This window comes from Pseudomonas sp. LS-2, assembly GCF_003605735.1.
GTDB lineage: Bacteria > Pseudomonadota > Gammaproteobacteria > Pseudomonadales > Pseudomonadaceae > Aquipseudomonas.
In genome coordinates, this window is sequence record NZ_QXTJ01000008.1 from 109,973 (window position 1) to 338,963 (window position 228,991).

The window sequence follows — 228,991 nt, forward strand, 5'->3', positions numbered from 1 at the left end:
GACCCCCGCAGCAGACCCGACAGCCCAGGTCAGACGAATGCCGTCCAGAATGGTGGCTTCGCTGTGATGCTCGAACACCTGGTTCTTGCGATGGAAGGTCCCGCCGCACAGCACGATGGTGCAGTTGGGTTTCTGTTGCAGCTTGAGCAGTACGTTGAGCGAGTTGCACACGGCGGTGAACTCCAGCTCTTCAGGGATGAAATCGATGACGAACGGGATGGTGGTGCCGCAATCGAAGAACACCGTGTCGCCGGGCTTGATGAACGCTGCCGCGAGTTTGCCGATGCGCCGCTTCTCTTCGACGTGCCGGGTGCCCTGTTCGCTGACCTTGTAATCGCTGGCTTCGGAGGGGTCGAAGGCCAGGGTGATGTGCCCGCCCAGCAGGTGAAACTTGTCGGGATGGCGACCCAGATCGCGGCGCAAGGTCATTTCCGAAACGTCCAGCAACGCCGCCATCTCACGCAGGTGAATGGCCTTCTGATCTTGAAGGGCTTGCTGAATCAACTTGATGCGGTCGGATTTCTTACTGTCCACGGGCGTTCCGGCTGTCGATTGATTATGGTAAAAAAATAACATTTGCTGTTATATATACAACACAAAATGATGTGCGCAGATTTGCAGCTTAATGCCTGTCGCGTGTAACCGCTTCACTACCAGGAAAAAGGGACCTTGATGAAGATCGAACCCGCAGCACTAGCGCAGTATATCGACCATACGTTATTGGCCGCCGATGCCTCCCGCGAGCAGATCGCAACCTTGTGTCGCGAGGCACAGGAGCATGGCTTCTATTCGGTGTGCGTCAACTCGGGCCAGGTGCCCTACGCGGCCTCGCTGCTCAAGGGTGAGGCGGTCAAGGTCTGTGCGGTGGTCGGATTCCCGCTGGGCGCCGGTTTGAGCGACACCAAGGCGTTCGAAGCGAAACAGGCGATTGCCGCAGGCGCCGGCGAGGTCGACATGGTGCTCAATGTCGGCGCGTTGAAAGACGGCCTGCTGGATGTGGTGCGCGATGATATTGCTGCGGTCAGGCAGGCCTGTGGCGACGTGCCGTTGAAGGTCATTCTGGAAACCTGCCTGCTGGATAACGCGCAGAAAACCCGTGCCTGCGAAATCTGCCGCGAACTGGACGTGGCGTTCGTCAAGACCTCGACCGGATTCAGCCGCAGCGGCGCCACCCTCGAGGACGTTACCCTGATGCGCAACGTGGTCGGCGCAGGCGTTGGCGTCAAGGCGTCCGGTGGTGTGCGCGACTACGCCACAGCAGTGGCGATGATCGAAGCTGGCGCCACGCGTCTGGGCACCAGCTCCGGCATCGCCATCGTCAGCGGCGCGGCCGCGTCGGGCTCGGGTTACTGAGCCCCTGGCGCGTAATGCGTCAGGCTTTCTGCGAGCAGCAAGGGGCTGAGCCTGCCGCACCGTCTTACTGGTCGTGCAGGCGCACCCACTCCATGATTTGTTCTTCGTTGCGGCCCTTGGGTGTCAGGTCCAGGCAGTTGTAGGCGCCGACTGGGATGTCCAGGCCGCGCGCATACGCCCAATAGCTGTGGAAATCTCTCCGGCATCGTTCTCGTAGAAGATGCTGATCCCCGGCATCTCCTCCTCGGCGATGTCCATCGGTTCATAGTACAAAGGGCATACATCCCCCCAACCACCTTTCGGCAGACAGCAATGACCTGCCTTGGCATTGAGTGGCACACTGCCCGCGTACGTACTCCAACGCCGGAATCCGCTCTATGTCGCAACTCTCCCTCACGCACCTCAAAGCTCGCTGGTTCTTCTGGCTGTGCATGCTGCTGATCGTCGTCGGCCTGCCGGTCGGCTGCGCGGCGTTGCAGCACAAGGAGCGTGAGCTGGTGTTCATGATCGAGCCCGGCACTGCCAGTTGGTATCACGGCATTCCTGCGGATGTGCAGGTACTGGAACTCAAGGCGCCGTCGTTCGGGGTCTCGCAGAACATCCATGCGTGGTGGTGGTTGGCGGACAAGAAGGACGCCCCGGCCGTGCTCTATCTTCACGGCTCGCGCTGGAACCTCACCGGACAGTTCTTTCGCATCGAACAACTGCACGCGTTGGGCTTCTCGGTGCTGGCCATCGACTATCGCGGTTTTGGCGAGAGCAAGGGGCAATTGCCGTCTGAAGCCTCGGTGTATGAAGACGCGCGTATCGCCTGGGAACGTCTTGAGCAACTGCAACCCGACCCGCAAAAACGCCTGATCTACGGTCATTCACTGGGTGGGGCTGTCGCTGTCGACCTGGCGGCCGAACTGGGCCGTGATGCGCAGAAAGGCAACGAACCGATTCAGGCACGGGGTCTGATCATTGAGTCGACGTTCACCAACCTCGCCGACGTGGCGTCATCGGTTGCCAGTAAACGCACGTCGCTGCCAGTGCGCTGGCTGGTGTCGCAGAAATTCGATTCCATCGACAAGATCGCCGACATACACATGCCCGTGCTGATCGTGCATGGCACCGCCGACCCGTTCGTCTCGCCAAGTTTCAGCGAAGCGCTGTTTCAGGCCGCGCAAGAACCGAAAAACCTGTTGCTGGTGCCGGGCGGCAATCACAACAACAGCATGAACCTGGGGCGCCAGGCCTACAGCCAGGCGATCCAGGCGTTGCTCAACGAAAAAGCCCCTGCAGCACACGCCGCCAACAGTCCGGTCGCCGCTGTGAAACAGGCAGGTTAGTCCTCGTCATCGAATTTACTTCGAGACATCAGTGCCACCGCATACACAGGTTTTGCTGCCGCTGCGCGCCAGATCGCCGACAAGGTGGAGCGCCACCCCGGCGACCTCCCACGCCCTCCGGGCAGAAGCGGGACTGCGGCGTGATTCGAGCTTTTGCCCGGCCGTCCTGCTACAGGTTCAGCGTTTGCCCTGAGAACCTGTGAATCACTGCGCCGGTTGATGCTCCACCGAGAACGGCGAGTTGCTGACCTTCACCCGGCCCGGATGACTGTCCGGCACCACGAACCCCTTCAATGCCTCCAGCAGCTTTTCAGGGTCCTCGATGGGCAGCTCCGCCAGTTGATGCGGGGTCAGGTTCCACCACTGGCTCGCCAGCAGGCCCTCGATGATGTGCGGCTCGAAACGGTAGCGTTGAACCTTGGCTGGTGAGCCGACCACGATCGCGTAGGGCGGCACGTCTCGGGTGATCAAGGACTGGGCGCCGATCACCGCGCCCGTGCCGATGGTGATGCCTTCGAGAATCAATACATCCATGCCGATCCACACGTCGTGGCCGACGACGGTCTGCTTGATCGCTTCATGCGCCAGGGGCAATCCGCTGGCGTGCTGTCTCAGGCCTGCCAGCGCGCTGTGGGTGCTGAGCCAGTCCAGCGGATGGGATTTGCGGTTCTGGCCGATGGTCACGTTGCGCGCAATGGAGCAGTAGCGGCCGATGCTGGAAACGTTCTGCAGTTCGCTGCCGCTGACGATATCGGTGTAAGCGCCGATGCTCAGCTTGCTGGAATTGATCTTGATCTGGTGCAGTTTGACGCCATGTTCCAGCGTCAGCTCCATGTCCCGGCGCAGGCCACGAATGCCACTGTCCAGACGGCATTTGTTGCGCGCCAGAGAGCGTTTGAGTTGTTGGTCGAGGAAGATACGGCGCAGGAAATTCATGATCGGCAGTCCGCAGGTGCGACGGGATACGTCGGAAGATCGCGGTACCCAGCGAATGACTGAGTCGTGCGAATGTTGTTATTGATAAGGGTTCTCAATGATGGCATTTCCAGAAGCACGGCGGTTATTCAGAACTGCCCGGTCACAGGCGAACCGTCGGAAAGTTACGGTCTGACAGCGGACGCATCCGAACATTCACAAGTGCGTCTGCAAATGGTATCTGTGTTGCCCTGTTGCCTTGCGATCATGAGCCGTCACGATGGACAAATATTCAAACGGGGAAGCCCATCTCGCCCATTCCAAGCGGGACTGGGTGGTACGTGCCAAACCCTTGCCACAGATGGAACGGATCGAAGCGTACTTTCATGGCCACGGCTTCGAGATGCATCGCCATGACACCTATGCCATCGGCCATACCCTGTCTGGCGTGCAGAGTTTTCGTTATGGCAGGGAAATGGTCAACAACCTGCCGGGCCAGACCATGGTCCTGCACCCCGACGAACCCCATGACGGTCACGCGGGCACCGAGGATGGCTTTCGCTATCGCATGTTCTATCTGGAACCGGCGATGATTCAGCAGGTACTGGGTGGCAAGCCGCTGCCGTTCATCAAGGGCGGGGTGTCCAGCGATCCACGTTTGTTCAAGGCGACGCAGACGCTGTTGCGGGACCTGCAGACTTCCCTCGACCCGCTGGAACTGGATGATGCGGTGTTCGACATCGCCGTGGCGTTGCAGCAGGCCGCTGGCGTGCGCAAGGGGCGACAGAGCGTCGACTACGCCTCTGCCGAACGCGCCCGCGAATTGCTGATGGCGAGTCTGGAGCAGGGCGTCAGTCTGGACGCGCTCGAGCAGGCCAGTGACACCGACCGCTGGCGCCTGTCGCGGGATTTTCGGGTGTTGTTCGGCACCAGCCCCCATCGCTACCTGACCTTGCGTCGTCTAGACCTGGTGCGGCATTCGATCTCCCTGGGCGTGTCGTTGAGTGACGCGTCGGTGATGGCCGGGTTCTCCGATCAGAGCCACATGACGCGGCATTTCGTGAAGACCTTCGGCTATCCGCCAGGTCGGTGGTTGAAGATGCTGGGGCGCGTGTAAATCAGAATTCCTGAATTCACGCGTTCCCTGTCGGAGCCGGTTTGCTGGCGAATGCGTAAGGTCTGTCACATTGACGTCGCCTGACCCACCGCAATCGCGGGCAAGCGCGCTCCTACGATGTTTTGGCTCAATTCAGAAGAATTGCAGGACACGCCGAACGGCTTCTGCCCGGAGGGCGTGGGAGCCAGACTTGTCGGCGATCTGGCGCGCAGCGGCAGCAAAACCTGTGCATGCGGTGTGCCTGATGCACCGAGGTGGCTTATCTTACTGCCGGTGCCCGGCAGATCGCCGACAAGGTGGAGCGCCACCCCGGCGACCTCCCACGCCGTCGGCAGAAGCGGGATTGCAGTGTGGTTCGAGCTTTTGATTCTGGAGGAAGGAGCGGAAAGCTCATGCAATAACGTACAAGACCGGCCCCATCCCTGCGCCGTAGATTGATGGCTTCCCGAACCCCTGCGGAGCCATTCGAATGTCCACGTCCCCAATCATTGACCAACCCGTCAACGTCCACCAACCCATCAACTTCGCTCAGAAATACAGCCTGTTCACCGAACAATGGCAACCCAAGGTCGTGGCGCAGATGAACGACTACCAGTTCAAACTGGCCCGGCTGGAAGGTGATTTTCTCTGGCATAGCCACGCCGACACCGACGAAACCTTCATCGTGATCGACGGCTGCCTGCGCATCGATTTTCGCGACGGTTTCGTCGAGTTGAATGCGGGTGAACTGTACGTCGTCCCCAGAGGCGTAGAGCACAAGCCCTACGCAGAGAAGGAGGTGAAGTTGATGCTGATCGAGCCGACCGGGGTGATCAATACCGGTGACGATACCAATGAGCGCACCGCTCAAAATGATGTCTGGATTTGAGTTTCTGAGGGTGACGAAACACCATTGCGCGACGCGACGTCTGTAGCAGGACGGCCGGGCGGCGGTCCGTTTGCCGGCGGCAGCGATTTCAAAGACGCCTCCGCCGGCAAGCCATGCTGCTACAGAGGCGGCGTCGCGGAAGTGGGCGGGGCGGCCGATTTCGCGGCATCCGGCATCAGTACCGCAATCAACGCCCTGACCACCCCCGGCAAGGCGTCGAGCTCCCTCACCAGAATGCTGCGCTCGCGCACCGCCCACGGCTCGTCCAGTTCGATGGTCACCAGCTTCATTGTTCGGCTGTGCCGCACCGCCGCGGATTCCGGGATGATGCCGATTCCCACGCCTGCCTCGACCATCCGGCAGATCGCTTCGAAGCTCGAGACCTGAATGCGCAGCGACAGGTTCTGCCCCAGTCGCTCGACGTGATCGCGCAGAAAACTCAGCAACGTGCTGCCTTCGTGCAGGCCGATGTGCTGAAACGCCAAGGTCTGTTTCAGTGTGACTTTCTTCTGCTTTGCCAGCTCATGACCTTCGGGGACAGTCAGCACCAGGCGGTCGGTGCTGAAGTGGATAACCTGCAACCCGGCGGCCTCGACCGGGCCTGCGATGATCCCCATGTCGGTGCTGCCATCGAGCACGCCGCGCACGATGTCCCGCGACAACCGCTCTTGCAGATCCACCGTCACACCGGGACGTCTGGCGAGAAAGCCGGCGAGGACTTCGGGCAAAAATTCGGTCACCGCCGTGGTGTTGGCGAAGATGCGGATGTGCCCGGCCGAGTCAGTGCCATAGCTGGTGAACTCGCTTTTCAGGTAATCCACCTGACTCATGATCAGCCGAGCGTGTTTGAGCAGACGATGCCCGGCCGGGGTCAGTTCGACGCCACGGCTGTCGCGATACAGCAGACGCGTATCGAGCTGGCCTTCCAGGGCCTTGATCCGCGCGCTGGCGGCAGCGGGAGAGAGAAAGGCGCGGCGAGCGCCCTGGGTCAGGCTCGGGGATTCGCCGATGTGAATGAAGAGGCGCAAGTCAGCCAGGTCGAAGTGCATGGTTGTATCCGAACGTTGCAGGTGCGTTCAGCATACATGAACGCGGTCTTATGCAAATGCTGATTCACAGAATGCCAGCCCGATCCCATGATCCGGTCATAACAACAAACGCAGAGGGTTCTTTCCCATGAGTGCTTCAGATTCGCCTGTGGACTTCAGTGCCTGGATCGGACGGACCGAGGAAGCTCAGGATCACTTGAGCCACAACCTGATCAAGCGCATTGCCGCCACGTTTGGCGAGCCAACACCTGCCCATGGCGACCCGTTGCCGCCGCTGTGGCAATGGTGTTTTTTCCAGGAGCCGGTGTTCGAAGCTCAACTGGGTGGCGATGGTCATCCGGCGCGCGGCGGCTTTCTGCCTCCTGCCGATAACCGCAATCGCATGTGGGCCGGTGGTCGCGTCGAGTTTCTCCAGCCACTGAAAGTCGGCGCCGACGCCCATCGCCTGTCGACCATCCTGCACATCGAAGAAAAGCACGGCCGCACGGGCTCGTTGCTGTTCGTCACGGTGCGTCACGATTACTCGCAAAACGGCGAGCTGTGCGTGCGTGAAGAGCAGGACATCGTCTACCGCGAGCCCAACCCGCCCAAGCTCAGCAGCGGTGAAGCCCCGGACCAGGGTGACTGGAGCGAGACCATCGAGCCGACGCCCACCCTGTTGTTCCGCTATTCGGCGGTGACCTTCAACGGCCATCGCATCCACTACGACTACCCCTACGTCACCGAAACCGAAGGTTATCCAGGCCTGGTCGTCCACGGCCCGATGATCGCCACCTTCAACCTGCGGGCGTTCATCCGTGGCAATCCGGGCAAGCGCGTGCGCCATTTCGCCTATCGCGGCGTGCGTCCGTTGAACGTCCCGGCAGCATTCCACGTCGGCGGTCGTATCACCGCGTCGGGCAAGGCGCAGCTGTGGGCGGGTAACGAGGCGGGTGTCGCACAGAGCGCCGAAGTCAGCTTCGACTGAACCCTTCTTCTATACAGATAGCCTGGCCGGCGCGAACTCAGTGCTGGCTGGCGGATGCGAGCACACACCATGAACCCATACGAAAACGAAGACCTCAATGCCATTCGCGAAGGCGTGCGCGCGCTGTGCGCCGAATTCCCGGCCGAATACTGGCGCAAGATCGACGAAGAGAAAGGCTTTCCGGAAGCCTTCGTCAAGGCGCTGACCGACGCCGGCTGGTTGTCGGCGATGATCCCGGAAGAGTACGGCGGTTCAGGCTTGGGGCTGGCCGAAGCGTCGGTCATCCTTGAAGAAGTGAACGCCTGCGGTGGCAACTCCGGCACCGTGCACGGCCAGATGTACAACATGTTCACCTTGCTGCGTCACGGTAGCGAAGAGCAGAAGCGCTACTACCTGCCCAAACTCGCCAGTGGCGAGTTGCGCCTGCAATCGATGGGCGTGACCGAGCCGACCACCGGCACCGACACCACCAAGATCAAGACCACGGCCGTCAAACAGGGCGACAAGTACGTGATCAACGGCCAGAAGGTCTGGATCTCGCGGATTCAGCATTCGGACCTGATGATCCTGCTGGCGCGCACCACGCCGTTGGCCGAGGTGAAAAAGAAATCCGAAGGCATGTCGATTTTCCTGGTCGATCTGCGCGAAGCCATCGGCAAGGGCCTGACTGTTCAGCCGATCGCCAACATGGTCAATCACGAGACCAACGAGCTGTTTTTCGACAACCTCGAATTGCCGGCCGACAGCCTGATCGGCGAAGAAGGCAGGGGCTTCAAATACATTCTCGACGGCCTTAACGCCGAGCGCACGCTGATCGCTGCCGAGTGCATCGGCGATGGTCGCTGGTTCATCGAGAAATCGGCCGCCTATGCCCGTGACCGCGTGGTGTTCGGTCGCCCGATTGGCCAGAACCAGGGCGTGCAGTTCCCGATTGCCGAAGCGCACATAGAGATTGAAGCCGCCGATCTGATGCGCTGGCGTGCCTGTGAGGAATACGACAGCGGCAAGAATGCCGGCGCCAGCGCCAACATGGCCAAGTACCTGGCGGCCAAGGCGTCGTGGGAAGCGGCGAACGCTTGCCTGCAGACCCACGGCGGTTTCGGTTTTGCCTGCGAATACGACGTCGAGCGTAAATTCCGCGAGACCCGTCTGTACCAGGTCGCGCCGATCTCCACCAACCTGATTCTTTCCTACGTCGCCGAGCACCTGCTCGAACTGCCACGCAGCTTCTGAGGACATCGAGATGAGTCACACCCAGGCACTGGCGGGCTTTCTCGCCGAGCTGAAATACGAACAGATTCCAGGCCACGTGCTGGACCGGACCGAAGACCTGTTTCTGGACTGGATCGGCTCGGGTCTGGCCAGTCAGGGCGCGCGGCCGATCCCGATTTTCGAGCGTTACGCCGAACGTATGGGGCCTGCGGACGGCAAGGCGAAGGTTCTGGTCAACGGTCGCAAGACCTCGGCGTATTTCGCAGCACTGGTTAACGGCGCTTCCTCGCATCTGGTCGAACAGGACGACCTGCACAACAGCTCGGTCTTGCATCCGGCGACTGTGGTGTTCTCGGCTGTGCTGGCCGCTGCGCAGGACCTGGGCAAATCCGGTCAGGACCTGTTGCTGGCCTCGGTTGCCGGTTATGAGGCCGGGATTCGCATTGGCGAATTCATGGGCCGCTCGCACTACCGCATCTTCCACACCACCGCCACGGTCGGCACCCTCGCCGCCGCCGTTGCAGTGGGCAAGCTGCTGAATTTCGACCAGGAGAAATTCATCAACCTGTTGGGCACCGCTGGCACTCAAGCGGCGGGCTTGTGGGAATTCCTGCGTGATGCCGCCGATTCGAAACAGCTGCACACCGCCAAAGCCGCTGCCGATGGCCTGCTCGCGGCCTACATGACCGAAGATGGCCTGACCGGCGCGCGCAATATTCTCGAAGGCGATCAGGGCATGGCCGCGGGGATGTCCACCGACAGCGACCCTGGCAAGTTGTCCGACCGCCTGGGCTCACGCTGGGCGCTGGTGGAAACCTCGTTCAAGTTCCACGCCTCCTGCCGTCACACCCATCCGGCCGCCGACGCGCTGTTGCACCTGATGCAACGCGAAGGCTTGCGCCACGACCAGATCGCCAAGGTCGTGACCCGCGTTCATCAGGGGGCGATAGATGTGCTCGGTCGTGTCGACGTGCCGCAGACCGTGCATCAGGCGAAGTTCTCGATGGGCGCCGTGTTGGGCCTGATCGCCGTGCACGGCAGCGCGCAGTTGATCGAATTCCGTGATCTGGCGCTGACCGATGCCGACGTCGCCGCGTTCCGCGACAAGGTCACGATGGAGCTGGACCCCGAAGTCGATGGCGCCTATCCGGCCCGCTGGCTGGGTCGGGTGATCGTGACCACCACCGACGGCCGCACGTTGACCGCTGCCATCGACGATCCGAAGGGCGATCCGGGCAACACCCTGTCGCGGCCCGAGCTGGAAGACAAGGTCCAGCGCCTGTTGGCGTTCTCCGGCGCACGCACAGTAGAGCAGGGCAAGGCCCTGATCGAACGCGTCTGGCACCTGCGTGATGCGCGGGATCTGACGGATCTCATTTAACGAACGCAAGACTTCTCTGATCGTTCCCACGCTCCGCGTGGTAACGCCTCCCTCGGACGCTCCGCGTCCCGGGCAGTGACGCAGAGCGTCACGTGATGCATGCCCACGCAGAGCGTGGGAACGATCAGACAAGCTCACTCCTACATGGAATGTGAAGAGGCTACCAACATGACCCAACAAAACCCCCGTCCTCTGGACGGCATCACCGTCGTCAGTCTGGAGCACGCCATTGCGGCGCCGTTCTGCACCCGGCAACTGGCCGATCTTGGTGCCCGCGTGATCAAGGTCGAACGCCCTGGCGTCGGCGATTTCGCGCGCGGCTACGATCAGCGCGTCGATGGCCTGGCGTCGCACTTCGTCTGGACCAATCGCTCCAAGGAAAGCCTGACCCTGGACCTGAAACAGGGCGAGGCGGGCGACATCCTTGAATCGTTGCTGGCCACTGCCGATGTGTTGGTGCAGAACCTGGCGCCGGGTGCGGCTGCGCGTATGGGCTTGTCGTTCGAAGCACTGCATGAGCGGTTTCCACGCCTGATCGTCTGTGACATTTCCGGCTATGGCGAAGGCGGCCCCTATGAAAAGAAGAAGGCCTATGACCTGCTGATTCAGAGCGAAGGCGGCTTTCTGTCGGTGACCGGTGGTCCGGGCGAAAACGAAATGGCCAAAGCCGGTTGCTCCATCGCCGACATCGCCGCAGGCATGTATGCCTACACCGGCATTCTTTCGGCGCTGCTGCTGCGCGACAAGACCGGCGAAGGCAGCCGCATCGACGTCAGCATGCTGGAAAGCCTGGTGGAGTGGATGGGTTACCCGATGTATTACGCCTACAACGGCGCGCCGCAGCCACCGCGCGCCGGCGCCTCGCACTCGACGATTTACCCGTATGGCCCGTTCCCGACCGGCGGTGGCGGCACCATCATGCTCGGGTTGCAGAACGAGCGTGAATGGGCGCTGTTCTGCGAGAAAGTCCTGCTGGACAAGGCGCTGGCCACCGACGAGCGTTTCTCGGCCAACTTCAAGCGTTCGGAAAACCGCGACGTGCTGCGGCAGATCATCGTCGATGGTTTTGCGGCATTGAGCGTCGATGAAGTGGTCGCACGGCTCGAAGATGCGCAGATCGCCAACGCTCGGGTCAACGACATGCAGGGCGTCTGGAACCATCCGCAGCTCAAGGCCCGCGACAGCTGGCGCGAAGTGGACAGCCCGTCCGGACCGCTGCCATCGTTGCTGCCACCGGGGCGCAACGCCGCGTTCACGCCGCGCATGGATGGCGTACCGGGCCTCGGTCAGCACACTGGCAGCATTCTCGGCGAGCTGGGTTTTTCGGCAGAAGATCAGGCTCGGATGGCGGCGGCCGGGGTGGTGTAAACCTGGTTCCCGCCACGAGGTGTGGCGGATCACGCTCGTTCGCTTCTGCCCAGAGGGCGTGGGAGTGCGGCTTGCCGACGATCTGCCGGGTACCGGAAGCAAATTAGGTGCATACGGTTTGTATGATTCAGCTAGGTAGCCGGGTTTACTGCCGGTGCCCGGCAGATCGTCGGCAAGCCTGACTCCCACGGCCTCCGGCCAGAATCAACAGAAGATCGTGTTCATCGCCCATATGCGTTTGCCGCAGAATTTATTCCAGGAGTTGTGCTAAATGCCCCAATCCATCGTCCGCTCCGCGCTGTTCGTGCCAGGCAGTCGCCCCGAGCGTTTCGCCAAGGCGCTGGCCGCTGGCGCTGATGCGGTGATCGTCGATTTCGAGGATGCCGTCGAGGAGCCGCTCAAGCGCCAGGCGCGGGACCATCTGTCGGCGTTTTTACAGAACAACCCGCAGGCGTCGGTCTGGGTGCGGGTCAATGCCCCGGATCACGCCGAGCACGCCGCTGATCTGGCTTTCTGCAAACAGCACGCAGGCGTTGCGGGGGTGCTGTTGCCGAAGGTCGAGAGCGCGGCTCAGGTGGCGGCGGTCTGGCAGACCGGAAAGCCGATCTGGCCGATCATCGAGAGCGCCAAGGGCCTGTTGGCGCTGGAGCCGATTGCCCATGCCCCCGGGGTCGAGCGGCTGTCGTTCGGCGGTCTGGACCTGGCGCTGGACCTGAACCTCAACAGCGGCACGCTCGCGGCACAGATGTTTCTCGATCAGGCGCGAATGTCGGTGCAATTGCACTCGCGTGGCGCCGATCTGTTGCCGCCACTGGACGGCGTGCATCCTGCCATTGGCGACCCCGAGGGGCTCCATCGCGCAATCCGTCACGCCTACGACATGGGCTACGGCGGGGCGTTGTGCATTCACCCCAAACAGGTGCCGGTGATCCACGCCGCCCTGGCACCCAGCGCCGAGGACCTTGGCTGGGCAAGAAAGGTGGTGGACGCCAGCGCGGCGGCGAACGGTGCCGGGGCGTTTCAGCTCGACGGACAAATGGTCGATGCGCCGGTGTTGCTACGTGCGCAGCGGCTGTTGGCGCTGGCGGCAGGTTGAATCCCCGGGGCAGGGGATGGTGCGCTCGGCATTGTCTGGGCGTGCTTCTGGGCGAAAGGAATAGTGGCACTTTTTCGCCAGCGTGCTAGTTTCCGAGAGACGCGCTGTCTAGCTCGCGGGTGACGGAAAAATCGGGGGAGGAGCCGGCGTTCAGCAATACCGAATGCCGGCTTACATAAAAGCTGATTCTCTAAACACCCGGTCTTGGGCATCGTTGGCGTGCACTACGCTCAAACAGTAATGCTGCTCCTACAAAAATACGCTCCTACAACAATAAAAAGGTGATATCGATGTTGAAGCTGACCAAGGCGCTTTTCTGCGCCGCCGCAGTGACCATGGCCGGCATGGCACACGCTGATCCAATCGTCATCAAGTTCGCTCACGTGGTGGCGGAAAACACGCCAAAGGGCCAGGGCGCCTTGATGTTCCAGAAAATGGTTGCTGCCGATCCGGCCTTGAAAGACAAGGTCAAGGTCGAGGTATACCCCAACTCTTCGCTGTTCGGCGATGGCAAGGAAATGGAAGCCCTGTTGCTGGGCGACGTACAGATGCTTGCGCCATCCCTGGCCAAGTTCGAGCAATACACCAAGAAAGTGCAGATATTCGACCTGCCGTTCCTGTTCAACGACCTGGCCGCCGTCGACCGCTTCCAGCAGGGTCCTCAGGGTAAGGCGCTGCTGACCTCCATGGACGACAAGGGTATTCATGGTCTGGCTTACTGGCACAACGGTCTGAAGCAACTGTCCGCGAACAAGAAGCTGATCGAGCCTAAAGACGCGCGTGGCCTCAAGTTCCGCGTACAGGCCTCCAGTGTGCTTGAAGCACAGTTCGTCGCCTTGCACGCCAACCCGCGCAAAATGAGTTTCGCCGAGGTGTATCAGGGTCTGCAGACCGGCACCGTCAATGGCACCGAGAACACCTGGTCGAACTACGAAAGCCAGAAGGTCAACGAAGTCCAGCCGTTCTTCACCGAAACCAACCATGGTCTGATCGATTACATGGTGATCACCAACTCCAAGTTCTGGAACGGTCTGCCGGAAGACGTGCGCGCCGAACTGCAGAAGATCATGGACCAGGTGACGGTCGAGGTGAACAAACAGGCTGAAGCGCTGAACCAGACTGCCAAACAGAAAATCGCTGATTCCAAGACCAGCGAAATCGATGCCCTCACCCCTGAACAGCGTGCCAAATGGCGCGAAGTCATGAAGCCGGTCTGGGACAAGTTCTCCGAAGAAATCGGCGCGGACCTGATCAAGGCGGCGGACGACTCGAACAAGGCGCCTTGATCCTCAAGCGGGCTTGATCGACACAGGCCGTGATGTCTGAGTGACCACCCGGACATGGGTGGTCACCCTCTGGTTCGAATACGTTCGGAGAATTCTTATGCAATCGCTGACGCGACTCTGGGAGCATCTGGAGGAGGGCATCATCGCCTTCCTGCTGGCTGCCATGACGCTGGTGACATTCGTCTACGTGGCGCTGAACAACATCTACACGCTGTTTTATTCGCTCAGCGATCAGTGGGCCGTCAGTAGCGACTTTTTCGCAGGGATTGGCGATCACCTGATGGGCTACGCACAAGGCATGACCTGGAGCGTGGCGTTGACCAAGGCCCTCTTCGGCTGGCTGATCTTTTTCGGCATTTCCTATGGTGTGCGCACCGCCGGGCACCTGGGTGTCGACGTGCTCGTCAAGAAAACCAGCAAACCGGTACAGCGCATCCTGGCAATGCTGGCCTGCGCCTGCTGCCTGGCTTACGCGGGGCTGTTTCTGGTGGCGAGCTACAAATGGGTGTCGGCGCTGTTCGTGGCCGGAATCGGGGCTGAGGATCTGGATCGCTTCGGGATCAAGATCGCTTACATCACAGTCATCGTGCCTATCGGCTTCGCGCTGGTGGTCGCGCGTTATCTGGAAATCCTCTATCGCATCTGGACCCACCGGCAGATCGGTCTGGGCCTGGCTGACGAAGCAGCGGAAGCGAGCAAACTGGCAAACCCTGCTGAGGAGCAACACTGATGACGGTTATCTGTTTGTTCCTGTTGCTGTTCGTTTTCATGTTTCTGGGTGTGCCCATCGCTATTTCCCTGGGCCTGGCCGGTGCGGTTTCGATCCTGCTGTTCAGTCCCGACTCGTTGAGCTCGCTGGCGATCAAGCTGTTCGAGACGTCCGACAGCTACACATTTCTGGCGATTCCGTTCTTTCTGCTCTCCGGCGCGTTCATGACCACCGGCGGCGTAGCGCAGCGACTGATCGACTTCGCCAACGCCTGTGTCGGCCATATTCGCGGCGGTCTGGCGATTGCGGCAGTGCTGGCGTGCATGTTGTTCGCGGCGCTGTCCGGGTCGTCTCCGGCGACCGTTGCTGCCGTGGGCTCGATTGCCGTGGCGGGGATGGTGCGTTCCGGTTATCCGAAGGAGTTCGGTGCCGGGATCATCTGTAACGCCGGTACGCTGGGGATTCTGATTCCGCCCTCTATCGTGATGGTGGTTTACGCCGCGGCCACGGAAACCTCGGTGGGCAAACTGTTCATCGCAGGCGTCATTCCGGGGATTCTGCTCGGCGTGGCACTGATGGTGGTGATTTACATCGTCGCCCGGGTCAAGAAGCTTCCTGCACAGCCGCGCGCGTCGTTCCGTGAGTGGCTGCACACCGCGCAACGTGCCTTCTGGGGCTTGCTGTTGCTGGTGATCATCCTTGGCGGGATTTACAGCGGCATGTTCACGCCAACGGAAGCGGCGGCAGTGGCGGCGGTGTATTCGGCGTTCATCGCGCTGTTCGTCTACAAGGACATGAGCTTCAAGGATTGCCCGAAGGTGCTGCTGGAGTCGGGGCGTCTGTCGATCATGCTGATGTTCATCATCGCCAACGCCATGCTGTTCGCCCATGTACTGACCACCGAACAGATCCCGCAACAGATCACAGCCTGGGTCATCTCCGAAGGCCTGACGCCGATCGGCTTCCTGATCATGGTCAATATCGTGTTGCTGGTGGCAGGCAGTTTCATGGAGCCTTCGGCGATCATTCTGATTCTGGCGCCGATCTTCTTCCCGATTGCCATGAAGCTGGGTATCGATCCGATTCACCTGGGCATCGTGATGGTGGTGAACATGGAGATCGGGCTGGTGCACCCGCCGGTGGGTCTGAACCTGTTCGTGACGTCGGCGGTGACCGGGTTGACGTTGGGGCAGACGATCCGTGCGGCGTTGCCGTGGTTGTCGATCCTGTTGCTGTTCCTGATTCTGGTCACATACGTGCCGTTCATTTCGCTGGCCTTGCCGAACTGGCTGGGGATGCCCTGAGGGCCTTCTGAGCCTTTAACCGAACTGTGAGCGCAGTGCCTTGGCCCTCGTTGACCTTGAGTCTTCGGGGGCTTTTTTATGGGTTTTGTAGTGGGCGCTGAGTTGGAGTGTGTATTTGAGATTTACGGTGGCGCTGATTTTTTGTTCTGCCTAACGGCAGAAGCGTTCCGCCTTCGGCGGGTTACTTGAAAAGACCCCAAGTAACCAAGGGTCCTGGCTCCTGGTTGGGCCCTCGTTCCTCGGGTTCCCTCACTTCGGCGACGCTCCGTGGGCCCGCCGCCATCCGCCATCCATGGCGGGGGGCGGCTCTCGCGGCATCCATGCCGCTCGGCCCACGGAGCGTCGCCTGCGTTCAGCCTGCACCCAAGTCGCGATTTGTGGTGTCTGAACTTTGCTCGCACTTAAAAACAAGAGCAACAGCAGGATCAGGATCAGGATCAGGATCAGGATCAGGATCAGGATCAGGATCAGGAGCTGCGGTGCTCACCCTTGTAGCAGTCCGGCTTGCCGGCGGTAGCGATTTTTCATACGCCACCGCCGGCAAGCCGGACTGCTACAGGATTTGCGGCGCATCCGGTTTCGGCGTTGAACACCTGATCCCCATCGCTGCCGTGACCTTCTGGCGTCTCCTACAAGAGTCGCGTCAGGATTGCGAACTTGCGTCAGTCAGGGTCCAAACCGGCGGTAGCGGCAGCGGCAGCGGTTCAGTCAGTAAAATCCGCCTCATGCCGGGCCAGAACCCGTTTCACGCTTTCCAGATGCAACCGTGCGCTTTCGGGATCTTCTTCGCTCATCTGCCGAGCCGTGCGCAAAAGAACCTCTTGCTCGATGACGTTGAGCGCTCGCCCGGTACTCATCGCCTTGAGCTGCACTTCAGCCGCCCGCTCCAGGTAATACAGATCATCCCAGGCCTGAGCGATGCTCGGCGCGGTGACCATCACGCCGTGGTTCTTGAGAAACACAATGTCGGCTTGCCCCATGCAAGCGGCGATGCGATCGCCTTCCTGATTGTCCAGAGCCAGGCCGTTGTAGTGCTCGTCCACCGCCACCCGGCCATAGAATTTCAACGCCGTCTGCCCCGCCCACGCCAGCGGTTCGCCCTCGATCATTGCCAGCGCCGTGGCGTTGGGCATGTGGGTATGGAACGCAGCGGCCGCGCCTGGCTTGTGCAAGTGCAAGCGTGCATGGATATAGAAAGCAGTGGCTTCGGGCTTGCCGTCGCCCATGATCACATTGCCGTCGAAGTCACAGATCAACAGGCTCGACGCGGTGATTTCCTCGAACGACAGCCCGTATGGATTGACCAGAAACAACTGCGGATGCCCCGGAACAAGGGCCGAAAAATGGTTGCAGATACCCTCGCTAAGACCCAGCCGCGCCGCCATTCGCAGGCTCGCCGCCAAATCGATGCGCGCGTTGCGAATATCGAGTGTGTTGAGTCCGTGGTACTGCTTGTCGCTTCGCACCACACCTCGCAGGTCATGCGCCATCAACTTCTCCTTATTCGTTCGCCCAGCCTTTGCTGCGTAGGTAATCCGGCACTTTGGACAAGTCCGAAAGGGTTGCATCAGGCGTGTAGTCCGGCAGCGGCCTGCGTTTTGTCCCGCGGTCGATCCATACGCAACGAAATCCCATGTCCCTGGCCGCTTCGAGGTCAAGGTGCGGACTGGCGCAGATGTGCAGCACCTCGTCGATGGCAATACCGAGTTGCTTGTGGGCATGCAGGAACAGGCGGTGGTCCGGCTTGTAGGCCCGGGCCTGCTGCGCAGTGATCACCCGGTCGATGTATCCACCTAGTTGGGCGACGTTGCCCGCAATGATTTCATCGTCGGTGTTGGAGACGATGCACAGTTTGAAGCCTTGATCCTTCAGCCATTTCAACGTCGGCAGCACTTCCGGAAATGGCGGCATCTGGCCAATTCGCCCGATCAGTTGTTCGCCATCGTGAGCTTCAAAGGGCATGCCAAGCTCTTCCAGCGCCAGTGACATCGACAGCCGTGAGATATCGGCGAAGGAGCGGTAGGGCGGCGTCTGTTCCAGTCGATGCTCGTGACGATCATAGATGCCGATGAAGCGGTCTGCGTCTGGCGCGGTGTCGCCCTTGCGTTCGAGCAACTGGCGTACGCACTCCAGAAGCCCTTCATCCCATTGAATGAGCGTGCCGTAGCAGTCGAAGGTCAGCCAGCGTGGGCGAGGAGGAGTCGAGGTCATGGTCAGCGCCTTTTCTTGTGAACGTGCGGTCACTCTAGGAGCCTTGGCGTTGATCGTAAAATTAAATTAATATTCAAAAGTAATTTGATTAACGAATGTCTGGTGACCGGTATGTTCGATCTGGAGTTGCTGCGCACGTTCGTCTCGGTGGNAGTCCACAGTCAGCCAACAGATCCGCAAGCTGGAGGAGCAATTGGGGCGGCCGCTTTTGCTGCGCCAGCGCGCCAGCAAGCACATCGAGCTGACCGAGGACGGCGAGCGATTGATCGGCTACGCGCGGCGCCTGGTGACACTGGCACTGGAAGCCCGGAGCGTATTGTGTGGCGGCGACGAAACCTTCGTGGTCAAACTCGGCGTTCCCGAAGATTTCGACGTGCAGCGCCTGATGGGCCTGCTGTCGGGATTCGCGCAACGATTCCCACGGATACGTCTGGATACGGTCAATGGTCTGAGCGTCGATCTGCACGCGCGCCTCGAGAGCAAGGAGATCGATCTTGCACTGGTGAAACGTGACCGGGGCGCGAAGCAGGAGGCGGCGCTGGCCAGTTGGCCGGAGCAGGTGAACTGGGTCGCCGGGCTGGCCCTCGAGCGCATTGAGGACCCGGTGCCGCTGGTGGTCTACCCCCAGGGCTGCATCTATCGCAATCGCATCGTTCATGCGCTGGAGTCGTCAGGTCGAAGCTGGCGAGTGGCGTTCGCCAGTCAAAGTCTGGTGGGGATTCAGGCCGCGGTGTCGGCGGGGTTGGGGATCAGTCTTTTACCGGCATCTGCCATGCTGGCGGATCACAGATTGTTGAGTGTGGAAGAGGGTTTTGCGCCGGTCCCCGCCAGCGAGCTGGCATTGATTTCGGGAAGCCGTTTATTGACCGATGTACAGCGCACGTTGGTGGAGTACATGAAGGAACAGCTAATTGCCCATTGAGCGTCTGCAGCAGTCCGGCTCGCCGCGGTGAGCCCCTTCACGTTGCTACCGCCGGCTCGCCGTGCCGCTAGAGAGCAACCGCGTCAGGTCTGAGTTACAGGCATGAAAAATCCGCGCGGGCCCGAAACAAACACAGGGCACCGCGCGGATCGTCTACGACTCGGTCAATGCATGAACAGTGCAATCAGGATAATCACCGGGATCGGCACACCGAGGAACCACAGCAGTAATGAGCGCATGATGTTTCTCCTTGATACTCAGCGGATATTGGAAGTGGTGGTGTAGGTACGGGCTTCGACGTAGGTCACCGCGTCACGACGACGGCCACCCCAGATCGCCGCAAGGCTGGCAACGAATGCGCCGCAGAGCAGGGCGACGAAGGTCCAGAGGGCGCTCATGGCGGCGACTTTCGCAGCGGTATCGGCAGCTTGTTGTGCTTTGAGCTTGGCGTCAGCCACTGCTTGTTTGGCTTGACCATAGACCTGATCGACACGTGCTTGCGCATCGGCCTGGCTCAGGTTGGTACGTTGAGCGACCAGTTGCGCCAGGTAATTGCGGTCTTCAGTTGCCAGGTTGCCGTCGTTGGCGAGGGTCTTGGTGAAGATGCGCACTACAACACCGCGGGCGGCATCGTCGCTGACAGAGGCCGGACGGTCGTCGCGGAAGAGGGTATCGACGAAGTAACCGTATTGATCGCTGCTGGTGTTACCTGCGGCACTTCCTGCAGCGACCGCCGCAGTACCGGCAACGCCTGCTACAGCGCTGGCCCCAGCCTTGACGCCGCTGCCCACGATGCCACTGACCGAGCCGACGATCAGCACCGCTGCCACCAGAGTGGCAACCGCCCAGGACAGGAAGCCGTGAGCCGTGTCGCGGAAGTACACCTCATCGCCATGCATATTGGACCATTTCACGCGCAGGCGACCGGCGATGTAACCGCCCAGGCCCGAAGCGAGGATTTGCGTGAGTGCCAGCCAGACCACGGTCGAGATGCCGATCGTCTTGGCGCTCGCCCCTTCGTTGGCCCACGGCGACATCGCCGAGAAGCCAAGACCCGAACCGAGCAATACGAGTATCAGGGATAGCGCAGCGGCGCCGGCGGCACCGGCAAAGATGGCGCCCCAGGACACACCTGAGGCATTGACGGACTCTTCTACAGCGGCAGGATAAGAATCAGGGGTGACGTTCATTATTGTGTGGCTCCATGCGAAAAATGATGACTCACAGGAGCCTTTGCACCGGCCATGCCAGTGTGGCGTCTTAAAAAAACGTTGATATTTCAATAGGTTATGAATGTTTAAATTTCCGACGTTCATGCAAATTGCATGAATGGCTGCAGATGCGCGGGCGGAATGCCCGGTCTGCTTAAGTTCAATCTGTTCAGTCGGTTGCGAGCTGTTTTTAGCGTGGTCAGGCAAAAACACGAAACACGTGGCGACTATTTTTCAGAATAGGCGGTCCTATGGGTTCGCCTGTGCGTGCGCCCTGACCTCATCACTGAAACATAAATATGAATGGCGGCCCTCTAATCAGGCCCTGACGTCCTGGTTTAGCCTATAGTTTGCGCTCGGCTCCCGTTTCTTCGAGAGGTAATCTGCCATGTTTCTACATCGTCCCCTGGAAGAAAAAGACATCCCGGCCGTGTGCGATATGCCACAGAGTGTCGACGAGCTTTTTTACATGTTCCCCAAGGCGGTCTTTCCGCTGACCCCGCAGCAACTGACGGACGCCATCGATCAGCGATCGGACAATACGGTGATCGAACTGGAAGGAGAGGTGGTGGGGTTCGCCAACTTCTCTCGCTACGACTTCCGGGGCCGGTGTTCCCTGGGCAACGTAATCATTGCACCGCATGCCCGCTCCAAAGGGGTGGGTCGGTACATGATCGGCTGCATGATGGAACTGGCATTTGGCAAGCATGAGGCCAGGGAATTGACTGCATCGTGCTTCAACCACAACGTGCCTGGCCTTTTGTTCTACCCCAAGTTGGGATTCAAACCCTACGCCATAGAAGAACGTCTGGACAAAAAAGGTAATCGTGTCGCACTGGTCCATTTGCGTTTGCCACACGGTTGATAATCCCATGTCATTCGTCGGCGTACGTTACAGTTGCCGACGAATGGACGCCCCAGAAAGATGCTCAACGTTCTCATCGTGGTTTCTCAGGGCATCGCCCAACCGGTGGAACGCCCTGTTTTCATCCACATTTATCGCTGATGAAACGTTTCTTCGGTGAGATGCAGTCTATGTTCCCCGCTAGAGCGCACAGAAAGTTACAAAGTTGCCTCACATTGGGGCGCGGCGTATAACTTTGGTTATTCGTCTTTCGCCTTCAGGCCAGGGCGGACAAATCGGGATGTACTGTTGAACCAGGGAAGCTGCCATATAAACGTCAGGCGAGCAACTGTACATGTGGTGACAGGGACCGCCTCAGGAGGATTGATCCAATGATTGCATGCACACTTTCCAATCTTGAACTGCGCAGTATTATCGAAAGTGCGTTTTTGCCCATGCGCTGCAACTGCACGGTGATGGACGACACAATGACAGTCGAGGTCATAGACCCCGTCACAGAGCGTGTAGAGCTGCTGACAACCGGCATTTCGCTGGACCGACTCGACACCAGCCGCGCGCTGTGTGAGTTGATTTGCGAACTGCGCGCCGACCTTCATAACACACAACATCTTCACCGACATGCATTGGCCAGTTAGTCGACGCTGTCTTCGATTCCAAATGAATACCCATGATGCACGGTGCATCATGGGTATTTTTCATTGTGGTAACAGGCCGTTTATCTGAGCTATGAAACTTCCAGCGTTCAGGGAGATGTATTTAATTAATCCGAGTTAATAGTCTTGGTTGTAAGGAGGCTGTCAGCACCTGCATCGACGGTACGAACAATCCATTACGGGTATAGCGCCAATATAGAAAGCCTCACTGATTCGAACGGTGCAAGGTGATCTTTCAGAGGAACCTGGCGCGGAAACTCAACTGGCTATGGTAAAGGGCGCATGAACCTTTTATCTTTATGCCGCACAGGCGACTCATCGTCGATTTGGACCAAAAGGGGAATGCATGGCTGATCAGCAGCCCGATGCCCAAAAACTGCAACAGGGTATGGATGTCGAGCAAATTGTTCGTCGACGCAAGGTGATGCTGGGCGTTGGCGTGTTACTCGCCATCGTCGTTGTCTGCGTGACCGCCATCGGTATCATGCTGCATCGGCTCGAAGCGAGGAACGCCGCGTTCCAGCCCCCGATGACTGCACTCGAACGTCAGCGAATGCTACCCCCGGATCCCGTGCTCGATGCTGCCCCCAGCACTGATGGTTTGCGCTATGGCAGACCGGCAGACGTCAGCCTCGACAACTACACGACGGTTGATCCACAGCCCAGCCCGGTTCCGCTCAAGGGGTACTTGATGCTTAAAGGCAACAATCTCCAAGGGGACGATCTACGCGCCCATGTTCATCAAGGCGTCGTCCATCAGGGCGTTGTGCCTGCCAGCCAGACTCGGTGAGTCGACCTCAATGCACGCTACGGCGGTGCTCATTCTCGAACAGCAGCCTGAACTGATCCTCGCCTTCATCCTTGATCGCATAGTGTTCACGTACGGGGCCGGCCTCGATCCTTCCATCCATTGCAATGCGGATGATCGCTGACTTGGACAGATAGTCCGGTACGGCGCCAACGATTGTCAGTTCTCTCAGCGTATGGCCGTCCTGTTCGACCGTCGCCAGTCTTACGCGGCACGTGGCCTGCATCGGAATGGGACCAAAGAGCGTGTCTCGCGAATAATCGATCTCGGCGATGCTGCATCGACGGTTTTTCTCGGCGTTCATGTCGGCGACCTCCCTATCCATTAAAAATTGAGCCGGAGCCTGATAATGGAGGTGGATCCGCTTGAAATAGTTCTGTTTTTTTTACCCGGCGTCATACCGTTCATCGGAGGCAGGGGATACGGTGCTGCAGATGTGTCCCATTGGACAGGACACCCATCATTGAAAGTTGACGTCATAATTTCGAGTGGCGCGACATTAATCGCCACAGGCGCGCGCAATTCCAAATCTCTCCAAGCAGTAACTAATAGCGGCGACAAAATTCCGGCAAGTTATGAATAACAGCCCATTAAGAAACATTAGGTCTTAGTTTTGAAGGCTTGGAAATGTATGTTTTCCATTTTAAAAACGAATGACCCATAAGGGTGATTACGTAAAACAGGCGTCAAAAAATAAATAGCAACGAAAACAATAGGTTACTGATGCCATCTATCGATTATCTAGATTTCTCGGAAATTTGACACTCGTCCTTTTTTTTGAAATTATCACTCTAGGTTTTCTCCTTGTAATAGTTTGTAATACGTTTTTGCATGACTGAGAACCTATCTCAAAGACTTGATCCAGGGCGCTTGGCGAGATGGCGGTAGCGTCCCCAGGGTTTCTGGACATCGCGTTCAAGCGGCTCATGCGCTTTCGTTTTTTCTTCTAAAGCTTGTTCATATCCGGGTGCAGAACCGAGTTGTCAATAACGCGGCTCGGTTTCGCCGGAAGTAACAAAGCACCCGTCTGCCTGGATCACGATCGGCTGCGATAGCCGACTTGCCGTTCTTCAATTGCCGTTCGCGATATGTATCAAGTTCGACATCAATAAATAGCCGTCACGAGGGTGGGCGTTTGCGCCTGTTATCAGGGTCCGGAGCATGTTTCGGGCCGTGCTTAATGCATCGACTTAGTTTGGAGTCAAGATTATGTATGGAGATCATCTGGAAACCGTTTGCGGTTGCGTAGTAGGGGGAGCCGGACCAGCAGGGATGGGGTTGCTTTTCAACGCGTTGAAGAGCGGCGCCATGCCTGACCTGGCCAAGGAAGGCCTGATTATTGTCGATGCGAGCCCTAAACCCGGCACCGGCCGATTGGGTGACTACCGGATCACCGCCAACTCGGTCGGCGATGTCTTTCTCGATTGCCTGCGCGACCCGGCCTTGCGCGATGTATTCGAGCCCCTTGAGCATTCGCCTGCGTACTGGCGTATCCGCCGTCAGGCGCAAAGTGCCCCGCAATTGGCCGATGTCGCCGAACTCCTGGCCGAGGCATCGACGCTGGTGCTGGATTTCATCGTCGAACACTACGGGGTGAAGCTGTGGACCAGCACCACCATCACCGAGGTCGTACAGGAGGACGATGATTATCAGGTCTGGGTCGAGTCGGAAGGCCGTAGCCGGCGCATTCGTTGCCGCGCCGTGGTCCTGAACCTTGGCGGTCGTCAGGATCCACGTCATTTGCTCAACAGCCTGGCCGACCAGGGGCTGGCGGTTTCGCCCGCGGCGAAGGTACAGAGCGCCGATGAACTGCTGCGCATGAATGGCGTTCAACTGCGCAATTTCTTCGCGCCAACTCTGGCCCGCCAGGGAAGGATCAGCGTAGTGGGCGGTTCTCACAGCGCCTTCTCGGTATTGGAGAACCTGGCCGACGCGCTGGAGTTCGCCGGCCTCAATGAAGTGACGCTGGTACACCGTTCACCTATCCGGCTGTTCTTCGAGACCGCTGAATCGGCGACTTTGGCCGGCTACGTGTTCGATCCTCTGAAGGATGTCTGCCCGGTGTCCGGGCGGGTCAATCGTTCCGGAGGGTTGCGTTACCGTGCGCTGGATGTGGGGCGCGAAGCGTTGGCCAACGGGCATATCGGCAAGACTGGCGTGCGGGTCAAACTGCTGCAGACCCAAGGAGGTCCGGAAGGTCAGTTCGAAAGCGCCCGGCAGGCCTTGGCGGAGTCCGAGGTGGTGGTGCAATGCACCGGCTATCAACCGTTGCTGCCTGCGCTGAATTACGCCGGCGGCGGCGCGATCCGCCTGATGGAGGTCAAGGGCGGACTGGATTCGGATGCGTCCGGTTGCCCGCTCGACAGTAACGGTCAGCGACTCTATGGTCTGCACCTGTTCGGGCTCGGCGCCGGCCTCGGGGTCGATCCGCGTCTGGGCAGCGAGGCGTCATTCGATGGTCGCATCTATGGCGTCTGGCAGTTCCATCACGATGCCAGCGGTGCAGTGATCGACTCTGTTGTGGCGCGGCTGCAGCAACCGGTTCTCCAGCCCGTCAGCCTCGCCCGCAGACTGGTGGCCCATCGGGATGAACAGCGCCTGCCGTTCCTCTGGCCCACACTGGCCAACGCGCAGTCCTGACGCTCCTTGAACGACGTGTCCCGAACCGCCATGGGCGGTTCGGGATTTTTTTTGCCGGTCGTTCGTGGGCCCGCTTCAGGTTGCCAGCAAAAAACAATATGTTGGTCGTCATTCAACTTTTGGATAGAGTCTGTGCATTCATCTATTCTGGGTTGTTCGGACCCCTCCGATTGACTCGACAAGGAACCGACTGAACATGCGAATTTTGATCGTGGGTGCGGGAGCGATAGGCGGCTACTTCGGTGGTNCTGGCCGCGCTGAAGAGCTTGATCGCAGTGGTCTGGTTGTCCGCAGTCCGCTGGGCAATATTCTCTACCCGTCGCCACCGTTGGTCATGACACCGATGCTGGACCATACGTTCGACCTCATCCTGCTCAGCTGCAAGGCTTACGATCTGGATGGCGCGATGGACGCCTTCGCCGCCGCAGTGGGACCCGAGACGCTGATTCTTCCCCTGCTCAACGGCATGGCTCATCTGGACCGGTTGGCCGCGCGCTTCCGTCCGGAAAACGTTTTGGGCGGGCAGTGCCTGATTTCTCTGGATCGGGATGCGTCCGGCGCGATTCTGCATTTGAATGACACCAACCAGTTGTCGTTCGGCGAACTGAGCGGGGCCCTGACGCCGCGTATTCTGAAAGTCGCCGAAGCGCTTGCCGATGCCGGGTTCGATGCCAATCTCAGTCAACAGATCGTTCAGGAGATGTGGGAGAAGTGGTGTTTCATTGCAACCGGGGCAGGCATCACGGGCTCGATGAGGGCCAGCATCGGTGACGTGATCGCCAGCGCTGGAGAGGCGTTGGTGCTGAAGTTGCTGGCGGAATGCGCCAGTGTCGCCGAGCATGCCGGTTACGCGATTCGCAACGATGTCCGCCAGCGCTTTCAGACGATGCTCACGACCAGAGCATCGAAAATGACGGCGTCGATGCTGCGGGATATCGAGCGGGGTGCGCCCATTGAAGTCGAGCACGTGATTGGCGATATGATTGCCCGTCGCGCCAGCACCGACAAGCATGCCAAGGGGGCGTTGACTGCACTGGATTTCGTCTATCTGCACCTCAAAGCCTACGAAGCGCGGCGAGTGCGGGAGCAGGGTTGATCGTCGAGCGTGTTCAATGAGCGACGGCCAGCCCGCATAAATGTCGAACCTTTGCGGTGAGCTACCCTCAATAATTCAACATCAGTCGTCAGAGGAGACGCGCACCATGCCGGTCAAGCACGATTTGTACGCGGATTTGAGTATTACCAAGGATGAGTTGGTCAAGCTTCGCAGCAAAGATGCCAGGCTCAACCATTTGGTCGATCAGTACGACACGATTGACGCCGACATCGTCAAGGCGGAAGCCGGATCGGCAGGCGATGTGACGGATGATCAGTTGAAGAAACTCAAGGAGAAACGGCTTGTTGCCAAAGACAACATAGTCAAGCAAATGACCCAGCTTGGCTGATTGCCTCTGCCAGTGACTGTCCCCACGGCTGGTTTCCATTGGAAATCAGCCTTTTTTTTGCACTAACGTTAGCGGAGCAGGGTGTACTGCGCCGTTTTTGATAGTTCCCTGGAGTGCGGGATAGAGCGGTTGCGTTTTTTTTTACTGGAGGATGTAAAGGGCAACTCGCAAGTGTTGTTCCGCCTACATAAGCGGCGATGATATGGATCCAAAAAAGTTAAGACGAAAAAAAACGGCGTCGGGGCGTACGCCGTTTTTTTTGCCCGCAGCAAGGCCGCAGACTAATGACTATGAAGATGAACCGATTGCGTCATTGGGGCTCTTGGTTCGGTGCGATCTCGGCTTGAATACGTTTGTAAATTTCTTCACGGTGTACTGAAACATTCTTCGGGGCGTTGATGCCTAGCCTTACTTGAAGGCCCTGTACGCCCAGAATGGTGACGGTGATTTCGTCACCGATGTTTATGCTTTCGCCGACTTTGCGGGTGAGTATCAACATAATCTTTTCCTTGATGGCCTCTTGAAGCGCCTCTACCAGGAGGCTGGCGTTAGCCTTTTGGGTGGTGGTATTGCCGAGTGCATCCAAATGCGTCCGTCAGTATGACGCCCTTGGCACGCTTTTAATTCCCCAGGGTTCATCTTCTTGTCATTGGTATGGGTTCTCCTGAGGCCAGACGGCATGCGAATTTTGCCTGCTTTCGGCAGTAAATCCCCGTTGCGATTGGCTATAACCCTGATAGCCAGATCCGGGGCGGCGCCTATTGCACACTCCTTTCGCATTTAATGCAAAGAACTCGTGCCAGGCGGCGATGAAATTTTCATTAGATTGCCTGTACGTGATCTCCTAGAGGAGTGTAGGAGAGTTCCGAATTCTGCGAGGGCAAAGTGGCATAAGTTTAAGCGAATCAGCGAAAAACTGTCCGATTGCGTGTATCGACGGCGGGCAACGTGGGGAATCTTGCGGCAGAAACGACATGCCCACCGCGAGGGTGGGCATGGGGTGCAGCGGTCAGGGAATCAGACCACCAGCGACAACAGCATGATCAGGATGATGCCGACCACGGAAAGGATGGTTTCCATCACGGTCCAGGTCTTCAGGGTTTCGGTCACGGTCATGTTGAAGTACTGCTTGACCAGCCAGAAACCGGCGTCGTTCACATGGGACAGAATCAACGAGCCCGCGCCGGTCGCCAGCACCAGCAATTCGCGATTCACGCCCGGCACCATCCCCACGACAGGCGCAACGATGCCGGCACCGGTAATGGTCGCGACCGTGGCCGAACCTGTTGCGATGCGAATCACGGCGGCCACCAGCCAGGCCAGCAGGATCGGGGAGATCTGCGCCTGCACGGCCATGTGGCCGATCAGGTTGCCCACACCGCTGTCCACCAGCATTTGCTTGAAACCACCGCCTGCACCGACGATCAGCACGATAGCGGCCACAGGCGCCAGGCTCTGGTCCAGCAGCTTGATGATCTGGTCACGACTGAAGCCACGGGCCGACCCGAAGGTGTAGAAAGCCAGCAGCAGCGCAAAGAGCAGGGCAGCGATCGGGTGACCGATGAAGTCCATCCAGATGCGGAAGATGTGGCCGTTCGGCAGCGCGACGTCAGCGAAGGTCTTCAACAGCATCAGGAAAACCGGCAGCAGAATCGTGATCAGGGTGATCGCGAAGCTTGGCAGGTTCTCGTTGGTCGACTCCTTGGCAATCTGGTCCATCAGCTCTTTGGAAGGATTGCCCGGAATGTACTTGGCGATCCATTTGCCGTAGATCGGGCCGGCGATGATGGCAGTCGGAAATGCGACGATCAGACCGTAGAAAATGGTCTTGCCGATGTCAGCATTGAAGATGCCGATTGCCAGCAACGGGCCCGGGTGCGGTGGCACCAGACCGTGCACGGCTGACAGACCTGCCAGCAGCGGGATACCGATCTTGACGATGGACACACCGCTGCGACGAGCAACGATGAACACCAGCGGGATCAACAGCACGAAGCCGATTTCGAAGAATAGCGGGATCCCGACCAGGAAGGCCGAGAACATCATTGCCCAGTGCACCTTATCCTTGCCGAAGCGGCGGATCAGGGTCTGTGCAATCTGGTCCGCGCCGCCGGAATCGGCCATCAGTTTGCCGAGCATGGTGCCCAGACCGAGGATGATACCGACGAAACCCAGAACGCCGCCAAAGCCGTCCTGGAACGATTTCATGACTTTTTCAACCGGCATCCCGGAGGTCAGCCCGAGAAAACCTGCCGCGATGGTCAGCGCGATAAAAGGGTGGACCTTGAACTTGGTGATCAACAGCACAAGGCCGATGATGGTCACCAACGCATCGACGAGTAGATACGTGTCTTGAGTCATACCAAACATGGGGTGTCTCTCCGTTGTATTTTGTTTTTTTGGAGCTACTGCTCAACGCTGTTGTTCACTACCCTGTGCACACAAGAAGACAGCGCTATCTTTGTCGCTCACGCCTGATGGCCGATCAAGAGCCGGTGAGAGCGGTGGCAGATGAGGTTTGCGAGGCTTTCCACCAGGTCGCGGCTTCGGCACCAATGGTTTCGATGGTCTTGGTTGCATCCACCACCAGCGTGCGGTCTTCGCCATACGGTGGTTCAAGGGTGGCGAACTGGCTGTCTACCAGACTGGCCGGCATGAAATGCCCCGGACGGTGCGAGCAGCGGTCGGCGGCCAGTTCTTTGGACAGCTCCAGAAAGACGAAACCCAGGCCGGGCACGGCGGCGCGCAGGCGTTCGCGGTAGATGAGCTTGAGAGAGGAGCAGGTCAGGATCGGCTTTTCGCCATTGCGCAGCGCATTGGCGACTTCTTCGCCCAGGCGCGTCAGCCAGCCGGCGCGGTCGTCATCGTCAAGCGGATGACCCGCGCTCATCTTGTCGATGTTCGCTTGAGGATGGAAAGCATCGCCTTCGATCAGGCGCCCCCCACTGTTCTTGGCGATTTCAGCGCCCACGGCGCTTTTGCCGCAGCCGGAAACACCCATTACCACAACGGCGGATATTGCATTTGGAGCAGTAGTCATAAGAACCTCGTCCCGCAGACAGCGCTGTCTTTACCGGATGGTGTGCAAGACCGGCAAGGCTGTTTACGGGTGTAGTCATTGTTATGGGTATCTCGCTGATCCATGAGATGCACCGTCGTCGGTCGTCGATACGGTCGAAGAAAGTTGCGGGCCTCCGTGAGATAGCGCTACCTTAGAGCCCATCTGACACAATCGCAACCCCTTCGGCTTTTCCTTCCCATCAGTTGGCAACGCATGACACGCATTGGTTCCCGCTCCACTGGTCGTCCTACTCTCAACGAAGTCGCGAAACTGGCTGCTGTCTCCCCGATTACAGCCTCCAGAGCCCTGCGAGGCGTGTCGACAGTGGCCCCCGATCTGGTGGAGAAAGTCCGCGCTGCTGCGCAAAGTCTAGGCTATGTCGCCAACCCTGCCGCGCGCGCGCTGGCGTCTTCGCAGAGTCAGTCGGTGGTGGTGCTGGTGCCGTCGCTGTCCAACCAGTTGTTCATTGAAACCCTGGAAGCCATTCAGACCGTGCTGCGCCCGCGGGGACTGGAAGTGGTGATCGGCAACTATCACTATTCGCCTATAGAAGAAGAGAACCTGCTGCGCAGCCATCTGGCGAATCGTCCAAGGGGCATTCTGCTGACCGGTTTCGACCGAAGCCAGGCCGCGCAACAGTTGCTCGCCGCCAGCGGTGTGCCGTGCGTCCACATGATGGAGCTCGATCCGTCCAGGGCCGAGCCCTGCGTGGGATTTTCTCAGCAACAGGCCGGTGCTGAAGCGGCGCGGCATCTGCTGAGCCGCGGACGTCGACGTCTGGCGTATGTATCGGCGCAGTTGGACCCACGGGTGATTCAGCGCGGCACGGGGTTTCGCACGGCACTGGAAGCCGAAGGGCTTTACGACCAAACCCTGCAAATGGCCTCGCCTCTGCCTTCGTCAATCGGCCTGGGAGGGGAGTTGTTCGCACGTCTGCTGGCTGAGCATCCGGACGTCGACGGGGTGTTTTTCTGCAATGACGACCTGGCGCAAGGTGCCGCGCTTGAGGCGTTGCGCCGTGGGATCAAAATTCCTGAACAGGTGTCGCTGATCGGTTTCAACGACCTGCCAGGTTCTGCGCACATGGTCCCGCGCCTGACCTCGATCCGCACCCCGCGTGAAGAGGTGGGCCAGCGTGCCGCGCAGCTGCTGCTGGGGCTGCTGGATGGCAATGTCCAGCAGGCACAGGTGGATCTGGGGTTTGAGCTGGTGGTGCGGGAAAGCACCTGACCGCGATTCCCTGATTGAAGGGGAGTTTCTGATCGTTCCCACGCTCCGCGTGGTAACGCCGCCCAGGACGCTCCGCGTCCAGTCGTGGTGATGCAGAGCGTCACAAGATGCATGCCCACGCAGAGCGTGGGCACGATCATCTATCCGATATTTTTTACCCGATCAAGCCTCTTTCTTGAACGCCAACCGGAACTGATGCAGCAAGGGCTCGGTGTAGCCGCTCGGCTGTTCACGTCCCTTGAACACCAGCGCACAGGCCGCCTGGAAAGCCACTGACTTGTCGAAGTTTTCCGCCATCGGTTTGTAGGCCGAATCCCCGGCATTCTGCTTGTCGACCACTTTGGCCATGCGCTTGAGGGTTTCCATCGCGTAGTGATCGTCGATCACTTTATGACGCAGCCAGTTGGCGATGTGCTGACTGGAAATACGCAGCGTCGCGCGGTCCTCCATCAGGCCGACGTTGTGGATGTCCGGCACCTTGGAACAGCCCACGCCTTGCTCGACCCAGCGCACCACATAACCCAACAGCCCTTGCGCGTTGTTTTCGACTTCCTCGCGGATCTGGTCGTCGGTCCACTTCGCTTCGGCGACGACCGGAATGGTCAGCAGGTCGAGCAGGATGTCTTCGCTGATGCTGTCCAGATCGACCTTTGCCAGATCTTGCTGCACAGCCTTCACGTCGACCTTGTGATAGTGGAGCGCATGCAGCGTAGCGGCAGTCGGCGAGGGGACCCAGGCGGTGGTCGCCCCGGACTTCGGATGACCGATTTTCTGTTCGAGCATGTCGGCCATCTGGTCCGGCATCGCCCACATGCCTTTGCCGATCTGCGCGCGACCACCCAGACCGCAGGCCAGACCGACCAGCACGTTGCTGCGCTCGTAAGCCTTGATCCACGGTGTGGCTTTCATGTCGCCCTTGCGCAGCATCGGGCCTGCTTCCATCGACGTGTGCATTTCATCGCCGGTGCGGTCGAGGAAGCCGGTATTGATAAACGCCACCCGCGCCGACGCCGCGTTGATGCAAGCCTTGAGGTTGACGCTGGTGCGCCGCTCCTCGTCCATGATCCCCATCTTCAGGGTGTTGCGCGGGATCTTTAGCACGTCTTCAATACGGCCGAACAGTTTATCGGCAAACGCCACCTCGTCCGGGCCGTGCATCTTCGGCTTGACGATGTACACGCTGCCCGAGCGCGAGTTGCCGCGATTGTGCAAGTCGTGCAGGGCGATCAGGCTGGTGATCACGCCGTCGAGAATGCCCTCCGGAATCTCCTTGTTGCCGTCGTACACAATTGCAGGGTTAGTCATAAGGTGACCAACGTTGCGAATGAACAGCAACGAGCGACCGTGCAGGGTGATGCGGCTGCCGTCGGCGGCGGTGTACTCGCGGTCGGGGTTGAGGCGGCGGGTGATGGTCTTGCCGCCCTTGACCAGTTCTTCGGTCAGGTCGCCCTTCATCAGGCCCAGCCAGTTGCGGTAGATCACCAGCTTGTCGTCGGCGTCGACGGCGGCCACCGAGTCTTCGCAGTCTATGATGGTCGACAGCGCCGCTTCCAGCAGCAGGTCTTTGATGCCAGCCGGGTCGGTGCTGCCGATTGGGCTGGTGGGATCGATCTGGATTTCGATGTGCAGGCCATGGTTCTTCAGCAAAATGGCCTTGGGTTGCAGTGTGTCGCCCTGATAACCGACATATTTTTCAGGCTGGGCCAGACGCGACTGGCTGCCATCGGCGAGGGTCACCAGCAGCTCGCCGCTGTCCACGGCGTAGGCTTTGGCGTCAACGTGGGAGCCTGCGGCCAATGGCGCGGCTTCGTCCAGCAGGGCGCGGGCGAAAGCGATGACCTTGGCCCCACGCAACGGGTTGTAACCGGCCTTGATTTCGGCGCCGTTGGCACTGGAAATTGCATCGGTGCCGTAGAGTGCGTCGTACAGCGAACCCCAGCGGGCGTTGGCGGCGTTGAGCGCGTAACGTGCGTTGGCGGCGGGCACGACCAACTGCGGGCCGGCTTGCTCGCTGACTTCGATATCGACTTTGCTGGTGGTGGCCTGAACCTCGGCCGGCACCGGTTGCAGGTAGCCGATGGAATCCAGGAAGGCGATGTACGCCGGCATGTCTGTGACGGGGCCGGGGTTGGACTTGTGCCACTTGTCCATCTGCGCCTGAATCCGGTCGCGCTCGGCCAGAAGTTCACGGTTGATGGGTGCCAGGTCGTGTACCAGCGAGTCGAAATCAGCCCAGAAGACCTCCGGGTTCAGCCCGGTACCGGGAAGCACGTCCTCGTCGACGAAGCGTTTCAGATTGGCCGCCACCTTGAGGTTGTGGCAGTTGACGAATTCGGTCATCTCGGGCTCTCCATCGTAGAAAATGTCATTGCACGTTCCGATGCCGGTGGCATGGGATAGTTCTGCACCACGTTTATTTGTAGGAGCGGCGTATTCGATTAACCCGCATTCACCGCCGCTACACCGGCTTTGGCGACCTGCGCATCCTGATCGGCCTTGACCCCCGACACGCCGACAGCGCCGATGACTTCGCCACCAACGATGACCGGCACGCCGCCTTCAAGCGACGTCAGCAATGGCGCAGTGACGAATGCGGTACGGCCGCCATTGACCATCTCTTCATACCCTTTCGATTCGCGACGACCCAACGCCGAGGTACGGGCCTTCTCGATGGCGATGTAGCCGCCGATCGGGGCGCAACCGTCCAGGCGTTCAAAGCCCAGCAGATGACCGCCATCGTCGGTCACGGCAATCGACACCGCCCAGCCATTGGCCTGAGCCTCGGTACGCGCAGCAGCGAGGATTTGGGTCACTTCGGTCTGGGTCAGCACGGATTTGGTTTTCATGAAGCTCTCCTGAGACAGATTGAGGTAAAGGGTGGAGGCGGCCTGCGATCAGCTTGAATGCAGGGCGTCCTCGATGAGTTCGATCCAGTGCTTGACTGGCGTGCGGCCGGCACTGGCGAGGTGGGTCTGACAACCGATGTTGGCGGTCGCGATGACTTCCGGTCTGCCGCTTTCCAGCGCATTCATCTTGTTGTCACGCAGCCGTCTGGACAGCTCCGGTTGCGTGATCGAGTAGGTGCCGGCCGAGCCACAGCATAGGTGACTGTCGGGCACGGCGGTCAAGTTGAAACCCAGGCGAGTCAACACCGCTTCCACAGCGCCGCCCAGTTTCTGCGCATGTTGAAGCGTGCAAGGGCAATGAAACGCCAGTTTCGCGCTGGTACAGGCACCGAGTTTTTCCAGCGGCTCTACGCGCAGCACTTCCACCAGATCCCTGGTCAGCGCACTGACCTTCGCTGCCTTCTCGGCGTATTGGGGATCGTCGCGCAGCATGTGGCCGTAATCCTTGACGAATGCCCCGCAGCCGCTGGCGGTCTGCACGATGGCTTCCGCCCCGGCTTGAACGCTGGGCCACCACGCATCGATGTTGCGGCGAGCGCGTTCCAGGCCTTGTTCCTGCGCATTGAGGTGGTAATCCACTGCGCCGCAGCAACCGGCCTGAGCGATGGATTTCACGCTGATGCCCAGCCGGTCCAGGACCCGCGCCGTTGCGGCGTTGGTATTGGGTGACAGGCCCGGCTGCACGCAGCCTTCGAGAATCAGCACCTGACGGGCATGTTGTTGCGTTGGGCGGGGCTTGGCCGGGCGAATGTTGCCGGGCAACTTGTCCTTGAGACTGCCTGGCAGCAACGGTCGGAATGCGTTGCCCATCTGCGTCAGGGTCTTGAACAACCCGGCATTGGGCACCACGGCGCGCAGGCTTTCGCGCAGCATGCGCTGGCTCATTGGCCGTGGCACTGCGGCGTCGACCACGGCCCGGCCGATGTCCAGCAGATTGTGATAATTGACCCCGGAAGGGCAGGTGGTTTCGCAGTTGCGACAGGATAGACAGCGGTCCAGGTGCAGCTGGGTCTTCTCGGTGACTTCCTTGCCTTCGAGCACCTGCTTGATCAGATAAATGCGCCCGCGCGGGCCGTCCAGTTCATCGCCGAGCAACTGGTACGTCGGGCAGGTGGCGTTGCAGAAACCGCAGTGCACGCAGCTGCGCAGAATGCTTTCGGCTTCTTCACCGCGGGGCAGGCTTTTGGCGTGTTCGCTCAGGGTGGTCTGCATGGTTCAAATCTCTGCGTACATTCGGCCCGGATTGAAAATTCCGTGGGGATCGAGTTGCGCCTTGAGCTGGCGGTGATAGCGCAACACCGGTGCAGCCAGCGGCTGGAACGGGCTTTCGTCCAGACCGTGGCTGTAACAGATCGCATGTCCACCGGCGGCGCTGACGATGGCACGAATGTCGCTGCCCGCCGCATCGGATTTCAACCAGCGTTGTGCACCGCCCCAGTCGATCAACTGATCGCCGGGCAGATCCAGCATCGCGCTGTTGGTCGGTAATGACAGACGCCACAACGGCCGGCCATCGGTGAAGAAATCCAGTCTGTGTTCGTTGAGTGCCTGCCAGTAAGACGGGTCGATGGATTCACCGCCCAGGCGATCATGGGCCGCAGCGACCGAACCTTCGCCGCCTTCCAGACGCAAGCGCAACACGCGCCCGTCATGGCTCGCGGCGCTGATCGGCAGCGGTTGCTGACCCCATTCAGCGAGGCGGGCGAGGGCGTGGGTGCTGTCCATTTCCAGGGCGATGCTGGTGCACAGTCGCGGCTTGGGCAGGACCTTCAGCGATACTTCGGTGATCAGCCCCAGGCAACCGAAACTGCCCGCCATCAAGCGCGACAGGTCGTAACCGGCAACGTTCTTCATCACTTCGCCGCCGAACTTCAGGTGTTTGCCCAGACCGGTAATGACGCGTGTGCCGAGCACATAATCGCGTACCGATCCCGACCAGGGCCGACGCGGCCCTGACAATCCGGCCGCGATCATGCCGCCGACCGTGGCATCACCGACGCCACCGTCACTGAAGGTCGGTGGTTCACACGGCAGCATCTGCCCCGCAGCGTCCAGCGCTGCATTCAGTTCGCTGAGCGGGGTGCCGGCGCGAGCGGTGATGACCAGTTCGGTCGGGTCGTACGTCACGATGCCGCGGTGGATGCGCGTGTCGAGCACTTCGCCGGCTACCTCGCGACCGAGAAACGCCTTGCTGTTGGCGCCCTGAATCCGCAATGGCAGACCACTCTGAATGGCCTCATTGACCTGCTCCTGCAAAGTATCGCCGGCATCGCGATCCTGCTGGTTGAACTGTGGTTGACGTTCGGCGCCCATCAGAAACGCTCCAGTTCAGGGAAGGGCAGTTTGCCCATGTGCACGTGCATCGCACCGAACTCGGCACAGCGATGCAGGGTAGGAATGTTCTTGCCGGGGTTGAGCATGCCGCTGGGGTCGAATGCCGCTTTTACGGCATGGAACAGCGTCAGTTCGTCACTGTTGAACTGCGCGCACATCTGATTGATCTTCTCGCGGCCCACGCCGTGCTCGCCGGTGATGCTGCCGCCGACCTTCACGCACAGTTCCAGGATCTTGCCGCCCAGCGCTTCGGCGCGGTCCAGTTCGCCCGGCTGGTTGGCATCGAACAGAATCAGTGGATGCATGTTGCCGTCACCGGCGTGGAAAACGTTGGCCACGCGTAAGCCATACTCTTCGGACAGCGCGGTAATGCCTTTCAGTACGCCCGGCAACTCCCGACGCGGAATGGTGCCGTCCATGCAGTAGTAGTCCGGCGACAGCCGTCCCACCGCCGGAAAAGCATTCTTGCGACCGGCCCAGAAGCGCACTCGCTCGGCTTCGTCTCTGGCTTGACGAACTTCGGTCGCGCCGGCTTTTTCCAGCACGGCACGGACCCGGTCGCAATCGTCGTGAACGTCGGCTTCGACGCCGTCGAGTTCACACAGCAGGATGGCCTCGGCGTCCACCGGATAACCGGCGTGGATGAAGTCTTCGGCTGCGCGAATCGCCAGGTTGTCCATCATCTCCAGCCCGCCGGGAATGATGCCCTCGGCGATGATGTCGCCCACGGCGCGACCGGCTTTCTCCACCGAATCGAACGCTGCCAGCAGCACCCGCGCCACTTGTGGCTGGGGCAGTAGCTTGACCGTGACTTCGGTGATGATGCCGAGCATGCCTTCGGAGCCGGTGAACAGCGCCAGAAGGTCGAAGCCCGGTGTATCCAGCGCGTCCGAGCCCAATACCATGCGTTCGCCTTCGACGGTAAGGATGTCGACCTTGAGCAGGTTGTGCACGGTCAGGCCGTATTTGAGGCAGTGCACGCCGCCCGCGTTTTCCGCGACATTGCCGCCGATGGAACAGGCGATCTGCGAAGAAGGGTCAGGCGCGTAATAAAGGTCGTAAGGTGCAGCAGCCTGAGAGATCGCCAGATTGCGCACGCCCGGTTGCACGCGAGCGAAACGCCCGGCCGGGTCGATGTGCAGGATTTTGTTGAAGCGGGCCATTACCAGCAGCACGCCTTTTTCCAGTGGCAGAGCGCCGCCAGACAGGCCAGTGCCTGCGCCGCGAGCGACGACAGGAACACCGCGTTCGTGACAGACCTTGAGCAGCGTCTGCACCTGTTCGACACGTTCGGGCAACACCACCAGCATCGGCGTGGTGCGGTAGGCGGAGAGGCCGTCGCATTCGTAGGGGCGCAGTTCTTCCTCGCGGTGGAGGATGTCCAGATCAGGCAGTCGCGCCTGCAAGGCCTGGAGCAGCTGGGCCTTGTCGATGGCAGGCAGCGCGCCATCGACGCGCTCGTCGTACAAGATATTCATGATGGGTGCGTAACCCCTGTTGTTTTTATATAGGGCCCGTTCAGACGCTGAACGTTCTACGGCTGACTTGCATCATTGGCCCGATGGCCTTTACTGTCCATGTCAGAAAGCACTGGTCGAACCAGTTTTTTTTGGCATTTGCACAACTTTTTTTATAAAAAGCGTTATTAATCAGAATGTTGCCTATGAGTGCGGCTTCGGTGGTTCGTCTATCTGCATCTGGTCATACCAGTTTGTATTGTGCTGCCGTCCTTGTCCGGCTCGCCGACAGCAGCGTTTGTGAAGACGCCACCGCCGGCAAGCCGTGCTGCTACGGGGACTGTATCAATCCCTGACAACGTTGGAGCTTTGCCTGATGGAAAATGCGACAGACAAACGCGCCCCGCAAGTCGCTGATGTGGTCAGCGAACGCATCGAGCGTCTGATCGTCGATGGCGTGCTCAAAGTCGGACAATTGCTGCCCTCGGAGCGGCGCCTGACTGAAAAGCTTGGCGTATCGCGCACCGCGCTGCGTGAGGGGCTCAAGTTGTTGCGCGCTCGGGGCATCATCGAAACCCGACAGGGCAAGGGTTCGTTCGTCGCGCAGATGGGCGGCCTGGGGGTTACCGCCGCTTCGCCCTTGATGCACCTGTTCGCCTCGCAACCGCGAACGCTCTACGACCTGTTCGAAGTGCGCAGCCTGCTCGAAGGGGAGTCCGCACGACTCGCGGCCCTGCGCGGGACCGACGCCGATTTCGTCCTGATCACCCGCGCCTACGACGCACTGGTCGCGGCTCACGATCACGCGCTCCCGGCGTCCGAGCATGCGCGACTGGACCATGCCTTTCACCTGGCGATCAGCGAGGCCTCCCACAACCCGGTGCTGGTGCAGACCTTGCGCTCACTCACCGACCTTTTGCTCAACACCGTCTTCGCCTCGGTCAACAACCTCTACCACCGCGAGGCGCAGAAACGTCAGATCGACCGTCACCATGCGCGGCTATACAACACAGTGACCGGCCGCTTGCCGGAACAGGCGCGCAAGGCGGCGGTGGCGCACATACAGAGCATTTGCGAAAGCCTGCGTGAGATCGAGAATGAGGAGCAGCGGCTTGTCAGGGCGACGTTGCGGCTGGAGGGTTGGGGCTGAACTTGACAGCCACAAGCATATGTCGCAACTTACGCACTGCGTAAATGATTTACGAAAATAACAAGAAAGCAGGGCCTGCACGTGGATCTCTATACCTACTACCGTTCCACCTCCAGCTACCGGGTGCGCTTTGCGCTGGCGCTGAAGGGCGTTGCGGTCGACGCCATTGCCGTCAACCTGATCCGCGATGGCGGTGAGCACCGCAAGCCTGGCTACCTGGCCATCAATCCTCAGGGGCGTGTTCCAGCGCTGAAGGTGGAGCAAGGCGAGGTGGTGATTCAGTCAATGGCGATCATCGAGTATCTTGAAGAACGTTTCCCCCACCCTGCGCTGCTCCCGGACGACCTGCTCGCGCGCGCCAGGCATCGCGAGATCGCGGCATTGATCGGTTGCGATATTCACCCCCTGCACAACGTCGCTGTCCTCAATCGCCTGCGCGGCCTGGGCCATGACGAGGGCGATGTCACGGCCTGGATCGGTCACTGGATCACCGAGGGTTTCGTTGCCGTCGAAGCCTTGATCGGCGATGAAGGCTTCTGTTTTGGCGAAGTCGGCCTGGCCGATGCCTATCTGTTGCCGCAGCTGTACGCTGCGCGTCGTTTCAACGTCGACCTGAGCGGTTTTCCGCGCATCTGCAGGGTCGAGGCGCTGGCCTTGCAGCATCCGGCCTTTCAGACAGCGCATCCTGATGCGCAATCAGATAAACCGGAGTAACGTTTCCTACATGAAAATCTTCGGTCTGCAATTGATCTTCGGCGACTTTCTCGCCCGCAGCGTTCGGGGCATTCCCTGTGCGCCACCCGCTGAACTGTGACCAGAGCCGCTGTGCACTTCACTTTTCAGCAGGAGCAATACCGTGACCGATCTCTATGAAAACCCGATGGGCCTGATGGGCTTCGAATTCATCGAATTCGCCTCGCCAACACCCAACGCCCTTGAGCCCGTCTTCCAGATGATGGGCTTCACCAAAGTCGCCAATCACCGATCCAAGAACGTGGTGCTGTATCGCCAGGGCGCGATCAATATCATCCTCAACAACGAGCCTCATAGCGAAGCGTCTTATTTCGCCGCCGAGCACGGCCCTTCCGTATGCGGGATGGCGTTCCGGGTCAAGGATTCGCAACAGGCATACAAGCGCGCGCTGGAGCTGGGCGCACAACCGATAGACATCGCAACCGGCCCGATGGAACTGCGTCTGCCGGCGATCAAGGGCATTGGCGGCGCGCCGCTGTACCTGATCGACCGTTTCGGCGAAGGCACCTCGATCTACGACATCGACTTCGTGTTCATCGAAGGCGTCGAGCGTCATCCCGAGGGCGCGGGCCTGAAATTCATCGATCACCTGACCCACAACGTCTATCGCGGGCGCATGGCCTACTGGGCGAACTTCTACGAGAAGCTGTTCAACTTCCGCGAGCTTCGCTACTTCGACATCAAGGGCGAATACACCGGCCTGACCTCCAAGGCCATGACCGCGCCGGACGGCATGATCCGCATCCCGCTCAACGAGGAATCCTCCAAGGGCGCCGGGCAGATCGAAGAGTTTCTGATGCAGTTCAATGGCGAAGGTATTCAGCATGTGGCGTTCTTCACCGAAGACCTGATCGACACCTGGGATCGGCTCAAGGCGTTAGGCATGCGCTTCATGACCCCGCCGCCGGACACCTACTACGAGATGCTCGAAGGCCGTTTGCCGAATCATGGCGAGCCGGAAAGTGAGCTCAAGGCCCGTGGCATTCTGCTCGATGGCAACTCGGAAGGCGGTAACCAACGCCTGCTGCTACAGATTTTCTCGGAGACCCTGATGGGGCCGGTGTTCTTCGAATTCATTCAGCGCAAGGGCGATGACGGTTTTGGCGAGGGCAACTTCAAGGCGCTGTTCGAATCCATCGAACGTGATCAAGTGCGGCGTGGGGTCTTGACGGCGGATTGATGGGGCGGCCCAGCAAAGCCGCTGGGCATGCCGTGCATCTCTGTAGCAGTCCGGCTTGCCGGCGGAGACTTGTTCAAGGTCGCCACCGCCGGCAAGACGGACTGCTACAAGAACCCTTCCGGGATCAAGAGTTGGGCATTTCCCCACCCATCCGCGCGCTGATAGCCCGAGCCGTGCGCGACAACTTCTGCGCCGCCATCGATTGGTGTTCATCGGTAAATACCGACGCCGAACCCACCACCGTGACCACGCCCACCAGTTTGTTGCCCATGGCGAATACCGGAGAAGACACCGCGTTGACCCCTGCCATCAGCAGCCCGTGGATCTGATGCACGCCGGTGCGGCGGATTTCCTTGAGGTGGCGATCGATTTCTTTCAGCTGTTTTGCGTTAAGCGACGCGGACTCCGCTTCGCGTAGCGATGCCGTTTCTGCATTCGACAAAAAGGTGTCGAACACCAGGCCCGTGGAAGAACTGAGCAGTGGCAGCACCGAACCGATCTGCGTGACCAGCGTCACCGCGCCCAGTGATTGTTCGACATAGACCACGGTCGGGCCCTTATTGCCCCAGACCGCAAGAAAACAGGTTTCGTTGAGGTCGTCGCGCAGCGCGATGAGTTCCGGCGCGGAGATTTTCAACACGTCCAGCTGGCTCAACGCCGCCAGACCAACCTGCAATGCAGAGCGGCCCAGACGGTAATGGTTGGTGACCGGATCCTGCTCGGCAAAGCCGCTGTCCACCAAGGCCTGCAAGTAGCGGTGCACTTTGCTGGCGGGCATGGCGACGTAATCGGACAGCTTCGACAGCGAGGTGGCGGGCGCGAGCTCGGCCAGCGCCTTGAGAATGCCCACGCCGACTTCGGCGGACTGCACTTTCTGTTGGCGGGGGGAGGCAGGAGAGGGGGAGTCTTCGGTCATGAGCGAGGCGTGCGCCGGTCTGGAAAGGCTGCTTTATAGCTTGACCGTCCCTTAAACTCAAATTACGTTATGCGTAATCAGTTTACGTAATTGATCTCTGTAGGCGTGAGCTTGTGTATGATCGTGGTCTATCTGCGAGGAACGCGTAACCGTCAAGCCACGATCGCGAGCAAGCTCACGCCTGCAGGGGCGGATTCACTCAGATCAATAAAAACAAGAGGTCGAGATGTTCACAGCACCCGCACCCGAGGCGTTGAGGTATCAACCCGGCTTCGGCAATCAGTTCAGCAGCGAGGCCATGCCAGGCAGTTTGCCGGTGGGGCAGAACTCGCCGCAGCGTCATCCCCTCGGGCTTTATGCCGAACAATTCTCCGGCACCGCGTTCACCGTTCCCCGAGCCGAAGCCCGGCGCACTTGGCTCTACCGCATCAAGCCATCTGCGGCGCATCCGCGATATCAACGCCTCGAGCGACAGATCACAGGCCAGCAGCAAGGTCCCGTCACCCCCAATCGCCTGCGCTGGAACACCTTCGATTTTCCGGCCGAACCCACCGATTTCATTGACGGGCTGATCACCCTGGCCAGCACCTCGGCGGCGGATCAGGCCGAAGGCGTCAGCCTGTACGTGTACGTAGCCAATCGCTCCATGCAACGGGCCTTCTTCAATGCCGACGGCGAATGGCTGATCGTCCCGCAGCAGGGGCGTCTGCGTATCGTCACTGAACTGGGCATGCTGGACATCGAACCACAGGAAATCGCCGTGCTGCCACGGGGGCTGAAATTCAGCATGCAACTGCTCGATGGCACGGCCCGCGGCTACATCTGCGAGAACCATGGCTGCGCCTTGCGCCTGCCGGATCTGGGACCGATCGGCAGCAATGGCCTGGCCAATCCTCGCGACTTTAAGGCGCCTGTCGCGCATTTTGAAAACAGCGAGCAGCCCACTGAACTGGTCCTGAAGTTCCTCGGTGAACTGTGGGCGACGCAACTGGAGCACTCACCGTTCGACGTGGTCGCCTGGCATGGCAATAACGTGCCGTACAAATACGACCTGCGCCGCTTCAATACCCTGGGCACGGTGAGTTACGACCACCCGGACCCGTCAATCTTCACTGTGCTGACCTCGCCGAGTGCGATTCACGGTCAGGCCAATGTCGATTTCGTGATCTTCCCGCCGCGCTGGATGGTGGCGGAAAACACCTTCCGCCCGCCGTGGTTCCATCGCAACCTGATGAACGAATTCATGGGCCTGATCGACGGCGTTTACGACGCCAAGGCCGAAGGCTTCATGCCCGGTGGGGTGTCGCTGCACAACTGCATGAGCGCCCATGGCCCCGACAATGCCACCGCCGAAAAAGCCGTGGCTGCCGACCTTGCACCGCACAAGATCGAACAGACCATGGCCTTCATGTTCGAGACCGGCAAGGTCCTGCGTCCCAGCCGCTACGCGCTGGAATGCCCACAATTGCAAAGCGACTACGACGCCTGCTGGAACGGCATCGCCAGAACCTTCAGACCCTTTGATACGGATAGCCAACGATGAGCACCTCCAGACACCCGCGCAGTTGGGTGACCTCTGCCAACGATCACCCTGATTTTGCGCTGCAGAACCTGCCGTTTGGCGTGTTCAGTCGGCTGGGCAAAGGCATGGGGACGGACAGGCGCGGCGGCGTTGCCATTGGGGACTGCATCTTCGATCTGCGGGCTGCGCTCGAGGCCAGCTTGTTCACTGGCGTCGCGCGTGTGGCGGCGCAGGCGGCCAGCCGTGGTCAGCTCAACGATTTCTTCGCCCTCGGCCCGGCATCGCGGCAGGCGTTGAGAAATGAGCTTATGCATCTGCTGGATGAAAACAGCCCGCAGCGCGAGCACCTGCAAGGGCTGGGTAAAACCCTGCTGCTGCCGATGAGCGAATGCCGGATGCATTTGCCGGCGACGATCGGCGACTACACCGATTTTTACGTGGGCATTCATCATGCGATGAACGTCGGCAGACTGTTCCGGCCGGACAACCCACTGCTGCCCAACTACAAATACGTGCCCATCGCCTATCACGGCCGGGCCTCGACGCTGTGCGTGTCAGGCACGCCGGTCAAGCGCCCCAATGGCCAGACGTTGGCGCCGGGCGCTGAGGTGCCGACGGTCGGGCCGAGCAAGCGTCTGGATTACGAACTGGAGGTTGGCGTGTGGATGGGACAGGGCAACGAGGTGGGTGAGCCGATTTCGATTGCCGAGGCGGGCGAACACATCGCCGGATTCTGCCTGCTCAACGACTGGTCGGCCCGCGATCTGCAAGCCTGGGAATACCAGCCGCTGGGGCCGTTTCTGTCGAAGAGCTTCGCCACCAGCCTTTCACCCTGGGTGGTGACGGCGGAAGCCCTGGCGCCGTTTCGCAGCGCGCAACCGCAGCGACCGGAGGGTGACCCGAAGCCGCTGGATTATCTGTTCGATGAGCAGGACCAGAAGCACGGCGCGCTGGACATCGAACTGGAAGTGCTGCTGCTCACCGCGCAGATGAAAGCGCAGGGCATGGCGCCGCATCGGCTGGCGCTGAGCAACACGTTGAACATGTACTGGACCGTGGCGCAGATGGTCACTCATCACAGCGTCAACGGGTGCCTGTTGCAGCCGGGAGATCTGTTCGGCACCGGTACGCTGTCCGGCCCGCAGCCCGGTCAGTTCGGCAGCTTGCTGGAGATGACCGAGGGCGGGAAACAGGCGGTGGAACTGCCGAGCGGCGAGACGCGCACGTTCCTCGAAGCCGGGGATGAAGTGATCCTCAAAGCCCGCTGCCACAGGGACGGTGAGGTGAGTATCGGGTTTGGCGAAGTACGCGGGGTGGTAGTGGACTGAACGTTAGAGGTCCTGAGCCGAGCGCCGGCTCCCCACGGAGTGCGTAAGCGCTTGTCGGTCGTCAGGCAGAAAAAAGGGCGGCACCCCGTGGGGGATGCCGCCCTTTTTCATAAGCTTGTCCCGTCCTGAATAAGGTTTACACCTTGGCGCTGAGCAACGCCTCGAGCTTCTCCTGATCGCGAGCGAACTGGCGAATGCCTTCGGCCAGTTTCTCGGTCGCCATGGCGTCTTCGTTCGAGGCCCAGCGGAACTGGCTTTCGTTCAGCGTCTGGCGCGGCTCGCCGCCGTTGCCTGGCTTGAGCTTCTGCACCAGCGTGCCGGTGTCTTCAGACAGCTTGTGCAGCAGGTCCGGACTGATGGTCAGACGATCGCAACCCGCCAGTTCTTCAATCTGGCTCAGATTGCGGAAGCTGGCGCCCATGACCACGGTTTTGTAGTCGTTGGCCTTGTAGTAGTTGTAGATGCGGGTTACGGACTTCACGCCCGGGTCTTCTGCACCGACGTAGTCCTTGCCTTCGGCCTTTTTGTACCAGTCGTAGATACGGCCCACGAATGGCGAGATCAGGAACACGCCAGCGTCGGCACAGGCTTGTGCCTGAGCGAAGGAGAAGAGCAGGGTCAGGTTGCACTGAATGCCTTTCTTCTCCAGCTGCTCGGCAGCGCGGATGCCTTCCCAGGTCGAAGCCAGTTTGATCAGGATGCGGTCACGGCCAATGCCGGCCTTGTCGTACAGTTCGACCAGACGTTCAGCGCGTTCGATGCAGGCGTTGGTGTCGAACGAAATGCGGGCGTCCACTTCAGTAGAAACGCGGCCCGGAACCACTTTGAGAATTTCCTGGCCGATGGCGACGGCGAAACGGTCGCTCGCCAGTCCGATGTCGTTGTTCGCGCCGCTGAAGGCTTCTTTCAGACGGTCTGCGTTACTGTCGCTGGAGGCGGCTTTGAGCAACAGGGATGGGTTGGTCGTGGCATCAACCGGCTTGAGCTTTTCGATGGCAGCGAAATCGCCGGTGTCGGCGACGACGGTGGTGAACTTTTTGAGTTGTTCCAGCTTGGAAGTCATGAGCGTGCTCTGTCCTGTGGGTTTGATGACATTACCCGAGCGCCGCCGGTCACTCAAGGGCGTAAACGGTAACCCACGCACTGATTTAGACGCCTGCGTTTGCGCAAACAGCTGACTTGCGCGTCGGCCATCAGCATGGGCTGCATGACGGATTTTCGCGTTCGGTCGGGGGTGCATGGTTGTCGACTCCCGAGGAGGGCGGGTACTCGATCCAGACTGGTTGGAGCCTGGATGTGGCGGGTTGTTCCCGCAACATTTGGCGATCGTCGAGTGTTCGATCAGTTGCAGGGCTTGGTTGAGGGTTGGCGGGCAACTTGGGGGATGTCAGGTGGCATGGGCGGGGAGGGAGTGAAATCTTCCGTAGCTATAGCCAATGTCTTACACCGGGTGAGGCGAACTCGCTCTATCAACTGAAACATTTGAGGGGTAGATTGGATCCATCAGCTGAAGCGAAGGATCGCTTCGGAGATCACGGAGGATCAGCCATTGCGCGGAGCGCTACCGACAGGATGTTGGAATGGTCTTGAACTGAGAAAACAACCCGCTTCGGCGGGTTTTTTTTGTGCTGGTTTTCAAGTTTCCTTACCAGATCCAGCACTTTCCCGAGTAAGCCTGCATCCCGCGGGAACAGGTGGCCGTTCGTCAATCAAACAGGCCAGTGCATTCGCTGTCGATGGAAGGGGTCTTCGTTGCGGGCAGAGCGAATTTTGCGCGTCCGCTCAGGTCTACACACTCAAACCACTGACCCAGGGATCGACCATGTCTCGCCTTGCTGAATACAGGAAGCTGGAGCAACAGATCGCTCAGCATGCCGCTCAACTCGAATCGTTCAAACATGATCCGGCCCTGCAGAGGGAGATCGAATTCGAAACCCGGCTCAAAGCATTGCTCGAGGGTTACGGTAAACGTCTGAGCGACGTCATCTCGCTGCTCGAACCGAACAAGGCGTCTGTCAAAGGTAAGGCGTCAGAACCCGTTCGAGGATCCCGGCGACCACGGCAGGTGAAAACGTACCGCAACCCGCTGACCGGCGAGATCGTCGAAAGCAAGGGTGGCAATAATAAGCTTTTGGGGGCCTGGAAGGCCCAGTTCGGGCACGAAGAAGTGGAAAGCTGGGTGACGCCGGCCTGAACCCCGCGGGTGCTCTTGAACGCAGGGCCCATCAAGGGAAACCTGCCGCCTGGAGATGAACAAAGTTACATATTCAAGCGCACAGTCATGCTATAGCGAGTCGGATGTCATCCCATAGGCTGGGGGTAGGCCATCGTTTCTACGATGTTGATACCCACTCACTAAGGCTTATCCATGACATATCCCATCAAGCGGCTCGCAATGGCTGTCGCGCTTGGCGCAGTGTTTTCCCTCTCGGCCCAGGCCGCGACCTCTTCAGTGGCTGTCGGCCCGCAATACGACACCAGTCACGTGTATGTTGCGCCAGCGGACGTCGATCCGTTCGTGAAGAGCTTTCTGGCGACCTTCGGCGGCAAGAGCACCCCTCAGGTGACCGTCAATGTGCTGCCAGTGCCGAGCAGCACGTCCTCTCAGTTGCTGCAGACCCCGGTCGGCACCGTTTCTCTTTTCGGGTTCACCACTCCTGTTCCGTATCCATTCGGCGCTGAACGTAACGGCTATCTGGTGAAGAACATGGATGAGGCGATTGCGTCCGCGAAGAAGAACGGTGCGGACGTGATCGTTCATGACTTCCCGGATCCGATCGGTCGCGACGCCGTGGTGCAGTGGCCGGGCGGCGTGAACATGCAGCTTTACTGGCACAGTACCGCCCCAAGTTACGCACCGTTTCAGATGATCCCGGAGAACCGGATCTATGTGTCAGAGCAACGCGCAGACGCCTTCATCAAGGGCTTTGTCGGGTTCTCCCACGGCAAGGTCGTGGCCGATGACAAGCACGTGGATGGCGCTGAAGTCGGCGAGCCTGGCAAATCGATCCGCCGTGTCAGGCTGGAGTCGGATTTCGGCAAGATGATCGTGTTCGTCACCGACGGGCATCTGCCTTATCCGTACGGTCGGGAGACGACCGGTTACGAAGTCGGCGACCTGGCGGCCACGCTGGAAAAAGCTGAGGGGTCTGGCGCTCATCTGCTGGTCAAACCGGCGACACAGTCGGGTCGGCAGTCTGCTGTCGTCGAGTTCCCGGGCGGTTACGTCGCGGAAATCCATCAGTCTGTCGCCGCGAAGTGATCCAGGGGGAAGACCTATGAAGAGCCAATGCCCTTCGCATCGTGTCTATGCCTGGGCTCTGGCTGTGCTGTGGCCGCTGGGAGTGACCAGCGGCCATGCCGCCGAGGCGGCCGAGCGACCGGTGCTCAAGACCAACCGCTGGCAGGAGGACTGGTCGGTGCTGCAGAACCCGGCAGCCAGAACAGAGCCTCTGGACAGTCTCAAATACATTCCTTTCTCGGATGACGATCCTCAGCGCTACCTGTCGCTGGGCGCGACCCTTAGAGAGCGCTTCGAGCTCAACAATGCCAGTGGTTTCGGCGTTGGAAGCCGGGCGAACGACAGTTGGTTGATTCAGCGCTTCCAGATTCACGCCGACCTGCATCTCAACGAGCACTGGCGTGTATTCACCGAACTGGAAGATGCCCGGGCATTCGACAAGACGACCCTGGGCGGCGCCGATCAGAACCATCTGGATCTGCGGCTGGCGTTTGCCGAGTATGTCGATCAGACCGCCAGCCACACGTTCAAGGCTCGGGTGGGGCGCCAGGACTTCGCGTTCGACTTGCAGCGCTTCATCTCCTCCCGCGATGGCCCGAACGTGCGCCAGTCCTTCGATGCGCTGTGGGCCGACTGGGAGACGCCCGAGTGGCGATTCATCGGGATCGCCAGCCACCCGGTGCAATATCAGGACGGCCGGCATTTCGATGACAAGTCCAATGCCGACATCGCGTTCCATATGCTCCGCGCCGAGCACATGCTCAACGGCAAGAACGAGCTCTCGGCCTATTACGCTCTTTATGAAGAACGCAATGCCGATTACCTCGACGCGCAAGGGGATGAAACCCGGCACATCTTCGACGCACGGACCAGCGGGACCGAAGGGGGTTACGACTGGGATCTGGAGGGCATGGTTCAGAGCGGAACCGTCGGCTCCAAGGACATTCGGGCGTGGGCGGGCGGCAGTCGTGCGGGTTACACCTGGAAGTCGATCGCCTGGACACCGCGACTGGGGTTGCAACTGGATGCCGCCTCGGGCGACCGACAGGCCAATGATGGCACGTTGGGCACCTTCAATCCGTTGTTCCCCAATGGCTACTATTTCTCGCTGGCGGGTTATACCGGTTACAGCAACCTTATCCATGTGAAGCCGTCCGTGACGGTCAAGCCGATGACCGGGCTTTCCGTCCAGACAGCGGTCGGGTTGCTGTGGCGTCAGACCNCAATACCGCCGGACAGGGTGGGCGCTGGACGGGTTACTACGATCAACTGCGCGTGGACTATGCCTTCAACCGCAACCTCTCAGGTGCCGTCGAGGCCGTTCATTACGAAGTGGGCGATGCACTGCGCGATGCCGGTGGCAGCGACAGTAACTACCTGGGTGTGGAACTCAAGTTCCTGTGGTAGGCGACGAGCGCGCAGCGAGGACCTCATCCTCGCTCGCGCCTTGTCCCAGGCTCAAAGGCGGAAGCGTGCGACCAGGGCATTGAACGAGACGGCCAGGTTGGAGAGCTCCTGGGTCGACGCGTTGGTCTGGTGTGCGCCTGCGGCTGTCTGGGTCGACAGGTCCTGGATGTTCACCAGATTGCGGTCGACTTCACGGGCAACGTTGGCCTGTTCTTCCGACGCGGTGGCGATCACCAGGTTGCGATCATTGATCTGGGAAATGCCATCGGCGATTTGCTCCAGTGCCTGGCCGGTCGCCTGCGCCAGTGCCTGCGTGTCGCTGACCAGTGACTGGCTTTTGCCCATGGCACCGACTGCGTTGTCGGCACTGGTCTGTACGCTGTTGATCATGCCTTCGATCTCGCCGGTCGATGCCTGCGTGCGGGCTGCCAGCGCCCGTACTTCGTCGGCGACCACGGCAAAACCGCGACCCTGTTCACCGGCTCGTGCGGCCTCGATTGCAGCGTTCAGTGCCAGCAGGTTGGTCTGCTCGGCGATGCCGCGAATCACGTCAAGCACCTTGCCGATGTCGCGCACCTGAACGGCCAGGTCCTTGACCATGGTCGTGGAGGTGGCGATTTCGCGGGTGGCGTCGTTGATGGCGGACACGGCGTGTCGGGCCTGGTCGCGGCCATTGCTGGCCTGTTGGCTGGTGGCCCTGGACGCCTCGGAGGTGGACACCGCATTGCGCGCCACTTCTTCCACGGCGGAGGTCATTTCGGTGACAGCGGTGGCGGCCTGTTGGATCTCGTCGTTCTGGCGCAGCAGCCCGCGGCTTCCGTTATCGGTGACAGCGGTCAACTCTTCGGCCGCGGACGCCAGTTGGTCCGACGCGCTGGCGATCTGCTGCAGGGTGCTTTTAAGGCTGCTCTGCATGTCGGAAAGGGCGGTCAGCAACTGGCCTGCTTCATCGCGGCCGGTGCTGACGATGTGCTGGGTCAGGTCGCCTTCAGCGATGCTTTTGGCGCTGGCAACGGCGTTAGCGATCGGTTTGCTGATCAAGCGACTGATGAACAACCCCAGCAGAATGGCCGCGACGAAGGCCAGAGCAATGCCGATGTACAGGGACGTTTTGGCGGAAGAGGCCAATTCAGCGGCGGCCACCGATCCTTCATTGACTTGCCGGTTATTGGAGTCGGTCATGATGGTCAGTTCGTCCATCACCACGCGATAGGCCGTTTGCAGTTCGCCCATCAGCAGGGCGCGACCGTTCTCCACATCGCCAGCCTTCATCAGCGCCAGATAGCGCTGAACGATGGCCTGATAGATCGGCCAGTCCCGCTCCATTTTGTCTCCCGCGGCACGTTCATCGTCGGCCAGTGGCGAGCGCCTGTAAGTGGCGAAGGCTTTTTCACTGGCCGCCTGGTTGGCGTTCATGGAGGCGATGAATTCATCTTTGACGCTTTGCGGAAGTCCCGCTTGGGTGGCGACGTAAAGTCGATACATGTCCCGGGTCTGTCCAACGGCCTTGATCTTGGCCTGATCGGTATTGAGTACGGAGACCAGATTGTTTTCGAACACCTCATCCAGACTCGTCGAAAGGTGCGAGATCCCGCGGCTGCCCAGGAGGCCGACCCCCAGCGTGATGAGCGCGCACAGCACGAAGGCTGAAATCAATTTGGTCGAGAGTTTTGCATCATTGATCCAGCTCATGGGTCATCCTGCTGACGTGGTTGAAAAGAGGGGGAGTCCGCATCGCGTGTCGGTGGCAATTGCGGGTTGTCATACATCTGTCGGCTGCCTTGTCTACAACTGTAGGGTTACCGCTTGTTTCGGATGAAAAGGCTTTATTCCGCACGTTCCAGACGGATGACAGTTGCGGTTCTGTCGGTTCTCCATTGCGCATGGGGCAAGGAAGCAGTGACCGAAATCACTTGGGCAGAGACGATTTCGGCGCATTCTCACTGAAAAGCGCCTTAGCGGATCAAAACCGTAAAAATAAACGCACAAACGTTCACAAATGGCGGGTGTGTTTTCACACCAACTTTTCTAACCTTGGCCGCCCTGTTTGCAAGAACCGTCATGCGGTTGTTGAGAATCAACCTCAAAAGCCCGTCCTAGAGCGTTTTCTAGCATTTGAGATAAAGATGGCATTCCGCCTGTTTCTTTGTTGCCAAATGTTACTTTGTGTGAAATATTCGCCGCAATTTATACGACATCGTACATCGTGGGCCTTAACATTCGAGGCTCGCAGGTGCAGTGCGCGCGCCGTTTCAAATCATTGAAAAACAGAGAACGCAGTTGCCAAGGGTAGAGCTCATGTCGCGTGGCATTTATAAGGGAAAAAGCATGGGTTATGCCTTTGCAGGATTGTTCACGCTGATGATGGCCACGGCCGGAACAGCGTCCGGGGAGGCGTTGGACAGCAGTGCGTCGCCAGGTAAACGTCTGGCCGTCGCAGCCGATTGCGTGGCCTGCCACACGGCGCCAGGCGGCAAGGCATTCGCGGGCGGCTACCCGCTCGGTTCACCGATGGGCACGATTTACTCGACCAACATCACGCCGTCGAAAATCGCCGGAATCGGCAACTACAGTGCCGAGCAATTCGCTCGCGCAGTGCGTGATGGCGTCACCGCCGATGGCACTCACCTGTACCCGGCGATGCCTTACACCTCCTATTCGAAGATGACCGACAGCGACATCGCCGCGCTCTACGATTACTTCATGCATGAAGTGCAGCCGGTGGATACGCCGACGGCGAAAACCGAGTTGCAATTCCCGTTCAATGTTCGCGCTTCGATGATTGGCTGGAACGCGATGTTCCATTCCAGTACGCGCTTTACGCCGGATCCGGCCAAGTCCGCCGAAGTCAATCGCGGCGACTATCTGGTCAACGGCCTGGCGCATTGCGACACCTGCCACACCCCGCGCAATGTGCTGATGGCGGCCGACAACAGCAAGGCGCTGGCAGGCGGTGCGCTGGGCAGTTGGTACGCGCCGAACATCACCTCCGATAAGGTCAGCGGGATCGGTGCGTGGTCCAGCGATGACATCGTCGCTTACTTGCGAACCGGGCACGTCGAGGGCAAGGCGCAGGCCGCGGGGCCCATGGCAGAGGCCGTGGAAAACAGCCTGCAGCACTTGAGCGATTCGGACCTCAAGGCCATTGCCGCGTACCTGCTGCAAACCCAGCCGGTCAAGACCGGTGAAGCCAAGGCTCGCCATGAATACGGCCAGGCGTCGGTCGACGAATTGACGTTGCGCGGCGGCAAACCGGAAGACAATCCGGGCTGGCACATCTTCAGCGGCACTTGCGCCAACTGCCACCAACCGGATGGTCAGGGCAACAAGGAATACCCGTCGCTGTTTCACAACACCGCCACCAGCCGCAGCGACAACCTGATCGCCGCCATCGTCTACGGCGTGCATCGCGAAGTCGACGGCGTTGCCATCGACATGCCGGCATTCGGTCCGGGTGCGTTGTTCACCGACCGTCTCACCGATCAGCAGATTGCCGACGTCAGCAACTATGTGCTCTCGCGCTATGGCAACGCCGAAAAGATCGTCACCGCCGCCGACGTGGCGCTCGCCCGTGAAGGCGGCCCGACGGCCCCGTTGGCGGTGCTGGCCAAATTCACGATTCCGGCAATCATCCTCGTCTGCGTGCTGATCGGTCTGGGCGTGATGGCCTTGATCTCTCGCCGCCGCAAGGGAGCCTGAGTAATGGACACTTCTATGACGCACAAACAAGCACCGGCTCAGACCCAGGCCTCACCGGGTTTCTCTCGCCGTAATCTGCTGCGTGGCTCGGTGGCACTGGGCCTCACGGCACTGCTGGGCAGCGCGATGCCGTGGCAGTCGGTATTCGCCGCACAGGTTTCCAGTGATGATTTCATCGCGCTTTCGCAGTTTCTGGTCAGCCGTCCGGTCAACCCGGTCCTGGCTGCCCGTTACTACGCGGCGCTGGACAAGCGCGCACCGAATTTCTCGACCAATGTCATCGCCCTGAAGCAACTGATCAGCACCCAGGGTTACAAGCATGTCGATGAATACCTGGCGCAACCGGACCCGGATGCATCGCTGAAGGCCACGGCCACCAGCATCATTTCGGCGTGGTACCTGGGCATCGTCGGCGAGCCTGCTGATGCCGAACTGATCAGTTATTCGATGGCCATGATGTACGTGCCGACGCACGGCATTCTCGCCATTCCCACCTACGGTGGTGGCCCTGCTTCATGGGGCGCCAAACCTGCAGTCATTCAGGATTCGAAAGTATGAGCAGCGATCAATTCGATGCCGACGTGGTCATCATCGGCTCCGGCGTCATGGGCGGTCTGATTGCCACGGGGCTGGCCAAGGCGAACAAGTCAGTGATCGTGCTCGAAGCCGGTCCTCGGGTGAATCGTCGCGATGTGGTGGAAACCTTTCGCAACGCCCCGGTGAAGCTGTCGCTGGCCAACGCCAAACTGCAAGGGGCCGGCTCGCCTTACCCAAGCATGCCGCACGCGCCATCGACCTAGGCGACTACCTGCAGCAGGTCGGGCCGGTCAAATACAACACCTCTTATCTGCGTGTCGTCGGCGGCACCACCTGGCACTTCGGCTCGTCGTTGTGGCGCATGCTGCCCAACGACTTTCGCCTCAAGTCGCTGTACGGTCGCGGCCGTGACTGGCCGATCAGCTACGACGAACTGGAACCGTTCTACGCTCGGGCAGAAACCGAGCTGGGCGTGTCCGGGGTCGATGGTCAGGACGAAAGCGGGCAGGGCGGCCAGGCCTATCCGCCACGCTCGATCCCTTACCCGATGGAGGGCCTGAAGCCGAGCTACATGTTCAAGCGCCTTTCGGAAATGCTCAGCAAGGGCGGGTACAACCCGATTCTGGAGCCCAACGGCCGTGCGACCCGTCCCTACGGCAAGCGTCCTCCTTGCGCGGGCAACAACAACTGCAACCCGGTGTGCCCGATTGCCGCCAAGTACGATGGCTCGATGCACATCGACGAAGCCGAGCGACATGGCGCCAAGGTGCTGGAGAACTCGGTCGTGTACAAGGTCGAAGCCGGCGATGACGGCAAGATCACGGCCATCTGGTACATGCGCCCGGATAAATCGCAACACAAACTGACCGCACGTTATTTCGTGCTCGCCGCCTATGGCATCGAGTCGCCGAAGCTGTTGCTGATGTCGACTTCCGACAAATACCCCAACGGCATCGCCAACTCCTCGGATCAGGTTGGTCGCAACCTCATGGATCACACCGGCATCAGCATGAACGTGATGACCAAGGAAGACATGTGGCCAGGCGAAGGGCCGACGCAGTTGCTGGTCTATCTCAACAGCCGCGACGGGGCGTTCCGCAAAGACTATCCGGGTTACAAGATCAAGGTGCGCAACACCGTGCCGACCTCGCAGATCACCTCCAACCTGATCGGCAAGGGCGTGCTGGGCTCCAAGCTCGACGAGCAGATTCGCCTGCAATCGGCGCGCTCGCTGAACTGGGCGGTGGACTTCGAAACCTTGCCGCTGCCGGAAAACCGGGTCACGCCGAGCAAGACCAAGTTCGATGCCATCGGCCTGCCGGTGCCGGAGATCTACTACAGCGTTCCCGACTACTGGCATGCAGGCAAAGAGAAAGCCCTGGAAGACTTCAAGCAGTTCGCCAAGCTGCTCGATGCCGACATCCTGAGCACCGACGTGGGTTTCCAGAACCGTCAGCACATCATGGGCACCACCATCATGGGCGACGATCCGAAGGATTCGGTGGTTGACCGTGATTGCCGCACCCACGATCACCCGAACCTGTTCATCGCCGGGACGAGCGTCATGCCATCGTCTTCCTGTGTGAACCCGACACTGACGGGGGCGGCCCTGAGCATTCGCATCGCCGATGTGTTGCTCAAGGAAGTCTGATCGCCGCAAGATCGGCAATGCAGACAAGAAAACCCGCTTCGGCGGGTTTTTTCATGGCTGCAAAACGCTGAAGGCCACGCAGGCCGTAGCGTTCAGTCAGGCGAACCTACGAACGGTCTATCCAGAAACGCCAGCGCTGGCCGATTCATCAAGCAAGCGTGAACACGCGCTTTATATGCTGCGACGCGCAGCATTCTGGATGATTTTGCAAGCGCTAGAGCCTCAACCCATGAAAACTGCTTTATTTGATCGCCTGAAGTCGCTGCTCACGGTACAGCGCGACAATCCCCGATTGCTCAAGGCGCAATACATCGCGCTGTCCAGGCAACTGCCGATCATGTACGCCATCCTGCTGATCAACACCTTGGCGCTGGCCGCCACGCACTATGCGATTGCCCCGCGCTGGCTCGCCGTCTACATACCGGCTGCACTGACCGTGCTGGGCAGTGCGCGGGCTCTGATGTGGTGGCGCCTGCGGCATGTTCCGGCGACACCGGAGCTGGTTTTCAAAACCCTGACGCGCACCAGCCGGCTGGCGTTTTTCATTGCCCTGAGCTTTACCGTCTGGGCGCTGGCGCTGTTTCCCTACGGCGACAGCTACACCCGTTCCCATGTCGCGTTTTACATGGCGATCACCGTCATCGCCTGCATCTTTTGTCTGATGCATTTGCGTTCCGCTGCGCTGACCACGACGGCAGTGGTCAATCTGGCGTTCGTGGCTTTCTTTCTTGCCGCGGGCAATCCCACCTACACCGCGATGGCGATTAACGTTCTGCTGGTCTCGGCGGCAATGATTCTGGTGTTGCACGATCACTACCAGGACTTCACCCGGCTGGTGAACACCCAGGCCCGTTCCGAAGAACTCAGCGATGAGAACCGGCGGCTTGCCAACGAAGACAGCCTGACCGGGCTGCCCAACCGTCGGCAGTTTTTTGCGTTGCTCGATGGCGCGCTGGCAGAGGCCCGAGATGAAGGCGCGAAGCTTGCCGTAGGGCTCATCGATCTGGACGGCTTCAAGCCGGTGAACGATGTCTATGGGCACAGCGTGGGAGACAAGCTGCTGTTTCAAGTGGGTCAGCGACTGTTGCGATTCGTGCGCAACGATCTGCAACTGGCGCGGTTGGGCGGTGACGAGTTCGGGCTGCTCATCCGGCACGTCGATTCGGACCAGGCCCTGATCGCAGTGGGGGAGGGGATCGGCGAGGCGCTGCGCGAACCCTTTGTGATCGGTGACATTCAGATCGCGATCAGCGCGTCCCTGGGGATGGTGGTATACCCCGACATGGCCGGTGATGCGGTGGAAGCCTATGAATTCGCCGACTACGCCTTGTATGACAGCAAGCGCGCGGGTGCCGGAGCCCTGTGCCTTTTTTCGGCGGCGCACTATCGGGACCTCAAGCGCGATGGTGCCACCGAGCAAGGGTTGCGCCGGGCCAACATTGTCGAGGAGTTCGATCTGGTCTTTCAGCCCATCGTCAATATCCAGACCGGGCGCACCGTGGCGTTCGAAGCACTGGCGCGCTGGGTCAGCCCGGATCTGGGCCCCGTGGCGCCCGGTCAGTTCATTCCGGTCGCCGAGCGCATCGGCTTCATCAATCGGCTGACCCTGCCGTTGCTCAGGAAAGCCCTGGCCGGCGCGCGGTCCTGGCCGTACGAGGTGCGGCTTTCGTTCAATCTTTCGGCCCGTGATTGCGGGTCGAAGGAGGCCGTGAACAAAATCATCGACGTCATCCAGTGCAGTGGTTTTCAGCCGCGCCGGCTGGACTTCGAGATCACCGAGACGGCGGTCATTCAGGATCTGGATCAGGCGAAGAACGCCATCAACGCCTTTCGCGCGCTGGGCTGTGGCATTTCGCTGGACGATTTCGGGACCGGCTATTCGAGCCTGAGCCAGCTTCACGCGTTGTCGCTGACCAAACTCAAGATCGACCGTACCTTTATCAGTCGTATCGAACACAATCCGGCGAGCTACAAAATCGTCAAATCCCTGCTGGCGCTGAGCGCCGACATGGAACTGGAGTGTGTGAGTGAAGGGGTGGAGCGAGAGGAGGAGTTGCAGGTGCTCAAAGGGTTGGGCTGCGCGCTTGTGCAGGGCTATCTCATCTCCAGGCCCATGCCGCTTGCGCAGACGATCCACTGGTTGGCGCAAACCGGTTGCGTGGCTGTTGATTGAGCAGAAGTCACAGCACGACCTCTGACGAGGAATCCGTCGATGGATTTCTCGTCAGCGCGGTGTTATCGCCTGTAGATTCAAATCACTGCCTCCAGATCGTCAGGCTGTCGGGGCGGGCGTGGGTTAACCGTTGCTGTTGGCCTTGTAACTTTCTTCAAGAAATCTCACTTGGTGAGTCTGGCCGCTGTGGTCTTGGTAAACCATGATCACCGAAGCGACATCATCTTGAGTGCTGGATTTTTTCAGCGATTCCAACTTGGCGATATCAAGTTGTTGTCCGTAGTGGTAGTCCACGACAGCCGAGGTCTGATCTTTATCGGGGGCTGCGGCGAACGCGTTTACGCTGGCGACCGACATTATTACAGCGGCGAAGATAGTCTTTTTCATGATGCTCTCTCTGTTTGAAGATGGCGTGTTAGTGGTTGATTCGTTACGGGGTTATCTGTTTCGGTGAGGCCATTACACCGGATCATTCCCACGTCGAGAAATCGCTTGGAACACTATCTGTCATGCCTTTTATTGATGATGGGCCGCCTGCCACGAGGGCTGCCCGCGCCCAGCCAGCCTTAGGCGAAATGTGTTCTAACTTGCCGCACATTTCTTCAATCCCCTGACACAGGGTCTGATGTTTACTGTGGCAACGCTTGCCGATGCGCACTGTTTGCCTTCACCTGTTGTCGATCAGGTAAGTTTAAAATCAGGCCTGTCTGTTCTTTATAAGCCGACTTTATTTTTCGGTTGTTCGCAACGTGAGGCTTTTCTCTAAAGCGGTATTCAGCGCGGGCTGGACATGCCGTGCGGGCAACCGTTCGCCGATAGAAACATCACCGTGCAACTGTCTGGAGCGGGTCAATGGACGTTCTGTTTAATGTCGTTATTCCGATATTTGCACTGGTGGGTGCGGGATGGCTGGCGCGCAGGTTCAACTTTCTGGGCGCAACGGCCGCCTCGGAAATGAATCACTTTGTGGTCTATCTCGGGATGCCGGCGTTACTGTTTCAGATCATGGCGGAAGCCGACTGGAAGCAGCTTCATCAACCCGGATTCACGGCGGCGTTCAGTCTGGGGTGCGGGCTCATCTTTGCCGCGACCGTGCTGATCCGGGCATGGCAGTCATCGCACCTGGCCGACGCCAGCCTGGACGCCCTCAACGGCAGTTACGCCAACGTCGGGTTCATCGGATTCCCTTTGTGCGCGGCGGCTTTCGGCCCTGAGAGCCTGCCGCTGGTCACGATCACCGCCATCATCACGGTCACGATACTGTTCGGCATCTCGGTGTTTTTCGTCGAAATATCGCTGTCGGGCAGCGGCGGGGTGCTCAAGGCGCTGAAGCGGGTGAGCGTGTCCATGCTGAAAAATCCCTTGTTGCTGGCCCCGCTGTTGGGCGTGCTCTACGCCGAATTCATGCCGCCGGTGCCGGCGGGTCCCAACCGCTTCCTGAGCTTGCTGGCGAGTGCGGCAAGCCCCTGTGCGCTGGTGTCGCTGGGCGTGTTCATCGCCGACGCGAAATTTGCGATCCAGTGGTCGCGGCTGTCGAGCATCGTCGCGTTGAAGCTGATCGCCCAACCGTCGTTGACCTGGGTCGCTGCGCGATTCGTGTTCAACCTTTCGCCTCAGCTTACGGCGATTGCCGTGGTGGTTTCAGCGCTGCCCACCGGAACCGGTCCCTACATGCTGGCCAACCTGTACGGCCGCGACGCGAGCATCACGGCCGGTACGGTGCTGGTGACCACGGTGCTCTCGATGCTCTCGATTGCCGCCCTGATCACGCTGTTTGCCCAGTGAAGCGAGCCCATCCGGCTTTTGATCAACCTGACTCTCCTGCACACAAAGAGGTGACAACGTGAAGCGCTATACGATTCAAGCCAACGGTATCCGCCAGTTCGTCGTCGAAGAGGGGGAGGGTGCGCCTGTCGTCCTGCTGCATGGTTTCCCGGAAACCAACTACGCCTGGCGCAACCAGATCCCCGTGCTGTCGAAACATTACCGGGTAATCGCCCCCGATCTTCGTGGTTACGGCGAAACCGACAAACCGTCGACCGGTTACGACAAGCGCAACATGGCCAAGGACCTGCTCGGGCTGCTTGAAGAACTGGGCATCGGCAAGATTTCCCTGGTCGGCCATGATCGGGGTGCCCGTGTTGCCACCCGTTTCGCCAAAGATTATCCGCATCTGGTCGATCGCCTGGTGGTCATGGACAACGTGCCGACGCGTATCGTTGCCCGCGACCTCAATGCGGCGATTGCCAAGTCTTACTGGTTCTTTTTGTTCCACCTGGTGCCGGACCTGCCGGAAGCACTGATTGAAGGCAAGGAAGACAAGTGGCTGCGCTATTTCTTCTCCGACTGGTGCTACGACCCTACGACGATTTCCGGTGAGGCGTTCGACCACTATGTACGGGCCTATCGCGCCCCTGGCGCGGTGCGTGGGGCGATGCTCGACTACCGGGCCAACCCGACCGACGTCGCTCAGGATCTCGAAGACGCAGACGTTAAAATCGCCTGCCCGGTGATGTCGCTGTGGGGCGCTGACTTTCATGCGGTCGGGCGCCTGTTCGACATGAAGAAGATCTGGTCGGAGATGGCTGACGATCTGCAAGCCCATGCCATTCCTCAAAGTGGTCACTTGCCACAGGAAGAACAGCCTGAAATCGTCAACGACTTGCTGTTGAAGTTTCTGGACGGCTGGAAAGGCTGACACTCGGCAGTCAGGGCTGGCTTGCACTACGGCGCAGGTCAGTCTCTTTTTAGTGCAACTAACTCCGATTTGAATCCTTTCTACAGCAGCGACACAGCACCGATGTTCTATTTGTTGTTCAGCGCCGGACTTAAGGTGTTGTCATTCTCGATCTCTTTTACGTGATTTGAAATCTGCACACTTCAGGAGCTTTGCAATGTCTTATTTATCGCTGAAAGACGGCACCGATCTTTACTTCAAGGATTGGGGCCGAAGGTCGACCGGTGTTGTTCAGTCACGGCTGGCCGTTGAATGCCGATTCGTGGGAATACCAGATGAACTACCTGAGCAGTCGCGGCTATCGAACCATTGCGTTCGACCGACGGGGTTTCGGGCGTTCCAGCCAGCCCTGGAATGGATATGACTACGACACCTTCGCCGACGATATTGCGCAGTTGATCGAGCATCTGGACCTGCAGGACGTGACACTGGTCGGCTTTTCGATGGGCGGCGGGGATGTGTCCCGTTACATCGCACGGCATGGCAGTTCCAGGGTTTCCAGACTGGTGCTGCTGGGTGCCGTGACGCCGATCTTCGGTCAGGTCAATGGTTTCGAGAAGGGCGTGCCACTGGATGTGTTCAGCGGCATTCGTGCGGGTCTGCTGAAGGATCGCGCGCAGTTCATCGCGGATTTCGGCCCCATGTTCTATGGCTCCAACCAGGGTCAGGTGGTCTCGGACGGCGTCTTTGCCCAAACCCTCAACAACGCGCTTCTGGCGTCGTTCAAAGGCACCGTCGATTGCGTCACCGCGTTTTCCGAAACGGATTTTCGTGAAGACATGGCGAAGATCGACGTGCCGACCCTGGTCATCCACGGCAGTGGCGATCAGGTGGTGCCGCTCGAAACGACCGGCAAATATGCCGCTGAACTGATCAAAGGCGCGACGCTAAAAGTCTACGAGGGTGCACCTCACGGGTTCACCGTCACCCATGCCGATCAATTGAATGAAGATCTGCTGGCTTTCGTTAACAGCTGATCGTTCGCTGGAAACGAGCGCCACTAAACAGTCGTTCCCTTTGCCCATCGGCCCCTTGGTTCGATGGGCTTTTTTACGAAGTTTTTAAACTGTTTCGCGTGCTCTGGTCTCTCTGTGCGGTGAATGCACCCGCACGTTGATGCAAGACCCGCGCGCATAGGTTCCATTATGTTTTGTGCTTATTCAAGCAGGAGAAAATCATGAGTCTTTTACGTCAGATGGCGATCGGCAGTGTGTTTCTTGCAGCGACCGTAGTGCATGCTCAGGCCCCGCAACAAGTTCGTCAGCAAGTGCCGGGTTATTACCGTCTGGCCGTCGGAGAATATGAAGTCACTGCGCTGTTTGACGGTTATAACGATTTATCGGCGGGCCTTTTGAAAGGCCTGTCAAAAGAAAAGATACGCGCACTGTTGTCCCGCGAATCGATCAGCGGGGATAAACTTCCGACTGCCTTCAATGCGTTCCTGATCAACACCGGAACCCATCTGATCCTGGTCGACAGCGGCGCCGGTCATTGCGTCCCTGAAACGGCCGGGCAACTGGTGCCGAACATCATCGCCGCAGGCTACACGGCTGAACAGGTCGATACGGTGCTGCTGACCCACCTGCATCTGGATCACGTCTGTGGTCTGGTCGATCCCGACGGCAAAGCCCTCTTCACCAACGCCACTGTCTACGCCTCCAAGGCCGAGGCCGATTACTGGCTCGACCCTGCGCACAAGGCGCAAGCGCCGGAACAGGCCAAAGAATATTTCGATATCGCGACGCACTCGCTGGCGCCCTATCGGGCTGCCGGGACGTTCAAGACGTTCGTTGCGCCGCAGTCGCCGTTGCCCGAGGTTCAAACCCGCAGCGGGGCAGGCCACACACCCGCCAGCACGATGTACCGCTTCACCTCCGACGGCGCCGCGATCACCTTCATTGGCGACCTGATTCATAACGCTGCGGTGCAGTTCGCTCACCCTGAAGTGGCCATCCGTTTCGACACCGATCCCGCTGAAGCCATCAAGGCACGGGAAGACGAGTTCAGCGCGCTGGCAAAAAACGGCGAGTGGCTGGCTGCGGCGCACCTCCCGTTTCCAGGCATGGGCCACGTGACCGGCGATGGCAAAACCTTCAACTGGGTTCCAGTGATGTACGGCCCGTATCAACGAGCCGCTCACGTTCCGTACTTGAAGTGATCGATATCAACGACGGCCTGCCGCTCATTACAGGGGTTCGCATCCATGTCAGATAGTGCTTCCAGACGCCATTTTCTAAAGTCCGGTCTTGTACTGATTCCGGCAGTGACCCTGGCGCCGCAAACGGTCTTCTCGTCCACTCCCGCCGAAGGCGGCGCTGAAGATAAACACGCGGGTGAACGCTATGCGCCCCGGTTCTTTTCCAGCGCGGAATGGGCCTTCATCAATGCGGCGACCGAGCGGCTCATTCCGCAGGATGAACTGGGGCCTGGCGCCGTGGCCTGCGGGATTCCCGAGTTCATCGACCGTCAGATGGAAACCCCCTACGCCTATGGCCTGCTCTGGTACATGCAGGGTCCGTTTCTCAGTGACCTGCCGGCCGAACTGGGCTACCAGCAAAAACTGACCCCTCGAGAGATCTACCGCTTCGGCATCAAGGCCTGCGATGACTGGTGCATCAGCACCCATGCAAAGGTCTTCGCCCAGGTGCCTGCCGACACGCAGATTCAGATCCTCCATCAACTGGAAGCGGGCAATGTTGCGATGAATGAACTGAGCAGCGCGCTGTTCTTCGCGCAACTGTTGAAGACCACCAAGGAAGGGTATTTCGCCGATCCGCTGTACGGCGGGAACCGAAAAATGGCGGGGTGGCGAATGATCGGCTTTCCGGGGGCGCGGGCCGACTACATGGACTGGGTAGATCATCCCAACGAACACTACCCGCTGGGCGCCGTGTCGATTGACGGACAGAGGGCCTGACCATGACCACTCTCTCGGAAGTAGACGTTGTCATCGTCGGGTTTGGCTGGACCGGCGCGATCATGGCGATGGAGCTGGCCAATGCAGGTCTGGAGGTCGTCGCGCTGGAACGCGGAGAGATGCAGGACACCGCGACAACGGCCAATTACCCGAACATCATCGACGAACTGGCATACAGCACGCGCGGCAAGCTGCTTCAGGACCTGTCGAAAGAAACCGTGACGATACGCCACTCGGTGAAAGAAACCGCCGTCCCGTACCGTCAGCACGGCGCATTCCTGCTGGGCAACGGCGTGGGCGGCGCCGGGTTTCACTGGAACGGTATGTCCTGGCGCGCTTTTACCGCGGACCTGCGCCTGCACTCCCACTACCGGGAGCGTTATGGCGCCTCGTTCATCTCAAGGGACATGACGATTCAGGATTATCCCGTCACCTACGAGGAGCTGGAACCGTACTTCGCTCAGTGGGAAGACGTGGCGGCTGTGTCGGGGAAGGCCGGGAACATCAGGAACAGCATTCTCGCCGGCGGCAACCGCTGGGAGGCCCCTCGCAGCGCTGAATACCCGCTGCCCGCGTTGAAGTCGATCTATGGCGCGCAGGTGTTCGGCAAAGCGGCCGACGCGCTGGGGTATGCCTCATTTCCCGTGCCGGCCGCCAATGCCTCGGCGCCCTACACCAATCAATACGGCGTGCGTCTGGGGCCGTGCAATTTCTGCGGCTTCTGCGAAGGCTATGGCTGTTACATGTATTCCAAGGCTTCACCGCAGACGTCCATCCTTCCGGCGCTGACGCAGAAGAAAAACTTCACCCTCAAACCCCGTTCCCACGTGCTCAGGGTCGAAACCGACTCGACCGGTAAAGTCGCCACGGGCGTCACGTACCTGGACCCCCAGGGACGCGAAGTCTTTCAGCCGGCAAAAATGGTGATCCTGTGTGCGTTTCAGATGCACAACGTGCGCCTGCTGCTGCTTTCCAACATCGGGCGGCCCTACGACCCGGTGTCCGGCGAGGGCGTCGTCGGGAAAAACTACGCCTACCACATGAACAGCAGCGTGAACGTGCTTTTACCCCAGGGCACGCAGCTCAACCCCTATATCGGCGCCGGCGCGGCAGGGACCGCGATTGACGATTTCAACGGCGATAACTTCGACCATGGCCCGCTGGGCTTCATCGGGGGCGCGAGTGTCTATCACCTGCGCACCGGAGGACGGCCCATCGGGCAAAGCAAACCGCTCAAGGACGGCCCGAACTGGGGCGAGGGCTGGAAAGCCAGCGTCCAGAACGACTACCAGCGCACGTTGCCCATCTATGCCCAGGGCACGGTCATGTCCTACAGAGACACCTACCTGAGTCTGGATCCCACCTACAAGGATTCCCACGGCCAGCCGTTGCTGCGCATGACCTTCGACTGGCACGAAAACGAGTTCGCCATGATCCGGCACGCCATCGACGGTGCGACGCAGATCGGCAAGGCCATCAGCGGGGAGGTCCAGGTCAACTTGCGCAAGTCCGGCTCGCATTTCGACACCCGCGCCTACCAGAGCACTCACACCACCGGCGGGGCGATCATGGGCGATTCGCCGGCCAACAGCGTGGTGAATCGCTATCTGCAGTCATGGGATGTTCACAATCTGTTCGTCATGGGGGCCTGTGCCTTTCCGCAGAACATTGGCTACAACCCGACCGGGCTGGTGGCCGCGCTGACCTACTGGTCCGTCGACCACATCAAGAAGCTCTACCTGAAAAACCCCGGCCCCATGGTGCAGGCATGAGAACGAAGACGCTCGTGGCAGCGCTGAGTATCAGCGCGAGCCTGACCGCGTGGGGCGCAACGGCCGATCCGGCGTTGATCGCCAAGGGCGAGTACGTCGCGCAGGCCGGCGATTGCGTGGCATGCCACACCGTCAAAGGCGGCAAACCCTTCGCCGGCGGTCTGCCGCTGGAAACGCCCATCGGCATGATCTATTCGACCAACATCACGCCGGATATCAAGACGGGGATAGGTTCATACGCCTTCGAAGATTTCGACAAGGCCGTGCGCCAGGGCATTCGCAAGGACGGTTCCACGCTGTACCCGGCGATGCCGTTTCCGTCTTATGCCCGCGTCAGCGATGAAGACATGCGTGCGCTCTACGCCTACTTCCAGTCAGGGGTGGCCGCGGTCAGTCAGCCGAACAGAGCCGTGGATATTCCCTGGCCGCTGTCGATCCGCTGGCCGCTTGCCTATTGGCGCTGGATGTTCGCGCCACAGGTGTCCAGTGTCGTGCCGCTCAAAGGCGATGATCCGTTGCGTGACCGTGGCGCGTACCTGGTCGAAGGCCTCGGCCATTGCGGCACCTGCCACACGCCACGCGCCGTGACCTTGCAGGAAAAAGCCCTGAGCGATGACGCCAGCGGCCGGTTCCTGTCCGGCGGTGCGCCCATTGAGGGCTGGATCGCCAAGGACCTGCGCGGCAGTTCTGTGACAGGCCTTGGCCGATGGACCGAGCAGGACATCGTTGCGTTTCTGCAGACCGGCCGCAACGATCACACGGCGGTGTTCGGCGGGATGAGCGACGTCGTGGTGCACAGTCTGCAGCACCTGTCGGAGCCCGATCTGCGTGCCATCGCGCATTACTTGAAGTCGCTGCCGGCGGGAGACCCGAACGAAAAACCACTCGCCACAACAACGGATGACACCGCCAGCAAGCTCCACGATCTCAAGGTCGAGAACCTCGGCGGCCGGGTCTATGCGGACAACTGCATGGCGTGCCACCGCAGTGACGGCATGGGCTACGCGCAGACCTTTCCGGGTCTGGCGCGCAACACTGTACTGTCCGATCCTGCGGCCGACTCGATCATCCGCATCGTCCTTATCGGCCACACCGTGCCGGCGACTGAACAGGCCGTCACGGCATACACCATGCCCGCTTTTGGCTGGCGGCTGTCCGATGAGGAAGTGGCAGCCGTGACCACCTTCATTCGTCAGGCATGGGGCAATACCGGGACGAACGTCACGGCCGAGGCGGTATCCAGCGTTCGCTCCACGTTATCCACCGACACCTTGAACGGCGCGCGCGGGGCTCTGCCTGCAGGCGCGGTTGAGGCCCGGTTGTCAAAGTGATCACCCCGACGTTCTTGCATCGAGCACGTTCGGAAATCTGGCTCAATACACCCACGGAGAATGGCTATGAAACTTGTGAGGTATGGCGCGCAGGGCAGTGAACGTCCGGCGTTGGTGGACAACGAGGGCGTGCTGCGCGATCTCTCCAGCCATGTACACGACATCGGCCCTGAAACGTTGTCTGCCCAAACCCTGGCGAAACTGGCCGCGCTCGATATCCAGTCGCTGCCGGTGGTGCCGGATGAAAACGTGCGCCTGGGCCCACCTGTTGCTCGCATCGGCAAAATCATCTGCATCGGCCTCAACTACACCGACCATGCCGCGGAAGTGAACCTTCCGTTGCCCACCGAACCCACCGTTTTCATGAAAGGCTGTCGGCCGACCGGTGCGTACGATCCGGTCACGTTGCCGCGAGGTGCCGAGAAGGGCGACTGGGAAGTTGAACTCGGCATCGTCATCGGCCGCGGCGGGCTGTACATCGAGGCGTCGGAGGCGCTTGCGCACATCGCCGGCTTCTGTGTCGTCAACGATCTTTCCGAGCGCTCTTACCAGATGGAGCGGGCAGGGCAATGGACCAAAGGCAAAAGCTTCCCCGGCTTTGCGCCCGTCGGGCCGTGGCTGGTCACGCCGGATGAGATCGCCGATGTCGGCGCCTTGTCGATCTGGCTGGAGGTCAACGGACACCGTTATCAGGACGGCAATACCCGTAACCTGGTGTTCAACGTGGCCCAGGTGGTGAGCTACCTTTCACGCTTCTATGAACTTGAAGCCGGTGACCTGATCATCACGGGCACGCCTGCAGGCGTCGGTTTGGGGCACAAGCCACCGGTCTTTCTCAAACCGGGAGATGTGGTGACGGCCGGTATAGAAGGGCTGGGCAATCAGCGTCAACAGATCAATGGCTGGGAAGACTGATCCGTTGCCGATGCAGATTTGCTGCGCCAGGCTTTGGGCGACGCCCCAAAGTGCCGTGCAAAGGTGCGGGAGAAATGTGATTGGTCCGAGAAGCCCAGTTCCAGGCTGATGTCCGATATCGATTTGGACGGGTCACCCATGAGTTCCTGTGCGCGTTTCATTCTCATGGTGTTGGCCCAGTCCTTGGGTGATACCCCAGTGCTGAACTTGAACGCTCGCGAGAAGTGACTGCGCGACAACGAGCAGGCCCTGGCCACTTCTTCGATGGCGATGTTCCTGCACATGCCCGAGAGCAGAAGTTCCTTGGCGAGCTTTTCTTTCCAGTGCGGCAAGGACTGGGGTTTACGCAAAAAGCGCGGGTTGGGTTTATGCAGGTTCAACGCGATGAGGCCCGCCCGCAGCTGCGCTTCCAGTACCAACTGATAACCGGAGGGCGCATTGACCGCCATGACGCGACTGATCGATTTGATCAACTTGTACGTTTCAGAAGTCAGCGCGGGACTTTCTTCAAACAATCCATTCATGACAGTCATACCCCTATAAGTGATTCGACGCAGTGATTCGAAAAGCGTGATTCGAAAAGCGTGATTCGAAAAAAAACCGGGCAGGCGCAATGGGCGACATGAAAACTCATGCCCCTCGGCAACTTGAAACTGCAAAGTTCGAGAACCGTTGATTCAGCGACGTCGGGGTGGCTTGCGGCCGACTGCCGTTGCGTCTGCGAGGTCACTTCCATGGCTGGAAGCCGGGTTCATCTTATCGGGTGACTTGAATAAATGAGCGCAGAACATCGTCATGCCTGTGATGCAAAAATGCATCTGCACGCGCTTCACGGTAGTGGGCTTCAAGGGGGTGAAGCTGTAGAGGAGGAGGGGTGATGAGGATGTATCGACACACGAATTGACAATGCCTACGCCGCTTCTCTAGGATGCCGCTCATGCGCCGATTTAAACAGCTACTTGCGGGGCGCCTGATGTCGTGAAAACGCCGTCGAAATACCGCTAAAGCGCTGGTTCGGTGTTGCCTCTCACCGCTGCCCAGCGGAACACTGAGGCAGAGAAACGACACTATGAGCACCACCTGCAACCCGCGCCCCCTCGTTCGTCTGGCCCCGATCGCCAGTCAATTCCATCGTCGCAATCCAAAGATCCTGCTGGGCGGTTCCCATCAGCCGACGCTGCTGCGTTATCTGGATGGCTGGCCCCGTCGCCAGAACGGTCCCCATGCCTTCCTCATCCAGTTCATCGATGCCAGCGACACCCTCGAGCGTTTCGCGACCGATCAATTCGACCTCGCCGTGATCCAGGCGCCCTCTGCCGGGCAAGCCGAAGCCGTCATCCGGCAACTGACACGCGTTGCCCGCCAAGGCCTGATCACCCGCTGATCGATTCGGTCAGCCTCAGGCAACGGCGACTCAACGCACCATCAGTACCACGCGGCCGCGCACGGCATCTTCATCCAGATGGTTGTGCGCCTTGCCGAATTGCTCGAAGGGCCAGGTGCGATGGATATCCGGCTTGAGCAGGCCCTTGTCGGTCAGCTCGTTGATGGTGTCCAGCGCACGTTGCATCGCCGCCCCGTCCTGTTCGATACCCAGCTCCGGTTTACCGGTGAAGTTGTCCAGACAGTGCACATAGAAACGCATGTTCTTCTTGAACGCCTGCAAGGCCGGGAACGGCGTCTTGTTGCCACCGCGCAGGCCGTACAGCACCAGGCTGCCACGCGGTTTCAACACATCGCCGAGCATCGACATCTGCATGCCGCCGAAGCCGTCGAACACCGCGTCGATACCCTGGCCTTTGGTCAGTGCGTCGATGCGCAGACAAATGTCGTCTTCGTCGGTGACGATCACCCGCTCGGCGCCGTTGGCCAGCAGGTATTCGCGATCCTCGGCATGCTGGGTCGCGGCGATGACGCGCAGGCCCAGCGCCTTGCCCAGTTGCACGAAGGCGATGCCGGGGTTGTAGGCGGCGTCGGTCACCAGCACCGTATCGCCGGGCTGCACTTTAGCCAGGTCGGCGAACGCGAAGTAAGCCAGCAACATCGGCGTGTAATGGACGCTGGCCTCGACCGGCGTCAGTGCGTCCGGGTAGCGGGTCAGGGCATTGCGCGGCACCAGCACGTGATCGCCGCAGACCGGGTAATCGTTGGCGCTCATGGCCTTGAAGCTGGCGACCTTGTCGCCCACTTGCAGATCGGTGACACCGGCACCGACCGCCTCGACGATACCGGCCATTTCGCTGCCGATACCGGCGGGCAACTGCACGGTGCTCAGGCCAAGGTTCTGGCGCCACAACACGTCGTCCCAGCTGATACCGATGGCCTGGGCACGAACCAGCACTTCCTGTGGACCGGGGGACCGATCAGGCTGCTCCTCGCAACTGAGCACATCGGCCTTGCCGAAGCGATGAAATTTGATGGCGCGGGACATTTCCAACCTCGACTCATTTGATTAGGGTTGTAATGACTCTATCGGCGCCAGGGGTTTCACACTATTTCTGTCTGTCGATACCCGACATGCCCGTTATCAATTCGGTTTTGCGGAACTCCCGGTGCGGCGCGTCGAGAGTGGGTCATTTACCCCACGCGGCCAATGCGCATTCCACGAAATGCCGGACCTTGGGCAACCGATAACGATCCTGCGGGTACATCAACCACATGGGGCGGCTGGGCGGTTGGTAGTCCCGCAGCAACGGCACCAGTCGGCCGGACTGCAAATCCTCGCTGACCAGCACATCGGGCAGCATCGCAATGCCCATTCCGGTCAGCGCCGCTTGGCGCAGGGCGGGCGAGCTGTTGACGATGATCGAGCCAGACACCGGAATCTCCATCACGCCTTCCGGCCCCGTGAGCTTCCATAGCTTGTCGGCGGCGCGCCAGTCATCGCCTGCAGGATAGGCGAACGCCAGGCAGTTGTGGTCGCCAAGGTCTTCGGCGCGCATTGGCGTACCGCGACGTTTCAGGTAGTCCTGTGAGGCGCAGATGGTCAGCGTGTAGTCGTTCAGCGGCCGTGCGATCAATCCCGAGGTTTCGGGGACACCCAGCCGAATCGCCGCATCGAAGCCGTGCTCCACCAGGTCCATCAGTTGATTGCTCAGCACCACTTCGACCTTGATCTCGGGATAGCGCTGAATGAAATCACTGAGCATCGGTGACAGCCGTTCGGCGCCGAACGCTGGCGGGGCGGTAATGCGCAGGGTGCCGCTGGGCTGGGTCTGCGCCTGTTCGGCCATCCGTTCAGCGTCGTTCACCAGGGCCAGCACCTCCACGCAACGGCGGTAATACTGCGTGCCGAACTCGGTGAGGTTCTGCCGGCGCGTGGTGCGTTGCAGCAGGCTGACGCCCAGTCGTTGCTCCAGCGCCTTGAGGTGATTGCCGACCATGGTGGTGGACATTTCACACTGCCTGGCGGCAGCGGTCATGCTGCCGCTTTCCACCACCTTGACGAACACGGCCATGGCCTGAAACACGTCCATTATCAATCCCAGCTTTAAAGTCACTCAAGGAAGTCGATCTTTATACAGCAAAAGCGGTTAACGATACTGGCCTCACCCACCGTGATGGAGCAATCGACATGACCGCCGCCTGCCTGATGAACACCTACAAACCCCTTCCGCTGAGTTTTGTCAGAGGCCAGGGCGCGCGACTCTGGGATGACAGCGGCCGTCAGTATCTGGACGCTGTCGCCGGTGTCGCCGTAACCAATGTCGGCCACAGTCACCCGTGGATCGTTTCGGCGATCAGCGAGCAGGCCGGGCTCTTGCTGCATACCTCCAATCATTACCGCATCGACTGGCAACAGCGTCTGGCGGCCAGGCTCACGCGGCTGTCCGGGCTGGAGCAGGTGTTCTTCAACAACTCCGGCGCCGAGGCCAACGAAACCGCGCTCAAGCTGGCGCGTCTGTATGGCTGGGCCAAAGGCATCGAACAGCCGCTAGTGCTGGTGATGGAGAACGCTTTTCACGGGCGCACCCTTGGCACGCTGTCGGCCAGTGACAACGGTGCGGTGCGGCTGGGTTATCAGCCGATGTCCGGGGAGTTCGTCAAAGTGCCGTTCGGTGACATGGACGCCATCAGACAAGCTGCCCGGGCGCATGGCGAGCGCATCGTCGCGGTGATGCTGGAGCCGATACAGGGCGAGGGCGGGGTCACGCTGCCGCCGCCGGGTTACCTGAAGGCGTTGCGCGCCCATTGCAGCAACAACGGCTGGCTGATGATCCTCGACGAGATCCAGACCGGTATCGGCCGCACCGGGCGCTGGTTCGCGTTCCAGCACGAGGGCATCGTGCCGGACGTCATGACCCTCGCCAAGGCATTGGGCAACGGCATCCCGATTGGCGCCTGCCTGGCCTCGGCGGGCGTGGCCCGGCTGTTCACCCCCGGCAGCCACGGCAGCACCTTCGGCGGCAACCCGCTGGCGTGTCGCGTGGGCTGCACAGTGCTCGACATCGTCGAACAGCAAGGTGTGTTGAACAACGCCGCAGCACAGGGTGAGCGCCTGCTCGTTCGCCTGCGTGAGGCGCTGGCCGGGCATCCGGACGTACGGCAGATCCGCGGCCTGGGTCTGATGATCGGCATCGAACTGAACCGTCCGGTCCGCGACCTGTGCCTGAAGGCGGCGCAGGACCATGGCGTGTTGATCAACGTCACCCGCGGCCAGACCATCCGCCTGCTGCCGCCGTTGATCATTGATGAGGCGGATGTGGAAAGGATTGTCAGCGGCGTGGTCGGGGCGTTAAGCAACATCGCACTGCCCTACGTCGCGAATCTGAGCCGTGCAGCTACCGAATTCGTTTCAGCCCGAAATACGAGATGAATATTCAGCCCCAACGGTGGGAGCTCACCTCAGCATTTCGGGACGCCACAATATCTGCACCGCCCTGTAGCAGTCCGGCAGGGCGGCGTTCCGTTTGCCGGCGGTGGTAATGTCAACAACGCTGCCGCCGGCTCCCCACAACCTTCGGCCAGAATCAAAAGCTCGCACCACACCGCAATCCCGCTTCTGCCGAAGGCGTGGGAGACCGCCGGGGTGGCGCTCCACCTTGTCGGCGATCTGCCGGGCACCGGCAGTAAGATCAGCCACCTCGGTGCATCAGGCACACCGCATCCTCAGGTTTTGCTGCCGCTGCGCGGCAGATCGCCGACAAGGTGGAGCGCCACCCCGGTGGCTCCCACGCCCTCCGGGCAGAAGCCGTTAGGCGTGTCCTGCAATACCGCAGCTTGTGGCCTACCGGGCTTCTGAATTGAGCCAAAACATTGTAGGAGCGCGCTTGCCCGCGATTGCGGTGGGTCAGTCGACGTCAATGTGACAGACCTTCCGCATTCGCCAGCAAGCCGGCTCCTACAGGTGGGACGCCGCTACTTCGCCGACAACTGCATGATCATCGCCACCGTCAGGTAAAGCCTTGGCGCGATGCTCGACAGGTCTGCGTATTCGTCTTCGGCGTGAAGGCCGGCACCGACCACGCCCATGGTTTCGAGCACGGCGGGTTTCTGGCTGTCGGGGACGTATGCGTAGCCGGCATCAGTACCGAAGCGCATCGCGATCGGCTCGATGTTTCGGCCGATCTTGCCGTACAGGGCCTGTGCGGTTTTCGCGAGATCTTCGCTGGCGGGGTTCTTGACCAGTGGCGGGCGGCCCTTGTCGAGACGGAAGGTGACCTCGGTGCCGTCGATCAATTTGTTCTGCACGATGCGCTGACCATCGGCGAGAACGCGGTCGGTTTCGCTCAGGTCCGAGTAGCGCATGTCGCCCTCGGCCGCTGCGCTGGACGGAATGATATTGCGTTTCTCGCCACCCTTGATCAGCGTCCAGTTCACAGTGGTGCCTTTGGCCTGATCACCCAGATCCTTGAGCTGAACCAGTTGATGGGCCAGTTCCATCGCCGCATTGCGCCCGGCTTCCGGGGCCGATCCTGCGTGGGACGATTTGCCTTTCACATCGACGAACACCCCGTTGATGCCATTGGTGGCGACGGTCACTGCATCCTTGTCCGGTGGCTCGTACGAGAACACGTAGTCATGCTGGCGCGCCAGGTCGGCGATGATCTTCTTCGAGCCTGCCGACCCCGTTTCTTCGTCCGGATTGAACAGCACGGTGATGGTCCCGAAGTCCTTGAACTTCTGATCCTGCAACAGCTTGAGCGAATGCAATACCATCGCAACGCCCCCCTTGGCATCGGCCACGCCCGGCCCGTACGCATGCTCGCCATCGACCCGGAACGGACGTTTGGCTGCCGTGCCAGGCCCGAAGACCGTGTCGTAGTGAATCATCAACAGAAAGGACTTGCTGCCAGTGCCCTTGATCGTGCCGACGATGTTGTTGCCTGCCGAAGGTGTCGCCGGCGTCGTTTCAACGGTTGCGCCCAGCGCCTTCAGGCGTTCCACCAGCACCGCGCTGACCGTCTTCAATCCCGGGGCCTGGCCAGTGCCGGTGTCGATGTCCACCAGTTGCTTGACCGTGGCCAGATAAGACTTCTGCTCGGCTTCGGCCTTTTTCAGCAGTTGATCGGGCGGCAGTTCAGCGGCGAAGGCCATGGAGCAGAGCAGGGAGGCGGCGACGGCAGCCGCCAGAGAGGTACGTCGAACGAGCATGCTGGATCCCTCAGAAAGTGTGCGAGTGATCTTCTGATAGCCGGTGGGCGTGCATTGTTCCCCGTGCGCTCGGCTTTGAACGAGTGCCGAGCATCATGGGCCAGCGGTTTGCGCGCTTTCCGCCAGTGATCACCGTAGAATCCCACCCCTGAAAGACAGTTTTCGAGGTTGCACAGGTGGATTTACAGCAGGGCTTTGTCCTGACCCGGCATTGGCGCGACACCGACGCGGGCACGGAGGTCGAATTCTGGTTGGCGACAGACGATGGCCCCCGTTGCCTGCGCTTGCCGTACCAGACCTCCGTGGCGTTCATCCCCGCGCAACATCGCGAGCGAGCGGAAGCGGTGCTGCGCAGCGAAAAGCACGTCGAGCTCAAACCCCTGGCGCTGTGTGATTTTCGCCATCGTTCCGTTCTGGGGCTGTACACCCGCCAACACCGCCAGTTGATGAATCTGGAGAAAGACCTGCGCCGGGCCAGTGTCGATGTCTATGAAGCCGATGTCCGACCGCCCGAGCGTTACCTGATGGAGCGTTTCATCACCGCGCCCGTGCAGTTCAGCGGCACCGAGGATGCCAGCGGCCGGTTGCTGGAGGCGCAAATGAAGCCCGCGCCCGACTATCGCCCCACGCTCAGACTGGTGTCGCTGGACATCGAAACCACCGAGCGCGGCGAGCTGTATTCAATAGCGCTGGAAGGCTGCGGCGAGCGTCAGGTGTACATGCTCGGCCCGGCCAATGGCGACGCGTCCCAAGTGGATTTCAAGTTTGACTACTGCGACAGCCGCGTGGCCTTGCTGGAGAAACTCAACGAGTGGCTGGCGCTGCACGATCCTGACGCGATCATCGGCTGGAACGTGGTGCAGTTCGACCTGCGCGTGCTTCACGAGCACTCCCGAAGGCTGAACGTGCCCCTGCGTCTGGGACGTGGTGGGGAGGTGATGCTGTGGCGTGAGCACGGTGCGCGCAACAACCATTTCTTCGCCTCGGCGGCGGGGCGGCTGATCATCGACGGCATCGAGGGCTTGCGCTCGGCGACCTGGAGCTTCCCTTCGTTCAGCCTGGAAAACGTCGCGCAGACGCTGCTCGGCGAGGGAAAGGCGATCGACAATCCGTACCAGCGCATGGACGAAATCAACCGCATGTTCGCCGAGGACAAGCCCGCACTGGCGCGCTACAACCTCAAGGACTGCGAACTGGTCACGCGGATCTTCGAGAAGACCCAATTGCTGACGTTCCTGCTCGAACGGGCGACCGTCACCGGACTGCCTGCCGACCGCAGCGGTGGGTCAGTGGCAGCGTTCGAGCACCTGTACATGCCGTTGATGCACCGCCAGGGTTTCGTCGCGCCGAATCTCGGTGAGCGCATGCCCGAAGCCAGTCCTGGCGGGTTCGTCATGGATTCGCGGCCCGGTCTGTACGAGTCGGTGCTGGTGCTGGACTACAAGAGCCTGTATCCGTCGATAATCCGCAGCTTCCTCATCGACCCCGTAGGGTTGATCGAAGGCCTGGAACACCCCGATGATCGGGACTCGGTGGAAGGCTTTCGGGGGGCGCGCTTTTCCCGGACCCGGCACTGTCTGCCGTCCATCGTTGCAAGGGTGGCCGAGGGGCGGGAGGTTGCCAAGCGCGAGGGGAACGCGCCGCTGTCCCAGGCCCTGAAAATCATCATGAATGCATTCTATGGCGTGCTGGGTTCCAGCGGATGTCGGTTCTTCGACACGCGGCTGGCGTCGTCGATCACCCTGCGCGGTCACCAGATCATGCGCCAGACCCGCAAGCTCATCGAAGCGCAGGGTTACGAGGTGATCTACGGCGACACGGACTCGACCTTCGTCTGGCTCAAACGGCCCCACGGTCAGGAAGAAGCGGCGCAGATCGGCAAGGCGCTGGTCGCGGGCGTCAATGACTGGTGGCGCAACCATCTGCGTGACGCGTTCGGTCTGGACAGTGCGCTGGAATTGCAATTCGAAACCCACTTCAAGCGCTTTCTCATGCCGACCATTCGCGGCGCGGAAGAGGGCAGCAAGAAGCGCTATGCCGGGCTCGTCACCCGCGCCAATGGCGAGGACGAAATGGTCTACAAGGGCCTGGAAGTGGTGCGCACCGACTGGTCGCCACTGGCACAGGCGTTTCAACAGGAACTCTACCTGCGCATCTTCAATCGCCGCCCGTATCAGGATTACGTGCGTGATTACGTGCGTCGCACCCTGGCGGGCGAGATGGACGATCAGTTGATCTACCGCAAGCGCCTGCGCCGTCCGCTGGACGATTACGAGCGCAACGTCCCGCCCCACGTTCGCGCCGCGCGCATCGCGGACGAGTACAACCTCAAGCACGGACGTCCGCTGCAATACCAGAACCGAGGATGGATCAGCTACGTGATCACCGTCGGGGGCCCCGAGCCATTGGAAGTGCGCAGCGCCGCCATCGACTACGACCACTACATCAGCCGACAACTGCAGCCGATTGCCGACGCGATCCTGCCGTTCGTACAGGATGACTTCAGCACCTTGATTGGCGGGCAGATGGGGTTGTTCTGAATCCCTGGAGGGTGTCAGCCACGTCGTCATAGCAGGCAGATCTCAGTCGCAGAATGGCCGCCGCTGCGCGCCAGATCGCCGACAAGGTGGAGCGTCACCCCGGCGACCTCCCACGCCTTCGGCAGAAGCTACAGTGTTGGACACATTGATTTCTGATTCTGCCCGGAGGGCGTGGGAGCCCGACTTGTCGGCGATCTGCCGGGTACCGGCAGCAAACCCGGTGGATGCGTTCATTCAGGCTTGTGATGCTGGTCGATGGGCGCCAGGCCCGCGAGGATGCGTCTGGCGTCTTGGTCATTGAGCGGGTAGTCGAAGAAGCGTCGGTAGAACTCGATGGTTTTTTTGGTCATGTCCACGTCCTGAAAACGCGACGGATGCAGCTGTTGCGCGGCCCACACGATCTGCAATGCCACTTCCGTACCGTAGCGATCCCACGGGAAGACCCCGGCAGGATTTCGCAGCACGCGGCCTTCGCGCACGGCGGTCAACTGGCTGAGCAGTTGCGCCTGGGCGGCCTGTTTCAAGTCCCCGGCGTTGGCCGCCAGAATCAGCACGTCCGGCTGCCATGCCAGCAACTGCTCGGCGGAAACGTTCTGCAAATTGCCTTTGAGCCCCGTTGCTGCGTTGCGCCCCCCTGCGATGTTGATCCAGTCATTGATCAGGGTGTCGCTGCCGTCCACTTTCAGCGGATTGACCGAGGCGATGTGCAGCACCCGTGGCCGTCGTTCTTCGTCCACGGCTGCGACGCGCTTGCCGACGTCAGCCAGTTGTTCTTCGAGGTAATCGTTATAGGCATGAGCACGCTGCATCACGTCCTCGCCGCCCAGAGCCCTGGCGGTGGCGAGCATCGACTGCTCAAGCCCCGGCAGTGTCGTGTAGCCCATGCGCATGACGGGCAGCCCGACCTGTTCATAGGCAACCGCCTGCCGATCCCCGTTGGAGGTGAACACCAGATCGACGCCATCGCCAAGCAACGTCTCGACGTTGAAGGCGGTGCCATTGACACCGGTCGCCTTCGTCAGGCTCGGCAGCACCTTGAACATCCACGGCTGGCTTTGCGGATGATTGACGGTCGCGACAATGCGTCCCCCGGCGCCGAGGGTCATCAGCAACACATGGTGCGCATACCAGGCGTCAGCGATGCGCAGGGGACGGGCAGGAACGCTGACGGTTTTACCGCTGTCATCGACCACTTGCAGCGCAGCAGACGTCTCGCCGGTCGAGCCTTGAGGGGTAGTCGCCGCCTGCGTTCCCGCCAGGGCCACGCCGGCCCATAACATCAGCAGCCCCGCAACGACGTGACAACCGCGGCGGTGCTTCGCAACGCCCATCACAGGTCCACCTGAATCGAGGCTTGCAGCATGCGCGGCGCGGCAGGCGTCGCGCTCGCTTGCCCGGCGCCGGTGTAACCGTTCAATCCGCCGGGGACGATGTTGGTCCAGTCATGCTCGTTGCCGACGTTGGTCATTTCCAGCCGGTACACGGTGTCGCGCTTCAACAGTCGGGTGGTGTAACTGGCGCCGATGTCAAAGGTCTCGTAGCTGCCGACCCAGTGGTCGTTGCTGTCATCGACGGGGCGAGGGCCGACGTAGCGTGCATTGAGGCTCACCGCCAGGCCCGGCACCTGATCGATGCGGTACTCGGTCAACAGGCTGGCGGTCACCCGCGACAGTCCGACGATGCGCGTGTCTTCGGTGCTGGCGTTGCCGGTGTCCAGCAACTTGGGATCGAGCCAGGTCACCCCGCCATACATCTTGAGATTCTGCGTCACGTTGCCATCGGCGAGGAATTCCAGCCCGCGATTGCGCTGGTTCCCCGCTACGGCATAAATGTTGTCGGGCTGGGTGTAGGCGAAGGGGCGTTTGATCTGAAAGGCGGCCAGCGACAGGTTCACCCCGCTGACCACCCACTTGCTGCCCAGCTCCCACATGCGGCTGCGATACGGCGNCGCCCTGTTGCAGGCTGTCGGCGTAGGTCAGGTACAGCGTCAGGTCATCGACGGGTTTGTAGATCAGGCTGCTGGCGGTGCTGATCCCGGCGTCTTCGGACGAGGTATGTGCGCCGGCGAGGGTGTAGTTGTCGGCCGAGAGACGGCTTTGGCTGCCGCTGAGCATCAGGCTCCATTGCGGTGTGAAGGTCAGGGTGTCGCCGACGATGAACGAGCGCTGTTTCGCGTTGGCCGAATGATAGCGATGAGTGAAGTCCGGATAGTCGGGTTCGGCGAAGCTGGCCGGATTGCTCAGGGATGCGCTGCCCAGGGTCTGCGTGCTGCCGGCCACCGGGTTGTAGTTGTCCCAGTCGAACCCGGTGAGACCGAAAGTCAGGTCGTGCCGGATCGGGCCGGTGTACACGCTGCCGTTGAGATTGGCCAGGTAGCTGTTGATGGTGAAGCGGCTGGCAGTGGCGCTGGAGACCGAGGTGCGGTAGCTGCCGCTGTTGTTGATCAGGGTGTTGGTGACGGCGGTCGATTCTCGATCCGCTATCTGCCGCAGGGCGCCGACGTCGAGTTTCCAGTTGCCGTCGAAATCGTGCTTGAAGTGGGCGCTGGCGGTGTCGGTGGTGTTGTTGTCACCTGCATGGTTCTGGCCCAGATTGCTGCGCGTCGGGTCGGGCGCATGGGGCAGGGTCACGCCGGATGCCACGGCGAATTTGCCCGGCAGGCCCTTGGAAAGATAGTTGTAGTGGCTGAAGTTGGTCTCGATAACGCTGTCGTCGCTGATCTGAACGTCCGTCGCCAGGCTCACCAGTTGACGGCGCAACGTGCTGCCGGGGGCGTAGCCGTGACCTTGTTCGTCAGCCAGATTGAGGCGGTATTTGATCTTGCCGTCGGGGTCGAACGGGCCACTCAGGTCGGCGGTTTTCAACCAGCTTAGGCCGGTGCCGACACCCAGCGTGACACGGTTTCGGGTGAAATCCGTGGGCCGCCTGGACAGCAGATTGAACGTCCCTGCGGGGTTGGCCGGTCCGTACAGCGAGCCGGACAGACCACTGAGCACTTCGACGCCCCCCAGTTGTTCGGCAGGATAATCGGTGGTCGAGACGACGTTGAGGCCATCGAGCCGGCTGTTCTGCACCACGCTGCCCTGCAGGCCTCGGGTTTGGGGCCGTGCGCCATCGGCCTGCACCGAAGGCAGGTAGCGGATGATGTCCTTGAAACTCTTGAGCTGCTGACTGTCGATCAAGTCCCGTGACATCACGCTGACGGAGTACGGGGTGTCCAGCAAACGCCGCTGACCCATCGGGCCAAGCGTGGCGGATTTGTCTTGCGCCTGTTGGGCGATGGACGCCTCGGCGTCCACATCGATGGGCGCCAGGTTGACCTCGGCGGCATAGGCCAGTCGAACGGCGCTGCCGAGCAGGAGCGGCGCGAACGCCAGACGGGATGCAAGCTTGCGGTTCATGGAAAAACGACTCAGCAAGGGATAAAGAAACGGTGATCTGCGGCATCGATCTGCTTCACGTCGACCTGGTAAAGGCGGCGTATCAGGTCGCTGTCGATGATGTCGTGGGGGGCGCCGTCGGCGATCAATCGGCCTTCGTGCAGTACCAGCACGCGAGTGGCAGACGCCAATGCCTGTTCCGGACGGTGGCTGCTGGACAGGAGGCCGAGGCCGCGTTCCGCCAGTTGTTCGAGCAGGGCCAGCAGGCGCAGTTGATGGCCGTAATCGAGCCCCGTCACCGGCTCGTCCAGAATGATCAGCCGAGCCCGCTGGACCATGGCGCGGGCGATCAGCACCAACTGACGTTCGCCGCCAGACAGCTCGGTGTAAGGGCGCGCACGCAGGTGGTCAATGCCCAGTTCCACGAGCGCCTCGCGGACGTGATCTTCATAGGCCGAGTCCGGCGCATGGCCCAGACCGGTTGCGGGTAAACGCCCCTGGGCGACGATGTGCGCGACGCTGAACGGAAAGCTCGGGACATGACTTTGCGGCACATACGCCATTTGACGAGCAATGCTGCTACGGCTGAGGCCGGGCAGCGGCAGTCCGTGCAGCAGCACTTGTCCCGAGTCGGGCTTGAGCAGCCCCAGCAGCAATCGCAGCAAGGTGCTCTTGCCGGCGCCGTTGGCCCCCAGCAGCGCAATGTTGTCACCGGCCTCGATGCTGAACGAGAGGTTGTCGAGAATCGGACGGTCGCCAAGGCGATAGCTGAGTCGATCAGCCGCCAGCAACGTCATAGCCAGCCCTTGCGAACGCGATGCAGCACCAGAACGAAGGCCAGCGCACCGAACAGTTCGGTGATGATGCCCAAGGGGATTTCGCCGGCGGTGAGGCTTCTGGCGACGCCGTCTGCCGCAAGCAGGAAGACCCCGCCCAGCGACGCACTCACGATCAGCAATCGTTGATTGCCAGGGCCCACCAGCAGGCGCGCGAGATGGGGGACCAGCAAACCTATCCAGCCCACCATGCCCGCCAGACTCACGGTCAGCGCACAAATCAGCGTCGCCAGCACGATGACGCCGTAGCGAATCTTTTGCACCGGTACGCCCAGGCTGTAAGCCTCGTCGTCACTCAGGGACAGCGCGTCGATGGCCCGCCCGCCGAAGCACAGAACGACGATCGCCACGGCCAGCACCGGACCGGTCAACAGCAGCGTAGATGAGTCCACGGCACTCAGGCTGCCGAGCAGCCAGTAGACAATGGAGGGCAATTGATCCACCGGATCGGCCAGGTACTGCGTGATCGACAGCAACGAGGTGAACAGCGCGTTGGCGACAATGCCGCCGAGGACCAGCAGCAAAATCGATGACGTCTGAAACAGATGGGCGATGCCCACGCCGACTGCCACGGCGATCAGGCCGGTCAGGCACGCCAGCATCGCGATGGGCAGCGGATGCAGGTGCCAGACGATCCCCAGCGCGGCGCCGAAAGCACAACCGCTGAGCACACCGAGCAAGCCCGGCGACACCAACGGATTGCGGAACACCGCCTGATACGCCGCGCCGGAAACCGATAACCCTGCGCCCACCAGGACCCCGGCAAGAATCCGGGGCAAACGCGCGTCGATGACCACGCTGTGAATCAATTGGTAACGCTGTTGGGGCATGTCACCGACGCCGCACATCGTCGCGATGAACTGACACAGGTCACGCAGCGAAATGGCGTAACGCCCCAGCAGCAACGCCACGATGGTCGCTGCGATCAACAGCAGCACAGTGAGCAGGGGAAGACGTGAAGCGGTAGAAGCAGGCATCGTACACTCGGATTTCAATATATAAAAAACTATACAGCGATATCGCCAAGCGCTCTACGTGGCGGCTTGCCACAGGTCAAATCTTCATGTTCGTTCGAAAGGGGCGATGCAGAAAGGGGGTATCGGATGCCACGCTGTGATGCGGCGAACAGCGAACAAGCGGAGCCGGACTGCTACAGAGTTTGGGTCGTGGCGCGATGATCGTTCGCACGCTTGGCGTGATAACGCTGCTATGACGCTCCGCGTCAGAGTGGACGCCGAGCGTCCTGCAAGGCATTCCCACGCTGGAGGGTGGGAACGATCAGGAAAATTATCAGCGCTTGTGGAACACGTCAGGTGGAAGTGGCACCAGCTTTTGATTCTGGCCGAAGGCCGTGGGAGCCGGCTTGCTGGCGAATGCGGATTCAAGTCCGCCACCAGCGGCAAGCCGAAAGGCTACAGAAGGAGTTGCGTCGTGGATCTGGCGGTTGGAACGTCAGATCACTCCTTCACGTCCATGAACTCCTTTGCCCACGCCACGTAGCTTTCCGGCAGGGTGTAGGTGTGGGTCAGCTCGGTGGCGTTGAGGTTTTCAGTGCTGCGCGTGATCTGGCGCTGGGCGCGAAGGCTGTCGTAGGTCGCCTTGATCGATGCGAAGTAAGCGGCATGGCCGGCCACGATAATCCGCACACCCAAGTCCGCCAGGCGCTGACTGTCGTTGAGTTTGGGATTGCCGTACGTCACCAGCATCAGCGGCACGCTGAGCTTTTCCGAAATCTGCTCCAGGTGCTCGAAATCCCTGATGCCCACGATGCAGATACCGTCGGCGCCCGCTTTTTCGTACGCCTGAGTGCGCTCGATGATGTCCTGCACCGGCAATACGCCGGCATTGGTGCGAGCGATGATCGACAGCTCGGGATCGACACGCGCTTCAAGGGCGGCGCGGACCTTGCCGATGCCTTCTTCGATGGTGATCAGGTCGGTGGATTTGCGACCGAACTGCGCGGGCAGCAGCGTATCTTCAATCGTCAGCGCCGCAACCCCGGCGCGCTCCAGCTCTTCCACCGTGCGCATGACGTTCAGCGCATTGCCATAGCCATGATCGGCATCGGCGATGAAGGGCAGTTGCGCAACGCGACCGATGCGGGTGGCCTGCTCGACGAACTCGCTCAGCGTGATCAGCGCGAAGTCCGGCGCTGCCAGCACCTGCAGCGAGGCAACGGAGCCACCGAGGATACCGACCTCGAAACCCAGATCAGCGGCGATGCGTGCCGACATCGGGTCAAAAACGGAAGCCGTTTCGAAACAGGCCTTGGCGGCCAGCAGTTCACGAAAATTACGGCGCAGAGCGCAATGAGAAATTCTGGACATGGCGTTTCCTGGTTCTGGCCATCATCGAAAGGAACGATCAACGCCAACACAATAACCGTGCGAGGCTACCATGCGCAAAATGCCCGCGTTATGCCGCTTCGGTATGGGATATGCCGGAATTACATGGGCGTGCGCCAGGGTGGTGCAAACGATTGCGCATGATGAGCGCCTGAGGTTGCAGAAGCGTTGTCAATAAGGGGGGGCGGGTGCAAGAAGGGAACCGAGTGAAAAAATAACTTCGAATGCCGGGCATCTGAAACCCCACACAATTCAGCAAGCGGTTTGCTGGGAGCGAGGGCGATCGATGAAGTCGCGATGCAGGAATTGATCAATGCAGGGTCGCTACGGCATCGCACACCCGCATCTGCCTCCGGCACACCTTTTGCTTTGCTAGCCACAGGAAAATAAATAGCTAGCAATATGCATAAGGGTCCTCAACCATGCTTGCGACTTCCCCACTTGCTGTCATCACCACCCCCCACGCCGAAGCCAGTGCCGCAGGGCTGCGGATTCTTGAGGCGGGGGGGACGGCCATCGATGCGATGCTGGCGGCGAGCGCGATGCTCAGCGCTGTTTTTCCGCACATGACCGGTCTGGGTGGCGATGCGCTATGGATGATCCACGACAGTAAAGTGCGCACCATCGTGGGGATCGGGCAGGCGGGGATGCGCTTGCCTGAGGCGGGCAGTATTGGTTTGCGTGGGCCGAGTTCTGTCGCTAGCACTGCCGGTGCCCTGGCCAGTTGGCAGACGGCGGCGAACATCAGTCGGCACGAGTGGGGGTCGCGCCTGGGCTGGGCGGATCTGCTGAGTGATGCAGCGCGGGTGGCGGATCAGGGCGTAGCGGTTTCGCAATCGCAGTTGTTCTGGCAGACGCTGCGTCAACCGTTGATCGAGCAACTCCCGGATCTGCACGCTCTTTGCAAAACTGACGGGCGCTGGATGCAGGAAGGCGATGTGTTGCGTCAGCCCGAGCTGGCCAATACGTTGCGGCATCTGGCGCGTCATGGGGTTGAGGATTTCTATCGAGGCGAGTTGGCGGATGCGTTCGGCGAAGCGTTCGTGCGTCTTGGGTGCGGGTTAAGCAAATCCGACCTGCGGGCGACTCATGCCCCGGAGGTCGCGCCGATTTCGGTGCCTTATCGTCAGGGCCGGTTGTTCAACGTGGCACCGCCAAGTCAGGGGCTTTATACCCTGCAGGCCATGGCGTCCTTGCAGCACAAACCGTTGGCCGGGATCGGCAATGGCAGCGCGGCCTACTATCACCTCTTGGTCGAGGCGATCAAACAGGGCCTGTTGCGTCGCAACGCCGAACTCTGCGATCCGTCCCGCAGCGGCTGGGATTTCGCCGCGAGCCTGTCCCCGCAAAGTATCGAGCGCTACGCCGCCGCAATCGACGATCAGCGTGCCGCGCCCTGGAACGAGCCGGGGCGTCCGGCCGACACCATCTGGATGGCGGCCACCGATTCCGAGGGCCGGACGGCGTGTCTGATCCAGAGCCTGTTCCACGATTTCGGTTCGGGCTGCATCCTTGGCGACACCGGCGTGCTCTGGCAGAACCGCGCGGCCGGTTTCAACGCCGATCCCGAGCACGTCAACGGCTGGGCCCCCGGCAAGCGTCCGGCGCACACGCTCAATCCCTCCTGCTATCTGGCCGATGACGGGCGTCGGTTCTTCTTCGGCACTCAGGGTGGCGACGGTCAGCCGCAGACGCAGATGGTCCTGGCAACGCAGTTGATCGACTACCGCCAGCCCATCGACCGTGCGTTGCGCATGCCGCGCTTCTTGCTCGGACGCAGCTTTTTCGACAGCACCGACAACCTGAAACTTGAACGCGATATCAGCCCCGACAGCGCTGTGGGCCTGGCGGAACTGGGCCATGAGGTCGAACTGATCCCCGCACAGAGCCCGATGACCGGCCACGCCGGGATCATCAGTATCGACCGTGACGGCACCCGCCACGCGATGCACGATCCTCGTGGCGAAGGCGTCGGGCTGGGGCTGCAGGTCTGATGGCGAGGTCGTTGCACGCCGGGTTTGCCGTGCCTCGGGCGCTGGCGGATAATGCCGCCCGTTGCCCGCCCGTCAGTACGGCGTGGCTGGCAGAAGGTCTACTGCAGAATTGAGGAATGGATGGGCTTGAGCACTGTCACCGCCAAACAGCTTGAGGTACAGCGCATCGTCGATGCGCTGTACAAGGCCATCGCCCAGCATCGCCTGCCGCCCGGCACGCGATTGATCGAAGCGCAGATCGTCGAAACCCTGCAAGCCAACCGCAACCATGTGCAGGCGGCGTTGCAGCGTCTGGCGTTGCAGAAGGTCGTGACCATCGAGGCCAATCGCGGCGCGATGGTGTCGCAGCCGACGGCCAAGGAAGCGCGGGATATCTTCAGCGCGCGGCGGGCCATCGAGCGGGCGATCGTCGAGTCCATCACCCCTGCGATCATGCGCAAGCAGCGCCAGCGCATCGCCACTCACATGAACAACGAACGCAAGGCGACCAACGACACGGATCGCCGGGCCATCGTGCGTGAGTTGAGCGAGTTCCACCTCATGCTCGGCGCGATCTGCGGCAACAGCGTGCTCAGCGATATTCTCGGCAACCTGATGGTGCGCAGTTCGTTGATCGTCGCGCTGTACCAGCGTAACGACGTGCCTTCATGTGCCTCGGACGAACACCAGCAGATCATCACCGCCCTTGAAGAGGGCGATCATGAGAAGGCCGTGGCCGTGATGATCGAGCATCTGGATGAACTGGAAGAGCAGTTGGCGCTGGAAGCCGCAGCGCCTGCCGAGTTCAATCTCAAGCAGGCGTTGAGCGACTGACTTTAGTCCTGCCAGTCCCCGTGGGAAGGTTCTGAGGATACAAGGGCCGCGAACCGGGGCTGCTCACCCCCTTGGCGGACGTCGTCCCCTCCGACTGCGCCCACAGGATCGGTGCCGACCTCATGGGCGTGGTCATCATTCAGGCGCAAGCAATCTGCCTTGCGGCCTTTCAAACGTGCGCCTCCCGCGTTTATAGCCCATCACCGGCGCGCTGATTTCAGCGATCACCGCCGCAGGCGACGGGGCGTCGAAGACGATGAAGTCCGCATCGCAACCCGGCGTCAGACCGTAGTTTTTCAGGCGCAACATCCGCGCCGATTCGCTCGACACCCAGGCCATGCATTGCAGCAATTCACTCGTCGTGCCCATCTGACTGACGTTGGCGAACAGGTTCGCCTGGCGCACCAGCGAGGCGTCGCCATAGGGCGTGAACGGGTTGCCGACGTTGTTGGTTGACACCGAGCAGGTCACCCCGCAGGCATGCAAATGGTTGAGCGGCGCCACGCCTCGCGGCTTGTTATGGAAATGCTCGCGGCCGGTGAGAAACAGATCGGTGCTCGGCAGGCAGGTCACTTGCACGCCAGCCTCGGCAAGACGTATACCCAGGCCGATCAGCGCTTCCATCGGCAACGCCGACAGCTTGGTGACGTGGCCGACCGTCACACGCCCGCCCCAGTTGTGCTGTTGCGTACAGCGCGCCACGTGCTCGATGGTCATGCCTTCCGGATTGAGGTCGAAATCCAGGTGCACGTCCAGGTCGCAGTCGTATTCCACCGCCAGCTCGAACAGCCGGTCGATCTGGCCCAGCGGATCGCTGTCGGTGTAAGGGCAACCGCCCAATACCGTCGCGCCGTTCTCCAGACCGTACCGTAGCAACGCCTCGGTGCCGGGATTATTCAGCATCCCTTCCTGGGGAAAGACGCAGATGTCCAGCGTGATCGCCCACGCGTAATCCGCCTGCAAACGGCGGACAGCGTTGAAGCCGATCAGGCCGATCTGCGGATCCAGTTCGACGTGGGTGCGCATGTGCGTCGTGCCTTGCACAATCGCTTTGTCCAGCACCTGCGCGCCACGTTGATAGACATCCTGCTCGGTGAATTCAGCCTTGGCGGCGCGGGTCTGTTGCACGGCTTCAGCCAGGGTGCCGGCTTGCAACTGGCAACGCTGCATGATGCAGGCTTTGTCCAGGTGAATGTGGGTTTCGATCAGCCCCGGCAACAGCAGTCGTCCCTCGAGGTCCAGGTGTTCACAGTCTCCGGTATCGCGACTGAGGGCCGCGACGAAGCGACCGTTTTCCACGTACAGCGTGGTGGGGGCGAGGTCGTTGCCCACCCGGGCGTTGCTGATGATCAGGGCGCTCATGCGCACGCTCCTTCACCCAGATACGCGGCAGCCAATTCGGTGTCTTCACGCAGTTCGGCAGCGCTGCCGGACTTGATCACGCAGCCGGTTTCCAGCACGTAGGCGCGGTCGGCGACTTGCAGAGCGAGGTTGGCCATCTGGTCCACCAGCAGCAGGGTCACGCCTTCATCACGCAACGCAGCGAGGGCGTCGTACAGCTCGCCGATCATCGACGGCGAAAGGCCCAGGGACGGTTCGTCGAGCAGCAGGATTTTCGGTTTGGCCATCAAGCCGCGACCGACCGCGACCATCTGTTGCTCACCCCCGGACAACAAACCGGCGGCGCTGTCGATGCGATCGCGCAGACGAGGGAAACGCTTGAGGATCGCTTCGATTTCGGCGTCTGCGTCGAACGCATCGCGACGCGAATAGCCACCCAGCAGCAGGTTGTCGCGCACGCTCAGATACGGGAACACCTGACGCCCTTCGGGCACCAGCGCCAGACCCTGTCCGGCAATGTTGCTGGCGCTGGCCTGTTCGATGTTTTCGTTGTCCAGCAGAATGCTGCCGCCCGACGCCCGATGCAGCCCGGCGAGGCATTGCAGGATGCTGGATTTGCCCGCGCCGTTGGCACCCAGTATCGCCACCAGCTCGCCGGGATTGACCACCAGATTGACCTTGTTCACCACCGGAGCGGCGCCGTAATCGATCACCAGATCCTTCACGTACAGACGCGCATCGTGGCTGCCATCCCAGGCTTCATTCCGTGGCGTGGCCTGGTACTCGGTGCCGCCCAGATAGGCTGCGATCACGCGCTCGTTCTGCTGAACTTCGGCAGGCGTACCAACAGTAATCGGCTTGCCTGCGTCGAGCACCAACAGGCGCTCGGACACGGCCATGACCAGCGCCATGTCGTGCTCCACCAGAATCACCGTCAGACCGAAACCCGCCAGTTGGCGCAGCAGCATCGCCAGCGCATCGGTGTCGCGGCGGCTAAGACCGGCAGCCGGTTCGTCCAGCAACAACACCGAAGGCGCCGTGGCCAGGGCCCGGGCGATTTCCACCAGGCGGCGGTCGACGTGGGGTAAGTCCTCCGCGGGAATGTTCACCGCCCCGCGATAGCCCACCAGCGCCAGCAGGTCCAGTGCCAACGCGCGCTGGGCGGCACTCGAGCGACTGAAGATAAAACCCAGCCGACCTTTCTGCATCGCCACCAGCACGTTGTCCAGCACCGACATCTCGCCGAACAATTGGGTGGTCTGATAGGTGCGGGCGATCCCGGCGCGGGCGGTTTTCCACGCAGGCAGACCGGCCAGCGGTTGGTCGAGTTCGATCTGGCCGCTGTCAGGGGTATAGAAACCGCTGATCATGTTCAGCACCGTGGTTTTACCCGCACCGTTCGGGCCAATGATGCTGGTGATGCTGCCGGCCGGCGCATGCAGGCTCACGCCTTGCGCTGCCTGCACGCCGCCGAAACGGATGCCGATGTCGCGAATGTGCAGGCCTTGGGCGCCGGTGCGATGACTCAGATAGTCGGCGATGCGCTTCTGATCGATCCGGCTCGGCGGGGTGAGCGGCGTCGGTTTGATCCAGCGGCGGGCCAGGGCGCCGAGCAATCCATTGGGAGCGATCCACAGCACCACCAGCAACAGCACCGAGAAAATCAGCAGCCGGTATTCGGCGAAGTCCGACAGCAACTCCGGCACCAGCACGATCAGCAAGGCGCCGAGCACCGGGCCGAACAGCGTGCCGCTGCCACCGACGATCACCGCCAGCACGAACAGGATCGACTGCGAGAACGGGAAGGACTCAGGGTTGATGAACATCAGCAGTGGCGACAGCAGGGCGCCCGCCAGCCCGGTCAGCAGCGCCGACAGGGCGAAGGCCAGTGTCTTGCTGAGCACCGGGTTGAAGCCCAGCGAGCGCGCTGCGATTTCCGAGGCCTTCACGGCACGCATGGCCTTGCCCCAACCGCTGTGGTGCAGGCGTTGATAGAACGCCAACGCGGCGATCATCAGACCCGTGGCGATCAATGCCAGCAGAATCGAGGGGTCAATGTCGGCCAGTTCCGGCAGCGGAATGCCCATCAGGCCATTGGAGCCACCGGTGACATCGCGCCATTCGATCAGGCTGTGATGCACGACGAAGGAGAATGCGATGGTGATCATCGCCAGATACGGCCCCGTGACACGCAATGCCGGAATCGCCAGCAATGCACCAACTGCACCGGCCACCACGCCAGCAGCCGGAACCGCCAGCCACAACGGCAGGCCTGCGAGGGTCATCAGCGCCGAGATGTAGGCGCCGATGGCGTAGAACGCGATGTGGCCGAAGGAGATCTGACCGCTCAAGCCGATCAGCACGTTGAGTCCGACACCGACCACTGCGGCCAGCGCGCACAGGGTAAAAACCAGAAGCGAATAACTGTCGAGCAGAAAAACGGCGGCCACGCTGAACAGCGCCAGCACGGCGATGGAAACGGGGCCGAGAAGGGTCTTGATGTCTTTCATACTTTCACCAGTGCCTGGCTGCCGAACAGACCGTTAGGGCGAATCGCCAGGGCGAGGATCACCAGCGCGAAGGTCAATATCTGGGTGAACGCCGAGCCGAAATACAGGGTGACCAACGCTTCGGTCAGGCCGAACAACAACCCGGCGCCGAACACGCCGCCGGCGCTGGAGATGCCGCCGAGGATCGCCACGGCGAAGGCCTTCAGGCCAAACAACATGCCCATCTCGGCGTTGACGCTGAACAGCGGCGCAATCAGCAGGCCCGCCACGGCGGCGAACACGGTGGAAATCGCGAAGGCGATGGCAACCACGCGATTGACGTTGATGCCCATCAGCATCGCCGCCTTGGGGTTCTGCACGCAGGCTTCCAGCACCTTGCCCAACCGCGTGTAGCGACGCACCAGAAACAGCGCCAGGGCGATGGCCGCGCCGATCAGCGGAATCAACAATTGCAGGGCGCCGATGCCGTTGCCGAACAGCTCGACCTTCAGATTGACCAGACTGCTCTCGAACTGACGCGGCTCCTTGCCGAAGGTGAACAGCGCCAGGTTGTCCACCAGAATCCCGCCCGCCACCGTCGCCATCAGCCACGCCTGGGAGCCACGGCTGTGGAACGGGCGCACCAGCCAGCGCTCGATCACCAGGCCGTAAAGCGCGCTAAGCAACAGGGTCAGCGGCAAGGCCAGCCACAGCGACAGGCCCCAGGTGATACACAGGGTGTAGCCGATTACGGCACCGACCATCATGGCGCTGCCCTGGGCAAAATTGACCGTGCGTGAAACCACGTAGGTCAGGTGAAAGCCCAGCGCGAGCAGGGCGTACATGCTGCCCAGGCCGAGGCCGGTGACGATGGCGGCGGTGAACATGGCGTGATTCCTTAGTGCGTGCGAAACGGTTCGGTCAAAACGTCGATCGGGCTCGGGGCGTGCTGCCTCAGGGTTTGAGCGGCACGATCTGATCGCCGACGAAATGGGTGAACACGTAGTCGTTCGGCCCCAGCGCGTCGTGCTTCTGCGCCGTGAACGGCTGCTTGTAGTCCTTGATCAGGCCGTCGTATTCGGTGATCCCGTAGAAACCGTCGCGCACTGCCTTGCCGTCGGTATTGCCGGCTTTCTCGATGGCCAGCGCGCTGAGGTGCAGGGCGTCGTAGGCGTTGGCGATGCCGACCGCGGGCGTGACGTCCGCCAGGGTCTTGATTTGCGGGTACGCGGTTTTCAACGAAGTGAGCAGGGCGTCGCCCTTGGCGTTGTTGTGCTCGGTGAACACGTAGGTCTGGATGAAGTGAACACGCGAAGCGCTCGGTCCGGCCAGCTCACCGAAACGCCCGCCAGCCGGGCCCCAGTGCGAGACCACCGGCACGTCCCAGCCCATGCGGTCCAGGGACTTGACCACCTGTGCCGAAGGGCCGACGTTGCCGACCATCAACAGGGTGTCGGCACCGGCGTTTTTCAGACGGGTCAGCTGGGGGACGACGTCCAGGTCGCTGTCCTGTATGCGCTCGACACCGGCGTTTTCCAGCCCGCGTTTTTCCAGGGCGCGCTTGAAGCCGGCTTCGTTGGATTCACCCCACGGGTTGTTGATGAGGATCATGCCCGGCTTCTTCATGCCCTGATCGACGCCGTATTTCACCAACGCTTCGTCTACCAGTTCGTCCACGGCCGAGACGCGGAACACGTAGTTATCCGCTGCGCCGTTTTCGGTGATCTTGGTGCCCGCCGCCCAGATGCCCATGAACGGCGTTTTCAGCTGGTTCGCCAAAGGCACGATGGCCAGCGACACCGGCGTGTCGAGACCGCCGAACAGGACCGTGACTTTCTCCCGCTGAATCAGCTCGCGGGCCGCCAGCATGCCTTTGGACGGATTGCTTTCGTCGTCGCGGCGTACCAGTTCCAGCGGACGTCCCAGGACACCGCCCTTGGCGTTGACTTCGTCGATGGCCATGGTCAGGCCTCGGGTCAGCGCCTCACCGGATTTTGCCGATTGCCCGGACAATGCAGCCACCAGACCGACCTTGATCGGCGGTTCGGCAGCCTGCGCACCGGCGCAAATGGCGAGCGTGAGTGAGAAGGCCGCAGCCACGGGAAACAACAGACGCTGCACGTCTGGACGCTGTAAGGACATGGGTAACGCTCCTGATTGCTAGCACTTGTAAATTTATTGCTAGCAAGTAGGATGCCAGTCCGGGAACGCTTTAAACGCGCGTGTTGCTGCCGGAATGGCCAGTGATTTCGCTCCAATTTAAGGCGCTTTGCACCACGTAGATGCATGCGGCCCGGTACGGGTCATCATTGAGTCAGGAGAGCGGGTTATGTCCGAAGTGAATAAAGACGTGCAGATTGTTAGCAATTTTCTGGAAGCTTCCATGGCACCGGACCCTGTCCGCGCCGCGACCTTCATGAGCGATGACGTGAAGATCACCTTCACCGGTGGCCGACCCATGCCCGATCCGCAGACCATCACCGCTTTCAACGGTGCGCGCTATGCGTGGGTCAAGAAGGCCCTGGGCAATTTCGACTGGATGGATCGCGGTGACCATACCGTGGTGTATTCCAACGGCACCCTGTACGGCGAATGGCCGGACGGCCGCAGTTTTTCCGGCAACCGCTACCTGGACCGCTTCGAAGTGCGCAACGGCAAGATCACCCGGATGGACGTCTGGAACGACAGCGCCGAGTGGATGCTGATGCCGGAGATCGCCAAGGCTTGAGGGTCACACCTGGACCAAGGACACCAAAGCCGGTGACACCAGCGGCGATGGCTTCAAGGACATGTGGAAAGTCGCCAAGCCATAAAAATATTTTTCTCGCCTGCGAACGCTCCGGTGGCTGGCCGCAAACCCGCACACCAGAGCGTTTTTTTGTGCCTGGACGTCGAGTTTCATGGCGGCGATTTCGTCGGCGGAGCAAAGCAAGCGCTTGCGTGAATCGTTTCAGCGGATCTAAAGTCCAGTTCAACCGTTCTCACTCAAAGCGGTTCCGAGCGTCGTCCATCACGAGACGGCCCCAGCATAAAAACAAGAAATCTCGAGGGTCCACATGAACAGCTTGCCTGCTCTGATTCCGCGCGCTTTCACGGTGTGGATATCGCTTCTGACACCTGTTTCGGTCGCTCGACCATGAGCGCCGTTCTTTCCGAATCCCCCGTGCCCGTGCTGGAAATGAGCGCCATTTCCAAGACCTTCAATGGCCTGCGCGTGCTGAAAAATGTCGCGCTCAAGGTTTACGCCGGTGAAGTCCATGCATTGATGGGCGAGAACGGTGCCGGCAAATCGACCCTGATGAAAATCCTCTCTGGGGCCTATCAGGCCGATGCCGGTGGCGAGGTTCGTATCGGCGGTCAGGCGCTGGCAGCGTTCGATCCATTGACCGCCAAAGCGCAGGGTATCGCCGTGATCTATCAGGAGCTGAGCCTGTGCCCAAACCTGAGTGTCGCCGAGAACATCTATCTCGGGCGCGAGCTGCGTCGCGGCTGGAGCATCGACCGCAAGGCGATGGAGGCCGGTTGCGTTGATGTGCTCTCACGGTTGGGCGCCGATTTCAAACCTTCGACCAAGGTCAGCGTGCTGTCGATTGCCGAACGGCAACTGGTGGAAATCGCCCGCGCATTGCATGCCAACGCCAAAATCCTGGTGATGGACGAGCCGACCACGCCACTGTCCTCCCGGGAAACCGACCGCCTGTTCGCGCTCATCAAACAGCTGCGCGATCAGGGTCTGGCGATCATCTACATCAGCCACCGGATGGCTGAAATCTACGAGTTGTCCGACCGCGTGTCGGTGCTGCGCGATGGCGAATACGTTGGCATGCTCGAGCGTGACGGGCTGTCGGCGGATGCGCTGGTGAAGATGATGGTCGGCCGCGACCTGTCCGGATTCTACAAAAAAGAGCACGCGCCTTATGACCCCGGCGAGGTGGTCATGCGGGTGCGCGACATGGCTGACGGCAAGCGTGTGAAGCCTTGCAGTTTCGATTTGCACGCGGGCGAGGTGCTGGGTATCGCCGGGTTGGTCGGAGCAGGGCGCACGGAACTGGCGCGGCTGATTTTCGCCGCCGACGCGCGCACCTCCGGCACGCTCGAAGTCGCTGGAAAGGCCGTCGCCCAATTGCGCAACCCCACCGATGCGATTCGGGCTGGCGTGGTTTACCTCACTGAAGATCGCAAGGCTCAGGGGCTGTTTCTGGACATGAGCGTTCGCGACAACATCAACGTTTGCGCCTGCGTGCCCGATGCTCATGCCGGTGGTGTGCTCGACCGGGGACGCGGCGCGCAGCGCGCGGTGGAGGCGATTCGCTCGCTGTCGATCCGCGTGGCGTCGGGCAGGGTCAACGTGGGTGCGCTGTCTGGCGGCAATCAACAGAAAGTCCTGCTGGCGCGGCTGCTGGAGGTCAAACCTCATGTGCTGATTCTCGACGAACCGACGCGCGGCGTGGACATCGGGTCGAAGTCGGAAATCTACCGAATCATCAACGAACTGGCCAAGGCCGGGGTGGGCATCGTGGTGATTTCCAGCGAACTGCCGGAGATCATCGGCACCTGCGACCGCGTGTTGATCATGCGCGAGGGCCAGTTGGTCGCGCAGGTCGGCGGCGCGTCGGGGCATGAAATCTCTCAGGAGCGGATCATCGATCTGGCGACTGGGGGTGAGCAGGTGGTGATCGCTCATGTCTAGCACGCTGGCTCAAGAACACATTCAACCCTGTAGGAGCGCGCTTGCCCGCGATTGCGGTGTGTCAGGTGGCGCATGTGCGAATGACCTGCCGCAATCGCGGGCAAGCGCGCTCCTACAGGTATCGCAACCGTCCAATAACAATAAGAAGGAAACCAGGCCATGAGTCTGACCCTGGAAAATTCGCCGAGCGTGGCGGCCATCAGCAAGCGCGAACGCATGCGCGAATGGATGCGGACCCTCGGCATGTTGCCGGTGCTGGTGTTGTTGCTGGTGGGCTTCGCGCTGATGACCGACAGCTTCATGACCCTGCAGAACCTGTCGATCATCACCCAGCAGGCGTCCGTCAATGTGGTGCTGGCGGCGGGCATGACGTTCGTGATTCTCACGGCCGGTATCGACCTTTCGGTGGGAGCGATTCTTGCCGCCTCTGCGGGGGTCGCCTTGCAGGCCTCGATGTCGCCGCAGTGGGGCATGCTCGGCATCTTCGCCGGTGTCGGCTTCGGCCTGCTACTGGGGCTGGTCAACGGTGGCCTTATCGCCTTCATGCGTCTGCCCCCGTTCATCGTGACCCTCGGTGCACTGACGGCGATGCGTGGCCTGGCGCGGCTGCTGGCCGATGACAAAACCGTGTTCAACCCCGACTTGCCGTTCGCGTTCATCGGCAACGATTCGGTGCTGGGCGTGCCTTGGCTGGTGATCATTGCGGTCGCGGTGATCGGCATCTCCTGGTTCATTTTGCGCCGCACGGTGATGGGCGTTCAGATCTACTCGGTGGGCGGCAACCCCGAGGCTGCGCGGCTTTCCGGGATCAAGGTGTGGAAGGTCTTGCTGTTCGTGTATGCCGTCTCCGGCGCGCTGGCCGGGCTGGGGGCGGTGATGAGCGCATCCCGTCTGTTTGCGGCCAACGGCTTGCAGTTGGGGCAGTCCTACGAGCTGGACGCCATCGCTGCGGTGATCCTCGGCGGCACCAGCTTCACCGGAGGCGTCGGCACCATCGGTGGCACGCTGATCGGGGCGCTGATCATTGCGGTCCTCACCAACGGACTGGTGTTGCTCGGCGTCTCGGACATCTGGCAGTACATCATCAAAGGCATCGTGATCATCGGCGCGGTGGCGCTGGACCGCTATCGCCAGTCCGGTGCGCGGACCTGATTCGCCGGTATCCGGCCTCTGACCCGTAGCCGCCCGGCCGGACGGCTACAGCGCTTCGGGCATCGAACACCCTGCGTTCAACAATAATCACAAGAGAGAAATCATGAACTTCAAACGCAAATTCCCTGCTGTCGTATCCCTGTGCCTGGCCGCGCTGTTGTCTCAGGGCGTTCAGGCCCGTGAGCTGAAATCGGTGGGCATCAGCCTGGGGTCGTTGGGCAACCCGTATTTCGTGACCCTGGCCGATGGCGCCAAGGCCAAGGCCCTGGAAATCAACCCCAACGCCAAGGTCACCTCGGTCTCTGCCGATTACGACCTGAGCAAGCAGTTCTCGCAGATCGACAATTTCATCGCCGCTGGCGTGGACCTGATCCTGATCAACGCAGTGGACCCCAAAGCCATCGCCTCGGCAATCAAGAAAGCCCAGGCCGCCGGGATCAAGGTCGTTGCGGTCGATGTCAGCGCCGCCAACGTGGACGCCACGGTGCAGACCGACAATGTCGAAGCCGGCAAGCTGGCCTGTCAGTTCATCGTCGACAAGCTCTCCGGCAAGGGCAACGTGATTATCGAAAACGGCCCGCAAGTCACCGCCGTGACTGACCGCGTCACCGGTTGCAAATCGGCATTCGCTGCCGCCCCGGACATCAAGGTGCTCTCCGACGATCAGGATGCCAAAGGCTCTCGCGACGGCGGCCTGAATGCCATGCAGGGTTACCTGACGCGCTTCCCGAAAATCGACGGGCTGTTCGCGATCAACGACCCGCAAGCCATCGGCAGCGACCTGGCCGCCAGGCAACTCAAACGCAGCGGCATCATCATCACCTCGGTGGACGGCGCGCCGGACATCGAACACGCGCTGAAATCGGAATCGTCGATCCAGGCCTCCGCCAGTCAGGACCCATGGGCGATGGCGCAGCAGGCGGTGGTGATCGGCAACGACCTGCTCAACGACAAGAAACCTGCCGAGGCGGTGACCCAGCTCACGCCGAAGCTGATCACCCGCGACAACATCGGCTCGTACAGCGGCTGGTCGAGCAAGCACTGATACGTCGAGAAGGGGGCAGCGCCGTGGTGAAGATGGAGGACGTGGCACGGCGGGCAAAGGTGTCGACTTCGACGGTGTCCCATGTGCTCAACGGCACGCGCAAGGTCAGCCCGGAAACGGTGGAGGCAGTGCAGCAGGCGGTCCGGGAGTTGGGCTACATCCCCAACACCCTCGCTCGCTCGCTGGCCCGTTCACGCACCAACACCATTGGTGTCGCGATTTCGGCGCTGTCCAACCACTACTTCAGCGAGACCGTGCACGCCATCGAAACCGAATGCGCGCGCCACGGCATCATGATGCTGTTCGTCGACACCCACGATGATCCCGAACAGGAACTGAACGTGGTCAAGGCGCTGCATCATCGCCGGGTCGACGGCATCCTGCTGGCCCCCTCCAGCGATCCTGCGCAAGCGGCGCTGGCGTATCTGCAGGCCAACGCCATCCCCACGGTGCTGGTCGACCGCCTGGCGACGGAGGGCTTCGACCAGGTGGGTGTGGAGAATAGCGACTCTACCCGTGAACTGGTGACGCACCTGATCGGTCACGGGCATCGGCGGGTCGGCATGATTGCCGGGCATCGCGGGCTGAGCACCACCGAAGAGCGCATCGAAGGTTATCGTCAGGCGCTTTCTCATGCAGATCTGCCGTTCGATGAGGCATTGCTGGTCAACGGCGAGTCCAACAGTGAATCGGCGCGTATTGCCGCCTCGGCACTGTTGTCTCTGCCTCATCCGCCGACGGCAATCATGGCCGCCAATAACCTGATGACCATCGGTGCCATGCATGCGCTGCGGGACGCGAAGATCGCCGTGCCGGAGCAGATGGCGCTGGTAGGGTTCGATGATTTCGACTGGGCGGATTTCTTTCTGCCGCGTTTGAGTGTGATCGCTCAGCCGGTTCAAGCGCTGGGCGAGCGTGCCGTGCAATTGTTGTTACAGCGCATCGATCATCCCGACGGGACGCGGCTGTCCGAACGTCTGGCCGCGACGTTGCGCATTCGAAATTCATGTGGATGCCCTTGAGCTCCCGCTGACAGGAACCGAACATCAATGAGTCAAGCTGTCTCGCTGGGCATCGATCTGGGTACTTCGGAACTCAAAGCCATTCTGCTCGACGCCCATGGCGCGGTATTGGCCCAGGCTGGCGCGCGACTGAATGTGACGCGCAGGCAATCGGGCTGGTCGGAGCAAAACCCGGATGACTGGTGGCAAGCGTGCCTGGCAGCGCTCGGGCAGTTGCGCAGGGATCAGCCGATGGCGTGGGAGCGTGTGTCATGCATCGGGCTGTCCGGTCAGATGCACGGCGCGGTCTTGCTCGACGCCGCCGACCAGGTTCTGTATCCGGCGATTCTCTGGGACGATTCTCGTGCGGTGGCGGAGGCCGCCCAGTTGAACCGCGACTTTGCGGAGTGTGCCGAACACACCGGCAGTCTGGCCATGGCCGGGCTGACAGCGCCGAAGCTCGTGTGGCTGCAACGGCACGAACCGCAGATTTTTGCGCGGATCCACTGCGTGCTGTCACCCAAGGATTACCTGCGTCTGTTGCTGACCGGCGAGAAAGTCAGCGACATGTCCGATGCGGCGGGGACCCTCTGGCTGGATGTGGCACGGCGCCAATGGTACGAACCGATGCTGCAGGCCACAGGGCTGACCCTGGCGCAAATGCCAGGGTTGCTGGAGGCTGATCAGGTGTCCGGTGGGCTGAGCGCTGTAGCTGCGAGGTTATCGGGATTGCCCGAACACCTGCCCGTGGCGGCCGGAGGAGGGGACAACCCGGTTTCGGCGGTGGGCATCGGCGCCATCAACGCAGGCGATGCCTTCGTCACCCTGGGCACCAGTGCGGCCATCGTCGCGATCACCGATCACGCCGCGGGTAATCCTCCGAGCGCGGTTCACAGCTTCTGTCATGCGCTGCCCCATCGCTGGTACACCATGGGCGCCATGCTCGCAGGCGCCAGTTGCCTGCGCTGGGCGACGCGGCTGTTGGGGCAGCCGGACGAACAGACATTGTTGAGCCTGGTGCAGACGCAGTTGCCCATCGATCAGCCGGTCGCGGTGACTCACCCGTTGTTTCTGCCGTATCTGGCTGGCGAACGCACACCGCACAATGACCCGCTGCTGCGCGGCGGGTTCATGAACCTGGGGCACGACACCACCCCGGCGATGCTCGGTTATGCGGTGCTGGAAGGGGTCGGTTTTGGCCTGCTGGATGCGATGTACGCCGCTTTGTCGGCCGGTGCCACGGTCAAGGCCTGCGCGTTGGTGGGCGGCGGGGCGCGCAGCGAATACTGGGCTCAGTTACTGGCCAACATCCTCGATCGCGAGGTGTATACGTTGCACGGCAGCGAGCTGAGCGCGTGCATCGGCGCGGCCAAACTGGGATTTCTGGCAATCGGGCAGGGCGCCGATCTGTTGAGCACGGGAATGCCAATCAAGGCGCGGTATAGCCCGATGGTGTCGGTGCAGGCCGCATTGCGCGCACGTTATACGAAGTTTCGCGGCTTACTGCCTGCGGCGCAGGCGCTTCATCGATGAAGCTCTGCAGGCATACAGCATCGCGCTGATGCCAGACGCAGGCGTATTGGCGAAGATCGTGCGGGTCCTTGAGATCGCACGAACGTTATGTATCAGCGCGGCTTGCGGTAGTCGTTCATGACCACGTCGATCGCCTCGCGGGCTTGTTCCAGCACCTGCTCCAAGGGCAGCCTGGAATCGATGTCGACGATAGGCGCCCCGTTGAACGACAGCCTGGGAACAACGGCGATCTTTTTCTCCAGCGCTTCGGGTCGATGGTCGGGCTTGCGCTGAATCGCCGTCTGCAGATCGACGTTCAGGCGCAGCACCAGATCAGGACGCACCGCGGTCATTTTCGTGTACAGCCAGCTCTCGATGCGCATCAGCATCTTCGCGCCAGCGTCCGAGAGGTGGCGATTGGTCAGATGCGGGCCGTCCATCTCGCCGGGTTCGACTGTCTGCGGAAAACGGTCAGTCAGAATCGCGTGCCCCATCGCACGATAGACAGACATTTTCGTGAAGCGGACCACCCTTCTCATCGATGCAATGAACATCACCAGCGCGACCGGCCCGGAAATGCCCTTCACGCGCGCCGAGGCGCCTACCTTGGTGATACGGCTGTCGATTTTCTTGCCCAGACCATGCTTGCGCATCGCCCGGCGCAGGTTGCCCGTCTGTTTGCCCAGATGGCAAAGCCGGGCCGACTGGTAGGACGACATGACCTTCAGCATCTCGTCGCACACCGTCGACTTGCCGCTGCCATCTGATCCGACGATTGCGATGATCGGCGTCTTGCGCCCAGGCACTCGAGTGAACTCCATCGGTCATTGACCTCCCTGGACAGCTACCAAGGCTCGGATCCTGCTCGACACGACCTCGGGAAATTCGAACAGCTCCTGCTCGTAGACGAGCTTGTTTTCTATTTTTTTCATTACCAGATCATCATGCATTTTGCCCATGAGGCCGTTGATGGTCGCCAGAAAAAGCGACAGTGCGTCGTACTCGGGCGAGGGGGAAAGCGCGCGACGCGTATCGCTCAGCGCGATTCTACGGCTGACGATCTTGCGCAGATCGTGAAACTGTCTTGCGGTCAGGAATGCGTCTGCGTGCGAGCTCTGTGCCAGATGCTCATCTTCTCTGGCGATGTAAAGCCGGAAGCTTTCAGGGGTTGAAAGTCCTGCCTCTGTCAGCGTGCGGTGCAGCGTCGAAAACAGATCATCCCTTAACCGACACCACAACTTGATCCCGAGCCACATCAGGCGTCTGCGCTGGCCGTTCTTGAACGCGTCCTGAAATCGCCCCATCAGCCGGGTAATGGAGTCGAGTTTTTCCGGATAGCTGTGCTGAGCGCTGTAATTGGCGCAGGCAAAACGCATCTTCTTGAAGCGCGCACGCATGTATTTGAATTGCAGAGCCTGCTCGGCGGTCGCCGATCCCTTGATCGCGATAGCCAAGACGAGCTGACGCGTTGCCGGCAGGTCGACGCCCGTCACCAGAAGCTGCCAGGCCAGTCGGTAACAACCTGCCAGTTCCGAATGCGTGAGCGCAGGCGCAGGCGCCGAGGGGGACGGCGCCAGAAGATCGACGACATCGTCATCCAGAATGTTCTGCATCAACGTCGTGAGTTGAGCCTGGGTTGCCTTGGGGGATTCGAGCGAAAATTCTGGGCCCAACGTTCACCACCTGAATAAATTTACTGAAGCTTAGTGCGGCCGCTTGAGTGCCACGTGCCGCGCTTGCCACAAGCTGCGCGAGGCGCTCACCCATGAATATCAGCGAGTCAGCGACGCATTAGAGAGGTTTAGTCTGCACGTTTAAAGAAAAAAATTTCGTGATTCCGGTTTTTCCCGGTCGCGGGTGTTTTGCAAAGCGAGACGAGGGCGGGCATTGAAGGTCTATGGGCGGCCATCCGACCGCGACGCAGGGGTGCCGGACGATGCAAGAGGCGAGGCACGCGAGGGGAGGACAATCGTGCAGCCCTACAGGCTATGCAGGGCGGAATATCGCCGTATCAAGTGGGGCTCAAACCTCAATGCACCGCCCAGGAGCGTGGCGCGGGCGTGTGGGTGAACTTGGAAATCCCCTTCACCCAGAACCGCCGATGGGACGTTTCGTTCGGTGGCAGCAACGGTTTGCTGGACCACTGTTGCTGACGCCTGGTCTCTTCGCGATAGGCTTTCCACTCCATGGCTTCTGCGGTGTCCTTGGCCGCGCGTTCGTTATCGAACCAGCCAAGCACCGAAACCTCGCCCTGATCGCGGCCATGTTCTACCAGCAGAAAAATGTCGTACATACCTGTGCCTTTCACTCATCAAGTCTGGCCCGAGAAGGCGGGCTCTACTGATGGCTTATCGACAGTCGCACTGAAATGTTTAGTTTTTGAAACGCTCTGCCGGACCAGCGGTGCCGCGTTCCAGAGCCGCATCGATGGCTCTGGACAGCGTCATTTCGGCAGGGGCGTCAGCACTTCGCCGTTGTCATCAAGCAGGATGAACACCAGCAATTTCGCCGGTTTGCTCGTGCTGGCATTGCGTGATTCATAGTGCTTCGAGCCCGCGGGTTCGTACCAGGTCTGGCCCGCCTTGTAGGTGACTGCCTTGCCGTCGTTGACCCGCGAAATCACTTCGCCTTCCAGCACATAGGCCATTGCGCTGCCGCTGTGGCTGTGGGGAATGGAGACCTGTCCCGGTTTGTAGTCGACGGTCAGCACCATGGCCTTCTTGCCCGGCGCGTTGAGCATCGGGTGGTTCTCCAGCACGGTAATCTTTTCAGGGTCCTCATCGTGAGCCTGGGCGCTGAACGAGAGCGGCAGTGACAATGCCAGCCACGACAGCGTGGCAGCGAGCAGTTTCATCGGTTTCATGATCGGTCCTTGGTGAACGGGTTGACGGAAGACAAGCTATGCCTGCCTTGGCCTCTGTCACACCGCCAATCCACAGAAAGATCATGGGGCCAATGTAGTCGGCGAGCGCCTCACAGGATGGAAATCGGGTAATCCACGATCAGACGGAACTCATCCTGATCCCCCTCGGCCTGATCGGCATTGCCGCGATGCCATGCCTGACGGACGCGAAATGACAGGTCCTTCGCCGGCCCGTCCTGAATCACGTATTTGGCTTCCAGGTTGGTTTCGTGGTGCTTGCCGTCCTCACCATAGCCGTAGGCCCGATAAGGGCTGTCGACCGCCATTTTGGTGCCATCGATGTCGCGGCCGTTGACGTAGCGCGCCATGAAACTCAGACCGGGAATGCCGTAGGTGCTCATCGCCAGGTCGTAGCGCGCCTGCCAGGATTTTTCCCCCGGGCCGTTGAAGTCCGAATACTGAATGGAGTTGGCGAGGAATATCGAGTCGCCCGTAGTGCCCGGGCCGTTGTCGCCGAACGACACGTAGTCGAACGGCTCGTCGCCATGCACTTTCTGGTAGGCGAGGGTGAACGTGTGCCCGGCCATGAAGTTATAGGCGGCGGCCAGCGACCACGTGGTGTTGTCGATACTGCCTGCCTTGGCCTGGCCTTCATCGGTGGTGCGATAGAGGTTGAAGTCGAATGTCAGCGACTGATCGCTGGGCATCGCCAGCACATAGTTGGCATTACCGTAATACTGACGCCAGATGTCTTCGAATTCCGAACCATAGAGTTGAAAGGACAGGCTGTCGTTGACCGCGTACTTGCCGCCGACGAAGTCGACGCTGTTGGTGGTGACGCCGGCATAGCTGGCGAAGAGTTCGCCGCTGGGGCTGGTATGTTGCGGACCGTTACCGGCGGTGAAATGGCCGCCTTCCAGATCCAGTCCGGTGAATTCGCTGCTCTGCAAACTGAAGCCGGTGGCTGTCTGCGGGAACAGGCGCGTACCGCCTGCAGCGAATACCGGCGCGGTGGGCTGCAGGGTTCCCCATTTAAGTTCGGTCCTGGAAATGCGGGCCTTGATGGCGCCGCCTGCCGTTGCGAATTCATCTTCCGGGCTGCCGCTGCTGTCCACAGGAATGTTGCCGGTGCCCGAATGGCCCGCGCCCCCATCCAGTTTCAGACCGTACCAACCGAAGGCGTCCACACCGAAACCGACCGTGCCGGGGGTGAAACCGGAACTGAAGTTGGCCATGAAGGCCTGGGACCAGTCCCGTCGATCCTGAGAACCGCTTTTGCCGTCTCGGTTGAAGTAGTAGTTGCGCGCCAGCACATCGAGCTTGGCATCGTCGACGAAACCCTTGGCATCGGCCTGATCGCTGACGAAGGATTCTGCTTCTACGGATTGAACGTATCCTGCCGACACCGCCAACGCGATCAGACTCAGACTCATCATTCTCATAATGGCATTACCTCTTGGTCTTTGAGGCAGTCCGCTATCGCTTGAAAGCAATAACCCCGACTTGCCCGCAAGACGCAAAGGATAATCGCTGATTCGTGGTTCGCCACCTTCAGGCCGCAATGAGGCACTCATCAGTTGTTTTTCTGACGATTGGTTTATTAAACAGCCAATTAAGCGGTCTGCTTAAAGTGGTTTTTCAATGTCGCAGTGGCGACGTCACCTCAACGGGTAGGTGGCTCAACGGGAAGAGGGAAGGTTGCAGCGTTCGATGTCGCTTTCGAACGCCACATGGCGCACCAGGCTGTTGCTCAGCAAACCATTGAGGCCCGCGTTGCTGGGTTGGGCAAAATGCTCGGACATCGCCTGGCAGGAATCCCAGCGCACATCGATGACCCAGACGTCACTGTCAGCTTCGTCACGGTTCAGGACGCTGGTCACGCAGCCGGGCAAGGAAGGCAGCGTTCTGACGATGCTCGCCAGATATTCACCCAGCTCATCGGAGCGGCCGTGGGCGGCGTGGATTCGTACAGTGTTACTGGCTTCTTCGATCATGCGCAGGGCTCCGTCGCAACGAGAGGTATCTCAACCGTTGCCATATTAGTGGGGACCGTGGCGATTGCCAGTAACCAATCAGATGATTGACCCGGTGGCCAATTGGGTGCGGGGGGGAGGGGGTAGCGGATGCTGAAAGGGGGCGGTGACGGATTTAGCATTAGGCTTGCCCGCAGCAGCGATCTTGAATGACGCCACTGCCGGCAAGCCGGGCTGCTACAGAGCGGCTTATTTGCTGCCGCTGGATCCACCGGCACTGCCGCTGCCGCTGGTGCCGCCGCCACTGCCGCCCATGCCATCGCCGTTAGTCATGCCGCCGCCTGTTCCACTGGCGCCATTGCCGTTGGAACTGCCCATGCCTTTGGTGCCGGGGGTGGAGCTGGTGCCGGCTTTAGGGGTGCCATCGGTATTCGGGCCCTGGCTGCTGGTCCGTGGTCCTGAGGTGCTGGAGTCGACAGGATCGGTCGGACCGGTGGAGCCTGCGAAGGCGGAACCGGTCGCTACAGCGAGAAGGCCGGCAAGGGTCAGGGCAGTCAGTTTTGTCTTGATCATGATGTGAATCCCTTTACTGTCGTGGATACACATTGGTCCGGTGGCTGAGGACAGAGGTGCCGTCTTGCCGACAGACGGTCGGTCGGCGTTTTCAGAACCGGTACGCCTGTGGCACATGTCGGGCGATGAACGCCTGAGTGTGTTCGAGGAACGCCGTCTGCAGTTTCGACGCCGGGCCTTGAACCGGCAGCAACATCGAAAAATCCATCTCGATCGCCGGCTCGAACGCCTTGAAGACGATACGCTCGCCACGGTAATTCACCGCGCTCAACGCATCCACCAGTGCCACGCCGAGTCCGTGTTCGACGAACTCGCACATGGGTTGGGACAACTGCGTCTCCAGGCGCAGCTGCCGCTCAACGCCGTGGGCGGCGAAAATCGTGTCGATCTGGTGCCTGGAGCCGATGGAACGGGGGTAGGAGATGAAGGCTTCGCCACGCAGGTCTTCCGGCACGATCACCGGTTTGTCGCACAGCCGGTGCCCGGCGGGCAGGGCGCAGAGCATGCGGGTGGCAAGCAGTTTTTCCGAACGCGGGCTGGGGTAGGTGTTGGGCAGCACGATGATGCCCAGATCGCAGCGTTGCCCCACCACCAGATCGATCACCTCCGACGACGAATGCACGACCAGCGAAATCTGCACGCCATCGTGTTCGGCCATGAAAGCAGCGATCACCCGCGGCATGAAGATCAGCCCCATGGCTGGCGCACAGGCGATGTGCAATGAGCCGCGCTTGAGGCTGCGAATGTCCTGCGCTGTGCGGGCGATGCGCTCCACGCCCACCAGCGAACGCTGCACTTCCTGATACAGGGTCATGGCTTCGGCAGTGGGTTGCAGCCGGCCCTTGATCCGGTCGAACAGGGCGAAGCCGATGTCATCTTCCAGGCTTGAAATCAGACGAGTCGCTGCCGGTTGCGAGATGTGCAGCATTTCGGCGGCGCGGGTGACCGTCTGGCCGAGGATGACCGCACGGAAGGCTTCGAGTTGGCGCAGGTTCATTCCGCAATCCCATAACAAAAAAACATGACCGGCAGAAAATAAAGCATTTTTCAGGGATTTGTCAGGCCACTAGCATCGTGAGCATCGAGAGTCCAAGCCGTGAAGGCCAAGAATTCAACCATGCACAAGACAGATGTGATCGTTATAGGCGGTGGTCTGGTGGGTATGTCCATTGCTTATGGATTGGCGGTACTGGGACGCAAGGTCACGGTCCTGGATGAAGGCGACGATGCCTTGCGCGCCGCACGAGGCAACTTCGGTCTGCTGTGGGTGCAGGGCAAGGGCTACAAAAACAGCCCTTATGCCCGTTGGACGCGGCAGTCCGTCGCGCTCTGGCCGGCGTTCAACGCATTGCTGGAAATGGATACCGGCATCGATCTTCATCTGCGCCAGCCTGGCGGATTTCAGTTGTGCATGAGCGACGATGAACTGGCCGAGGAGACCCGTCGGCTGGCCTGGCTGCAAGACGCATTCGACGGCGATTACCCGTTCGAAGTGCTGGATCCGGCTCAGCTCAAGTCGCGTATTCCCGGCATCGGTCCAGAGGTGGTCGGCGCCTGTTATTCGCCGATGGACGGTCACGTCAACCCGCTCAAGCTGCTGCGTGCGCTTTACGCCGGGTGCACGCTGCGCGGGGTGAAGATCGTCAACGGTGTCACCGTCGATGCCATCGATCAGAACGCCAACGGGTTCGAGATACGTGCCGCCGAACAGCGTTTGGGTGCAGAGCATCTGGTGTTGGCGGCAGGGCTGGGCAATCGGCCGCTGGGCGCGATGCTCGGCATGGAGGTGCCAGTGCGGCCCAATCGCGGGCAGATTCTGGTCACGGAGCGCTTGCAGCCATTCTTGCATTACCCCACCACTTACGTGCGCCAGACCGACGAAGGCACAGTCCAGTTGGGGGATTCGCTGGAGTCGGTCGGTTTCGATGATCGCACCAGCAGCGCGGTGATGTCCGAGATCGCCGCCCGCGCGGTCGCCTGTTTTCCGCGACTGGGGCAGGTGCGGATGGTTCGCGCGTGGGGCGCTTTGCGCGTGCTCAGTGCCGACGGCTATCCCATTTATGAAGCTGCCCACGACAGCCCCGGCGCGTTCGTCGTCACCTGCCACAGCGGGGTGACACTCGCGGCTGCCCACGCCTTGCGTCTTGCACCGTGGATTGCCGGGGAGGCCGACGCGCCCGGCATTCGCCCTTTCAATCTCGCTCGTTTCAAGGGGCAAGCGGAGGTGCGCTATGCCCACTGAAGCGCTGTTTCGTCCGTTGCAGCTTGCGCCCAATCACGTGCGCATCGCCTTCGAAGACCGGCCGCTGACGGTTCCGGCCGGGGTTTCTCTGGCGGCCGCGCTGCTCGCGAACGATGTGGGTCACACCCGCGAAAGCCCGGTCAACGGCAGGCCCGGAGCGCCGTATTGCATGATGGGCGTGTGCTTCGAATGCCTGGTGGAAGTCGACGGCCAGGCCAACAGTCAGGCGTGTCTGATTCAGGTTCGGGACGGCATGGTGGTTCGCCGTCAGCGCGGTGCTCGCGATCTGCTGATCGGGGACGCCGACGATGACTGACGCCCTGGTTGATCTGATTGTCATCGGCGCAGGTCCTGCGGGGATCAGTGCAGCGCTGGAGGCTTCGGCTTACGGTCTGGACGTGGTTCTGCTGGACGAGCAGGCCAGTCCCGGCGGGCAGATTTATCGCAATGTCGCGCAAGCCGATGCCCGCAGCCGCGAAGTGCTGGGCGCCGAGTATGTGGCCGGTCTGGCGCTGGTCGAGGCGTTGTTGTCCAGCGACGTGCGATATCAACCCGATGCAGCGGTCTGGCAAGTCACCGAAGCGCGTTGCGTGCATTTCCTGCGCCATGGTCAGGCGCATGTGGTGCAGGGACGTCAGCTGTTGATCGCCACGGGCGCGATGGAGCGGCCGATGCCGATTCCGGGCTGGACCCTGCCCGGCGTGATGACCGCCGGCGCCGGTCAGATCCTGCTGAAGAATGCGGCGATGGTGCCTCAGGGGCCGGTGGTGTTGGCAGGCTGCGGGCCGCTGCTCTATCTGCTGGCGGTGCAATATCTGCGCGCTGGCATTCGCATCGAAGCCTTGGTCGACACCAGTGCTCGTCGTGAGGTGTTCAAGCATCTGCGTCACGTGGGTAAAGCACTGGCTGGCTGGCGCGATCTGCTCAAAGGGCTATCGCTGCTGGCGACGCTCAAGCGTGCCGGGGTCAGGCACTTTTACGCCGCCGAACATCTGCGGGTCGAGGGCGGGCGGCGAGCCGAAGCGCTGTGTTTCGACAGCGAAGGTCAGTCGCACAAGGTCTGGGCCTCATTGATTCTGTTGCATCAGGGCGTGGTGCCCAACACCCAGATCAGCCAGTCTCTGCGTGCCGAGCATGACTGGAGCGAGGCGCAATTGTGCTGGGCCGCACGGCGTGACAGCTGGGGCGAAACCAGCCTGCCGGGGATCTTCATCGCGGGCGACGGCGGGTCGGTTGGCGGGGCGAACGTGGCGCGTACCCAAGGCCGGCTGACGGCGCTGCGCATCGCCCAGCGGTTGCAGAAAATAGACGAGATTCAATTGCACAAGCTCGCCTCGCCCTGGCGTCGGTTGCTTGGCCGGCAGAGCGCCGCACGGCCGCTGCTCGACGCCCTGTATCGCCCGCCTGCAAAGAACCGCATTCCCGACGACGCCACCATTGTCTGCCGTTGCGAAGAAGTCAGCGCAGGCGCCATTCGCCGTTATGTGGACCTCGGCTGTCTGGGCCCGAACCAGACCAAGGCTTTCGGTCGCTGCGGAATGGGGCCGTGTCAGGGGCGCCAGTGTGGGCTCACCGTCAGCGAAATCATCGCCGAGCGGCGTCAGGTGCCTCCGGCGTCGGTGGGCTACTACCGCATTCGTCCGCCCCTCAAACCCATCACCCTGGCGCAACTGGCCAGTGAGCGCGAGCTCGACCTTTTCGTTCCTCAACCTTTGAAAGGAGCCCGTCATGAGCACCTCGATTCATCGCATCGAAAGTAACCCACGCCTGAGCCGCAGCGTGGTGCATAACGGCGTGGCCTGGCTGGCGGGCATCGTTGCCGCCGACTGCACCCAGGACATTCGCGGCCAGACCCGTCAGGTGCTGGAGCGTGTCGACGAACTGCTCGCCGCCTCGGGCAGCGACAAGAGTCGCCTGCTCAGCGTGCAGATCTGGATGAAAGACATGACCGCCGATTTCGCCGGCATGAACGAAACCTGGAGCGCCTGGGTCGACGCCGCGCAAACCCCGGCGCGAGCGACCTGTCAGGTGATGTTCGACGACCCCGAGATCCTCGTCGAGATCATCGTCACTGCCGCCGTCTGATCAACCGCTGCAAGGGCAGGGCGCCGCGACTCAAGAGCGCCCACCCGCCGTTCACATTGCTGCTGCCATAACGGGCGACGATCCTCATGCCGAGGGCACGCCCGACTTGAACAACACCGTTTGGAGCCATGCATGAACATCAGAAGTATCGTCACCACCCTGGGCCTCGCTTCCTTTTTGGCCCTCAACGCCCACGCCGCCGAGCCCCAACTGAAACTGGGCATCGAGGCCGCCTACCCACCGTTCGCCTCCAAAACCGCTGATAATAAAATCGTCGGTTTCGACTACGACATCGGTCAGGCGCTGTGCGCCGAGATGAAAGTGCAGTGCGTGTGGAAGGAAAACGAGTTCGACGGTCTGATTCCGGCGCTCAAGGTGAAGAAGGTCGACGCGATCATCTCGTCGATGTCGATCACCCCGGAGCGCATGAAGTCGGTGGACTTCACCGACCGTTACTACCGGATCCCTGCACGTCTGGTGGTGCGCAAGGACAGCGGCATCAGCGAGATTCCAGGTCAGCTCAAAGGTCTGCGCATCGGCGTACAGCGCGCGACCAACTTCGAGCGCTACGTGACCGATAAATTCGTCCCGGCGGGGGCGACCATCGTCAGCTATGGCTCACAGAATGAAGTTTTCCTCGACCTGCTGGGCGGGCGCATCGACGCGACCATGGCCAGTTCCGTGGCCATTGACGAGGGCCTGCTGAAAAAGCCGGAAGGCAAGGATTACCAGTTCGTCGGCCCGGCGTTCACCGAAGAGCAATACTTCGGCACCGGAATCGGCGTGGCCGTGCGCAAGGGCGATCCGCTGCAGGCGCGCTTCAATCAGGCCCTGGCGACCATTCGCGCGAACGGCACCTATTACAAGATCGAGAAGAAATACTTCGATTTCGATATTTATGGGGAATAGGTTCGCTGCGCAGCCGCAAAACTTCGAAACAGTTGATCGCAAAGAAGCCATCGCCAAATGAACGTCACTGGCCTGCAGATGGCGCAGCGCGGGTGTTCATGGACATGAGACTGTCATAAACGGGGTGAAAAACAGCCCTGAACGCGGCCTTCAGTCTGCAGTTGTGGCGCATTGATATTAAATTCTCGAAAACTAGACAACCCCCGTTTTCTTCAATAAAACCGGGGGTTTCGTTTTTACAGGGTGTAGGAGATCGCCTACGTAATCAGCCGGTTATCACCGGATGTCTAAAGACTGTCATCAAACAGAAATGTTTCGGGTTTTAAATCTGCATCGGGTCTTCAACTGTGACCGCACACACACAAATTCTTCTGCTGAGGTATTGCCGTGAATCTGCTGACAAAAACACGCCTGTCGCTCCTGCTGGCTTCGATGTGCCTGACCGGAATGGCGCACGCTACGGACGTCACGGGTGCTGGTTCGAGCTTCGTGTTCCCAGTCATCTCCAAATGGTCGCAGGACTACAGCAAAAGCTCCGAAAACCGCATCAACTATCAGTCGATCGGTTCGGGCGGCGGCATCGCTCAGATCAAGGCGGCCACCGTTGACTTCGGCGCATCCGACGCTCCTCTGTCAGCTGACGACCTGAAAGCGGCTGGCCTGGGCCAGTTCCCGAGCGTGATCGGCGGTATCGTGCCGGTGATCAACGTTGAAGGCGTGGAAAGCGGCAAACTGGAACTCGACGGCCAGACCCTGGCTGACATCTTCCAGGGCAAGATCACCAAATGGAACGATCCTGCGATCACCAAGCTGAACGCCGGCGTCAAACTGCCTGAAAGCAATATCACCGTCGTTCACCGTTCGGACGGTTCGGGTACTTCGTTCAACTTCACCAGCTACCTGAGCAAAGTCAGCGACGCGTGGAAATCCGGCCCAGGCACGGGTTCGGCTGTTCAATGGCCAGTCGGTGTGGGCGGCAAAGGTAACGAAGGTGTGGCTGCCTACGTGAAGCAGATCAAAGGTTCGATCGGCTACGTCGAGTACTCCTATGCCACTCAGAACAAAATCGCTTACACCAAGCTGAAGAACGCTGCTGGCAAGGTGATCGAGCCTAACGCCAAAGCCTTCGCCGCCGCAGCCGACAGCGCTGACTGGGCAAGCGCCAAGGACTTCAACCTGATCATGACCAACGCCCCAGGTGATGGTGCATGGCCAATCACGGCGACCNGAAAAGCGCTGCTGCCTTCAACTTCCTGGAGTGGTCGCTGAAGAAGGGCCAGGCTCAGGCCGAGTCGCTGGAATACGTACCTCTGCCGGCTTCGCTGGTCAGCAAGATCGAAGACTACTGGAAAACCGAGTTCAAGAAGTAACTCGACGTTATCCGGCTTACCCCTGTCACCGAGCGCTCGGTGACAGGGTTTCCTTGCGAGTGGACCCACCATGACTGAAAACACCCAATATATGTCCGCTGTGATTCCGGATGTGACATCCGAGAGCGAAAGACGCGCGGCCCGCGATCACCGACACGACGCCTGGTTCCGGCGCACGATGCTGGGAGCGGCTCTGTTGGTGCTGCTGTTGCTGGCGAGCATCGCCGGCTCGACACTCTGGGGCGGAGCCCTGGCGTTCAAGACCTTTGGTTTCGAATTTCTTACCAGTACCGAATGGGATGCGGTCAACGGCCATTTCGGCGCGTTGGTCCCGATCTACGGCACCCTTGTGACATCCTTTCTCGCGCTGCTGATCGCCGTTCCGGTGAGTTTCGGCATCGCTATTTTTCTGACTGAAGTGGCGCCGCCGTGGTTGCGGATGCCGATTGCCTCCGCGGTCGAACTGCTGGCGGGCATACCTTCGATTATCTATGGCATGTGGGGCCTGTTCGTGTTCGGCCCGTTCATGGCCGAATACATGGCGCCATGGATCAATGACAACCTGGGCGCACTGCCCCTGATCGGTCAGATCTTCCAGGGCCCGCCGCTGGGTATCGGCATGCTGACTGCCGGTATCGTGCTGGCAATCATGATCACGCCGTTCATTACCTCGGTCATGACCGAAGTGTTCCGCAGCGTGCCGGTGGCTCTGAAAGAGTCGGCCTACGCACTGGGCGGCACCACGTGGGAAGTGGTCTGGGACATCGTCCTGCCATATACCCGCTCTGCCGTGGTCGGCGGCATCTTTCTGGGTCTGGGCCGCGCACTGGGTGAAACCATGGCGGTGACTTTCGTTCTCGGTAACGCCCACCAGTTCTCCGCATCGCTGATGATGCCCAGCAGCTCCATCGCTTCGGTGATCGCCAACGAGTTCAGCGAGGCCTACACCGACCTGCATCGTTCGTCGCTGATCGCTCTGGGCTTCCTGCTGTTTGTCGTCACCTTCATCGTGCTGGCGATTGCCCGTCTGATGCTGTCCCGTCTGTCGCGCAAGGAGGGTCTATGAGGAAGGCCGATAACGAAAACCTGTACCGGGCCCGCGCGTTCAAGAACATGATCGCGATGGTCCTCAGCTGTGGCGCCACCGTGTTCGGGCTGCTGTGGCTGGTGTGGATCCTGCTGACCACCATCGTCAATGGTTTCCAGGCGCTGAACCTGCGCCTGTTCACCGAGATGACCCCGCCACCGGGTTCGGAAGGGGGGCTGGCCAACGCTTTCTACGGCAGCTTTCTGATGTCCGGCATCGGCCTGTTGATCGGCACGCCAATCGGCCTGATGGCCGGCATCTGGCTGGCCGAGTTCGCGCGTCACACCAAACTGGGTAACGCGGTTCGCTTCATCAACGACATCCTGCTCTCGGCACCGTCGATCGTGCTGGGGCTGTTCGTCTACACCGCGGTGATTCTGCCGGTCAGTGCGCTGACCAACCACCAGGTCGGTTTCTCGGCGATTGCAGGTGCCCTGGCACTGGCGCTGTTGGTAATTCCTGTCGTGGTCCGCACCACCGATGAAATGCTGCAACTGCAACCGTCGACCATGCGCGAAGCCGCGCTGGCGCTGGGTGTGCCGCAGTGGAAGCTGACCCTGCAGATCGTGCTGCGCGCCGCCAAGGCGGGCGTGGTGACCGGTGTCCTGTTGGCACTGGCACGTATTACCGGCGAAACCGCTCCACTGCTGTTCACCGCGTTCGGTAACCAGTTCTGGAGCAGCAACGTTCTCAAACCGATCGCAAGCGTTCCCGTGGTGATCTTCCAGTACGCGATGAGCCCGTTCGATGACTGGCATTCCCTGGCTTGGGCCGGCGCCTTGATTCTGACCTTGTTCGTACTGGTGCTGAGCCTCAGTTCCCGTCTTCTCCTTTTGCGCAATAGGGCGTCCTGATGAATAACCTTTCCCTCGCCGACGAAAAAACCAAGATTCAGGTACGCGGCCTCGACTTCTTCTACAACGGACATCGCTCGCTGAAGTCGGTCGACATGACCATTCCCGAGAAGCGCATCACCGCGATCATCGGCCCATCGGGTTGCGGAAAGTCGACCTTGCTGCGAGTGTTCAATCGGATCTACTCGATGTACCCCAAGCAGGAAGCCAAGGGTGAAGTGATCCTGAACGGCGAAAACATCCTGGCCCCTGGCTATTCGATGAACCGCCTGCGCAGCCACGTCGGGATGGTGTTCCAGAAGCCGGTGCCGTTCCCGATGTCGATCTACGACAATATTTCCTATGCCGTGCGTCACCACGAAAAGCTGTCGCGCCGTGAGATGGAAGAGCGGGTGGAAGAGGCGCTGCGTGGCGCTGCTCTGTGGGACGAGGTGAAAGACAAGCTCAAACAGAGCGCCCAGAGCCTGTCCGGTGGTCAGCAGCAGCGTCTGTGCATCGCCCGCACCATCGCGCTGCGCCCGCAAGTGTTGCTGCTGGACGAACCGACCTCGGCGCTCGACCCGATCTCCACCGGTCGTATCGAGCAACTGATCACGGAGCTCAAAGAGCAGTTCACCGTGGTCATCGTCACCCACAACATGCAACAGGCCGCGCGCTGCTCGGACTACACCGCGTTCATGTTCATGGGCGAGCTGATCGAACACGGCGACACCGACACCATCTTCACCAAGCCGTCCAAGACCCAGACCGAAGATTACATCACCGGTCGTTTCGGCTGATCCTCAGCCCGACTCAACCCCTGTAGCCGCCCGGCCGTGCTGCTACAGGGGAGCGGGTTATCAGCTCAGCGGAGCAGGGGGGATCGTGCTGTGATCCCCCATGAACTGCTCCAGCCGCTTGCGCAACCAGCGCTCTGCGGGGTCGGTGTCCATCACGCTCAGCCAGACCATCGACAGCTCGAGGTCGGGTGCGATGAAGGGCAGCGGCTCTCCTCGCAATATCCCCGCCTTGTTCAGTGCCGATGCCAGGTGATCCGGCAAGTTACACAGCAGATCGGTGCCCGCCATCAAGGCCGGCAGCGTGCTGTATTGCGGCACTGACAGCACCACTTTGCGCTTGCGCCCCAGCGCCGCGAGCCAGTCATCTGCAAAGCTCGAAATGTTGGCAACGTGGGAGGCCACCACGTGAGGCCGCGAGCAGTATTCGTCCAGGGTGATCGGTTCCTGGGAATCATCGGCCCGCACCACCATTGGCTTGATGCTGCGCAACATTTTGCGCTTTGCATTGGCGGGCAACTCGCGGGTCAGACACACGCCGACGGTAATCTCGCCGGACATCAACAGTTCCGAAATATTCCAGTAATTGGCCTGCTGGATGACCATGACGATGCCCGGCGCTTCCTCGCGAATCGCCCGCAGCAGCGGCGGCAGCAGGCTGTACTCCACATCATCGGACAGCCCGATGCGGAAGGTCATGTCGCTGCTCCCCGGGTCGAAATCCCGGGTCAGGCTCAGCGCCACGGACATCGCGTCCAGCGCCGGCGACAGGTGATGGATGATCTCGTTGGCCCGCGCCGTGGGCTCCATCCGGTGACCGACCCGGATGAACAGCGGGTCGTTGAACAGTGCCCGCAGGCGGTTAAGTGCAGCGCTGATGGTGGGTTGGCCGAGGAACAGCTTCTCGGCGGCACGGGTGACGTTGCGCTCTTGCATCAAGGTTTCGAACACCACCATCAGGTTGATGTCGGCCTTGCGCAGTTCGTTGCGATTCATAAGTCGTCCCCGTTCCCCAACATGTCTCATCCATTTCGTTACGAATGATGGGCGTCAGTTTATGGACCGCCCTTGGGCTGCGTCCAGCGTAACGACAGGTTTCGCGGACTGGTCGGTTAATCCGGCTGCCTTTCTGCCGCAATCCCCCGGCCGAACTAATCCGCCCGCACTTCATGCGCATGCCTGGCGAGCGCATGGCAGCCGCAGGTCAATCGATGCCCTTCAAAGACCACGGGAATGCCGTTCATCTTTCTATGGGGGTGGCCCTCCGTGAACACGAACACATCCTGATGCAACGGGCAGTTGGCGCTGTCGCCGAGCACCGCCACCGGAACGCCGCGAATGGTGTGACTGCCGGCCAGTTGGCATTGAATGACCGTGCCGCCGCTGGTGGTCGGATCGCCCAGGCAGATGGGATTCTTCATGAGGACTGACCTTTCGCACGTGCGCTGAACGGGTCGAGGTGACCGTGGCGCAGGTTTTCTTCCTTGAAAGCGTCGCAAACGGGGCGAATCAACTGAACGATGGTCGAATGCTCTGCGCCTTCGTACACCACCGCGCTGATGCCCCCCTGCTCGTAACTGGCGGCCGTGGCGAGGCTGATCATCAGCAGGATATGGCTGACCCCGGTGTCGCCGATCAGCGGGCCGACATCGTATGTCTGCCCGGGACTGCACGGCGTGAGACCGCAGTCCTCGTGATCGAGCTCTTCCCAGACTTGGGTCAGCGTCGCCTTGATATCCGGCCGTCGGGTGCTGTCATAGAACACCCGCGTTGGGCATTCAACATGGCGCAGCGTGTTCACTGCGTTGATCCACGCGTACTTGAGCTCTGCGACATTGTGCGCGGAAACGGCGGCATCGGCCGCGCATCTGTGGGTCCAGGCGATGATAGAACGATGCAAGTAGCCGAGTCTCGGCGCGTGAACAAAGGTGCTGAACTGAAACGTTGCCCAGCGTGCCGGTAGCCAGGTGGATGGCTGAAAATACCCGGGGCCGTCATCCTTGAAGTCCCTCATCAGTGGCTGCAGCAGCTCGCGCCAGTAATAGGAGGTCATTGTTCGTGGAATGATCAGATCGTGCTTCTGCAGCCATCTGCGATCAAACCGGTACTCTGCCGCATAGGCTTTGTCGCTCTGCCAGAAGTGCGTCCACAGCCTGCCCGTGGGACTGCTGGCAAATGCCTGGGGCGTGGGCGTATCGACCTCGAAATTCTGCAGCCTGGACATTCGCTGAATGTCGCCGAACAAAACAGCGGTGGTGTTGGCCTTCACGGTTGCGCCGTCTTGCGTGGCAATGCCTTCGTCGTCGCCGATCAGCAGTGCTTGCGGCACCTGACCTTGATCGTCCATGAACCTGAAGAGTTCACGAATCGTTCTCTGCATCCGATCGCCACGATCGGCGAACTCGGCGACGAACATGTGCTGCCCAAGCAGCGCCGCGTTGCGGCCTTCGTTGATCATCCAGGCCGGGCTGACCGGGTCGTGCTCAGGCCGTGCCGAGCCGACGACGAAGGTGGGGATCGGCCAGAAGGTCACCCCGTGGGCAGCCGCTGTGCGAAACGCAGCGCCTCGATTGCGGTACAACCTTTGGCCGGGGCGGTCATCGGGTTGCGACGGCGGGGTTGCGAAGGCGCCAAGGGGTTGGCCGTTGTGCAACGATTCCCACAACTGACGAACATCACTGCCGTGTATGCCCAGCCCCACGCCTTGAATCAGCAAGGCGTAGGTGCTGCGCAGCTCATCCTCACTCCATTGTTCGTAGGCCGCTTTGTCACGCAGCTCGCGGCCGAATTCCAGCATGCAAATGATCAGGGTGTGCGCCGCGAACAGCAGACTCAGCCCGAGCACGATCCAGAAACAGCCGTGCTGGATGAGATCGGTCATGTCCTTCATTTCCCGACCTGAGGCCGCCAGTCCCCACTTCAGGGCGACCAACCCACCCAGCCAGAGCGCGAGCATGATCGCCACGGCGCGCAGGTAACCCTTGGGCAGACGCAGCTGTGCCCTGTATGGCGTACGCGGGGCCTTGATCTTCGACAGCTCAAGCATTGCTTTCCAGTCATTCATTACCACTTGTCCTTCTCGGGTTTGCGGTAGAACAGCACGGCGGTGATGCTGCCGTCGGTCATCAGTTCCAGGCGTGCGTCGTCATCGGCCAGGCGATAGGTGGTGACGCCACGCAGGGCCTGGGCGAAGCGGTCGCCGACGTGGTCGAAGCGCGGTCGGTAGCAGCGCGAGCCGGTGAGCGTGAGGGCCTCAACCTGCAAATGCTCACCGTCCACGCGATAGCGGCCGTCCACCTGCTGGCAGCCTGCCCAGCCGATGAGGGTCTGGTCTTCAGGACGGAAAATCACGAAGCCCACATGGCTCTCCTGAGGGATCTCGGAAAGTTCGCCGGGCGTCTGGCCCAGGTCCAGTTGTGCCAGCTTCCAGACCGTGGTTTGCAGCGGCATGGATTTATCCACCACGACCTCGGGTTCGGGTTCTTGTTTGCAGCCGGTCAAAACGCTCAGCAGCAGCGCAAGGCTGTAGATCAGTCCTTTAATGTTCACGCCGTCCTCCGGTCATAAAAGCCGCGTTTTTCAGGGGGTTGCCAGTCCTGGCGCGAAATGGCGGGGCTGTAGTGCACGCGATGCGGGGCGAACACCTGACGCAGGCGCAGGTAGCTCCAGTTTTCGCGGCGGCCGGACACCAGGTAGACCAGGTCTCGTCCGTCGGTGATGCCGTCGACACTGGAGCCCGGCGTGGTGTCGGTGAAGATGGCCGGTTTGCCGGTTCGATAGAGCGCCAGCATCGCTCGGCCCGGTTCGCCCAGCGTGTCGCTGGGCGGGGTGCTGGGTACGACGTGCTTGCCGGCCTGCGCATCGCGGTGCTCGGCTGCTTGCAGGGCGCGCCAGTTGTTCAAGGCCTGCTGGTAGTGAAGTTCCTGCTGTTCCAGCGCCTGATGCAGCTCGTGATGCTCGTCCAGGGTTTGCGGGTCGGTGAGCACGAAATGCGCCCGGGAATCGTGTACGTACTGCTCCAGGAACAGCCCGACCACCGGTGACAGGGCAGGGGCGTGGCGCCATTCCAGGTGAAAGCCCTTTTCCATCGGCGAGGCCAGGCTGTACCTGCTCTCCTCGAGAAGTTTTTTGCGCTCGGCATCGTTGCCGAACACCCGGACCCGCTGCCGCAGCTGGCGGTTGGCCTCGATCATGTCCACCCGTTCCTGCTCGCTGCTGGCGCGCACGAACGACAGTTGGCTGAAGTGCTCGTCCTCCACCACCTGCTTGCGCCAGCCCAGGTACAACGTGCGATGGGCCAGCAGGTGCTCGGTGATGTCGGCGCCGTCTTGCAAGGCGCTCAACGCGTCCATGTAGGCGTCGAAGCTGTCTTGCAGTTCGGGGCTGATGGCGAAGTCGTCCCGCAGACGGTTATCGTCCACTTCATCCAGATCTAACAGCGGTACACCGGCCTGGCGGGCCCGACGGTACATGTCGTTCAACGGAATCTGCGACAGCTTGTCGGCCTGGAGGTGGCGTACGCTGCCATCGGCCTGTTGAGTGCCTTTGCCTTGGTCATTGGGGCCGTAACCGCCACCGACATCGGCGTGCATGCCGGGGTAGACGATCTCCAGGCAACCGGGCGGGTAGCGATCACCGGCGCGAAGCAGATCCACCGGGAACGACACGCGGTTTTCATGGGCCGCCACCAGGTGGACGCACTGTTCGACACAGTCGGGAATGGTCAGCAGGGCTTTCTTGCCCCAGTGTTGATGACCGTCCACCGGCAGCGGATAGGCGTCGGCCAGGCCCACGGACGCGACGGTGTCGAACAGCCCCATGAAACGCACCCGCACCGGGATGCCGCAGAAGGTGTGGTCGTTGTTGCCGAAGTGCATCAGCAACTGGTTGAGGAACGAACGCGCGGCCGTGGCCCCGCGGGAAAAGCCGAACAGGTCTAGGGTGATTTCTTCGATCTTCGGCCCGCCGATACGCGGGACCAGCATGTCGGTGATCTGGTCACGCCAGCGGGGGATCAGAGTGTCGTCCTTGACGGCGTGGGTGATGGATTCGGCATCTTCACTGACCAGCTCGCGGCCATGGGCGACTCGGGCGACCCTGTTGGCAATGAACAGCATGGCAAAGCGGATCCGACGGTCACCCATCGCCCCTTCTTTGGCGCCGTCGGGATGGGGCTCGGGCTCGCCTATCTCAGGGAAGCGGGTGCCGACACCCTGGATATAGCGGCGGTATATACATTCCTGTTCGTTATCTATACCAAGTTCAAAGAGTCTGGCGATATTGCTATGTGAACCGTATGGCCTATCCTCTTCCTTACTGTTTCGCGTGCCGTCGAAATAAATCGAGAAACTCAGTTTTAACCTGCATGGGTGTTCGGCTGTGGGGGTGAGTACTTTCGGCAAAATCAAATAGGATGAAGGCGCATCCGAGGGGCGCCAGCTCTTATTACTCATTTCGAGATTCCTTTCTTCAGGCGAAAATCTTTTTCCGGGTATAAAGGGCCGGGATAGTCCGGATGTCTAGGGTCCAACATGGTTGGGATTATCAATACATCATCGTTTTCCAGGATGTGCACGTTGGTGCCACCTGATTCATCGTACGGGTGAACCAGTACATGTTTTTCAGTCCAGTGACAGGCCTCTGAGTCGGGTATGGGGTTGTGTTTGTAAAAGCGTTCACAACGTCTCCATTTAACGCGTACGGTCAATCCCGGGTGCCAGGGCGCAGGGAGACTCAGCGCGCCTCCGACGGAGCTTCCGCCGGTGCCCGCCGCGCCAACCCAGCCGCCGTTGAGGTACACCGGCCTGACGAACGTATCGCTCTTTTCGTAGTCCATCGGCGTCACGGTCGTTCCGAAATAACGGGTTTTCTCCACAGGTACTACCGGTGGGGACTTTTCATACTTGGACAGCGCGATTAATATCGCGGCTATTCCCAGAAACATGCCAAGGTTCATGCGCATTGAACGTTCCTAGTTAATCAGCCGTCTCTAATTGCTCGGCAGGGCTGTTCGGTTGCAGAGGCGGATGCTTTCAGGAGATAAAAAGTGCGACGGACACGCATTTAAGTGAGGCAGAATTATATGACTCATTTTGAGATGCCTTTCCTGAGGCGAAAGTCCTTTTTTGGATAAGACGGGCCTGGATAATCAGGATGTCTAGCGGACAACATGGTCGGTATGATCAATACATCGTCGTTTTCCAATATATGCAAGTCTGTGCCACCCGATTCATCGTACGGGTGAACCAGTACATCCTTTTCAATCCAGCGACAGTTCTTGCCGTAAGGTTCACACCGTCTCCACTTAACGCGGACGGTCAATCCGGGATGCCAGGGCGCCGGGAGACTCAGCGCACCTCCGACGGACTTTCCGCCAGTACCCGCCGCACCAACCCAGCCCCCATTGACATACACCGGCCGCACAAACGTATCGCTCGCCTCATGGTCCATCGGCGTCACGCTCGTTCCGAAATAGCGCGTTTTCACCACTGGCTCCACAGGCGGGGATTTTTCATAGCGGGACAGGGCGATCAGCAGCACCGCCAGCCCCAGAAACGCCCCCAATGACATGGGCCTCACGGTCCCACCTCGGCATCTCTGGTATCGCGATGAAGTGCCTGAATCAGCGCATTGCCGCTCAACTGCTGTTGCAGCGCTGGCAGTTCCGCCACTCGCCTGGAGGCTTCGGTGCCGGTGCGCAGTGCCCACGCGGTCAGCGCGGCCAGGTCTTTCATGTCGCCGTAACCCGTCGCCATGGCCTGGGTCAGCACCGCGTCGACGGCGGCGTGACGTTGTTCGCGGCAGACTTTGACCGAGGCGTGCAGCGGGGTGAGGGTCTTGAGCTCATGGATCAGCGCGTCCGCCAGCGTGGCCCGGTTCAGCGCAACTTGCTGTTCGGGCTCAAGGGCTGGCGAGACCGGCGTCAGGATCTCGAACCTGTGCGCAAGGCTCAGCAAATGGCCGGCGCCGTTGCGGTCTGCATAGCACCAGGCGCGCAAGGGGTGGCTGAAGGCGTGCTGCTGCGCGACGGTCCACACCGAGAGCAAGGCATTCAGTGCGCGACCGTCAGCCAGGCGGTGCCAGCAGCGCGCGTCGCGATCCTGGCCGCGCATCCACAGCACCAGGTGCGCCTCGATGGCTGCCATCGGTTGTTCGCTGGCAATCCAGTTGATGCCCCGTGCGCAGCCGTCGATGCCGAGCGCGGCGGCGCGCCTCTCGCTCATCAGCCACGGCCCCAGTGCCCGTGCGGCCTTTGGGTACTCGACGAACAGCGACACGGCGCCCTCCGGCTGTCCGGCCAGGTTGGCGCCCAGGCGTTGCTGCATCGCACCGTCGATCAGCACCAGACTCTTGAGCCCGTTCGCGTCGACGAGGCGGCTGTAGGTTTTCGGCAATTTATTCATAGGGTCACCTGCGCAGCCCCGGACAGTGCGGCCTTGAGCAGGCATTCCAGACAGACCGCGTCGGCCGGTGGCGGCATCGTGAGGCTGTAGCGTTCGGTCCTGGGCCCGACCCAGTCGTGGGCACGGGCGTGGACAACGACTTCATCACGGGTGCCGATTTCGATACCGCCGCCGATCTTGATGTAGCTGCCGTCATCGGCAACGAAGCGCAGGTGTGGCGCGCTGATCACCACTTCGCCTTGTTCGGCGCTGATCTGTACGTTCTGCTGGGCGTTGAGCGCGATGTCGTCGTGTTGCGCCTGCACCAGCACCTTGCCGCGATTGGCGATGGCGCGGATGCCGTCGTCTTCGCTGAACAGCGCGATGCCCTTGCCAGCGTTCAGCTGCGTGGCATGACCACTGGTGAATTGCACATGCCGGCGGGCCAGGGTGTCGTGGTTCTCACCCGCGACATGCACTTGCGAGCGCGGCGTGGCGCTGACGATTCCGGCGGCCGCCGCCGTGGCGATCAATGGGTCTCCGGACTCATTGCTGTCCGCTGCCGGCCACTGCTTCAGGGCGTGGCACACCGCATCGAAGCCTTGTTCGTCGAGGGGCTGGCTGCCCTGGGTCACTGCAGTCTGGCCCAGCGCCTTGAACAGTTCGGCGCATTGATCCAGCAGTTCGAGCAGTTCCTGGCGGTCCAGTTGTGCCCCGTTGGCGTCAGTGCGGGCGTAGGTGGTGAGCAACATGCCTTGCGCGGCGCGCAGCGCGATGGCAGCGTCGGTGCGCAGTTCGGCCCCTTCACCACGGGCACTGGCGCTGCCCGACTGGCGCGGGGTGGTCAGTTTGCCCAGGTTCAGCGCGGTGGCCCGGTGGGTGCTGGCCAATCGTGCGCGAACCGCGCCGGGGGTGTCGTCGAACAGCAGTTCGTTGTAGCCCTTGCTCCGGTGCTCGCGGCTGCGAATCCCGGACAGGGCCTTGTTCCCCGGCAAACCGGCCATGCCACTGAAGTACGGCGGCGGGTGGTTGCCGTTGTACATCATGCCGGTCACCACGGGGCGGTCCAGATCCCCGGCCATGTGCTGGACGATGACTTCCTGACCGACACGGGGCACGAACTGATGGCCGAAGCCGCTGCCGACGCTGGGCATCGCTACCCGCAACCAGGCGCTGTCGTCACTGTCCTCACGCCGATCGTCGGCGGCATCACGGCGGTCGCGCTGCCAGTGAAAGCGCACCCGAATCCGCCCCAGTTCATCGGTGAAGATTTCCTCATCATCGGGGCCTGTCACCACGGCGGTGAGCGGCCCGTTGATCACCGGGCGCTTCACGGTCAGGGCCGGGCGGAAGGGAATCCTGTGACGGATGCAGGTAAAGGTGTTGGCGTAATCGGCCGGCTTGGGCGAGCGGTAATTGTTGCGCCCCTGATGCTCCACGCTCAGCAGCAGGAACTGGCGATCTTCCCGGACATCGCGGTCGTGATCGAAATGCTCGACCAGCTCGAAGGTGAATCCGGCACGCATGCTCCGGCAGTTACTGACGCCGTTGAAGTCCTTGGCCTCACGCTCGTATGCCTCGATGCGACGGCGCAGCAGTGCTTCGCCGACCTCGTAGTCGCGATGGGAGCAGGGCTGGGTGTGGTAATAGCGCTCGAACGGACGGATGTCGCCCTGTTTGTTAAGGCTGGGCATGCTCACTGGCAGCGGATTGTGCGGCTGTTTGTAGTCGTTGGTCTGAGCGCTGAAGCGTCCGGCCTGCAGATGCCGCTGCGCGCTCCAGTGGGTGATGGTGTCGCTGCTCTCGGTGACAGATGCGCGGTGGTAGCGGATTTGCGGCTGTTCGGGAATCGGCGACAGATCACGGGAGCGGTCGGTGATGATCAACCGGTGGCCCTGATCATCGTGCTCGAAAAAGAAAAACCAGCCTTCCTCCTCCAGCAAGCGCAGAACGAAGTCCAGATCGCTTTCGAAATACTGGGTGACGTAGCTTCGGAGGGTGCCAGGGGTGCCCAGGCGAAACTCGAAGCGCGCCCATTCGCGGTAGTGAGCGAACACCGCTATCACGATGTCTTCGACGGTTCTTTCCTGAAAGATCCGCGAATCCTGGCGCAGGCTCAGCAGCCATAGCCACGGGCTGAGCGTTGCCGAGTAAGTGGCCAGCCCGCCGTCGCTGCCCTCCAGCGTGAACCGGGTGATGAGGCCGTCGAGATGGCGCACATCGCCGTCGACCAGCGCGATGTGCAGCTGTGCCGGGGTGGCGATCAGTGATTTGAGTTCGATGTGGGCGTCTTGCGCCAGCAGCTTGACTTCGAAGCTGAACAGTTCGGACAGCGCTTCGCGACCTGAGAAGGAATCGAGCAGCAACTCCTGGGTGCCGCTCAGCACGGTCCTGAGTTTGATCAGGCGCTGGTGCTGCGGTGAAAACAGTTCGGTCAGATCCATGGACATAGCTTCTCCTGAGCTCGAAAGCCTTGATCGATACGGGGCGGCAACGGACAGGCTCGAATACGGTGTGTCCATGCGGGTGAAGACGTTTCCCATTGCAAGTGGAAAACCGCCGTTAGTGGAGCACTTCTTCCCGACGGCGCATGTAGGCCGATTCTGATGGCGACGTGGGCCGGATCGGATCTCTCGGCACGGGCCCCTGGCTGGTGATTGCGATGAACTTCCGGCGAGCCCCATCAGTCAGCATTTAAACGTTCCTCATGAGGCTCGACATTCCATGCAGATTTCCCTGAAGGGCCAGGTCGCACTGGTCACTGGCGCCAGTTCCGGATTGGGGGCGGGCGCGGCCAGAGGGCTGGCCGCATCGGGCGCCGCGGTGGTGGTCAACTACCACTCGCAGCCTGAACCGGCCGAGAAACTGGCTGACGAGATTCGTGCCGCAGGTGGCCAGGCCATCGCCGTGGGCGCCGACGTCTCGAAAGAGGACGAGGTCGAAAAGCTCTTCGCTGAAACCCTCAAGGCATTCGGGCGACTGGACATCCTGATCGCCAACTCCGGCCTGCAAAAAGACGCGGCCATCGCTCACATGTCCCTCGCAGACTGGAACACCGTCATCAACGTCAACCTCACCGGCCAGTTCCTCTGCGCCCGGGCGGCCTTGCGCCAGTTCGCCAGACAGGAGATCCGTCCCGACGTCTCCCGCGCCCTGGGCAAGATCATCCACATGAGCTCGGTGCATCAGCTCATTCCCTGGGCCGGGCATGTCAATTACGCTGCGTCCAAAGGCGGGGTCGACCTGCTCATGCGCAGCATCGCCCAGGAGGTCGGCGAGCAGCGCATTCGGGTCAACAGCATCGCGCCGGGCGCGATTCGCACGGCGATCAATACCCAGGCCACCAGCGGCGACGCTGAAAAGAAACTGCTGGAGCTGATCCCCTATGGCCGTGTCGGGGAAGCCGAAGATGTGGCCAACGCCGTGGTCTGGCTGGCGTCCGATGCATCGGACTACGTGCACGGCACCACCTTGTTCATCGATGGCGGGATGAGCCTGTATCCGGAGTTCCGAAATAATGGTTGAACAGGCGCAGACACCTCGATCCGATCCGCGCAACGAGGCCCAGAACCCTATCGAGAACCACGGCATCATCGGCGACATGCGCAGTGCCGCGCTGGTCGCCGACACCGGCAGCATCGACTTCTGCTGCTGGCCCGATTTCGACAGTCCGAGCATCTTCAGCGCACTGCTGGATACCCCGGACGCCGGGATCTTCCAGTTGTCGCCAATCCTGCCCGATGCCCGTCGCCAACAGCTCTATCTGCCGGAAACCAATGTGCTGATGACGCGCTGGATCGCCAGGGATGCGGTGGTGGAAGTCACGGATCTGATGCCCATTGCCTCGGATGTCGATGACCTGCCGCGTCTGGTGCGCCGAATCCACGTCCGCCACGGGACGACTGACGTGCGCATGCTGTGCCGGGTACGTCATGACTACAGCCGTGCTGACACCACAGCGCAAATGGCGGGTAAGGATGTGCTCTTNGTTGACGGGCAGGCTGCCGTGGCCGAGTTTCAGATGGAACAGGGCGACATTGTCGAGTTCATGCTGGGCGGTGCGGGTGACGAAAGGGTCAAGGCCACTCAGTGCGACTGCGACCTGAAAAACACGGTTAGCTTCTGGCAACACTGGAGCCGCCATTCCAACTACCACGGACGCTGGCGCGAAACGGTCAATCGCTCGGCCTTGGCCCTCAAGCTGCTGACCTCGCGCAAGCACGGCGGGATCATCGCGGCGGCCACCTTTGGGCTGCCGGAAGAAGAGGGCGGCGAACGCAACTGGGACTATCGCTACACCTGGATCCGCGACGCCTCTTTCACGGTCTATGCCTTCATGCGTTTGGGCTACACCGACGAAGCCAATGCCTTCATGGGCTGGGTGCGTAACCGCATGGGCGATTGCTGCGAAGACGCCACCAAACTCGGGATTCTGTACTCGTTGGAGGGGCGGGAGGAACTGCCGGAAGAGAACCTTGCGCACTTGTCCGGCTACGGCGGCGCCACCCCGGTGCGTATCGGCAACGAGGCGTACAAGCAGACGCAACTGGACATCTACGGCGAGTTGCTGGACGCGGTGTACCTGGCCAACAAATACGGCGAGGCCATCTCCCACGAAGGCTGGAAACACGCCACGCGGCTGGTCAATGAGCTGTGCGAAAACTGGAATACCAAAGACGTCGGCATCTGGGAGATGCGCGGTGACGATCAGCACTTTCTGCATTCGCGGCTGATGTGCTGGGTCGCGCTGGACCGCGCCTTGCGGCTGTCCCTGAAGCGCTCGCTGCCAGCGCCGTTCGAGAAGTGGGACAAGACACGTCAGGCCATTCACGACGACATCTGGGAGAACTTCTGGGACCCGGAGCTTGAACATTTCGTCCAGCACAAGGGCAGCAAGAACCTGGACGCGTCAATGCTGCTGATGCCGCTGGTGCGGTTCGTCGGGGCCACCGATCCGAAATGGATCAAGACCCTCGACGCCATCGAACGCGCCCTGGTGCGAGACGGCATGGTCTTCCGCTATCGCAATGACGACGACTATGGCGACGGTCTGGAAGGCGAGGAGGGCGCATTTGTCGCTTGTTCTTTCTGGTACGTCGAATGCCTGGCCCGCGCAGGGCGCGTTGCCCAGGCTCACCTCGAATTCGAGCAATTGCTGCGTTACGCCAATCCCGTGGGTCTCTACGCCGAAGAGTTCGATGCTCACGGTCACCATCTGGGCAACACCCCACAAGCGTTGAGTCACCTGGCGTTGATCAGCGCCGCGAGTTTTCTGGATCGCAAGCTCGAAGGCAGCCAGACCCTCTGGCAACCCTGAATCCTGAATCGAGGAACATGACCATGGCCCATGCCTTCAAAGTTGGCGATCACGTGCGCTGGAATTCCGATGTCGGCCATGTAGTCGGTGTCGTGACCAAAGTACATATCAAAGACACCGAGTTCATGGGGCGTCATCGGCCCGCCTCAAAAGACGCGCCGCAATACGAAGTCAAGAGCGACAAGACCGGGCATCTGGCGCTGCACAAGGAAGAAGCGTTGGAGAAAGTCCGGGCGTAAAACCGGCCCCTTTAGCAGCACGGCTTGGCGGCGGTGACGGTTGCAGAGGTGCCACCGCCGGCAAGCCTTGCTGCTACAGCGCTGGCCTGTGATTGGGCTCTTGCCGCCAGGGACAACGATCACTTCGCCCTTAGCTCATACCCCACCGCCAACGTCTGCAGATCGAACCGATCGGCAATCGTCCCGCAATAGCTCATGCGCGCCAGATACGCTCCCGGGCCTTCGAGGTAGGCATTGATGTCCTGCACTTCCTCGCACAACTCGAACGTGCGGTTTTGCAGCGCACCTGCCGCCTGGGCCGAGCGCAGGGCGCCGTAGGGGGTCCAGTCAGAGATGATCAGCGCGCCTTGCGGAGCGGACTTTTCATAGCTGCGCACGAACGCTTCGGCCGAGCGGTCGCTGAGGTAAGGCGCCATGAAATAGTGAATGTCGTCGCGGAACGGCAGTGCTTCCTTGTGGACCGGCAAGTTGATCAGGCCACTGGCGTAGACGGCAAAGACCGCGAGAATCGTAACCGGCGCCGCCAGCGGTGACGCGTTGATCAAAGGCAGGGCCGCAGCGCGTTGCAACAGCGCCTGTAACTGCATCATGCCGAGAATGCTCAACAGCACGGCGCCTGGCAGGAAGAAAGTAAAGCGATCGGTGACGTTATAGGACACCGCGAAGATGAAGTTCATCATCGCCGCGCACCACAGCACGCGGAGTTTCGGGGTTTTTGGAAACAGCACCAGCCCGAGCAGTTGCGGGCCGATCAGCGACAGCAGCATCAGCGCCACCGAGTTCTTTTCGTGCCACATGTCGTCGAAGCGAAACAGCGAGCCCTGCCAGCTTTGTTCGGCGGTCCGGTCCGGAATGCCGATCAGATAGCGATAGCCGATATCGTACAGGCCCGAACCGCTACTCAACTCGTTGGCAATGCCCGCAAAGGCCACGCTGAACCCCAGCGCAAAGCCGGGCAGGGTGATGAGCATGCGCCATTTGTTCTGCCACAGCAGTTGCAGGTAAAGCGGCAACAGCACGATGAACGTCAGTTGGTGGATGGCCGCCGCGAGACCGGTCAGCAGGCCGATCAGAAACAGCTTCTTCAAGGCGCTCAGGCGAAAGCTCTCGTCGAAGTGCAGCATGTACGCCAGCGTCACCAGCAGCGTGTGCAGCAGGTACACCTCGGCCTTGGTCGAGACCCAGAACACGCAGTGGCAGAGGATCGCGGCCGCCACCGACAACAGCGCGACCTGCGTCGAGGCGCCCACCCCTTTGCCCAGACGGTAAATCGCCCAGGCCAGCGGGATCAGCAACAGTGAATTCATTAAACTCAGCACATGCGCGCCGAAGCCGGCGTACAGCGCGGTGGTGACGAACAGGTACAGCGGATGGTCCAGCGGGCCCAGGGTCTTGCTGAAAAACACGCCTTGGGATGCATCGGCGAGAAACACGCCGTTGTCCATCCACTGGATCGGCCCGCTCGACGCGATAAAACTGGCGATGATTGCCCCGACCACCAACAGCAGGGGGATCAATGTCGACGCTCGATAAGGTACTGCTGCCACCATGAATTGCACTCCTGTCCCTGTCCTGCATTGCTGACTGTTGAATAAATGCCGCTTTGTCGCTGTACCTGTAAGGCTTGCCGGCGGTCGCGACTTCAAGAACGCCACCGCCGGCAAGCCGTGCCGCTACGGGGGGCGGGTGGTGTCCGCTCCATCAACCAACCGCTTGCCCCTGAGGCGTCGACTCACCCTTGAGCCTGATCAGCATCACGGCGCCGATCGCCACCGCGAACCACAGCGTGGCGAGACGAATCAGCACCGTCGCGGCCACCGCGTCAGCGCTGTTCATGCCTTTCCAGACCAGCAGCCCGACCATCACCGCTTCCGCGCCTCCCAGCCCGCCGGGCATGAAACTCACGGCACCGGCGAGCATCGCCAGGGCGTAGACGAACACCGCGAAGGTCAGTGGAATGTCGGCGCCCATCCATTTCAGAATCCAGTCGAACGCCAGTGCCTCTGCGCTCCAGGCGATCACGCTGAGGACTGTCAGCCCGACCATCAGGCGCAGCCGATGACACTGCTGAGCGTGCAGCAAGACCTGCAACAGATGACGCAGCAATCCGATGACCTTGCCACCCTGGGCAGGCAGCATCCGCGTCAGGCGCTCGATCAGCGTGCGCTGCGACAGCACCAGCAGACCGACCACCACCAGCGCCACGCCGACCACGATCATCGGCATCGCCTCGGGATACAGCGACAGGCCGAACAGGGTCAGCAGCACCACCGCGAAAAGGTCCGACAAGCGCTCGCTGAAGAACGCCGCGAAGCTCTGCGGATAGGGCACGCCCCAGCGTTTGAGCAGCACACCGCGCAACGCTTCGCCGGCTTTGCCGGGGGTGGTGGTCAGGGCGAAGCCCGCCAGATAGATGTTCAGACTGGGACGCCAGGGCATCGGATGGCCGAGCACCTTGAGGTAGGTCTGCCAGCGCACGAAGCGCAGGCCGTAGTTCACCGAGGACATGAACAGCGCGATGACGATGCCGACCAGGCCCACCTCGCTCACCGCCGCCCCCACGGCGTGCCAGCCGCCCCACAGCGAGAAGCCCAGATACCCCAGCGCCGAGCCCACCACCGACAGCACCACCGCCCGGTAACGCCAGCCGGACAGGTGCAGTGCCTCGCTCACAGATTCAGCCTCTTGAACACCGGCTGCGGAATGGAGCGGATGATCAGCATGATCAAGCCCCAGAAACCTGGCGCGTACAGCGTCGGGACCTTGTTGGCGATGCCTTTGACGATGCGCTGAGCGACCTGCGCGGGCTGCGCCAGCAACGCCGCCGGTAGCGCGAGGCCCTGAGTCATCGGCGTGTCGACGAAGCCGGGCTTGATCGTGGTGACGTGAACGCCCACCTTGAACAGCCGCGCCTGCAAGCCTTCGCAATAAGTCGAAACTGCCGCCTTGGCGCTGCCATACAGGTAATTGGACGGGCGTCCGCGATCCGCCGCCACCGATGAAATAATCGCCAGACTGCCGCAGCGCTGGGTCTCGAACTGCACCGCCAGTACGGTCAGCAGGGCGATCACCGAGGTGCAGTTATTGGCGAATTCGCGCAGGGCCAGGTTGACGTCGCGCTCGCAGGCTTTCTGGTCGGGCAGGGTGCCGTGGGCGATCAGCGCGATGTCGATCTGGCCCAGCGCGGTCAGGCAGCGGCCGAGCATCAACGGGTGAGCGTCGATATCGTTGGCCTCCATTTCGTGCAGCGTCACGTTCTTCGCCCCGCGCCCCTTGAGGTCGGCGGCGGTCTGCTGCAGTTTGTCGACGTTGCGTGCAACGAGAAAGAAATCACTGCCCTCGCTGGCCCAGAGACGGGCACAGGCACTGGCAATGGCCGACGTGGCGCCGATGATCAACACCTTCTTCGCTTCAGTTTTCATAAGATCACGCGGCTCCAGAAACGGGACATCAGGGACGGATCGCGCAGCGCTTCCAGTCGCTCCCAGGCGGGGTACGCCTGACGAAAGTCCGCGCCGCTCATATGGGCATCCTTGGCCGGATACAAGCGGCCTCCCGCCGCCCGGACAATGTCGTCCAGACGCGGGAATACAACGTTTTCCAAGTGTTCGCTCTGCGGGAAATCCAGGGCCAGCGAGGTGCCCGGCATCGGGAACGACAGAAGGCCCGGTGAGCGCACATCGCCACAGCGTTTGAGCACCGCCAGAAACGAGCCTTGCCCCGACTCGGCAATTGCCCGCAACAGTTCGCCCATCGCTGCCTCGGCGTTGGCGCCGGGAATCACGCACTGGTATTGCTGAAACCCCTGTCGTCCATAAATGCGGTTCCAGTGCAGGATGCGGTCCAGAGGATAGAAAAATGGCTCGTAGGCGCTGCGGCCCTGAGTCCGCTGACTCGGGTGCACGCGCCAGTACAGGTTGTTGAAGGCGCCAAGGGAGAGCTTGTTGATCAGCGACACCGGAGGCGTGAGCGGCATGCTCAGCCTGGCGCGCTTGCCGACTTCCAGAGAGCCGTACTGCGCGTGATCGCCAACGATGAATACGCCGCGCCCGGTGTCGGCGCCTTTTGCCAGGCAATCGACCCACGCCACGCTGTACTCGTGCTTGTCGTCCAGTTCGTCAGCCAGCGAAAAGAATTCCGCCAGGTTGGCGAAGCGCACGGTGTTGGTGTCGATCTGGCTGGCGCGGATCGGCATCAACTGCAGTTGCGCCCAGTGAATGATCCCGGTCAGGCCCAAGCCGCCGATGCTGGCCGAGAACAGCGAGCTGTTGGCGCCGGGCGAGCAGGTGATCTGCGGCTGTCCGTGACGCAACAGGCCGAAACTGCGCACATGCCGCCCGAAGGTGCCGCGCACATGATGGTTCTTGCCATGCACATCGTTGGCAATGGCGCCCCCGACCGTGGCGAATTGAGTGCCCGGCGTTACCGGCAGAAACCAGCCTCGGGGAATCGCCACCGCCAGCACTTCGGCCAGGGTGATCCCGGCTTCGACCGTGACCACACCGTGGTTCCAATCGGCGTCGATCAGCCGGTCCAGGGAGCGCATGTGCAGCACCTGGTCGCTGGCGGCCAGGCAACTGTCGCCGTAGCTGCGGCCATTGCCGTAGGGCAGGCTGCTGCTGTGGTCTTCGATCACTCGATTCAGATGCTCGGGCAACTCGTCCAGCCAGACGCAACGGTGACCATGTTGCGGACTACGGGGGAATCGCCCCCACGAATACAGCGGTGTGCTCATGCGGCAATCCAGAACATCAGGAGGAATACGGCGCCGATAAACTGGCTGGTCCGGTCGCGGATGGCGAACACCACCGGGTCTTCATTCATCTGCCCGCGATGGGTGAGCATCCACACCCGCGTCACCCAGAACAGCAGCAGCGGGCACGCCAGCCAGATGACGTGGGGCGTGACGTACAGCGCGGTGGTCTTGGCGTCCTGGATGTACAGCGCCAGTACCATCACCGCGAGATAACCGGACGACGCGCCCAGGGAAGCGATCATGTCCAGGTCACCGGGGTAATAGCCGCGTCCGCGGGCCATGGTCGTCACCTCGCGCACCCGCGCGTCGCGCAGCTCGGCGTAGCGTTTGACCATCGCAAGGCTCAGGAAGATGAACATCGAGAAAGCGAGGATCCAGAAGGTCAGCGTCAGGTTGAACGCCGCGACCCCGGCGATGATGCGCGTGGTATACAGCATCGCCAGCACGATCACGTCCACCGCCATCAGCCGCTTGAGTTGCAGCGAGTAGGCCAGCGTCAGGCAGTAGTAAGCGGCCATCACCGCCGAGAACTGCCACGGCAGGAGCAGCAGCGCGGCACCGAATGCCGCCACCAGCAGCGTCGGCACCAGAATCAGCCCGGCCTTGATCGACAGCCGGCCGCTGGCGAAGGGCCGATTGCATTTGCTCTTGTGATGACGGTCGTCGCACAGGTCCAGCAGGTCGTTGAGGATGTAGACGCTGGAGGCGCACAGGCCGAAGCAGAAGAAGGCAAAGACGCCGTCGCGCATCAGTTCGAACTGGGTGAAACGGTGGGACGCCAGCAGCGGTACGAAGATCAGCGCATTCTTCAGCCATTGATGCATGCGCATCGCCTTGCGCCAGTCGCGCAGGCCGGGCGTATTCGTGCGAATGGTTGGCTCGACCTGGGACATCGCCTTGACCCGCGACTCCACGCCCCGGTCAGGGTTGACCACATAGGCCTGGCGCGACACATTCCAGATTGGCAGGTCATCTTTGGAATTGCCGATGTAATCGAAACCGCCTTCGCCATAATGCGCAACTAACAGGTCGCGCTTATTGTTGCCGGACAAGTTGCGGTTGCTGTTAGACGCCAATACCAGGTCAAACAGTTGCAAGTGTTCGGCAATTCGCTCGGCCAGGCTTACATGGCTCGCCGTGGCCAGGACGATCATTCGGCCGTTGGCTTTTTCGGCGTTGATCATGGCTATGATCTGCGGATCGTAAGGCAGCACCGAGACGTCGATCTGGGTTTCCAGCGCGAGTCCTTCCTTGAGCGCGGCCTTGCCTTTGAGCAGCCAGCCGAGCATCTTGAAAACCTTCAACGGCTGACTTCTGACGAAGGCCATGGCGGTTTCCATCAACAGGTCCGAACGCAGAAGAGTGCCATCCAGATCCACAACCAAGGGGGGGAACGTTTCTTGAACTCGTCCCTGAATTCTTGCCATGTCGAATGCTCCGAAGCGGGTCCACTCGACTATAAACAAAATATTTTTTTCACAACTTCATTTAAATTAAACGGCGTGGCAATCGCCGCCGAGCACTTGGCGTCAGAATAAGACGTTCGTTTGAAGGCACGAATCGGCGTCCGTGCGTAACAGTCTTGAAACAGCGACCGCCGATTAATTGACGATCAACTAATGGCCGTAATCCGACACTTTGCATTGCGCACCCAAAGACGGCCGGTCCCGAGAATCGCTGTCGCCTCTCGCCGGAACATGGTCATAATGACCGCGTTTTGGCGCGCTCAAACCGGGTTCTGCGTCTGGAGAATCGATGAAAAACCCTCTGCTGCTGGCCCTGGTTCCCCTGGTTGCCGACCTCTCCCGCGAACTGCCGGACGACGAGCGCTATCGCCGACTGCTGCGCTCGTTACGCCAGTTATTGCCCTGCGATGCCGTGGCGCTGCTCAGGCTTGAAGACGATGTGCTGGTGCCGCTCTCGGTGGAGGGCTTGAGCCCCGACACGTTGGGGCGCCGCTTTCGGTTGGGCGAGCATCCGCGGTTGGACATCATCGTGCAGAACCGCGAACCGACGCGTTTTTCCACAGATTGCGAGTTGCCAGACCCCTACGACGGCTTGGTCGACGGGCTGCACGGGCATCTGGAGGTTCACGACTGTCTGGGCTGTCCTTTATATGTGCAGGACAAGCTGTGGGGGCTGATCACGCTGGACTCGCTGGACCCTTCAAGTTTTGGCAGCGTCGACCTGGACAACCTGCAGGCATTCGCCAGTCTGGCGGCCGCCACGGTCATGGCCAGCGAGCGGATCAATCAACTGGCGCGCAATTTCGAAGACCAGCGACAACTGGCCGAAGTCTACAAGCGCGCCGCCGGTGGGCGCGGGCCTCGGGAACTCATCGGGCAGAGCGCCGTGCACAAGCGCCTGCAGCAGGAAATCCAGTTGGTCGGCAACAGTCCGCTGACGGTGTTGATCACGGGGGAAACCGGCGTCGGCAAAGAACTGGTCGCCGAATCCATCCACCTGCATTCGCCCCGCGCGCAGAAACCGCTGATCAGCCTCAACTGTGCGGCGTTGCCGGAGATGCTGGTGGAGAGCGAGCTGTTCGGGCATGTCAAAGGCGCGTTCTCGGGGGCGGTGAGTGGGCGCAGCGGCAAGTTCGAACTGGCTGATGGCGGCTCGATTTTCCTCGACGAAGTCGGCGAGCTGCCGCTGCCGGTGCAATCCAAATTGCTGCGAGTCTTGCAGAGCGGGCAACTGCAACGGGTGGGTTCCGATCAGGAGCACCGTGTGGATGTGCGCATCATCGCCGCGACCAACCGCGATCTGGCCGAAGAAGTGCGCGCCGGACGTTTTCGCGCCGACCTCTATCATCGCCTAAGCGTTTATCCTTTGGTTGTGCCCCCGCTGCGCGAGCGCGGGCGTGATGCCTTGCTGTTGGCGGGGTATTTTCTCGAAGAGAACCGCGCGCGCATGGGCCTGCGCAGCCTGCGCCTGAGCGCCGAAGCGCAGAAAATCCTGCTGGCTTATCCATGGCCTGGCAACGTGCGCGAGCTTGAGCATTTGATCAGCCGTGCCGTTCTCAAGGCGTTGTCAGCGCACACCGAGCGTCCGCGCATTTTGACCATCGAGGCCCAGGCGCTGGGGCTCGATGACGATGGGCAAACCGTCTGCGCAGCCGCACCGACGCAGATGATTTCTTCACCGGTGATCAAGCCGGGGGAGGGGCTCAAGGAAACGGTCGATGCCTTCCAGACGACGCTGATCAACGATGCACTCCACCGCCACCAAGGAAAATGGGCCGACGTGGCCCGCGAGCTGAATGTCGACCGCGCCAACCTCAGTCGTCTGGCGAAGCGGTTGGGGATCCGTTGACCGCAACGCCCGGGTCGGAATGCCCCGTAGCAGTCCGGCTTGCCGGCGGAGCGATTTCAAGGACGCCACCGCCGGCAAGCCGTGCCGCTACGGGGAATCGTATCCGCCTGATCGGTGATCGCCGGCACCTGACTCATCCGCCAGAGGGAGTATGGAAATCACCTTTCTCCGGCACCATCTCGGTCCCCGGCTCGAAACCGGTCTTGGGATTGCAGCCCTCGTCAACCGGGTCGCAGTCATTGTCGACCGGGTCCGGAACGGTTTCCGGAAAGTTGACGTTGTCGGGTGCTGCATCGGGATTTTCAGGACGTGAACCGCTCATGATCTCCTCCAGCCAAAGGTGTTATCGGTTGGAGGAGTCAAGCACAGGGATGTTCCTGGCGCGAGATGAGCGGTGTCAGTGAGCGATGTCTTCCAGCGCCAGATTGCGCGTGCGCGGACCGAACGCGCCGATGGTGATGATCACGATCAGCATGCTGACGACGATGAACGTCAACACCCCCGGCGTGCCGAAGTGGTCGAGAAACAGACCGATCAGCAAACTGCTGAATACCGTTGACAGGCGACTGAACGAGTAGCAGAAACCCACCGCCCGGGCGCGGATGTTGGTGGGGAACAGCTCGCTTTGATAGGAGTGGTACGCGAAGCTCAGCCAGGCGTTGCAGAAGGTGATCATCACGCCGCAGACGATCAACCCCGCCGCCGTGCTCTGCTGGGCGAACAGGGTGCCGAAGACCATCGCACCCAGCGCCGAGCCTACGATCTGCCACTTGTTCTCGAAGCGGTTGGCGAACTTGACGAACAACAGCGGCCCCAGTGGGTAGGCGAGGGTGATGATGAAGGCGTACGCCAGACTGTGGGTCACGCTGACCCCTTGCCCGGAAAGCAGCGCGGGCAGCCAGTTGCCGAAGCCGAAAAAGCCGATGGCCTGGAACACATGGAACACGATCAGCATCAGTGCGCGGCGACGATAGGGCGGCTGCCAGATATCAGCGAAACGGCCTTTGCCCTCTACCGCGACGTTGTGGGTTTCCGGTTCGTCCAGCGCCTTGCCGTGATCCTTCACGCAGCGCGCCTCCAGGTCGTCCATGATCTTCTCGGCCTCGGCGAAGCGGCCGTGTTGCGCCAGCCAGCGCGGCGACTCGGGCAAGCGCGAGCGCAGCCACCAGATGAACAGCGCGAACACGGCACTGGCCAGCACCACGAAACGCCAGCCACTGATGCCGAACGGGTCCTGCGGCACCAGCCACCAGGACATCAGCGCCACCGACGGCACCGACAGAAACTGCACGAAGAAGGCAAAGGCGAACGCCGAACTGCGCATGCGCTTGGGCACCAGTTCCGAGAGGTATGCGTCGATGGTGACCAGTTCGATCCCCAGGCCGATGCCCACCAGAAACCGCATGCAGATGATGCCGATTGCCGAAGTTTGCAGGCCCATGAGCACGGTGGCGATGGTGTACCAGATCAGCGCGAAGGTGAAAATTGCTCGGCGTCCGAATCGGTCGGCGATCGGGCTGAGCAGGCTGGCGCCCAGAAACAGTCCGAGGAAGGTCGCCGAAGCGAATGCAGCCTGGTCGGAAAAACCGAACACGCCGGCGCTGCCGGTGGCGAACAGTCCGGCGCGGATCAGGCCGGGGCTGATGTAGGCGGTCTGAAACAGGTCATACAGCTCGAAAAAGCCGCCGATGGACAGCAGCGCCACCAGTTTCCAGATCGTGGCGACGGCGGGCAGCCGGTCGATACGGGCGGAAATCTGCGAGGCACGAACCGGGTCGAGCCCATCCGGTTGCGCGCCAAGGTGATCGGAGGGGTGTGAAGGCGAAGACATTATTGTTTTCCATTTCCGTGGGACGACGCATGTTAGAGCTTTTGCAGAGATTCAAGACAAAATATTTCCCTGCGTTTAAGCTCCACAACTGATCGCAATCACTTGCCGGACTCCCGTGAAATACAGACTCCCGACCACCGCCACTGCGCCATTCTGCCCCTCCGCTGTCACCGACAGCGTCGCCATTCCGGCCAATGCGTCGTTCCTGCGCAAAATGATGCTGTTCGTCGGGCCCGGCCTGCTTATCTCGATTGGCTACATGGACCCCGGCAACTGGGCGACCGCCATCGAAGCCGGGTCGCGCTTCGGTTATGCGCTGCTGTTCGTGGTGGTGCTGGCGAGTCTGTCGGGCATGGTCTTGCAGAACCTCTGCTCGCGCCTGGGGATCGCCACCGGTCGCGACCTGGCGCAACTGTCCGCCGAGCGCTACAGCCATCGGGTGGGGATGGGGCAGTGGGTCCTGGCCGAGCTGTCCATTCTGGCGACCGACCTTGCCGAAGTGCTCGGTGCCGCGCTGGCCTTTCATCTGCTGCTTGGCGTATCGATCACCACCGGCGTCGCGCTGACCGCGTTCGACACAGTGATCGTGCTGGCTCTGCAAGGCGCCAATTTCCGCCGTCTGGAAGCCATCGTGCTGGGCCTGATCGCGACCATCGCCACCTGTTTCTTCATCGAACTGGTGCTGATCAAACCGTTCTGGCCGGATGTCGTCGCGGGCCTCAAACCGTCGTGGGACGTGCTGAGCAATCAGGAACCGCTGTACATCGCCATCGGCATTCTTGGTGCGACCGTGATGCCCCATAACCTGTACCTGCATTCGTCGGTGGTGCAGACCCGGGTCAACGGCACCTCGGTGGAGAGCAAGGCCAGCGCGATTCGCTATGCGCGGGTCGACACGATCGCTTCGCTGAGCATGGCGTTGGTGATCAACGCCGCCATTCTGATCCTTGCCGCCGCGGCCTTTCATGGCACGGGGCACGCCGATGTGGTGGAGATTCAGGACGCTTACCATTTGCTCGACCCGTTGGTCGGCGGCGCGCTGGCGAGTGTGTTGTTCGGTGTGGCGTTGCTGGCGGCGGGGCAGAGCTCGACCTTTACCGGCACCATCGCCGGGCAGGTGGTGCTCGAAGGTTTCCTCAAGGCCAAGATTCCGTGCTGGCAGCGTCGTTTGATCACACGGGCGCTGGCACTGATTCCTGCACTGATCGGCGTGATCTGGTTCGGTGATGGCGCCGTGGGCAAGATGCTGGTGCTCAGTCAGGTCGTGCTCAGCCTGCAATTACCCTTCGCACTCTGGCCGTTGATTCGCTTCACCAGCGACAAACAGCTGATGGGCCCGTTCGCCAACAGCACCCTGACCAAGACACTGGCCTGGGGGCTGTTCGGCCTGATCTCGGCGGCGAACCTGGCGTTGATGTTTTTCTGGGTGAGCTAAGGGCGATGGGTTGCAGCGCCAGACGTCTGGGCGCAGGACGGGAAACCAGTGCCCTGTGCATCTGGCCGAGGTCGCTGATAGCTATCCGTTTTGTCCTGTCGGATAATGTGCGCGGTTTTTACAACGACGTTTCGGTTAGCCGATCAGGAGTCCATGATGGTCAAAACGCGTCCGCGGCCAGCGGTGAATGGGGTTGCATCTGCGGATCGGGTGCTCACCGTTCTGTCGTCATTTCAGGTCGGTGACACCGCCCTGAGCCTGGTCGAACTGGTTGAACGTACCGGCCTGATCAAAAGCACGATCATGCGTCTGATGGTTTCGTTGGAAACCCACGGGTTTGTGAACCGGCTTGCCGATGGTCGTTACATGCTGGCGAGCGAGGTGATGCGGCTCAATGCGGTTTACCAGGATGCACTCGATCTGGAACGCCATGTGCTCCCCAGGCTCCATAAACTGACGGATGAAACCGGAGAGACCGCTTCATTCTATGTCCGTCATGGGGCGTATCGGCTTTGCCAATATCGCGTGAACTCACCTCACCGACTTCGCCTGCATTTGCAGCCAGGTGACATGCGGCCAATGGACGGAGCGGCTAGCGCTGAAGCGCTGCGTACGCCTTACGTGCGTATGCAGGATGGATTGGAGCCTTTCTATTCGAGTGGAGCGACCGATCCGCATGCCGCGTCGATGGCGTTACCGATTTTTGGCCCGTTGCAGGAAATCCTCGGAGCCATCGTGCTCTCCGGCCCCGCTGCCAGGCTGACGGCTGATTACGCGAAGTCGATCCGTGGTGTGTTCATGGAAGTCGCCGAAGACCTCACACGAAGCCTGGGGGGCAAAAGCATACGGGATGACAAGAGCGGCAACCGTGCGGTTGCCGCCGAGCAAGTCAGCTGAAGCCGTAAAGACCTGCTGGGTTGTGCCTCAATATCTGCGCCCGATCAGTTTCAGCGGGCGCCCATTGGATCAACAGATCAAGGATTGCCGCATCGTTTGGCTTGTCTCTCGGTCTAGCTGCGGCCAGCTACAGGCGCTTGCTGACGCTGTTTGATCTGCCTGCCGCGACCCATCACGAGCACGGCGATCGCTCCTGCCGCGCACAACGCAGCGAGTGGCATCAGAGCAAGTGCGTAGCTTCCCGTTGCATCGTGGATTGCACCGTAGGCGTTGACCATGATGCCGCCACCGATGAGGTTGGCGAGTGCGCCGATCGCAGCCAGGCCGGCGGCGGCAGTACTGCTCGAAAGCCAGCCCGACACCAGCGCCCAAAATGGCCCCTTCATGGAGTAGGCGCCGATGAGCACCATGCTCAGCATGACGACCGTCGCGGGCAGCGAGGAGGTGAACAACGCCAGGAGCAGACCTGCCGTGATCAACAGCAGTGTGGCCGAAGTATGCCAGCGTCGTTCATGAGTGCGATCCGAACTGCGGCCCCAGATGACCATGGCGACGGAAGCGATCCCGTAAGGGATAGCGTTGGTGAAGCCGATCTGCAGGTTGGTCAGGCCAAAGGTCTTCAGCAACTGCGGTGCCCAGACACTCATCGTACTGCCAGCTGCAGATGCGCCCGAGTAAATGAGAGCCATGACCCAGATGTCCTTATGCTTGAGCAATTTCCACAACGACATGTGACCGATATTGGTCTTTAACTTCCGCTCTTCGTCCAGGCGATTCACCAGCCAGTTGCGCTGATCATCGCTCAGCCATGTTGCTTGCGATGGACGATCGGTGAGGACAAACAGGCAGGCGATGCCCAGCAGGACGGCGGGGATACCTTCGAGAATGAATAGCCAGTGCCAGCCGCGCATGCCCATCCAGCCATCCAGGGTAAGCAGATAGCCCGAGAGAGGCGAGCCCAGGAAGTTCGCGCCCGGGATGGCGACCATGAAGATTGCAACCATGCGAGCACGGTAGGCCGCTGGCAGCCAGTAGGTCATGTACAACAGCACGCCTGGGAAAAAGCCGGCTTCAGCCGCCCCCAATAGAAAGCGCATGAAGTACAGCGAGTTGGCGCCCTGCACAAAGGCCGTGCCGGCTGAGACCAGGCCCCAGGTGATCATGATGCGGGCGATCCAGATCCGTGCGCCGAACTTTTGCAATGCCAGATTGCTCGGCACCTCCACCAGGAAATACGAAACGAAGAACAGGCTGCTGGCGAATCCGAAAATCGCAGGGCTCAGGCCCAGGTCATGATTCATTTGTAACGACGCCATCCCGATATTGCCGCGATCAATGATCGCAATCAGGTAGCAGAGAATGAGAAAGGGGAGAAGCCGCCAGGCGACCCGACGCATTGTGGCGCGTTCGAGTTCGCTGACGGGAGCATTCGTTTGTGCCGAGGCCATGGTGCTCTCCTGTGCTTGTTTTTGTGGAGAAACGGTGGGTGGTACAGCCCCGCGAAGGTGCCGGGGCACGGGAAAAAACAGTCAGTTATCGAGCAACTGGCGATTCACGATGCATCGCGGATCGAGCGCAGTGCCTTCCCAGATCTGAACGATTTGCTCGACTGCAAGCAGACCCACGCGCTCGCGAGCCTCGCTGGTGTTTGCGCCGACGTGCGGCGTCGCCACCAGGTTCGGCAAGCCCCACAGCTCGCTCTCGGCAGGCGGTGGCTCCGGGTTGAACGTGTCGAGACCGGCACCGGCAATTCGCTGGGTTTGCAGCGCACGGATCAAGGCCGGGGTGTCGACCAGCTCACCCCGCGCCGTATTGATCAGAATGGCGTTTGGACGCATGCGGTTGAGCTGTGCTGCGCCGATCAGGTTGCGATTCTGGTCGGTCAATGGGCAATGCAGGCTGATGATATCGCTTGAGTCGATCAATCGGTCGAAGTCAGTTTCCCGTTCTACATAGGGACGATCGGGGAGCGTCTTCAAGTACGGGTCGAACACGTTGACCTTCATCCGCAAAGGCGCGACCAGATCCATCAGGATCGCACCGATTGCCCCCAGCCCCACCAGCCCCAGCGTCTTGCCGAACAACTCCATACCGTTAGCCGTGGCCTTGTCCCAATGACCTTTGCGGGTACGAGCATCCAGCCATGCGGTCTGGCGTGCGACGCTGAACATTAACGCAAACGCGTGCTCCGCTACCGACTGGGCATTGGCCCCAAGAGCGATGGTGACCGGCACTTTTTTCTCAGCCGCCGCCTGAATGTCGATTGTGTCGTAGCCCACACCGTGTTTGGCGATGGCTCTGAGGTTCGAGGACGCCTCGATCATTTCCCGCGTGAGTTTTCCTTGCCGAACGATGATTGCATCGGGCTGCTCATCGCGGATGACCGAGGTCAGTTCGGCAGCCGGCAGGTAGGGGACGGTCGGGACAATCTTGATGCCCCGTTCGCTTGCGTAGCTCATGGCGTCATGCGCCAGGGCTGGGCCTGTGAGGAGAATCTTGCGGGTCATGGGTGCGTACCTTGTTCTTATGGCGTTCACGTTCGTGATGCGGCTGGACGCAATGTCGTATCCAGTTTTTGCACCCTATCATAATGAAATGGCGTTTCAATAACTAATTGTTCGTGCAGATGAGTGGCGTATCAAACCAGTTTTCAGGGTGTTGCATCGATCAAAACGAAATGCAATTCTAAAAAGACAAGAGGCTTGCCCGGTGGCAGCACACAATTTCAAGAGAGAGATGCCCCATGACGATTGGATTCCAGGTTCTGAACGCCGCACGCAAGGTCAGCGCAGAGTGGGTTGCCCGATTTCGCGAGGTGCCGGTCGCTAACGTGAGCGACTCCATGAACCGAATGACCGCCGGCGGGGCCCGTCTGCGGCCAATGCACAGCAAAGGGGTGCTGGCCGGGCCCGCTCTGACTGTGAAGGCGCGGCCAGGCGATAATCTGATGCTGCACTACGCCATCGACATCGCTGAGCCTGGCGACGTCATCGTTGTGGATGCGGGCGGGGACCTTAGCAACGCGCTGATCGGCGAAATGATGGTGGCTTACGCGGTCAAGCGTGGCGTTGCCGGGATCGTGATCAATGGCGCAATCCGGGATGCGGGCAGTATTGGCGCAGGCACATTCCCGCTGTTCGCCGCCGGCGTTTCACACCGAGGCCCATATAAAGACGGCCCTGGCGAAATCAACGTTCCTATCGCCATCGATGGCATGGTCATTGAAGCCGGCGACCTGGTGATTGGCGATGAGGACGGGCTTCTGTGTGTCCCTTACGATCATGTGGCAGACGTATATGACCGGGCTGCTGCGAAGCACCATGCGGAGCAGAAGCAACTCGATCAGATCGCACAAGGTAAGAACGACCGTTCGTGGGTTATCGAGTCATTGAAAAAGAAAGGCTGCCAATTGCCAGCGTGATGCAGCGTTCTTGTCCTGTCATCAACTGGCGGTCGCATCAGGCTTCAGCTCAACAAAATCCCCCGCGCCATGCCGGTCGCGGCGATCACGATGATCACCATCAACGCCGCTTCCATGTGGCTGATGCGTGCGAAACGCCGTGAGCGGGAGGTGTCGATGGGCTGGTTTCGCTTGAACGCGATACGCCATTTGATCAGGGCGAACATCGGCACGATTTCCAGCGCGAGAATCGCGACGAATGCTGTCATTTTCAGGTGAAACAGCGGCTGGTGCAGGTAATAGAACGAGCCTTTTTCCAGTCCACCGAACGCCCGAAACGCTCCCGTGATGAGCAGGAGCCCGGCCGACACGCCCCAAATGTTGTCGACCACGAACACATCGCGAAAGGAGCGCGGATCGTCGGTGCGCAGCCGCCGCAGCGCCCGCCCTCGCGCCAGGACCGCCGCCAACGCAAAGCCGAAAGCCAACAAGTGCAACGCAGCCACAACCCATTTAATGAGCATGGTTCAACTCCCCCGAGCGATGTCTAGAGCAAGCGTCAACAGAGCAAGCTTAGCGGGTGATTGCCGTTATGCGTTGTTGCACAGCTCACGACGTCGTTATTGAAAGGGTCCGATGCAAATCGTTGTCATCTGTCATGTTTGTCGTGACTTCGGTGACGGCTCGGGCGCACGAAGTCAACGTAAAAAGCGGAAATGCCAAACAGCGATATTGCAGCAACAATGATCAGACCGATGACTGAGTTATCCACGTTGATCATCCATCAAAACGCCCCGCAGGCAGAGACGCTATTGATCCCGTTAATGCGCGATACCGCAATGAATACGACGGCTTCTTTACGCGATCTAGGATACCCATGACGCAACTTATACAACGGTGGCGTCGGGCGGGTATAAAACCACCGCAGCGCGAAGTTTGTCTGCACCGAAACAACTCATGCCCACGAACGCCGGATGGCTGACCGGCATGTATTGGCAGTCCATCGCCCGACGTTGCTGACTGTGATCGACATCAGGATCATGCAAATACACGAAGTCGTCGTCGCAACCGGCGACCAATACCCAGTGCGGGGCCTTGGAGCGCGTCAGCCGATAGCTGCTGATCAGGACCAGCGCGAGGGCACGACTGGCTTGCAGCTGCGACAGGTTGAGTGCGGCGCTGCCTAAATGGCGCACTCGGCTGTCAGCCAGTTCGCGACTGAATTCCTCGTGCACCAGGCGCATGACCTCGCGTTTTTCCTCGCTGCGCACGCCTGCCAGAAACAGAGGGCCCCTGACCGACACTTGCAGCCCGACATCGAAGCCGCGCCGCAAAGCCGCCAGTGCCAGGCCTTGTGGGCTGCAACCGCCATGGCCTGACGTCATGAACACCGTGGTCGCCTCCCGCCAGATCTGCACCTCCTCATGACGCTGCAGGGAACGCCCTGGCTGCAAGGCCTTCATGGCCATCAGCAGGCACGCGGGCCCACAACTGAAATCCAGGGTCTGCGCGTAGTAGGGCACTTGTCGGGGAACGCTCTCGGCGAAGTCGCGGATGCGCTTTTCGTAGCGCAGCGCCGGCGCATGGTCTGCGTAGTAATCGTCGATGTGATCGAACAGGCGATAGCCATTGCGCTCGTACAGGCGGATCGCCGAGGGGTTATCTGGCCGCACTTCAAGGCGCAGGTAAGCGCACTCACGACTCACGGCGCAGTGCTCGGCCCGCTCAAGCAACTGCTGGCCCAGTCGCTGGCCGCGCGCGTGTTCGCTGATGGCGAGGGAGTAAAGCCGGCCCAGCGAGGTGCCGCGATGAAACAGGACCAGTGCATAACCCGCCAGACGAGTATCGGCTTCGGCCACCAGCAGGCAAGCGTTGGCGCGACTGACCATCCACTGAAAGTTGCGCGCATTCAATCGATCAGTTTCAAAGCACTGATTCTCCAGGGCCAACAGTTCATCCACATCGGACAGTTGGGCGAGGCGATATATAAAGTTCATGTCGGCGACCGTAAAGAGTGAGTAACGAAACGGGACATTTCTACAAAGCCATGTTTTATAGAAAGGACTTGTTTCCCGAAGGGTCCACTCATGAATGCGGTGCCGGTGAAGACCGAAGTATCAACACACGCTCAACGTTCGGCAACTTTTAATATTGAATCGCTGCGGGCGGTCGCTGCCCAGAGTCAGTTGCTCATTGTGGTAGAGCGTCTTGAGGACTGGTCCTCCTACTTGCCCAGCGAAGACCTCATCACGGCGCAGGATTACCTCGAAAACCCCTTGCAAAGCGGTGCCGGCAAGCGGGTTCAGGTGATCAATCTGTGCCGCAGTTATCGCTACCTGGGGCACGGTTATTACTGCTCGCTACTGGCTGAAGCACGCGGGCACAACGTGATTCCGTCGGTCAAGACCATCAGTGAACTGGCACGAAAATCACTTTACAGTCTGGCACTGGATGACCTGGACAAACGCCTGGAACATGCCCTGCGGGACCATCCCTATGACGACACCGAAGGGTTTACGCTCAGCCTTTACTTCGGACAGACCGACCTTGTCCCGTTGCAGGACCTGGCCAGACAGGTGTTCGAAGCCTTTCCCGCACCGATTTTGCTGGTGGAATTTCGCAAGCGCGACAGCTGGCACATCACAGGGATCAAGACCGGTTCCATGACCCGCTTGCGTGATCACCAGCAGGATCAGTTCGCTCAGTCGCTGGACAGCTTCAGCCGCAAGATCTGGCGCCAGCCACGTTCGCGTCGCACGTTTCGCTATGACCTGGCGATCCTGCATGACCCGCAAGAGGTGTTGCCGCCTTCCAACCAGAAAGCCCTGGAGAGCTTCATCCGCGTCGGCCGGCAACTGGGCGTCGACGTCGAGCTGATCGAGAAAAAGGACTACGCCAGGCTCGCCGAGTACGACGCGTTGCTGATTCGTGAAACCACGAGCGTCGACAACCACACCTACCGGTTTGCCAAGAAAGCCGAAAGCGAAGGCCTGGTGGTGATGGACGATCCAGCGTCGATCCTGCGCTGCACCAACAAGGTGTATCTGACTGATCTGCTCAAGCGTCACGGCCTGGGCATGCCCGCCACGGAGGTGCTGTACAAGGAACGACCCGAAGAACTGGAGCAAGTGGCGCGACGCCTGGGGTTTCCGCTGGTCCTTAAAATCCCGGACGGCTGTTTCTCCAAAGGGGTCATCAAGGTGCAGAACGCTCAGGAGATGCAGGAGGCGGCGAGCACGCTGTTCGAGCACTCTGTGCTGTTGCTGGCGCAGGAATACCTGTACACCGAATACGACTGGCGGATCGGGGTGCTGAATCGCAAACCGATTTTCGCCTGTCAGTACTTCATGTCCAAAGGGCACTGGCAGATCTACAACCACAAGGCCACAGCCGCCGACATCAATGGCGAATGCCGTACGCTCGCCATTCACGATGCACCAAAAGCCGTGGTGGATCTGGCGGTCAGGACCGCCAATCTCATCGGTGACGGCCTGTACGGCGTCGACCTCAAGCAGTCGGACGAGCGGGTGGTGGTGATCGAGGTCAACGACAACCCCAACCTGGATGCGGGCATCGAAGACGCCTGGCTGCAGGACGACCTCTACGTGCTGGTCCTCGAAGAGTTCATACGTCGCCTGGACGTCAAACGTCGCGGTCTGGCGAGCTGAGCCCTTGATCAACTACCACGGACTTGAGGCGGGCACCTTGCGTGAGTGCACTGAACAGCACGCGAGCGTGCTCTGGTGCAGCCATCCCGACACGGCGGAGAAGTACAGCATGATGACCACGCCGGTTCCCTGGTGGATCAGCTACCCGGCCTTGCTGCCTGGCATGGCCGGGCTGGGCGTGGCGATGGTGGTGGTGCTCAAGCCCATGGCCAACAGCAAGGCTTGAGCGGCGTTCGCTCAGTTCGCTTCTTTGACGGCGCTCAGAAATGCACAAGTGCGTTCCTGTTGCGGGTTTTCGAAGATCTGCGACGGCGAACCCTGTTCGTGGATCTGGCCCTTATAGAAGAAGCACACCCGGTCGGCGAATTCCCGGGCAAACCCCATCTGGTGCGTGACCATCAGCATCGTCAGCTTGTGCTCGGCGCCGAGTTTGCGGATGACGTTGAGCACTTCGCCGCACAGCTCAGGGTCCAGCGCCGAGGTCACTTCGTCGAACAGCATGACTTTGGGCCGCATCGCCAGCGCGCGGGCGATCGCCACCCGTTGTTGCTGGCCGCCGGAAAGCTGCGAAGGGTAGTGATCGAGCTTGGCGCCAAGACCCACCAGTTCCAGCAGATCGGCGGCGCGCTCACGGGCTTCCTTGGCCTTCATGCCCAGCACATGCACCGGCGCTTCGATGACGTTCTGCAACGCGGTCATGTGCGGGAACAGGTTGAAGCTCTGGAACACCATGCCAATCTTGCCGCGCACCTTGCGGATATGCCGGTCGTTGGCCGGCACCAGCAAGCCGCCGCGCCCCGGCATGTGGGTCAGCGACTCGCCGTCGACCTGAATCTGCCCTTCGTCGATGCCTTCCAGGGTCATCAACACCCGCAGCAGGGTGGATTTACCGGAGCCGCTGGGGCCGATGATCGCGACTTTCTCGCCGGGGGCGACGTCCAGGTTGAGCTTGTCCAGTACGGTGAAGCTGCCGTAACGCTTGGTCACGTCCTTGAAGCTCACCAGTGGCTGAGCGCTGTGGGACAGGGGCATGGCGTTGGCCTCATGGGGTTGCGCCGTCGCTGCCAGTTGCGTGAATTGCGAGAAGGCAGCCGACGAGGTCGATACGGTAGAAGTCATTAGCGTAGCTCCAGGCGCAATTCGAGGCGCCGTACCAGATAGGCCAGAACAATGCTCAAAGCCAGGAAGAACAGACCGACCATGGTGATCGGCTCGAGATAACGGAAGCTTTCCGAGCCGATGTTTTTCGCCTGTTGCATGATCTCCACCACGGTGATCGCCGACAGCACCGGGGTGTCTTTCAACATGGCGATCAGGTAGTTGCCCAGCGGCGGCAGAATCGGCCGGAACGCCTGGGGCAGGATGATGTTGCGATAGGCGATGTAGGGCGTCATGTTCAGCGCGGTGACCGCTTCCCACTGCGCGCGGGGCACGGCATCCAGACCACTGCGATAGACCTCGGCGATGTAGCAGGCGTAATGCACGCCAATGCCGATGATGCCCACCTGCATGGCCGTCATGCTCAACCCGTAGTTGGGCAGCACGTAATACAGGAAATACACCTGAATCAGCAGCGGGGTGCTGCGGATGAACTCGATCACCAGCGTGGTCGGCCAGGACAGCCAGTAGTGCTTGCTGCGGCGGCCTAGTGCCAGAAACAGGCCGAGCACGATGGCGATCACGAAGCCGATCAGGGTGATGCCCAGGGTGTTGAGCGAAGCGCGCAGCAGCTCGGGGAGAATCTGCAGGGCGTATTGCCAGTCGAAGAGATCGTTCATGACAGACCTCCGCGCATCCGCCCGCGACTCAGGCGCCGCTCAAAACGGCGCATGGCGAAGTTGATCAACTGCGCCATGACGAAATACATGATCAACGCCAGAGTGAAGATCTGCAGGGTTTCGAAGGTCGCCTGATCGAGCTGACGCGCCCGGAAGCTCAGGTCCGACAGGGTGATCAGCGACACCAGCGAGGTGTTCTTCAACAGTTCGATCAGCAAGTTGGTGCCCGGTGGAATCGCCGCCAGCAAGGCCTGCGGCAGGATGATCCGGCGAAAACGCGTGAAGGCCGTGAAGTTCAACGCAACGCTGGCTTCGTATTGCCCCTTGGCGACCGAACTGATCGCACCGCGCATGACCTCGGCCCCGTAGGCGCCGATGTGCAGGCCCAGCCCGACGATGGCCACCGCGAAGGGGCTCATCTCGATATTGAACGGTGGCAGTGGCAATACGAAGAACAGCCAGAACAATTGCACCAGCAGCGAGGTGCCGCGAAACAGTTCGATGTACGCAATGGAAAACCAGCGCAACGGCCGCCAGGGCGACATCCGTCCCAGTGCGGCGAGGATCGCGGCGACGATGGCCAGCAACGATCCGTAAAACGTGACCTGGAGCGTGACCCAGGCGCCTTGCAACAACAGCGGTAGTAATTCGCCCATGGCTCGACCCAGTACTCAGGTGTACGCAGGGAATGGGCGCAGCTCGCGGGAGCCGCGCCCGGCGTGGTTCAGATCGACGCGATCACTGACCGCAAAGCTCGGCGGCCGTCTTGGTGGTGAGGTTGTCCTTGTCGAAACCGAAGGGCGCGACGGCCTTGAGGTGATCCTCGGTGCCCAGCCATTTTTTCAGCTCGGCATTGACCGCATCACGCAGGTCCTTGTCTTCCGGGCGGAAGGCCAGGGCGCCATAACCGATGTGCGATGGATCGTCCTTGAAGTCGGTTTCGGCCATCACCTTCTCGCCACCCTTGCTCGCCAGACCTTTCATGGTCAGTTGCGTACCCACCGCCGCATCGGCGCGACCGGCGCGCACGGCCTGCAGTTGCGCGGTGGTGTCCGGCACCTGAAGGATCTGCGAATCCTTGACGCCGCTGTCACGGGCGTATTGCAGGTTCACGGTCCCGGCCATGATCGCCAGCTTCACATCGGGGTTCTTGGCGACGTCTTCATAGCTGTGCAGGTTTTTCGGATTGCCTTTCTCCACCAGCAGAGCGTCCGGCAACTGGTATTGCGGATCGGTGAAGATCACCTGCTTGCAGCGCGCCGGGGTGATGTACATGCCGGCGGCAATCACGTCGAAGCGACCGGCGCGCAGGCCGGGAATCAACGAGCCCCATTCTGTGAGCACGCCGTCGACCTTCTTGATACCCAGTTTGGCGAAGATGATCTTGGCGATCTCCGGCGATTCGCCGGTCACGTTGCCGTTGGTTTCGGTGTAGGCGAAAGGCGATTCGTTGGCGTAGCCGATACGGATGGCGCTGTTGGCCTTGACCGTTTCCAGCGTGGACGCCGCCTGAGCGCCGGCGGTCAGGCCGAACAACGCACAAGCCACGAACAGGCGACGCAGGGGAAGGGTGACACTGTGTGCGAAATTGCTCATCGAAAAAATCTCCTGTTTCTTGTGGACCCGTTGCAAACGGCTCTGTGTTAGGAGGCAGTGACGCTAAGCGCAAAACGTACCGGGGCGGGCTTTTGTGTGCCTGTCATACGGCTGGGGCCGTACCCGTACAAGTCGATATGAACGTTTTTGACTGCGATGATGGCAGTTTTGCTTCGACCTGACCTGAGCATACAAAAGGTCTGCCAGGCATTGCATTGCACTAGGACAATTGCCTGCTGTGTATTCTCAGGAGATGCTGCGTACAAGAGGTGTCGCGTTGGGCCTGATGTTTAGGGGCATGAATTTCTTCTGTAGCAGTCCGGCTCGCCGGCGGTGATGGCCTCAGGATCGCCACCGCCGGCAAGCCGTGCTGCTACAGAGGTTTTGCGTAGGGCCTTGATGTTCGGGACATGATTTTATTCTGTAGCAGTTCGGCAAGGTGATCAGGCAATGATGGAGAAATGGCGAGCAGCCGTGGATCAGGCCCGGGGTGGCGAGTCCAAATACAAGATTCTGGTGCAGGCCATCGCCAGCGACATCGAAAAGGCCGTGCTGGTCGACGATCAACGCCTGCCACCGCAGCGCCAGGTCGCCGACGCCGTTGGCATCAGCGTGCAAACCGTGACCAACGCCTATAAAGAGCTGGAGCGCCAGGGCCTGGTGCGTTGCGAAGTAGGGCGCGGCAGTTTCGTCTCGCGGCGCATGAGCGACCGGGTCGCCACGTACATTCTCGACAGCTCCGAACGGGCGCTGGTGGACTTCTCGACCGCTCGCATCATGCACACCCGCGAGCACGACCGTTTCTGGCGTGACACCTGCGCCGAACTCAGCACCGAAGAGGATCAACCGTGGATTCGCGCCTGTCGCCCCATCGCCGGTTTCGAGTCCCATCGTGAAGCGGCCGTGCACTGGATCGGGCGTCAGGGACTGAAGGTCGAACGCGATGACATCCTGATCACCAACGGCGCGGCCCACGGCATTTTCCTCGCCCTGGCGTCGCTGGCCGGCCCTGATGACGTGGTGCTTTGCGAGGGCCTGACCGACCACGGCGTGATCGGCGATTCACAGGTGTTGGGGTTCACCCTCAAAGGCCTGGAAATGGACCGCTACGGCATCGACCCCGAGCACTTCGAGGACATGTGCAGCAACGAGCGAATCACCGCGCTGGTCTGCACACCGAACCTGAACAACCCCACCACCAGCCTGATGCCGGACAGTCGCCGCCGAGAGATCGCCGACATCGCCCGGCGTTTTGGCGTGCACATCATCGAGGACGATGTGTATGGCCCGCTGCTCGACGAAAACCGTGCACCGCCCATCAGTCACTATCTGCCGGAGCTGTCGTTCTATTGCACCAGCATGACCAAGTCGATCCTGACCGGCATGCGCATCGGCTTCCTCACCGTGCCCAAACGCCTGGCACTGCGCACCGAAAGCATCTTGCGGGTCAACAGCTGGATGGCCACACCGATGATGGCCGAAGTCGCCGCCCGCTGGATCCGCGACGGTCGCGCCGACACCTTGCTGCGTCTGCAGCGTCGTTTGTTGAACGGGCGACAGGCAATGGTCAGCGAATACCTGAGCGAATACATTCAGGGCCAGCACCCCAACTCGCTGAACACCTGGATCGGCATCCCTGGCCACTGGGAACTCGACAGCCTGGTGCGCACCTTGCGTCAGCGTCACATCGCCGTGGCCTCACCCGACCCGTTCACCGTGCGCGGTGTACCCAGAGCACGAGGCGTGCGCCTGTGCGTCGGGGCCGAATGCACGGATGAAGAGATGCGCGAAGCGCTGATCAGCATGCGCGAGATTTTCGGGCAGTACCCGAGCATTCATGATTTCTAGGCTCGACGCAAAATCAGTAGCAGTCCGGCTTGCCGGCGGCAGCGCCAGTGAGGATGCCTCTCCCGGCAAACCCATCTGTTACGACAGAAAAAAGATTTTCCGAAAAATTGCCCTAGTACATTCATCAGCACAATTTCCCGCTTTTAGACTGCGACCAACGCACAGGTCGGGACGCGGTCATGTCAGGGTTGCAGCTCAACGATGTCTATCTCGCTCGTCAGCGCATCGCCTCGCTGGTACGGGTCACGCCCATGGACCCTTCGCCGAGTCTGTCGAAACAGCTCGGCGTACCGGTTTACCTGAAGCTGGAGTCGCAGCAGATCACCGGCAGCTTCAAACTGCGCGGCGCAAGCAATGCCATCGCGCAACTGAGCACCGGGCAACGCGCCAAGGGCGTCGTTGCCGCCTCGACCGGTAATCACGGTCGCGCCCTGGCTTACGCCGCCTCGCAACTCAACGTCAAAGCCACCATCTGCCTCTCGCAATTGGTGCCCCCCAACAAGGTCCAGGCCATTCGCGACCTCGGTGCCGAGGTCTGCATCATCGGCCGCTCCCAGGACGACGCTCAGCGCCAAGCCGAACGTATCGCAGGAGAGCAGGGCGCTGCGTTGCTGCCGCCCTTCGATCATCCGGCGATCATCGCCGGGCAAGGCACGCTGGGTCTGGAGATCATCGAACAGGTCCCGGATGTCGCTCAGGTGCTGGTGCCCTTGTCAGGTGGCGGGCTGTTCGCCGGCGTGGCCCTGGCGCTGAAATCCGCCAACCCGAACATTCGCTTGCACGGCATCTCGATGCAGCGTGGCGCTGCCATGCACGCCAGCCTTCAGGCCGGCCAGCCCATGGAAGTCGAAGAACTGCCGACCCTCGCCGATTCGCTGGGCGGCGGCATCGGTCTGGACAACCAATACACCTTCGCCATGACCCGCGATCTCTGCGATCAGGTGCATCTGCTCGACGAAGCGTCCATCGCTAACGGCATCCGTCATGCGTATTTCCAGGAGCGCCAGGTCGTCGAAGGGGCTGCCGCGGTCGGCATCGGCGCGTTGCTCGACGGCCTGATTGAACCCCGCGGACCGATTGTCGTGGTCGTCAGCGGACGCAACGTCGACCTTGAACAGCACCTGCGTGTGCTGGCCGGAGCCAACCAATGAGTGAAGTCACCCTGTTGAGCGAAAGCGATCTGCGCGCCTGCGTTGCGCTGGATGTCGCGAGCGTGGACGCCATCGAACAGGCGTTTCGTCTGCTGGCGACGGCCGCCGTGGCAATGCCGCCGATCCTGCGTCTGGACATTCCCGAGCACAACGGCGAAGTCGATGTGAAGACCGCTTATCTTCCGGGACTGGAGCGCTTCGCAATCAAGGTCAGCCCCGGCTTTTTCGACAACCCGAAACTGGGTCTGCCCAGCCTCAACGGCATGATGATGCTGCTGTCGGCGCGCACCGGTTTGCTCGATGCCCTGCTGCTCGACAATGGCTACCTCACCGCCGTGCGCACAGCCGCAGCGGGCGCCGTTGCAGCACGCTGGCTGTCCCGCGAAAACAGCCGCAGCGTGGCGCTGATCGGCGCTGGCGAACAGGCCGCGTTGCAATTGCAGGCGCTGCGTCTGGTCCGGCCTATAGACGAGGTGCGGATCTGGGCTCGGGATGCCTCCAAGGCCGAAGGTTTCGCCGCGCAACTGGGCCATGCGTCGCCACTCACGATTCGCCCGTGCGTGAGCGTCGACCAAGCCATGGACGGCGCCGACATCGCGATCACCTGCACCCCCAGCCGCGAGCCCTTGATCGAGGCGCGCCATCTGCAACCTGGCCTGCACATTACCGCCATGGGCTCCGACGCCGAACACAAGAACGAAATCGCCGCGCAGGCACTGGCCCGGGTCGACCGCTACGTCGCCGACCGCCTGAGCCAGACCCGCGTGCTCGGCGAACTGCATCACGCGCTGGCCGCAGGGGCGGTGAGCGATGAAACGGGTTTCGCCGAGCTGGGCCAGATCATCGCCGGGCAGAAGCCGGGGCGTAACAATGCCGGGCAAATCACCCTGTGCGACCTCACCGGCACCGGCGCTCAGGACACCGCCATCGCCAACCTGGCGTTCGAGCGGGCGCTGGCGGCAGGCAAGGGGCTGCGTTTCGGTGGCTGAACTTTCAAAACAACGTCAATCAGTGCGTCATCTACAGAGGGCATCTAGATGTCTCAGATAGTCGTCAATCTTCCCTTTTCACGGGATGAATACGCCCAGCGACTGGCCAAGGTGCGCCGGTCGATGCAGGAGCAGGGGATCGAATTGCTGGTGGTCACCGACCCGTCCAACATGGCCTGGCTGACCGGCTATGACGGCTGGTCGTTCTACGTTCACCAGTGCGTGTTGCTGGCGATGGACGGCGAGCCGGTCTGGTATGGCCGTGGTCAGGATGCCAACGGCGCCAAGCGCACCGTGTTCATGCAGCACGAGAATATCGTCGGCTATCCGGACATCTACGTGCAGTCCCGTGAGCGCCACCCGATGGACTACCTGTGCCAGGAAGTCATCGGCCCGCGCGGCTGGAGCGGGTTGAACATCGGCGTAGAAATGGACAACTACTATTTCAGTGCCGCTGCCTACCTGTCGCTGAAAAAACACCTGCCCAACGCCACGCTGCTGGACGCGGTAGGTCTGGTCAACTGGCAGCGGGCGATCAAGTCGCCGCAGGAGATCGAGTACATGCGCATCGCGGCGCGCATCGTCGAGAACATGCACGGGCGCATCTACGAGCGCATCGAGCCGGGCATGCGCAAGAACGAGCTGGTGGCCGAGATNTACCCGGCCATCGTGCCGTTGCTGCCCACCGGTGCCGACGCCAGCGCGCCGCACCTGACCTGGGACGACACGCCGTTCGAGAAGGGCGCGGGGACATTCTTTGAAATCGCCGGGTGCTACAAGCGCTATCACTGCCCGCTGTCGCGAACGATCTATCTGGGCCAGCCGCCCAAGCATTTCATCGAGGGCGAAAAGGCCGTCGTCGAAGGCATCGCTGCCGGGCTGGACGCGGCCAGGCCGGGCAACACCACCGGCGACATCGCCAGGGCGTTCTTCGGTGTGCTGGAGAAATTCGGCATCCATAAAGACAGCCGCTGTGGCTACCCGATCGGTATCAGCTATCCGCCTGACTGGGGCGAGCGCACCATGAGCCTGCGCCCGAGCGACACCAGCGTGTTGCAGGCCGGCATGACGTTCCACTTCATGCCGGGGCTCTGGATGGACGACTGGGGGTTGGAGATCACCGAGAGCATCCTGATCACCGAAACCGGCGTGGAAACCCTGTGCAACGTGCCGCGTCAGTTGTTCGTGAAGGATTGACCGATGAACGATCTCACCGATAACCCGATCAGCGCGACCGTCGATTTCAGCCTCGACGGCGTGCAGCACGGTTTCCTGAAACTGCCGTATTCCCGGGACGATTCAGCCTGGGGCGCGGTGATGATTCCGGTCACCGTGATCAAGCGAGGTCAGGGGCCGACCGCCCTGTTGACCGGGGGCAACCACGGCGATGAATACGAAGGCCCGGTGGCGCTGAGCAAACTGGCGCAGCGCCTGAGCGCCGAAGAGGTCAGCGGGCGGGTGATCATCATCCCGTTCATGAACACACCAGCGTTTCAGGCCGGTCGGCGCACGTCGCCCATCGACAAAGGCAACCTCAATCGCAGCTTTCCCGGCAAGCCCGACGGCACGGTCACCGAGAAAATTGCCGACTATTTTCGGCGCAGCTTATTGCCGCTGGCAGACATCGTGCTGGACATCCATTCCGGTGGTCGGACCCTGGACTTTCTGCCGTTCGCCGCCTGCCATGTGCTGCCGGACAAACATCAGCAAGCGCAGTGCGAGGCGGGGATGCAAGCGTTCAACGCGCCATACAGCATGCGCATGCTGGAACTCGATGCGGGTGCGATGTACGACACTGCCGCCGAGCAGCAAGGCAAGGTGTTCGTGACCACGGAACTGGGGGGCGGCGGTTCATCCAGCGCCCGCAGCGTGGCGATTGCCGAACGCGGCGTGCGCAATCTGTTGGTTCACGCCGGGATTGTGCAAGGCGAGATCGAACGCCGTCCGACGGTGATGCTGGACATGCCCGATGGCAGCTGCTTCGTGGCCAGCGAGCACGACGGCCTGCTGGAAATGTGCCGCGACCTGGGGGATCAGGTGCGCAAGGGAGAGGTGATTGCCCGCATTCACGACATCAAGCGCACGGGGGCGGCGCCGGTGGAATACCGTGCAGGGCGTGATGGATTGCTGGCGGCCCGGCATTTTCCGGGGCTGGTGCAGTGTGGGGATACCGTGGCGGTGGTGGCCGAGGTGATCAGTTGAAACCCTGCCAGGTGCGCGTGAGCTTGCTCGCGATTCGCCGTATCAGACGTTGTTGTACTGACTGAAGAACCGCCATCGCGAGCAAACACACTCCTACCGTATTGCGGCCGCTCAGGCCGCAATCAAACGCGTCAATCCGACGCCTGAAGCCCTTTCTGCTTCATCACCAGATTCTTTTCCTTCTTGTACTGCAACGCCACTTCCGGCGCCGGACCGCTCTTGCCGGTTTCCATCCACAGGCGCATGCGGCTGGCGTCGGCGAAGTGGGTGTACTTGCCGAACGCGTCGAGGATCACCACCGACACCTGACGGTTGGCCATACTGGTCAGCAGCACCAGACAGTGCCCGGCCTGATTGGTGAAACCGGTCTTGGTCAGCTTGATGTCCCAGTTCGACTTGCGCACCAGATGGTCAGTGTTGCTGAAACCCAGGGTGTAAGTCGGCTTGCGGAAGGTCACGGTCTTTTCCGGGGTGGTGCTCAGCTCGCTCAGCATCGGGTAATTGCGTGCCGCCAGCGCCAGCTTGGTCAGGTCGCGCGCGGTCGAGACGTTGAACACCGACAGCCCGGTGGGCTCCATGTACACGGTATGGCTCATGCCCAGCGCCTTGGCCTTGGCGTTCATCGCCTTGATGAACGCCGGATAGCCGCCCGGATAGCTGTGGGCCAGGCTCGCCGCCGCACGGTTCTCCGAGGACATCAGGGTAATGAGCAGCATGTCGTGGCGATTCAGTTCACTGCCCAGCTTGACCCTGGAAAACACGCCCTTCATTTCGGCGGTCTGAGAGATGTCGACCTTGATCATCTCGTCCATCGGCAGCTTGGCATCGAGCGTGACCATGGCCGTCATCAGTTTTGTCACTGAAGCGATCGGCACGATCACGTCAGGGTTACTCGAATACAGCACCTGACCGGATTTGAGGTCGGTGATCATCGCGCTGCCGGAGGCCAGATGAAGATTGGCCGGATCACGATTGAAGGCAGCAGGTTCGTTCGCAAGTACACCGGTGGACAGTGCGGCGCCTGTCAGAGCAAATATCAGGCTGATAAGTGATGTGCGAATTTTCAAGAGCAAAGCTCACTATTAATGAGAGATAGCGTGGAAGGTCGAACTTTTCTCAAGAACGACAACAAGATCGGCGCATTTTAGGAGCATGTTTCCAATGATGTCGATGGGGGCCGGCGGCCGTTTGAGCAATAAAAGCGGTGCGTATGGCATTCGTTCAGGTTGGTGATGGAAAAACCCTGTATTTAAACCGGTGGCCTCGATATTCATGGCACTTGCGCCGGTCACCGATTAGCATTCCACGCCATCCAAACCTGTCCCTCACATTGACCTAGGAGTTGCGCAATGCCCAAGGGTTTTATCAGCAAGGATTACGCTGCGTTGGTAGTGGTCGCGGCGATCGTTGCGGTGCTCTTGCTCGTGACTGGGCTGTTCGTGAAACCCTCCGACTGGGCCGGCTGGATTCAGGCCATCGGCTTGATGGTCGGCCTGATGATCGCGATCAGCGTGCCGGCGATCCAGCGTCGCCAGGACCAGATCGCACAGCAGAAGGAGGTCCGTGCCCGTGAAACCGGATATTCCCGACGCATGCAATACCTGTGCGGCGAGCTCAACGAAATGCTGGCGAAGATCACCGTCAATCTGGTGCACCTGCGCGCTTCCGACCGCCATCGTCTGCAACGCACGCTGGAAGACTACCTGCATCGCCTGTTCGAATCCCACAAGCTGGATCAGAACGACGACCGCGTGGTCATCGCTCACGAACTGCGCCTGGTTGCCAACGACATGATCGAGGAACTCGAAAGCGGCCGTTCAGATCGCGTCGTGCTCGGCGCACTGGAAAAACGCCTGCAGAAACTCGCCCACCGCTGCCAGGTCAACGCCACCCTCGCCGAACGCGCGTGAGTCGCTCTCCATTCGGGGAGGTGAGGCAGATACGTCCGGTGTCCGGCAAAAGAAACAGGCAAAAAAAAGCCCGCGTCAGGGGATGCGGGCTAAAGGGAAGTGCGGAGCAACGCACGATTACAGGGAATAGCGAAATTCAGTTCTCAGCTATTGAGCTGACGAGTCTCCAACCGCTGCGACAGTTCCTGCGCAGCCGGCAACGAAAGAAGCGGACCACTGACGGGCTCACCGTTCTGCACGAGGTACCAGCACGCCAACAGACCGCGCTCACGAAGCTGTGCGGGGACTGCGCTGCCAACTACCGACATGATTTGAACCTTGGTCATAAATGCCTCCATCAATCTATGGCGCTACTTTACGACCGGATCGCAACGAGCAGAAATCACTGCGCTCGATAGTCGTCATTGATGCGCAGGACGTCAGGTTTTGCACAGAAGGCTGGAAGGAAAAGAACAACGGATCACAACTTGGGACATTGTGCCCTGCACAGGTACGGCGTAATGCCGATCCCGGAAACGACGACCCCGCCTGTTGGGCGGGGTCGTGTATTCAGCAGTCTGGTCTGGGATGGAGGGGCGCTGTTACCAGCGGCCACCACCATGATAATACCCAGGAGGTGGGCCGTAAGGGCGTGGCGGGCCATAGTAACGAGGGCCATAAACCACCGGGCGCTCGACCACATAGGCAGGTTGATAATAAACAGGTGGCGGTGGTGGCGCGTAATACACAGGCGCCGGCGCGACATAAACTGGGGCAGGTGCTGCGTACACCGGAGCAGGGGCCGCATACACAGGGCCGGAAGCCACTGCTGCGCCAACCACGCCGCCGACGACTGCGCCGATCACTGCCGCTCCACCCCAGCCTGGACCGCCGCCATGGGCTTCAGCCTGGCCTGCAAGGGCGAGGGCACCTAACAACAAGGCAACCTTGGGGATGTGACGAATCATGACTGTTCCTCGGTGTTCAGTCCCGTTGTCGCGAGCCTGCGTTACGCTCAGGCACTGCCACGGGATAACTACTCAGACAACGGGTTTCGAAATATCTGCGAAGCCGCTGCGTAAATTTTGTGTAAGGTATTCGACGACATTGATGACAATTGCCCCGGCCAGCGCCGCAAGCAACTGAATTCTACGCCTTTATCAAGGCGTCACCTATTACCGTTGAGGAGATTTCATGTCCGTCACTGCAAGCAAGGAGACTGTCCTGTGCATGTCTCTCGCGGGTCGTCCCGGCAACTTCGGTGTGCGCTTTCATAATCATCTGTATCAACAACTGGGCCTGAACTTCTATTACAAGGCCTTCTCACCGAGCGACTTGCCAGCGGCCATCGCCGGGATGCGTTCGCTGGGTATTCGCGGCTGCGGCGTGTCGATGCCGTTCAAGGAAGACTGCATTGCCCTGATCGACGAGATGGACCCTTCGGCCGCGGCGATCCAGTCGATCAACACCATCGTCAACACCGAAGGCCATCTCAAGGCCTATAACACCGACTACATCGCGGTGGCGCAACTGGTCGAAACCCATGCCGTGCCACGCACCCGCTTCGCCTTGCGTGGCAGCGGCGGAATGGCCAAGGCCGTGGCCTGCGCCATGCGCGATGCCGGGTTCACCGATGGGCTTATCGTGGCCCGCAATGAACAGGCGGGCAGGGCCCTGGCCCAGACCTGCGGCTTCGAGTGGCAGCCTGACCTGGGGGACGAGCGCCCGCCATTGCTGGTCAATGTGACCCCGTTAGGGATGATGGGCGATCAGGCCGATAGGTTGGCGTTCGACGCCTGCGCCATTGAGGCCGCAGACACTGCGTTCGACGTGGTCGCCAGTCCAGCCCGCACGCCGTTCATTCAACAGGCGGAAAAGTACGGCAAACGCTTGATCACTGGCGATCAGGTCGCCGCGATTCAGGCGCTGGAGCAGTTCATTCTTTATACCGGCGTGACGCCGACCGAGGAGCAATACCAGGCGGCTGCGGCGTTCGCCCGGGGGTGAAGCCGGGGGCACCGGACTGCTTGAATCACCTGTAGCAGTCCGGTTTGCCGGCGGTGGCGCCATTCGAATCGCCACCGCCGGCAAACGGAACGCCGCCCGGCCGGACTGCTACCTTCAGTGCAAGTGCATGACCAGTCGCGCGGGTCACCCCTCAAGCTTCGCCAACCGCTCCTCCAGCAGCGCAAGCCGCGCTTCGAGTTCTTCGACCCGTTCCGCCAGCGCCGAGCTGCCACCGCTCGCGCGTTCGGAGGGGTTCTGCCGCGCCGCAAGTATCGCTTCCATGTCCGCCGGATCCCCCAAGGCATGCATGTAGCGATCCTCGCGCTGCCCGGCCTGTCTGGGAATCAGCACGGCCAGGCCTCGCCCGATCAACCGTTCAAGCTGATGGATAACCGCGTCGGTATCCTCAAAGTCATGCATGCGGTTACTGCGGGTCAGCAGTTCATTGACCGTCTGCGGGCCGCGCAAAAACAACAGGCCGGTGAGGATTAGCTGCGCGGGTACCAGTTCCAGCGTCTTGTCGACCCTGTGTTCATAACGGTCGGCGCGACTGCCCATCACCAGACGGGTCAATTGCAGGCCTTCCAGCGCACGCAGGCTTTGCCCGACCTGGCCGGGGGTGAGGTTCATCACCGGTTCCCGACTGGTTTTCTGATTGCACGCCAGTACCAGAGCGTTGAGGGTCAGCGGGTAGGTCTCGGGATTGGTCGCCTGCTTCTCGATGAGGCAACCCAGAATCCGTACTTCGGTGCTGTTCAGCTGCAGCGCCTTGGAGCCCGCGGCAGTGTTCTGGGCATCGTTCTCAAAATCCGGCTCGGTAGACATGGCGCTTTCCCTAAGCGTTGAAAAGGCTATGAGGGTAGGGGCTGGATGAGGTAAAAGACAAGCCGCGTTCGCATGCTCTCCATGTGACCTCATCAATCAGGAACTGCCATGACTATTTCCCTGTACGCCGCTTCGATTCCTGTCTTCAAGCAAATGCTCACTGCACTGGGTGCTGTTCTGGCCAAGGGCGAGGCTCACGCGACTGCCAGGAACATCCAGCCGGACGCCTTGCTGCAAGCGCGCCTGTTCCCGGACATGTTCCCGCTGGTACGTCAGGTGCAGATCGCCGTGGACTTCGCCAAAGGCGCCGGCGCACGTCTGTCCGGTATCGAGCCGCCAAAATACGAAGACACCGAAACCACCTTCGCCGAGCTGCAAGCCCTGCTGACCAAGGTGCTGGCGTTCCTCGATACCGTGACCCCCGAACAGGTCAACGGCAACGAAGAGCGTGAAATCGTGCTGCGTCCAGGCACCGACAAGGAAAAGCGTCTGAGCACTCAGACCTACCTGCTGCACTATTCGCTGCCGCAGTTCTTCTTCCACGTCACCACCACCTACGACCTGCTGCGCCACAATGGCGTGGAAGTCGGCAAGCGCGACTACATGGGCAGTTACTAAGCGATCATGCAGTGATCGGACCCAGCGTCTGATCCGGCCCGCCGTCTGAACCCTTCAGGCGGCGGCCCGCGCACTTATGCATCGATCGCCACTCTTAGATGATCTGGCCGTCACGATCCCGCAGGCCGGGCGGCTGGTGACGCTGTTCGCTTTTACCGTGGCCCGCTTCTAATCGGTAAATAGCTGGCGTCGGGCGCCTTCGGTGATCGCAATAATGCCGGGGTGCTTGACCTTGCGCTCAACCGAGATCGCGTAAAACGACTCGGTCACGGCGTCAGTCTGCCCGATCAGCTCGACGTCGTACTGCTCCATCACCTCATCGGCGATCACGCTCGGTGCGATGAAAATCCCGCTGCCGGATTTGCCAAACGCTTTCATCAAGGCGCTGTCATCGAACTCGCCCACGATCTTGGGCTGCACGTTCTGTTCGGCGAACCAGCGCATCAAGCGGCTGCGCACCACGGTCTGCTGGCCCGGGATCAGCAACGGCGCGCCCTGCATGCCATGGGGGAAATTCTGCCCATAGGCTTTTGCCAGCGCAGCGGTGGCAAAAAAGCTCACGCCACATTCGCCCAGTTTCTGGCTATAGCCTTTAATGTCCAGATGGCTCGGCATTGGGCTGTCGGAGATCACCAGATCCAGGCGCTGAATCGCCAGATCCGCCAACAGCCTCTCAAGCTGGTCTTCGCGGCATGTGATGCGGATCGGCTCGCTCAATTCCATGGTCGGCGCGATCAGACGATAGACGATGGATTTGGGGACTACGTCCGCCACACCCACACGAAACAGGATGTGTTGTTCGTCCGGCTGTGCGCGCAGGACGGCCTCAAGTTCGTTGCCCAGCTGAAACATCTGCTCGGCATAGGGAAGGGCAACACGACCGGTTTCCGTCAGCTCCAGTTGGCGACCGACCCGTTTGAACAACTCCACGCCGTAGGTCTGTTCCAGCAGGCTGATTTGCCCGCTGATGGTCTGAGGCGTGAGGTTCAGTTGCTCACAGGCGCGTACGATGCTGCCGGTCTTGGCCACCACCCAGAAGTAGTGCAGTTGGCGATAATTGAGCATAAACGCCTCACTTCGTGAAAACCGAAGTATACGCCTGAAAAATACGAATTTTCCTGAAGTGTTCGCATCCCTAGAATGCCGGCTTATCTTCTCGAACCAACCTGGACAATCGGTATATGGAATATCTTCTGGAATTGGCCGCTAGCCCCACCGCGTGGGTAGCGCTGGCGACACTGGTGGTGATGGAAATCGTGCTGGGTATCGATAACCTGATCTTCATCTCGATCCTGACCAACAAATTGCCGGTGCATCAGCGCACCAAAGCGCGCCGTATCGGTATCAGCATGGCGCTGATCTTGCGCCTGGGTCTGTTGACCACAGTGGCCTGGATCGTCCAGCTGACTGAACCGGTCATTGAAGTGTTCGGCCAGATGTTCTCCTGGAAAGACATGATCCTGATTGCCGGTGGCCTGTTCCTGGTGTGGAAGGCGACCACTGAAATCCACCACAGCGTGGACATCAAGAGCGAGGAGGAAAAAGCGCTTTCCAACACCGTGATTATGGGCATGGCGGCGGCAATCGGTCAGATCCTGATGCTGGACCTGGTGTTCTCCATCGACAGCATCGTCACCGCTGTGGGCATGACCGAACATTTGCCGATCATGATCATCGCCGTGATCTCTGCCGTGATCGTGATGCTGGTCGCTTCCGAGCCTCTGGCGAAGTTCATCAACGACAACCCGACCGTGGTGATGCTGGCGCTTGGCTTCCTGATCATGATCGGCATGACCCTGATCGCCGAAGGTTTTGGCGCTCATGTGCCCAAGGGCTATGTGTATACCGCGATGGCGTTCTCCGCGCTGATCGAAGGTCTGAACATGCTGGCGCGCCGTGCTCGCCAGCGGCGCCTTGAAGCGGAGGCTCAGGCTCAGAAGGTCTGACCGCCAGTTCGTAGCTCGCAACAAAAAACGGTCGGTGATGGGGCCTCCATCATCGACCGTTTTTTTATCTACCCGTTTTTGTACAGCGATCCCTATCGAAAACCGTGTCAATGCGCCGTCGCATGGCGGTGTTTACGGTCTACGACCTGCGCAGGTTTCGCGGTTTCGCTGCTCCGATATTGCGGGTGATGGCGGCGCGAGATGCGCAGCACGCCCCACAGCATCGCGCTGGCGACGGCCAGCCAGCCCGCGATCAACATCACAATGGTCATTCCGAGGCTCATAGGTCCCTCCGGCTTCTTCGCTTTGTGCTCTCTCTATAACCGACAGTCTAGTACGCCCGTTGTTGCTGAAAATTGACCGTTGGTATGAATCCAATGACCGATTTGTTCTATCGGCGCCCGCTGACTGCACCTTTGAGGCTATACCCATGGCGTAGACGGCTCTATGATCGGCCTCCAGGCCGGGTCGCGGGTTGCCCGGCACCAGACAAGTGAGTGAAGAACGTGCCGGTATTGTCTCGAATGGATGTCTGCGGAGCCAGATGGAAGTGGTTGGCATTGACTGCCGCCTTGACGCTGGCAGGGTGCGCGGATCCTCACGCTTACAAGCCCGGTTACCCACCTCAATACAAGCGTTTGCCGGATCGGGTCGAAATCAATTCCGTGCCGTTTTTCCGGGGCAAGGCCTATCAGAGCGCGCCGTTCGCGCTGGCCAGCATGTTGACCGTGCATGGCGTGCAGACCACCCCCGGCCTGCTTGAAAAACCGCTGAAGCTTCCGGCCGCCGAAGACAAACTCGATCAGAGCATGCCGAATCTGGCCCGTGAGTACGGTTTCGTGGTGTATCCGGTCGATCATCAGTTTCCTGATCTGCTGGCTCAGGTCTCGGCTGGGTATCCGGTCATGGTCCGGTTCAACGACGGCTCGCTGTGGTGGAAGGAACAGCGCTACGGCGTGCTGGTGGGTTTCAACCAGAACAAGCGCACGGTGCTGATCTACACAGGCCTTGGCCGCCTGACCGTGAGCTTCGAGGAGTTCACCTCGGACTGGGACGGCGCGGGTAACTGGGCGATTCTGGTGCAAGGCCCACGGCAATTGCCGGTACCGGTCGATCGCGAGCGTTGGCTCAAAGCCGCCAACGACCTGGCGCAGGCTGGGCAGGAGCAGGCTGCGGGGGAAGCGGTAAAGGCGATCAACAACGCGCATTGAGTTCAGTGCAGTCATGTCGCTGGCTTCGCTCGTTCAACTGTCCGGGTCGCCAGCGACGGGGTCTCGATGGCGCAACCGCCGACAAACAGGGCGCCGTGCGGCCGCGCTACAGCGGTCGAACGCCGGGTTGAATCAGAACCCCAATTTGTCCCGCAGGCTGTAATACCAGGCACCCATCGCGGTCAGGGGTGTACGCAGCAACTGTCCGCCCGGGAACGGATAATGCGGCAGCCCTGCGAAAGCATCGAATCGCTCGGCCTGCCCGCGTAGCGCTTCTGCCAACACCTTGCCCGCCAGATGGGTGTAGGTCACGCCATGGCCGCTGCAGCCTTGGGAGTAATAGATGTTGTCGCCCAGCCGTCCTACCTGCGGCAAGCGCGACAAGGTCAGCAGGAAATTGCCGGTCCAGGCGTAATCGATCTTCACATCCTTTAGCTGCGGGAATGCCTTGAGCATCTTTGGCCGGATAATCGCCTCGATGTTCGCTGGATCCCGTGCGCCATACACCACGCCGCCGCCGAAGATCAGGCGCTTGTCACCCGAGAGCCGGTAGTAGTCCAGCAGATAGTTACAATCCTCTACGCAGTAATCCTGGGGCAACAGCGTACTGGCGAGTTCTTCGCTCAGCGGTTCGGTGGTGATCACCTGGGTTCCGCACGGCATGGATTTGGCCGCCAGCTCTGGCACCAGATTGCCCAGATAAGCGTTTCCGGCAACGATGATGAACTTCGCCCGCACCTTGCCCTGGGCCGTGTGGACCACTGGATTGGCGCCGCGATCGATGCGTATCGCCGCCGACTGCTCATGGATGACACCGCCCAGGGATTCCACTGCGGTGGCTTCACCCAGCGCCAGGTTGAGCGGGTGGATATGACCGCCGCTCATGTCGAGCATGCCGCCGATGTACTGATCGCAGGCCACGACTTCACGGATGCGGTGCTGATCCATCAGTTCCAGTTGCGTATGCCCGTAGCGCTCCCAGAGTTTTTTCTGCGATTCCAGATGCCCCATCTGTTTAGGGGTGATGGCGGCAAAGACGCCGCCGTCCTTCAGGTCGCACTGAATCTGATACCTGGCCACGCGATCGCGGATGATGCGCGCACCTTCGAACGCCATCTCACCCATCAGCTGCGCCTGTCTGGGACCGACCGTGCGCTCAATGACGTCAATGTCGCGGCTGTAGCTGTTGACGATCTGCCCGCCATTGCGACCGGATGCGCCAAAGCCGACTTTGGCCGCCTCCAACACCGTAACCTTGAAGCCGTTTTCCAGCAGAAACAGCGCGCTCGACAGACCGGTATATCCAGCACCGATGATACAAACGTCGGTTTCGACGTCACCTTGCAGCGCTGGACGGGCAGGGGCTGGATTGGCCGAGGCGGCGTAATACGATTGCGGGTAAGTGGTGGTCGTCATCCTGTTGGCCCCTGTCTAATATATTTTACGAATGCGCCGATCCTACCCGAGAAGAAATGCGGCCACCAGCGGTGTGGGTCGATTCGGTGTCTTAAATATGTGCCACCTCGATGGGTGTGTTTATAAAAGGTCAGATTTTTCAGTGTGTTAGATAACTAAACCCGTTGACAGGTTGTTGAATATAAGTAGAATGCCCGCCCACAGCAGGCACGTAGCTCAGTTGGTTAGAGCACCACCTTGACATGGTGGGGGTCGTTGGTTCGAGTCCAATCGCGCCTACCAGATAAATCCGCTCTGCTGGGCGGTAAAAGAAAAGGGCGACCCGAGAGGGTCGCCCTTTTTTTGTCTGCAAAAAAGCCCCGCACTTGGCGGGACTTATTAAAGAAGAAATTTACTGGGGGTTGAACGCAACCCGACGCAACGTACCTGCATCTTTAGCTGCTTTGTAGGCTGCAAGGGCCGCGTTCAGCCGTTCTGCTTTACTGGCTGGTGCGTCTTTCTTGCTATCAGAAGAGTACATAACCTTTCCCTTCGAGGACTTGGTAAACGTTAAAGCCCAACTGGCCTTGATATTTTCTGAGTAAGCAGCCGTAGTATGCGGCAAGCTTCGGCCTTTCCTCAAGAGCCACCATAACCAGCCCACGCACGTCTTTGTTTCGACGGAGCATCCAGGATGACTGAAATATCCCCTGAGCTAAGGCCATGGACTGGCGAAAGGTAAGCAGGCTCAGATCCGGCCAGTCTTTTGGCTGGGTATACGATGGCAGGCCGCCGTCAAAGTCTCGCCGTAAAGCGAACTTCAATTCATAGCAATTTAGGGGGAGGGCCCTTCCAAGCTCCCTCTCCACCAGCTCCTGCTCGGCGAAAAAGCCAGCGTTGATTGGCACGTAAAGAATTCCGTACTCAATCTGATCAACGCGAATCGTGTGAATAAGCGCTTGATGACCGTCCTGAGTCATCAAATCCATTTCTTCGTATCCATGATCAAGCCAAAGCTCTGCCACTACTTCAATTCCAATCCATGCCAGTGGCTTGGTTCAGCAAAAATTCCCGCGCCTTGGCCGGCTTTCCTTTGCTTGGACTTGTACCGGATCACGCACCAACTGCGGGCTCGAAATCTACGTGGTGACTCAGGCGCGGTCAAGCCGCCAACCTTTGCAAAGAAGCCCCGCTCCAACCAATCGACATCGGAGGTTTCGCCTTCAAAACGTTGATCGATGCGCCAGCACAGCTGCTTATTGAGGCTGTGCCAGAGCCCGGAAGCTTTCGGTGCGAATCGTCCTACTTGAATATCAGGGAAGTCCCACTGTCATTGTTGGCAGCTATGCAGATCTTCCTATAGGCATAAAATATTAGTCTTACCCCTCAGAAAAAAAGGTCGCGGGCGTCGCGCATTCCGTGTGGTCGGGATGGTGACCGGACGTTGATCGTATGAGTGGTGATGAGGAGATTTTATGTGCAATGGATGGAATGCGTACGCGAGCATGCTGACGGATCTGGACTGTATTTCGCGAGCGGCGGTGGTGGGGCTCGATGGTCGAATGCGGGGCGGATCGCCGGGTTTTTATGTCAGCTGCGTCGAATCCGCGGAAATCGTCAGAAGAATCGACCTGCATAGATACGCTGCGTTACCCATTATCGTGGGCAACACCAAGTATGCTTTTCACACGCGTGGCGAGAATTCCTTGATCGGGCGCAGAGGCGTGGAGCGGATTTATTGCGTCATGGCTGACGAGGTGCTGTTACTGGCAGTGGCGCCTGATCCGGGTAGGGCGCAAGACGCGCAGCGAAGTGTGGAGCGAATGGCGCATTACATTCGATCCCAAGGCGTGGGCGCAAAGGCGCTCCCTTGACCAGGAGCGCTGCGCAATGCCTGCGATTTTTACTCCGCCTTGCTGCGGGTGATACGGCCCGACTTGATTTCGTCCACGTAAGCCCGCAGACGATCAGCATCTTTGTACTGCTGGTTCATCAAATGCAGCACCGCCACCACGTCCACATCCTTGACGCGCTCGGCGAGGCGGCTGATTTCGCCGGCAGTGCTTTCAAGATTGCCGGCAATGGCATTCAGGTCGCGCTTGAGTTCCAGCGCCGATTTTTTCATTCCCACAGTGTTTCCCCAAAAAACGTCAGGGCCAGACTGACGCGTGTCAGTCGTAGCCCTTTATTAGCAACGCTATATAACAACTGCGTGATGATAGCGCGTGCGGTGACGGTTTCGGCGGTGACATTAAGAGGAATGACACCCGCGCTGCTGTCATTGACCCTTTAAGGGCGTCAGCCGCCCGCGCCTCCGGCGCTGGACGAACTGCCGGAAGAACCCTTGGTGTTGCCGGAGCCGGCACCTGTGGTGTCGCCTCCAGGCAGATCGGCATCATTGCCGCCGCCGGTGCCGTTGCTCATTGACCCGGTGTTCATGCCTCGGCGGATGCCGGTGGCCGGGTCGCCTTTGTCCATGTCGGTGCCTTGTCGTTCGATATCGCTGCCTTGGGTGCGAGGGTCCATACCCGTCTGCGAAGCTGGCGGGCCGATCTCCGGTGCGGCGGAACCGGCCAACGCGGCAAGCGAAGTGAATGTCAGGGCGCAACCGAGTGTGAGTGCGGCGAGGGAATTGTTCATCAGGTGATCTCCATGTCCTTAGTCCTAACGTAACGTTGGGCTCTCGTCTGCCGGACATAGTGCCCTGATGGCGACCAGCGGCACTGTCGGGCGGCTCATGGCGCCGGGAGCGGAGCGCTGGCCGCATTTACCTCATCCAGCGACGAGGGCAGTAAAGGGCTGTCGCCAAGGCTGCCTTCTATCTGGCCGGCAACGTAATAGACCCCGGCCATCACGCCGAACTCGGGGTTGTCGATCAGGCTGCGCTTCTTCTCGTTGAGCGCCGAGTAAAGGCTATGGCGCATTTGCTCCTCCATGGATGCGCGTTCGTTCTGGTGGGTAATCGCGCCAAAGCCTGCCATCCCCACCGAAATCATCAACCCGGCCACGCGCCCGACGACCGCGGCAACGGCGCTGGCAGCACCGCGTGGGGCGAGGCTGGCTTCAAGCTTTTCGCTGGAGTGAATCGCCACCGAAGAGATGCCTGCATCGGGGCGTCCGGCGTCGGGGCCGGTAGCGGCGGTACGAATCTGATCGATCAGCACGACGTAAGCCGGCATCGTTGCCAGAGGCTCGGCATGGATCAACTGATACAGCGAAGCCGCGCCGGTGGGTGGCGGTGCGAGTGAAATCGCGGGAATGGCATTCAAGTGCGCAGCGAATTGCTCGGCTGGAATGTTGTAGCGCCGTGCAATGGGTGGCAGTTGCTGGCCGAGCAACTGAATGTAGTAAGCGGTCGCTTGCGCCGTGACGGCGTTGGGGTCGATTTCTCTGGAGACGGGATCGAGCACGCGTTCGTGGTACTGCTCCTGCAAATAACCGTCCAGGCGTTGCGCGGCGGTCGGCTCGTCCTTGCTCCTGCTGACCTTGTACCAACTGACTTTGACGGTCAGCCACTGTTGCGTCCAATAACCGGTGAACCAGGGAATGAAATCCGACTCGGTGCGCTGGTAGACGCTGTCCATCCATTTATCCATGGTTTGTGTGGCGTAGTGCCTGGCGGGGGTGGTGGCGGTTTTAGACGCGGCGAGGATTTCCTGATCGACCTGGTGCCAGGTCCGGGGCGAGATCAGTACCGGCGCAGGCGCGGGTTTGGAGCTGGACGCGCAGCCCGCCAGTAGCAGTGTCACCGCGATGATCAGGGCGCGCATGTTCACGATGGCAGTCCCTTGGGCGTTCGAGGGCATTCGTTCCGTGGCCGCGGGAGGAGGGTGTCGGGCTAGGGTTTTTTCAGTATAGGTCGTGAAAGTCGTCAGGCTGACAACACGAGGCGCTCCCGCGCCGGAAGGGTGCGCGCCAGGGGCTGCAAAAAATTCGCATATTCATAGGGTTACTGGGAAAAAAGACGTTGACAGCTATTTCAATTTCCGTAGAATGCCGCCTCACAGCAGGCACGTAGCTCAGTTGGTTAGAGCACCACCTTGACATGGTGGGGGTCGTTGGTTCGAGTCCAATCGCGCCTACCAAACAAAATCCGCTCTGCTGGGCGGTCACAGAGAGGGCGAATCGAAAGATTCGCCCTTTTTTGCTGTTCGCTTTTTTCCTCCTTCCGAAGTGTCCGCCGTCAACCCTACCGGTCGTTCGAAGCGTTTCGCGGGTGTCGTCCCCCGACACGTCGCGAAAAAAATCCTGATTTTTCAAGCCATCGGCTGGACCTTTTGCCACGATGCGCGATCATCAGTGCATGGATATCGATAGGAGGTGTGTATGTTTAGTCGGTCACTGACCCTTGCCATTCTGTTTGCCGTTTCCAGCCCCTTGCTGGCCGCAGACGGTGACACCCCACTGGCTCAGGAGCGTGGCAGGTCTCGTCCGTTGATCATCATTGCCTCGAGTTCCGTTGATCCGACACTGGTGAACCTGAAGAAGAGTCTTGACGAGCCCGCCTACAAAGAGGCTTTCGCCAAGCGCAATATGGTGCTGTATACCGTCGTCAACATGATCGGCCAGCGCAATGGCAAGGACATGGACGCGCAATCCACCATGGCCCTGATTCGTGATCTGAAGCTGGGTGCGCGCCCCGGCGATCAGGCGCAGGTCATTCTCGTGGGCAAGGACGGTGAAACCAAGATCGACCACAAGGGTTCGATCGATCCGAAAGAGATTTTCAGCACCATCGACCAGATGCCCATGGCCGAGAAAGAAGCCGCTGCTGCCGCGCCGGTCGCACCCGCCGCCGAGCCTAAAGCGGCGGGCGGTAAGCCGGGCAAGGCAGGGAAGGCTGCGCCGGCGGCACCGCCAGCGGCGCTGGACGATTAAGCACGAAATCAACGACCGGCCAGCCGGCTACCGAGCAAAGCAATGTATCGGTCGGCGCCCGGTCTGGTCTTTGCTGTAATATCGCTCCTTTTTCATCGAAAGGACTGTCATGAAACACTGGGCGGGAGTTGTAGCGCTGGCGATGCTGGCGGGTTGCATGAACATGAGTCAGACACGTTCGGCCGGGCCTGCGCAGGTCTACACCAGCCAGAAGCCTGCCGCGGCGGTGGCCGAGTGCATCAAGGTGACATGGGCCAATGTGCAGTTGTTCGGCGATGTCGCCGACACCTTCATGGATAAGGGCAACCCGGGCGAGTTCACCGTCTACACCACCGAGGGGGAATACTTTGCCGACGTGATGGGCAAGGGCGGTTCCACCACCATCAATTTCTACGCCAAGGCTGGCGCGAAGATTGTCGATCAGCGTGGCGCAGTGCTCGCGACCTGCCTGTAAATCTCTGCCCTGGCGGCTGTGGCAGCGAGCACATTCACCAGGGCCGGACCGAGCGACATTTCAGCATCGTCAGGCCGACCCTCTCGGGACCGCGTTCGCACCCAGGCCAGTGCCAGGATTACTGCTGCAGCGAGATGGTGGTGTTCCCAAGCTTGGGCTGATTGAACATGTTCACCAGCACTTCATCAAGAATCGACGAGGCGCCCCATGGACGTGGGTCGTTGAGGATTGCCACCACCACCCAGGTGTTGCCGTTGCTGTCGCGGCTGAAGCCGGCGATGGCACGAACGGTGTTGAGGGTGCCGGTCTTGATGTGTGCCTCGCCGCGCAGCGCGGTGCGTTTCAGGCGTTTGCGCATGGTGCCGTCCATGCCCGCCAGCGGCAGCGAACTCATGAACTCAGCCTGATAAGGGCTGTTCCAGGCAGCCTGAAGCATCTGTGCCATTTCCCGGGCGCTGACCCGCTCGGCGCGAGACAGTCCTGAACCATTCTCCATGACCAGATGCGGCGCGGTGATGCCTTTCTTCGCCAGCCATTGGCGGATCACCCGTTGCGCCGCCTTGGCGTCATCACCATCGGCTTCGTTGCGGAATTCCGAACCCAGGCTCAGGAACAGCTGTTGGGCCATGGTGTTGTTACTGAACTTGTTGATGTCGCGGATGATTTCCGCAAGGTCCGGCGAGTAAGCCTTGGCCAGCAGCTTGGCGCTGCCCGGCACCACGTCCAGTCGGTCCTTGCCCAGAATGGTGCCGCCCAGTTCCTGCCAGATGGCACGCACGGCACCGGCGGTGTAGGTGGGGTGATCGAGCAGCGACAGGTAAGTCTGAGAGTTGCAGCCATCGCCCAGTTGGCCGGAGACGGTGACGGTGATTCCGCCGTCGGCTTCCGGAACCGGGTTATACAGGACATCGCCGGTGCACTTGCTGGACGACAGCGCCTTGACCTGATTGTTGATGTGGATGGCAGCGATCGGGGGTTCGACGGAGACCAGAATTTTGCCGCCGTCATTGCGGGTCACGAAACGCAGGGCCTTGAGGTTGACCATCAGCGAGTCGGGACGCACCAGAAACGGTTTGTTCTTGTCATTGCCGTCGTCATCGAACACCGGCAACTGCGGCTGAATGAAGTGGCTGCGGTCCAGTACCAGATCGCCGGTGACCTGCGTGACGCCATTGGCGCGCAGGTCGCGCATCAGCAACCAGAGTTTTTCCATGTTCAGTTTCGGGTCGCCGCCACCCTTGAGGTAGAGGTTTCCGCGCAGCACTCCATTGCTCAGGGTGCCATCGGTGTAGAACTCGGTTTTCCACTGGTGGGTCGGGCCGAGCATTTCCAGCGCGGCGTAGGTGGTCACCAGTTTCATGGTCGAGGCCGGGTTGACCGACACGTCGGCATTGAAAACCGTCGGTGTGCCGGGCCCGGTCAGGGGAAGCATCACCAGCGACAGCGCGTTGCTATCGAGTTTGCTGGCCTTCATCGCCTCCTGGACCTTGGGCGGCAGAGCGGTATTGATTGGAGCGGCAGAGACGGACAGTGAAAGGGGTAAAAGCAGGGTGACAAGAAACAACGGACGCAAAGACTTGATCATTCAGAAAAACCCTACTGCAAAAAGAGGGGAAAAATGGAGGGGATGGATTCCCTCATGAACTGAAAAGAGCGTAGGCGCAGAATGAAGTCGCGCCCAGCGGGCCGATACCTGGCCCTGATAAAGCGGCATTATGCCAAAAGCATTCGTGACTTGCGCCGGGGCGGAGCCGTCAAACGCCGCTATTTTTTCAGATGCAGTGGGATTGTCACGTCGAAAACGCGATTTTGAGTGCGCAGGGAGGGGGCACCGGATGATCCGGTGTTTGTCGCAGCAACAAAAAAGCCACCGGGTCGGTGGCTTTCTTGGGTTCAGCGTGTGTGAATGATCACGCCGCTGGATTGATCGGCTTTTCAGGGTACCAGGCGTCGAGCAGCGGGCTGACCTCAACCTTGGTCACTTCGCTACGGCCTTTGAGCCAGGCTTCGACGGTCGCGCGTTGTTCTTCGGTGACCGAACCACGCTTGGCCGAGCAGACAAGACCGTAGTCGTCGCCGCCTACGTAGTCCAGATCGTTTGCATCCATCGCTTCGGTGAGGAAAGCGTCGAGAAACCCGTCGATGTCCTCTTCACCCAAATCCTCTTTGAATTCCAGATTGAGCTCGAACCCCAATTCCTGGAACTCGTCCACACAGAGTTTTTTGCGCAGACGACGAGAGCGGTTAGTGGCCATGAAGCGATCCTCTTGAGTAATTTCGGAGCGCAGTCTATCAGCTAAATGAAGGCATCGCTCAGGTGCCGGTGGCGGGCCGATGGATGACGACCCTGTCAGGGGCACCGATCAGGATTTGGCTTCCTTGGTCCCCAGCACGTCGCGGATGCTGTCGACGACGTTGCTGTCCTTGATCACGTCGTTCAGCCAGCCCTCGAGCGGCATGTTGCCCCATTTGATCGCGCGCTCGATCAGGTAGGGCACCGGGCTCTGCGGTTCAGTCTGTTTGAAGAACTGCGCAACACCGGCGAGCATCGTGAATGCCTCATCGCGGGTCAGCGGTGTGGTGCGCAACGCCGCCGCTGCGGTGTCTTTGACAGTGATGGTCATCGCCGGATCTGCTGTGTGTTGATCGGTCGGTTCAGCCGCAGGCTCGGGCGCAGCCTGCGGTGCAGGAGCGTTGAGTTCGACGCCGCGGTCCTTGAGCAGTTTCTCGGCGAGTTGTGCCGCACGCGACAGAATCTCGCTGAGCCCTGCGAAGCTGGGGGCTTCATGGCCAAACAGTCGGTCGGCCGTGGTTTGCAACTGACGACACGCGTGCAGGCTGTCGTTGATTTCGGACGCCTTGCGCAGGAAATGCTCGGTGTCGGTGAGCACCACCGAGCGCTGGAAGATCTCCGCATTGATCTTGCCTTCGTCCAGTGCCGTGCGCATGGCCTGCTGATTCTGCAGCGCCAGGTTTTCGATGTGCCGGGACTCGTCGTAGCGCAGCAGGCCGAAGTTCTGCCCTTGGGTGATCGGCAGGCCGCCCACGACATCGGCCAGCGTGGTGTTCAGCCACGCCAGGCGCGCGGCACGCTCATCCAGGCCTTCTTCCACAGAGGGAAACAGGTCTGCCCAGAAGCGGTCGAGTATCCGCTCGGCCAGGGTCAGACCGAACGTGATGCCCTGAAAATGGTAAGTGTGCGCCAGGCCCTCGTTGAGCCAGGCGACGAGCATCAGGTCCTTGCTCTGCTGAGCGAGTCCCTGTGCGGCCAGCGTGATGGTCAGGTCCCAGTCGGAAAGTTTCAGATCGGTCTGCCAGTCACCCTGGGTCAGGTAATCGGGGTCTGCTCGACGAGCCTCTTTGACGTTATCGAACAGCGCGGAGAAGCTCAGGTCTTCACCGCTCCCTCCATTGATCGGCGCTGTCAGCTCAGCCAGTGAAAGGTCATTGAGGAATTCAGACATAGTCAACTCGGGAAAAGAAAAAAGAACACCATGCCGAGCCGGTCGGCACGGTGTTGAATACGGACCGCGGGGAGCGCCTGCGGTCCGATGTCATTACTCGATCACGCGAAAACCTTGTTGGCGGTACGGTCCCAGCCGCCAGTGACGTTACCGCCACCTTGGCCATCGGCACGGCTCTGCTGGGTGTAGGTGGTTTTGATGCGAGCGAAGTTGAAGCTGATTTCTTCGATCGGCAGGTCGCTGACCGCTTTGTCTTCACCGCCCTGATTGCCACCGGCGACGGCCTTGACCGACGACACCACAACTTCTTCCAGGTTGATGGTCAGGTAGGTCAGCTTGTCGCCGCCGGCGCGGTTCACGTTCAACTGGATCTTGGCGATGTGAGTGCCTTTGCAGCAGGCTTCGAACAGCTTCGCCGAAGCCTTGTCGACCGCTTTGCGGATGCTGAAGTCGCTCAATGCAACGCGCTCGGACGATGCGCCACCCGAGGAACTGGCAGTCGCGGAAGTGGCTTGAGTCGCGCCGTACTCGTAGCCCAGCACTTCGATCCAGTCCTTGTGCTTGTCGTCCAGCACTTCACCTGGAATACCGTCGATCTGAATGTATGCGTCAAATGCCATTTCTTACTTCTCCATTTTTTACGTTTAAGGGTTTGCCTAACCTGCGGCCAGACCGCAGCCCCTTGTTTTGATCGCTTGCGGACATTCGCAAGCGATCGGTTGCCGCTGCCTCAGCCTCCGCACGCAGAGGCTCAGGCGCCGGTTCGTTGCGTGGCGCGACTCAGTTGAGCGCGCGCACTTCGATTTCCACTCGCCGATTGGGCTCAAGACACTGAATGAGCTGCGCGCGCGGCTGCTGCATGTCGCACTTGACCAGCGGCTTCTGGCTGCCTTCGCCCACCGCTTCGACCAGTTCGGAGGGAACCCCCTTGCCGACCAGATAGGTCTTGATGGTCTGCGCTCGTTGTCGGGAGACCTGAAGATTGCCCTGCAGATCGCCCAGTTGGTCGGCATGCCCGGCGATGATGATCTTGCCGATGTTCGGGGTGTTCAGAAGCTTCCCGGCGATAGCGCTCAGCTGACTCTGGCCTTCGGTCTTCAGGCTCTGGAAATCTGCGCGGCCAAAGGCGAACAGCGTGTCGGACTCCAGCGTGATGGTCTCGATCGAGCGCAAGGATTGCGAGAGCAGGCTGTTGATGTAATTGCGCGAGCTGGACGTCAGGAAGGCGTTGTCGAGGATTCTTGGCACGTCGGTTTCGTGAATCTGATCGCTGTAGAAATTGACCTGGCGACTGGCAAGCTCGTAGTCACTCCCCGAGTTCACCACGACGTTGGCGGCGGTCATGTTCTTGCCAGTCTGGCGCGCAATGGCCGGGTACCAGTAATCGGGGATTCTGGCTTTGAGAACGGCCGGGTCGGCTTTCTCGCGCTGGGCGCGGGACAGCATGGTGTAAGTCTCCAGCGTGGCCTTGCCGAACTCGGCGATGGACTGCGCACGGTTGTCGGCGGGGAGGGCGCGCGGCTCGACGCTGTCCACACCCGTGACCGGCATCAAGTCCTTGGCGTTGCGTTGGTAGACCTTGATGGTCGTCAGCAGGTACAGCGAGCGGGTGAGGTTGTCGGCCGTCGGTTTGAGCATGACGGTTTCAAGCCGGCTGAAATAACGTTTGCGCAGCAGCGGTTCGATGTCGTAGCCCTGATACAGGCCCATGCGCAGACGCAGCGGCACGCCTTGTTCGTGATGCCGGGCGAAGTAATCGGCGGTCCAGAAGCGCATGCGGTCCAGCGTCTGCCAGGCGGTGTACTGACCCAAGGAGGCCTTGTCCTGGGCAGTGGCGGCCGTCAGCTCGGTGGAAATGGTCTGGATCGCGGCCTTGTTGTTCCAGTACGACCAGCCCCACAGACCGCACAGCAGAACAGCGATCAGGCTCGCACTGCCCACCCATGCCACCTTGCGCCGACGCTCGCGCACGTTGGTGGTGTAGAGCGTGACCAGGTGTTGATCCGGGATGATGACCTTGCGGAACAGGCTGTTGATGAACAGCGGCTGTGGCTGAGACTTGCCGCTCGTGGCCTGCGGTTCGGCGGCCAGGGAGAACCGTTCGCTCACCTCGCGAGTGTGGGCACCCAGCTCCGGCGCGTCGGCGTCCAGCGCACTGGTGAAGTAGAAACCGCGCAACAGTTCGGCGTTCTGATACGGGTTGGCGCGCAGCAAGGCGTCGACGAACTGTTGCAGACGGGGTTTGAGCGCTGCCAGTTCCAGCGGGAAGCGATACGCCGCCGAGTCCTTGCGCGTGATCTGAATGTCTTGCAGCACCAGCTGTTGACTCGCCACTTCCTGCCAATAGGCAACGAGTTCGTCCATGGCGACGCCAAAACGCTGGCCCCAGTCGGCGTTTTCATAGTCTTTGTGCGGGAAGGTCTTGCCCATCACTTCGCCACGGGCCACATCGTCCAGATGCCGGTAAAAAGGCGCGAAGCCGGGCACCAGATCGCACTTGGTGAACACCAGATAAACCGGAAGGCGCACTTCCAGCAGCGAGTGGGTTTCCTGGATGCGTTCGCGCAGTCGCTTGGCCAGGTTGTCCTGATCCTGCGGTGATGCCTGGAGGATGTCGTGGATGCTGACGGTCACGATCAGCCCGTTCAGCGGGCGGCGCTGGCGATGCTGACGCAGCAACTGGAGGAATGCCCGCCATTTTCCGGCGTGCTCCTGGCTGTTCATGTAGCGGCCGGCGGTGTCCAGCAGAACGGCTTCAGAGCTGAAGAACCAGTCGCAGTTTCGCGTACCGCCCAGGCCTCCCACGCGAGCACCTTCACGTTCGGCGTAAGGGAAATTCAGGCCCGATTGATACAGCATCGTGCTTTTGCCGGCAGCGGGCTGGCCGACCACCAGATACCAGGGCAAGGCGTAGAGTGCGTCCCTGGCGCGGGTGCCGCGGGGCTTGTTGCTGTGCAGACGTTCGATGCTTTGCAGCAAGCGCTCGCGCAGCAGGCTGACCTCTTCGCGGTCGGCAGGGCTTGCGTTCAGCACGGCCTGATCGGCGTCATCGCGCAGCAGGCCTTCAAGGTTGTGATGGGTGGACACCCCTCGATGGATCAACACCACGTAAAGGGCGGAAAGCGCCAGAAACACGCCGATGCCCGTAAGCAGGCTGTACAGAGAACTGAAATCCAGCGCACGTCCGATCCCCCAGACGAGGAAGACCGTCAGGAAGAAGCAGACACCCAGAATGTAGGGTTGGTAGCGCAGGAAGTAATACTTGATCTTGTTCATACGGACTTCACATCCAGCGCGTCGACAAAGCGGTCGATAACGTCATAAAGAGGGCGTTCGGTGTCGGGGAATTCAGGCGGTTGGTGGTGTTCGTCGAACGCCGCGAAATCCGCCAGTACGTCGTAGGTTTCAGTTCGCACGCCAGTGTCGGTCAGGGCCGTGTACAGGCCGGTGGTGCCGCGCGACGGGAAGCAGAACAGCTTCGGACGCATGAAATCGTCCGCCAGCACGCTGACGTGGGGCGACACATGGCCGACCTGCATCCGCGTCAGCCAATCCACCCACAGATCCGCGGTCGGATTTTTCAGCCCGCGTTCGGCGGGCAGCGGCAGGCAAACACTCAAGGCATCGGCGTGATGCAACGGCTGGCGCAAGGCGTACAGCCGGGTCAACACAGCATTGGTCACGAATTCCGGGTACGAATTTTCCAGCGCGTCGGCGATGTCCCGCAGGTTGAAGTTGCTCAGGAATTTTTCGTGGACCTGACGGAACAGCGCAAAGTCTTGCCCCTGCAACGCACGCAGGGCCTTGATCTGTTGGAACAGGACCTCCGGGGCCTCGCCCTGAACGCCACGGTGCAGCAACGGTTTGATCTGCGCGCTGAACAACTCGCTCAGCGTGAACGGGTTGACCAGCGGCTGACCGTCACCGGCTTTGATGATCTGGAAAACAAAGAACGGGTAGCGTCGCTGACTCGAATCCATTGAGCTGATCAACCCGCCCAGCAGCCAGTTGCCCGAGCGCGCACGGTAGGAGAAGAAGCACACCGGCAGACGGTCGAACAGCGCCCGCCAGTCTTCGCGAGGTTGAATCGCCGCCAGCGACGATTGCAGCCAGTCATCGAACTCGCAGACTTCATCGGCCGCGCCATGCAGGCTGATGAAGTCGGCGCTGGCCGGTATCTTTCCGAAACAGCCGATCATTGGCCGCTCCCCGAAGGCAGGCATGTGCTGATCACTTGGTACGCCCGTCCGCAACGCTGACTGGCGTGTTCAACGCGCTCAGCGATTTGACGTTCGCCAGATCGGTCAGCTTGACCCCGCCGTAGTTGCGCACGGTCAGGCTGACCAGGCCATCGGCGGTGTTCCAGCTGAAACGCTGTTGAATGCCGTCCAGATCGGCGACACGGGCGCTGTCGTTCATCCGCAACAGTCCCCAGCGGCCCGGATAGTCGAAGACCGTGACGCGCTCGCCGGTCAGGGTCACGACGTCCAGTCGGGCGCCAGGCGCGGTGGTGGTGCCGGGCCAGGAGAAGCGGTTCCAGCTGGTCTTGCCGTTGCGGTAGTGCTGCACCTGACCGTCGAGGGTGAAGATGATGTCGGTGAAGTAGGCCGACGGCTCGAGCATGATTTCGAAGCCATTGTCCTTGTCCGACAGGCTGGCGATGACCTGGCCCAGCGAGCTGGCCTTGTCGATGCTGCTGACCATGTTCGGGTTGACCAGCGGAGCCGACTTGGCGCCACTGCTCATGCCCAGGCCTTCGCCGTCTGACAGGTTGCCGATCTCGTTGCGTTTGAAGTTCGGCAACAGGCCCGACTCGGGATCGACGAAGCGCTGCAGGTCTTTGACCGACGCCTCGTTGCGGCTGCTGGCGGCAATCGGATAACGATGCGCCATGACCTGCTCCCACGGCTTGGCGATCTGCTTGGCCCAGGCCTTGGCGATCTGCTCGCCTGCCGGGTCGCGCAGGGTTTCCCAGGTGAACTGGATCGGCAGGCTGAACAGGCTTTGCAACGAAGCGGACAACCCGCCCTGACTGGTATCGACCGTGGTTTCAACGTAGTTGCGCACGTTGGTCACTTCGCTCGGCTGGCCTTCGAGGGTTTCGCTGATCAACTGCTTGCTGCTCTTGCCGACATCCTGCGAGCGCTGAATGTTGTTCATGCGCACCTTGAGCTTGCGCAGTGCGGCCAGGTAGCGGTCCATGATCGTGCTGTCGGCACCTTCGGCGTTTTGCGCGGCTAACACCCGGGAAACAGGCTCGAAGCGTTTGGCCAGCGTGCCATCGTCGACGGCCGGAAGTGGCGATACCAGTGTTTTGGAAACCGCGTTGGCGTCGCCGCGAAGGCCGGTGATCTTGTCCCAGAAACCGTCCTTCGGTTCGGCCCCGGTTTGCGCGGCTTCCTTGGGCGCGGGCACGTCCCACTGGGTGTTGTCGTTGACACCGGACAGCAAGAGTTTCACGGGCGAATTCTGCACGTCGCTGAGCAACGAAAGCTGTTGCGTGGCATTGGCCATGTCGGTGAAGTGACGCACGCCGACACCGCTGAGCAGGGTGTACCAGGCCTGCGTGTAGTCGCGCTTGTAGCGCGCCATGAACTCACGCATGAAGTTGGCCTTCTGCACGATGCTGTCGCCGCCTTCGCCATCGAGCACCCAGTCGGACTCGTTGCGCAGGTTGCCGGACACCAGCTTGATCAGCTCGGGTTTGACGAAGCCTTCCCAGCCTTGTCGGGTGAAAATCGCCGGCACCGCTTCGCTGCTGTAGAGCAGTTGGCGGCCAGGCAACGGCACCAGATCGTTCAGGCCGATGGCCGGAAACTGACGGCTGGATTCCAGCTGCAAGCGCAGGTACTCGCGGTCCACCAGCGAGCTTGAAATCATGAACGACTTGAGGCTCTTGCGCGTGCTTTCCACCAGTTGTTCGTTGCGGGGCAGGGCAGGGGCCTGACCGTTCTTGAGCAGTTGCACGTAGATCGGCGCGTTGTCCTGAATCACCTCGTCGCTGACCGGGTTCGCTTCAGTTGCCGAGCTGGCCCACGCCACCAGCAGCGCTGCGCTGACGAATTCAGGGTCTGGATGCGACTCGGGCTGGGTCAGCATCAAGTACAGCTTCAGGGCGTTGTACGACTCAATGATCGATGCCACCTGTTGCTCATCCAGTCGTCCGAGCATTTCTTCCGAGAGCGAGAGCCCGCCGGTGGTCGCCGACAGCTCGGCGGCGTCATGGGCGCTGGCGCGATTGCGCAGGCCGGCCAACGCGCCTTCGCGGGTTCGACTCGCGGCATCTTTCGCGGTGCCTTTCGCCGCGCCCTGCAGGCGAGTGCCCGCGTCGCCGAGACTGCGGGGCAGGCTGCCGAGGCTCGGTTTGCCCGCGTTGGCGGTCAGGTTCTGAACCCCACGGTCGATCAGTTTCTGACCCTTGCCTGCGGTGTTGCCCGGCTTGCCGCCGTTTGAGGCGACGTCGTTCTGCGGGTCCATCGATTGGGCGAACGCGTTGAATGCGCTCAGTTGCGTTTGCAGTTTCAGGGCGACAGGTTCGAGTGCCTGAGCACGCAATTGCTGAAGGTAGGCCGACTGCGCGGCGGCAAAGATTTCTTCGCCACGGTAGAGGCCCGCGCTCAGTTGCAGCGGCACGCCTGTGGCGCGGTGTTTTTCAACCAGGGCAAGCTCTTGGCGAAGCAGTTCCAGGCCTTCGCCCGCGGCCAGGCGTTGCGCACGGTCAGGCGCATCGCCGAGCGTGTCGACCCCGCGCAGCACGCTCGCCACCCACTCGCGGTTGTTCTGAAACGCCAGGGCCTGCCAGCCGATGAATGCCAGACCGGCCAGCACCGCCGTGGCGATCACGGCCGGGGTAAACGAACCGCGTCCGTCCCGTGGCCGGTAGAGCGTCAGGTCACGGTCAGGGAAAATGACTTTGTGGAACGTGTCGGTGATGAAGTACGTGCGGCTGTTGCTTTTCTCCTTGATCTCGACCGGCGCTGCCGCGACCGGCGCTGCCGCGGGGTTGAAGGCCGATTGAAGGGAAAACCGGTCGGCGAGTTCCTCCTCAAACACATTGAGCATTTGCTCGTTGGTCTGCAGCGCGCTGGTGAAATACAGGCCACGCAGGAGCAGAGGGTTGCCGCCGCTTCCCGGCTTGATGAAGGGCTCCAGAAACGGTTCGAGTAATTTGGGCAGATCCCCGAATTGATCCACGAAATTGATCAGGGCCTTGTTGCTGTCGCAGTCCAGCTCTGTCATTCGCGCATCGACGTGATGTCGAAGGTTGTTTTGCAGTCGCTGCAATCTGTTGTCCAGGACCGGGCGCAGGCCAAGGTCCTGAATTTCCGACAGGCCGAAGGTCAGGCCCAGCGATTGCTGACGCTCATTGGCGCTCAGCGCCTCGAAGGCAAGATCGAAACCAGGGATCTGATCGGCTTTGCTCAGTATCAGGTAGATAGGCGGGTTGGCGCCCAGGCAGCGGGTGTACTCCTCGATCCGCTGGACCAGTCGCGCTGCGTTGGCCGTCCGGATATCGGCCTTGTCGGCCAGCAGGTCAGGCAGGCTGACCACCAGCACCAGACCATTGATCGCACCCTTCTTGCGCTTTTTTCTCAGCAATGTGAGGAAGCCGGAGAACGAGCGTGCCGCGTCGTCTTCAGTCAGGTAGCGACCGGCCGTGTCGATCAGTACGGCCTGCGGGCTGAAATACCAGTCACAGTGCTGTGTGCCCGATTCGGCGCTCTTCTGGCTGCTGGCAACAATGGGAGAGAGTTCTGCGCGGGTGAGCAGCGAGGTCTTGCCCGCCGCCGACTCTCCGATCACCAGATACCACGGCAGATCCGACAGCGCCGCATAGCCGCCACCCCCCGACGAGCGTTCGGTGCGCACTGCTTTCATCGCATGACTGAGGCGCTCGCTGAGTACCTTTGGGTCGTCGTGGTCGCCCTTGCCCACCGAGCGTCCCGCTTCGAGCTGGATCATGCTCCCCAGCGAACGCTCTCTATGAACGCGTGCGATCAAGCGCCCGACGATGATCGCCAGAAAAACCGCGCCGATGATCGATACACCGACGCTGATGTCGTCCATCGAATAGCGTCGTTGAACGGCTATCGTCAGATAGACCAATACGCTCGCCGCGCAAGACGCGGGAACGATAAACCAGAAGCTTTTGAGAATACGCAGTAGTGATTTCATGTCTTCCTGACTCGCTTACCTGACCATTGCTCAGGCGCTGAACAGTTGGCTGATGTGTTCGGACAGTACGGCGACGTCCTTGCCCAGCAACCAGTCCAGCGTCAGGTAGACGCCTGCGCAGACCAGTGCGATCACCGCCAGATAAAGCCAGATCGGGACTTCATAGCGAAGCATCTGCGACACTTGATCCGGCAGCGCCCAGTCAGGTGACAACGCTTTGGGCGGCTTGCGGTAGCGAGCGATGTCCTGCCCCAGCGTGTTGGCCAGGTAGCGCAGTTCGTCACCCTTGTGCACCCCGAACTTGCCTTCAAAACCCAACGCCAGGCAGAGGTGATACACCTCCAGGACATCCAGGTTGCTCTTCACGTCGCTGCGCAACGCGTCGATCTTGTCGAAGAAGCCCTGACCCGCCAGATGCACGCCGAAATAGCGGAACTGCAGCGGCGACAGCTCGAAGTGCTGACGCAGGGAGGGCGCTTGCTCCCCCTTAATCTTGTCGCCCGAGAGCTCGATTGTGGGCGTGGACTCAGCGCTTTTGTCCGCAGCCGGCAGTGTGCCCTGCGCGGGCAACGCGACCTCGTCGGCGCGCAGGACGCTTTCATCCATGAACGCGCAGAGGGCGTATTGGGTGTCCTTGACCTGATCGACGCTGTAGCCGGCGCTGCGCGCCTTGCGTTCCAGTTCGGTAAAGAAGTGCTCGACGTTCTTTTCGAAGTCGGCGATGGAGGTGACTTGACGCCCTCGGCGCACGATCAGCGCCATGCTGATGAAATCCTGCGCCAGCATTTTGAGTGTCGGTCTGGTCTGGGTGGCGGCCACCGCCCCTTGCATTACGGCTTCGGTCATTTGAGTACCGCCATCAGCTCAAGCTTGAGGTTTTTGAAAGCGCTGGGCGCGTAAAACGAAATCGCCTGCGCGCTCATCATCCGTTCGTACACCCGGCCATGGGGTTCGATCGCGAAGTAGTGGTTGTCCAGACGCACCGGAATGGCATTGGGCAGTCGGGTGGCATGATTGAGGGTCACGCCCGGCATGGCGCTGTTGACCACCACTTCGATGTCTTCGGGCGAGCCGACCTTGACCGCGCGCGGCACCAGTTCCAACAGGCTCGATCCCGGCATGTCGGCATGCACGGACACGTAGAAATCGGCTTCGGCCAGGCGCGGGTCGTGCAACTGACCCTGCCAGTAAGAGAGCTTGGTCTGGGTCAGGGCGATGACGATGCACTGGTTCGGGATCACGTTATCGAGCAATACCCGAATCATTTCGTCGAGCCTGACCAGCGACGCGGCAGGGTCATGATGATCGTATTCGGGAATGTGGTTGAGTTCGGTGTCCAGCGAGAACGTCAGCAGACCACCGGCCAGTTCCGCAAGAAACAGGTACAGACGCTCCGGGTGCAGACGCGGGTGCGACAGCAGGTGCGCAAGGGTGGGGTAGGCGCGGTTGACCGTGTTCAGCAACCAGAACAGGGTCACGTCGCTGGAGCCGAACTCGGCGATCTGGTCCGCGCGTTCACGGCGGCGTCCATACAAGGCCTTGCTCTTGGACTGCAACGCGCCCAGCAGACGCTTGCCCAGGCTGATCAGGGTTTCGTGGGTCCCAAGGTGCAGGGTCGGGTGCACGAAATGGCTGTCGAGGTTGAAACCGCCGATGTTGTTGCGCGACAGTCGAGCGACAGGGCAGTAGCTGTAACCGTCCAGATTGTCGCCGTCGACCAGCATCACCACGTTCAGGCGCAGGCTGGTGATTTCGTTTTCCAGGTCGCCTTCGTTGAGGTCCGGCAGGGTGTCGAATTGCTTGCGGAAGCGTCGGGCGCTTTTCTGTTCCTGACCGTCCTCGACATAGTTCAGACCGAACGGCTCAGGCAGCTTCAATGCGGCGTAGACCTTGAAGTCATCGCCCTTTAGCAGCTCACGCAGATCGCGGGCCGCAGGCAGCGGATCGTGATGCGGCGCGTCGAACAGCGTGCCATCGGGGAACACCAGTTTGAGCCGTTTGAGCTGCAACGAACCGTTGGACAAGGCTTCTTCATCGATCTGCAGGGCCTGCACGCCCCAGTGAAACGGCGTGCTGCGCAGTGTCGACTCGGCCAGTTGATGCTGGTGAAACTCATCCTGATATTGGAAATGCTGTGGCAAAAGGAACATCCCTTCGGACCACATCACGCGGCTCTGCTTACTCATGAACGCCTTCCAATAGTGAATCGAATTTTGACTGAGCGGTCTTCTGCGCAGAATTGACTGCGGTGTCCTGGGCTTTCTGCACCAGCCCGTCCTGCACTTTCTGCGTGAGCGTCGGGTTGGCCGGGTCTTGAGGCATGGTGTTGGTTCTGGCCAGTTGGGCTTCAGTCGGCGGCTTGTTCAGCACGTCATTGCCACGCACGGCCAGCACCTGGTTGTTGTCCACCAGCACGCGCAGGCCGTCGGAGGAAAACCAGATGCCGTCCTTGCGCAACGAGTTGGCATCAAAGGCCACTTTCCAGCGGCTCTTTTCTTCCGAGCGGAAGAACGCCGCGATGCCCACATAACTGGCGGCCTTGTTCAGCGGCCACTGATCGATCTGGCCCATACCGGGAAGCAGGGTGATTTCCTGGCTGTCGATCAGCGTATTGCCCAGGGCTGCTTTGGGGTCATCCCACAACGAGTCGGCGTCGATGGACGCGAAGCGTTCCAGAGCCGTCAGCTGATAGACCCGGATCACGACCGACAGCGGTTTGCCCGATTCGTCGGGGTTCAACTGGTTACCACCGTCGGCGGTCAGGATGACTTTCTCCTTGTCGCCAAACAGCATGTCGCCTGCCCACGTGTCATCGACGCGTTTGCTCGCGCGGTCCGTGATGCCGCAGGCCGCCAGCGTCAGTGCCATCGCCGCGACGGCCAGACCCCTCGTCCAGCGCGCACCGGCGCCGGGCGTTTCCTTGATTCGCATGTTCATGACTGCTACCTATGAATGCTTGTTCAACTCAGGCGATAGGCAAAATCGCCGTCGCTACCCAACTCGATGTCCAGACGCTCGATGGGGGTGTCCTGCGCCATACGCTCCAGAACATGCTGGGCAAGTTCGGGCATGAGGGTCTTGGACAGAATGTTGTCGATGTTGCGTGCGCCGCTGTCGACTTCAGTGCAGCGCGCCGCGATGGCCTTGACCAGCGAATCGTCGTAGCCGAGCACGGCCTGATGATTGCGCTCGAAACGCTTGCGGATGCGCGCCAGCTTGAGGCCGACGATGCGCTCGAGAATCTCGTCCTTGACCGGGTAGTACGGCACGATGCTCAGGCGCCCCAGAAACGCGGGTTTGAATACCTGATTCAGTTCGTCGCGCAGTCCTTCGACAATGTCCTGCGGTGCAGGCCGTTCGGCCGCGTTCAGGCACCACTGCATAATGCGATCGGTGCCCGTGTTGGACGTGAGGATGATCACCGTGTTGCGGAAGTTGATCTCGCGACCTTCGCCGTCATCCAGTACGCCCTTGTCGAATACCTGGAAGAACAGTTCGAGCACGTCCGGGTGGGCTTTTTCGACTTCGTCGAGCAGCACCACGCTGTAGGGTTTGCGTCGTACGGCTTCGGTCAGCACGCCGCCTTCGCCATAGCCGACATAACCCGGGGGCGAGCCCTTGAGGCTGGAGACGGTGTGCGCTTCCTGGTACTCGGACATGTTGATGGTGATCACATTGCGCTCGCCGCCGTACAGGGTGTCGGCCAGCGCGAGGGCCGTTTCGGTCTTGCCGACGCCGCTGGGGCCCAGCAGCAGGAACACGCCGATGGGTTTGTTCGGGTCTTCCATGCGCGCCCGGGAGATCTTGATGCGTTTGCCGATTTCCGCCAGCGCGTGATCCTGACCCAGCACGCGCTCGCCCAGCAGGGCAGGCAGGCGCTGCACGGTGTCGATTTCGTCGCGCAGCATCTTGCCCAGCGGGATGCCGGTCCAGCCGGAAATCACTTCGCCGATGGTGCCGCCGTCGACCAGCGCGTGAACCAGTGGCTGCTCGCCCTGGACCGCTGCAAGCTCGGCGCGCACGGCAGCGATTTCCTGAGCGAGCGGCGGGTCGTTGGCCGTCAGTGCCGCAAGTTTCTCCACCAGTTCCCGTTCACGCTGCCATTGCTGTTCCAGGCGTTCGCGTGTCTGTTGCGCGGTCTGCAGCTCGTCGTTCAGCGTCGCGAGACGTCGCCCGTGATCACTGCCCTTGGCGGTTTCCAGCTGCAAGACGGTGATTTCCGACTGCAGGTTTTCAATGAGGCGTTTGCAGTCTTCCAGCGGGCCGGGCTGCGATGACTGGGCCAGGGCAACGCGCGCACAGGCGGTGTCCAGCACGCTCACGGCCTTGTCCGGAAGCTGGCGACCGGTGATGTAGCGGTGGGACAGACGAACCGCTTGCACCAGCGCCTCATCCATCACGGTCACCTTGTGGTGATCCTGCATCTTGGCGAGCAGGCCACGCAGCATATGGATGGCCTTGTCTTCGTCCGGCTCCTCGACCTTGACCACCTGAAAGCGGCGGGCGAGGGCGGCGTCTTTCTCGAAGTACTTCTTGTACTCGGCCCAGGTCGTCGCCGCGATGGTGCGCAGTTCGCCGCGGGCCAGTGCTGGCTTGAGCAGGTTGGCGGCGTCGTTCTGGCCGGCCTGACCACCGGAGCCGATCAAGGTGTGGGCCTCGTCGATGAACAGAATGATCGGGTGCAGGCTGCGCTTGGTTTCTTCGATCACTGACTTCAGGCGGTTCTCGAATTCCCCTTTGACGCCCGCACCGGCTTGCAGCAGACCCAGGTCGAGGGTGTGAATCGCCACATCCTTGAGCACCGACGGCACGTCACCCTGAATGATGCGCAGCGCCAGCCCTTCGACAACGGCGGTTTTACCCACGCCTGCTTCGCCGGTGAGGATCGGATTGTTCTGGCGGCGACGGGTGAGGATGTCGACCATCTGGCGCACTTCGAACTCGCGACCCAGCACTGGATCGATGCGACCTTCACGGGCGCTTTGCGTCAGGTTGATGGTGTACTGGTCCAGCGCCGGGGTCTTGCCGTTGCCTTGCAACGGTCGGCTGCCGGTGGCGTTGCCGGCCTCCAACGGGCTGGCCAGACGCGACTCCGCGCTGCCTTCCACCAGCGCTGCGAGATTGACCCGAAGGTCGTCCGCGTTGATCTTTTCCAGCTCCGGCGCCGAAGCGATGATCACGCGGCGCAACTGATCGTCGTCCAGCAATGCCTGCACCAGATACCCGGTGCGGATCTGGCTTTGCCCGAACTCGATGGACGCCAGCACCCAGGCCTGTTCGATCATTCGCGTGATGTGCGGCGAAAGCGCAGGCGTGCGAGTGTTGCCTTTTTTGAACGTGCCCAGCGCCGTCACCAGTTGCGACTGCAAGCGCTCCGGGACGACCTCGTAATGACGCAGGATCGCCGGCAGATCGTTGTCATTGCCTTCCAGCAGCTGCAACAGCAGATGTTCGACTTCGACATCGTAATGCTGCTCGGACAGGCACAGGGCAGCAGCGGCTTCTGTGGCCGTACGACTGGTTTCGTTCAGCTTGGCGAACAACGACTTCAGGTTCACAGGGAGACCCCATCAAAAAAAATGTGGAAAAGCGCACAGCGGGACGGTTCGACCTCGGCGTTCGGGCGCTTGAGCCAGCCCAGCCAGCCCAGTGAAACATTGCCCTGGCGACCCAGCCGGGCCATCGGCACCGCTTCGCGTTTGAGGGTGGGCGCGATCTGGAAATCCAGATGGGCGCCGAGATAGAAACGAACCAGCTCCACCAGTTTCTGGTAGTCCTCGGTGCCGGGCTGAAAGCGGCGATAGTCACTCAGCGCCAGCGGGCCGATCTCGATGCGCACACACGATTGGTAATCCCACACCCGGTTGCCCACGACGGCGCTCTGGCCGAGCACGGCGTTCTTGCGGCCCAGTTGCGTGCATTGGCTGGCGTCCAGTTTCAGCCAGCGTCCGGCGAACGGCCTGACCTTGAACGGCAGCGAAAAATAGAAGCTCAGCATGACCTGCAGGTTCAGCGTGTTGCGTGGCTTCTGAGTGAACAGGCCGGAGAAATAGCTGAACAGTTCGCGACGCAGGGGAGAGCCGTCCTTGCCGAATTTCTGCTTCGTCGCCTGCGGGCCGAACCCCACCAGATTCAACAGATAACGATCGAAGTTCGAACTGCCGTTGCGCTCGTACTCGATGTAGAACTTGTATTTCTGCCACGCCTCATAGAACAGCGTGGTCATGCGATGGGAGAACAGATCGAGGAACGCATGCGCAGCGTCGTCGCGGTACTGGATATGGCGCTCCATCAGCAGTTCGGTATACGGACGCGGCAATACACCGGACGGCCCGACCAGCCCCATGAAGGTGACCTGCACTTCCGACAACGGCAGACCCGCCGCCGACACTTTGCCTTCGTGCTCGAACTTCAGGTCGCTGACTTCGCTCGCCGGAAAGTTGAGCGACAGCTGCGAGCGGAAGCGCAACGGATCTTCGTGCGGCCGCGTCTGCAGGTCCATGCGCCCGGTCCTGCTGTAATGCAGGCGGAGCAATCGCACCAATTGAAAGAATTCGAATCGGTACGGCTCAGCCCGTGCCTGGTCGATCAGACCAGGGGTTGATCGCCGGTTCGCGGGGGCCATTGGACCACTCTCTTTTCGCGCTGCAAGCTGCGAAGGGTTAATTGGGTAAAGCTGTTGACGGTGCAGTACTGGCCAAAGAAATGGTCCAGCACCATGCCGAACAGAAACACGCCGCTGCCGGTGAACTGGCTTTCGTCGAGCGTGAGGGTGATGCCCACCCCCCGTACGAAATTGGGACGCGGATGGCCGATGCGCGCGACCACCGGTTCGCTGCTGACCGAGACGATGCCGTTGATCTGTTTACGGATCGCTGACGTGTTGCGGTAGTTGTACAGCGACAGCAGTTCGAGCAGCACTTCGCGGCCTTTGGAAACCAGCGACATGTGGTTCAGCGACAAGTGTGAAATCAGACGCCAGATCACGCCGTTGCCCAGCGGCACGCGCACCGATGCGGTGGGCTTGCGCAGGCAGCGAATGTCGGTGATCACCGAGCCGGCCGGAATCTTGAAATCCCCGCGCTCGCCCCCGAACGGCAGCATCGCCGGCACGTCGCGGTTGCTGCAGGTCAGGCGCATGCTCAGGGCATCATGGCCCGAATCGATCAGCTCCAGATCGCGGTCCACGACCCGGATGAACATGTTCGTGCCCTCGGTGCGCTGGGTCTGCACCGGGCGGCGGCGAGCGATCCAGAAACTGTTGCCCGTTCCTTGATCGGGGCGCGGTTCGAAGAACGGATGGCAGGGCGCGACCTGATCGACACCGGCGACTTTCTTCACCCGGCTCACACGGTCGATGGACACGACCTCGGCCGTGCTGTCGCCGCGCTCATCCGGGATGACCGGGTATTCGTGCTGCGCGTGGGTCAGGCTGACGGGACGGGCCTGCTCGGTGAACAGATTGATGATCGGCGTGCAGTTGAGTTTGAAGTTGCTGCGCCCGATGTTCTGCGTTAGCCGTGCCAGCCGGTCGTTGAGGTCGTAATCGGAGAAGTAGAAATTGATCTCGACCTTCGCCAGTTGTTTCCCGGACAGGATGCGGCTGAACCCCGACAGGTCGAAGAACATGAATTTGTCGGGGAAGGTGAAGTATTCGTGAAGCAGGCGATAGCCCAGGAACGAGCGCTCCGAATAATCCACCAGCCCTTCATCCAGCTCGTAGCCGACCGCGCGCAGCGCATGGGCGGGCAGGGTGACTTCACGGGTGCGCCCCTCATCCTCATCCTCGAAGCTCAGCGTGGCTTTGGCCAAATTGTTGAACAGCAATTCGTAAAGCTGCAGCATCAGCGTGCTTTCGCCGTCGAGGAAAAAGCGCAGACTCTCGACCTCCATCTGACCGAACGAGGCTTCGCCGGTCGCGACCAGGCCGATGCGCAGGCGCGCGACCAGGTCAGCGCTGTGGCCGTTGAACGCCGAACGCTCCAGTTCGACGAAAGACGCCTGCTGCACCGCGATCTTCCACAGTTCCACCGGATAGCATGTGCGGAATTTGCACGTGACGCCGTCCACCGGATTAGCGCGGATCTCGGTGNAATTCCACGATCGACATCGAGGGAGTAGGGCGCAGATAGTGCGGATACAGGACTTCGAGGAACGACTCGACGATCTCCGGAAACTCATCGTCGAGTTTCTTGTGCACACGAGCCGACAGGAACGAAAACGCTTCGATCAAGCGCTCGGTGTGCGGGTCTTCGCAGTTATCGCCCTCGATGAGCAACCGCGACGCGATCTTCGGATACTGGCTCGCGAACTCCTGGCCCAAAAAGCGCAGGTGCGACAGTTCCTTTTCGTAGTAGGGGAGCAGGTCGTCGAGCATCAGTTGAGGTTCTGTACTTTGTATTCCTGGGTGTTGACCTGCAGCACCGCATCAAAGGAAACCTGACGCGAAATGTCTTGCAGGCGCAGTACGGCGTCCACGCGGAAAGTCAGCATGCGTTGGCCGGTTTGTTGTGCCAGTAGTTGTACCTTGACGCTGCGAAAGCGCCGGTCGCCGACCGAAATCGCTTTCTCCAGTTGCCGCTGAATCAGCAGGCGGTCCTGCGGGTCGAGCACGCTCTTGCTGGTGAAGTCAGGCATGCCGTAATCGAGGATCGTGCCGTTCAACTCGGCGAAACCTTCAAGCTCGCCAGCGACCAGAGACTGGCGAGTGTTCACCAGCACTTCCAGGTCGCGAACGATGCTGGCCTTGTAGTCGGCCAGCGAACACAAGCGTTGCGAAGACGCTTCGCTGGACTGGTGCGGACGGTCGTCCAGCAACCGGTCCAGCAGTGATGGCAACAGCTTGTGTTGGCTACTCATGGCTGCCTCCCTGGCATCGATTCCGGTTAGCCGCGTGTGGACTGCGGCAACTCGGCAACCAGTCGCAAGGACGCGGTCAGTTCATCGAGCTGATAGTGCGGACGCAGGTAGGTCACGGCCTTGTACACGCCAGGCTTGCCCGGCACTTCGAAGACCTCGGCACGGGCTTCGCGCAGCGGGAACTTGGCTTTGGCTTCCTGGCTGGCGGTGTCGTCGAGCAGCACGTAGCTGGACAGCCACTTGTTGAGGAACAGCTCGACGTCTTTGCGCGAGGCGAAACTGCCGACCTTGTCGCGCATGATCGCTTTCATGTAGTGGGCGATGCGCGAGGTGGCGAAGATGTACTGCAGCTGCGCCGATAGCCTTGCATTGGCATTGGCGATGTCGGTGTTGTACTGCTTCTGCTTCTGGGTCGACTGAGTGCCGAAGAACGCCGCGTAGTCAGTGCCTTTGCAATGCACCAGCGGAATGAACCCCAGGTCGGAGAGTTCTTTTTCTCGACGGTCGGTGATGGCGATTTCGGTCGGGCACTTGAGGGCGATTTCGCCGTCATCGGTCTTGAAGGTATGGGTCGGCAGACCCTCGACCAGACCGCCGCCTTCGACACCACGAATGGCCACACACCAGCCGTAGCGCGAGAACGCATCGGTGACGCGAGTGCCCAGCGCGTAGGCGGCGTTCATCCACAGGTACTTGTTGTGGTCGCGGCCATCGACGCTTTCGACGAAGTTGAATTCTTCCACCGGCGTGGTATCCGGGCCGTACGGCAGGCGACCCAGAACGTGAGGCAGGGTCAGGCCGACGTAGCGGGAGTCTTCGGAGTTACGGAAAGACTTCCACTTGGCGTATTCGACGGTGTCGAAGATCTTCGCCAGGTCACGCGGTCCGGACATGTCGGTGAACGAGTCCCAGCCGAACAGCTCAGGCGATGCCGCCGAAATGAACGGGGCGTGGGCCGCTGCGGCGACGTGGGAAATCTCTTCGAGCAGGTACATGTCTTCCGGGTTGCGATTGAATTCGTAATCGCCCAGCAGCATGCCGAAAGGTGCGCCACCGAAGGTGCCGTACTCTTCTTCGTAGATCTTCTTGAACAGCGCGCTCTGGTCGAATTCGGAGGACGCCTTGAGGTCGCGCACCAGATCCTTTTTCGACGCGTTGAGCAGATGAATCTTCAGCGTGGTGCTGGTTTCGGTCTGGTCCACCTGATACTTCAGGCCGCGCCAGGACGCTTCCAGTTGCTGGAACTCACGAGCGTGCATGATCTCGTTCATTTGCTCGGAAAGCATCGAATCGATTTCGGCGATGCGCGCATCCAGCACGGCGATCAGGTCCTTGCTGGGCGTCATTTCGCCTTCCAGCACCTGACCGACCAGTTCGCCGATCAGGTCGCGGGTGCGGGTCCGTTCGGTTTCGGAGCGGGCCACACGGCTTTCGGAAATGATGCTGTCGAGCAGCGAGGACTGCGGCGCGAATTGCTCGACTTCGACCAGATCGCTGTCTTGCTGAGCCACGGTTTGTTTATCGTTCATCGTCGTGCTCCTGCTTACTCTTTGGCATCGGTGGCTGGTACGGCGGCTTCGCGACCGAATTCCTTGCCCAGCGTTTTCAGCTTTTCAGTGTTCTGCAACACGTCCATCAGCAGCTCTTCGAGCTTGTCGTTGCCGCCCATCTTGTTGCGCAGATCCGCCAGCTTGTTACGCACTTCCAGCAGCTTGCGCAGCGGCTCGACCTGCTTGACCACGTTCTGCGGCTCGAAGTCTTCCAGGGTGTTGAAGTTGAGCTCGACACCCAGTTGCGTACCGTTTTTCGCCAGCGTGTTGTCGACCCGATAGGCCAGACGTGGCTTGATGCCTTTGAGCACACCGTTGAAGTTGTCACGGTCGATGAAGATGAACTTGCGATCCTTGAGCTTTGGCAAAGGCTCCAGCGGATTGCCGGAGAAATCGCCCAGCACGCCGACGACAAAGGGCAGCTCTTTCTTTTCCTGAGCATCGCCAATGTCCACGTCGTAGGTGATGTGAACTCGAGGGGCGCGCACGCGGTCGAGTTTGTGCTGGGTACTTTCCTTCTTCGCCATCGTGTTCTCCTGTGCGAGCAAGTCGCTGCAAGTCGTTTTGCGGGTCGGCTCGACGTTGAGCCGAGCGCGTTACAGTCCTTCGATCGTCGCCAGCAAGCGCTGACGGATTTCATCGTTCATTTCCATGATGCTGTCGTGGCCCACCAGTTCTTCGAAGCTGGCGTTGCCGGCGATCTGGGTGCTGCTGCGGATCACCGAGTCATCCGGTAGCGCTGAGCGCACCGGCGAGCTGATCACGCAGAAGGGCAGGTCGCCGAAGTCCTTGAGCCGTTCGAAGCTCACGGGAAACCGCAGGCCGTCGAACAGGCGGCCCAGTCCTGGCGATTTGCTCACGCAATAGAACAGGACCAGGTAGTGGACGACGAAGCGATAAAGCTCGGCGCTGCTGCGATTCGGATCCTTGATGACCTTGCGGAACTGCGCAAGATCGAACGAATTGAACCCCACCACCCAGCGCGTCGGGCTGGTGATGCGGATCGTCTGGCCGCTCTGCGCCAACACCTTGTCGTACTCCAGCGCGAACAGTTCGGGCGTGGTACTGATCAGGTTCAGCGGTACTTCCATTTCATTGACCAACTGGAACGGTGACGCCGAACCAATCCTGTCGTACAGCGCTTTGAGTTCTTTGAAGTGGTGCTGCGTTTCCCGGCCACTGCTGCGTTGCGCGCCTTGCAGATACTCGCCAAACAGCGTCTGCGGACGGATCAGCAACGCAAGGGTCGCCAGATAATCGGAGGCTTGCGCCTTGAGCACATCCGAGATGGCCCGCGTCTGGCTTCGCAGCTTGATCAGTGCTTCTACATCAAACGTCTGAGTCATCGGTACATCGTCCTTGAACCCTTCTCTACAACATCCCGAACAACAACGGGGCAATGGGAAGGGCTACACATTTCTCGACTGGCACACCTGCCCGAGAAGTTCGATCCCGGCTAAACAGCACCGCGAAATCTCGCCCCGAAAAGTAGGTGAAAGTGAAGTGCTAGCAAATAGATATCGACTAGCCAGCAGTGTCAGCTCAGGCAATTTTTCGTGTAGGAAAGTTCCCACAAGCCCTAAGTTTTTCTCGTTTTTGATACACATCGCAATGATGTCTTGGTGCCACCAACGAGCCCGCTTTCAGGGTCTTTTTTGGCTGAAAGCCTTATAAATAAAGGGCTGTAGCGATTTTTTGGATCCTAAATTTGCGCAAAATGAAAGCTGAAAAAGGTGAACCGGTTCACCACAAACGTTACAGCCACAACTGAACTAAGGATCAAACTTGAGAAATTGATAGGACATCAATGATGGCAACGCAGTGTGGTGGACTGTGCAGTCCGTCACATAATTGTGTGCAGTGGCGATGTCGAAGATGCGTCGTAGAGTGACGACAGCAATTGATGAAGTTCGTCGTTTCGGTTGTCAGCAGGTGCCCTTCGCGGTAAAGGACGACGTCGCTGATAGACCCCATCCCGCCGAATAGCCGCATGATGCGATGACGTGCCTCTGCCATGTCCTGAGATAGCTGTTCCCGGTACCCATCCATCGTGGGCGGTCATCGGTGAAGCTTAGCGACAGGTCTCCGGGCCGAAGGTGATTTCGGTAATAGGCTCGGCCTGGGTGCTGGAGTAGCTGTAGGTGATCGTGTTCCCGAGCTCAAGCAAGAGCAGATAGGCCGTCTGGCTGCACAGCGCCTTCTGGATCTGCTGCGTCAGGTAGCTCTCGTAGTACACCCGCACACCAGGGCGATTTTCATAGTTATAAAGCGAAATGGTGTACATCACGTTGTGATTGGCGTAGCTGATGTTGTCGATGCGGGTCATCGGGTCAAGCATGATGGGGAGTTGTTTTTGTTGTTCGGCAATGACGCTGCGCAGCGCTTGTTCGCTGTCCTTGGCATAGGTGGGTGTGGTGCAGAAGAGGGTAGCTGCTGATGTAAGGAGGAGCAGGTTCAGGAGGGGCTGGGCCATTATTGACATTCCTTGTTGGTGTTTTAGTGGAGTTTCCCTGACCTGGTTATTTAATCTAAGTGCTGAAATCTGAAGACCTGTTGTGTTCACTCTCCATGTCCTATGCTGTCGATCTGTTTCACTCGCGCCCATAGCTTTTGGAACCACATCTTGCATTGCGTCGCACGTTCGTTCCGTGATGCCGCTGCCGGGCCGAGCATAATCGTCCGCGCTTGGAGGCGCGCTCGGCGCCTCCCCCCAAAAAAACTGCGTCGCTCACAATAAGAACGTCGCATGTGCTCCCTGTCGTTCGTTCAGGATTCAAAATCTGCCCGTTGTTCAGAATGCCGGTGACTCTGTATTCATATTGCTTTATAAGCTTGCTCCGCCTCAACAAGAGTCGCGCCGAGGGCGAGGCTGTAAGGCCATTGGTCTGTAATTAATTTCGCGATGCCGAGTTCGCGATACTCACGATCCGGCACATTGTCTTCCATTATTTTCGCTAACGCTTCTAACAAACGCTCTTTAAAATGCTCTAGCTGATTGACGCTCGTGACGCTCAATATTTCTATTGAGGGCTGATGTAGGGCCTCGTCAATAGCACGGATGGCTTGTTCGATTTTTCGTCTGGCTATGTTTTGGCGGCTCATGGTGTTGTTAGATCCGATAAATTTAAAATGTATTTTTGAATTTGTCCGCCGGACAGTCCGACTCCCTGGGATGATGCGCGTCCTTCTATAAGCGTAGCGCCGGGCGAAACTTTAAACTGAGCTAAATGGGTCATCTGATTCCATTCTGTTTTCACTGCCAAGCTTTCTCGCGTCGCGGGGAATGTTTCAAACAGATAGCGCCCTTTCGCCTGTGCGTTCACACCGTCGAAATATCTCAAACCAAATTCTGTCTCTGTCGCAGGTCGAACGTTTATAGTCTCGATTTCAAAAGACTCTAGCACCTGCTTTCTAAATGCTCGTGGCACCCCTTGCTCCTTTAAATACGAAGATGCAGCTTTTACTCCATCGTACTGATCAGGGCGTACGCTTTTACCTGGATTGAGGGGCTGGACTTCCTGCTCAGGCCTAGGCAGCGGTTTCGTTGTCGCCTGCGGAACCGGGTCAGCCAGCGAATCTCGGGTTCGCAGCGGCGTCACATCCTTAATCTGCAACTCCGGCTCCGCGAGAATCTTACTCTGATTCTTCGCCAGCCAGCTCGCAAATTCCTTGTTCGATATCTGCGCCTGAAGCTTGGCACTACGCGTCGCAATGCTCTCCATGCTGTTCATCACGCCAGCCTTCATCTGGCCGCGCGTCAGATACGTCACGATGGCTGTCAGCAGCAAAAGCACCAACTGCTCCTGTCCGTGCGCCAGTTGGCGTGCGGCGCGTTCGGTGCGTTCCTGAATCAGCGCCGCCGAACCGCCTGACGGATCAAGCCCCGCAGGCTTCACGCCGTCTTCAGCGGTCCATGCAGTGGCAAGACCTTCCTGCAACGTGGACAGGCAAGCCGGGAGGCCTTCGTAGAAATATTCAGCGATGGCGGCCAGGCCCAAGCCCATGAGGATCAGATTGCCGACCTGCAAACCAATACCGCCGCCGGCCATGGCACCAGGTAACGCGCCGGCGCCAAACGCGAGTGAGCCGACGGCGCCCCCGATGGCACCCCCAACGGCAACGCTCCCCCCCAGAATCAGCACCACTTCCTGCACCAGCTTGAGCAACACCGGCAAAATATCCCCGATGTTGATCGACGCCCACTTGCGTGAAAGGTCCATTTGCATGATCGGGTAGGACAACGCCATCGCTTGCCGGACGTTATCGATCCGGTGTCCGCCCATGGCGCCATAGGCCTGACTGGCGCCATTGCTGACGCGACGGGTGAAACCATCCCAGTTGTCATGCGCACTTTGCCAGCCGCTGCTGACGCTCTGGTTCAGCTCGCTGAATCTATGGTCCAGGTTTCGTTCGATGTCGTCCCAACTGGGGACGTGGGCTAAAAGGTCCATTTACACATCACTGTCCTTGGGTGGAAGGCGCCAGCAGGAGCTCCCGCGAGCGGAGTCGAAATGTCCTGCGTCATGAAGCGAGTAGCGAGTGGCCACTATGTAGTGGCTCTTCAGACCACCACTCGCCGATTAAATTTCGCGATGGATCCCATTTTTCTCATCCGCGTTACAGTCAGCAATGATGTCAAATAGATAGCAACTTTTATCCAAGGCCATATAAGTCGGCGGTACACCCTGATTTGCGGGCGTCTTCATACCCGCCACATACCCTTGAATATTTTCAAAATAATCTTCAAACAGTGAACCAGAGCACTGCGTGCCACTTCTCAAAAACGTGCCGTTGGGTTGACACGATGCGGCCCATAGGTGTCTCCTTTGCCGCTCTCAAGCACCTGTAACGTTTTTGAGACTGTGACAGCGTCAGCATTTTTTGATCGCTAGTGGCACTTTCGCATTGCGTAACGGTCGCATCGTCGAATGAAAGTGAAACGCTCTTGCACGAGCCGCTAAATGATCGATGACCAACTGCCCACCACGCAATTGTTCATGTCGGAACACTTGTCTGGTCGGGTTTGTAGTTAGCGTCCTACAAGGTGTTCGGACCGTGCTTACCGCATTTTGTACCTGTACGCGTTGTCGCGTGCCCGATCAATCAACGATGGTGCAACCAGGGTTTCAGCCCTTTCATATGCTTGTGACCTGTTGTTGCTGAGCAGGGCGGTAGCGTGCTGCCCCTGCCTCCAAGGAGATACACATGACGATGGACCTTGCCGCGTTGCTCTCGCCCCAGAACCGGCGTCTGTTCAAATTCAAGAACCTCGCCAACCCGGAACAGCAATTGCTGATCGAATCCTTCAAAGGACGCGAGGCACTGTCCCAGGCCTACAGCTTCGAGCTGCTGCTGGTGTGCGAAGATTCGGGCGTGGAACTCAAGTCGATGATGGGCCAGTTGGTGACCATCGAAATCGAACTGGCCACCGGTACTCCCCGCTACCTCGCCGGTTACCTCACACGCTTTGCCAGCATTGGCAGCGACGGGGGCATGGCCCGCTACACCGCGACCCTGAACCCCTGGTTCTCGATGCTGAAGAACCGCTTCGATACGCGGATCTTCCAGGGCAATACCGTTCAAGAGGTCGTCACCCAGGTGTTCGCGCTGTGCCCGGCGTTCTCCCGCCACGAGTTCCGCCTTTCCCGGCCGCAGAAGCGCTACACCTACATCACCCAGTACCGGGAAACCGACTTCAACTTCGTCCAGCGGCTGCTGGAAGAAGAGGGCATGTTTTACTACTTCGAGCACACCGCCGAAGGCCACACCATGATCATCTGCGACGACTCCAGCTCGCTGATGCCATTGCCCGACCAACCGCAGATCCGCTTCCACACCGCGTCCGTCACCGAGACCGCCGACTCCATCACCCAGTGGAGCGGCAACCGCAAATTGCAGTCCGGCAAAATCGCCGTGCAGACCTTCGACTACCGTCAGCCGCATAACCGCCTGCCAGTCTCGATGAACAGCCTGAACAAACAGGGCGACGTCGAGAGTTTCGAGATTTACGACTTCCCCGGCCAGTACACCCACGGCACCTACGACGAAGGCGAGGCGCTGCTGCGCCTGCGGATCGAAGCCCTGGAACTCAAAGGCAAGAGCTTCGAAGGCGCGAGCAACTGCCGGGCCATGAAACCCGGCTATACCTTCGAACTGCTGCAGCACTACGACCACGATCAGGGTAATGCCGAAGACCGCCAGTTCCTGTTGATGAGCGTCGAAAGCGAAGGCCACAACAACTACCTCAACGGCCACCCGGCGAGCTACTACAACACCTTCTCCTGCGTGCGCAAAAAGATCGTCTTCCGCCCGCAGCTCAGCACCCCGCGCCCGACCATCTCCGGCCCGCAGACCGCCATAATCGTTGGCCCGCCCGGCGAAGAAATCTTCACCGACGAACTGGGCCGCGTGAAAATCCAGTTCCACTGGGACCGCAACGGCCAATACAACGACCACAGTTCCTGCTGGGTCCGCGTCGCCCAGTCCGGCGCCAGTGGCGGCTTCGGCAGCATTCAGATCCCGCGGGTCGGCGATGAAGTCGTCGTCGTCTTCCTCGACGGCAACCCCGACCGCCCGCTGATCATGGGCAGCCTCTACAACAGCCAGAACACCCCGCCATGGTCGCTGCCGGCAAACAAGACGCAGAGCGGGTTTCTGACGCGTTCGATGAAGGGCGACGGCGGCACCGCGAACTTCTTCCGCTTCGAAGACAAGTCCGGCGCCGAGCAGATCATCATGCACGCCGAGCGCAACATGGACACCGAGATCGAGGTCGACGAGACCCACCACGTCGGCGCGAACCGGACCATCTCCGTCGGCGGCACGCACACCGAAACCATCAAGAAAGACACGGTCATGAACGTTCAGGAGGGCTCGTTGACGATTCAGGTCGACAACCAGTTCATCCAGGTCAGTGCCAAGGAACACATCATTCTTCAGGTAGGGGACAGCAGCATCACCCTCACGCCTGACGGGATTGAGATCAGGGGCAAGTCCATTTCCACTGTCAGTTCCGGCACGACCCAGATCACTGGCTCTCAAGTTCGCGTCAACGATTAAGGTAGTCACGATGACCAGAACCAGTTTTTACGACCGCATTTCAGAAATACGTGAAGCGGCAGAAGCGTTCGCCCGCCAGCAAGCGGAGGAGGCAGCCAATGCGCCTCCTGTGACCGTCGAGCCTGAGCCGGAACCTGTCACTCCTCTGCGAGATACTCCAAGCAGCTTCAGCTTTGGCGGGTTTGAACTGCTTTTTCCTGAAGGCTTCAGTTTCCGGGATATCCAGACGACTATCGAACACGAAGGTGAACCCGTCGTACTGAACATCAAGCGTCGTGACGTACACGAAGGCGCGACGGTTGAGGGCCTCGTCGATGAGGCAATGCAGACCCTCTGCAAGCTTTATCCGGAGCTGCGGATTATCCGAAAACGCAGTTGCACATTGGCGGGCAGCGCTGCGCAGGCAGTCGACTTTCACTTCAACATCGGACATGCCGAGCGTCATGGCCGCCTGGTAGGCGGCATCGTTCCCGTTGTCGGGAAACAGGCTTCCCAGTGGGTCAGTATCTCTTGCGTGATCGACCCGGCCAGACCGGGCCTCAGTCTTTGGCTGATTGACTTCGACAATATGCTTTCAGGCATGGCAGCCAATTGAGCAGCGCCTTTTTTGATTTCAGGAATTGAGTTCACATGGACTATGAGTTGCAGGAAGGCAGCATCGCACTGCCAAAGGGATTTCAGGACCGCACAGTCAACATGTTTGTTCTGGGAGCGAGCATTCCGTCACCGCTGAGCATCACGGTATCCAGAGACACCCTGCTGCCGTCGGAGGAGCTCAAAGCCTACGTTGATCGACAAGTGAAAATGCTGGCCTCCAAGCTTCGCGGGTACACAGTGCTCGGGAAAAAAGGAGTATCGCTGTCGTCCGGCGCTGCAATTGAAGGGTTCCAGATCGACGCTTATTACGTGAACGAAGGACGCCCTTTTTATCAGCGTCAGGCCGCCTTCCTGATCGAGCCAGGCCGCGCCCTGATTTTTTCCACTACCGCACAGGCCGATTTCAGCCAAGAGCAGAACCGCGACTGGGCTGACTTGCTGGCAAGCTTCCAGCCGCGTCAAACAGGGCAAGCGTCCACCGACTCCAGCGCACAGGAGTAACGCTCATGTTCGAAGCAGCGCGGTTCGGTGATGAGATAGAGCACACCAGTGCCTTGGGGGGATTCCTCATCGGTGCTGCGCTCGGCATAGCGTTGGTCGCCACAGTTGCCATTGCAACATTCACCTGTGGTTTTGGTGTCGCTCTTCTGGCAGGTCTTGCAGCAGGTATCGGAGGTAGCCTGCTCACCGCGGCAGGCGAGGCGGTGGGCAAATGGTTCTCATCGCCCTCCGGTACCATTGTCACGGCTTCATCGAACGTGTTCGTCAACAGCCGCCAAGCTGCTCACGTCGCGCAAAGCCTCGGCGCCTGCAGCAAACACCCCGGGCCGGTCCAAATAGCTGAAGGCTCCACCAACGTTTTCATCAACGGCACGGCTGCGGCGCGTAAAGGTGACAAACTCACCTGCGGGGCCACCATTTCCAGTGGCTCAGGCAACGTCTTGATCGGCGGCGGTACTCATCGTTATCTGCCAGTGGATGACGAAATTCCTGGCTGGTTACGCACCACAGTTGACGTCCTGATGGCCGTCGCCGGTGCTGCCGGCGGTATCGCGCAATTGATCAAGGCCGGTAGTCAGGCAGGCATGAAAGCCATCATGCCGTGCGTCATGAAATTCACCGCAGGTTTCGTTGCCGGTGAAGTTGCCAGCCGCTACGTTGTGGGGCCAGCCATCGAACGCGCTGTTGGCGGCATGACGGGTAATCCGGTAGACCTGACCACCGGGCGTAAGGTCATCCCCGATGAAACGGACTTCAGCCTGCCCGGTTTGATGTCCATCGAGTGGTCGCGTTTCTACGGCAGTGACCTGAACGTCGACAGCGTTCTAGGCCGTGGCTGGGTGCTCCCATGGGAGCAAAGCCTGCGCAGAAGCGGTAGTTTCGTCTACTTGACCGACAACCAGGGCCGCAGTGTTCCCTTCGTCGCCTTGCAACCCGGAGAGCGTGTCTATAACCCTTATGAACAGGTCTATCTGGTCTGTAGCGAGGGCGGGCACTATCTGCTGCAAACCCTCGATAACATCTTCTTCTACTTTGGCGAGGTGCCTGACGGCAATTGCCCTGTACCGCTTCAGCGCATCGAAAACGCACTCGGCCATTTCCTGCATTTCACTCGCACCGTCGATGGCGTGCTCACCGACATCAGTGCTACGGGTGGCACTCGTGTGCACCTGCACTACGACAACCCGCTAGGCCGCCTGACTGATGTCAGACGCGTCGTCGATAACGAAGCAGTCGAAACCCTCGTGCAGTACCGCTACGACGATAACGGCCAACTCACCGAAGTCATCAATCGCAACGGCGATTCGATGCGTCGTTTCAGCTACGCCGAAGGCGTGATGGCGAGCCACAGCAACGCGCTCGGGCTGAGTTGTAACTACCGCTGGGAAACCATCGACGGCCAGCCTCGCGTGGTCGAGCACTGGACCACTGACGGCGAGCATTTCCACTTCCGCTACGACTTCAAACAGCGCACCTCCTGGGCCACCGACGTGCTGGGCCGTGAACTGGAAGTGCATTACAACGGGGACCACCGAGTCATTGCCAGCCGCGACTATGGCGGCGAGCACTACACGATTGACATCGACGACGACGGCAACATGACCGGGCTTACCCTGCCGGACGGGAATCACTTACAACTCAAGTACGACGAATACGCGCGACTGGTGGAAGAAACCGACCCACTGGGTCGTAGTATCAAGTACACCTATCACCACCTGACCACGCTGGTGTCGTCGGTGTCCTACCCGGACGGCAGTGTTTGGAAGACCCGTTACGACGACAAAGGCAACCTCATCGCCGAAACCGACGCCCTCGGCCACAAGACCGAATACCTCAACAGCGACGACGGCCTGCCGCACACCATCATCGACGCGACGCACAAGTCCAAATACCTGTGGTGGAACAGCTTGGCGCAGGTCGAGCGTTTTCAGGATTGTTCCGGCAAAAGCACCTTCTACACATACGACGACCGCCAGCACCTGATTGCCGTCACCGACGCGCTGAATCAAACGACCAGGCTCGAACGCAAACCCGATGGCGAAGTCCTGCGCATCGATCACCCGGACGGCACCGGCGAGTCTTTCACCTACAACGCCCTCGGCCAGGTTCTCACGCACACCGACGGCAAAGGCCAGACCACGCGTCTGCTGCGCACTGCACGCGGGTTGCCGAGCAGCCGCCAGGACGCCAAAGGCCAGCGCATTCGTTACGAGTACGACAAAGCCATTCGCCTCACCGCACTGGTCAACGAAAACAACGCCGCCTACCAGTTTGCCTACGACGCCTCTGATCGCCTGACCGAAGAAAGACGCATCGACAACCTGACCCGCCGTTTCAGCTACAACCTCGGCGGCCATCTGACCCGCGTCGACGAAACCGGCTACCGCGCCCGCGCCGAACGCCCACAACGCAGCACCGAATTCGAACGCGATTCGATCGGTCGTCTGCTGGCGAAACTCAACCAGGATGCACGGCAGGATTACACCTACGACGACGCCGACCGCTTACTGTCCATCGCACGATTACCGACTGCCGTGGGTAAGAAACTCGGCGTCAGCGAAGAAACGCTCACGTTCGAGTACGACCTGCTGGGCCGTTTGATCAAAGAGACCACACCCCAAGGCGCCCTGGACTACGAATACGATCCACTGAGCAACCTCACCACGCTGACGTTGCCCACAGGCCAACACCTCAACCACCTGTACTACGGCAGCGGCCACCTGCACCAGCTGAACCTTGACGGCCAGCTCGTCAGCGACATCGAGCGCGACGACCTCCACCGCGAGGTCTACCGCACCCAGGGCAAACTCACCAGTTGCTTCGGCTACGACACCATGGGCCGCAAACACTGGCAGTTCGCGTCGACCCTGCCAGCGGAAAAGCTGTCACAGGTCCACAACGCCGGCATCCAGACGCAGTTGCTCGTCGAGCACGCCTACAACCCGATCCACCGCCGCTACGAATACGACCCTGCCGGAGAACTGACCCGCACCCTCGACAAGCTGCGGGGCGAGATCAAGTACGAATACGAGGCGAACGGCCAGCTGCACAGCCGCGAAACCGGCAGGATTGCGGACAGCGAAGAGTTCCGGTACGACGCTGCAGCCAATCGGCTGAACTTCAACACCAGCCAGTTCGATCAGGTCAAAGACAACCGCATCAAAAGGTGGCGTGATCAGGAATATGCCTACGATGCCTGGGGCAACTTGATCGAGAAGCGGGTGGGGATTACCACGCTACAAAGCTTCAGTTACGACTGCGAAAACCGTTTGGTCAGAGCCGAAACCTTCACCAATGGCAGGCTCGAGAGTGTCGGCACGTATCGCTACGACAGCCTCGGAAGACGCGTCGGAAAAACAGCCGAGATCAACGGCCAGACCGAGCACAAACACTTCCTCTGGCAAGGCTTGCGGATGCTGCGTGAGGAAACGCCGTGGCAGAGCAGCCTGTATGTCTACGAGCCTGGCAGTTACGCGCCTCTAGCCCGCGTTGACCAAAACGAAGGCGAAGCAGAGCAAAAGGTTTACTACTTCCACACCGACCAGATCGGCACGCCGCTGGAAATGACGGATGTTGAGGGGAGCATTGTCTGGCAGGCGACGTACAAGGCGTGGGGCGAGATTGAAGCGCTGGCGGTGAACGAGGTCGAGCAGAACCTGCGGTTCCAAGGTCAGTATTTCGACGACGAGACGGGGCTGCACTACAACACGTTTAGGTATTACGACCCGGGGGTGGGGCGGTTTATCACGCAGGATCCGATTGGATTGGGTGGTGGTTTTAACCTATACCAATATGTATCGAACCCGATGGCATGGGTTGATCCTCTTGGGTGGGCCTGCTGGAGTCCCAAAAACGTTGCGGGTAGAAAGGTTTATCAAAGGAACGATATTTTTGACCCAAATCACGTAGATGATTTGGGTAAGACAAATATTCAGCGCATGAAAAAGGGCGATGCTCCGATAGGAAAGGACGGTAGCGAAGTAAATCTTCATCACCTGACTCAGGATGAACCTGGATCAATGGCGGAAGTTCTCAGCAGCTTTCATTCTAAGAATGACCGAGTATTGCATATGTATTCAAATCAGTGGGACAAAAGCTGGGTAGGTTCTGATGGATTAAGACGAGTCTATAACAGTGCTCCTCCGAGTATGAACCGCGGTCCGTTCAACACCTGGAAAAAAATTTACTGGAAAGAGAGATCTTTAGATTTTTAAAGGAGGATTTATGAGTTATATAGAGGTTTTAGATGCCGAAATAAAGGCTAGCGGTGAAGAACCGGCGTTCTCGGGTCCAATTGGCGAGCAGGCTATCGCGGAGTTTGAAAGGGCGTTAGGTGTGACATTTCCAGAAAGTTACAGGCTTTTTTTGAGAAAGTTCGGTGCGTTGTCTTTCGCCGGGGATACGTACTACGGAATTACTAAAAGCGGGTTGGCGGCTACAGCAGTTCCAAGCGTGCTATTTGCCACGAACGTTGCACGCGATCAAGGTGATGCTGATAACGGGATGGTTGTGATTAAAGCGTCAGGTTACGGCCCGATTTACTCTATAGATACGGCATGCGTTGGTTCGTCAGGCGAACCGGTTGTAGTGGAAACAGCGCTTTCTTTCAAGCGTGATGGAGCGAAAACTGTGCTGTACCAAAGTTTTGGAGAATTTCTATGTGCCAATGTCAGACAAGCGATCGCAGAGTTGTGAGTTTTTGCTTGTTAGCTGCTTTTGTTCGGGAGTCAGTAGCGCCTCGGTCAGATGGGAGTGTAGGGTAGACATCACCTCAGTTTTGACAGGCCGAAGATAACCGCATCAAGCGCTGGCGCGATCAGGATTACGCCTATAGCGCGTGGGGCAACCTGATTGAAAAACGGGTGGGGCTGAGCACGCTGCAGACCTTCAGCTATGACTGCGAAAACCGTTTGGTCAAAGCTGAAACGTTGGTTAATGGCAAGCTGCAGAGCGTCGGCACCTACCGCTACGACAGCCTTGGACAGCGCATCCAAACGGCCAGACCGAACACAAACACTTTCTCTGGCAAGGCCTGCGGATGCTGCGCGAGGAAACGCCGTGGCAGAGCAGCCTCTACGTCTACGAGCCGAATAGCTACGCGCCATTGGCAAGACTAGATCAGCAAGAGGGTGAGACCGAGCAAAAGGTTTACTACTTCCACACCGACCAGATCGGCACGCCGCTGGAAATGACGGATGTTGAGGGGAGAATTGTCTGGCAGGCGACGTATAAGGCGTGGGGTGAAGTCGAAACGCTCGCCGTGAACGAGGTCGAGCAGAACCTGCGGTTTCAGGGGCAGTATTTCGACGACGAGACGGGGCTGCACTACAACACGTTTAGGTATTACGATCCGGGTGTGGGGCGGTTTATTACGCAGGATCCGATTGGGTTGTTGGGAGGCTTCAACCTATATCGATATGCATCCACCCATTCATGTGGATAGATCCAGAGGGTTTAGCTACTTACAATACGATGCCCGGGAGCTCAGGGTTTCAAAAACATCACATTATTCCTCAGCAATTGGCTAACCATCCAGTGCTCCAAGCATCAGGAATGAATATTCATGCTACAAATAATATAATTTATTTGCCTAAATATGCCGGAAATCATCCAACTCGCACCGTTCACAGAGGATCGCATCCTGCTTATAGTTCAGAGGTCGCAGAACGATTAGACGATATTCATGAAGTAGGGCGAGAAAATGGATGGACCCAAAAGCAGTACAAAGCTGCAACGGATGAACTTATAGTCGAGCGGCGGCAAGGACTTCGGAACGGCAGTGTGAAACTCAACAAAAACTCAGTTAGAAGTGGGACATGCTGAATGAAAATGTTAGTACCTGTTGATCATTATCCGGAAAAGTATTGGCTTTATTATGATCATGAACAAAATATAGATGCCTTGGAGTTTCGTCAGTGCCGCGAGGTGGTATTGCCCAACCACGATCTGCTTCTGCGCTTGAAGGCGAAAGTCAGTGTGAGCGCCTTTCTAAAATATGACTATCTCCTGAGTGATGGGCCGTCTGTAGCTAGCCGCCGTTTCGCTGAAATGATTAAAGCATCTGTTTTCAGTGACTGTATACAGTTTGCTCCCGCAGCAGTAGTAATTAATGGTCAGGTGCATGCGGATTTTTTTGTTATAAATTATCTCCGATCAGAGAAAGCATTTGATATGGAAAAATGTGTATATGCGCCGCTGCTTAAATCCATGCCTGATGGGCCAAAAAAATTCAAGGAAATAATCTTGTTAGATAAGACTCCTGTCAATCCCATTTTTAGGGCTGAGGAAAGTAAGGGGCATATAATTCTTTCGGACGAAGCTGCTACATTTTTTGCTGCTAATAAAGTGATAGGTTTGGATTCTGTAGATTCTAAAACAGGTCTCTAAAAGCTTTTATGTCTTAGCCATCCTCGGCGTTGCCGTCTGAAAAGCCTGAATAGGCAGAGCGACGTCGAGAGTTTCGGGATTTACAACTTCCCTTGACCAGTACATCTACGGCACCTCCGACGAAGGCGCGAGCAACTGCCGGGCCATGAAACCCGGCTACACCTTCGAACTGCTGCAGCACTACGACGACGATCAGGGCAATGCCGAAGACCGCCAGTTCCTGTTGATGAGTGTCGAAAGCGAAGGCCACAACAACTACCTCAACGGCCACCCGGCGAGCTACTACAACACCTCCTCCTGCGTGCGCAAAAAGATCGTCTTCCGCCCGCAGCTCAGCACCCCGCGCCCGACCATCTCCGGCCCGCAGACCACCATCATCATTGGCCCGCCCGGCGAAGAAATCTTCACCGACGAACTGGGCCGCGTGAAAATCCAGTTCCACTGGGACCGCAACGGCCAATACAACGACCACAGCTCCTGCTGGGTCCGCGTCGCCCAGTCCGGCGCCAGTGGCGGCTTCGGCAGCATTCAGATCCCGCGGGTGGGCGATGAAGTCGTCGTCGTCTTCCTCGACGGCAACCCTGACCGCCCGCTGATCATGGGCAGCCTCTACAACAGCCAGAACACCCCGCCATGGTCGCTGCCGGCGAACAAGACGCAGAGTGGATTTCTGACGCGTTCGATGAAGGGCAAGGGCGCCAATGCCAACTTCTTCCGGTTTGAAGACAAGGCGGGCGCCGAGCAGATCATCATGCACGCCGAACGCAACATGGACACTGAAATCGAGGCTGATGAAACGCATGACGTCGGCGGGAACCGAACGATCAAAGTTGAAGGCAAACATTCTGAAACCATCAAACTGGAAACCAGTATCGCGGTCGAGGAGGGCTCGTACTTCGTCACCGTCGACAAGGGTGAAGTCAAGATCAAAGCCGCGACGTCCATCACTCTGGAAGTAGGTTCCAGCAAGCTCGTCATGAACTCCGACGGGACGATCACCTTGTCTGGCATTGAGGTCAATGTCGAAGGGAAATCGATCATCAACCTGAATAAATAAGTTGCCGGACAAGGAACGCCCAAATGCGGACAAGCATGTACGATCGCATCTCCGAAATAAGAGAGCTTGAGGAAAAACTAGCGGAAGAGGCACGACTGGCGAAAGAAGCCCTGCCACCACCCCCAGAGCGTTTTCATACCAACGAACTGAGTTTCATCCGCCCGGTAGGTTTCAAGGACAAAACATTTCACGTCTTCACATTGACAGATATTGGGCCAAGTCCGCTGTCGGTGGTCATTGGTCGCTCGGTGGTCGAAGAAGACGCCGAGCTGGAAAGCGTGGCTCAGCAATTGCTCAGCGAGTTAGGCAAATCCCTGTCTCATCTGCAATGGATCGAGCCGCTGTTTCCCGTTCAGATTGCCGGCGTCGATGCGCGCCAGGTGGAATTCAAATGGCGTCAGCAGGGCCAGCCGGTGCATCAGCTCCAACTGATCTTTCTGCATCGGGATGAGCAGGACCAGCCCTTGATGATGCAGATCACCGGCACCAGTAATGGGGCTCAGGGAATGACACCCGCTGAACGCGCTGCGTTTTTTTCCATCGTCGAGACACTTAAGTTGCGAAGCAAGCCTACCCCCGACGATCAGGGCGGTGGACAGGCTGCGTTGGCATGAGTGCGGCGGCAAGGGTTGGGGATCCCATTGAGCATTCTTCTGCGTTGGAAGGGTTGCTTTTGGGATTGGCGGTGGGTGCCGCTGCCGTAGTTGTTGCCGCTGCCGCTGGCGTTTCAATCGTAGCTTCTGGGGGATTGGCGGCTGTAGCAGTCGTGGGTGCTGTAGTAACCATGTCGGCAGGCGTCGGCGAGCTGCTTGGCAGCCTCTCGTGGTGCGCGAACACGGCCGGGCAAATATTTAAAGGGTCCCACAATGTTCATACGAATGGCAAACCTGCTGCTCGCGCCCACTTAGATACTGCAGCTTGCGAAAAGCATGGATCTGCCCCGCAAATAATTGCCGAAGGCAGTGATACCGTTTTCATCAACGGTCAGCCCGCCGCTCGAGTGGGGGATCATACTGTTTGCGACGGGAAAATCAGCTCGGGATCTAGTAACGTTAATATAGGCGGTGGTACAAAAAAGACTGACGATATTAACCCGGAAGTTCCTTTGTGGCTTCATTTGACACTGGGAGTGATTGGAGTCGGTAGCGCCGCCGTGTTGACCACTCCCGCCATTGCAATAGCTGGTCTGTTTGGAAGTTTACTGGGCGGAGTGGGAGGTAACCTGTTAGGTGGTCGCTGGTATGGCGAGGATTCGAATGGCCAGAAGTTGATGACGTTCGGTGGTGCGTTTGTCGGTGGCGGGCTAGCTGGTAAAGGGCGGCAGTGGTTTGATGCGCGGTATGAGTTCAAGCAGGAAGGGCTGGGCTCACTCTTCGGAAATCTGAAAGTTTCAAAACGGCCGACTATTCCCCCGCCAAACTCTAAAGGTGTCTCTCCAGAGGTCTATCAGAAGTTGAGGGCTAGAACTCCGAGCAAAGAAATACAGGCGATGGTAAATGAGAATGTTGTACTTCCAATGGAAGATCCAGCACTGCCGGGACTGGAAATCACAAAACCTTTGCACGCTGATCACGTTGTCCCAATGAAGCAGATCACAGAGATGGATGGATTTAACCAGTTGAGTTTTGATAAGCAAGTTGAAGTATTGAATTACAAACCAAATTTTTCGCCTTTGAGTGAGACCGCTAATACGTCGAGAGGCGCTAAGACGTTCGAGCAGTGGACGCGTTACAAAAAAGGCGGCGTAGATGTTGATCCAAAATTCAGAGCTAGTATGATGGAACGTGCAAGCAAGCTAGAGGCTGAGCTGCAAGATAAAATTTATAGTTTTCTACCATAAAGGCGTGGGGTTGCGATGACATTTGATGACGTGGTAGATGCCGTTAGGCAAAGGTTTGTCGGTAGTAATGTTTACTTTTCTCCCAGCGATGTGCCGGCGGGGCTCGTTATTCCAAATGAGTGGAAGGATTTTGGACTTGGTTCTGTAAGCGCTTCTAAATTTCCCAGAGCTTGGCAAATGTTTGCAGATGAGCTTCCATGGGTACTTTCTTTATTAGATCTATGTTTAATTGGGACCGCCATATTGGAGAGTGACCCTATCGAATTGTTGTACATTTTTCATGATGCAAATGGTCTTTATTATTATACAGGGGGGCTGCCACTGGATACTAGCCGCCCTCTTGGCACGAAATTCCCGTTCAAGGGTAAGGTTTCAGAATTTTATCAAGGTTTGCATAATGGTTTTACTTTCTTTCCAGCGCGATCCATGGGGCCTCAGAGAGTAGAGGATTTTACATGTGTTGCGGATTTGATTGACGAAGAAGACACCGAATTTGCATCTAAATGGATAACTCTGCTTTCTAATGGTGCAGGCGACTACTTGGCCGTTGATTTGGCCAGTTTAGACCATGACAAAGGGGTCATATGGTGGCACGAGGAACCTCTAGAGCCTGAGATTGATATGAATGTTTTTGAAGTAATGAATACTTGGATTTCGATCTTTCTCGAGGATACTCAGCCTCGGGCTAATGTTATATCTGGCTAGATTGAATCAAGCATATAAGGTTTTCAAAGGGTTGAGCCATTAAGAGGAGGAAAGATAGAGAGTATAAAAAAATCTGCAAGGGACGAGCTCCCAAGTTATTCGGTGTATTTCTTTCTGGATGAGCTACCTTCCGAGATCGAAATACCAGAAAGCTGGTCTGGGTTTGGCTTGCACGCCGCTTCTTCTCTCTGGATTTCTAGCGAGAGGAAATGTTTCTCATCAGTGCTGCCCACTGTTTGTAAATGGCTTAATACGTGTGTTATCGGTACTCACTGGCGTCAGGTGACAAAAATTATTTGGTTTATATCTATCGCGAAAATAATGAAATTGGTCTTTACTTTGGTAGAGACCCCGTTGCCCAAGGGTTGGCGGCGCCTAATCTTTCTATCCTCGTCGCAGACATCGAGTTCTATCCCTGGTGGCATGAACAACAAGAAATTCCAGAGCGGAATGTTAATGCTTGGGCGGTGATTGATGCATGGATGAAGATTTTTCTAAAAAATTTTGATTGTAACGAAAGTATTTTCGGCCTTTAAATGGGCGTCATCAGCAAGCTGTGTTAAGCGCATTTTACCTTCGGAGCGCTCTAAAATGGATCTTAGTTAACCCGGTAACTCATTCGGGAAATTTCCTCTAGCTCAAGTACGCCGATCACTCGCAGGAAGCGTCGGCCGTCCTACCCGGACGGCAACTCCTGGAAAGCCCACGTTACGACGACAATGGCAACCTCATTGCCGAAACCGACGCCCTCGGCCACAAGACGGAATACCTCAACAGCGACGACGGCCTGCCGCAACACCATCATCGACGCGACGCACAAGTCCAAATACCTGTGGTGGAACAGCCTGGCGCAGGTCGAGCGTTTTCAGGATTGCTCCGGCAAAAGCACCTTCTACACATACGACGACCGCCAGCACCTGATTGCCGTCACCGACGCGCTGAATCAAACGACCAGACTCGAACGCAAACCCGATGGCGAAGTCCTGCGCATCGAACATCCGGACGGCACCGCCGAGTCCTTTACCTACAACTCCCTCGGCCAGGTTCTCACGCACACCGACGGCAAAGGCCAGACCACGCGGCTTTTGCGGACGGCGAGGGGATTACCCTCCAGCCGCCAGGACGCCAAAGGCCAACGCATTCGTTACGAGTACGACAAAGCCATTCGCCTCACCGCACTGGTCAACGAAAACAACGCCGCCTACCAGTTTGCCTACGACGCCTCTGATCGCCTGACCGAAGAAAGACGCATCGACAACCTGACCCGCCGTTTCAGCTACAACCTCGGCGGCCATCTGACCCGCGTCGACGAAACCGGCTACNCGGTCGTCTGCTGGCGAAACTCAACCAGGATGCACGGCAGGATTACACCTACGACGACGCCGACCGCTTACTGTCCATCGCACGATTACCGACTGCCGTGGGTAAGAAACTGGGCATCAGCGAAGAAACGCTCACGTTCGAGTACGACCTGCTGGGCCGTTTGATCAAAGAGACCACACCCCAAGGCGCGCTGGACTACGAATACGATCCACTGAGCAACCTCACGACGCTGACCTTGCCCACAGGCCAACACCTCAACCACCTGTACTACGGCAGCGGCCACCTGCACCAGCTGAACCTTGACGGCCAGCTCATCAGCGACATGGAACGCGACGACCTCCACCGCGAGGTCTTTCGCACCTAGGGCAAACTCACCAGTTGCTTCGGCTACGACGCCATGGGCCGCTAACACTGGCAGTTCGCATCGACACTGCCAGCGGAAAAGCTGTCACAGGTCCACAACGCCGGCATCCAGACGCAGTTGCTCATCGAGCACGGCTACAACCCGATCCACCGCCGCTACGAATACGCGACGCTAGTCCAAATACCGTCGAGTCGAAAAGAGGAAAGCCAGCCCCAAGCGTGCTTCCCTTTTCGCGTTCAGCCTTCCGTGGAACTACGTCCGCTGGTGCCGCAGCAACTCTCGTTCGAGGGCGGTCATGGCGTCTTGCAGGGCGCGTGCATGATCGGCGATCACGGTGTCCTCTACGGCGCTCTCGCAGGCGTGCTCAAGGGTTTCGCACAGGTCGATCACCTGGCGGGCGCTGATGATTCTTGCGGCGCCCTTGATCTTGTGGGCGACGTCGCGGATGTCCTGTCTTTTTCCAGGCAGGCTCGCTTCGGCCAGTTCGCGGGCGTCGTCGCGACAACTGCTGATCAGTTGATCGATCAGGGACTGGATCATTTCCGGTCTGTTGCCGGTCAGGGCCACGATACTGCTCATGTCAAACGCGGGAGGGCGGGTGGGATTCCTGGTGTCCGAGGGGCGCACGCCGATTCGCGACAAGCGATCATTGAGGGCAGTCAGGCTGATCGGTTTGAACAGGCAATCGTCCATGCCCGCTTCGCGGCAGCGCTGTTTTTCTTCCGGTTGCGCGTTGGCGGTGAAGCCGAGAATCGCGCACGGCACTTGTCCATGTTCGTGCTCATGCAGCCTTATCGCTCGGGTCAGGTCGTAGCCGTTCATGACGGGCATGTTGCAATCGACGATGACCAGATCGAAATGCCGAGCCAGCCAGTGTTCCAACTTGAGCACCTTGCTCGGCGACGTCGCAGCGATGGCCCAGAAACTCGAGTTGCTGGCAGAGCAGCAGGCGGTTGGCGGGGTGGTCGTCCACCACGAGAATATCCAGCGTGGTGGCATCCTGTTCGCTGTTGTCGCGGGGCGCGGGCAGGTTTGGCAGGGGATCGAGTGTCGTCAGTTCGAATGCCATTCGCACCTGCGTCCCTTGGCCCGGTTGGCTGTCGAGGGTCAGGGTCCCGCCCATCATTTCGCACAGGCTGCGACAGATCACCAGCCCCAGCCCCGCACCGGTCCTGGCCAGTTGCCCGCTGTTATCGGCCTGGGCGAAGGGGGCAAACAGGCGTCGCTGATCGTCTTCGGTGATGCCGATGCCGCTGTCTTCGACGATGACCTCCAGACGGATCTGTTGTTCGTGGCCGGCATCTTCGGCTTGCAGGCTGATGCGGATCTGCCCCTGTTGGGTGAACTTGATGGCGTTGCTGATGAGGTTGGAGAGGATCTGTTTGAATCGCAGGGGGTCGATCAGTACATCGATGTTGGTCCGGCTGTCCAGATCCAGATGCAAGCCCAGACCCTTCTGCCGCGCCAGGCCGTCGAAGACCCGCACGACCGATTCGACGAGCTGTCGCAGATTGGCCCGTTCGGGGCTGAGGGTCAGACGTCCTGATTCAATGCGGGCGATGTCCAGAATGTCGCCGATCAGCTCCAGCAGGTCCTTGGCCGAGCTGTAAGCGACTTCGATGGCGGGGCGGTCCAGATGGCCTTGGTCGGCGCGCATGAGCGCCAGTTCGAGCATGCCGATCACGGCGTTCATCGGCGTTCGTATTTCGTGGCTCATGGTCGCCAGAAACGTGCTCTTGGCCCGGTTGGCATCATCGGCCTGCTGCTTGGCGGTCTGCAGGTCTTCGATCAACTGACGACGTTCGCTGATGTCGATCCAGCCACCGATGATGCCCTGGACTTTCCCCAGCGAGTCCCTGAACGGCAGGATCCAGTGGTAGATGGTCAGCGAACGCTCGCCGATGTGCAGGGCGCGGTCGAGGATCAGTGGTTTGTCTTCGGCCATCACTTGCTGGTAGTCGGCCACATACTGCCGGGCTTCCTGCATGTCGCTGAGCGGCCCGTCGAGAAAGCTCTTGCCGATGACGTCTTCGCGTCGTGAAGAAAACGCGGTGAGGTAGCTGTCGTTGCACATCTGCAGCAGTCCGGCCCGGTCGCGCACGTAGATCGGGTGAGGGGTGCCGTTGACCAGCGCGCTCATGAATTCGAACTGATCGCTCAATGCCCGTTCGGCGCGTTCGCGTTGTTTGATTTGCCGGCGCATCCAGGCGTTCCAGGCCAGCGAACCGAGCAGCAGCAGGCTTGCGCCGATGATGATCTGGTAGACCAGCAACTGGTGATCTTGCCAGGTGCCAGTGCCGGTGCCAGTGGGCATGTAGGTGCGCCAACGATTGTTGATGACGGCCAGATCCTCTGGCGCGATGCTCGACAGGGCCTTGTCGATGATCGAACTCAGCTCGGTGGCATTGCGTGAGGTGGCCATGGCGATGCGTGCCGGCTCCTGTCCGACCGTGACACGCATCTGCAAAGCATCCTGCAGTGCGCGTGAAGACAGAAAGTAACTGGCGCTGAACAGCGACGTGATGGCGCCTTCCACCCGACCATGGGCCAGCAGGTCCAGTGCCTGAGCGGGGTTGTCGACTTCGACGGGGTAGATGGTCGGGTAGGTCTTGCGCAGGTAGGGCAGGACGGGGCTGCCCAGCGTCAGGGCGACACGCTTGCCATCGAGCTGGTCGAGATTGGCCGGTCCCGAAAGCTCCTTGCGGGTGACCAGGACGAACGCGTTGTCCATGTAGGGGCGGCTGAAGTTGAAGCGGTTTTCGCGCTCGTCGCTGGACGCCATTGCGCCGATCAGGTCCGCCTGCCCCTGTTCCAGCCGGTTCATCATGTCGCTCATGCTCGCGGCATGGCTGATCTCGAACCGCAGGCCGGTGCGCAGCCTGATCAGATCCAGCAGGTCGGCGGTGATGCCGCGAAAGTTTCCACTGGCATCGAAGAAGGTCAGCGGTGTGTAGGCATCGTTGATCACCACACGAACGGTCGGGTGCTGGGTTATCCAGCGCTCTTCGCGTTGGGTCAGTTGCAGTTTCTGGTCGGTGAGCAGCAGGTCGGTGCCGCCTCCCCAGCGCTTGGAGATCGCGATGCGCTCTTCGATGGGAATGCCCTTGAGGACAAGGTTCACGAGCGCCAGCAGTTCGGTATTGTCCGCCTGCACCGCGAAGCTGAAGCCGTTGGCTTCATGCTTGCCGAAGTTGGCCATCTGAATGTTGTTCAGATAGCCCTTGCTGATCACGTAATGCGTGGAAATCGCGTCGCCGAGGAAGACGTCTGCCTGATTGAACGCCACGGCATTGATCGCGCTTTGGAACGAGGGGAAGGTTTGCAGGCTGGCCTTGGGATACAGCGCGCTGATTTCTTCTGGCGGCAGGTAGTGATAAAGCATGCTCAGGCGCACGCCATTGAGATCACCGGTCAAGGGCCGGGTTTCCCCCGTGCGGGTCACCAGCACCGGCTGGTCGGCCGCGTAAGGTAGCGACAGGCTGATCCGATTGGTAGCCGCTTCGTAGCCATTGGCGCTACCCAGTAGATCGATTTCGCCGTTGATAAGGGCGTCGAGGGCCTTGCCACGGGTTTCATAGCGCATGACCCGCACTGGCAGGTCCAGCGCACGTCCCAGAATGCCGGCGTAGTCGGCGGTGAAGCCTTCGTAGTCGTGGCCGGTCAGGGTCATGTCAAAAGGGGGGTAGTCCGGGGCCGTGGTGCCCAGAACCAGCTCGCGCTTGTTGCGCACCCACTGCCATTGCGTCCGGTCCAGCGTGACGTCCATGTGCGCCGGATTGGAGCGGCTAAGCAGGGTGTAGCGTTCGGCCGCCACGGATCGGGCCTGTACCAGCAGGCTCAGACAAACGAGTGCAGCCGCTATCCAATAGTCCTTTAACCCCTTCGACATCCTGTTTCTCACACTAGCGAATTGCGTTTTGCCATCTCGATAAGTTCTACCAGAGTCTTGGCTTTGAGTTTATGCATTAAACGTGTCTTGTAAGTGCTGACGGTCTTGTTGCTGAGAAACATGCCCTTGGCGATCTCCTTGTTTGTTCGACCTTGGGCAAATAATTGCAGCACCATCAATTCGCGATCATTGACCAGTTTGAAACGCTCGAGTTCGTTCGGGTCTCCGTCCCTTTCGGCATTGGCGCCGAGTGCCTGACTGGGAAAGTAATTGTAGCCGGATAATACGGCTTTTACCGAACTGACAAGTTCCGTGAGGTCTTCCTGCTTGCACACATAACCGGCCGCGCCGGACTGCATGCAGCGTATCGCAAAGAGGGCGGGGGCTTGTGCGGTCAGTACCAGGATCTTCGAAGGCAGGTTCATGGCATTGAAGCGCGACAGCACTTCGAGCCCGTCCAGCTTGGGGATGCTGATGTCGAGGATGATGAGGTCGGGCATGCATTCGCGCACCAGTTGCATCGCGTCCACCCCGTTATCGGTCTCGCCGACGATCTCGTAGTTTTCGTTTTCCAGCAGCATTCGGATGGCCATACGAATGACCGGATGATCGTCGATGATAAAAACTGAGTTCATGATTCAATCCATAGCAGGCAGCGAAGAAAGCGCGCACCTTATCGCAGATGTTCAAAGGCGCACATGAACGGAAAGGGCCGGTGGCGATATATAGGAAACTTCCTACAAAAATTAGCGTATTGACTCACGTCGTTACTCGTGTCGCCCATAAATGTTTAAAAAAGTCGAGATTATTCGGCGTGAAAATAGTTATCAGGAAGTCGTTGTTTATTTCGATTGGGAATGTTCCTACGCTCTAACGGGGTGGTTGCTACGGAAGCAACTCATGTCATGTTTAGACGGTAATGCTTGCCGGGGCCGAGTCGATAGCAAGTGGTTCTCTCGTCCTGAGCGGCCGCCGCCAGCGTCGGCCGGTGAATCTCACATATGGTCGGAGCCCGAGGAAATGAGGCGAAAGAGTTCCAGCGTATTCAGCGGTTTGTTCAGGCAACCCAGTAATGGCAGTCCCTTGTCCTGCGCCCGGGATTGAAGGTCGAGCAAGCGCGAAGGTGCCAGGCCGCTGAGCAGCACGGCGTCGCGGATCAGGCCACGCTGGCTTGCGAATTCGATCAGGTCGATGCCCTCCATGCCGGGCAGGCGTTGATCGCACAGCAGCAGGTCGTAGGGTTCGGCACTGCGCTCCAGCGCCACAATGGCCTCGCTCGCATTCAACGCGGGCGTCAACAAGTACAGCCCATGGTTGTTAAGCAGGATCTGCAAGGCTATGAGCTGAAACGGGTGGTCCTCTACCAGCAGGATTCGAAGGTTATGTTTGTGCATCGGGGCTTCCAGGCGGTTGCAGTGGGCGGTTGTCCGGGCGCAGGCACAAGGCGGAACGCTCGACAGAACGGGTGCGAATGAGGCATCGGGTGAGTTTTGGACTGGGGTCCAGACGGGTGGGGCGGGCGGATTATTCGGCAGGGATCTGAAGGCGGCGATAGGGTGTTTCCGGCTGACGTGTAGGAAATATCCGAAGTTGAGGTTTTCTTTTCTGCGGGCGTGAAGAGAAAAGCCCGGAACCTTGAAGGAGTCCGGGCTTTTGGCTGACAGTTATCGGCTAGATGGGACTGGAACGCCCGGTCATTTCTCGGGCCATTTCGCTGGCGTAGCTGTCGGTCATGCCGGCGATAAAGTCGATCACCCGCAGGAACGACGTATGCAGCGGCCATTTGGGATCAGGTGCGTTGTTGCCCAGCAAGTCGAGGATGCGTCGGCTCTTGAACGACGGCGTATGGCCGCCGAACTGTTCCAGGGCAGCGCCGCAGAAGGCGTTCAGCAGGATCTCCAGCGTGGTGTAGGCGCCGATCTCGTGCAGCGTCTTGCGCTTGTCTTGAAAGATCTTCTTGCGCGCCATGTCCTTGGCGCTGAGCACGCAACGCTTGGCCGGGCCGTGCATGTGTTCCACCAGATCGCCCTGCAACGTACCGGCGAGCAGGGCGTCTTGCTGCTCGACGAAGGCGCGTGCCGCGGCGTTGGTCAGGTGTTCGATGGCCTTGCCGCGCAGAATGGCCAGCTTGCGGCGTCGCGAGTCATTGGGCCCGAGCTGGCGATAAGTCTCCGGCAGGTCGTCGCCCACCAGCCCCAGCAACAGCGATTCCACTTCGGGATAGCTCAGCAGCTCCATTTCCAGGCCATCTTCCAGGTCGATGAGCGCGTAGCAGATGTCGTCGGCCGCCTCCATCAGGTACACCAGCGGATGCCGTGCCCAGCGTTGGTCTTCCAGCTGCGGCAGGCCGAGTTTGCCGGCGATCTGTTCGAGGATCGGCAATTCGCTCTGATAGCAGCCGAACTTGTGTTTCTTGTAGCCCAGTGAGTCGGCGTGGCGCGCGGTCCACGGGTATTTGAGGTAGGTCCCCAATGTCGCATAGGTCAGGCGGGTGCCGCCCTCGAACTGGTGATATTCCAGTTGCGTCAGGACGCGGAAACCCTGAGCGTTGCCTTCGAAATTGAGGAAGTCGTTGCGCTCCACCTCGCTCATGCCGTCAAGCCAGCCCCGGCCGGCCGCCTGCTTGAACCAGTTGCGGATGGCGTCTTCGCCGGAATGGCCGAAGGGCGGGTTGCCGATGTCGTGCGCCAGACACGCTGATTGCACGACCATGCCCAGATCGCTGGGCTCGCACCAGTCGGGAAGGGCACCACGCAGGGTTTCGCCGACTCGCATGCCCAGTGAACGGCCCACGCAGCTGACTTCCAGCGAGTGGGTCAGGCGGGTGTGGATATGATCGTTGCTGGTGACCGGATGGACCTGGGTCTTGCGCCCCAGACGCCGGAAGGCGCCGGAGAAAATGATGCGGTCATGGTCCTTGTGGAATGGGCTGCGCCCCAGTTCTTCAGGGCTGTGCAGGGTCTTGCCAAGGCGCTCGCGGGTGAGCAGTGTTTGCCAATCCAAGGCCGGTACTCCATCGAGTGATTACCGGCCTAGCTTCCCGGTTCGTCAATCGGGCTGCAAGCGGAAGATGGCAATGCGAGGCGAATCAGAAACCGACGGCGTCGACATCGATCAGCAGCAGGCGCTGGCCGTTGTCGAAGAACTGTCCTGCGGTCAGGCAATACTGATTGCTGGTGGCGTCGCGGTAGGTGTTGGACAAGGTCAGCCGACGCTCATGCCAGCCCTCGGCGAGCAGATGGTAGAAGTAGGGCCGCCACGACCAGTTATGGCCCAGGTAGCGCGTATCGGCGATCCACGCGCCGTTGCGCCATTCAAGGTTGGGTGTCAGTTGGGTGCCGTGTCGGTCACACTGATAGAACCGCAGCAGCCACGGGTATTCCTGGACCTCGGGCAGATCGCCCAGCGGCGCATCGCCTTCTGCCCACGCCTGCAAGCGCAGCATGAGCTGGCTCAACTGCTTGCGCAGGTTCATCAGCCGTTCACGCTCGACCACCTTCTGCATCACATAGCGGTCGCGCAGTTCGGCGAATCGTTCGACGAATGCGTCGGCGGCGAAGAACTCCGTCTCGGCCTGGGCGAAGAGAAAGCCCTGCACGTAGCGCGAGCCGCATTCGAGTGCAAAATTCAGCTCCGCTTCTGTTTCCACACCCTCGGCGATGATCCAGCAGCCGGTCTTTTCGGCCATCTGTGCCAGGGCCTTGACCACGTCGCTGCTTGGCCCGCCGCGGGCGGCGGCCTGAAACAATCGCATATCAAGCTTGAGAATGTCGGGTTGCAAGGCCAGCACACGGTCGAGCTGCGAATACCCCGCGCCGAAATCGTCAATGGCAATCCGCGCGCCAGCCTCCCGATAACGGGCCACGACGTCACTCAGGCGCTGGCTGTCGCCGCCCAGTTCGGTGATCTCGAAAACGATGCGTTGCGCCGGGATACCGTGGCGCTGCAACTGCTTGAGGCTCGGCAGCGGCTGGTCGGGTCGCAGGCGACTGATCCAGCGTGGCGAAATGTTCAGGCTCAGGAACCAGTCGCTCGGGGCTTCATGCAGGCGCCCCAGCGCGTTGTCGCGAATCAGACGGTCCAGCCGGCGCAGTTCGGCGGCAGGTCTACGCGGGTCGGCGAACAGCGGGCCGACCGATTGCAGACGACCGTCTTCCTGCCGCAGGCGACCCAGTGCTTCTATACCCGCGATGCGGCCAGTGGCGGTATCGATGAACGGCTGAAAGCAGGCTAGCGGTTGCCCATCGATCACATGGCCTCCTCGGTAGTTATTGGCATTCTTGTTCAGACAGAGCTGTTCAGGCAGAGCTGTTTGAGCAAAGCGATTCAGGCAAAAAAAACAGCGCCTTTGCCCATGTGAACCATGGGGCAAAGGCGTAGGTCAGGTTTGTTTGCAAGAATGCAGCCAAATGGCCATCTCAATGCCGACGAGACGAGCCTTGCAGGACCATTTTGATCAGCGGCATCAGCGTAGCGCTGAGCTTGACGAGGCGAGTCACGCTGCCCGTACGCTTACTGCGGGCTCCCTTGCCGGTCAGGAAGCCCAGCAGGGAGACGACACCGACCCCCCACAACGGCGCGTGTTTGATGCCGAGCGATCCGGGCAGGTCGTTGGCCATGCCACGCATGCGATGCAGGGGGCGCATCAGCTGAGCGGATTCATGGCGGATTTCCTGGCGGTGCATTTCCATGCGCAGGCGGATCAGCGCCTTGCGCAATTCACGGCGATTATGGGTTTGAGGGAGTTCGGGCACACTCATGGCATCAGTCGCTCGCGATCGTTGGCCAGTTCTTCCAGAGTGGAATGGAAGGGTGAAGACTCATCGAAGATCGCTGCCTTCAGACGCAACGCGCAGAACAGCGCGGCGAGCGTATAGAAAGCACATAGCCCGATGATGCCGGTGAGGCGATAGCTGTCCCACAGGACAATCAGCAGCAGCGCCGAGAGACCGATGAGCAGCAGCAGCGCGAAGACCAGCGCCAGCCCGGCGAACAACAGCAGACTGACCGTGCGGGCTTTCTGTTCCTGCAGCTCGATGCCGAAGAGTTCGACATGGCTGTGCAGCAGGCCCAGAAAGGCCGCACCGAGGCGGCGAGGGGAGGAGGTGTTATCGGTCTCGGATGGACCTGTTCCCAGCGTCATATCGATCAGCGCCTTGTAGCCAGCAGACCCAGCAAAAAGCCCACGCCGGCTGCGATACCGACGGACTGCCATGGGTTGTTTTGCACGTATTCTTCGGTTGCAACCACTGCTTCCTTGCTGCGCTCGCGCAGGGTCGCTTCTGCGATGGCCAGGGTCTCGCGGGCACGCAGCAGGCTTTCGTTGATCTGATCACGCAGCTCATCTGCCTGATCGCCGGCCAGCGATGCCGTGTGCGCCAGCAGTTTTTCCGTGTCGGCAACCAGTGTCTGGAAATCTGCCATCAAAATGTCCTGGGCTTTCTCTGCTGTTGGGCGAGCCATGGTGTTCTCCGTTGGGGTGGCAATATGGGCTTTCGAGTATGGCTCATAACTGAAGGTTCATTCCAATTGCCGCAACTTGACGGCCTGAAGGCTGGTACAGCTTTTGCTTTGTGGTGGTGCGCCAGGGAGGCAGTGCGCTCCAATGCAGAGCGCGGGTTTCGGCGAAAGGGCCGAAACCTTCATCCGAACCCCTAAAACCGAGAAAAAAGCCCGGGCGTTCAATTTTTTTGTCTTCAGATGCGCGCCAAACCGGGGCGCTTTGGGATCTCCGTGCGCCTTGTTGGTGCTTTTTTGGGGGTGCGACAGAACGGTTGTCCTGCTTTGGTGCTTCTGACATTTGCAGGCCTGCCCCTCGATGGAAAATATGCAAAGTGCCGTGGACACTCTGGTCCACAGCTCCAACACCCTTTTTATTCTGATCGGCGCGGTCATGGTTCTGGCCATGCACGCCGGTTTCGCGTTTCTGGAAGTCGGTACGGTTCGACAGAAGAATCAGGTCAACGCCTTGTCGAAGATCCTCAGTGACTTCGCGGTGTCGACGCTGGCCTACTTCTTCATCGGCTACTGGATTTCCTACGGCGTGAATTTTCTCCAGCCCGCCGCGGTGATTGCCAGCGATCATGGCTATGGACTGGTGAAGTTCTTCTTTCTCCTGACGTTCGCCGCAGCGATCCCCGCAATCATTTCCGGGGGGATCGCCGAGCGTGCCCGGTTCGCGCCGCAACTGTGCGCGACGGTATTGATCGTGGCTTTCGTCTATCCGTTCTTCGAAGGGATGATGTGGAACGGCAATTTCGGGCTGCAAGCGTGGCTGCTGAAGACATTCGGCGCCGGATTTCACGACTTTGCAGGCTCGGTGGTCGTGCACGCCATGGGCGGCTGGTTGGCGCTGGCCGCTGTGACCTTGCTCGGACCGCGCAATGGCCGCTACCGCGACGGCAAGCTGGTGGCGTATCCGCCGTCGAGCATCCCGTTTCTGGCGCTGGGTTCATGGATCCTGATCGTCGGCTGGTTCGGCTTCAACGTCATGAGCGCTCAGACACTGGATGGCGTCAGCGGTCTGGTGGCGGTCAATTCGTTGATGGCGATGGTCGGTGGCACCGTTGCCGCGCTGCTCGTCGGCCGCAACGACCCCGGCTTTCTGCACAACGGTCCGTTGGCCGGGCTGGTGGCGGTGTGTGCCGGTTCCGACCTGATGCATCCCGTGGGCGCGCTGGCCACGGGGATCATCGCCGGTGCGTTGTTTGTCTGGTGCTTCACCGCCGCGCAGGTGCGCTGGAAAATCGACGACGTGCTGGGCGTCTGGCCGCTGCACGGGGTGTGCGGCGTCTGGGGCGGCATTGCCTGTGGCATTTTCGGCCAGGCCAGTTGGGGCGGAATCGGCGGGGTCAGCCTGATCAGTCAGTTGATCGGCAGCGCGCTGGGCGTGGTCATCGCCCTGGCAGGCGGCTTTGTGGTGTACGGCGTGATCAAGCTCTGCCTCGGATTGCGCTTGAGCCAGGAGCAGGAGTATTACGGCGCCGACCTGTCGATTCACAAGATCGGTGCCGTCAGTCACGACTGATGCGCAATGTCGACGCTTGGCTATGCTTATCCGCGAGCGGGCAGGCATGGCCGGCTGCGACAGCTGCAGCGACCGATGCCCGTCGACTTTCCTGATGTGTCGCAATCGAACATTGCGTCTGTGGTAGGAGCCGTCGATGGAACGTATCTACTCCCTTCAGGCTTTGAGGGGCGTCGCTGTTTTGGGCGTAGTCCTGTTCCACATGACTGCCGTGGAGCACAAGTATTCCGGGGGCGACATTCTCTTGCCCCGTTGGCTGGACTTCTTCCAGTCAGGGGTCGATCTGTTCTTCATCATCAGCGGCTTCGTGATGGTGATCGTCAGCCGTGGGCGCTTTCAAAAGCTCGCGGAATCCAAGCGTTTCCTGTTCAACCGCGTGTTGCGGATCTATCCCACCTATTGGCTGTATTACTTCCTGACCCTGGCGGTGGTGCTGGTCCAGCCGGGCATGGTCAACAGCACCCATGGCTCGTCCAGTCTGTTGATGTCTTTTCTGCTGCTGCCGAACGACAAGGTGCTGCTGGTGATGGTGGCCTGGTCGTTGCTGTTCGAGCTGTGGTTCTACCTGGTGTTCACCGGCGTGATGTGTTTTCGCGAGCGCTGGCTGCCCGGATTTCTGATGGGCTGGGCGATGCTCTTGGTGGTCTTCAACAGTGTGCAGGACTGGCAGGATTACAACCCGGCCCTGAAAATCATGCTGCACCCCTATGCGCTGGAGGTCATCGCCGGGGTGGCGCTGGCGCTGCTGTTCTACAGTCGGCACAGTGCGCGGATTCCGCTTTCGATGATCCGTATCGCACTGGTCATCGCCCTGATTCCCGGTATCGGCCTGATCGGCTATTACCGGTTATTCGACGAGCAAGGCATGCTGAGGATGTTCTCGGTGAGCGCGGTGTTCGGCACACTGGTTTTGGGTCTGGCGCTGCTGGAGCGTCGCCAGCACATTCGGATGCCGGCGTTTCTGGTGGCGACCGGGGACATGTCTTACACGGTTTATTTGTCGCACTTGCTGGTGCTGGGGGTGGTCGGTCGCATCTGGCAGATCTTCGGCACGGCGCCCGACTCGTTGCTGGACAACGTCGTGATCTCGGTGCTGATGATGGNATTTTTCGAGGCGGCGTTTCAGGCTCGCCGGCATACGGGGGCGGGCCTAAACTGGCGATTCGTTTCGTCACATCCCGTCATCAGAGGGCCACGTCATGCCGCCGGAATGTCAACTGTTCGGCACCCTGGGTTGTCATTTGTGCGAAGTCGCCGAGGCCGAACTGATGCCCCTGGTCGAGCATGGCCTGCTGGTGGAGTTGATCGATATCGCTGAAAGCGAAGCCATGAATGAAGCTTATGGCCTGCGGATTCCGGTGTTGCGGCGCACTGACACCGGTGCCGAACTGGACTGGCCGTTCGACACCGGGCAGGTGGTGACGTTTCTGCGCTAGATCGCGGAGAACTTACAGGTACTGAGTGTCCACGACCATGGCTTTGGCGATGGCTTCTTTCTGCGCTTCGCTCATGCCGTCCCAGACATGCACTTTGGCGTAGTAGCCAAGGCCGGCCACAACGTACAGGCTCAGGGTGAAGACGATGAACACCGACATGAAGGTCCAACGACCCACATCGTGTTCTTCGTGGGAGAAGGATTGCGAGTAGTTTTCTTCGCTTTCGGTGGTGCTACCGGTGGAAAGGCGTTTGATCCATTGAAACAGTTGACCCAGCATGGCGAAACCTCAAGTTTTGAAATGAAAAAATCTGTCGTGGGCAGTGCAAGACACCGGGTGTCTGGCGTCTTCAGTGCCGACGTTTGAAGTGCGGCGTCGCGCCTGATGCGCGTTACAAACGCTGAAAACGAAAAAAGCCCGTCGAGGACGGGCTTTCTTTTTATGAGTTCAGGTCTGGCAGGCGTTTTCGATGTCGATCACGAAATAGCTCGTGTGGGTTCGGTTTCGCGCCTGCTTGCCGATTTGGAAACATTTTAGAACAAATCAAATTCAGCATCCAGCGCTGTCATGTAGTTGTCAGACAACTGGTAGTCGTTAAGCCTGTGGCAAATCGTCGCGTCGATTGTTCGCTGCTTGAAGCGCGCTTCAGGCCGCAGCGCCCATGCCCAACTCGCGCTGCTCGCATGAGGCGCGAGGGCTGGGTGATAATGCCGCGCTTGTCGAGTCCGTCTTCCCGATCCTGAGTCGCTCATGTCCGAATCCGCTTTCACGGCTGCCCAACTTCAGGCCAGCACCCTTTATCTGCCGCCAGGCCCCTGGCTGACAGTGCTCGATTGTCTGTGCGAGCGTTTCAGCGCCATCAGTCGAGAACAATGGCTTGATCGCATTGCCCGAGGCCGGGTATTGAATGGCGATGGCCAGCCGATTGCACGGGATCTGCCGTATCGCGAGGGGCTGCGCATTCACTACTTTCGTGAGGTGCCCAACGAGACGCCGATCCCGGTAAAGGAGGCGATTCTCTACGCCGACGAGCATCTGGTGGTCGCGGACAAACCGCACTTTCTGCCTGTCACGCCCGCTGGAGAATATGTCGAGCAGACCTTGCTGCGTCGCTTGATCCGCACGCTGGACAATCCGCACCTGGTGCCGCTGCATCGCATTGACCGGCACACCGCAGGTCTGGTCCTGTTCTCGGCAAATAAGGACACCCGCTCGGCCTATCAGGCGTTGTTTCCTACGCGGCGCATCGACAAACGCTACGAGGCCATTGCCCGGGCGCTGCCGGATCTTGAATTCCCTCGAGTCCACAAAAGTCGGCTGATCGATGGCGAGCCGTTCTTTCGCATGCAGGAAGGGGAAGGGCAGAGCAACACCGAAACCCGGATCGAAGTCTGCGAGCGCAATGGCGAGCTGTGGCGTTATGGCCTGTATCCGGTGACCGGCAAGAAGCATCAACTGCGCGTGCACATGGCGGCGCTGGGCGCGGGTATCTGCAACGACCCGTTTTATCCGGACGTGATCAAGGATGCGGTGGATGATTACGAAAAGCCCTTGAAACTGCTGGCGCAGGGGCTGCGATTCATCGACCCGGTGACCGGGCAGGAGCGGGTTTTCGAGAGCCAGATCAAGCTGGAGGGGTGAAACGTCGGTCCGGGTGGCGAGATACCGCGCCGCTACAGAGATTGATGTTCTGCGTTAACCTATGCGCCCGATTACTTTGCAAAGAGTCCCCATGAGCGAAGATATTCTCCCGTCCGCCGATGGTCAGCCGATGATGCCCGCGCAGCGTCGCGAAATGATCATTCGCAGATTACGTCGCGAGCAGACTTTGAGCGTGGTTCAACTCACGGAAATCTTCAATTGTTCGCACATGACAGTGCGTCGGGACATCGCTTTGCTGGAGCAGGAAGGGCTGGTGTTTTCGGTGCCCGGCGGTGTGCGTCTGGCCAGTCAGGTGACCACCGAACCCAGCCACAACAACCGGGTGATCCTGGAGTCGGAGCAGAAGCAGCGCATGGCCGTGATCGCCGCGCAATACCTCAAGCCCGGCATGGTGGTCTATCTCGACGCGGGCACCACCACGCTGTGTCTGGTGCCGCACATCGTCGAGCTGACCGGCATGACGGTGGTGACCAACGATTTCAGCATCGTCATGGCGTTGGCCGAGGCCAGGCATGTCAAGGTCATTCACACCGGCGGCGTGCTCGATCATGACAACATCACCGGTATTGGCACCCTGGCCGCCGATACCCTGCGCAATCTGGCGACCGACATCGCGTTCATTTCCAGCAGTTCCTGGGACCTGCAGCGCGGCATCACCACGCCCTCGGAAGCCAAGGTCGAAGTGAAGAAGGCAGCCATGGCGGGCTCGTCGCAAGTGGTGTTGATGGCCACCAGTTCCAAGTACGGCACCTTCGGCATGTACCGCGTCGCAGGTCTCGAACGGTTCGATCCGATCATTTCCGACGACGCGCTCCCACCGGATTCCGCAGCGGGCATTCGTCGTTCAGGGATCGAACTGATTCTCGCCTGATCGCCTCCTTTATTCTCAGCTACGGCCATCCGCTGCCGTGCTGACGCGCATCCAGGCGAATTTTCCGCCGCGAATCATCAGCACCTGATCTTGCGGGATTTCCAGCAGCGGCACCTCGACATCCGCAACGTCGGTCAGCAGGGCAAGGCAACTGCGCAGTACTCCCGCGTGGGCGACCAGCACCGTGTCGCGTTGCAACGCGTTCAACAGGCTGCCGACCCGTTCGAATACATGGGGATAGTTTTCGCCGCCCGCTGGCATGAAATTCAGCGGATCGGCCTGACGCGCCTCGAAGCGCTCGGGTTGACGCTCGGCGATCTGTTGCCAGTTGAGTCCTTCCCATTCTCCGAAATGAATCTCCACCAGGCGTTCGTCGGTGCGGTAGTGCGCTGGGTCAAGGCCCATCCGCTGGCGAATGATCTCCATGGTCTGGCGTGTTCTGCCCAGCGGACTGGCAATGAAGTCGACCTGAGAAACGTCGGGCAGCAACCAGTTCAGGCAGGTGCCTGACACCGCCGCTTGACCCTGGCCGACGGCGTTGAGCGGGATGTCGCGGCGGCCCTGAAGCAGGCGCCGTGCATTCCAGTCGGTTTCGCCGTGGCGGATCAAATACAGCGTTGGAACGGTCTGGTCGTGAGTGTCCATCGAGAATCCCGGTTGTGAAGAAGATTGATCATTGGTGTGAAATCTTAACGCAAGCAGCTTGACAATGTGAATAAATAACAAATAATGATAAATAGTCACATGACCAACACCGCGTTGCTCAGGACAGAGCGCAAGCCCAACGGCCGGCTCAGGGCGTTCGACTCGCTTTGCCTATCCCAATAAAAATAACGGAGGCAGCTTCATGTCTACACTCGACGGCACCATGGCGGGCGGTTCTGCCAGGCCCAATGTTGACCCGCAAACGGAATCCGCCGCTCAACCCACCGCGCACCAGCTAAAACAGCGACGCCGTGCGTCCGTGGGCAGCCTGATCGGTACCACCATCGAGTGGTACGAGTATTACATCTACGGGGCGACAGCTGCGTTGGTGTTTCCGCTGTTATTTTTTCCCACTCACGACCGGCTCGTCTCACTGATGCTGTCGTTCGCCTCTTTTGCCATTGCCTTCGCCATCCGCCCGATCGGTGCGGCGGTGTTCGGGCACTTCGGTGATCGGGTAGGGCGCAAGACCACGTTGATCGTGACGCTGGTGATGACCGGCCTTGCGACTTTCCTCATCGGCTTCTTGCCCACGTACGAAAGTATCGGGCTGTGGGCGCCCGTGATCCTGATTCTGCTGCGTCTGATCCAGGGTTTCGGTGTCGGCGGTGAATGGGGTGGCGCCGCCTTGATGTCCCTCGAATGGGGCGATCAGAAGAAGCGTGGCGCGGCAGGTGCGTGGCCGCAGCTGGGGACGTCGATTGGCCTGATTCTGTCGACCTCGGCGGTCATGGGTTCCAGTTATTTCACGGGCGAGCATTTCCTCGAGTGGGGCTGGCGCATTCCGTTCCTGCTCTCCGGGATTCTGGTGGTGGTCGGCCTGGTGGTGCGTCTCGCCATCGAAGAGACTCCTTCGTTCGCGGCCAAGAAGCAGAGCCAGCAGATCGAAAAAAGCCCGCTGAAATTCGTGGTCAAACATCACTGGCGGGAGATCGTCAAAGTGGCGTTCCTGCGGATGTCCGAGCAGATGCCGTTCTATATCTTCACGGCGTTCATTCTCGACTACGCCACGCAGAACGCTCACGTCTCGCGCACCTTCGTCCTGCTCGCCACCTTGTCGGCGGCGGTGCTGGATCTGATCCTGTTGCCGATCTTCTCCAA

Annotated in this window: 201 protein-coding genes, 2 tRNA genes and 19 pseudogenes (1 of these 222 only partly in view); 111 read left to right on the forward strand and 111 right to left on the reverse strand. The window is 60.1% G+C overall.

What is annotated here, in order from left to right:
* Positions 1 to 534: DeoR family transcriptional regulator (locus D3M70_RS32660; protein ID WP_256659710.1), on the reverse strand; the 534-nt coding region annotated here is incomplete at its 3' end.
* A 135-nt stretch (positions 535 to 669) separates the two neighbouring features.
* Between D3M70_RS32660 and deoC the strand changes: the two genes are divergently transcribed.
* Positions 670 to 1,353: a deoxyribose-phosphate aldolase gene (deoC, locus tag D3M70_RS04815; protein ID WP_120124768.1), complete on the forward strand. Its 684-nt coding sequence runs from the start codon at positions 670 to 672 to the stop codon at positions 1,351 to 1,353.
* A 64-nt stretch (positions 1,354 to 1,417) separates the two neighbouring features.
* On the opposite strand, the pseudogene D3M70_RS04820 reads toward deoC, so the two are convergent.
* Positions 1,418 to 1,620, reverse strand: a pseudogene (locus tag D3M70_RS04820) (DUF899 family protein); the annotation flags it as partial.
* Between the two features lie 110 nt (positions 1,621 to 1,730).
* Here D3M70_RS04820 and D3M70_RS04825 point away from each other — a divergent pair.
* Positions 1,731 to 2,684 (forward strand): alpha/beta hydrolase, encoded by a 954-nt coding sequence (locus D3M70_RS04825; RefSeq protein ID WP_256659711.1) that lies wholly within the window; start codon positions 1,731 to 1,733, stop codon positions 2,682 to 2,684.
* Positions 2,685 to 2,888: 204 nt separating this feature from the next.
* On the opposite strand, the gene D3M70_RS04830 is transcribed toward D3M70_RS04825, so the two are convergent.
* A complete protein-coding gene (locus D3M70_RS04830) occupies positions 2,889 to 3,620 on the reverse strand; it encodes a CatB-related O-acetyltransferase (RefSeq protein WP_120124769.1) in 732 nt (243 codons plus the stop codon).
* 259 nt (positions 3,621 to 3,879) lie between these two features.
* Here D3M70_RS04830 and D3M70_RS04835 point away from each other — a divergent pair, with 259 nt between their 5' ends.
* Together D3M70_RS04835 and D3M70_RS04840 are read left to right on the forward strand one after the other, a co-directional pair.
* Positions 3,880 to 4,716 (forward strand): AraC family transcriptional regulator, encoded by an 837-nt coding sequence (locus D3M70_RS04835; protein WP_120124770.1) that lies wholly within the window; start codon positions 3,880 to 3,882, stop codon positions 4,714 to 4,716.
* Positions 4,717 to 5,185: 469 nt separating this feature from the next.
* Entirely contained in the window at positions 5,186 to 5,584 is a 399-nt protein-coding gene (locus D3M70_RS04840; RefSeq protein WP_120124771.1) for a cupin domain-containing protein, read from the forward strand.
* 119 nt (positions 5,585 to 5,703) lie between these two features.
* Here the strand turns inward: D3M70_RS04840 and D3M70_RS04845 are convergent, their stop codons facing one another.
* Positions 5,704 to 6,633: a LysR family transcriptional regulator gene (locus D3M70_RS04845; RefSeq protein ID WP_120124772.1), complete on the reverse strand. Its 930-nt coding sequence runs from the start codon at positions 6,631 to 6,633 to the stop codon at positions 5,704 to 5,706.
* Between the two features lie 127 nt (positions 6,634 to 6,760).
* On the opposite strand from D3M70_RS04845, the gene D3M70_RS04850 reads away from it, so the two are divergent.
* From D3M70_RS04850 to dctM, 8 genes are all read left to right on the forward strand, one after another.
* On the forward strand, positions 6,761 to 7,600 hold the full coding sequence (locus tag D3M70_RS04850) for a MaoC family dehydratase N-terminal domain-containing protein (protein WP_120124773.1): 840 nt from the start codon (positions 6,761 to 6,763) through the stop codon (positions 7,598 to 7,600).
* Between the two features lie 69 nt (positions 7,601 to 7,669).
* Complete coding sequence (locus D3M70_RS04855; protein WP_120124774.1) at positions 7,670 to 8,833, forward strand: acyl-CoA dehydrogenase family protein; 1,164 nt, start codon at positions 7,670 to 7,672, stop codon at positions 8,831 to 8,833.
* 10 nt (positions 8,834 to 8,843) lie between these two features.
* Positions 8,844 to 10,193: an MmgE/PrpD family protein gene (locus D3M70_RS04860; protein ID WP_120124775.1), complete on the forward strand. Its 1,350-nt coding sequence runs from the start codon at positions 8,844 to 8,846 to the stop codon at positions 10,191 to 10,193.
* Between the two features lie 168 nt (positions 10,194 to 10,361).
* Positions 10,362 to 11,561: a CaiB/BaiF CoA-transferase family protein gene (locus D3M70_RS04865; protein ID WP_120124776.1), complete on the forward strand. Its 1,200-nt coding sequence runs from the start codon at positions 10,362 to 10,364 to the stop codon at positions 11,559 to 11,561.
* A 271-nt stretch (positions 11,562 to 11,832) separates the two neighbouring features.
* Positions 11,833 to 12,657 (forward strand): CoA ester lyase, encoded by an 825-nt coding sequence (locus D3M70_RS04870; protein ID WP_120124777.1) that lies wholly within the window; start codon positions 11,833 to 11,835, stop codon positions 12,655 to 12,657.
* Between the two features lie 290 nt (positions 12,658 to 12,947).
* Entirely contained in the window at positions 12,948 to 13,943 is a 996-nt protein-coding gene (locus tag D3M70_RS04875) for a TRAP transporter substrate-binding protein (protein ID WP_120124778.1), read from the forward strand.
* Between the two features lie 97 nt (positions 13,944 to 14,040).
* Positions 14,041 to 14,673 (forward strand): TRAP transporter small permease, encoded by a 633-nt coding sequence (locus D3M70_RS04880; RefSeq protein WP_120124779.1) that lies wholly within the window; start codon positions 14,041 to 14,043, stop codon positions 14,671 to 14,673.
* Positions 14,673 to 15,956: a C4-dicarboxylate TRAP transporter large permease protein DctM gene (gene dctM / locus D3M70_RS04885; RefSeq protein WP_120124780.1), complete on the forward strand. Its 1,284-nt coding sequence runs from the start codon at positions 14,673 to 14,675 to the stop codon at positions 15,954 to 15,956. The genes D3M70_RS04880 and dctM overlap by 1 nt, the downstream gene beginning before the upstream one ends.
* Positions 15,957 to 16,660: 704 nt before the next feature.
* Here the strand turns inward: dctM and D3M70_RS04890 are convergent.
* Both D3M70_RS04890 and D3M70_RS04895 read right to left on the reverse strand, forming a co-directional pair.
* Entirely contained in the window at positions 16,661 to 17,446 is a 786-nt protein-coding gene (locus tag D3M70_RS04890; protein WP_120124781.1) for an aldolase, read from the reverse strand.
* Positions 17,447 to 17,456: 10 nt separating this feature from the next.
* A complete protein-coding gene (locus tag D3M70_RS04895) occupies positions 17,457 to 18,173 on the reverse strand; it encodes a haloacid dehalogenase type II (RefSeq protein ID WP_165869742.1) in 717 nt (238 codons plus the stop codon).
* A gap of 187 nt (positions 18,174 to 18,360) precedes the next feature.
* Between D3M70_RS04895 and D3M70_RS04900 the strand changes: the two genes are divergently transcribed.
* Positions 18,361 to 19,089 (forward strand): LysR substrate-binding domain-containing protein, encoded by a 729-nt coding sequence (locus D3M70_RS04900; protein ID WP_256659726.1) that lies wholly within the window; start codon positions 18,361 to 18,363, stop codon positions 19,087 to 19,089.
* Positions 19,090 to 19,346: 257 nt separating this feature from the next.
* Here D3M70_RS04900 and D3M70_RS04905 read toward each other — a convergent pair whose 3' ends face one another.
* The gene (locus D3M70_RS04905; RefSeq protein ID WP_120124782.1) at positions 19,347 to 20,279 is read right to left on the reverse strand and encodes a hypothetical protein; all 933 of its coding nucleotides are present in this window, start codon (positions 20,277 to 20,279) and stop codon (positions 19,347 to 19,349) included.
* A 409-nt stretch (positions 20,280 to 20,688) separates the two neighbouring features.
* On the opposite strand from D3M70_RS04905, the gene D3M70_RS04910 reads away from it, so the two are divergent.
* From D3M70_RS04910 to D3M70_RS04920, 3 genes are all read left to right on the forward strand, one after another.
* On the forward strand, positions 20,689 to 21,165 hold the full coding sequence (locus tag D3M70_RS04910) for a GNAT family N-acetyltransferase (protein WP_120124783.1): 477 nt from the start codon (positions 20,689 to 20,691) through the stop codon (positions 21,163 to 21,165).
* A 371-nt stretch (positions 21,166 to 21,536) separates the two neighbouring features.
* On the forward strand, positions 21,537 to 21,800 hold the full coding sequence (locus tag D3M70_RS04915) for a DUF1652 domain-containing protein (protein WP_120124784.1): 264 nt from the start codon (positions 21,537 to 21,539) through the stop codon (positions 21,798 to 21,800).
* Positions 21,801 to 22,164: 364 nt separating this feature from the next.
* A complete protein-coding gene (locus D3M70_RS04920) occupies positions 22,165 to 22,608 on the forward strand; it encodes a hypothetical protein (RefSeq protein ID WP_120124785.1) in 444 nt (147 codons plus the stop codon).
* Positions 22,609 to 22,615: 7 nt separating this feature from the next.
* On the opposite strand, the gene D3M70_RS04925 is transcribed toward D3M70_RS04920, so the two are convergent.
* Complete coding sequence (locus tag D3M70_RS04925; RefSeq protein WP_120124786.1) at positions 22,616 to 22,930, reverse strand: hypothetical protein; 315 nt, start codon at positions 22,928 to 22,930, stop codon at positions 22,616 to 22,618.
* A gap of 905 nt (positions 22,931 to 23,835) precedes the next feature.
* Here D3M70_RS04925 and D3M70_RS04930 point away from each other — a divergent pair.
* The 4 genes and pseudogenes from D3M70_RS04930 (at position 23,836) to D3M70_RS04940 (ending at position 26,711) form a co-directional block, all read left to right on the forward strand.
* Entirely contained in the window at positions 23,836 to 25,266 is a 1,431-nt protein-coding gene (locus D3M70_RS04930; protein WP_120124787.1) for a pyridine nucleotide-disulfide oxidoreductase, read from the forward strand.
* A gap of 196 nt (positions 25,267 to 25,462) precedes the next feature.
* A partial coding sequence (locus tag D3M70_RS32665; RefSeq protein ID WP_256659727.1) for a hypothetical protein occupies positions 25,463 to 25,513 on the forward strand: 51 nt, incomplete at its 3' end.
* Between the two features lies 1 nt (position 25,514).
* Positions 25,515 to 26,362, forward strand: a pseudogene (locus tag D3M70_RS04935) (ketopantoate reductase family protein); the annotation flags it as partial.
* Between the two features lie 106 nt (positions 26,363 to 26,468).
* The gene (locus D3M70_RS04940; RefSeq protein WP_120124789.1) at positions 26,469 to 26,711 is read left to right on the forward strand and encodes a DUF465 domain-containing protein; all 243 of its coding nucleotides are present in this window, start codon (positions 26,469 to 26,471) and stop codon (positions 26,709 to 26,711) included.
* 310 nt (positions 26,712 to 27,021) lie between these two features.
* Here the strand turns inward: D3M70_RS04940 and csrA are convergent, their stop codons facing one another.
* From csrA to D3M70_RS04955, 3 genes are all read right to left on the reverse strand, one after another.
* Complete coding sequence (csrA, locus tag D3M70_RS04945) at positions 27,022 to 27,210, reverse strand: carbon storage regulator CsrA (RefSeq protein ID WP_062380972.1); 189 nt, start codon at positions 27,208 to 27,210, stop codon at positions 27,022 to 27,024.
* A 518-nt stretch (positions 27,211 to 27,728) separates the two neighbouring features.
* The gene (locus D3M70_RS04950) at positions 27,729 to 29,081 is read right to left on the reverse strand and encodes a GntP family permease (RefSeq protein ID WP_120124790.1); all 1,353 of its coding nucleotides are present in this window, start codon (positions 29,079 to 29,081) and stop codon (positions 27,729 to 27,731) included.
* A gap of 115 nt (positions 29,082 to 29,196) precedes the next feature.
* The gene (locus tag D3M70_RS04955) at positions 29,197 to 29,712 is read right to left on the reverse strand and encodes a gluconokinase (RefSeq protein WP_165869743.1); all 516 of its coding nucleotides are present in this window, start codon (positions 29,710 to 29,712) and stop codon (positions 29,197 to 29,199) included.
* Positions 29,713 to 29,985: 273 nt separating this feature from the next.
* Between D3M70_RS04955 and D3M70_RS04960 the strand changes: the two genes are divergently transcribed.
* Positions 29,986 to 31,002 carry a LacI family DNA-binding transcriptional regulator gene (locus D3M70_RS04960; RefSeq protein WP_120124792.1) on the forward strand — a complete coding sequence of 339 codons (1,017 nt, stop codon included), beginning with the start codon at positions 29,986 to 29,988 and terminating at the stop codon, positions 31,000 to 31,002.
* Positions 31,003 to 31,164: 162 nt separating this feature from the next.
* Here the strand turns inward: D3M70_RS04960 and D3M70_RS04965 are convergent, their stop codons facing one another.
* The 5 genes from D3M70_RS04965 to glcD all read right to left on the reverse strand — a co-directional run bounded on the left by D3M70_RS04965 (position 31,165) and on the right by glcD (position 37,720).
* Positions 31,165 to 33,342, reverse strand: coding sequence for a malate synthase G (locus tag D3M70_RS04965; RefSeq protein ID WP_120124793.1), 2,178 nt, complete (start codon positions 33,340 to 33,342; stop codon positions 31,165 to 31,167).
* A 98-nt stretch (positions 33,343 to 33,440) separates the two neighbouring features.
* Positions 33,441 to 33,848, reverse strand: a complete 408-nt coding sequence (locus D3M70_RS04970) for a heme-binding protein (RefSeq protein ID WP_120124794.1) — start codon at positions 33,846 to 33,848, stop codon at positions 33,441 to 33,443.
* Positions 33,849 to 33,896: 48 nt separating this feature from the next.
* The gene (gene glcF, locus D3M70_RS04975) at positions 33,897 to 35,120 is read right to left on the reverse strand and encodes a glycolate oxidase subunit GlcF (protein WP_120124795.1); all 1,224 of its coding nucleotides are present in this window, start codon (positions 35,118 to 35,120) and stop codon (positions 33,897 to 33,899) included.
* 3 nt (positions 35,121 to 35,123) lie between these two features.
* On the reverse strand, positions 35,124 to 36,221 hold the full coding sequence (gene glcE, locus D3M70_RS04980; RefSeq protein ID WP_120124796.1) for a glycolate oxidase subunit GlcE: 1,098 nt from the start codon (positions 36,219 to 36,221) through the stop codon (positions 35,124 to 35,126).
* Positions 36,221 to 37,720, reverse strand: coding sequence for a glycolate oxidase subunit GlcD (gene glcD / locus D3M70_RS04985; RefSeq protein ID WP_120124797.1), 1,500 nt, complete (start codon positions 37,718 to 37,720; stop codon positions 36,221 to 36,223). The genes glcE and glcD overlap by 1 nt, the downstream gene beginning before the upstream one ends.
* A 355-nt stretch (positions 37,721 to 38,075) precedes the next feature.
* On the opposite strand from glcD, the gene glcC reads away from it, so the two are divergent.
* From glcC to hppD, 3 genes are all read left to right on the forward strand, one after another.
* Positions 38,076 to 38,849: a transcriptional regulator GlcC gene (glcC, locus tag D3M70_RS04990; protein WP_120124798.1), complete on the forward strand. Its 774-nt coding sequence runs from the start codon at positions 38,076 to 38,078 to the stop codon at positions 38,847 to 38,849.
* A gap of 81 nt (positions 38,850 to 38,930) precedes the next feature.
* Positions 38,931 to 39,563, forward strand: coding sequence for a maleylacetoacetate isomerase (maiA, locus tag D3M70_RS04995; RefSeq protein WP_120124799.1), 633 nt, complete (start codon positions 38,931 to 38,933; stop codon positions 39,561 to 39,563).
* Positions 39,564 to 39,705: 142 nt separating this feature from the next.
* Positions 39,706 to 40,782, forward strand: a complete 1,077-nt coding sequence (hppD, locus tag D3M70_RS05000; protein ID WP_120124800.1) for a 4-hydroxyphenylpyruvate dioxygenase — start codon at positions 39,706 to 39,708, stop codon at positions 40,780 to 40,782.
* A 124-nt stretch (positions 40,783 to 40,906) separates the two neighbouring features.
* Here the strand turns inward: hppD and D3M70_RS05005 are convergent, their stop codons facing one another.
* Positions 40,907 to 41,698, reverse strand: a complete 792-nt coding sequence (locus tag D3M70_RS05005) for an IclR family transcriptional regulator (RefSeq protein ID WP_120124801.1) — start codon at positions 41,696 to 41,698, stop codon at positions 40,907 to 40,909.
* Between the two features lie 226 nt (positions 41,699 to 41,924).
* Between D3M70_RS05005 and hmgA the strand changes: the two genes are divergently transcribed.
* Complete coding sequence (hmgA, locus tag D3M70_RS05010; protein ID WP_120124802.1) at positions 41,925 to 43,241, forward strand: homogentisate 1,2-dioxygenase; 1,317 nt, start codon at positions 41,925 to 41,927, stop codon at positions 43,239 to 43,241.
* Complete coding sequence (fahA, locus tag D3M70_RS05015; protein WP_120124803.1) at positions 43,238 to 44,548, forward strand: fumarylacetoacetase; 1,311 nt, start codon at positions 43,238 to 43,240, stop codon at positions 44,546 to 44,548. The genes hmgA and fahA overlap by 4 nt, the downstream gene beginning before the upstream one ends.
* Before the next feature lie 136 nt (positions 44,549 to 44,684).
* Here fahA and tal read toward each other — a convergent pair whose 3' ends face one another.
* Positions 44,685 to 45,611 (reverse strand): transaldolase, encoded by a 927-nt coding sequence (tal, locus tag D3M70_RS05020; RefSeq protein ID WP_120124804.1) that lies wholly within the window; start codon positions 45,609 to 45,611, stop codon positions 44,685 to 44,687.
* 759 nt (positions 45,612 to 46,370) lie between these two features.
* On the opposite strand from tal, the gene D3M70_RS05025 reads away from it, so the two are divergent.
* The 4 genes and pseudogenes from D3M70_RS05025 to D3M70_RS32670 form a co-directional block, all read left to right on the forward strand.
* Positions 46,371 to 46,742 (forward strand): histone-like nucleoid-structuring protein, MvaT/MvaU family, encoded by a 372-nt coding sequence (locus D3M70_RS05025; RefSeq protein ID WP_120124805.1) that lies wholly within the window; start codon positions 46,371 to 46,373, stop codon positions 46,740 to 46,742.
* Positions 46,743 to 46,916: 174 nt separating this feature from the next.
* Complete coding sequence (locus D3M70_RS05030; protein ID WP_120124806.1) at positions 46,917 to 47,810, forward strand: glyoxalase; 894 nt, start codon at positions 46,917 to 46,919, stop codon at positions 47,808 to 47,810.
* A gap of 16 nt (positions 47,811 to 47,826) precedes the next feature.
* A pseudogene (locus D3M70_RS05035) lies at positions 47,827 to 49,011 on the forward strand (alginate export family protein); the annotation flags it as partial.
* A gap of 1 nt (position 49,012) precedes the next feature.
* Positions 49,013 to 49,196 (forward strand): annotated as a pseudogene (locus D3M70_RS32670) (alginate export family protein); the annotation flags it as partial.
* 51 nt (positions 49,197 to 49,247) lie between these two features.
* Here the strand turns inward: D3M70_RS32670 and D3M70_RS34030 are convergent.
* Together D3M70_RS34030 and D3M70_RS34035 are read right to left on the reverse strand one after the other, a co-directional pair.
* Positions 49,248 to 50,111, reverse strand: a complete 864-nt coding sequence (locus D3M70_RS34030; protein ID WP_375232925.1) for a methyl-accepting chemotaxis protein — start codon at positions 50,109 to 50,111, stop codon at positions 49,248 to 49,250.
* A pseudogene (locus tag D3M70_RS34035) lies at positions 50,106 to 50,888 on the reverse strand (MCP four helix bundle domain-containing protein); the annotation flags it as partial. The gene D3M70_RS34030 and the pseudogene D3M70_RS34035, both read right to left, overlap by 6 nt.
* A 636-nt stretch (positions 50,889 to 51,524) precedes the next feature.
* Between D3M70_RS34035 and D3M70_RS05045 the strand changes: the two are divergent.
* The 5 genes from D3M70_RS05045 (at position 51,525) to D3M70_RS05060 (ending at position 57,256) form a co-directional block, all read left to right on the forward strand.
* Positions 51,525 to 52,895 (forward strand): cytochrome c, encoded by a 1,371-nt coding sequence (locus tag D3M70_RS05045; RefSeq protein WP_256659713.1) that lies wholly within the window; start codon positions 51,525 to 51,527, stop codon positions 52,893 to 52,895.
* Between the two features lie 3 nt (positions 52,896 to 52,898).
* A complete protein-coding gene (locus D3M70_RS05050; RefSeq protein ID WP_120124809.1) occupies positions 52,899 to 53,453 on the forward strand; it encodes a sugar dehydrogenase complex small subunit in 555 nt (184 codons plus the stop codon).
* Positions 53,450 to 53,695 carry an NAD(P)-binding protein gene (locus D3M70_RS32675; RefSeq protein WP_256659715.1) on the forward strand — a complete coding sequence of 82 codons (246 nt, stop codon included), beginning with the start codon at positions 53,450 to 53,452 and terminating at the stop codon, positions 53,693 to 53,695. Before D3M70_RS05050 ends, D3M70_RS32675 begins: the two co-directional genes overlap by 4 nt.
* A gap of 98 nt (positions 53,696 to 53,793) precedes the next feature.
* Complete coding sequence (locus D3M70_RS05055) at positions 53,794 to 55,083, forward strand: GMC family oxidoreductase (RefSeq protein ID WP_256659716.1); 1,290 nt, start codon at positions 53,794 to 53,796, stop codon at positions 55,081 to 55,083.
* Positions 55,084 to 55,312: 229 nt separating this feature from the next.
* Positions 55,313 to 57,256: a bifunctional diguanylate cyclase/phosphodiesterase gene (locus D3M70_RS05060; protein ID WP_120124958.1), complete on the forward strand. Its 1,944-nt coding sequence runs from the start codon at positions 55,313 to 55,315 to the stop codon at positions 57,254 to 57,256.
* 123 nt (positions 57,257 to 57,379) lie between these two features.
* Here D3M70_RS05060 and D3M70_RS05065 read toward each other — a convergent pair whose 3' ends face one another.
* Positions 57,380 to 57,643 (reverse strand): DUF2790 domain-containing protein, encoded by a 264-nt coding sequence (locus tag D3M70_RS05065; protein WP_120124810.1) that lies wholly within the window; start codon positions 57,641 to 57,643, stop codon positions 57,380 to 57,382.
* Between the two features lie 465 nt (positions 57,644 to 58,108).
* Between D3M70_RS05065 and D3M70_RS05070 the strand changes: the two genes are divergently transcribed.
* The 8 genes and pseudogenes from D3M70_RS05070 to D3M70_RS05105 all read left to right on the forward strand — a co-directional run bounded on the left by D3M70_RS05070 (position 58,109) and on the right by D3M70_RS05105 (position 66,928).
* Positions 58,109 to 59,041 (forward strand): AEC family transporter, encoded by a 933-nt coding sequence (locus tag D3M70_RS05070; RefSeq protein WP_120124811.1) that lies wholly within the window; start codon positions 58,109 to 58,111, stop codon positions 59,039 to 59,041.
* A 58-nt stretch (positions 59,042 to 59,099) separates the two neighbouring features.
* On the forward strand, positions 59,100 to 59,954 hold the full coding sequence (locus D3M70_RS05075; protein WP_120124812.1) for an alpha/beta fold hydrolase: 855 nt from the start codon (positions 59,100 to 59,102) through the stop codon (positions 59,952 to 59,954).
* Between the two features lie 196 nt (positions 59,955 to 60,150).
* Positions 60,151 to 60,970, forward strand: a pseudogene (locus D3M70_RS05080) (alpha/beta fold hydrolase).
* A 200-nt stretch (positions 60,971 to 61,170) separates the two neighbouring features.
* Positions 61,171 to 62,151 (forward strand): MBL fold metallo-hydrolase, encoded by a 981-nt coding sequence (locus D3M70_RS05085; protein ID WP_120124813.1) that lies wholly within the window; start codon positions 61,171 to 61,173, stop codon positions 62,149 to 62,151.
* A gap of 45 nt (positions 62,152 to 62,196) precedes the next feature.
* Complete coding sequence (locus D3M70_RS05090; RefSeq protein WP_120124814.1) at positions 62,197 to 62,910, forward strand: gluconate 2-dehydrogenase subunit 3 family protein; 714 nt, start codon at positions 62,197 to 62,199, stop codon at positions 62,908 to 62,910.
* Positions 62,911 to 62,912: 2 nt separating this feature from the next.
* The gene (locus D3M70_RS05095) at positions 62,913 to 64,682 is read left to right on the forward strand and encodes a GMC family oxidoreductase (protein WP_120124815.1); all 1,770 of its coding nucleotides are present in this window, start codon (positions 62,913 to 62,915) and stop codon (positions 64,680 to 64,682) included.
* Positions 64,679 to 66,013 (forward strand): cytochrome c, encoded by a 1,335-nt coding sequence (locus tag D3M70_RS05100; RefSeq protein ID WP_120124816.1) that lies wholly within the window; start codon positions 64,679 to 64,681, stop codon positions 66,011 to 66,013. Before D3M70_RS05095 ends, D3M70_RS05100 begins: the two co-directional genes overlap by 4 nt.
* Before the next feature lie 66 nt (positions 66,014 to 66,079).
* The gene (locus tag D3M70_RS05105) at positions 66,080 to 66,928 is read left to right on the forward strand and encodes a fumarylacetoacetate hydrolase family protein (RefSeq protein ID WP_120124817.1); all 849 of its coding nucleotides are present in this window, start codon (positions 66,080 to 66,082) and stop codon (positions 66,926 to 66,928) included.
* Here D3M70_RS05105 and D3M70_RS05110 read toward each other — a convergent pair.
* The gene (locus D3M70_RS05110) at positions 66,901 to 67,587 is read right to left on the reverse strand and encodes a helix-turn-helix transcriptional regulator (RefSeq protein WP_133306435.1); all 687 of its coding nucleotides are present in this window, start codon (positions 67,585 to 67,587) and stop codon (positions 66,901 to 66,903) included. The genes D3M70_RS05105 and D3M70_RS05110 overlap by 28 nt on opposite strands.
* Before the next feature lie 410 nt (positions 67,588 to 67,997).
* Between D3M70_RS05110 and D3M70_RS05115 the strand changes: the two genes are divergently transcribed.
* On the forward strand, positions 67,998 to 68,312 hold the full coding sequence (locus D3M70_RS05115; RefSeq protein ID WP_120124819.1) for a class I SAM-dependent methyltransferase: 315 nt from the start codon (positions 67,998 to 68,000) through the stop codon (positions 68,310 to 68,312).
* A 30-nt stretch (positions 68,313 to 68,342) separates the two neighbouring features.
* On the opposite strand, the gene D3M70_RS05120 is transcribed toward D3M70_RS05115, so the two are convergent.
* Together D3M70_RS05120 and D3M70_RS05125 are read right to left on the reverse strand one after the other, a co-directional pair.
* Positions 68,343 to 69,359 carry a zinc-dependent alcohol dehydrogenase family protein gene (locus D3M70_RS05120; RefSeq protein ID WP_120124820.1) on the reverse strand — a complete coding sequence of 339 codons (1,017 nt, stop codon included), beginning with the start codon at positions 69,357 to 69,359 and terminating at the stop codon, positions 68,343 to 68,345.
* A 142-nt stretch (positions 69,360 to 69,501) separates the two neighbouring features.
* Positions 69,502 to 70,404: a LysR family transcriptional regulator gene (locus tag D3M70_RS05125; RefSeq protein ID WP_120124821.1), complete on the reverse strand. Its 903-nt coding sequence runs from the start codon at positions 70,402 to 70,404 to the stop codon at positions 69,502 to 69,504.
* A 98-nt stretch (positions 70,405 to 70,502) separates the two neighbouring features.
* Here D3M70_RS05125 and D3M70_RS05130 point away from each other — a divergent pair, with 98 nt between their 5' ends.
* Positions 70,503 to 71,744 carry an aspartate aminotransferase family protein gene (locus D3M70_RS05130; protein WP_120124822.1) on the forward strand — a complete coding sequence of 414 codons (1,242 nt, stop codon included), beginning with the start codon at positions 70,503 to 70,505 and terminating at the stop codon, positions 71,742 to 71,744.
* 542 nt (positions 71,745 to 72,286) lie between these two features.
* Here D3M70_RS05130 and D3M70_RS05135 read toward each other — a convergent pair.
* Complete coding sequence (locus tag D3M70_RS05135; protein ID WP_120124823.1) at positions 72,287 to 73,522, reverse strand: M20/M25/M40 family metallo-hydrolase; 1,236 nt, start codon at positions 73,520 to 73,522, stop codon at positions 72,287 to 72,289.
* Positions 73,523 to 73,698: 176 nt separating this feature from the next.
* Here D3M70_RS05135 and D3M70_RS05140 point away from each other — a divergent pair, with 176 nt between their 5' ends.
* Entirely contained in the window at positions 73,699 to 76,062 is a 2,364-nt protein-coding gene (locus D3M70_RS05140) for a DNA polymerase II (RefSeq protein WP_120124824.1), read from the forward strand.
* Between the two features lie 230 nt (positions 76,063 to 76,292).
* On the opposite strand, the gene D3M70_RS05145 is transcribed toward D3M70_RS05140, so the two are convergent.
* From D3M70_RS05145 to D3M70_RS05165, 6 genes and pseudogenes are all read right to left on the reverse strand, one after another.
* Positions 76,293 to 77,393, reverse strand: coding sequence for an ABC transporter substrate-binding protein (locus tag D3M70_RS05145; protein WP_256659717.1), 1,101 nt, complete (start codon positions 77,391 to 77,393; stop codon positions 76,293 to 76,295).
* Positions 77,393 to 77,992: a TonB-dependent receptor domain-containing protein gene (locus D3M70_RS32255; RefSeq protein ID WP_256659728.1), complete on the reverse strand. Its 600-nt coding sequence runs from the start codon at positions 77,990 to 77,992 to the stop codon at positions 77,393 to 77,395. Before D3M70_RS32255 ends, D3M70_RS05145 begins: the two co-directional genes overlap by 1 nt.
* 18 nt (positions 77,993 to 78,010) lie before the next feature.
* A pseudogene (locus tag D3M70_RS05150) lies at positions 78,011 to 79,463 on the reverse strand (TonB-dependent receptor); the annotation flags it as partial.
* Between the two features lie 11 nt (positions 79,464 to 79,474).
* A complete protein-coding gene (locus D3M70_RS05155; protein WP_256659718.1) occupies positions 79,475 to 80,239 on the reverse strand; it encodes an ABC transporter ATP-binding protein in 765 nt (254 codons plus the stop codon).
* Positions 80,236 to 81,255: an iron ABC transporter permease gene (locus D3M70_RS05160; RefSeq protein ID WP_120124825.1), complete on the reverse strand. Its 1,020-nt coding sequence runs from the start codon at positions 81,253 to 81,255 to the stop codon at positions 80,236 to 80,238. Before D3M70_RS05160 ends, D3M70_RS05155 begins: the two co-directional genes overlap by 4 nt.
* A gap of 480 nt (positions 81,256 to 81,735) precedes the next feature.
* Complete coding sequence (locus D3M70_RS05165; protein WP_120124826.1) at positions 81,736 to 82,605, reverse strand: oxaloacetate decarboxylase; 870 nt, start codon at positions 82,603 to 82,605, stop codon at positions 81,736 to 81,738.
* A 440-nt stretch (positions 82,606 to 83,045) separates the two neighbouring features.
* On the opposite strand from D3M70_RS05165, the gene D3M70_RS05170 reads away from it, so the two are divergent.
* Positions 83,046 to 84,617 carry a gamma-glutamyltransferase family protein gene (locus D3M70_RS05170; RefSeq protein WP_120124827.1) on the forward strand — a complete coding sequence of 524 codons (1,572 nt, stop codon included), beginning with the start codon at positions 83,046 to 83,048 and terminating at the stop codon, positions 84,615 to 84,617.
* A 120-nt stretch (positions 84,618 to 84,737) separates the two neighbouring features.
* Positions 84,738 to 85,430, forward strand: a complete 693-nt coding sequence (locus tag D3M70_RS05175; protein WP_120124828.1) for a GntR family transcriptional regulator — start codon at positions 84,738 to 84,740, stop codon at positions 85,428 to 85,430.
* A 135-nt stretch (positions 85,431 to 85,565) separates the two neighbouring features.
* On the opposite strand, the gene D3M70_RS05180 is transcribed toward D3M70_RS05175, so the two are convergent.
* The 4 genes from D3M70_RS05180 to D3M70_RS05195 all read right to left on the reverse strand — a co-directional run bounded on the left by D3M70_RS05180 (position 85,566) and on the right by D3M70_RS05195 (position 91,402).
* Positions 85,566 to 86,792 (reverse strand): amidohydrolase family protein, encoded by a 1,227-nt coding sequence (locus D3M70_RS05180; protein ID WP_120124829.1) that lies wholly within the window; start codon positions 86,790 to 86,792, stop codon positions 85,566 to 85,568.
* A complete protein-coding gene (locus D3M70_RS05185; RefSeq protein WP_120124830.1) occupies positions 86,789 to 89,281 on the reverse strand; it encodes an ATP-binding cassette domain-containing protein in 2,493 nt (830 codons plus the stop codon). The genes D3M70_RS05180 and D3M70_RS05185 overlap by 4 nt, the downstream gene beginning before the upstream one ends.
* Positions 89,278 to 90,147, reverse strand: coding sequence for a branched-chain amino acid ABC transporter permease (locus tag D3M70_RS05190; protein WP_120124831.1), 870 nt, complete (start codon positions 90,145 to 90,147; stop codon positions 89,278 to 89,280). The genes D3M70_RS05185 and D3M70_RS05190 overlap by 4 nt, the downstream gene beginning before the upstream one ends.
* Before the next feature lie 67 nt (positions 90,148 to 90,214).
* Positions 90,215 to 91,402: an ABC transporter substrate-binding protein gene (locus D3M70_RS05195; protein ID WP_120124832.1), complete on the reverse strand. Its 1,188-nt coding sequence runs from the start codon at positions 91,400 to 91,402 to the stop codon at positions 90,215 to 90,217.
* 187 nt (positions 91,403 to 91,589) lie between these two features.
* Here D3M70_RS05195 and D3M70_RS05200 point away from each other — a divergent pair, with 187 nt between their 5' ends.
* The 7 genes and pseudogenes from D3M70_RS05200 (at position 91,590) to xylB (ending at position 98,681) form a co-directional block, all read left to right on the forward strand.
* Entirely contained in the window at positions 91,590 to 91,988 is a 399-nt protein-coding gene (locus tag D3M70_RS05200) for a nuclear transport factor 2 family protein (RefSeq protein ID WP_120124833.1), read from the forward strand.
* Positions 91,989 to 92,004: 16 nt separating this feature from the next.
* Positions 92,005 to 92,073 (forward strand): annotated as a pseudogene (locus tag D3M70_RS34040) (hypothetical protein); the annotation flags it as partial.
* 323 nt (positions 92,074 to 92,396) lie between these two features.
* Positions 92,397 to 93,950 carry a sugar ABC transporter ATP-binding protein gene (locus D3M70_RS05210; protein ID WP_218568403.1) on the forward strand — a complete coding sequence of 518 codons (1,554 nt, stop codon included), beginning with the start codon at positions 92,397 to 92,399 and terminating at the stop codon, positions 93,948 to 93,950.
* Between the two features lie 159 nt (positions 93,951 to 94,109).
* Positions 94,110 to 95,102, forward strand: a complete 993-nt coding sequence (locus D3M70_RS05215) for a ribose ABC transporter permease (protein ID WP_120124834.1) — start codon at positions 94,110 to 94,112, stop codon at positions 95,100 to 95,102.
* Positions 95,103 to 95,205: 103 nt separating this feature from the next.
* A complete protein-coding gene (locus tag D3M70_RS05220; protein ID WP_120124835.1) occupies positions 95,206 to 96,147 on the forward strand; it encodes an ABC transporter substrate-binding protein in 942 nt (313 codons plus the stop codon).
* Between the two features lie 23 nt (positions 96,148 to 96,170).
* The gene (locus tag D3M70_RS05225) at positions 96,171 to 97,169 is read left to right on the forward strand and encodes a LacI family DNA-binding transcriptional regulator (protein WP_120124836.1); all 999 of its coding nucleotides are present in this window, start codon (positions 96,171 to 96,173) and stop codon (positions 97,167 to 97,169) included.
* Between the two features lie 27 nt (positions 97,170 to 97,196).
* Positions 97,197 to 98,681: a xylulokinase gene (gene xylB, locus D3M70_RS05230; protein WP_120124837.1), complete on the forward strand. Its 1,485-nt coding sequence runs from the start codon at positions 97,197 to 97,199 to the stop codon at positions 98,679 to 98,681.
* A gap of 92 nt (positions 98,682 to 98,773) precedes the next feature.
* Here the strand turns inward: xylB and D3M70_RS05235 are convergent, their stop codons facing one another.
* The 8 genes from D3M70_RS05235 to D3M70_RS05270 all read right to left on the reverse strand — a co-directional run bounded on the left by D3M70_RS05235 (position 98,774) and on the right by D3M70_RS05270 (position 105,066).
* Complete coding sequence (locus D3M70_RS05235; RefSeq protein ID WP_120124838.1) at positions 98,774 to 99,481, reverse strand: nucleoside triphosphate hydrolase; 708 nt, start codon at positions 99,479 to 99,481, stop codon at positions 98,774 to 98,776.
* Between the two features lie 3 nt (positions 99,482 to 99,484).
* Complete coding sequence (locus D3M70_RS05240) at positions 99,485 to 100,273, reverse strand: hypothetical protein (protein ID WP_120124962.1); 789 nt, start codon at positions 100,271 to 100,273, stop codon at positions 99,485 to 99,487.
* 416 nt (positions 100,274 to 100,689) lie between these two features.
* A complete protein-coding gene (locus D3M70_RS05245; protein ID WP_120124839.1) occupies positions 100,690 to 100,953 on the reverse strand; it encodes a hypothetical protein in 264 nt (87 codons plus the stop codon).
* Positions 100,954 to 101,103: 150 nt separating this feature from the next.
* Positions 101,104 to 101,514 (reverse strand): cupin domain-containing protein, encoded by a 411-nt coding sequence (locus D3M70_RS05250; protein WP_375232926.1) that lies wholly within the window; start codon positions 101,512 to 101,514, stop codon positions 101,104 to 101,106.
* Between the two features lie 119 nt (positions 101,515 to 101,633).
* Positions 101,634 to 102,965: an OprD family porin gene (locus D3M70_RS05255; RefSeq protein ID WP_120124841.1), complete on the reverse strand. Its 1,332-nt coding sequence runs from the start codon at positions 102,963 to 102,965 to the stop codon at positions 101,634 to 101,636.
* Positions 102,966 to 103,202: 237 nt separating this feature from the next.
* On the reverse strand, positions 103,203 to 103,517 hold the full coding sequence (locus tag D3M70_RS05260) for a putative quinol monooxygenase (protein WP_120124842.1): 315 nt from the start codon (positions 103,515 to 103,517) through the stop codon (positions 103,203 to 103,205).
* Between the two features lie 228 nt (positions 103,518 to 103,745).
* Complete coding sequence (locus D3M70_RS05265) at positions 103,746 to 104,069, reverse strand: hypothetical protein (protein ID WP_120124843.1); 324 nt, start codon at positions 104,067 to 104,069, stop codon at positions 103,746 to 103,748.
* Between the two features lie 91 nt (positions 104,070 to 104,160).
* Positions 104,161 to 105,066: a LysR substrate-binding domain-containing protein gene (locus D3M70_RS05270; RefSeq protein ID WP_120124844.1), complete on the reverse strand. Its 906-nt coding sequence runs from the start codon at positions 105,064 to 105,066 to the stop codon at positions 104,161 to 104,163.
* Positions 105,067 to 105,186: 120 nt separating this feature from the next.
* Between D3M70_RS05270 and D3M70_RS05275 the strand changes: the two genes are divergently transcribed.
* The 10 genes and pseudogenes from D3M70_RS05275 to pstB all read left to right on the forward strand — a co-directional run bounded on the left by D3M70_RS05275 (position 105,187) and on the right by pstB (position 113,395).
* The gene (locus D3M70_RS05275) at positions 105,187 to 106,311 is read left to right on the forward strand and encodes an FAD-binding oxidoreductase (protein ID WP_120124845.1); all 1,125 of its coding nucleotides are present in this window, start codon (positions 105,187 to 105,189) and stop codon (positions 106,309 to 106,311) included.
* The gene (locus D3M70_RS05280; RefSeq protein WP_120124846.1) at positions 106,301 to 106,627 is read left to right on the forward strand and encodes a (2Fe-2S)-binding protein; all 327 of its coding nucleotides are present in this window, start codon (positions 106,301 to 106,303) and stop codon (positions 106,625 to 106,627) included. Before D3M70_RS05275 ends, D3M70_RS05280 begins: the two co-directional genes overlap by 11 nt.
* Positions 106,620 to 108,071 (forward strand): NAD(P)/FAD-dependent oxidoreductase, encoded by a 1,452-nt coding sequence (locus D3M70_RS05285; RefSeq protein ID WP_120124847.1) that lies wholly within the window; start codon positions 106,620 to 106,622, stop codon positions 108,069 to 108,071. The genes D3M70_RS05280 and D3M70_RS05285 overlap by 8 nt, the downstream gene beginning before the upstream one ends.
* The gene (locus tag D3M70_RS05290; protein ID WP_120124848.1) at positions 108,040 to 108,396 is read left to right on the forward strand and encodes a RidA family protein; all 357 of its coding nucleotides are present in this window, start codon (positions 108,040 to 108,042) and stop codon (positions 108,394 to 108,396) included. The genes D3M70_RS05285 and D3M70_RS05290 overlap by 32 nt, the downstream gene beginning before the upstream one ends.
* A 132-nt stretch (positions 108,397 to 108,528) precedes the next feature.
* On the forward strand, positions 108,529 to 109,305 hold the full coding sequence (locus tag D3M70_RS05295) for an ABC transporter substrate-binding protein (protein WP_120124849.1): 777 nt from the start codon (positions 108,529 to 108,531) through the stop codon (positions 109,303 to 109,305).
* Between the two features lie 432 nt (positions 109,306 to 109,737).
* The coding region (pstS, locus tag D3M70_RS05300) for a phosphate ABC transporter substrate-binding protein PstS (protein ID WP_375232927.1) at positions 109,738 to 110,532 on the forward strand (795 nt) is incomplete at its 3' end.
* 1 nt (position 110,533) lies between these two features.
* A pseudogene (locus D3M70_RS32680) lies at positions 110,534 to 110,675 on the forward strand (phosphate ABC transporter substrate-binding protein PstS); the annotation flags it as partial.
* A 70-nt stretch (positions 110,676 to 110,745) separates the two neighbouring features.
* Positions 110,746 to 111,741 carry a phosphate ABC transporter permease subunit PstC gene (gene pstC, locus D3M70_RS05305; RefSeq protein WP_120124850.1) on the forward strand — a complete coding sequence of 332 codons (996 nt, stop codon included), beginning with the start codon at positions 110,746 to 110,748 and terminating at the stop codon, positions 111,739 to 111,741.
* Positions 111,738 to 112,616 (forward strand): phosphate ABC transporter permease PstA, encoded by an 879-nt coding sequence (gene pstA / locus D3M70_RS05310; protein WP_120124851.1) that lies wholly within the window; start codon positions 111,738 to 111,740, stop codon positions 112,614 to 112,616. The genes pstC and pstA overlap by 4 nt, the downstream gene beginning before the upstream one ends.
* A complete protein-coding gene (pstB, locus tag D3M70_RS05315) occupies positions 112,616 to 113,395 on the forward strand; it encodes a phosphate ABC transporter ATP-binding protein PstB (RefSeq protein ID WP_120124852.1) in 780 nt (259 codons plus the stop codon). Before pstA ends, pstB begins: the two co-directional genes overlap by 1 nt.
* Positions 113,396 to 113,455: 60 nt before the next feature.
* On the opposite strand, the gene D3M70_RS05320 is transcribed toward pstB, so the two are convergent.
* The 8 genes and pseudogenes from D3M70_RS05320 to tssI (D3M70_RS05360) form a co-directional block, all read right to left on the reverse strand.
* Positions 113,456 to 114,388, reverse strand: coding sequence for a LysR family transcriptional regulator (locus D3M70_RS05320; protein ID WP_120124853.1), 933 nt, complete (start codon positions 114,386 to 114,388; stop codon positions 113,456 to 113,458).
* Between the two features lie 155 nt (positions 114,389 to 114,543).
* Positions 114,544 to 114,813, reverse strand: a complete 270-nt coding sequence (locus D3M70_RS05325; protein WP_120124854.1) for a PAAR domain-containing protein — start codon at positions 114,811 to 114,813, stop codon at positions 114,544 to 114,546.
* The gene (locus D3M70_RS05330; RefSeq protein ID WP_120124855.1) at positions 114,810 to 116,456 is read right to left on the reverse strand and encodes a DUF2875 family protein; all 1,647 of its coding nucleotides are present in this window, start codon (positions 116,454 to 116,456) and stop codon (positions 114,810 to 114,812) included. Before D3M70_RS05330 ends, D3M70_RS05325 begins: the two co-directional genes overlap by 4 nt.
* The gene (locus D3M70_RS05335) at positions 116,456 to 116,941 is read right to left on the reverse strand and encodes an META domain-containing protein (protein WP_120124856.1); all 486 of its coding nucleotides are present in this window, start codon (positions 116,939 to 116,941) and stop codon (positions 116,456 to 116,458) included. Before D3M70_RS05335 ends, D3M70_RS05330 begins: the two co-directional genes overlap by 1 nt.
* On the reverse strand, positions 116,938 to 118,536 hold the full coding sequence (locus D3M70_RS05340; protein ID WP_375232922.1) for a T6SS phospholipase effector Tle1-like catalytic domain-containing protein: 1,599 nt from the start codon (positions 118,534 to 118,536) through the stop codon (positions 116,938 to 116,940). Before D3M70_RS05340 ends, D3M70_RS05335 begins: the two co-directional genes overlap by 4 nt.
* Positions 118,537 to 118,841: 305 nt before the next feature.
* Positions 118,842 to 119,354, reverse strand: a complete 513-nt coding sequence (locus tag D3M70_RS05345; protein ID WP_120124858.1) for a DUF3304 domain-containing protein — start codon at positions 119,352 to 119,354, stop codon at positions 118,842 to 118,844.
* Between the two features lie 125 nt (positions 119,355 to 119,479).
* Complete coding sequence (locus D3M70_RS05350; protein WP_120124859.1) at positions 119,480 to 119,962, reverse strand: DUF3304 domain-containing protein; 483 nt, start codon at positions 119,960 to 119,962, stop codon at positions 119,480 to 119,482.
* 5 nt (positions 119,963 to 119,967) lie between these two features.
* Positions 119,968 to 123,224, reverse strand: a pseudogene (tssI, locus tag D3M70_RS05360) (type VI secretion system tip protein TssI/VgrG).
* A gap of 274 nt (positions 123,225 to 123,498) precedes the next feature.
* Between tssI (D3M70_RS05360) and D3M70_RS05365 the strand changes: the two are divergent.
* The 4 genes and pseudogenes from D3M70_RS05365 (at position 123,499) to D3M70_RS05375 (ending at position 126,330) form a co-directional block, all read left to right on the forward strand.
* Complete coding sequence (locus tag D3M70_RS05365; RefSeq protein ID WP_120124862.1) at positions 123,499 to 124,299, forward strand: glucose 1-dehydrogenase; 801 nt, start codon at positions 123,499 to 123,501, stop codon at positions 124,297 to 124,299.
* A partial coding sequence (locus D3M70_RS32685) for a trehalase-like domain-containing protein (protein WP_256659722.1) occupies positions 124,292 to 124,761 on the forward strand: 470 nt, incomplete at its 3' end. The genes D3M70_RS05365 and D3M70_RS32685, both read left to right, overlap by 8 nt.
* 1 nt (position 124,762) lies before the next feature.
* Positions 124,763 to 126,091: pseudogene (locus tag D3M70_RS05370) on the forward strand (glycoside hydrolase family 15 protein); the annotation flags it as partial.
* Positions 126,092 to 126,114: 23 nt separating this feature from the next.
* The gene (locus D3M70_RS05375) at positions 126,115 to 126,330 is read left to right on the forward strand and encodes a DUF2945 domain-containing protein (protein WP_120124864.1); all 216 of its coding nucleotides are present in this window, start codon (positions 126,115 to 126,117) and stop codon (positions 126,328 to 126,330) included.
* A 119-nt stretch (positions 126,331 to 126,449) separates the two neighbouring features.
* Here the strand turns inward: D3M70_RS05375 and D3M70_RS05380 are convergent, their stop codons facing one another.
* From D3M70_RS05380 to D3M70_RS05400, 5 genes are all read right to left on the reverse strand, one after another.
* Positions 126,450 to 127,880 (reverse strand): DUF2723 domain-containing protein, encoded by a 1,431-nt coding sequence (locus tag D3M70_RS05380; RefSeq protein ID WP_120124865.1) that lies wholly within the window; start codon positions 127,878 to 127,880, stop codon positions 126,450 to 126,452.
* Positions 127,881 to 128,031: 151 nt separating this feature from the next.
* Positions 128,032 to 129,003 carry a lysylphosphatidylglycerol synthase transmembrane domain-containing protein gene (locus tag D3M70_RS05385; protein WP_120124866.1) on the reverse strand — a complete coding sequence of 324 codons (972 nt, stop codon included), beginning with the start codon at positions 129,001 to 129,003 and terminating at the stop codon, positions 128,032 to 128,034.
* The gene (locus tag D3M70_RS05390; protein WP_120124867.1) at positions 129,000 to 129,752 is read right to left on the reverse strand and encodes an SDR family oxidoreductase; all 753 of its coding nucleotides are present in this window, start codon (positions 129,750 to 129,752) and stop codon (positions 129,000 to 129,002) included. The genes D3M70_RS05385 and D3M70_RS05390 overlap by 4 nt, the downstream gene beginning before the upstream one ends.
* Entirely contained in the window at positions 129,749 to 131,065 is a 1,317-nt protein-coding gene (locus D3M70_RS05395) for an FAD-binding oxidoreductase (protein ID WP_120124868.1), read from the reverse strand. The genes D3M70_RS05390 and D3M70_RS05395 overlap by 4 nt, the downstream gene beginning before the upstream one ends.
* Entirely contained in the window at positions 131,062 to 132,513 is a 1,452-nt protein-coding gene (locus tag D3M70_RS05400; RefSeq protein ID WP_120124869.1) for a UbiA family prenyltransferase, read from the reverse strand. Before D3M70_RS05400 ends, D3M70_RS05395 begins: the two co-directional genes overlap by 4 nt.
* A 328-nt stretch (positions 132,514 to 132,841) precedes the next feature.
* Between D3M70_RS05400 and norR the strand changes: the two genes are divergently transcribed.
* Positions 132,842 to 134,401 carry a nitric oxide reductase transcriptional regulator NorR gene (gene norR / locus D3M70_RS05405; protein WP_120124870.1) on the forward strand — a complete coding sequence of 520 codons (1,560 nt, stop codon included), beginning with the start codon at positions 132,842 to 132,844 and terminating at the stop codon, positions 134,399 to 134,401.
* A 133-nt stretch (positions 134,402 to 134,534) separates the two neighbouring features.
* Here norR and D3M70_RS05410 read toward each other — a convergent pair whose 3' ends face one another.
* Positions 134,535 to 134,723, reverse strand: coding sequence for a hypothetical protein (locus D3M70_RS05410; protein WP_120124871.1), 189 nt, complete (start codon positions 134,721 to 134,723; stop codon positions 134,535 to 134,537).
* A gap of 75 nt (positions 134,724 to 134,798) precedes the next feature.
* Positions 134,799 to 136,232, reverse strand: coding sequence for an MFS transporter (locus tag D3M70_RS05415; protein WP_120124872.1), 1,434 nt, complete (start codon positions 136,230 to 136,232; stop codon positions 134,799 to 134,801).
* Positions 136,233 to 136,347: 115 nt separating this feature from the next.
* Between D3M70_RS05415 and D3M70_RS05420 the strand changes: the two genes are divergently transcribed.
* Together D3M70_RS05420 and D3M70_RS05425 are read left to right on the forward strand one after the other, a co-directional pair.
* A complete protein-coding gene (locus D3M70_RS05420) occupies positions 136,348 to 137,667 on the forward strand; it encodes an Nramp family divalent metal transporter (RefSeq protein WP_120124873.1) in 1,320 nt (439 codons plus the stop codon).
* 156 nt (positions 137,668 to 137,823) lie between these two features.
* Positions 137,824 to 138,564, forward strand: coding sequence for an IclR family transcriptional regulator (locus D3M70_RS05425; protein WP_120124874.1), 741 nt, complete (start codon positions 137,824 to 137,826; stop codon positions 138,562 to 138,564).
* A 113-nt stretch (positions 138,565 to 138,677) separates the two neighbouring features.
* On the opposite strand, the gene D3M70_RS05430 is transcribed toward D3M70_RS05425, so the two are convergent.
* Both D3M70_RS05430 and D3M70_RS05435 read right to left on the reverse strand, forming a co-directional pair.
* The gene (locus D3M70_RS05430) at positions 138,678 to 140,012 is read right to left on the reverse strand and encodes an MFS transporter (protein ID WP_120124875.1); all 1,335 of its coding nucleotides are present in this window, start codon (positions 140,010 to 140,012) and stop codon (positions 138,678 to 138,680) included.
* A gap of 81 nt (positions 140,013 to 140,093) precedes the next feature.
* Complete coding sequence (locus D3M70_RS05435; RefSeq protein WP_120124876.1) at positions 140,094 to 141,071, reverse strand: hydroxyacid dehydrogenase; 978 nt, start codon at positions 141,069 to 141,071, stop codon at positions 140,094 to 140,096.
* Between the two features lie 236 nt (positions 141,072 to 141,307).
* On the opposite strand from D3M70_RS05435, the gene D3M70_RS05440 reads away from it, so the two are divergent.
* Positions 141,308 to 141,985, forward strand: coding sequence for an RraA family protein (locus D3M70_RS05440; RefSeq protein WP_120124877.1), 678 nt, complete (start codon positions 141,308 to 141,310; stop codon positions 141,983 to 141,985).
* Positions 141,986 to 142,029: 44 nt separating this feature from the next.
* Here the strand turns inward: D3M70_RS05440 and D3M70_RS05445 are convergent, their stop codons facing one another.
* On the reverse strand, positions 142,030 to 142,488 hold the full coding sequence (locus tag D3M70_RS05445; RefSeq protein ID WP_120124878.1) for a DUF2214 family protein: 459 nt from the start codon (positions 142,486 to 142,488) through the stop codon (positions 142,030 to 142,032).
* 363 nt (positions 142,489 to 142,851) lie between these two features.
* A complete protein-coding gene (locus D3M70_RS05450; RefSeq protein ID WP_120124879.1) occupies positions 142,852 to 143,961 on the reverse strand; it encodes a GNAT family N-acetyltransferase/peptidase C39 family protein in 1,110 nt (369 codons plus the stop codon).
* A gap of 90 nt (positions 143,962 to 144,051) precedes the next feature.
* Here D3M70_RS05450 and D3M70_RS05455 point away from each other — a divergent pair, with 90 nt between their 5' ends.
* Together D3M70_RS05455 and D3M70_RS05460 are read left to right on the forward strand one after the other, a co-directional pair.
* Complete coding sequence (locus D3M70_RS05455) at positions 144,052 to 145,632, forward strand: RimK family protein (protein ID WP_120124880.1); 1,581 nt, start codon at positions 144,052 to 144,054, stop codon at positions 145,630 to 145,632.
* Between the two features lie 4 nt (positions 145,633 to 145,636).
* Positions 145,637 to 145,858, forward strand: a complete 222-nt coding sequence (locus D3M70_RS05460; protein WP_120124881.1) for a hypothetical protein — start codon at positions 145,637 to 145,639, stop codon at positions 145,856 to 145,858.
* Positions 145,859 to 145,869: 11 nt separating this feature from the next.
* Here D3M70_RS05460 and ehuA read toward each other — a convergent pair whose 3' ends face one another.
* The 4 genes from ehuA to ehuB all read right to left on the reverse strand — a co-directional run bounded on the left by ehuA (position 145,870) and on the right by ehuB (position 149,006).
* Entirely contained in the window at positions 145,870 to 146,664 is a 795-nt protein-coding gene (gene ehuA / locus D3M70_RS05465; protein ID WP_120124963.1) for an ectoine/hydroxyectoine ABC transporter ATP-binding protein EhuA, read from the reverse strand.
* Between the two features lie 86 nt (positions 146,665 to 146,750).
* Positions 146,751 to 147,410, reverse strand: coding sequence for an ectoine/hydroxyectoine ABC transporter permease subunit EhuD (ehuD, locus tag D3M70_RS05470; protein WP_120124882.1), 660 nt, complete (start codon positions 147,408 to 147,410; stop codon positions 146,751 to 146,753).
* Positions 147,407 to 148,066, reverse strand: coding sequence for an ectoine/hydroxyectoine ABC transporter permease subunit EhuC (ehuC, locus tag D3M70_RS05475; protein ID WP_120124883.1), 660 nt, complete (start codon positions 148,064 to 148,066; stop codon positions 147,407 to 147,409). The genes ehuD and ehuC overlap by 4 nt, the downstream gene beginning before the upstream one ends.
* 82 nt (positions 148,067 to 148,148) lie before the next feature.
* Positions 148,149 to 149,006, reverse strand: a complete 858-nt coding sequence (ehuB, locus tag D3M70_RS05480) for an ectoine/hydroxyectoine ABC transporter substrate-binding protein EhuB (protein WP_120124884.1) — start codon at positions 149,004 to 149,006, stop codon at positions 148,149 to 148,151.
* Between the two features lie 453 nt (positions 149,007 to 149,459).
* Here ehuB and D3M70_RS05485 point away from each other — a divergent pair, with 453 nt between their 5' ends.
* From D3M70_RS05485 to doeB, 6 genes and pseudogenes are all read left to right on the forward strand, one after another.
* A complete protein-coding gene (locus D3M70_RS05485; protein ID WP_120124964.1) occupies positions 149,460 to 150,854 on the forward strand; it encodes a PLP-dependent aminotransferase family protein in 1,395 nt (464 codons plus the stop codon).
* Between the two features lie 179 nt (positions 150,855 to 151,033).
* Positions 151,034 to 152,005 (forward strand): hydroxyectoine utilization dehydratase EutB, encoded by a 972-nt coding sequence (gene eutB / locus D3M70_RS05490; RefSeq protein ID WP_120124885.1) that lies wholly within the window; start codon positions 151,034 to 151,036, stop codon positions 152,003 to 152,005.
* Positions 152,002 to 152,994: an ectoine utilization protein EutC gene (gene eutC, locus D3M70_RS05495; RefSeq protein ID WP_120124886.1), complete on the forward strand. Its 993-nt coding sequence runs from the start codon at positions 152,002 to 152,004 to the stop codon at positions 152,992 to 152,994. The genes eutB and eutC overlap by 4 nt, the downstream gene beginning before the upstream one ends.
* A 48-nt stretch (positions 152,995 to 153,042) precedes the next feature.
* Positions 153,043 to 153,650 (forward strand): aminopeptidase P family N-terminal domain-containing protein (locus tag D3M70_RS32690; protein ID WP_256659723.1); only part of this gene is annotated, 608 nt, incomplete at its 3' end.
* A gap of 1 nt (position 153,651) precedes the next feature.
* Positions 153,652 to 154,191: pseudogene (locus D3M70_RS32695) on the forward strand (M24 family metallopeptidase); the annotation flags it as partial.
* 3 nt (positions 154,192 to 154,194) lie between these two features.
* Positions 154,195 to 155,196 (forward strand): N(2)-acetyl-L-2,4-diaminobutanoate deacetylase DoeB, encoded by a 1,002-nt coding sequence (gene doeB, locus D3M70_RS05505; RefSeq protein ID WP_120124888.1) that lies wholly within the window; start codon positions 154,195 to 154,197, stop codon positions 155,194 to 155,196.
* A 131-nt stretch (positions 155,197 to 155,327) separates the two neighbouring features.
* Here doeB and pbpG read toward each other — a convergent pair whose 3' ends face one another.
* Positions 155,328 to 156,263, reverse strand: coding sequence for a D-alanyl-D-alanine endopeptidase (pbpG, locus tag D3M70_RS05510; protein WP_165869737.1), 936 nt, complete (start codon positions 156,261 to 156,263; stop codon positions 155,328 to 155,330).
* 282 nt (positions 156,264 to 156,545) lie between these two features.
* Here pbpG and D3M70_RS05515 point away from each other — a divergent pair, with 282 nt between their 5' ends.
* Positions 156,546 to 157,106 (forward strand): hypothetical protein, encoded by a 561-nt coding sequence (locus D3M70_RS05515; protein ID WP_120124890.1) that lies wholly within the window; start codon positions 156,546 to 156,548, stop codon positions 157,104 to 157,106.
* 143 nt (positions 157,107 to 157,249) lie between these two features.
* Here the strand turns inward: D3M70_RS05515 and D3M70_RS05520 are convergent, their stop codons facing one another.
* Positions 157,250 to 157,432, reverse strand: coding sequence for a hypothetical protein (locus D3M70_RS05520; RefSeq protein ID WP_120124891.1), 183 nt, complete (start codon positions 157,430 to 157,432; stop codon positions 157,250 to 157,252).
* 255 nt (positions 157,433 to 157,687) lie between these two features.
* Positions 157,688 to 158,053, reverse strand: a complete 366-nt coding sequence (locus D3M70_RS05525; RefSeq protein ID WP_120124892.1) for a hypothetical protein — start codon at positions 158,051 to 158,053, stop codon at positions 157,688 to 157,690.
* 226 nt (positions 158,054 to 158,279) lie between these two features.
* On the opposite strand from D3M70_RS05525, the gene D3M70_RS05530 reads away from it, so the two are divergent.
* Positions 158,280 to 159,092: a shikimate 5-dehydrogenase gene (locus D3M70_RS05530; protein WP_120124893.1), complete on the forward strand. Its 813-nt coding sequence runs from the start codon at positions 158,280 to 158,282 to the stop codon at positions 159,090 to 159,092.
* A gap of 144 nt (positions 159,093 to 159,236) precedes the next feature.
* Here the strand turns inward: D3M70_RS05530 and D3M70_RS05535 are convergent, their stop codons facing one another.
* Complete coding sequence (locus tag D3M70_RS05535; RefSeq protein ID WP_120124894.1) at positions 159,237 to 159,917, reverse strand: YceH family protein; 681 nt, start codon at positions 159,915 to 159,917, stop codon at positions 159,237 to 159,239.
* A gap of 108 nt (positions 159,918 to 160,025) precedes the next feature.
* Here D3M70_RS05535 and D3M70_RS05540 point away from each other — a divergent pair, with 108 nt between their 5' ends.
* Positions 160,026 to 160,535 (forward strand): DUF1993 family protein, encoded by a 510-nt coding sequence (locus D3M70_RS05540; RefSeq protein WP_120124895.1) that lies wholly within the window; start codon positions 160,026 to 160,028, stop codon positions 160,533 to 160,535.
* A 168-nt stretch (positions 160,536 to 160,703) separates the two neighbouring features.
* Here D3M70_RS05540 and nhaR read toward each other — a convergent pair whose 3' ends face one another.
* Positions 160,704 to 161,600 (reverse strand): transcriptional activator NhaR, encoded by an 897-nt coding sequence (gene nhaR, locus D3M70_RS05545; protein ID WP_120124896.1) that lies wholly within the window; start codon positions 161,598 to 161,600, stop codon positions 160,704 to 160,706.
* Positions 161,601 to 161,716: 116 nt separating this feature from the next.
* Between nhaR and D3M70_RS05550 the strand changes: the two genes are divergently transcribed.
* Complete coding sequence (locus tag D3M70_RS05550; protein ID WP_120124897.1) at positions 161,717 to 162,481, forward strand: TerC family protein; 765 nt, start codon at positions 161,717 to 161,719, stop codon at positions 162,479 to 162,481.
* Positions 162,482 to 162,588: 107 nt separating this feature from the next.
* Here the strand turns inward: D3M70_RS05550 and D3M70_RS31880 are convergent, their stop codons facing one another.
* Entirely contained in the window at positions 162,589 to 162,765 is a 177-nt protein-coding gene (locus D3M70_RS31880; protein WP_165869738.1) for a hypothetical protein, read from the reverse strand.
* A gap of 240 nt (positions 162,766 to 163,005) precedes the next feature.
* On the opposite strand from D3M70_RS31880, the gene D3M70_RS05555 reads away from it, so the two are divergent.
* The gene (locus D3M70_RS05555; protein WP_120124898.1) at positions 163,006 to 163,692 is read left to right on the forward strand and encodes a cysteine peptidase family C39 domain-containing protein; all 687 of its coding nucleotides are present in this window, start codon (positions 163,006 to 163,008) and stop codon (positions 163,690 to 163,692) included.
* Positions 163,693 to 163,824: 132 nt separating this feature from the next.
* Here D3M70_RS05555 and D3M70_RS05560 read toward each other — a convergent pair whose 3' ends face one another.
* Positions 163,825 to 165,108, reverse strand: coding sequence for an FAD-binding oxidoreductase (locus tag D3M70_RS05560; RefSeq protein WP_120124899.1), 1,284 nt, complete (start codon positions 165,106 to 165,108; stop codon positions 163,825 to 163,827).
* Positions 165,109 to 165,313: 205 nt separating this feature from the next.
* On the opposite strand from D3M70_RS05560, the gene D3M70_RS05565 reads away from it, so the two are divergent.
* Positions 165,314 to 165,390, forward strand: a tRNA-Val gene (locus D3M70_RS05565).
* A 224-nt stretch (positions 165,391 to 165,614) separates the two neighbouring features.
* Here D3M70_RS05565 and D3M70_RS05570 read toward each other — a convergent pair.
* Positions 165,615 to 166,076, reverse strand: coding sequence for a hypothetical protein (locus tag D3M70_RS05570; RefSeq protein WP_120124900.1), 462 nt, complete (start codon positions 166,074 to 166,076; stop codon positions 165,615 to 165,617).
* A gap of 486 nt (positions 166,077 to 166,562) precedes the next feature.
* On the opposite strand from D3M70_RS05570, the gene D3M70_RS05575 reads away from it, so the two are divergent.
* Positions 166,563 to 166,961, forward strand: coding sequence for a profilin (locus D3M70_RS05575; RefSeq protein WP_120124901.1), 399 nt, complete (start codon positions 166,563 to 166,565; stop codon positions 166,959 to 166,961).
* A 29-nt stretch (positions 166,962 to 166,990) separates the two neighbouring features.
* On the opposite strand, the gene D3M70_RS05580 is transcribed toward D3M70_RS05575, so the two are convergent.
* The 3 genes from D3M70_RS05580 to D3M70_RS05590 form a co-directional block, all read right to left on the reverse strand.
* The gene (locus D3M70_RS05580) at positions 166,991 to 167,212 is read right to left on the reverse strand and encodes a hypothetical protein (protein ID WP_256659729.1); all 222 of its coding nucleotides are present in this window, start codon (positions 167,210 to 167,212) and stop codon (positions 166,991 to 166,993) included.
* Between the two features lie 173 nt (positions 167,213 to 167,385).
* On the reverse strand, positions 167,386 to 167,727 hold the full coding sequence (locus tag D3M70_RS05585) for a hypothetical protein (RefSeq protein WP_120124903.1): 342 nt from the start codon (positions 167,725 to 167,727) through the stop codon (positions 167,386 to 167,388).
* A 95-nt stretch (positions 167,728 to 167,822) separates the two neighbouring features.
* Complete coding sequence (locus D3M70_RS05590; protein WP_375232928.1) at positions 167,823 to 168,857, reverse strand: hypothetical protein; 1,035 nt, start codon at positions 168,855 to 168,857, stop codon at positions 167,823 to 167,825.
* Positions 168,858 to 169,095: 238 nt separating this feature from the next.
* Here D3M70_RS05590 and D3M70_RS05595 point away from each other — a divergent pair.
* From D3M70_RS05595 to D3M70_RS05605, 3 genes are all read left to right on the forward strand, one after another.
* Positions 169,096 to 169,172 (forward strand) — tRNA-Val (locus D3M70_RS05595).
* Between the two features lie 241 nt (positions 169,173 to 169,413).
* Positions 169,414 to 169,965, forward strand: coding sequence for a DUF4174 domain-containing protein (locus tag D3M70_RS05600; protein WP_120124905.1), 552 nt, complete (start codon positions 169,414 to 169,416; stop codon positions 169,963 to 169,965).
* Positions 169,966 to 170,074: 109 nt separating this feature from the next.
* A complete protein-coding gene (locus tag D3M70_RS05605) occupies positions 170,075 to 170,419 on the forward strand; it encodes a 2-oxoacid ferredoxin oxidoreductase (RefSeq protein ID WP_120124906.1) in 345 nt (114 codons plus the stop codon).
* Between the two features lie 118 nt (positions 170,420 to 170,537).
* Here D3M70_RS05605 and dacB read toward each other — a convergent pair whose 3' ends face one another.
* From dacB to D3M70_RS05705, 22 genes and pseudogenes are all read right to left on the reverse strand, one after another.
* Positions 170,538 to 172,004: a D-alanyl-D-alanine carboxypeptidase/D-alanyl-D-alanine-endopeptidase gene (gene dacB, locus D3M70_RS05610; RefSeq protein WP_120124907.1), complete on the reverse strand. Its 1,467-nt coding sequence runs from the start codon at positions 172,002 to 172,004 to the stop codon at positions 170,538 to 170,540.
* 325 nt (positions 172,005 to 172,329) lie between these two features.
* Positions 172,330 to 172,674 (reverse strand): YggL family protein, encoded by a 345-nt coding sequence (locus D3M70_RS05615; protein WP_120124908.1) that lies wholly within the window; start codon positions 172,672 to 172,674, stop codon positions 172,330 to 172,332.
* Between the two features lie 108 nt (positions 172,675 to 172,782).
* Positions 172,783 to 173,883, reverse strand: coding sequence for a type VI secretion system protein TssA (gene tssA, locus D3M70_RS05620; protein WP_120124909.1), 1,101 nt, complete (start codon positions 173,881 to 173,883; stop codon positions 172,783 to 172,785).
* A 101-nt stretch (positions 173,884 to 173,984) separates the two neighbouring features.
* On the reverse strand, positions 173,985 to 174,503 hold the full coding sequence (locus D3M70_RS05625) for a type VI secretion system tube protein Hcp (protein ID WP_120124910.1): 519 nt from the start codon (positions 174,501 to 174,503) through the stop codon (positions 173,985 to 173,987).
* A gap of 160 nt (positions 174,504 to 174,663) precedes the next feature.
* Positions 174,664 to 177,159, reverse strand: a complete 2,496-nt coding sequence (tssM, locus tag D3M70_RS05630) for a type VI secretion system membrane subunit TssM (protein WP_120124911.1) — start codon at positions 177,157 to 177,159, stop codon at positions 174,664 to 174,666.
* Entirely contained in the window at positions 177,156 to 178,082 is a 927-nt protein-coding gene (tagF, locus tag D3M70_RS05635) for a type VI secretion system-associated protein TagF (protein ID WP_120124912.1), read from the reverse strand. The genes tssM and tagF overlap by 4 nt, the downstream gene beginning before the upstream one ends.
* Positions 178,083 to 178,113: 31 nt before the next feature.
* Complete coding sequence (locus D3M70_RS05640) at positions 178,114 to 182,058, reverse strand: type VI secretion protein IcmF/TssM N-terminal domain-containing protein (RefSeq protein WP_120124913.1); 3,945 nt, start codon at positions 182,056 to 182,058, stop codon at positions 178,114 to 178,116.
* Between the two features lie 30 nt (positions 182,059 to 182,088).
* Positions 182,089 to 182,904 (reverse strand): DotU family type IV/VI secretion system protein, encoded by an 816-nt coding sequence (locus D3M70_RS05645; protein ID WP_120124914.1) that lies wholly within the window; start codon positions 182,902 to 182,904, stop codon positions 182,089 to 182,091.
* Positions 182,901 to 184,244: a type VI secretion system baseplate subunit TssK gene (gene tssK / locus D3M70_RS05650; RefSeq protein ID WP_120124915.1), complete on the reverse strand. Its 1,344-nt coding sequence runs from the start codon at positions 184,242 to 184,244 to the stop codon at positions 182,901 to 182,903. The genes D3M70_RS05645 and tssK overlap by 4 nt, the downstream gene beginning before the upstream one ends.
* Positions 184,237 to 184,995 carry a type VI secretion system lipoprotein TssJ gene (gene tssJ / locus D3M70_RS05655; RefSeq protein ID WP_120124916.1) on the reverse strand — a complete coding sequence of 253 codons (759 nt, stop codon included), beginning with the start codon at positions 184,993 to 184,995 and terminating at the stop codon, positions 184,237 to 184,239. Before tssJ ends, tssK begins: the two co-directional genes overlap by 8 nt.
* 23 nt (positions 184,996 to 185,018) lie before the next feature.
* A complete protein-coding gene (tssH, locus tag D3M70_RS05660) occupies positions 185,019 to 187,616 on the reverse strand; it encodes a type VI secretion system ATPase TssH (protein ID WP_120124917.1) in 2,598 nt (865 codons plus the stop codon).
* A complete protein-coding gene (tssG, locus tag D3M70_RS05665; RefSeq protein WP_120124918.1) occupies positions 187,613 to 188,683 on the reverse strand; it encodes a type VI secretion system baseplate subunit TssG in 1,071 nt (356 codons plus the stop codon). Before tssG ends, tssH begins: the two co-directional genes overlap by 4 nt.
* Positions 188,647 to 190,150: pseudogene (gene tssF / locus D3M70_RS05670) on the reverse strand (type VI secretion system baseplate subunit TssF); the annotation flags it as partial. The pseudogene tssF and the gene tssG, both read right to left, overlap by 37 nt.
* A 1-nt stretch (position 190,151) precedes the next feature.
* Positions 190,152 to 190,435, reverse strand: a pseudogene (locus D3M70_RS32700) (type VI secretion system baseplate subunit TssF); the annotation flags it as partial.
* Positions 190,435 to 190,917, reverse strand: a complete 483-nt coding sequence (gene tssE, locus D3M70_RS05675) for a type VI secretion system baseplate subunit TssE (protein WP_120124919.1) — start codon at positions 190,915 to 190,917, stop codon at positions 190,435 to 190,437. The pseudogene D3M70_RS32700 and the gene tssE, both read right to left, overlap by 1 nt.
* 26 nt (positions 190,918 to 190,943) lie before the next feature.
* Positions 190,944 to 192,446 (reverse strand): type VI secretion system contractile sheath large subunit, encoded by a 1,503-nt coding sequence (gene tssC, locus D3M70_RS05680; RefSeq protein ID WP_120124920.1) that lies wholly within the window; start codon positions 192,444 to 192,446, stop codon positions 190,944 to 190,946.
* A 14-nt stretch (positions 192,447 to 192,460) separates the two neighbouring features.
* Entirely contained in the window at positions 192,461 to 192,994 is a 534-nt protein-coding gene (tssB, locus tag D3M70_RS05685) for a type VI secretion system contractile sheath small subunit (protein ID WP_093458283.1), read from the reverse strand.
* Positions 192,995 to 193,063: 69 nt separating this feature from the next.
* Positions 193,064 to 193,813 (reverse strand): hypothetical protein, encoded by a 750-nt coding sequence (locus D3M70_RS05690; RefSeq protein ID WP_120124921.1) that lies wholly within the window; start codon positions 193,811 to 193,813, stop codon positions 193,064 to 193,066.
* 433 nt (positions 193,814 to 194,246) lie between these two features.
* Entirely contained in the window at positions 194,247 to 194,516 is a 270-nt protein-coding gene (locus tag D3M70_RS34045; RefSeq protein ID WP_375232923.1) for a hypothetical protein, read from the reverse strand.
* A gap of 22 nt (positions 194,517 to 194,538) precedes the next feature.
* Complete coding sequence (locus D3M70_RS05695; RefSeq protein ID WP_120124922.1) at positions 194,539 to 194,940, reverse strand: hypothetical protein; 402 nt, start codon at positions 194,938 to 194,940, stop codon at positions 194,539 to 194,541.
* Between the two features lie 341 nt (positions 194,941 to 195,281).
* A complete protein-coding gene (locus tag D3M70_RS05700) occupies positions 195,282 to 195,569 on the reverse strand; it encodes a hypothetical protein (RefSeq protein WP_120124923.1) in 288 nt (95 codons plus the stop codon).
* The gene (locus tag D3M70_RS05705) at positions 195,566 to 196,918 is read right to left on the reverse strand and encodes a DUF6861 domain-containing protein (protein ID WP_120124924.1); all 1,353 of its coding nucleotides are present in this window, start codon (positions 196,916 to 196,918) and stop codon (positions 195,566 to 195,568) included. Before D3M70_RS05705 ends, D3M70_RS05700 begins: the two co-directional genes overlap by 4 nt.
* Before the next feature lie 754 nt (positions 196,919 to 197,672).
* On the opposite strand from D3M70_RS05705, the gene tssI (D3M70_RS05710) reads away from it, so the two are divergent.
* The 14 genes and pseudogenes from tssI (D3M70_RS05710) to D3M70_RS32710 form a co-directional block, all read left to right on the forward strand.
* A complete protein-coding gene (gene tssI, locus D3M70_RS05710) occupies positions 197,673 to 199,526 on the forward strand; it encodes a type VI secretion system tip protein TssI/VgrG (RefSeq protein ID WP_120124925.1) in 1,854 nt (617 codons plus the stop codon).
* Positions 199,527 to 199,536: 10 nt separating this feature from the next.
* Positions 199,537 to 200,121: a hypothetical protein gene (locus D3M70_RS05715; RefSeq protein WP_120124926.1), complete on the forward strand. Its 585-nt coding sequence runs from the start codon at positions 199,537 to 199,539 to the stop codon at positions 200,119 to 200,121.
* Positions 200,122 to 200,156: 35 nt separating this feature from the next.
* Positions 200,157 to 200,624: a DcrB-related protein gene (locus D3M70_RS05720; protein WP_120124927.1), complete on the forward strand. Its 468-nt coding sequence runs from the start codon at positions 200,157 to 200,159 to the stop codon at positions 200,622 to 200,624.
* 5 nt (positions 200,625 to 200,629) lie between these two features.
* Complete coding sequence (locus D3M70_RS05725; protein ID WP_120124928.1) at positions 200,630 to 204,838, forward strand: RHS repeat-associated core domain-containing protein; 4,209 nt, start codon at positions 200,630 to 200,632, stop codon at positions 204,836 to 204,838.
* 10 nt (positions 204,839 to 204,848) lie between these two features.
* The gene (locus D3M70_RS05730) at positions 204,849 to 205,319 is read left to right on the forward strand and encodes an SMI1/KNR4 family protein (protein ID WP_120124929.1); all 471 of its coding nucleotides are present in this window, start codon (positions 204,849 to 204,851) and stop codon (positions 205,317 to 205,319) included.
* 86 nt (positions 205,320 to 205,405) lie between these two features.
* Positions 205,406 to 206,447, forward strand: a pseudogene (locus D3M70_RS05740) (RHS repeat-associated core domain-containing protein); the annotation flags it as partial.
* Positions 206,448 to 207,011 carry a hypothetical protein gene (locus D3M70_RS05745; protein ID WP_120124931.1) on the forward strand — a complete coding sequence of 188 codons (564 nt, stop codon included), beginning with the start codon at positions 206,448 to 206,450 and terminating at the stop codon, positions 207,009 to 207,011. It abuts the pseudogene before it with no gap.
* Between the two features lie 36 nt (positions 207,012 to 207,047).
* Positions 207,048 to 208,068, forward strand: a pseudogene (tssI, locus tag D3M70_RS05750) (type VI secretion system tip protein TssI/VgrG); the annotation flags it as partial.
* A 23-nt stretch (positions 208,069 to 208,091) separates the two neighbouring features.
* Positions 208,092 to 208,682, forward strand: a complete 591-nt coding sequence (locus D3M70_RS05755) for a DcrB-related protein (protein ID WP_120124932.1) — start codon at positions 208,092 to 208,094, stop codon at positions 208,680 to 208,682.
* Complete coding sequence (locus D3M70_RS05760) at positions 208,679 to 209,908, forward strand: PAAR domain-containing protein (RefSeq protein WP_120124933.1); 1,230 nt, start codon at positions 208,679 to 208,681, stop codon at positions 209,906 to 209,908. Before D3M70_RS05755 ends, D3M70_RS05760 begins: the two co-directional genes overlap by 4 nt.
* A 15-nt stretch (positions 209,909 to 209,923) precedes the next feature.
* Complete coding sequence (locus D3M70_RS05765) at positions 209,924 to 210,613, forward strand: SMI1/KNR4 family protein (RefSeq protein ID WP_120124934.1); 690 nt, start codon at positions 209,924 to 209,926, stop codon at positions 210,611 to 210,613.
* A 296-nt stretch (positions 210,614 to 210,909) separates the two neighbouring features.
* Positions 210,910 to 211,149: a hypothetical protein gene (locus D3M70_RS05770; RefSeq protein ID WP_120124935.1), complete on the forward strand. Its 240-nt coding sequence runs from the start codon at positions 210,910 to 210,912 to the stop codon at positions 211,147 to 211,149.
* A 138-nt stretch (positions 211,150 to 211,287) separates the two neighbouring features.
* Positions 211,288 to 211,935: pseudogene (locus D3M70_RS32705) on the forward strand (type IV secretion protein Rhs); the annotation flags it as partial.
* Position 211,936: 1 nt separating this feature from the next.
* Positions 211,937 to 212,465 (forward strand): annotated as a pseudogene (locus tag D3M70_RS32710) (RHS repeat domain-containing protein); the annotation flags it as partial.
* An 87-nt stretch (positions 212,466 to 212,552) separates the two neighbouring features.
* Here D3M70_RS32710 and D3M70_RS05780 read toward each other — a convergent pair.
* From D3M70_RS05780 to D3M70_RS31665, 9 genes and pseudogenes are all read right to left on the reverse strand, one after another.
* Positions 212,553 to 216,189: pseudogene (locus D3M70_RS05780) on the reverse strand (transporter substrate-binding domain-containing protein).
* A gap of 8 nt (positions 216,190 to 216,197) precedes the next feature.
* Positions 216,198 to 216,824: a response regulator transcription factor gene (locus D3M70_RS05785; protein ID WP_120124936.1), complete on the reverse strand. Its 627-nt coding sequence runs from the start codon at positions 216,822 to 216,824 to the stop codon at positions 216,198 to 216,200.
* A 360-nt stretch (positions 216,825 to 217,184) separates the two neighbouring features.
* Complete coding sequence (locus D3M70_RS05790) at positions 217,185 to 217,583, reverse strand: response regulator (RefSeq protein ID WP_120124937.1); 399 nt, start codon at positions 217,581 to 217,583, stop codon at positions 217,185 to 217,187.
* A gap of 277 nt (positions 217,584 to 217,860) precedes the next feature.
* Positions 217,861 to 219,192 carry a deoxyguanosinetriphosphate triphosphohydrolase gene (locus D3M70_RS05795; RefSeq protein ID WP_120124938.1) on the reverse strand — a complete coding sequence of 444 codons (1,332 nt, stop codon included), beginning with the start codon at positions 219,190 to 219,192 and terminating at the stop codon, positions 217,861 to 217,863.
* Positions 219,193 to 219,277: 85 nt separating this feature from the next.
* Complete coding sequence (locus D3M70_RS05800) at positions 219,278 to 220,441, reverse strand: EAL domain-containing protein (protein WP_120124939.1); 1,164 nt, start codon at positions 220,439 to 220,441, stop codon at positions 219,278 to 219,280.
* Positions 220,442 to 220,607: 166 nt separating this feature from the next.
* The gene (locus tag D3M70_RS05805) at positions 220,608 to 220,949 is read right to left on the reverse strand and encodes a hypothetical protein (RefSeq protein ID WP_120124940.1); all 342 of its coding nucleotides are present in this window, start codon (positions 220,947 to 220,949) and stop codon (positions 220,608 to 220,610) included.
* Positions 220,946 to 221,332: a phage holin family protein gene (locus D3M70_RS05810; protein WP_120124941.1), complete on the reverse strand. Its 387-nt coding sequence runs from the start codon at positions 221,330 to 221,332 to the stop codon at positions 220,946 to 220,948. The genes D3M70_RS05805 and D3M70_RS05810 overlap by 4 nt, the downstream gene beginning before the upstream one ends.
* Positions 221,333 to 221,337: 5 nt before the next feature.
* Positions 221,338 to 221,652 (reverse strand): YqjD family protein, encoded by a 315-nt coding sequence (locus D3M70_RS05815; protein ID WP_120124942.1) that lies wholly within the window; start codon positions 221,650 to 221,652, stop codon positions 221,338 to 221,340.
* A gap of 43 nt (positions 221,653 to 221,695) precedes the next feature.
* Positions 221,696 to 221,989, reverse strand: a complete 294-nt coding sequence (locus tag D3M70_RS31665) for a hypothetical protein (protein WP_133306438.1) — start codon at positions 221,987 to 221,989, stop codon at positions 221,696 to 221,698.
* An 18-nt stretch (positions 221,990 to 222,007) separates the two neighbouring features.
* Here D3M70_RS31665 and D3M70_RS05820 point away from each other — a divergent pair, with 18 nt between their 5' ends.
* From D3M70_RS05820 to D3M70_RS05830, 3 genes are all read left to right on the forward strand, one after another.
* On the forward strand, positions 222,008 to 223,216 hold the full coding sequence (locus D3M70_RS05820) for an ammonium transporter (protein ID WP_120124943.1): 1,209 nt from the start codon (positions 222,008 to 222,010) through the stop codon (positions 223,214 to 223,216).
* A gap of 136 nt (positions 223,217 to 223,352) precedes the next feature.
* On the forward strand, positions 223,353 to 224,319 hold a 967-nt coding region (locus tag D3M70_RS05825), incomplete at its 3' end, for an acyltransferase (protein WP_133306440.1).
* 96 nt (positions 224,320 to 224,415) lie between these two features.
* Positions 224,416 to 224,652, forward strand: coding sequence for a glutaredoxin family protein (locus D3M70_RS05830; RefSeq protein WP_120124965.1), 237 nt, complete (start codon positions 224,416 to 224,418; stop codon positions 224,650 to 224,652).
* A gap of 12 nt (positions 224,653 to 224,664) precedes the next feature.
* On the opposite strand, the gene D3M70_RS05835 is transcribed toward D3M70_RS05830, so the two are convergent.
* Together D3M70_RS05835 and D3M70_RS31670 are read right to left on the reverse strand one after the other, a co-directional pair.
* Complete coding sequence (locus D3M70_RS05835) at positions 224,665 to 224,931, reverse strand: hypothetical protein (RefSeq protein WP_120124945.1); 267 nt, start codon at positions 224,929 to 224,931, stop codon at positions 224,665 to 224,667.
* Positions 224,932 to 225,185: 254 nt separating this feature from the next.
* Positions 225,186 to 225,404, reverse strand: coding sequence for a hypothetical protein (locus D3M70_RS31670; RefSeq protein ID WP_133306439.1), 219 nt, complete (start codon positions 225,402 to 225,404; stop codon positions 225,186 to 225,188).
* Here D3M70_RS31670 and D3M70_RS05840 point away from each other — a divergent pair.
* Both D3M70_RS05840 and D3M70_RS05845 read left to right on the forward strand, forming a co-directional pair.
* Positions 225,403 to 226,293, forward strand: a complete 891-nt coding sequence (locus D3M70_RS05840; RefSeq protein ID WP_120124946.1) for a pseudouridine synthase — start codon at positions 225,403 to 225,405, stop codon at positions 226,291 to 226,293. The two genes, D3M70_RS31670 and D3M70_RS05840, sit on opposite strands and share 2 nt — an antisense overlap.
* A 91-nt stretch (positions 226,294 to 226,384) precedes the next feature.
* Positions 226,385 to 227,185: a DeoR/GlpR family DNA-binding transcription regulator gene (locus D3M70_RS05845; protein ID WP_120124947.1), complete on the forward strand. Its 801-nt coding sequence runs from the start codon at positions 226,385 to 226,387 to the stop codon at positions 227,183 to 227,185.
* Positions 227,186 to 227,200: 15 nt separating this feature from the next.
* Here D3M70_RS05845 and D3M70_RS05850 read toward each other — a convergent pair whose 3' ends face one another.
* Complete coding sequence (locus tag D3M70_RS05850; RefSeq protein ID WP_120124948.1) at positions 227,201 to 227,830, reverse strand: histidine phosphatase family protein; 630 nt, start codon at positions 227,828 to 227,830, stop codon at positions 227,201 to 227,203.
* A gap of 202 nt (positions 227,831 to 228,032) precedes the next feature.
* Between D3M70_RS05850 and D3M70_RS05855 the strand changes: the two genes are divergently transcribed.
* Positions 228,033 to 228,991, forward strand: the 5' portion of a protein-coding gene (locus D3M70_RS05855) for an MFS transporter (RefSeq protein ID WP_218568404.1). 394 nt of this gene lie beyond the right edge of the window; the window shows 959 of its 1,353 coding nt (coding positions 1–959); the start codon lies at positions 228,033 to 228,035; its stop codon lies off the right edge, out of view.

Coding starts and splice junctions, on each gene's coding strand:
- D3M70_RS04825 (WP_256659711.1), top strand. CDS start 1,731: ATGTCGCAACTCTCCCTCACGCACCTCAAAGCTCGCTGGTTCTTCTGG.
- D3M70_RS04830 (WP_120124769.1), bottom strand. CDS start 3,620: ATGAATTTCCTGCGCCGTATCTTCCTCGACCAACAACTCAAACGCTCT.
- D3M70_RS04835 (WP_120124770.1), top strand. CDS start 3,880: ATGGACAAATATTCAAACGGGGAAGCCCATCTCGCCCATTCCAAGCGG.
- D3M70_RS04840 (WP_120124771.1), top strand. CDS start 5,186: ATGTCCACGTCCCCAATCATTGACCAACCCGTCAACGTCCACCAACCC.
- D3M70_RS04845 (WP_120124772.1), bottom strand. CDS start 6,633: ATGCACTTCGACCTGGCTGACTTGCGCCTCTTCATTCACATCGGCGAA.
- D3M70_RS04850 (WP_120124773.1), top strand. CDS start 6,761: ATGAGTGCTTCAGATTCGCCTGTGGACTTCAGTGCCTGGATCGGACGG.
- D3M70_RS04855 (WP_120124774.1), top strand. CDS start 7,670: ATGAACCCATACGAAAACGAAGACCTCAATGCCATTCGCGAAGGCGTG.
- D3M70_RS04860 (WP_120124775.1), top strand. CDS start 8,844: ATGAGTCACACCCAGGCACTGGCGGGCTTTCTCGCCGAGCTGAAATAC.
- D3M70_RS04865 (WP_120124776.1), top strand. CDS start 10,362: ATGACCCAACAAAACCCCCGTCCTCTGGACGGCATCACCGTCGTCAGT.
- D3M70_RS04870 (WP_120124777.1), top strand. CDS start 11,833: ATGCCCCAATCCATCGTCCGCTCCGCGCTGTTCGTGCCAGGCAGTCGC.
- D3M70_RS04875 (WP_120124778.1), top strand. CDS start 12,948: ATGTTGAAGCTGACCAAGGCGCTTTTCTGCGCCGCCGCAGTGACCATG.
- D3M70_RS04880 (WP_120124779.1), top strand. CDS start 14,041: ATGCAATCGCTGACGCGACTCTGGGAGCATCTGGAGGAGGGCATCATC.
- dctM (WP_120124780.1), top strand. CDS start 14,673: ATGACGGTTATCTGTTTGTTCCTGTTGCTGTTCGTTTTCATGTTTCTG.
- D3M70_RS04890 (WP_120124781.1), bottom strand. CDS start 17,446: ATGGCGCATGACCTGCGAGGTGTGGTGCGAAGCGACAAGCAGTACCAC.
- D3M70_RS04905 (WP_120124782.1), bottom strand. CDS start 20,279: ATGAACGTCACCCCTGATTCTTATCCTGCCGCTGTAGAAGAGTCCGTC.
- D3M70_RS04910 (WP_120124783.1), top strand. CDS start 20,689: ATGTTTCTACATCGTCCCCTGGAAGAAAAAGACATCCCGGCCGTGTGC.
- D3M70_RS04915 (WP_120124784.1), top strand. CDS start 21,537: ATGATTGCATGCACACTTTCCAATCTTGAACTGCGCAGTATTATCGAA.
- D3M70_RS04920 (WP_120124785.1), top strand. CDS start 22,165: ATGGCTGATCAGCAGCCCGATGCCCAAAAACTGCAACAGGGTATGGAT.
- D3M70_RS04925 (WP_120124786.1), bottom strand. CDS start 22,930: ATGAACGCCGAGAAAAACCGTCGATGCAGCATCGCCGAGATCGATTAT.
- D3M70_RS04930 (WP_120124787.1), top strand. CDS start 23,836: ATGTATGGAGATCATCTGGAAACCGTTTGCGGTTGCGTAGTAGGGGGA.
- D3M70_RS04940 (WP_120124789.1), top strand. CDS start 26,469: ATGCCGGTCAAGCACGATTTGTACGCGGATTTGAGTATTACCAAGGAT.
- csrA (WP_062380972.1), bottom strand. CDS start 27,210: ATGTTGATACTCACCCGCAAAGTCGGCGAAAGCATAAACATCGGTGAC.
- D3M70_RS04950 (WP_120124790.1), bottom strand. CDS start 29,081: ATGTTTGGTATGACTCAAGACACGTATCTACTCGTCGATGCGTTGGTG.
- D3M70_RS04955 (WP_165869743.1), bottom strand. CDS start 29,712: ATGGGTGTTTCCGGCTGCGGCAAAAGCGCCGTGGGCGCTGAAATCGCC.
- D3M70_RS04960 (WP_120124792.1), top strand. CDS start 29,986: ATGACACGCATTGGTTCCCGCTCCACTGGTCGTCCTACTCTCAACGAA.
- D3M70_RS04965 (WP_120124793.1), bottom strand. CDS start 33,342: ATGACCGAATTCGTCAACTGCCACAACCTCAAGGTGGCGGCCAATCTG.
- D3M70_RS04970 (WP_120124794.1), bottom strand. CDS start 33,848: ATGAAAACCAAATCCGTGCTGACCCAGACCGAAGTGACCCAAATCCTC.
- glcF (WP_120124795.1), bottom strand. CDS start 35,120: ATGCAGACCACCCTGAGCGAACACGCCAAAAGCCTGCCCCGCGGTGAA.
- glcE (WP_120124796.1), bottom strand. CDS start 36,221: ATGGGCGCCGAACGTCAACCACAGTTCAACCAGCAGGATCGCGATGCC.
- glcD (WP_120124797.1), bottom strand. CDS start 37,720: ATGAATATCTTGTACGACGAGCGCGTCGATGGCGCGCTGCCTGCCATC.
- glcC (WP_120124798.1), top strand. CDS start 38,076: ATGGAAAATGCGACAGACAAACGCGCCCCGCAAGTCGCTGATGTGGTC.
- D3M70_RS05005 (WP_120124801.1), bottom strand. CDS start 41,698: ATGACCGAAGACTCCCCCTCTCCTGCCTCCCCCCGCCAACAGAAAGTG.
- hmgA (WP_120124802.1), top strand. CDS start 41,925: ATGTTCACAGCACCCGCACCCGAGGCGTTGAGGTATCAACCCGGCTTC.
- fahA (WP_120124803.1), top strand. CDS start 43,238: ATGAGCACCTCCAGACACCCGCGCAGTTGGGTGACCTCTGCCAACGAT.
- tal (WP_120124804.1), bottom strand. CDS start 45,611: ATGACTTCCAAGCTGGAACAACTCAAAAAGTTCACCACCGTCGTCGCC.
- D3M70_RS05025 (WP_120124805.1), top strand. CDS start 46,371: ATGTCTCGCCTTGCTGAATACAGGAAGCTGGAGCAACAGATCGCTCAG.
- D3M70_RS05030 (WP_120124806.1), top strand. CDS start 46,917: ATGACATATCCCATCAAGCGGCTCGCAATGGCTGTCGCGCTTGGCGCA.
- D3M70_RS34030 (WP_375232925.1), bottom strand. CDS start 50,111: ATGCAGAGCAGCCTTAAAAGCACCCTGCAGCAGATCGCCAGCGCGTCG.
- D3M70_RS05045 (WP_256659713.1), top strand. CDS start 51,525: ATGGGTTATGCCTTTGCAGGATTGTTCACGCTGATGATGGCCACGGCC.
- D3M70_RS05050 (WP_120124809.1), top strand. CDS start 52,899: ATGGACACTTCTATGACGCACAAACAAGCACCGGCTCAGACCCAGGCC.
- D3M70_RS32675 (WP_256659715.1), top strand. CDS start 53,450: ATGAGCAGCGATCAATTCGATGCCGACGTGGTCATCATCGGCTCCGGC.
- D3M70_RS05055 (WP_256659716.1), top strand. CDS start 53,794: ATGCTGCCCAACGACTTTCGCCTCAAGTCGCTGTACGGTCGCGGCCGT.
- D3M70_RS05060 (WP_120124958.1), top strand. CDS start 55,313: ATGAAAACTGCTTTATTTGATCGCCTGAAGTCGCTGCTCACGGTACAG.
- D3M70_RS05065 (WP_120124810.1), bottom strand. CDS start 57,643: ATGAAAAAGACTATCTTCGCCGCTGTAATAATGTCGGTCGCCAGCGTA.
- D3M70_RS05070 (WP_120124811.1), top strand. CDS start 58,109: ATGGACGTTCTGTTTAATGTCGTTATTCCGATATTTGCACTGGTGGGT.
- D3M70_RS05085 (WP_120124813.1), top strand. CDS start 61,171: ATGAGTCTTTTACGTCAGATGGCGATCGGCAGTGTGTTTCTTGCAGCG.
- D3M70_RS05090 (WP_120124814.1), top strand. CDS start 62,197: ATGTCAGATAGTGCTTCCAGACGCCATTTTCTAAAGTCCGGTCTTGTA.
- D3M70_RS05095 (WP_120124815.1), top strand. CDS start 62,913: ATGACCACTCTCTCGGAAGTAGACGTTGTCATCGTCGGGTTTGGCTGG.
- D3M70_RS05100 (WP_120124816.1), top strand. CDS start 64,679: ATGAGAACGAAGACGCTCGTGGCAGCGCTGAGTATCAGCGCGAGCCTG.
- D3M70_RS05105 (WP_120124817.1), top strand. CDS start 66,080: ATGAAACTTGTGAGGTATGGCGCGCAGGGCAGTGAACGTCCGGCGTTG.
- D3M70_RS05115 (WP_120124819.1), top strand. CDS start 67,998: ATGAGCACCACCTGCAACCCGCGCCCCCTCGTTCGTCTGGCCCCGATC.
- D3M70_RS05120 (WP_120124820.1), bottom strand. CDS start 69,359: ATGTCCCGCGCCATCAAATTTCATCGCTTCGGCAAGGCCGATGTGCTC.
- D3M70_RS05125 (WP_120124821.1), bottom strand. CDS start 70,404: ATGGACGTGTTTCAGGCCATGGCCGTGTTCGTCAAGGTGGTGGAAAGC.
- D3M70_RS05130 (WP_120124822.1), top strand. CDS start 70,503: ATGACCGCCGCCTGCCTGATGAACACCTACAAACCCCTTCCGCTGAGT.
- D3M70_RS05135 (WP_120124823.1), bottom strand. CDS start 73,522: ATGCTCGTTCGACGTACCTCTCTGGCGGCTGCCGTCGCCGCCTCCCTG.
- D3M70_RS05145 (WP_256659717.1), bottom strand. CDS start 77,393: ATGGGCGTTGCGAAGCACCGCCGCGGTTGTCACGTCGTTGCGGGGCTG.
- D3M70_RS32255 (WP_256659728.1), bottom strand. CDS start 77,992: ATGTGGGAGCTGGGCAGCAAGTGGGTGGTCAGCGGGGTGAACCTGTCG.
- D3M70_RS05155 (WP_256659718.1), bottom strand. CDS start 80,239: ATGACGTTGCTGGCGGCTGATCGACTCAGCTATCGCCTTGGCGACCGT.
- D3M70_RS05160 (WP_120124825.1), bottom strand. CDS start 81,255: ATGCCTGCTTCTACCGCTTCACGTCTTCCCCTGCTCACTGTGCTGCTG.
- D3M70_RS05165 (WP_120124826.1), bottom strand. CDS start 82,605: ATGTCCAGAATTTCTCATTGCGCTCTGCGCCGTAATTTTCGTGAACTG.
- D3M70_RS05170 (WP_120124827.1), top strand. CDS start 83,046: ATGCTTGCGACTTCCCCACTTGCTGTCATCACCACCCCCCACGCCGAA.
- D3M70_RS05175 (WP_120124828.1), top strand. CDS start 84,738: ATGGGCTTGAGCACTGTCACCGCCAAACAGCTTGAGGTACAGCGCATC.
- D3M70_RS05180 (WP_120124829.1), bottom strand. CDS start 86,792: ATGAGCGCCCTGATCATCAGCAACGCCCGGGTGGGCAACGACCTCGCC.
- D3M70_RS05185 (WP_120124830.1), bottom strand. CDS start 89,281: ATGAAAGACATCAAGACCCTTCTCGGCCCCGTTTCCATCGCCGTGCTG.
- D3M70_RS05190 (WP_120124831.1), bottom strand. CDS start 90,147: ATGTTCACCGCCGCCATCGTCACCGGCCTCGGCCTGGGCAGCATGTAC.
- D3M70_RS05195 (WP_120124832.1), bottom strand. CDS start 91,402: ATGTCCTTACAGCGTCCAGACGTGCAGCGTCTGTTGTTTCCCGTGGCT.
- D3M70_RS05200 (WP_120124833.1), top strand. CDS start 91,590: ATGTCCGAAGTGAATAAAGACGTGCAGATTGTTAGCAATTTTCTGGAA.
- D3M70_RS05210 (WP_218568403.1), top strand. CDS start 92,397: ATGAGCGCCGTTCTTTCCGAATCCCCCGTGCCCGTGCTGGAAATGAGC.
- D3M70_RS05215 (WP_120124834.1), top strand. CDS start 94,110: ATGAGTCTGACCCTGGAAAATTCGCCGAGCGTGGCGGCCATCAGCAAG.
- D3M70_RS05220 (WP_120124835.1), top strand. CDS start 95,206: ATGAACTTCAAACGCAAATTCCCTGCTGTCGTATCCCTGTGCCTGGCC.
- xylB (WP_120124837.1), top strand. CDS start 97,197: ATGAGTCAAGCTGTCTCGCTGGGCATCGATCTGGGTACTTCGGAACTC.
- D3M70_RS05235 (WP_120124838.1), bottom strand. CDS start 99,481: ATGGAGTTCACTCGAGTGCCTGGGCGCAAGACGCCGATCATCGCAATC.
- D3M70_RS05240 (WP_120124962.1), bottom strand. CDS start 100,273: ATGCAGAACATTCTGGATGACGATGTCGTCGATCTTCTGGCGCCGTCC.
- D3M70_RS05245 (WP_120124839.1), bottom strand. CDS start 100,953: ATGTACGACATTTTTCTGCTGGTAGAACATGGCCGCGATCAGGGCGAG.
- D3M70_RS05250 (WP_375232926.1), bottom strand. CDS start 101,514: ATGAAACTGCTCGCTGCCACGCTGTCGTGGCTGGCATTGTCACTGCCG.
- D3M70_RS05255 (WP_120124841.1), bottom strand. CDS start 102,965: ATGAGAATGATGAGTCTGAGTCTGATCGCGTTGGCGGTGTCGGCAGGA.
- D3M70_RS05260 (WP_120124842.1), bottom strand. CDS start 103,517: ATGATCGAAGAAGCCAGTAACACTGTACGAATCCACGCCGCCCACGGC.
- D3M70_RS05265 (WP_120124843.1), bottom strand. CDS start 104,069: ATGATCAAGACAAAACTGACTGCCCTGACCCTTGCCGGCCTTCTCGCT.
- D3M70_RS05270 (WP_120124844.1), bottom strand. CDS start 105,066: ATGAACCTGCGCCAACTCGAAGCCTTCCGTGCGGTCATCCTCGGCCAG.
- D3M70_RS05275 (WP_120124845.1), top strand. CDS start 105,187: ATGCACAAGACAGATGTGATCGTTATAGGCGGTGGTCTGGTGGGTATG.
- D3M70_RS05280 (WP_120124846.1), top strand. CDS start 106,301: ATGCCCACTGAAGCGCTGTTTCGTCCGTTGCAGCTTGCGCCCAATCAC.
- D3M70_RS05285 (WP_120124847.1), top strand. CDS start 106,620: ATGACTGACGCCCTGGTTGATCTGATTGTCATCGGCGCAGGTCCTGCG.
- D3M70_RS05290 (WP_120124848.1), top strand. CDS start 108,040: ATGAGCACCTCGATTCATCGCATCGAAAGTAACCCACGCCTGAGCCGC.
- D3M70_RS05295 (WP_120124849.1), top strand. CDS start 108,529: ATGAACATCAGAAGTATCGTCACCACCCTGGGCCTCGCTTCCTTTTTG.
- pstC (WP_120124850.1), top strand. CDS start 110,746: ATGACTGAAAACACCCAATATATGTCCGCTGTGATTCCGGATGTGACA.
- pstA (WP_120124851.1), top strand. CDS start 111,738: ATGAGGAAGGCCGATAACGAAAACCTGTACCGGGCCCGCGCGTTCAAG.
- pstB (WP_120124852.1), top strand. CDS start 112,616: ATGAATAACCTTTCCCTCGCCGACGAAAAAACCAAGATTCAGGTACGC.
- D3M70_RS05320 (WP_120124853.1), bottom strand. CDS start 114,388: ATGAATCGCAACGAACTGCGCAAGGCCGACATCAACCTGATGGTGGTG.
- D3M70_RS05325 (WP_120124854.1), bottom strand. CDS start 114,813: ATGAAGAATCCCATCTGCCTGGGCGATCCGACCACCAGCGGCGGCACG.
- D3M70_RS05330 (WP_120124855.1), bottom strand. CDS start 116,456: ATGAATGACTGGAAAGCAATGCTTGAGCTGTCGAAGATCAAGGCCCCG.
- D3M70_RS05340 (WP_375232922.1), bottom strand. CDS start 118,536: ATGGGTGACCGTCGGATCCGCTTTGCCATGCTGTTCATTGCCAACAGG.
- D3M70_RS05345 (WP_120124858.1), bottom strand. CDS start 119,354: ATGCGCATGAACCTTGGCATGTTTCTGGGAATAGCCGCGATATTAATC.
- D3M70_RS05350 (WP_120124859.1), bottom strand. CDS start 119,962: ATGTCATTGGGGGCGTTTCTGGGGCTGGCGGTGCTGCTGATCGCCCTG.
- D3M70_RS05365 (WP_120124862.1), top strand. CDS start 123,499: ATGCAGATTTCCCTGAAGGGCCAGGTCGCACTGGTCACTGGCGCCAGT.
- D3M70_RS05375 (WP_120124864.1), top strand. CDS start 126,115: ATGGCCCATGCCTTCAAAGTTGGCGATCACGTGCGCTGGAATTCCGAT.
- D3M70_RS05380 (WP_120124865.1), bottom strand. CDS start 127,880: ATGGTGGCAGCAGTACCTTATCGAGCGTCGACATTGATCCCCCTGCTG.
- D3M70_RS05390 (WP_120124867.1), bottom strand. CDS start 129,752: ATGAAAACTGAAGCGAAGAAGGTGTTGATCATCGGCGCCACGTCGGCC.
- D3M70_RS05395 (WP_120124868.1), bottom strand. CDS start 131,065: ATGAGCACACCGCTGTATTCGTGGGGGCGATTCCCCCGTAGTCCGCAA.
- D3M70_RS05400 (WP_120124869.1), bottom strand. CDS start 132,513: ATGGCAAGAATTCAGGGACGAGTTCAAGAAACGTTCCCCCCCTTGGTT.
- norR (WP_120124870.1), top strand. CDS start 132,842: ATGAAAAACCCTCTGCTGCTGGCCCTGGTTCCCCTGGTTGCCGACCTC.
- D3M70_RS05410 (WP_120124871.1), bottom strand. CDS start 134,723: ATGAGCGGTTCACGTCCTGAAAATCCCGATGCAGCACCCGACAACGTC.
- D3M70_RS05415 (WP_120124872.1), bottom strand. CDS start 136,232: ATGTCTTCGCCTTCACACCCCTCCGATCACCTTGGCGCGCAACCGGAT.
- D3M70_RS05425 (WP_120124874.1), top strand. CDS start 137,824: ATGGTCAAAACGCGTCCGCGGCCAGCGGTGAATGGGGTTGCATCTGCG.
- D3M70_RS05430 (WP_120124875.1), bottom strand. CDS start 140,012: ATGGCCTCGGCACAAACGAATGCTCCCGTCAGCGAACTCGAACGCGCC.
- D3M70_RS05435 (WP_120124876.1), bottom strand. CDS start 141,071: ATGACCCGCAAGATTCTCCTCACAGGCCCAGCCCTGGCGCATGACGCC.
- D3M70_RS05440 (WP_120124877.1), top strand. CDS start 141,308: ATGACGATTGGATTCCAGGTTCTGAACGCCGCACGCAAGGTCAGCGCA.
- D3M70_RS05445 (WP_120124878.1), bottom strand. CDS start 142,488: ATGCTCATTAAATGGGTTGTGGCTGCGTTGCACTTGTTGGCTTTCGGC.
- D3M70_RS05450 (WP_120124879.1), bottom strand. CDS start 143,961: ATGAACTTTATATATCGCCTCGCCCAACTGTCCGATGTGGATGAACTG.
- D3M70_RS05455 (WP_120124880.1), top strand. CDS start 144,052: ATGAATGCGGTGCCGGTGAAGACCGAAGTATCAACACACGCTCAACGT.
- ehuA (WP_120124963.1), bottom strand. CDS start 146,664: ATGCCCCTGTCCCACAGCGCTCAGCCACTGGTGAGCTTCAAGGACGTG.
- ehuD (WP_120124882.1), bottom strand. CDS start 147,410: ATGAACGATCTCTTCGACTGGCAATACGCCCTGCAGATTCTCCCCGAG.
- ehuC (WP_120124883.1), bottom strand. CDS start 148,066: ATGGGCGAATTACTACCGCTGTTGTTGCAAGGCGCCTGGGTCACGCTC.
- ehuB (WP_120124884.1), bottom strand. CDS start 149,006: ATGAGCAATTTCGCACACAGTGTCACCCTTCCCCTGCGTCGCCTGTTC.
- D3M70_RS05485 (WP_120124964.1), top strand. CDS start 149,460: ATGGAGAAATGGCGAGCAGCCGTGGATCAGGCCCGGGGTGGCGAGTCC.
- eutB (WP_120124885.1), top strand. CDS start 151,034: ATGTCAGGGTTGCAGCTCAACGATGTCTATCTCGCTCGTCAGCGCATC.
- eutC (WP_120124886.1), top strand. CDS start 152,002: ATGAGTGAAGTCACCCTGTTGAGCGAAAGCGATCTGCGCGCCTGCGTT.
- doeB (WP_120124888.1), top strand. CDS start 154,195: ATGAACGATCTCACCGATAACCCGATCAGCGCGACCGTCGATTTCAGC.
- D3M70_RS05515 (WP_120124890.1), top strand. CDS start 156,546: ATGCCCAAGGGTTTTATCAGCAAGGATTACGCTGCGTTGGTAGTGGTC.
- D3M70_RS05520 (WP_120124891.1), bottom strand. CDS start 157,432: ATGACCAAGGTTCAAATCATGTCGGTAGTTGGCAGCGCAGTCCCCGCA.
- D3M70_RS05525 (WP_120124892.1), bottom strand. CDS start 158,053: ATGATTCGTCACATCCCCAAGGTTGCCTTGTTGTTAGGTGCCCTCGCC.
- D3M70_RS05530 (WP_120124893.1), top strand. CDS start 158,280: ATGTCCGTCACTGCAAGCAAGGAGACTGTCCTGTGCATGTCTCTCGCG.
- D3M70_RS05535 (WP_120124894.1), bottom strand. CDS start 159,917: ATGTCTACCGAGCCGGATTTTGAGAACGATGCCCAGAACACTGCCGCG.
- D3M70_RS05540 (WP_120124895.1), top strand. CDS start 160,026: ATGACTATTTCCCTGTACGCCGCTTCGATTCCTGTCTTCAAGCAAATG.
- nhaR (WP_120124896.1), bottom strand. CDS start 161,600: ATGCTCAATTATCGCCAACTGCACTACTTCTGGGTGGTGGCCAAGACC.
- D3M70_RS05550 (WP_120124897.1), top strand. CDS start 161,717: ATGGAATATCTTCTGGAATTGGCCGCTAGCCCCACCGCGTGGGTAGCG.
- D3M70_RS31880 (WP_165869738.1), bottom strand. CDS start 162,765: ATGAGCCTCGGAATGACCATTGTGATGTTGATCGCGGGCTGGCTGGCC.
- D3M70_RS05555 (WP_120124898.1), top strand. CDS start 163,006: ATGGATGTCTGCGGAGCCAGATGGAAGTGGTTGGCATTGACTGCCGCC.
- D3M70_RS05560 (WP_120124899.1), bottom strand. CDS start 165,108: ATGACGACCACCACTTACCCGCAATCGTATTACGCCGCCTCGGCCAAT.
- D3M70_RS05570 (WP_120124900.1), bottom strand. CDS start 166,076: ATGGATTTGATGACTCAGGACGGTCATCAAGCGCTTATTCACACGATT.
- D3M70_RS05575 (WP_120124901.1), top strand. CDS start 166,563: ATGTGCAATGGATGGAATGCGTACGCGAGCATGCTGACGGATCTGGAC.
- D3M70_RS05580 (WP_256659729.1), bottom strand. CDS start 167,212: ATGAAAAAATCGGCGCTGGAACTCAAGCGCGACCTGAATGCCATTGCC.
- D3M70_RS05585 (WP_120124903.1), bottom strand. CDS start 167,727: ATGAACAATTCCCTCGCCGCACTCACACTCGGTTGCGCCCTGACATTC.
- D3M70_RS05590 (WP_375232928.1), bottom strand. CDS start 168,857: ATGCGCGCCCTGATCATCGCGGTGACACTGCTACTGGCGGGCTGCGCG.
- D3M70_RS05600 (WP_120124905.1), top strand. CDS start 169,414: ATGTTTAGTCGGTCACTGACCCTTGCCATTCTGTTTGCCGTTTCCAGC.
- D3M70_RS05605 (WP_120124906.1), top strand. CDS start 170,075: ATGAAACACTGGGCGGGAGTTGTAGCGCTGGCGATGCTGGCGGGTTGC.
- dacB (WP_120124907.1), bottom strand. CDS start 172,004: ATGATCAAGTCTTTGCGTCCGTTGTTTCTTGTCACCCTGCTTTTACCC.
- D3M70_RS05615 (WP_120124908.1), bottom strand. CDS start 172,674: ATGGCCACTAACCGCTCTCGTCGTCTGCGCAAAAAACTCTGTGTGGAC.
- tssA (WP_120124909.1), bottom strand. CDS start 173,883: ATGTCTGAATTCCTCAATGACCTTTCACTGGCTGAGCTGACAGCGCCG.
- D3M70_RS05625 (WP_120124910.1), bottom strand. CDS start 174,503: ATGGCATTTGACGCATACATTCAGATCGACGGTATTCCAGGTGAAGTG.
- tssM (WP_120124911.1), bottom strand. CDS start 177,159: ATGAACAAGATCAAGTATTACTTCCTGCGCTACCAACCCTACATTCTG.
- tagF (WP_120124912.1), bottom strand. CDS start 178,082: ATGATCGGCTGTTTCGGAAAGATACCGGCCAGCGCCGACTTCATCAGC.
- D3M70_RS05640 (WP_120124913.1), bottom strand. CDS start 182,058: ATGAAATCACTACTGCGTATTCTCAAAAGCTTCTGGTTTATCGTTCCC.
- D3M70_RS05645 (WP_120124914.1), bottom strand. CDS start 182,904: ATGACCGAAGCCGTAATGCAAGGGGCGGTGGCCGCCACCCAGACCAGA.
- tssK (WP_120124915.1), bottom strand. CDS start 184,244: ATGAGTAAGCAGAGCCGCGTGATGTGGTCCGAAGGGATGTTCCTTTTG.
- tssJ (WP_120124916.1), bottom strand. CDS start 184,995: ATGAACATGCGAATCAAGGAAACGCCCGGCGCCGGTGCGCGCTGGACG.
- tssG (WP_120124918.1), bottom strand. CDS start 188,683: ATGGCCCCCGCGAACCGGCGATCAACCCCTGGTCTGATCGACCAGGCA.
- tssE (WP_120124919.1), bottom strand. CDS start 190,917: ATGAGTAGCCAACACAAGCTGTTGCCATCACTGCTGGACCGGTTGCTG.
- tssC (WP_120124920.1), bottom strand. CDS start 192,446: ATGAACGATAAACAAACCGTGGCTCAGCAAGACAGCGATCTGGTCGAA.
- tssB (WP_093458283.1), bottom strand. CDS start 192,994: ATGGCGAAGAAGGAAAGTACCCAGCACAAACTCGACCGCGTGCGCGCC.
- D3M70_RS05690 (WP_120124921.1), bottom strand. CDS start 193,813: ATGACTCAGACGTTTGATGTAGAAGCACTGATCAAGCTGCGAAGCCAG.
- D3M70_RS34045 (WP_375232923.1), bottom strand. CDS start 194,516: ATGGATGGGTACCGGGAACAGCTATCTCAGGACATGGCAGAGGCACGT.
- D3M70_RS05695 (WP_120124922.1), bottom strand. CDS start 194,940: ATGGCCCAGCCCCTCCTGAACCTGCTCCTCCTTACATCAGCAGCTACC.
- D3M70_RS05700 (WP_120124923.1), bottom strand. CDS start 195,569: ATGAGCCGCCAAAACATAGCCAGACGAAAAATCGAACAAGCCATCCGT.
- D3M70_RS05705 (WP_120124924.1), bottom strand. CDS start 196,918: ATGGACCTTTTAGCCCACGTCCCCAGTTGGGACGACATCGAACGAAAC.
- tssI (WP_120124925.1), top strand. CDS start 197,673: ATGACGATGGACCTTGCCGCGTTGCTCTCGCCCCAGAACCGGCGTCTG.
- D3M70_RS05715 (WP_120124926.1), top strand. CDS start 199,537: ATGACCAGAACCAGTTTTTACGACCGCATTTCAGAAATACGTGAAGCG.
- D3M70_RS05720 (WP_120124927.1), top strand. CDS start 200,157: ATGGACTATGAGTTGCAGGAAGGCAGCATCGCACTGCCAAAGGGATTT.
- D3M70_RS05725 (WP_120124928.1), top strand. CDS start 200,630: ATGTTCGAAGCAGCGCGGTTCGGTGATGAGATAGAGCACACCAGTGCC.
- D3M70_RS05730 (WP_120124929.1), top strand. CDS start 204,849: ATGAGTTATATAGAGGTTTTAGATGCCGAAATAAAGGCTAGCGGTGAA.
- D3M70_RS05745 (WP_120124931.1), top strand. CDS start 206,448: ATGAAAATGTTAGTACCTGTTGATCATTATCCGGAAAAGTATTGGCTT.
- D3M70_RS05755 (WP_120124932.1), top strand. CDS start 208,092: ATGCGGACAAGCATGTACGATCGCATCTCCGAAATAAGAGAGCTTGAG.
- D3M70_RS05760 (WP_120124933.1), top strand. CDS start 208,679: ATGAGTGCGGCGGCAAGGGTTGGGGATCCCATTGAGCATTCTTCTGCG.
- D3M70_RS05765 (WP_120124934.1), top strand. CDS start 209,924: ATGACATTTGATGACGTGGTAGATGCCGTTAGGCAAAGGTTTGTCGGT.
- D3M70_RS05785 (WP_120124936.1), bottom strand. CDS start 216,824: ATGAACTCAGTTTTTATCATCGACGATCATCCGGTCATTCGTATGGCC.
- D3M70_RS05790 (WP_120124937.1), bottom strand. CDS start 217,583: ATGCACAAACATAACCTTCGAATCCTGCTGGTAGAGGACCACCCGTTT.
- D3M70_RS05805 (WP_120124940.1), bottom strand. CDS start 220,949: ATGAGTGTGCCCGAACTCCCTCAAACCCATAATCGCCGTGAATTGCGC.
- D3M70_RS05810 (WP_120124941.1), bottom strand. CDS start 221,332: ATGACGCTGGGAACAGGTCCATCCGAGACCGATAACACCTCCTCCCCT.
- D3M70_RS05815 (WP_120124942.1), bottom strand. CDS start 221,652: ATGGCTCGCCCAACAGCAGAGAAAGCCCAGGACATTTTGATGGCAGAT.
- D3M70_RS31665 (WP_133306438.1), bottom strand. CDS start 221,989: ATGTCAGAAGCACCAAAGCAGGACAACCGTTCTGTCGCACCCCCAAAA.
- D3M70_RS05820 (WP_120124943.1), top strand. CDS start 222,008: ATGGAAAATATGCAAAGTGCCGTGGACACTCTGGTCCACAGCTCCAAC.
- D3M70_RS05830 (WP_120124965.1), top strand. CDS start 224,416: ATGCCGCCGGAATGTCAACTGTTCGGCACCCTGGGTTGTCATTTGTGC.
- D3M70_RS05835 (WP_120124945.1), bottom strand. CDS start 224,931: ATGCTGGGTCAACTGTTTCAATGGATCAAACGCCTTTCCACCGGTAGC.
- D3M70_RS05840 (WP_120124946.1), top strand. CDS start 225,403: ATGTCCGAATCCGCTTTCACGGCTGCCCAACTTCAGGCCAGCACCCTT.
- D3M70_RS31670 (WP_133306439.1), bottom strand. CDS start 225,404: ATGAGCGACTCAGGATCGGGAAGACGGACTCGACAAGCGCGGCATTAT.
- D3M70_RS05845 (WP_120124947.1), top strand. CDS start 226,385: ATGAGCGAAGATATTCTCCCGTCCGCCGATGGTCAGCCGATGATGCCC.
- D3M70_RS05850 (WP_120124948.1), bottom strand. CDS start 227,830: ATGGACACTCACGACCAGACCGTTCCAACGCTGTATTTGATCCGCCAC.